The sequence below is a fragment of the Aquabacterium sp. genome (assembly GCF_041909175.1).
Classification (GTDB): Bacteria; Pseudomonadota; Gammaproteobacteria; order Burkholderiales; family Burkholderiaceae_C; genus Aquabacterium.
Window position 1 is genome coordinate 171,820 of record NZ_JAYRDZ010000002.1, and the last position, 230,686, is coordinate 402,505.

General features: G+C 61.7%; 197 protein-coding genes, 4 tRNA genes, 1 other RNA gene and 2 pseudogenes (2 of these 204 running past the window's edge). 96 read left to right on the top strand and 108 right to left on the bottom strand.

The annotated features are described in order from the left end of the window. The 7 genes from ACE3PH_RS03380 to ACE3PH_RS03410 all read right to left on the bottom strand — a co-directional run. Positions 1-27, bottom strand: the 5' end (the start) of a protein-coding gene (locus ACE3PH_RS03380) for a porin (protein ID WP_374316536.1). 1,236 nt of this gene lie to the left of the window's left edge; 27 of the gene's 1,263 nt are visible here — the first part of the coding sequence; it begins with the start codon at positions 25-27; its stop codon lies beyond the left edge, outside the window. A gap of 219 nt (positions 28-246) precedes the next feature. Further along, entirely contained in the window at positions 247-1,023 is a 777-nt protein-coding gene (locus ACE3PH_RS03385; protein ID WP_374316538.1) for a lysophospholipid acyltransferase family protein, read from the bottom strand. A 5-nt stretch (positions 1,024-1,028) separates the two neighbouring features. Beyond that, the gene (locus ACE3PH_RS03390) at positions 1,029-2,354 is read right to left on the bottom strand and encodes a dihydroorotase (RefSeq protein WP_374316540.1); all 1,326 of its coding nucleotides are present in this window, start codon (positions 2,352-2,354) and stop codon (positions 1,029-1,031) included. Then, positions 2,351-3,322 (bottom strand): aspartate carbamoyltransferase catalytic subunit, encoded by a 972-nt coding sequence (locus ACE3PH_RS03395; protein ID WP_374316542.1) that lies wholly within the window; start codon positions 3,320-3,322, stop codon positions 2,351-2,353. The genes ACE3PH_RS03390 and ACE3PH_RS03395 overlap by 4 nt, the downstream gene beginning before the upstream one ends. Then, positions 3,319-3,768: a bifunctional pyr operon transcriptional regulator/uracil phosphoribosyltransferase PyrR gene (gene pyrR / locus ACE3PH_RS03400; protein ID WP_374316886.1), complete on the bottom strand. Its 450-nt coding sequence runs from the start codon at positions 3,766-3,768 to the stop codon at positions 3,319-3,321. The genes ACE3PH_RS03395 and pyrR overlap by 4 nt, the downstream gene beginning before the upstream one ends. A gap of 66 nt (positions 3,769-3,834) precedes the next feature. Then, a complete protein-coding gene (gene ruvX / locus ACE3PH_RS03405) occupies positions 3,835-4,233 on the bottom strand; it encodes a Holliday junction resolvase RuvX (protein ID WP_374316544.1) in 399 nt (132 codons plus the stop codon). Then, complete coding sequence (locus tag ACE3PH_RS03410) at positions 4,230-4,814, bottom strand: YqgE/AlgH family protein (protein WP_374316546.1); 585 nt, start codon at positions 4,812-4,814, stop codon at positions 4,230-4,232. The genes ruvX and ACE3PH_RS03410 overlap by 4 nt, the downstream gene beginning before the upstream one ends. 50 nt (positions 4,815-4,864) lie before the next feature. Here ACE3PH_RS03410 and ACE3PH_RS03415 point away from each other — a divergent pair, with 50 nt between their 5' ends. Continuing rightward, positions 4,865-6,370, top strand: a complete 1,506-nt coding sequence (locus ACE3PH_RS03415) for a deoxyribodipyrimidine photo-lyase (RefSeq protein ID WP_374316548.1) — start codon at positions 4,865-4,867, stop codon at positions 6,368-6,370. A 17-nt stretch (positions 6,371-6,387) separates the two neighbouring features. On the opposite strand, the gene ACE3PH_RS03420 is transcribed toward ACE3PH_RS03415, so the two are convergent. The 7 genes from ACE3PH_RS03420 to ACE3PH_RS03450 form a co-directional block, all read right to left on the bottom strand. After that, the gene (locus ACE3PH_RS03420; protein WP_374316550.1) at positions 6,388-7,449 is read right to left on the bottom strand and encodes a GGDEF domain-containing protein; all 1,062 of its coding nucleotides are present in this window, start codon (positions 7,447-7,449) and stop codon (positions 6,388-6,390) included. A 16-nt stretch (positions 7,450-7,465) separates the two neighbouring features. Continuing rightward, entirely contained in the window at positions 7,466-13,984 is a 6,519-nt protein-coding gene (locus ACE3PH_RS03425) for an Hpt domain-containing protein (RefSeq protein WP_374316552.1), read from the bottom strand. Between the two features lie 18 nt (positions 13,985-14,002). After that, entirely contained in the window at positions 14,003-16,339 is a 2,337-nt protein-coding gene (locus tag ACE3PH_RS03430) for a methyl-accepting chemotaxis protein (protein WP_374316554.1), read from the bottom strand. Positions 16,340-16,385: 46 nt separating this feature from the next. Next, positions 16,386-16,922: a chemotaxis protein CheW gene (locus tag ACE3PH_RS03435; protein WP_374316556.1), complete on the bottom strand. Its 537-nt coding sequence runs from the start codon at positions 16,920-16,922 to the stop codon at positions 16,386-16,388. A 40-nt stretch (positions 16,923-16,962) separates the two neighbouring features. Further along, complete coding sequence (locus tag ACE3PH_RS03440; protein WP_374316558.1) at positions 16,963-17,328, bottom strand: PleD family two-component system response regulator; 366 nt, start codon at positions 17,326-17,328, stop codon at positions 16,963-16,965. A 71-nt stretch (positions 17,329-17,399) separates the two neighbouring features. Then, entirely contained in the window at positions 17,400-17,804 is a 405-nt protein-coding gene (locus ACE3PH_RS03445; protein ID WP_374316560.1) for a PleD family two-component system response regulator, read from the bottom strand. Positions 17,805-17,850: 46 nt separating this feature from the next. Beyond that, positions 17,851-18,003, bottom strand: a complete 153-nt coding sequence (locus ACE3PH_RS03450) for a rubredoxin (RefSeq protein WP_374316887.1) — start codon at positions 18,001-18,003, stop codon at positions 17,851-17,853. A 210-nt stretch (positions 18,004-18,213) separates the two neighbouring features. Here ACE3PH_RS03450 and ACE3PH_RS03455 point away from each other — a divergent pair, with 210 nt between their 5' ends. Genes ACE3PH_RS03455 through mpl form a run of 3 tightly spaced genes read left to right on the top strand, consistent with a single transcriptional unit; the run spans position 18,214 to position 21,824 of the window. Further along, the gene (locus tag ACE3PH_RS03455) at positions 18,214-19,122 is read left to right on the top strand and encodes a hydroxymethylpyrimidine/phosphomethylpyrimidine kinase (RefSeq protein WP_374316562.1); all 909 of its coding nucleotides are present in this window, start codon (positions 18,214-18,216) and stop codon (positions 19,120-19,122) included. After that, positions 19,112-20,410, top strand: a complete 1,299-nt coding sequence (gene hemL, locus ACE3PH_RS03460; protein WP_374316564.1) for a glutamate-1-semialdehyde 2,1-aminomutase — start codon at positions 19,112-19,114, stop codon at positions 20,408-20,410. The genes ACE3PH_RS03455 and hemL overlap by 11 nt, the downstream gene beginning before the upstream one ends. A gap of 31 nt (positions 20,411-20,441) precedes the next feature. After that, complete coding sequence (mpl, locus tag ACE3PH_RS03465) at positions 20,442-21,824, top strand: UDP-N-acetylmuramate:L-alanyl-gamma-D-glutamyl-meso-diaminopimelate ligase (RefSeq protein ID WP_374316566.1); 1,383 nt, start codon at positions 20,442-20,444, stop codon at positions 21,822-21,824. Here mpl and ugpQ read toward each other — a convergent pair. Continuing rightward, positions 21,810-22,589, bottom strand: coding sequence for a glycerophosphodiester phosphodiesterase (ugpQ, locus tag ACE3PH_RS03470; protein ID WP_374316568.1), 780 nt, complete (start codon positions 22,587-22,589; stop codon positions 21,810-21,812). The genes mpl and ugpQ overlap by 15 nt on opposite strands. Positions 22,590-22,740: 151 nt before the next feature. Here ugpQ and ACE3PH_RS03475 point away from each other — a divergent pair, with 151 nt between their 5' ends. Together ACE3PH_RS03475 and ACE3PH_RS03480 are read left to right on the top strand one after the other, a co-directional pair. Then, positions 22,741-26,730: a DUF3683 domain-containing protein gene (locus tag ACE3PH_RS03475; protein WP_374316570.1), complete on the top strand. Its 3,990-nt coding sequence runs from the start codon at positions 22,741-22,743 to the stop codon at positions 26,728-26,730. 11 nt (positions 26,731-26,741) lie between these two features. Beyond that, positions 26,742-27,188 carry an HIT family protein gene (locus ACE3PH_RS03480; protein ID WP_374316572.1) on the top strand — a complete coding sequence of 149 codons (447 nt, stop codon included), beginning with the start codon at positions 26,742-26,744 and terminating at the stop codon, positions 27,186-27,188. Between the two features lie 64 nt (positions 27,189-27,252). Here the strand turns inward: ACE3PH_RS03480 and ACE3PH_RS03485 are convergent, their stop codons facing one another. From ACE3PH_RS03485 to ACE3PH_RS03500, 4 genes are all read right to left on the bottom strand, one after another. Then, positions 27,253-27,729, bottom strand: a complete 477-nt coding sequence (locus ACE3PH_RS03485) for a chemotaxis protein CheW (protein WP_374316888.1) — start codon at positions 27,727-27,729, stop codon at positions 27,253-27,255. Between the two features lie 38 nt (positions 27,730-27,767). Further along, a complete protein-coding gene (locus ACE3PH_RS03490) occupies positions 27,768-29,951 on the bottom strand; it encodes a chemotaxis protein CheA (protein ID WP_374316574.1) in 2,184 nt (727 codons plus the stop codon). Between the two features lie 54 nt (positions 29,952-30,005). Beyond that, positions 30,006-30,368 (bottom strand): response regulator, encoded by a 363-nt coding sequence (locus ACE3PH_RS03495; protein ID WP_374316576.1) that lies wholly within the window; start codon positions 30,366-30,368, stop codon positions 30,006-30,008. Positions 30,369-30,452: 84 nt separating this feature from the next. After that, positions 30,453-30,911 carry a hypothetical protein gene (locus ACE3PH_RS03500; protein WP_374316578.1) on the bottom strand — a complete coding sequence of 153 codons (459 nt, stop codon included), beginning with the start codon at positions 30,909-30,911 and terminating at the stop codon, positions 30,453-30,455. A 328-nt stretch (positions 30,912-31,239) separates the two neighbouring features. Between ACE3PH_RS03500 and ACE3PH_RS03505 the strand changes: the two genes are divergently transcribed. Next, the gene (locus ACE3PH_RS03505; protein WP_374316580.1) at positions 31,240-32,343 is read left to right on the top strand and encodes a response regulator; all 1,104 of its coding nucleotides are present in this window, start codon (positions 31,240-31,242) and stop codon (positions 32,341-32,343) included. Continuing rightward, the gene (locus ACE3PH_RS03510; protein WP_374316582.1) at positions 32,340-32,969 is read left to right on the top strand and encodes a response regulator; all 630 of its coding nucleotides are present in this window, start codon (positions 32,340-32,342) and stop codon (positions 32,967-32,969) included. The genes ACE3PH_RS03505 and ACE3PH_RS03510 overlap by 4 nt, the downstream gene beginning before the upstream one ends. A 29-nt stretch (positions 32,970-32,998) precedes the next feature. Here ACE3PH_RS03510 and ACE3PH_RS03515 read toward each other — a convergent pair whose 3' ends face one another. The 17 genes from ACE3PH_RS03515 to ACE3PH_RS03595 form a co-directional block, all read right to left on the bottom strand. Continuing rightward, complete coding sequence (locus ACE3PH_RS03515) at positions 32,999-35,443, bottom strand: UvrD-helicase domain-containing protein (RefSeq protein ID WP_374316584.1); 2,445 nt, start codon at positions 35,441-35,443, stop codon at positions 32,999-33,001. 63 nt (positions 35,444-35,506) lie between these two features. Then, positions 35,507-36,664, bottom strand: coding sequence for an NAD(P)H-dependent flavin oxidoreductase (locus tag ACE3PH_RS03520; RefSeq protein WP_374316889.1), 1,158 nt, complete (start codon positions 36,662-36,664; stop codon positions 35,507-35,509). A 186-nt stretch (positions 36,665-36,850) separates the two neighbouring features. Beyond that, entirely contained in the window at positions 36,851-37,549 is a 699-nt protein-coding gene (locus ACE3PH_RS03525; protein ID WP_374316586.1) for a carbonic anhydrase, read from the bottom strand. A gap of 26 nt (positions 37,550-37,575) precedes the next feature. Next, positions 37,576-38,274, bottom strand: a complete 699-nt coding sequence (locus tag ACE3PH_RS03530; RefSeq protein WP_374316588.1) for a peptidylprolyl isomerase — start codon at positions 38,272-38,274, stop codon at positions 37,576-37,578. A 1-nt stretch (position 38,275) separates the two neighbouring features. Further along, complete coding sequence (gene narI / locus ACE3PH_RS03535) at positions 38,276-39,007, bottom strand: respiratory nitrate reductase subunit gamma (protein ID WP_374316590.1); 732 nt, start codon at positions 39,005-39,007, stop codon at positions 38,276-38,278. Further along, positions 39,004-39,678 carry a nitrate reductase molybdenum cofactor assembly chaperone gene (gene narJ, locus ACE3PH_RS03540; protein ID WP_374316592.1) on the bottom strand — a complete coding sequence of 225 codons (675 nt, stop codon included), beginning with the start codon at positions 39,676-39,678 and terminating at the stop codon, positions 39,004-39,006. The genes narI and narJ overlap by 4 nt, the downstream gene beginning before the upstream one ends. A 15-nt stretch (positions 39,679-39,693) precedes the next feature. Beyond that, positions 39,694-41,226, bottom strand: a complete 1,533-nt coding sequence (gene narH / locus ACE3PH_RS03545; protein ID WP_374316594.1) for a nitrate reductase subunit beta — start codon at positions 41,224-41,226, stop codon at positions 39,694-39,696. Between the two features lie 20 nt (positions 41,227-41,246). Next, positions 41,247-45,044: a nitrate reductase subunit alpha gene (locus tag ACE3PH_RS03550; protein WP_374316596.1), complete on the bottom strand. Its 3,798-nt coding sequence runs from the start codon at positions 45,042-45,044 to the stop codon at positions 41,247-41,249. A gap of 26 nt (positions 45,045-45,070) precedes the next feature. After that, positions 45,071-46,456, bottom strand: a complete 1,386-nt coding sequence (locus ACE3PH_RS03555; RefSeq protein ID WP_374316598.1) for a NarK family nitrate/nitrite MFS transporter — start codon at positions 46,454-46,456, stop codon at positions 45,071-45,073. 45 nt (positions 46,457-46,501) lie between these two features. Next, the gene (locus ACE3PH_RS03560; RefSeq protein ID WP_374316600.1) at positions 46,502-47,746 is read right to left on the bottom strand and encodes a nitrate/nitrite transporter; all 1,245 of its coding nucleotides are present in this window, start codon (positions 47,744-47,746) and stop codon (positions 46,502-46,504) included. Positions 47,747-47,908: 162 nt separating this feature from the next. Beyond that, positions 47,909-48,571, bottom strand: coding sequence for a response regulator (locus ACE3PH_RS03565; protein WP_374316602.1), 663 nt, complete (start codon positions 48,569-48,571; stop codon positions 47,909-47,911). After that, positions 48,568-50,502 (bottom strand): type IV pili methyl-accepting chemotaxis transducer N-terminal domain-containing protein, encoded by a 1,935-nt coding sequence (locus ACE3PH_RS03570; protein ID WP_374316604.1) that lies wholly within the window; start codon positions 50,500-50,502, stop codon positions 48,568-48,570. Before ACE3PH_RS03570 ends, ACE3PH_RS03565 begins: the two co-directional genes overlap by 4 nt. 3 nt (positions 50,503-50,505) lie before the next feature. Continuing rightward, on the bottom strand, positions 50,506-51,879 hold the full coding sequence (locus ACE3PH_RS03575; protein ID WP_374316606.1) for an MBL fold metallo-hydrolase RNA specificity domain-containing protein: 1,374 nt from the start codon (positions 51,877-51,879) through the stop codon (positions 50,506-50,508). Positions 51,880-51,892: 13 nt separating this feature from the next. After that, positions 51,893-52,213, bottom strand: a complete 321-nt coding sequence (locus ACE3PH_RS03580; RefSeq protein ID WP_374316608.1) for a YqjK family protein — start codon at positions 52,211-52,213, stop codon at positions 51,893-51,895. Next, on the bottom strand, positions 52,210-52,632 hold the full coding sequence (locus tag ACE3PH_RS03585) for a phage holin family protein (protein WP_374316610.1): 423 nt from the start codon (positions 52,630-52,632) through the stop codon (positions 52,210-52,212). Before ACE3PH_RS03585 ends, ACE3PH_RS03580 begins: the two co-directional genes overlap by 4 nt. After that, positions 52,632-52,934: a YqjD family protein gene (locus ACE3PH_RS03590; protein WP_374316890.1), complete on the bottom strand. Its 303-nt coding sequence runs from the start codon at positions 52,932-52,934 to the stop codon at positions 52,632-52,634. Before ACE3PH_RS03590 ends, ACE3PH_RS03585 begins: the two co-directional genes overlap by 1 nt. A gap of 46 nt (positions 52,935-52,980) precedes the next feature. Further along, complete coding sequence (locus tag ACE3PH_RS03595; protein ID WP_374316612.1) at positions 52,981-53,445, bottom strand: universal stress protein; 465 nt, start codon at positions 53,443-53,445, stop codon at positions 52,981-52,983. 221 nt (positions 53,446-53,666) lie between these two features. Between ACE3PH_RS03595 and ACE3PH_RS03600 the strand changes: the two genes are divergently transcribed. From ACE3PH_RS03600 to galU, 7 genes are all read left to right on the top strand, one after another. Further along, entirely contained in the window at positions 53,667-56,498 is a 2,832-nt protein-coding gene (locus tag ACE3PH_RS03600; RefSeq protein ID WP_374316614.1) for a valine--tRNA ligase, read from the top strand. Next, a complete protein-coding gene (locus ACE3PH_RS03605) occupies positions 56,495-58,213 on the top strand; it encodes an ATP-binding protein (protein WP_374316616.1) in 1,719 nt (572 codons plus the stop codon). Before ACE3PH_RS03600 ends, ACE3PH_RS03605 begins: the two co-directional genes overlap by 4 nt. Next, positions 58,210-58,893 carry a response regulator transcription factor gene (locus ACE3PH_RS03610; RefSeq protein ID WP_374316618.1) on the top strand — a complete coding sequence of 228 codons (684 nt, stop codon included), beginning with the start codon at positions 58,210-58,212 and terminating at the stop codon, positions 58,891-58,893. The genes ACE3PH_RS03605 and ACE3PH_RS03610 overlap by 4 nt, the downstream gene beginning before the upstream one ends. A 65-nt stretch (positions 58,894-58,958) precedes the next feature. Further along, a complete protein-coding gene (locus ACE3PH_RS03615) occupies positions 58,959-60,026 on the top strand; it encodes a BMP family ABC transporter substrate-binding protein (protein ID WP_374316620.1) in 1,068 nt (355 codons plus the stop codon). A gap of 23 nt (positions 60,027-60,049) precedes the next feature. After that, positions 60,050-60,778, top strand: coding sequence for a phosphoribosyltransferase family protein (locus ACE3PH_RS03620; protein ID WP_374316622.1), 729 nt, complete (start codon positions 60,050-60,052; stop codon positions 60,776-60,778). Further along, on the top strand, positions 60,775-61,479 hold the full coding sequence (locus tag ACE3PH_RS03625) for a phosphoribosyltransferase (RefSeq protein ID WP_374316624.1): 705 nt from the start codon (positions 60,775-60,777) through the stop codon (positions 61,477-61,479). Before ACE3PH_RS03620 ends, ACE3PH_RS03625 begins: the two co-directional genes overlap by 4 nt. A gap of 87 nt (positions 61,480-61,566) precedes the next feature. After that, the gene (gene galU, locus ACE3PH_RS03630; RefSeq protein WP_374316626.1) at positions 61,567-62,436 is read left to right on the top strand and encodes a UTP--glucose-1-phosphate uridylyltransferase GalU; all 870 of its coding nucleotides are present in this window, start codon (positions 61,567-61,569) and stop codon (positions 62,434-62,436) included. Here the strand turns inward: galU and ACE3PH_RS03635 are convergent. Genes ACE3PH_RS03635 through ACE3PH_RS03660 form a run of 6 tightly spaced genes read right to left on the bottom strand, consistent with a single transcriptional unit; the run spans position 62,430 to position 68,134 of the window. After that, positions 62,430-63,005 carry a shikimate kinase gene (locus ACE3PH_RS03635; RefSeq protein ID WP_374316628.1) on the bottom strand — a complete coding sequence of 192 codons (576 nt, stop codon included), beginning with the start codon at positions 63,003-63,005 and terminating at the stop codon, positions 62,430-62,432. The genes galU and ACE3PH_RS03635 overlap by 7 nt on opposite strands. A gap of 28 nt (positions 63,006-63,033) precedes the next feature. Further along, positions 63,034-65,160 carry a type IV pilus secretin PilQ gene (gene pilQ, locus ACE3PH_RS03640; RefSeq protein WP_374316630.1) on the bottom strand — a complete coding sequence of 709 codons (2,127 nt, stop codon included), beginning with the start codon at positions 65,158-65,160 and terminating at the stop codon, positions 63,034-63,036. Between the two features lie 23 nt (positions 65,161-65,183). Next, complete coding sequence (locus ACE3PH_RS03645) at positions 65,184-65,720, bottom strand: pilus assembly protein PilP (RefSeq protein ID WP_374316632.1); 537 nt, start codon at positions 65,718-65,720, stop codon at positions 65,184-65,186. Further along, the gene (locus ACE3PH_RS03650) at positions 65,717-66,415 is read right to left on the bottom strand and encodes a type 4a pilus biogenesis protein PilO (RefSeq protein ID WP_374316634.1); all 699 of its coding nucleotides are present in this window, start codon (positions 66,413-66,415) and stop codon (positions 65,717-65,719) included. The genes ACE3PH_RS03645 and ACE3PH_RS03650 overlap by 4 nt, the downstream gene beginning before the upstream one ends. A 4-nt stretch (positions 66,416-66,419) precedes the next feature. Next, positions 66,420-67,058 (bottom strand): PilN domain-containing protein, encoded by a 639-nt coding sequence (locus tag ACE3PH_RS03655; RefSeq protein WP_374316636.1) that lies wholly within the window; start codon positions 67,056-67,058, stop codon positions 66,420-66,422. Continuing rightward, positions 67,055-68,134, bottom strand: a complete 1,080-nt coding sequence (locus ACE3PH_RS03660; RefSeq protein ID WP_374316638.1) for a pilus assembly protein PilM — start codon at positions 68,132-68,134, stop codon at positions 67,055-67,057. The genes ACE3PH_RS03655 and ACE3PH_RS03660 overlap by 4 nt, the downstream gene beginning before the upstream one ends. A 247-nt stretch (positions 68,135-68,381) precedes the next feature. Here ACE3PH_RS03660 and ACE3PH_RS03665 point away from each other — a divergent pair, with 247 nt between their 5' ends. Then, complete coding sequence (locus ACE3PH_RS03665) at positions 68,382-70,763, top strand: penicillin-binding protein 1A (RefSeq protein WP_374316640.1); 2,382 nt, start codon at positions 68,382-68,384, stop codon at positions 70,761-70,763. Between the two features lie 10 nt (positions 70,764-70,773). On the opposite strand, the gene cyaY is transcribed toward ACE3PH_RS03665, so the two are convergent. Next, positions 70,774-71,127 (bottom strand): iron donor protein CyaY, encoded by a 354-nt coding sequence (gene cyaY / locus ACE3PH_RS03670; RefSeq protein ID WP_374316642.1) that lies wholly within the window; start codon positions 71,125-71,127, stop codon positions 70,774-70,776. 22 nt (positions 71,128-71,149) lie between these two features. On the opposite strand from cyaY, the gene ACE3PH_RS03675 reads away from it, so the two are divergent. Both ACE3PH_RS03675 and lysA read left to right on the top strand, forming a co-directional pair. Continuing rightward, positions 71,150-71,332, top strand: coding sequence for a lipoprotein (locus ACE3PH_RS03675; RefSeq protein ID WP_374316644.1), 183 nt, complete (start codon positions 71,150-71,152; stop codon positions 71,330-71,332). Continuing rightward, a complete protein-coding gene (gene lysA, locus ACE3PH_RS03680; protein ID WP_374316645.1) occupies positions 71,329-72,597 on the top strand; it encodes a diaminopimelate decarboxylase in 1,269 nt (422 codons plus the stop codon). Before ACE3PH_RS03675 ends, lysA begins: the two co-directional genes overlap by 4 nt. Positions 72,598-72,650: 53 nt before the next feature. Here the strand turns inward: lysA and ACE3PH_RS03685 are convergent, their stop codons facing one another. Further along, on the bottom strand, positions 72,651-73,952 hold the full coding sequence (locus ACE3PH_RS03685; protein ID WP_374316646.1) for a porin: 1,302 nt from the start codon (positions 73,950-73,952) through the stop codon (positions 72,651-72,653). A 186-nt stretch (positions 73,953-74,138) separates the two neighbouring features. Continuing rightward, the gene (locus tag ACE3PH_RS03690; protein WP_374316647.1) at positions 74,139-75,191 is read right to left on the bottom strand and encodes a porin; all 1,053 of its coding nucleotides are present in this window, start codon (positions 75,189-75,191) and stop codon (positions 74,139-74,141) included. 266 nt (positions 75,192-75,457) lie between these two features. Between ACE3PH_RS03690 and ruvB the strand changes: the two genes are divergently transcribed. Then, positions 75,458-76,543, top strand: coding sequence for a Holliday junction branch migration DNA helicase RuvB (gene ruvB, locus ACE3PH_RS03695; protein WP_374316648.1), 1,086 nt, complete (start codon positions 75,458-75,460; stop codon positions 76,541-76,543). Here ruvB and ACE3PH_RS03700 read toward each other — a convergent pair whose 3' ends face one another. The 6 genes from ACE3PH_RS03700 to ACE3PH_RS03725 form a co-directional block, all read right to left on the bottom strand. Further along, positions 76,544-76,783: a sulfurtransferase TusA family protein gene (locus ACE3PH_RS03700; protein WP_374316649.1), complete on the bottom strand. Its 240-nt coding sequence runs from the start codon at positions 76,781-76,783 to the stop codon at positions 76,544-76,546. 27 nt (positions 76,784-76,810) lie between these two features. Then, positions 76,811-77,713 (bottom strand): cysteine synthase CysM, encoded by a 903-nt coding sequence (gene cysM, locus ACE3PH_RS03705; RefSeq protein ID WP_374316650.1) that lies wholly within the window; start codon positions 77,711-77,713, stop codon positions 76,811-76,813. A 121-nt stretch (positions 77,714-77,834) separates the two neighbouring features. Beyond that, positions 77,835-78,737: a ribose-phosphate diphosphokinase gene (locus ACE3PH_RS03710; RefSeq protein WP_374316651.1), complete on the bottom strand. Its 903-nt coding sequence runs from the start codon at positions 78,735-78,737 to the stop codon at positions 77,835-77,837. A 3-nt stretch (positions 78,738-78,740) separates the two neighbouring features. Further along, positions 78,741-80,315: a thymidine phosphorylase family protein gene (locus tag ACE3PH_RS03715; protein WP_374316652.1), complete on the bottom strand. Its 1,575-nt coding sequence runs from the start codon at positions 80,313-80,315 to the stop codon at positions 78,741-78,743. Positions 80,316-80,327: 12 nt separating this feature from the next. Continuing rightward, positions 80,328-80,412: transfer RNA gene (locus ACE3PH_RS03720), tRNA-Leu, on the bottom strand. A gap of 42 nt (positions 80,413-80,454) precedes the next feature. Next, a complete protein-coding gene (locus ACE3PH_RS03725) occupies positions 80,455-81,210 on the bottom strand; it encodes a winged helix-turn-helix domain-containing protein (RefSeq protein WP_374316653.1) in 756 nt (251 codons plus the stop codon). Between the two features lie 241 nt (positions 81,211-81,451). Between ACE3PH_RS03725 and ACE3PH_RS03730 the strand changes: the two genes are divergently transcribed. Then, on the top strand, positions 81,452-82,315 hold the full coding sequence (locus ACE3PH_RS03730) for an EF-hand domain-containing protein (RefSeq protein WP_374316654.1): 864 nt from the start codon (positions 81,452-81,454) through the stop codon (positions 82,313-82,315). Between the two features lie 4 nt (positions 82,316-82,319). On the opposite strand, the gene ACE3PH_RS03735 is transcribed toward ACE3PH_RS03730, so the two are convergent. The 3 genes from ACE3PH_RS03735 to ACE3PH_RS03745 are packed head-to-tail and all read right to left on the bottom strand — an operon-like array spanning position 82,320 to position 85,598. Beyond that, entirely contained in the window at positions 82,320-83,594 is a 1,275-nt protein-coding gene (locus ACE3PH_RS03735) for an amidohydrolase family protein (protein WP_374316655.1), read from the bottom strand. Positions 83,595-83,618: 24 nt separating this feature from the next. Next, complete coding sequence (gene upp, locus ACE3PH_RS03740; protein WP_374316656.1) at positions 83,619-84,266, bottom strand: uracil phosphoribosyltransferase; 648 nt, start codon at positions 84,264-84,266, stop codon at positions 83,619-83,621. Positions 84,267-84,296: 30 nt separating this feature from the next. After that, positions 84,297-85,598 carry a DUF1688 family protein gene (locus ACE3PH_RS03745; protein ID WP_374316657.1) on the bottom strand — a complete coding sequence of 434 codons (1,302 nt, stop codon included), beginning with the start codon at positions 85,596-85,598 and terminating at the stop codon, positions 84,297-84,299. 164 nt (positions 85,599-85,762) lie between these two features. Here ACE3PH_RS03745 and ACE3PH_RS03750 point away from each other — a divergent pair, with 164 nt between their 5' ends. Continuing rightward, positions 85,763-86,389, top strand: coding sequence for a rhomboid family intramembrane serine protease (locus ACE3PH_RS03750; RefSeq protein WP_374316658.1), 627 nt, complete (start codon positions 85,763-85,765; stop codon positions 86,387-86,389). Positions 86,390-86,396: 7 nt separating this feature from the next. Here ACE3PH_RS03750 and ACE3PH_RS03755 read toward each other — a convergent pair whose 3' ends face one another. The 8 genes from ACE3PH_RS03755 to ACE3PH_RS03790 form a co-directional block, all read right to left on the bottom strand. Next, positions 86,397-87,359 carry a DMT family transporter gene (locus ACE3PH_RS03755; protein ID WP_374316659.1) on the bottom strand — a complete coding sequence of 321 codons (963 nt, stop codon included), beginning with the start codon at positions 87,357-87,359 and terminating at the stop codon, positions 86,397-86,399. 18 nt (positions 87,360-87,377) lie between these two features. After that, the gene (gene lspA, locus ACE3PH_RS03760) at positions 87,378-87,917 is read right to left on the bottom strand and encodes a signal peptidase II (protein ID WP_374316660.1); all 540 of its coding nucleotides are present in this window, start codon (positions 87,915-87,917) and stop codon (positions 87,378-87,380) included. Beyond that, positions 87,917-90,784, bottom strand: coding sequence for an isoleucine--tRNA ligase (gene ileS, locus ACE3PH_RS03765; RefSeq protein ID WP_374316661.1), 2,868 nt, complete (start codon positions 90,782-90,784; stop codon positions 87,917-87,919). Before ileS ends, lspA begins: the two co-directional genes overlap by 1 nt. A gap of 127 nt (positions 90,785-90,911) precedes the next feature. Further along, complete coding sequence (locus tag ACE3PH_RS03770; protein WP_374316662.1) at positions 90,912-91,898, bottom strand: bifunctional riboflavin kinase/FAD synthetase; 987 nt, start codon at positions 91,896-91,898, stop codon at positions 90,912-90,914. A gap of 10 nt (positions 91,899-91,908) precedes the next feature. Then, on the bottom strand, positions 91,909-95,079 hold the full coding sequence (locus tag ACE3PH_RS03775) for an EAL domain-containing protein (RefSeq protein WP_374316663.1): 3,171 nt from the start codon (positions 95,077-95,079) through the stop codon (positions 91,909-91,911). Between the two features lie 102 nt (positions 95,080-95,181). After that, positions 95,182-95,910, bottom strand: a complete 729-nt coding sequence (locus tag ACE3PH_RS03780; RefSeq protein WP_374316664.1) for a pseudouridine synthase — start codon at positions 95,908-95,910, stop codon at positions 95,182-95,184. A gap of 61 nt (positions 95,911-95,971) precedes the next feature. Continuing rightward, positions 95,972-96,634, bottom strand: coding sequence for a TIGR02281 family clan AA aspartic protease (locus tag ACE3PH_RS03785; RefSeq protein WP_374316665.1), 663 nt, complete (start codon positions 96,632-96,634; stop codon positions 95,972-95,974). Positions 96,635-96,666: 32 nt separating this feature from the next. Then, entirely contained in the window at positions 96,667-97,158 is a 492-nt protein-coding gene (locus ACE3PH_RS03790; RefSeq protein ID WP_374316666.1) for a YajQ family cyclic di-GMP-binding protein, read from the bottom strand. A gap of 33 nt (positions 97,159-97,191) precedes the next feature. Here ACE3PH_RS03790 and murB point away from each other — a divergent pair, with 33 nt between their 5' ends. Next, positions 97,192-98,220 (top strand): UDP-N-acetylmuramate dehydrogenase, encoded by a 1,029-nt coding sequence (gene murB / locus ACE3PH_RS03795; RefSeq protein ID WP_374316667.1) that lies wholly within the window; start codon positions 97,192-97,194, stop codon positions 98,218-98,220. A 23-nt stretch (positions 98,221-98,243) separates the two neighbouring features. Here murB and ACE3PH_RS03800 read toward each other — a convergent pair whose 3' ends face one another. The 3 genes from ACE3PH_RS03800 to ACE3PH_RS03810 form a co-directional block, all read right to left on the bottom strand. Then, complete coding sequence (locus ACE3PH_RS03800) at positions 98,244-99,470, bottom strand: NAD(P)/FAD-dependent oxidoreductase (RefSeq protein ID WP_374316668.1); 1,227 nt, start codon at positions 99,468-99,470, stop codon at positions 98,244-98,246. Further along, positions 99,463-99,780 carry a pyrimidine/purine nucleoside phosphorylase gene (locus ACE3PH_RS03805; protein WP_374316669.1) on the bottom strand — a complete coding sequence of 106 codons (318 nt, stop codon included), beginning with the start codon at positions 99,778-99,780 and terminating at the stop codon, positions 99,463-99,465. The genes ACE3PH_RS03800 and ACE3PH_RS03805 overlap by 8 nt, the downstream gene beginning before the upstream one ends. Before the next feature lie 61 nt (positions 99,781-99,841). Continuing rightward, positions 99,842-101,323 carry an argininosuccinate synthase gene (locus tag ACE3PH_RS03810; RefSeq protein ID WP_374316670.1) on the bottom strand — a complete coding sequence of 494 codons (1,482 nt, stop codon included), beginning with the start codon at positions 101,321-101,323 and terminating at the stop codon, positions 99,842-99,844. Between the two features lie 168 nt (positions 101,324-101,491). Between ACE3PH_RS03810 and ACE3PH_RS03815 the strand changes: the two genes are divergently transcribed. Beyond that, positions 101,492-101,965 carry a glycine zipper 2TM domain-containing protein gene (locus ACE3PH_RS03815; protein ID WP_374316671.1) on the top strand — a complete coding sequence of 158 codons (474 nt, stop codon included), beginning with the start codon at positions 101,492-101,494 and terminating at the stop codon, positions 101,963-101,965. 24 nt (positions 101,966-101,989) lie between these two features. Here ACE3PH_RS03815 and dnaE read toward each other — a convergent pair whose 3' ends face one another. Beyond that, positions 101,990-105,532 (bottom strand): DNA polymerase III subunit alpha, encoded by a 3,543-nt coding sequence (gene dnaE / locus ACE3PH_RS03820; RefSeq protein WP_374316672.1) that lies wholly within the window; start codon positions 105,530-105,532, stop codon positions 101,990-101,992. A gap of 35 nt (positions 105,533-105,567) precedes the next feature. Beyond that, positions 105,568-106,224, bottom strand: a complete 657-nt coding sequence (locus ACE3PH_RS03825; protein ID WP_374316673.1) for a TetR/AcrR family transcriptional regulator — start codon at positions 106,222-106,224, stop codon at positions 105,568-105,570. Between the two features lie 116 nt (positions 106,225-106,340). Between ACE3PH_RS03825 and ACE3PH_RS03830 the strand changes: the two genes are divergently transcribed. From ACE3PH_RS03830 to ACE3PH_RS03845, 4 genes are all read left to right on the top strand, one after another. Further along, positions 106,341-107,246: an alpha/beta hydrolase gene (locus ACE3PH_RS03830; protein WP_374316674.1), complete on the top strand. Its 906-nt coding sequence runs from the start codon at positions 106,341-106,343 to the stop codon at positions 107,244-107,246. 30 nt (positions 107,247-107,276) lie between these two features. Further along, positions 107,277-108,128, top strand: a complete 852-nt coding sequence (locus ACE3PH_RS03835; RefSeq protein ID WP_374316675.1) for an SDR family NAD(P)-dependent oxidoreductase — start codon at positions 107,277-107,279, stop codon at positions 108,126-108,128. Positions 108,129-108,132: 4 nt separating this feature from the next. Next, positions 108,133-109,080, top strand: coding sequence for an alpha/beta fold hydrolase (locus tag ACE3PH_RS03840; protein WP_374316676.1), 948 nt, complete (start codon positions 108,133-108,135; stop codon positions 109,078-109,080). A gap of 80 nt (positions 109,081-109,160) precedes the next feature. Beyond that, entirely contained in the window at positions 109,161-110,024 is an 864-nt protein-coding gene (locus tag ACE3PH_RS03845; RefSeq protein ID WP_374316677.1) for a 23S rRNA (adenine(2030)-N(6))-methyltransferase RlmJ, read from the top strand. A 25-nt stretch (positions 110,025-110,049) separates the two neighbouring features. Here the strand turns inward: ACE3PH_RS03845 and ACE3PH_RS03850 are convergent, their stop codons facing one another. Further along, positions 110,050-110,751 carry a pirin family protein gene (locus tag ACE3PH_RS03850; RefSeq protein WP_374316678.1) on the bottom strand — a complete coding sequence of 234 codons (702 nt, stop codon included), beginning with the start codon at positions 110,749-110,751 and terminating at the stop codon, positions 110,050-110,052. 105 nt (positions 110,752-110,856) lie between these two features. On the opposite strand from ACE3PH_RS03850, the gene ACE3PH_RS03855 reads away from it, so the two are divergent. Both ACE3PH_RS03855 and gluQRS read left to right on the top strand, forming a co-directional pair. After that, the gene (locus ACE3PH_RS03855; protein WP_374316679.1) at positions 110,857-111,807 is read left to right on the top strand and encodes a LysR substrate-binding domain-containing protein; all 951 of its coding nucleotides are present in this window, start codon (positions 110,857-110,859) and stop codon (positions 111,805-111,807) included. A 1-nt stretch (position 111,808) separates the two neighbouring features. Continuing rightward, positions 111,809-112,720: a tRNA glutamyl-Q(34) synthetase GluQRS gene (gluQRS, locus tag ACE3PH_RS03860; protein WP_374316680.1), complete on the top strand. Its 912-nt coding sequence runs from the start codon at positions 111,809-111,811 to the stop codon at positions 112,718-112,720. On the opposite strand, the gene ACE3PH_RS03865 is transcribed toward gluQRS, so the two are convergent. Beyond that, positions 112,717-113,088 carry a cupin domain-containing protein gene (locus ACE3PH_RS03865; protein ID WP_374316681.1) on the bottom strand — a complete coding sequence of 124 codons (372 nt, stop codon included), beginning with the start codon at positions 113,086-113,088 and terminating at the stop codon, positions 112,717-112,719. The two genes, gluQRS and ACE3PH_RS03865, sit on opposite strands and share 4 nt — an antisense overlap. Positions 113,089-113,093: 5 nt before the next feature. After that, the gene (gene orn, locus ACE3PH_RS03870; RefSeq protein ID WP_374316682.1) at positions 113,094-113,681 is read right to left on the bottom strand and encodes an oligoribonuclease; all 588 of its coding nucleotides are present in this window, start codon (positions 113,679-113,681) and stop codon (positions 113,094-113,096) included. Between the two features lie 91 nt (positions 113,682-113,772). Between orn and ACE3PH_RS03875 the strand changes: the two genes are divergently transcribed. The 3 genes from ACE3PH_RS03875 to ACE3PH_RS03885 are packed head-to-tail and all read left to right on the top strand — an operon-like array spanning position 113,773 to position 116,311. Then, a complete protein-coding gene (locus tag ACE3PH_RS03875) occupies positions 113,773-115,035 on the top strand; it encodes a M48 family metallopeptidase (RefSeq protein WP_374316683.1) in 1,263 nt (420 codons plus the stop codon). 3 nt (positions 115,036-115,038) lie between these two features. Then, complete coding sequence (gene rsgA, locus ACE3PH_RS03880; protein WP_374316684.1) at positions 115,039-116,031, top strand: ribosome small subunit-dependent GTPase A; 993 nt, start codon at positions 115,039-115,041, stop codon at positions 116,029-116,031. A 16-nt stretch (positions 116,032-116,047) separates the two neighbouring features. After that, on the top strand, positions 116,048-116,311 hold the full coding sequence (locus ACE3PH_RS03885; protein ID WP_374316685.1) for a hypothetical protein: 264 nt from the start codon (positions 116,048-116,050) through the stop codon (positions 116,309-116,311). Positions 116,312-116,353: 42 nt separating this feature from the next. Here the strand turns inward: ACE3PH_RS03885 and ACE3PH_RS03890 are convergent, their stop codons facing one another. The 7 genes from ACE3PH_RS03890 to ACE3PH_RS03920 form a co-directional block, all read right to left on the bottom strand. Beyond that, positions 116,354-117,349 carry a CobD/CbiB family protein gene (locus tag ACE3PH_RS03890; protein WP_374316686.1) on the bottom strand — a complete coding sequence of 332 codons (996 nt, stop codon included), beginning with the start codon at positions 117,347-117,349 and terminating at the stop codon, positions 116,354-116,356. A gap of 56 nt (positions 117,350-117,405) precedes the next feature. Further along, on the bottom strand, positions 117,406-118,101 hold the full coding sequence (locus tag ACE3PH_RS03895) for a CoA pyrophosphatase (protein ID WP_374316687.1): 696 nt from the start codon (positions 118,099-118,101) through the stop codon (positions 117,406-117,408). A gap of 104 nt (positions 118,102-118,205) precedes the next feature. After that, positions 118,206-118,559 carry a 50S ribosomal protein L19 gene (rplS, locus tag ACE3PH_RS03900; protein WP_374316688.1) on the bottom strand — a complete coding sequence of 118 codons (354 nt, stop codon included), beginning with the start codon at positions 118,557-118,559 and terminating at the stop codon, positions 118,206-118,208. Positions 118,560-118,628: 69 nt separating this feature from the next. Beyond that, on the bottom strand, positions 118,629-119,399 hold the full coding sequence (gene trmD / locus ACE3PH_RS03905) for a tRNA (guanosine(37)-N1)-methyltransferase TrmD (RefSeq protein WP_374316689.1): 771 nt from the start codon (positions 119,397-119,399) through the stop codon (positions 118,629-118,631). A 45-nt stretch (positions 119,400-119,444) separates the two neighbouring features. Then, positions 119,445-120,092 (bottom strand): ribosome maturation factor RimM, encoded by a 648-nt coding sequence (gene rimM / locus ACE3PH_RS03910; protein WP_374316690.1) that lies wholly within the window; start codon positions 120,090-120,092, stop codon positions 119,445-119,447. 24 nt (positions 120,093-120,116) lie between these two features. After that, positions 120,117-120,374, bottom strand: coding sequence for a 30S ribosomal protein S16 (gene rpsP / locus ACE3PH_RS03915; RefSeq protein ID WP_374316691.1), 258 nt, complete (start codon positions 120,372-120,374; stop codon positions 120,117-120,119). Positions 120,375-120,591: 217 nt separating this feature from the next. Further along, the gene (locus ACE3PH_RS03920) at positions 120,592-120,954 is read right to left on the bottom strand and encodes a DMT family protein (RefSeq protein ID WP_374316692.1); all 363 of its coding nucleotides are present in this window, start codon (positions 120,952-120,954) and stop codon (positions 120,592-120,594) included. A 70-nt stretch (positions 120,955-121,024) separates the two neighbouring features. Between ACE3PH_RS03920 and ACE3PH_RS03925 the strand changes: the two genes are divergently transcribed. The 4 genes from ACE3PH_RS03925 (at position 121,025) to ACE3PH_RS03940 (ending at position 125,583) form a co-directional block, all read left to right on the top strand. Beyond that, positions 121,025-122,152: an AIR synthase-related protein gene (locus tag ACE3PH_RS03925; RefSeq protein ID WP_374316693.1), complete on the top strand. Its 1,128-nt coding sequence runs from the start codon at positions 121,025-121,027 to the stop codon at positions 122,150-122,152. A 104-nt stretch (positions 122,153-122,256) separates the two neighbouring features. Beyond that, positions 122,257-122,892, top strand: coding sequence for a chalcone isomerase family protein (locus ACE3PH_RS03930; RefSeq protein WP_374316694.1), 636 nt, complete (start codon positions 122,257-122,259; stop codon positions 122,890-122,892). Positions 122,893-122,942: 50 nt separating this feature from the next. Further along, positions 122,943-123,356: a DUF2946 family protein gene (locus tag ACE3PH_RS03935; RefSeq protein WP_374316695.1), complete on the top strand. Its 414-nt coding sequence runs from the start codon at positions 122,943-122,945 to the stop codon at positions 123,354-123,356. A gap of 142 nt (positions 123,357-123,498) precedes the next feature. After that, a complete protein-coding gene (locus tag ACE3PH_RS03940; protein ID WP_374316696.1) occupies positions 123,499-125,583 on the top strand; it encodes a TonB-dependent receptor domain-containing protein in 2,085 nt (694 codons plus the stop codon). 4 nt (positions 125,584-125,587) lie between these two features. Here ACE3PH_RS03940 and ACE3PH_RS03945 read toward each other — a convergent pair whose 3' ends face one another. The 3 genes from ACE3PH_RS03945 to ACE3PH_RS03955 all read right to left on the bottom strand — a co-directional run bounded on the left by ACE3PH_RS03945 (position 125,588) and on the right by ACE3PH_RS03955 (position 131,554). Next, positions 125,588-127,045, bottom strand: a complete 1,458-nt coding sequence (locus tag ACE3PH_RS03945) for a DUF6798 domain-containing protein (RefSeq protein ID WP_374316697.1) — start codon at positions 127,043-127,045, stop codon at positions 125,588-125,590. A 120-nt stretch (positions 127,046-127,165) separates the two neighbouring features. Continuing rightward, positions 127,166-129,958, bottom strand: coding sequence for an EAL domain-containing protein (locus ACE3PH_RS03950; RefSeq protein WP_374316698.1), 2,793 nt, complete (start codon positions 129,956-129,958; stop codon positions 127,166-127,168). Between the two features lie 18 nt (positions 129,959-129,976). After that, a complete protein-coding gene (locus ACE3PH_RS03955) occupies positions 129,977-131,554 on the bottom strand; it encodes a FecR domain-containing protein (protein WP_374316699.1) in 1,578 nt (525 codons plus the stop codon). A 264-nt stretch (positions 131,555-131,818) separates the two neighbouring features. Here ACE3PH_RS03955 and ACE3PH_RS03960 point away from each other — a divergent pair, with 264 nt between their 5' ends. After that, entirely contained in the window at positions 131,819-132,508 is a 690-nt protein-coding gene (locus tag ACE3PH_RS03960; protein ID WP_374316700.1) for a response regulator transcription factor, read from the top strand. 14 nt (positions 132,509-132,522) lie between these two features. On the opposite strand, the gene ACE3PH_RS03965 is transcribed toward ACE3PH_RS03960, so the two are convergent. Beyond that, on the bottom strand, positions 132,523-133,995 hold the full coding sequence (locus ACE3PH_RS03965) for an ATP-binding protein (protein WP_374316701.1): 1,473 nt from the start codon (positions 133,993-133,995) through the stop codon (positions 132,523-132,525). 124 nt (positions 133,996-134,119) lie between these two features. Between ACE3PH_RS03965 and ffs the strand changes: the two genes are divergently transcribed. The 6 genes from ffs (at position 134,120) to ACE3PH_RS03995 (ending at position 138,909) form a co-directional block, all read left to right on the top strand. After that, an RNA gene (gene ffs, locus ACE3PH_RS03970) (signal recognition particle sRNA small type) lies at positions 134,120-134,217 on the top strand. A 100-nt stretch (positions 134,218-134,317) separates the two neighbouring features. Then, positions 134,318-136,036, top strand: a complete 1,719-nt coding sequence (locus ACE3PH_RS03975; RefSeq protein ID WP_374316702.1) for a DUF6538 domain-containing protein — start codon at positions 134,318-134,320, stop codon at positions 136,034-136,036. 104 nt (positions 136,037-136,140) lie between these two features. Then, entirely contained in the window at positions 136,141-136,467 is a 327-nt protein-coding gene (locus tag ACE3PH_RS03980; protein WP_374316703.1) for a hypothetical protein, read from the top strand. Beyond that, a complete protein-coding gene (locus ACE3PH_RS03985) occupies positions 136,467-136,775 on the top strand; it encodes a hypothetical protein (protein WP_374316704.1) in 309 nt (102 codons plus the stop codon). The genes ACE3PH_RS03980 and ACE3PH_RS03985 overlap by 1 nt, the downstream gene beginning before the upstream one ends. A 482-nt stretch (positions 136,776-137,257) precedes the next feature. Further along, positions 137,258-137,767, top strand: a complete 510-nt coding sequence (locus tag ACE3PH_RS03990) for a KilA-N domain-containing protein (protein WP_374316891.1) — start codon at positions 137,258-137,260, stop codon at positions 137,765-137,767. A 545-nt stretch (positions 137,768-138,312) separates the two neighbouring features. Then, entirely contained in the window at positions 138,313-138,909 is a 597-nt protein-coding gene (locus ACE3PH_RS03995) for a recombinase family protein (RefSeq protein ID WP_374316705.1), read from the top strand. A gap of 39 nt (positions 138,910-138,948) precedes the next feature. On the opposite strand, the gene ACE3PH_RS04000 is transcribed toward ACE3PH_RS03995, so the two are convergent. Beyond that, complete coding sequence (locus ACE3PH_RS04000) at positions 138,949-140,256, bottom strand: hypothetical protein (RefSeq protein WP_374316706.1); 1,308 nt, start codon at positions 140,254-140,256, stop codon at positions 138,949-138,951. Between the two features lie 255 nt (positions 140,257-140,511). Here ACE3PH_RS04000 and aroB point away from each other — a divergent pair, with 255 nt between their 5' ends. After that, entirely contained in the window at positions 140,512-141,636 is a 1,125-nt protein-coding gene (gene aroB / locus ACE3PH_RS04005; protein ID WP_374316707.1) for a 3-dehydroquinate synthase, read from the top strand. Between the two features lie 3 nt (positions 141,637-141,639). Continuing rightward, positions 141,640-142,767, top strand: coding sequence for a deoxyguanosinetriphosphate triphosphohydrolase (locus tag ACE3PH_RS04010; RefSeq protein ID WP_374316708.1), 1,128 nt, complete (start codon positions 141,640-141,642; stop codon positions 142,765-142,767). Between the two features lie 21 nt (positions 142,768-142,788). Here the strand turns inward: ACE3PH_RS04010 and ACE3PH_RS04015 are convergent, their stop codons facing one another. Next, positions 142,789-144,357 carry a methyltransferase domain-containing protein gene (locus ACE3PH_RS04015; protein ID WP_374316709.1) on the bottom strand — a complete coding sequence of 523 codons (1,569 nt, stop codon included), beginning with the start codon at positions 144,355-144,357 and terminating at the stop codon, positions 142,789-142,791. After that, on the bottom strand, positions 144,354-146,330 hold the full coding sequence (locus ACE3PH_RS04020) for a tetratricopeptide repeat protein (protein ID WP_374316710.1): 1,977 nt from the start codon (positions 146,328-146,330) through the stop codon (positions 144,354-144,356). Before ACE3PH_RS04020 ends, ACE3PH_RS04015 begins: the two co-directional genes overlap by 4 nt. A 354-nt stretch (positions 146,331-146,684) precedes the next feature. Here ACE3PH_RS04020 and ACE3PH_RS04025 point away from each other — a divergent pair, with 354 nt between their 5' ends. From ACE3PH_RS04025 to ACE3PH_RS04085, 13 genes are all read left to right on the top strand, one after another. Then, positions 146,685-147,530 carry a flagellin domain-containing protein gene (locus ACE3PH_RS04025; protein WP_374316711.1) on the top strand — a complete coding sequence of 282 codons (846 nt, stop codon included), beginning with the start codon at positions 146,685-146,687 and terminating at the stop codon, positions 147,528-147,530. Positions 147,531-147,759: 229 nt separating this feature from the next. After that, complete coding sequence (locus ACE3PH_RS04030; RefSeq protein WP_374316712.1) at positions 147,760-148,608, top strand: flagellin domain-containing protein; 849 nt, start codon at positions 147,760-147,762, stop codon at positions 148,606-148,608. 114 nt (positions 148,609-148,722) lie between these two features. After that, positions 148,723-150,177: a flagellar filament capping protein FliD gene (gene fliD, locus ACE3PH_RS04035; protein ID WP_374316713.1), complete on the top strand. Its 1,455-nt coding sequence runs from the start codon at positions 148,723-148,725 to the stop codon at positions 150,175-150,177. 158 nt (positions 150,178-150,335) lie between these two features. After that, a complete protein-coding gene (gene fliD / locus ACE3PH_RS04040; RefSeq protein ID WP_374316714.1) occupies positions 150,336-151,625 on the top strand; it encodes a flagellar filament capping protein FliD in 1,290 nt (429 codons plus the stop codon). Between the two features lie 120 nt (positions 151,626-151,745). Continuing rightward, a complete protein-coding gene (fliS, locus tag ACE3PH_RS04045) occupies positions 151,746-152,204 on the top strand; it encodes a flagellar export chaperone FliS (RefSeq protein ID WP_374316715.1) in 459 nt (152 codons plus the stop codon). Then, positions 152,201-152,551, top strand: coding sequence for a flagellar protein FliT (locus ACE3PH_RS04050; protein WP_374316716.1), 351 nt, complete (start codon positions 152,201-152,203; stop codon positions 152,549-152,551). The genes fliS and ACE3PH_RS04050 overlap by 4 nt, the downstream gene beginning before the upstream one ends. A gap of 10 nt (positions 152,552-152,561) precedes the next feature. After that, entirely contained in the window at positions 152,562-153,275 is a 714-nt protein-coding gene (locus ACE3PH_RS04055; protein WP_374316717.1) for a flagellar brake protein, read from the top strand. Positions 153,276-153,320: 45 nt separating this feature from the next. Beyond that, on the top strand, positions 153,321-154,271 hold the full coding sequence (hemC, locus tag ACE3PH_RS04060; RefSeq protein WP_374316718.1) for a hydroxymethylbilane synthase: 951 nt from the start codon (positions 153,321-153,323) through the stop codon (positions 154,269-154,271). Between the two features lie 4 nt (positions 154,272-154,275). Beyond that, positions 154,276-155,073, top strand: coding sequence for a uroporphyrinogen-III synthase (locus tag ACE3PH_RS04065; RefSeq protein ID WP_374316719.1), 798 nt, complete (start codon positions 154,276-154,278; stop codon positions 155,071-155,073). A 118-nt stretch (positions 155,074-155,191) separates the two neighbouring features. Further along, positions 155,192-156,250: a uroporphyrinogen-III C-methyltransferase gene (locus ACE3PH_RS04070; RefSeq protein ID WP_374316720.1), complete on the top strand. Its 1,059-nt coding sequence runs from the start codon at positions 155,192-155,194 to the stop codon at positions 156,248-156,250. Positions 156,251-156,262: 12 nt separating this feature from the next. Beyond that, on the top strand, positions 156,263-157,516 hold the full coding sequence (locus ACE3PH_RS04075) for a heme biosynthesis HemY N-terminal domain-containing protein (RefSeq protein ID WP_374316721.1): 1,254 nt from the start codon (positions 156,263-156,265) through the stop codon (positions 157,514-157,516). Between the two features lie 54 nt (positions 157,517-157,570). Beyond that, positions 157,571-157,647, top strand: a tRNA-Arg gene (locus ACE3PH_RS04080). Between the two features lie 116 nt (positions 157,648-157,763). Further along, positions 157,764-157,840, top strand: a tRNA-Arg gene (locus ACE3PH_RS04085). A 61-nt stretch (positions 157,841-157,901) separates the two neighbouring features. Here ACE3PH_RS04085 and ACE3PH_RS04090 read toward each other — a convergent pair. The 4 genes from ACE3PH_RS04090 to ACE3PH_RS04105 form a co-directional block, all read right to left on the bottom strand. After that, positions 157,902-160,664: a PAS domain S-box protein gene (locus ACE3PH_RS04090; protein WP_374316722.1), complete on the bottom strand. Its 2,763-nt coding sequence runs from the start codon at positions 160,662-160,664 to the stop codon at positions 157,902-157,904. 54 nt (positions 160,665-160,718) lie between these two features. Next, on the bottom strand, positions 160,719-161,099 hold the full coding sequence (locus ACE3PH_RS04095) for a response regulator transcription factor (RefSeq protein WP_374316723.1): 381 nt from the start codon (positions 161,097-161,099) through the stop codon (positions 160,719-160,721). A 71-nt stretch (positions 161,100-161,170) separates the two neighbouring features. Next, complete coding sequence (locus ACE3PH_RS04100) at positions 161,171-162,313, bottom strand: ATP-binding protein (RefSeq protein ID WP_374316724.1); 1,143 nt, start codon at positions 162,311-162,313, stop codon at positions 161,171-161,173. Next, positions 162,306-162,965: an excisionase family DNA-binding protein gene (locus ACE3PH_RS04105; RefSeq protein WP_374316725.1), complete on the bottom strand. Its 660-nt coding sequence runs from the start codon at positions 162,963-162,965 to the stop codon at positions 162,306-162,308. The genes ACE3PH_RS04100 and ACE3PH_RS04105 overlap by 8 nt, the downstream gene beginning before the upstream one ends. 148 nt (positions 162,966-163,113) lie before the next feature. On the opposite strand from ACE3PH_RS04105, the gene greB reads away from it, so the two are divergent. Next, positions 163,114-163,686 carry a transcription elongation factor GreB gene (gene greB, locus ACE3PH_RS04110; RefSeq protein ID WP_374316726.1) on the top strand — a complete coding sequence of 191 codons (573 nt, stop codon included), beginning with the start codon at positions 163,114-163,116 and terminating at the stop codon, positions 163,684-163,686. 19 nt (positions 163,687-163,705) lie between these two features. Here greB and ACE3PH_RS04115 read toward each other — a convergent pair whose 3' ends face one another. From ACE3PH_RS04115 to ACE3PH_RS04130, 4 genes are all read right to left on the bottom strand, one after another. Next, on the bottom strand, positions 163,706-165,919 hold the full coding sequence (locus ACE3PH_RS04115) for a bifunctional (p)ppGpp synthetase/guanosine-3',5'-bis(diphosphate) 3'-pyrophosphohydrolase (RefSeq protein WP_374316727.1): 2,214 nt from the start codon (positions 165,917-165,919) through the stop codon (positions 163,706-163,708). Between the two features lie 152 nt (positions 165,920-166,071). After that, complete coding sequence (gene rpoZ, locus ACE3PH_RS04120; RefSeq protein WP_374316728.1) at positions 166,072-166,275, bottom strand: DNA-directed RNA polymerase subunit omega; 204 nt, start codon at positions 166,273-166,275, stop codon at positions 166,072-166,074. A 33-nt stretch (positions 166,276-166,308) separates the two neighbouring features. Further along, a complete protein-coding gene (gene gmk, locus ACE3PH_RS04125; RefSeq protein ID WP_374316729.1) occupies positions 166,309-166,929 on the bottom strand; it encodes a guanylate kinase in 621 nt (206 codons plus the stop codon). A gap of 48 nt (positions 166,930-166,977) precedes the next feature. Beyond that, positions 166,978-167,916: a YicC/YloC family endoribonuclease gene (locus ACE3PH_RS04130; protein WP_374316730.1), complete on the bottom strand. Its 939-nt coding sequence runs from the start codon at positions 167,914-167,916 to the stop codon at positions 166,978-166,980. A gap of 31 nt (positions 167,917-167,947) precedes the next feature. Between ACE3PH_RS04130 and ACE3PH_RS04135 the strand changes: the two genes are divergently transcribed. The 4 genes from ACE3PH_RS04135 (at position 167,948) to hemW (ending at position 171,775) form a co-directional block, all read left to right on the top strand. Continuing rightward, a complete protein-coding gene (locus tag ACE3PH_RS04135; RefSeq protein ID WP_374316731.1) occupies positions 167,948-168,916 on the top strand; it encodes a serine/threonine protein kinase in 969 nt (322 codons plus the stop codon). Further along, positions 168,913-169,851: a PP2C family serine/threonine-protein phosphatase gene (locus tag ACE3PH_RS04140; protein WP_374316732.1), complete on the top strand. Its 939-nt coding sequence runs from the start codon at positions 168,913-168,915 to the stop codon at positions 169,849-169,851. Before ACE3PH_RS04135 ends, ACE3PH_RS04140 begins: the two co-directional genes overlap by 4 nt. 86 nt (positions 169,852-169,937) lie before the next feature. Further along, entirely contained in the window at positions 169,938-170,591 is a 654-nt protein-coding gene (gene rdgB, locus ACE3PH_RS04145; protein WP_374316733.1) for an RdgB/HAM1 family non-canonical purine NTP pyrophosphatase, read from the top strand. Next, positions 170,588-171,775 carry a radical SAM family heme chaperone HemW gene (gene hemW, locus ACE3PH_RS04150; RefSeq protein ID WP_374316734.1) on the top strand — a complete coding sequence of 396 codons (1,188 nt, stop codon included), beginning with the start codon at positions 170,588-170,590 and terminating at the stop codon, positions 171,773-171,775. The genes rdgB and hemW overlap by 4 nt, the downstream gene beginning before the upstream one ends. A gap of 104 nt (positions 171,776-171,879) precedes the next feature. Here the strand turns inward: hemW and ACE3PH_RS04155 are convergent, their stop codons facing one another. Then, the gene (locus ACE3PH_RS04155; protein WP_374316892.1) at positions 171,880-173,565 is read right to left on the bottom strand and encodes a long-chain-fatty-acid--CoA ligase; all 1,686 of its coding nucleotides are present in this window, start codon (positions 173,563-173,565) and stop codon (positions 171,880-171,882) included. Positions 173,566-173,838: 273 nt separating this feature from the next. Between ACE3PH_RS04155 and ACE3PH_RS04160 the strand changes: the two genes are divergently transcribed. Next, the gene (locus ACE3PH_RS04160) at positions 173,839-174,375 is read left to right on the top strand and encodes a hypothetical protein (RefSeq protein ID WP_374316735.1); all 537 of its coding nucleotides are present in this window, start codon (positions 173,839-173,841) and stop codon (positions 174,373-174,375) included. Beyond that, complete coding sequence (locus tag ACE3PH_RS04165; RefSeq protein ID WP_374316736.1) at positions 174,372-175,982, top strand: GMC family oxidoreductase N-terminal domain-containing protein; 1,611 nt, start codon at positions 174,372-174,374, stop codon at positions 175,980-175,982. Before ACE3PH_RS04160 ends, ACE3PH_RS04165 begins: the two co-directional genes overlap by 4 nt. Here ACE3PH_RS04165 and ACE3PH_RS04170 read toward each other — a convergent pair whose 3' ends face one another. Both ACE3PH_RS04170 and ompA read right to left on the bottom strand, forming a co-directional pair. Continuing rightward, a complete protein-coding gene (locus ACE3PH_RS04170) occupies positions 175,983-176,804 on the bottom strand; it encodes a hypothetical protein (RefSeq protein WP_374316737.1) in 822 nt (273 codons plus the stop codon). Between the two features lie 139 nt (positions 176,805-176,943). Beyond that, on the bottom strand, positions 176,944-177,585 hold the full coding sequence (gene ompA, locus ACE3PH_RS04175; protein ID WP_374316738.1) for an outer membrane protein OmpA: 642 nt from the start codon (positions 177,583-177,585) through the stop codon (positions 176,944-176,946). A gap of 251 nt (positions 177,586-177,836) precedes the next feature. Between ompA and gyrA the strand changes: the two genes are divergently transcribed. From gyrA to lapB, 10 genes are all read left to right on the top strand, one after another. Then, complete coding sequence (gene gyrA / locus ACE3PH_RS04180) at positions 177,837-180,479, top strand: DNA gyrase subunit A (protein ID WP_374316739.1); 2,643 nt, start codon at positions 177,837-177,839, stop codon at positions 180,477-180,479. Positions 180,480-180,532: 53 nt separating this feature from the next. Continuing rightward, positions 180,533-181,171 (top strand): hypothetical protein, encoded by a 639-nt coding sequence (locus ACE3PH_RS04185; RefSeq protein ID WP_374316740.1) that lies wholly within the window; start codon positions 180,533-180,535, stop codon positions 181,169-181,171. A 27-nt stretch (positions 181,172-181,198) separates the two neighbouring features. Next, positions 181,199-182,305 carry a 3-phosphoserine/phosphohydroxythreonine transaminase gene (gene serC / locus ACE3PH_RS04190; protein WP_374316741.1) on the top strand — a complete coding sequence of 369 codons (1,107 nt, stop codon included), beginning with the start codon at positions 181,199-181,201 and terminating at the stop codon, positions 182,303-182,305. Then, on the top strand, positions 182,298-183,419 hold the full coding sequence (gene pheA, locus ACE3PH_RS04195; RefSeq protein WP_374316742.1) for a prephenate dehydratase: 1,122 nt from the start codon (positions 182,298-182,300) through the stop codon (positions 183,417-183,419). The genes serC and pheA overlap by 8 nt, the downstream gene beginning before the upstream one ends. A gap of 22 nt (positions 183,420-183,441) precedes the next feature. After that, positions 183,442-184,326: a prephenate dehydrogenase gene (locus tag ACE3PH_RS04200; protein WP_374316743.1), complete on the top strand. Its 885-nt coding sequence runs from the start codon at positions 183,442-183,444 to the stop codon at positions 184,324-184,326. Between the two features lie 28 nt (positions 184,327-184,354). Beyond that, positions 184,355-186,397, top strand: coding sequence for a bifunctional 3-phosphoshikimate 1-carboxyvinyltransferase/cytidylate kinase (locus ACE3PH_RS04205; RefSeq protein ID WP_374316744.1), 2,043 nt, complete (start codon positions 184,355-184,357; stop codon positions 186,395-186,397). Between the two features lie 193 nt (positions 186,398-186,590). After that, positions 186,591-188,276, top strand: coding sequence for a 30S ribosomal protein S1 (rpsA, locus tag ACE3PH_RS04210; RefSeq protein ID WP_374316745.1), 1,686 nt, complete (start codon positions 186,591-186,593; stop codon positions 188,274-188,276). A 139-nt stretch (positions 188,277-188,415) separates the two neighbouring features. Then, positions 188,416-188,736 carry an integration host factor subunit beta gene (locus tag ACE3PH_RS04215; RefSeq protein WP_374316746.1) on the top strand — a complete coding sequence of 107 codons (321 nt, stop codon included), beginning with the start codon at positions 188,416-188,418 and terminating at the stop codon, positions 188,734-188,736. Between the two features lie 30 nt (positions 188,737-188,766). After that, complete coding sequence (locus ACE3PH_RS04220; protein WP_374316747.1) at positions 188,767-189,132, top strand: LapA family protein; 366 nt, start codon at positions 188,767-188,769, stop codon at positions 189,130-189,132. Positions 189,133-189,141: 9 nt separating this feature from the next. After that, a complete protein-coding gene (lapB, locus tag ACE3PH_RS04225; RefSeq protein WP_374316748.1) occupies positions 189,142-190,299 on the top strand; it encodes a lipopolysaccharide assembly protein LapB in 1,158 nt (385 codons plus the stop codon). On the opposite strand, the gene ACE3PH_RS04230 is transcribed toward lapB, so the two are convergent. Next, a complete protein-coding gene (locus ACE3PH_RS04230) occupies positions 190,293-190,847 on the bottom strand; it encodes a copper chaperone PCu(A)C (RefSeq protein WP_374316749.1) in 555 nt (184 codons plus the stop codon). The genes lapB and ACE3PH_RS04230 overlap by 7 nt on opposite strands. Positions 190,848-190,922: 75 nt before the next feature. Beyond that, entirely contained in the window at positions 190,923-192,443 is a 1,521-nt protein-coding gene (locus ACE3PH_RS04235) for a YifB family Mg chelatase-like AAA ATPase (RefSeq protein WP_374316750.1), read from the bottom strand. Between the two features lie 359 nt (positions 192,444-192,802). On the opposite strand from ACE3PH_RS04235, the gene ACE3PH_RS04240 reads away from it, so the two are divergent. The 7 genes from ACE3PH_RS04240 to ACE3PH_RS04270 all read left to right on the top strand — a co-directional run bounded on the left by ACE3PH_RS04240 (position 192,803) and on the right by ACE3PH_RS04270 (position 202,189). Further along, positions 192,803-193,141: a P-II family nitrogen regulator gene (locus tag ACE3PH_RS04240; RefSeq protein ID WP_374316751.1), complete on the top strand. Its 339-nt coding sequence runs from the start codon at positions 192,803-192,805 to the stop codon at positions 193,139-193,141. A 53-nt stretch (positions 193,142-193,194) separates the two neighbouring features. Further along, positions 193,195-194,727 carry an ammonium transporter gene (locus ACE3PH_RS04245; protein ID WP_374316752.1) on the top strand — a complete coding sequence of 511 codons (1,533 nt, stop codon included), beginning with the start codon at positions 193,195-193,197 and terminating at the stop codon, positions 194,725-194,727. A gap of 120 nt (positions 194,728-194,847) precedes the next feature. Continuing rightward, positions 194,848-196,143, top strand: a complete 1,296-nt coding sequence (gene gshA / locus ACE3PH_RS04250) for a glutamate--cysteine ligase (protein ID WP_374316753.1) — start codon at positions 194,848-194,850, stop codon at positions 196,141-196,143. 45 nt (positions 196,144-196,188) lie between these two features. Continuing rightward, complete coding sequence (locus ACE3PH_RS04255; RefSeq protein ID WP_374316754.1) at positions 196,189-198,075, top strand: potassium transporter Kup; 1,887 nt, start codon at positions 196,189-196,191, stop codon at positions 198,073-198,075. Positions 198,076-198,083: 8 nt separating this feature from the next. Next, complete coding sequence (locus ACE3PH_RS04260) at positions 198,084-199,286, top strand: benzoate/H(+) symporter BenE family transporter (protein ID WP_374316893.1); 1,203 nt, start codon at positions 198,084-198,086, stop codon at positions 199,284-199,286. After that, a complete protein-coding gene (gene gshB, locus ACE3PH_RS04265; protein ID WP_374316755.1) occupies positions 199,283-200,230 on the top strand; it encodes a glutathione synthase in 948 nt (315 codons plus the stop codon). Before ACE3PH_RS04260 ends, gshB begins: the two co-directional genes overlap by 4 nt. Before the next feature lie 42 nt (positions 200,231-200,272). After that, complete coding sequence (locus ACE3PH_RS04270; protein ID WP_374316756.1) at positions 200,273-202,189, top strand: ATP-binding cassette domain-containing protein; 1,917 nt, start codon at positions 200,273-200,275, stop codon at positions 202,187-202,189. A 6-nt stretch (positions 202,190-202,195) separates the two neighbouring features. On the opposite strand, the gene ptsP is transcribed toward ACE3PH_RS04270, so the two are convergent. Next, entirely contained in the window at positions 202,196-203,995 is a 1,800-nt protein-coding gene (ptsP, locus tag ACE3PH_RS04275; RefSeq protein ID WP_374316757.1) for a phosphoenolpyruvate--protein phosphotransferase, read from the bottom strand. Positions 203,996-204,175: 180 nt separating this feature from the next. On the opposite strand from ptsP, the gene ACE3PH_RS04280 reads away from it, so the two are divergent. The 7 genes and pseudogenes from ACE3PH_RS04280 (at position 204,176) to ACE3PH_RS04310 (ending at position 210,879) form a co-directional block, all read left to right on the top strand. After that, positions 204,176-205,000: a GNAT family N-acetyltransferase gene (locus tag ACE3PH_RS04280; RefSeq protein ID WP_374316894.1), complete on the top strand. Its 825-nt coding sequence runs from the start codon at positions 204,176-204,178 to the stop codon at positions 204,998-205,000. A gap of 31 nt (positions 205,001-205,031) precedes the next feature. After that, the gene (gene rsmB, locus ACE3PH_RS04285) at positions 205,032-206,405 is read left to right on the top strand and encodes a 16S rRNA (cytosine(967)-C(5))-methyltransferase RsmB (RefSeq protein WP_374316758.1); all 1,374 of its coding nucleotides are present in this window, start codon (positions 205,032-205,034) and stop codon (positions 206,403-206,405) included. Further along, positions 206,402-206,998, top strand: coding sequence for a DUF4390 domain-containing protein (locus ACE3PH_RS04290; protein WP_374316759.1), 597 nt, complete (start codon positions 206,402-206,404; stop codon positions 206,996-206,998). Before rsmB ends, ACE3PH_RS04290 begins: the two co-directional genes overlap by 4 nt. 9 nt (positions 206,999-207,007) lie before the next feature. Then, complete coding sequence (locus ACE3PH_RS04295; protein ID WP_374316760.1) at positions 207,008-209,308, top strand: ATP-binding protein; 2,301 nt, start codon at positions 207,008-207,010, stop codon at positions 209,306-209,308. 33 nt (positions 209,309-209,341) lie between these two features. After that, complete coding sequence (locus ACE3PH_RS04300; protein ID WP_374316761.1) at positions 209,342-210,094, top strand: response regulator; 753 nt, start codon at positions 209,342-209,344, stop codon at positions 210,092-210,094. A 54-nt stretch (positions 210,095-210,148) separates the two neighbouring features. Continuing rightward, positions 210,149-210,224, top strand: a tRNA-Phe gene (locus ACE3PH_RS04305). 245 nt (positions 210,225-210,469) lie between these two features. Next, positions 210,470-210,879 (top strand): annotated as a pseudogene (locus ACE3PH_RS04310) (heme-binding protein). Positions 210,880-210,929: 50 nt separating this feature from the next. Here ACE3PH_RS04310 and ACE3PH_RS04315 read toward each other — a convergent pair. The 5 genes from ACE3PH_RS04315 to fdnG are packed head-to-tail and all read right to left on the bottom strand — an operon-like array spanning position 210,930 to position 217,279. Next, positions 210,930-211,745: a formate dehydrogenase accessory protein FdhE gene (locus ACE3PH_RS04315; RefSeq protein WP_374316762.1), complete on the bottom strand. Its 816-nt coding sequence runs from the start codon at positions 211,743-211,745 to the stop codon at positions 210,930-210,932. A 35-nt stretch (positions 211,746-211,780) separates the two neighbouring features. Beyond that, positions 211,781-212,674: a formate dehydrogenase accessory sulfurtransferase FdhD gene (gene fdhD, locus ACE3PH_RS04320; protein ID WP_374316763.1), complete on the bottom strand. Its 894-nt coding sequence runs from the start codon at positions 212,672-212,674 to the stop codon at positions 211,781-211,783. A gap of 3 nt (positions 212,675-212,677) precedes the next feature. Then, positions 212,678-213,298: a formate dehydrogenase subunit gamma gene (locus tag ACE3PH_RS04325; RefSeq protein WP_374316764.1), complete on the bottom strand. Its 621-nt coding sequence runs from the start codon at positions 213,296-213,298 to the stop codon at positions 212,678-212,680. Next, a complete protein-coding gene (fdxH, locus tag ACE3PH_RS04330; RefSeq protein ID WP_374316765.1) occupies positions 213,295-214,212 on the bottom strand; it encodes a formate dehydrogenase subunit beta in 918 nt (305 codons plus the stop codon). The genes ACE3PH_RS04325 and fdxH overlap by 4 nt, the downstream gene beginning before the upstream one ends. 10 nt (positions 214,213-214,222) lie before the next feature. Then, complete coding sequence (gene fdnG, locus ACE3PH_RS04335) at positions 214,223-217,279, bottom strand: formate dehydrogenase-N subunit alpha (RefSeq protein WP_374316895.1); 3,057 nt, start codon at positions 217,277-217,279, stop codon at positions 214,223-214,225. 595 nt (positions 217,280-217,874) lie between these two features. Here fdnG and mtlD point away from each other — a divergent pair. Then, positions 217,875-220,067, top strand: coding sequence for a bifunctional mannitol-1-phosphate dehydrogenase/phosphatase (gene mtlD / locus ACE3PH_RS04340; RefSeq protein ID WP_374316766.1), 2,193 nt, complete (start codon positions 217,875-217,877; stop codon positions 220,065-220,067). Here mtlD and ACE3PH_RS04345 read toward each other — a convergent pair. Next, a complete protein-coding gene (locus ACE3PH_RS04345; RefSeq protein WP_374316767.1) occupies positions 220,051-221,424 on the bottom strand; it encodes a TIGR00341 family protein in 1,374 nt (457 codons plus the stop codon). The genes mtlD and ACE3PH_RS04345 overlap by 17 nt on opposite strands. Before the next feature lie 79 nt (positions 221,425-221,503). Between ACE3PH_RS04345 and ACE3PH_RS04350 the strand changes: the two genes are divergently transcribed. After that, a complete protein-coding gene (locus ACE3PH_RS04350; RefSeq protein WP_374316768.1) occupies positions 221,504-221,908 on the top strand; it encodes a YkgJ family cysteine cluster protein in 405 nt (134 codons plus the stop codon). 8 nt (positions 221,909-221,916) lie between these two features. Here ACE3PH_RS04350 and ACE3PH_RS04355 read toward each other — a convergent pair whose 3' ends face one another. Beyond that, the gene (locus tag ACE3PH_RS04355; RefSeq protein WP_374316769.1) at positions 221,917-223,026 is read right to left on the bottom strand and encodes a hypothetical protein; all 1,110 of its coding nucleotides are present in this window, start codon (positions 223,024-223,026) and stop codon (positions 221,917-221,919) included. Between the two features lie 164 nt (positions 223,027-223,190). On the opposite strand from ACE3PH_RS04355, the gene ACE3PH_RS04360 reads away from it, so the two are divergent. From ACE3PH_RS04360 to ACE3PH_RS04375, 4 genes are all read left to right on the top strand, one after another. Beyond that, positions 223,191-223,460, top strand: coding sequence for a hypothetical protein (locus ACE3PH_RS04360; protein WP_374316770.1), 270 nt, complete (start codon positions 223,191-223,193; stop codon positions 223,458-223,460). A 28-nt stretch (positions 223,461-223,488) separates the two neighbouring features. Next, positions 223,489-224,703, top strand: a complete 1,215-nt coding sequence (locus ACE3PH_RS04365) for a DUF2325 domain-containing protein (RefSeq protein WP_374316771.1) — start codon at positions 223,489-223,491, stop codon at positions 224,701-224,703. Between the two features lie 385 nt (positions 224,704-225,088). Further along, positions 225,089-226,855, top strand: a complete 1,767-nt coding sequence (msbA, locus tag ACE3PH_RS04370) for a lipid A export permease/ATP-binding protein MsbA (protein ID WP_374316772.1) — start codon at positions 225,089-225,091, stop codon at positions 226,853-226,855. A 77-nt stretch (positions 226,856-226,932) separates the two neighbouring features. Next, positions 226,933-227,922, top strand: a complete 990-nt coding sequence (locus ACE3PH_RS04375) for a glycosyltransferase family 9 protein (protein WP_374316773.1) — start codon at positions 226,933-226,935, stop codon at positions 227,920-227,922. 9 nt (positions 227,923-227,931) lie between these two features. Here ACE3PH_RS04375 and ACE3PH_RS04380 read toward each other — a convergent pair whose 3' ends face one another. Further along, the gene (locus ACE3PH_RS04380) at positions 227,932-229,023 is read right to left on the bottom strand and encodes a glycosyltransferase (protein ID WP_374316774.1); all 1,092 of its coding nucleotides are present in this window, start codon (positions 229,021-229,023) and stop codon (positions 227,932-227,934) included. Positions 229,024-229,053: 30 nt separating this feature from the next. Between ACE3PH_RS04380 and ACE3PH_RS04385 the strand changes: the two genes are divergently transcribed. Further along, entirely contained in the window at positions 229,054-230,118 is a 1,065-nt protein-coding gene (locus ACE3PH_RS04385) for a polysialyltransferase family glycosyltransferase (RefSeq protein ID WP_374316775.1), read from the top strand. On the opposite strand, the gene gmhB is transcribed toward ACE3PH_RS04385, so the two are convergent. Both gmhB and rfaE2 read right to left on the bottom strand, forming a co-directional pair. Beyond that, positions 230,075-230,662 carry a D-glycero-beta-D-manno-heptose 1,7-bisphosphate 7-phosphatase gene (gene gmhB, locus ACE3PH_RS04390; RefSeq protein WP_374316896.1) on the bottom strand — a complete coding sequence of 196 codons (588 nt, stop codon included), beginning with the start codon at positions 230,660-230,662 and terminating at the stop codon, positions 230,075-230,077. The genes ACE3PH_RS04385 and gmhB overlap by 44 nt on opposite strands. After that, positions 230,645-230,686 (bottom strand): annotated as a pseudogene (rfaE2, locus tag ACE3PH_RS04395) (D-glycero-beta-D-manno-heptose 1-phosphate adenylyltransferase) (its annotated part continues 438 nt past the right edge of the window); the annotation flags it as partial. The pseudogene rfaE2 and the gene gmhB, both read right to left, overlap by 18 nt.

Below are 230,686 nucleotides of genomic sequence, written 5' to 3' on the forward strand. Positions count from 1 at the left end.
CAGGTGCCGATGTTTGAAATGGGACATGAAAATGACTCCTCGATATGTTGGACCACAGCGAGCCTGTGGGAACCGACCGCAGCCGGAACCTTTTTCAGAGTGGGGTGTTCCCGTTATCTGAAAAGCTTTGTGGTTGTCGACATCTTCGAGTCACTTCTTGATACTCGTATGGTGAAAAAATGCCGGCTACACCCGGCATTTCGTCACGCAAGCATCAGATCATGATCAGACTCAAGCGTGAGCCAGTCATCCGCGATGGGCGAGACGTTCCTCGATCTGGGTTTCCAGCAACGCTGCCAAGGCACGTCGGTCAGCATGATTTGCAGCCTGCAGCGGCAATATGCTCAACTCCACCTTGAGCCCACGTGCCGTCAGCACCCGCCACAGCGACTGCATGAGGGTGGTCTCCCCCACGAATTCAACGGATGGGCTGACGGCATAGCCCGGTTCACTGTAGGCCAATGCCATGGGCTGCACCGGCTCACCCGCATCAATGGCCGCCTGAAGAAAATTGGCGTGGAAGGGCAACAGCTTGTGCCCTGAGCCAGTTGTGCCTTCAGGGAACAGGGCAACGGTGTCACCAGCCTGCAGGGCCTGAGATACCAGGCCGATCACCCGCATGGCATCCCGGCGCCGTTCACGCTGCAGATACAGGGTACCGGCTGCGGTCACGATGCGGCCCACCACAGGCCATTGCTGCACCTCGGCTTTGGAGACAAAACGCGAAGGAACGGCAGCATTGATGACCACAATATCCAGCCACGACACGTGGTTGGCCACTACCAGCTTGGGGCCTGGACGAGCAGAACCATGCACCACCAGTTCGATATCAAGGCACTGCAGCATCTGCTGTGACCACACCAGGATCGCAGCCTCGCGCTTGGCGGGAATCCAGCTGGCGTAAGGCATGCGAGCAAGCCATAACCCCCGCACCACCATGATCAGGACCTTCAGCACCCGCAAGGACGCCAGCAGGCCGTTGGCAAATACAGACCGATCTGCTAACTGAACCGTGGTGCTCATCCAGATCACTCCAGCTCGTGGGCGACCTGACCGGCCACCAGTGTCAGACAGACGCGCCCCGGCAGCTCGGACGCCGTCGACTCGAATGCATACGGGGTGAACTTGCCTTGGCTCACGAGCAGATCACGCTCGACACGCCAGTGCACCTTCGGGTCGACCACGCAGATGTCGGCCACGCCGCCCTGCACCAGCCGACCTGCGCTGGAAGCCAGCGACCCCAAGGCTTCGCCCAGCACCTTGACCGGGCCACAGGTGACCACAGCAAGGGCTTGACGCAGGGCAGCAGGAGACAGATCACCGCCAGCGTCAGCACCGGCCCACTTCAAGGCCAGACTCAAGAGCAACTCCAGTCCGGTGGCGCCAGGTGTGGCCTCACCAAACGGCAGCATCTTTTCGTCGTCGCTCACGGGGTTGTGATCCGACACCAGCGCATCCAGCGTGCCATCGGCCAGACCAGTCTGCAGGGCATCGCGATCACGGCCCTGGCGCAGTGGCGGAGTCAAACGCATGGCTGGGTTGAAGTAACCAATGTCCACGTCGGTCAGCAACAGCGAGTTGATGCTCACATCCGCCGTGATGGGCAAGCCCTGGGCCTTGGCCTGGCGGACCAGGTCCACCCCTGCGGCACTGGAGAGACGGCACAGATGCACGCGCACGCCAGTGGCACGAACCAGCTCGATGATGGTGTGCAAGGCGATTGTTTCAGCACTGACCGGCACGCCCGACAGACCGAGGCGAGTCGCCACAGAGCCACTGGCAGCCACACCCTTGCCCAGCCACGCGTCTTGCGGACGCAGCCAGACGGTATAGCCGAAGGTTGCCGCATACTGGAAAGCGCGATTGAGCACCAGGGCATCTTTCACGGGGGCATCAGCCTGCGAAAAGCCGATGCAACCGGCCTCGGTGAGCTCGGCCATCTCGGTGAGCGCTTCGCCCTTGAGCCCTCGCGTCAAGGCGCCCAGCGGGAACAGTCGGCAACGGCTGAGCTTGCGGGCACGCAGTTTGAGCATCTCCACCAGGCCTGGCTCGTCCAGCGTGGGGTCGGTATCGGGCAGGCAGACCACGCTGGTCACGCCCCCCGCCGCGGCAGCGGCCAGTTCCGACTCGAGCATGCCCTCATGCTCATGGCCCGGCTCACGCAGACGTGCAGCCAGATCGACCAGCCCGGGGGCCACTACCAGACCTGTCGCGTCGATGGTCCGATCAGGAGTGAAGTCGGCACTGACGGCGCCCATGGACGTGATGCGACCACCCGAGATGGCCAGGTCGCCAATTTGGTCCAGGCCGGAAGCTGGGTCAACCAGTCGGCCGTTCTTGATGAGGATCTTCATGCTTCGTTGCCCGCGATGATGGACATGACGGCCATACGGACCGCGATACCAAAAGTGACTTGGGGCAGGATGACGCTCTGCTTGCCATCTGCCACGGCGGAGTCGATCTCGACCCCGCGGTTGATCGGCCCCGGGTGCATCACGATGGCATCCGGCTTGGCATAGGCCAGCTTCTCAGGCGTCAGGCCGAATTCTTTGAAGAACTCGCCGGAGCTGGGCAGCATGCCGCCCGACATGCGTTCGTTTTGCAGTCGCAGCATGATGACGACATCACAGTCTCGGATGCCTTCGACCATGTCGTGACAGACACGCACGCCCATTTCGCGCAGGTCACCGGGCACCAGGGTGCGGGGGCCCACGACACGCACATCGGGCACACCCAGTGTAGTCAGGGCATGGATGTTGGAGCGCGCCACACGCGAGTGCACGATGTCGCCGACGATGGCGACCGACAGGTTGTGGAACTCCTTCTTGTAGTTCCGGATCGTGAACATGTCTAGCAGAGCCTGCGTCGGGTGGGCATGGCGGCCGTCACCGGCATTGATCACGTGCACATGCGGCGCCACGTGCTGGGCGATCAGGTAAGGCGCCCCCGACTCCGAGTGACGCACGACGAACATGTCGGCGCTCATCGCACTGAGGTTGGCAATGGTGTCGAGCAGGCTCTCGCCCTTGGCGGTAGACGACCGTGCAATGTCGAGGTTGATCACGTCTGCGCTGAGGCGCTTGGCCGCAATCTCGAACGTGGTGCGCGTGCGCGTGCTGTTCTCAAAAAACAGGTTGAACACGCTCTTGCCACGCAGCACCGGCACCTTCTTCACTTCGCGGTCATTGACGCTCAGGAAGGTGGCAGCGGTATCAAGGATCTGGGTGATGATGGGCTTGGGCAGCCCTTCGGTCGACAGCAGGTGAATCAACTCACCATGGCTGTTGAGTTGCGGATTGCGTTGGGGTTTGCGAATGGTCATTCGACCCTCTCGAAGTGGAACTGGAAACCACCATCGGCGGCGCGGGCCAGCGACACCCGCTGCGTTGCCGGTAGCGTGATGCGGGCTGCAGACAGCGCGGGCTCGATGGGCAGCTCACGGCCACCGCGGTCGACCAGCACAGCCAGCGTCACGCTGGCCGGGCGCCCGAAGTCGAACAGCTCGTTGAGCACCGCCCGCGTGGTGCGGCCGGTGTAGAGCACGTCGTCGACCAGCAGGATGTGCCGGCCATCGACAGAAAAAGGCAAATGGGTGGCAGAGGTCGCCCCCGACAGGCCGCGAGAGCCATAGTCATCGCGGTGCAGGGCAGACGAAATCACGCCGTGCGGCTCCGTGCGGCCCAGATCTTTGCTGAGACGCTCGGCCAGCCAGGCCCCACCGGACCACACGCCCACCAGCGCCATGTCTGGCGTTGCCAGCCGGCGCATGCCGGACAGCAGGTTGACATAGAGGGCCTCGGCATCAAGGCTCAGGGATGTTTGAACTTCGCTCACTCAAGCCCCTTCAGGATGTTCGTTGAAATACTGTTGCAGCAAGATGGCTGCAGACATGGCGTCAAGGTCACGGGCACCGCCGGCAATGGCCTCCGTGGTGGAGTAGCGTTCATCAACCTCGTGTACTGGCAGGTTGAAACGCCCCTGCAGCTGACGAGCAAACCGCTTGGCCTTCGCCGTGTTTTCGTGGGCTGCGCCATCAGGGTGATACGGCACCCCCACCACCAGGGACTGGGGCTGCCACTCCTTGATCAGCAGCGCGATCTGGGCAAAACGGGCATCTCCTTCGGCCGCGATGGTGCACAAGGGCTGCGCCTGACGCATCAGGGTGTTGCCACAGGCGACCCCCACCCGCTTGACGCCGAAATCAAAGGCCAGCAAGCTCTGCGCAGCGCTCATGCATGCCCCGCATCAGATTGCAGGAAACTGCGGTCGATGCCCAACAGCGCCAGTGCCTGGTCGTAGCGGTCTTCTACCGGGGTGTCAAAGATGACGCGGTGGTCTGCTGCGACATTGAGCCAGCCATTGCGGCTGAGCTCGTCTTCCAACTGGCCTGCACCCCACCCTGAATAGCCCAGTGTCATGAACACACGCTTGGGCCCCGCGCCATTGGAAATGGCCTCCAGCACATCACGCGATGTGGTCATTTCCAACCCACCTGGAATCTGCATGGACGAGCTGTAGTGGCCACCCTCTTCATCCAGGCTGTCGTGCAATACAAAACCGCGCTCCGTCTGAACCGGCCCACCGAGATAGACCGGCAACGAGGCCATGTCTTCGCGTGCCAGACTGAGGTCCACTTTCTCGAAGAGGTTTTGCAGATTGATGTCAAGGGGCCGGTTGATCACCAGACCGAGTGCCCCTTTGTCGTTGTGCTCGCACAAGTACACCACGGTGCCGGCAAAATTGCCGTCTACCATGCCAGGCATGGCGATGAGAAACTGATTGCTCAGGTTGATCGAGGGGGTTCCTTCAGACATAAGCTCGATTTTAGTCGCCTGACAAGTCATGCTGCCCTGCACCAAACCACATGAACCATCAGATTGATGCCGCACTTGTCTGGTTTCGACGTGATCTGCGTCACACCGACCACGCTGCGCTGTATTACGCCTTGAAATCGGCACGCCGCGTGTGGTGCGCCTTCGTGTTCGACAAAGGCATCCTCGACCCCCTGCCCCGCTCGGATCGACGGGTCGTTTTCATCCGCGACAGCCTGCTGGAACTGGATGAAGGACTGCGTCAACTGGGTCGAACAGACACCTGTGGCCTGATCGTGCGCCACGGACATCCAGAGGACGTGATTCCCCGGCTGGCGTCTCAGCTGGGCGTTCAGGCCGTCTACACCAATCACGATGACGAGCCAGATGCCATCGCCCGTGACGCACGCGTCAGAGGGCGCCTGAGCGACATCGGTGCGGCCTTGTTCACGTCGAAGGACCATGTGATCTTCGAACGCAATGAAGTGCTGACCGGCAACGACACCCCGTATGGCGTCTTCACTCCATACAAGGCTGCGTGGCTCAAGAAGCTCGATCCGTTTTACCTCAAGCCCTACCCCATTGCCACCTATGCCACGGCGCTGAGCCCTATCCCCCCTCAGATTGGCCCGATCTCGGCAGAAGGCGGCCACATCCCCTCGCTGGCGGAGTTGGGCTTCGAGGCCACCGAACCCCTGAAGATCCCCGCTGGCATGCGCGGAGGCCAGTTGTTACTCGACGACTTTCTGCACCGCATCGACCACTATGACGAAGCCCGGGATTTTCCCGGCGTCAAAGGGCCCAGCTACCTGGCCCCTCACCTGCGATTCGGCACGGTGTCCATCCGCCACCTGGCGTCATTGGCCTGGGACCGCGCCCAGCAGGGCTCTCAAGGTGCCATGACCTGGCTGTCCGAGCTGATCTGGCGCGATTTCTACCACCAGATCCTGCACCACCACCCTCACGTGGTGGGGCATGCCTACAAGCGCGAATACGACCAGATCCGATGGGCGCACGGGCCACGCGCCGAGGCCCATTTCGAAGCGTGGTGTGGCGGTCGTACCGGCTACCCGCTTGTCGATGCCGCCATGCGGCAACTCAACGAAACCGGCTACATGCACAACCGGTTGCGCATGGTCACAGCCAGCTTCCTGGTGAAAGACCTGGGCATTGACTGGCGGCGGGGCGAACACTACTTCGCAGAAAAGCTGCTGGATTTCGATCTGGCCGCCAACAACGGCGGATGGCAATGGGCTGCCTCCACGGGTTGCGACGCACAACCCTACTTCCGCATCTTCAACCCGATCAACCAGAGCGAGAAATTCGACCCGCACGGCAAGTTCATACGACGCTACGTACCCGAAGTGAGCGGCTTGAGCGACCAGGCCATTCACGCACCGTGGCTCGCCTCCGCCAAGGAGTTGAGCGAAGCCGGGATCCGCATCGGCAGCGACTACCCTCTGCCCATCGTCCAGCACGACGAAGCACGCCAGGAAACGCTGCAGCGCTATGCGGTGATCAAGGAAAATGGTGGCGAGCGAAAGGGACGCAAACGCTGACAACGCTACACAGCTTGTCAGAACAGTTCGACGTCCCCCACCTTGTCGTCTTCAAGCTGGATGACACCTGACGCCACCAACGCTTCAAAACTGAAGGTGCGGTTGCGGCCCTGGTGCTTGGCCTGATAGACCGCCTGGTCGGCTCTCGCGAATGCCGCGCTGGGCGTGTCGCCGGAGCGCACTTCCGTGAAGCCCAGACTGATGGTGACTTGCCCAACCTGCGGGAAGGCATAGGCCTGCATGTTCAGCCGGAAGCGCTCAAACACACGCAAGGCATGCTGCTCGGACCCACCGCGCACCAGAATCACGAACTCTTCGCCGCCAAAACGGAACAACCGGTCGTAGTGACGGAAGGTCTGGCGCATGATGCGCGCCACCAACACCAGAACCTCGTCACCGATCAGATGGCCGAATCGATCGTTCACCAGCTTGAAATGGTCGATATCGACCACGCCCAGCCAGTAGGAGTTCATATTGGCCTCGCGCCGGTCCGCCTGTTCCAGCACATCACTGCCACCCGCAGGCGGCAGCGACGCTTTGAGGAAGGTCGCATCGAAAGTCTGCCGATTGAGCAGGCCAGTCAGCGCATCACGCTGGCTGCTTTCAAGCAAATTCTGGAAGTTGCCAAACACCCGCAACATGGTCTGCATGGCCTTGAGCTCACGCAGGGGCAGTGGTGCGTCGGTTTCCACCTCGAGGACGCCGGACTCGCCTGACTCTGCATGCAGCGTCAGGATGGTCAACCAGCGTGAGCCCTCTTCCACAGACAGTTCCTGATCTTCAAGCTGACGCTGGACCAGCATACGGGTGTTCAGCGCCTCGACACGGAACGGCTTGTCCATCAAGCGGGGCAAGGTTTCAGGATCGACCCAGGGCGGATCACTGACTGTCAATTGCCCTTTGCTGGCAAAACCCGCGCGCAACCAACGCTGTTCGGATGGATCCTGACCCAGCAACCGGTGCACGCCCACACTCAAGACGGGCAGCAACTCCAGCACACTCTGGGCCAAGGAGACATCCAGCAACTCCCGATCACGCTGAGCCGTCAGATGGGCCAGTTGATCGATAGCCTGTTTCAACTTATTTCCTCATGCGTCATTCGCTGCCTGGAACCGCCGCAGCCTCATGGCTGAGAGCATAGCGAGCAACCAAGGCGAGCAGTTCATCTTCGCCATAGGGTTTACCCAGATAGTGATTGACGCCGAGTTGTTCGGCATGGTCGCGGTGCTTTTGAGCGATGCGGGACGTGATCATGACCACAGGCAATTGAGCCCAGTGCTCGTTCGCACGGATATTGCGCAGCAGGTCGAAACCGTCCATGCGCGGCATTTCAATGTCGGACAGCACCACGGCAGGGACTTCCTCGGCCAGGCGCTCCAGGGCTTCGATACCGTCCTTGGCCAGGGTCACGCGGTACCCTTCGCGAGCCAGCAGGCGCTGGGTCACACGGCGCACGGTCAAGGAGTCGTCAACGACCAGAACCAGCGGCGGCTGCGCCTCAGACACCGGCACCGTGTGCTCAGGCACACCTGTGCTTTCGAGGGCTGTCACGGCCTCGGCAGGACGCAGCAAGGACTGCGCCGTATAAGCCTGGGCACGCTCCCCATACACGGCAGCCAGCGCCACCGGGTTGTAAATCAGGGACACCGCACCCGACGCCATCAGCGTCATGCCGGCCAGACCAGGCAAGCGAGACAACTGCGGCCCCAGGTTCTTCACCACCACTTCCTGGTTGCCCAGCACTTCGTCCACGTGCACGGCGATACGCTGCTGGGCCGAACGGATGATGATCACCGGCAGCGAACGACCTTCCTCCAGGCCGCGTGGGCTCAGTTGCAGCAAGGCGCCCAGCCAGTAGAACGGCAGAACGTGTTCGCCGAACTGGTAGGTGCCCGTCTGATAAGACTGGTCCACTTCTGCCTGCTTGGCACGGCGAACCATCTCGATCAGGTGGGTTGGAACGGCGACGTTGACCGTGCCAGCCCGCAACATGACCACCTGCGTCACAGCCGTGGTCAACGGCAGGATCAAACGGAAGCTCGTGCCTTGACCGGTCGCCGTGGCAGTCTCGATGCGGCCCCCCATGGCGTTCACTTCGGAGCGCACGACGTCCATACCGACACCACGACCAGCCAGACCCGTCACCGTTTCAGCAGTCGAGAAACCTGGCATGAAAATCAGCTGAGCCAGTTCCGCATGCGTCGGTTGCGCATCGTAGGCCAGAAGACCTTGAGCCACGGCCTTGTCACGGATGCGATCCAGATGCAGACCCGCGCCGTCATCACGGAACTCGATGCTGACTTCGTTGCCTTCCTGTTGCAGGGACACGGTCACCAGACCCGCCGGGTCCTTGCCAGCGGCCTGACGCACCTCAGGCAACTCGATGCCGTGGGTGATGCAATTACGCAGCAAGTGCTCGAAGGAACCGGTCATCCGGTCCAGCACACCCCGGTCAACTTCGGTAGCACCCCCCACGATGTCGAGACGAACCTGCTTGCCGGTCTCCTTGGCAGCCTGACGAACCACACGATACAAGCGGTCGGACAAGCCTTCGAACTCCACCATGCGGGTACGCAGGAGGTCGTCCTGCAGGTCGCGGGTGAGTCGTGCCTGCGCAGCCAGTTGGTCTTCCGCGGTTTCCAGCGAACGCGAGAGCGAGCGCTGCACGGTGGCCACGTCGTTGACCGACTCGGCCATCATCCGGGTCAACTCCTGGAAGCGGGTGTAGCGGTCGAACTCCAGCGGATCGAAGTTCTGGCTCGCCAGACGAGCGGCTTCCATCCGGGTGTTCATCTGCGTATCCGCTTGCAGCTCGATATCGCGCAGCTGCTGGCGGAGGCGGTCCAGGTTGTCCGTGAGGTCGGTCAGCGAGCCGCGAATCTGGCCGATTTGCGAACCCAGGCGGGTCCGCGTGATACTGACTTCACCGGCATGGTTCACCAGTCGATCAAGCAGTTGCGGGCGCACACGAACCACACCCGTACTGTGGGTAGCGGCCTCACGCACCGGTGCAGAAGTGCGCTGATGCCCCTGCCGCCCTGCCTTGCTCCAATCGATCCTGGTCACCTCGGGGGCAACAGGTGGCGTTGAAACCTCCATGCCGGTCGGAGCAGCCTCGACAACCGCGTCATAGGGGGCCGAAGCCTCCACAACTGGGGTATCACTGACAGCGATTGGCTCGGCTTCGAACTGAGGCACAGGCTCACTCGGCATCTCGGCCGGCAATTCTTCAGCAAAGGTCGCGTGTTCGATCGGTTCGGCCGGCGGCAAAGGCTTGCTCGCTTCAGCCTCATAGGCCTGCGCATCACGCTGACACAGTTGCTCAAAGGCATCGACCAGCGCATCAACACGCGCCTCGATCGGCTCGACGTCTGTGTGAGTCAGCGACTCTTTGGCAATCAGGTGCTCAATGGCCGTTTCCATGCGGTGGGCCAACTCGCCCAGACGCATCGCACCTGCCAGACGGGCGCCACCCTTGAACGTGTGCAAGGTCCGCATGCAGGCTGCGGGCGCAGCCGGGTGGGCGGGCTGACTCAGCCACTCTCGCATCTGGCCAGCCAGTTGCGGCAGCAATTCACGCGCCTCTTCCTCGAAGATCGGGAACAGGTCCGGATCAACGATGTCTTCCGCATCGATGTCATCCGTGTCGTCAAACGACGAACGGGCCTCAACGGTGCGAGCCTGTTGCCCGGCAGGTGCCACTGGCAAGGATTCAACCGATGTGATCTCGGCCACACCGACTTGAATCGGTGACATCGGTTGAACTGGAGCAATTTCCTCCACCGGTTCAGCGGAATGAACCAGCTTCAGGTGGCCGTAGTCACGGGCTCCGTCCTCTGGAGCCTCATCGGCCACCAGACTGCGCGCCTCGATGCGACGGGACGCCTCGTGGTCATAAGACTCCAGGCGACGCATGAGTTCATCGCTGGGTGTCTTGAGGAAGCCTGCTGCAAACTGATGCAACAGATGCCGAATCTCGTCCGCTGCTTCGTTGAACAAAGCGGCGGCCTCGGGCTCACCTTCACCCAGAGTCTGAGCACGCATCAGGCTGTGCTCAAGCAGACGGGCCAACTGCGACAACTCGGCATAGCCAACGGTCGCCGAATTACCTGCCAGCGAGTGAGCAAGCGCAATCGCGTCGTCCGACACAGGGTGCTGCAACTCGAGCGCCCATTCGCTCAGATTGGTACACAGGCGACGAGACTGTTCGTCCGCCTCATTGAGGTAAATGTTGAACAGGGGAATGCTGATGCGCAGCGGCCCGACCACCTTGACCTGGTCGTCAGAGTCGACCAGTGCAGCGCCATCAGTTTGAAGCGGTGCGTCAGCAGGTGCGTCAAACGGCGCGACGTCATCGGTAACGCCTTCGACCAACTCGACGGAATCGGCCACAGGCAACTCGTCGGCAGGCAGTTCCAGATCGACGACAGACAGATCTTCCGGGGCCAGCAACTCGACGGGCGCGACATCATTGGTCTCTGGTTGTGCACCGGCTTCATCAAGCAGATGGACTTCCGGCGCGACCATGTCCTCCATGGCGCTCAGATCGAGCTCGACGGCTTCCACCTCGATAGGCGAGACGACCTCCGCGATGACCAACTCAGGCTCAGGCACAACCAGATCACTGATCGCTTCGGCCTGAGCTGCTTCAAGTTCCACAGGTTCTTCAGGCAGGTCGAGGCTCAGCAGCTCACCGTCCAGCGAGGGCAAGGCGACTTCCGCCAACTCGCCCGGCTGGGTGACCGGCTCAATGGATGTGGAGGCGAACTCACTGATGGGTGCATCGAGCAGTTCGGCAACCTCAACTGTCTCGACCCCATCGACTTGCTCGACACCTGCCTGGGACAAGACATCGGCAGGCATCTCGATGGCCTCAGCCACCTCGACAATCTCCACCGCATCCTGCGGCACATCTGGCGCCTCAGCAACAAACTCGACAGCCGGCGCAAGCAACTCTTCAGGCTCGACAACCTCGACGATCGGCAGAGCCTCACTTGAGGCCTCCCCGACAACCGGCAGCTCGATGGACTCTCGACGAGCTTCCAGCCGCAATGCATCGGCAGCGCGGATGACCGGCGCACTGATCCACCCCTGCTCCTGACGGGCAGAAATGGCCTGCGTCCAGCCAGCCATGTAATTCAGGGCTTCGTTCGTCAGACCGAGCAAGTCCGGGCTAGCGGGGCTCTGCGATGCCAACCAGGCATTGAACAGCTGCTCGCAAGCCCAGGCGGCCTCACCATAGTCGTTGAGTCCGACCATGCGAGAACTGCCCTTGAGCGTGTGGAAACTCCGACGTACCGTGGTCAGCAAACCAATGTCACCGGGCTGGGATGCCAGCCCTGCCATGGCCTCGCGGGCGGTGTCGATGACCTCAGTTGCCTCCTCGAGGAAGATGCCGCGCATTTCATCGTCTTCCTCCAGTCCGGTGGATTCGACGACGACAGCCGGGGTGGGCATCAGGGGAGCCGGAGCGACAGGTGACAGTGCTTCCGGTGCCATGGGCGCGGGTTCGAGCGATGCAGCATCGGAAACCGATTGCGCGAAATCGCTCATGACCTGAGCCACCTGCTCACGTGCAGCCTGGCTGGCACCCTCGTCTGCAGACGCTTGCGCAGTGGCCAGTGCAGCCTGGGCCGAGGCCAGAGACTCCGCCAAAGCAGGTTGATCCTGCACGAGCGGGATGTCGGCCAGCTTCTGCAATTCGCCGGACACATCAGACAACTGCATGTCGTCTCGCGCAACCGATTCGGCCAGGGCCTCCACCGTGGCCTGAACCTGTTCACGCTCAGCCTGCAGGGCATGCACCTCGGTTGGGTCAGCCAGATCTGGCACTTGCGCCTGACGCTCTCGCCCGATCAACGGTGTCAGGATCCCGGTATCGCTGTCAAAGCGGAACAAGGACTTCACCAGGTTGGGCTGCACACCCAACATATCAATCAAGAACCCCAAGGCACTGAGGTTGGTCGCAAGGCGATCGAACAAGCCCTTGTGCGCCGCATCCTGCACATCGGCACCCGGCTGCAGCAACTCGTTGACGTCATCGCGCATGCGAACCGTCGCCTGGCCAGCCAGATCCAAACCCAGCACGGCCAGCACACCGCGCATGGCCTGCAACTGGCTCGGCACAGCGCTCAGAACGGATTGGTCCGACGTGTCGCGGAAGAACTGGTCGATGCTCTTTTCCGCTTCGCTCAGGTTGGTGCGCAACTCCTGCACCACGCTGCCAATGGTCTGGCGATCAGAAACGCGGCGATAGAGATCCTCCATCCACGCTTCGAGTGGCGAAGGTGCCTGTCCCTGGCGCACCGCATCAATGCGGGCAGCCAGACGGTCCACACGCCCTTGCTGCTCGGGGTGGTCGAACTCGGCGTCTTCCAGCGAGGCTTCCAGATACAGGATGCTGGTCGCCACTTCCATGGCCAGACTGGGCTCGGGCGACTGCCCTGCCTGCACCGTCTGGGACACCGCACGAGACAGGGCCTCTGCCAGCACATCGCCATCAGGATAGAGGCGGCGCAGCGAGTCACTGACCAGCGCGAATTGTTCATTCAAGCCACCGAGGCGCAACAACTCGCCACCAGCCACGGCAGACCAGCCATCCTTGGCCCCAGCCACGCGCTTGATGGCCTGTGCAATCCACGCCGGGTCATAACGCCCGAGTTTGGACACCAACAGGTCGACAGGTGTATGACGCGACAGTCCGAATGTCTTGCGAACGCGAGACAACACCGTGTCTTGCGTGTCGTCTACACCCGTCGCCTGGGCACAGAAAAACAGCAACTCCTGAGCCAGCCGGTCAGATGGCAGATCCTGCCCCTTGGCCAACACACGCAACTGGCTCAGTAAAGCTGACAGCACGCGTTTGGCATGCACACCCAGCGGCAGATGCCCACCAGCCAAAGCTTCCAGGAAGCCACTGGCCAGCATCCAGGTTGCCGATTCGCGATGGGCTTGCCGCTGAGAGGCCCCGGCAGCCAGACCCGCACACAACTGCGCCAATGGTCCAACGTCAGCACCTTGACCACGGCGCATGATCTGCAGCAAACCGGATTCGAACGCTTCGACAGCGGCGACATCAACCGGCCGTGGCTGCACATACGCCGGGACTGCCAGAGGCGCTTCCAGCGACACCGTCGGCCAGTCCTGCCCCCACAGATCAATGGGGCGAGCCATGCCACCGCCTGCGAGCGCAATCAGGGCCTCATACTGAGGGAACAAGGCCAGAGCGGATACAGACTTGCCAGCCAGCTTGCGCGCCATGTAGTCGAGCAACGCAAACGACGCGTGCTCCACTGTTTCGACAGCCTTGGTGTTCAGGGCAGCCGGCCGGCTGATGAACTTTTGGATGACTGCCTCACTGGCACGCAGCATGGTGGCGCCGGCGGTCAACCCCGCCAACTCGAGCGCACCCACACTCTGGTGAATTTGCTGGCGCGCCTGACGCAGCACGCCAGGGTCAATGGCGTCGATGTCCGACAGGCCGGATGGTCCCACCTCCTTCAGACAACGGTGCAGCGCCTTATGCGCGGCATCCAGCGACTTGCGGAGCTCTTCTTGAACCCATGCCAGCGCGCTGAGGTCGTCTGACATGGGGGCGACGTGCAGGTTGTCCATGGAGGGGAGGCTTTACGATCAGGCGATCTTGAATCGAGACACCGATTGCTGCAGTTCGGCAGCAGTCTTGGACAGTTCGCGAACCAGTTGGGTCGTCGAACGCGTACCTTCACCAGTTTGTTCCGTCACCGCGAAAATGTGCTGGATGTTGGCCACCACCACGTTCGCGTTGTCGGCTTCCTTCAAGGCCTGATCTGAAATCTGGGCAATCAGTTCAGCCAGTCGACGCGACACGCGGTCGATGTCGTTCAGCGCAGAACCGGCCGCGTCAGACAGTCGGGCCCCTTCCACCACCCCTTGCGTGGAGCGTTCCATAGCGGCAACAGCATCCTGGGTATCGGTCTGAATGGTACGCACCAGCGCCGCAATCTGCTTGGTAGCGTCGGCAGAACGTTCAGCCAGACGCTGCACTTCTTCGGCCACCACAGAGAAGCCTCGACCAGCTTCACCAGCGGAGGCTGCCTGGATGGCTGCATTCAAAGCCAGCACGTTGGTCTGTTCAGTAATGTCCGAGATCAGTTCGGTGATTTCACCAATCTCCTGAGACGACTCACCCAGACGCTTGATTCGCTTCGACGTATCCTGGATCTGTTCACGGATGGTGTTCATACCACCGATGGCATCCTGCACGGCAGACAGGCCGGAGTCAGCGGCAGCCAGCGATTGGCGCGCCACCTCGGCAGAGTGCTGAGCTTGCGCAGACACTTCGTTAATCCGGCCGGCCATCTGCAGCACCGATTCACCCGTTTCACGAATTTCACGAAGCTGCTCGTCTGAAGCGGCCAGCAGTTCGGTGGACGTGGATTCCACCTGCTGGGTGGTTTCGGTTGCCCGCTCCACCGTGCCTTGCACCTGAGACACCAGGTTGCGCAGCTCTTCCACCGTGAAGTTCACCGAGTCGGCGATCGCGCCCGTGATGTCTTCGGTCACCGTTGCCTGTTGGGTCAAGTCACCTTCAGCCACCAGTTGCAGTTCGTTCATCAAGCGCAGAATGGCGGCCTGGTTGGCGTCGTTCACACGCTTGGCCTCGCGCTCCAGGCGCTCAGCTTCCTGTCGCTGACCTTCAGCGATCAAGGCGCGTTGACGCTGGTCGGTCACGAACACGCGCAACAGGCCGAAACCTGCTGCACCGGTCACCGCCACGAAGAGCACCAGCAAGATGATGTTGAACACACCGATGCCGCCACCGCTGGACAGGCGAGACTGAACGTCTTCCAAGCCCTTGCGCATGGGTTCGCTGTCGTCAATGATGGCGACCTGAGCATCCCGTGCGGCCACCAGGCCTTGCAGGGTACTCAGAATGTAGGTTGCTTGCGTGCGGGTTTGCTCAAACTGCTTTTGCAGTGCCTCAACAGCCTCGCGCAGCTCGGGATCATGCGTTGCGGACAAGTGCAGATCCTTGTTGCCATCCAGCAGGCCGTCCACGATTTCCTTGAAGGCGTTCAAGTCTTTGCCCAGCAGGAACACAGCTTCGGTCGACACCCCTTCCACGGTCAGGAATTCGTTGGCCGACTTACCGATACGCTGGGTCAGCATCACCATCTGGTTGAGTGCACCCATTTCACCCGCAGAGACGCCACCCTTTTCGAGCTTGCCGTTGGCAATGCCTTCAGCGATGTCAAGCAGTTCGGACGACTGGCTGTTGACATCCTTCAGGGCCTGGCTCACACGGGTCAGCGTTTGCTTCTGACCCAACACGAACTTGGCATTCTTCTCGGCACGGTCAACCAGGGGCAGCAAAGGCTCCAGCGGCTGCTTGGCAGACGAAGACACCTCGGACAGCCCCAGCGAGCTGTCGCCCTTGGCCAGCCCACGCACATTGCTGGCGAGCACCTTGGAAGACTCTTCCACTTCCTGGAAAGCCTGTGCACGACCCACCAGCGCCTGAGACACCGATTTAGCCAGACGTTGCGACTGCATCAGCGCTTGCCCGGTCGCTGCAGACTGTGCCGCACGGCGTTCAGCAGAGCTGATCGCGAGGAAAGCCGACAGCAGAAGACCCAGGCCACCCACCACAAAGGCCCCGAACACGAGCCGCTGTTGCTGCTCAAGTGGCAGATGCCCAATGATGGGCAACCCTGTATGGATACCGCTGACAGCCGTCTCCTCGTCGTCTTCCGGCTTCAGGCGGGTGTCGTGGTAATCGGCGGGGAATTCAGACGGAGCAGCCTCCGAGAAGATCGACCCGTTGCTGTTGGCGCCTCCCGGCTGCAAGGTGGTCGGCACGCCCTGCGTGTCCTCGACCTGAGCCGTGGCTGCTGCCGTATCGACGTTGTCAGCTACGGCCGCCTCGGGTTGAACCGGTGCCTCGTCCTGCGATTTACCCAGGTCCTTGATTCGACTCAGGAAACTCATACCTTGTGCTCCACAAACAGTCAGGGGTGCGCGACGGTCATCGCCGTCAAACGTCAATTTTCAAAAAAGCCTCGTCAGCAGCCAGGGCAGCGAGATCGAGTTCGTACCAGGTGCGCCCTTTGTCGTCAGTCAATTGCCGACCAACAAAGTGAGGTGCATTCGGGTCGGCTTCACCAACCTGAAGCTCCGCGGGGTGCCTGAGCCCTGCCAGGCGATCAACCAGCAAGGCCGCGTTGGGGTGCAACGTCGTGTTGATGGCCACCAGCCGCCCGGCATCTCGCACCGCAGATTCCTGCAGCCAGCGAGCACCCTGCCGCTCCAACCCCAGGAACCCTGCCAGATCGACCACCCCGTTCAACTGCCCTCGCAGGTTGGCCACGCCCAGAAACCAGGGCTGGCTGTGCGGAACAGATTGCAAGGCAGTGGCTGGAAAGATTTCACCAGACTGGTCAAGCGGCAAGAGAAATCCGTGACCAGCAATCTCGACCGCCAGCCAGCTTCGCGCAGGCGCCTGCTCCCGCGCCATTTGCAGACGCGAGGCCAGCCGTTTCTGTAACTCTCGCAGGGCTTCCTTGTTGGCCATTGAAGATCAATCGTTGGAGTAATGGGGACGTTCGCCTGATTCAGCCAAACGCCTTGATCTTGGCCAGCAGCTCGTCAGGATTGACCGGTTTGACGACGTAATCGCGAGCACCCTGGCGCATGCCCCACACCCGATCAGTTTCCTGGTTCTTGCTGGTGCAGATGATGACAGGCACATCTGCGAACGCCGGATCGCGGGTAATGGCGCGGGTCAGCTGGAAGCCATTCTGACCGGGCATCACCACGTCCATCAGAATCAGGTCGGGCTTTTCTTCCTGCAGACGGCGCATGGCTTCTTCGCCATTTTCTGCAGTGCGCACCTTGTAACCGTGCTTGTTCAACAATTCCGAAAGCACGTGCAATTCGGTCTTGGAATCATCAACCAGCAAAATCTTCTTCACAGACATATCGACCTCTTGGCAAATTCAGGGCGCTAAAACTGCCGCGCCTGCGGCGAGAAAGTCACCAATGCTGAACCTCAGGCACTGTACTGCGCCACGGCTTTCAGCAATTGATCTTTGGTAAAGGGTTTCGTCAAATAATCCTGAGACCCCACCATGCGCCCTCGAGCCTTGTCGAAAAGGCCATCCTTGGACGACAGCATGATGACGGGTGTGGCAGCAAACCGAGGGTTGCGCTTGATGATCGCGCACGTCTGATATCCATCCAGACGAGGCATCAGGATGTCGCAGAAGATGATGTGCGGCTCGTGATCATTCACCTTCGCCAGCGCATCAAAGCCATCTTCTGCCAGCACGACCTCGTAGCCGCCCTGCTTCAGGAAGATCTCTGCACTTCGCCGGATGGTGTTGCTGTCGTCAATGACCAGCACTTTTTTGGGTGCCTGCGCCTCGCCAATTTCGGGCAAACCAGTTTCACTCACAGACCCAACCCTCCAACTTCATTGATCGCAGAGCCATCAATACACGTTAAACCTGAACCATCTCGAAATCTTCTTTGCGTGCCCCGCATTCCGGGCAGACCCAGTTCATGGGCACGTCTTCCCAACGGGTACCCGGTGCGATCCCCTCATCAGGCGCACCCTTGGCCTCATCGTAAATCCAGCCACAGATCAGGCACATCCAGGTACGAGAAGCGTTCACGTTGGTTCAAAGCCGCTTGAATACAATGAACTGATTGTAGCCACGCCAATCCCCGGGAAAACAAGGGTTTGTGGGCAGCAACCGACGCATTCTGTCGCGCGATGCTCACAATACCGGACTCCTGTTCACGTTTCTCTGCACCGTATGAATCCTCTTCAAGATCCCCACACCGCCGACGGATCAACAGACATGACGCCCAACGATGCGGGCTCGCCTGCCTGCGTGATGAGCTTCAACTGCAGCGACCCCAGCGGCGCCAGCGGCATTGCCGCGGACATCACCACGATGGCCTCCATGGGTGCACACACCTTACCTGTCGTCACAAGTTTGTTGATTCGCGATACCGCCGAGGTGTTCGAAATTCACGAAATTGATGGGGAAGCTGTATCGGAGCAAGCGCGTACGATTCTGGAAGACACGCCGATTGCCGCCTGGAAGGTCGGTTTTTTGGGTAGCGCCGACGGTATCAGCGTGGTCGCGGAAATCCTGTCCGACTACCCTGACGTGCCGCTGGTCGCCTATTTGCCAAATACATCCTGGATGGACGAAGACGCACAAATGTCGTATTTGGACGCGTTCAGGGAGTTGATCCTGCCCGCATCGGTCGTGTTGGTCGGAAACCACAAAACGCTAACCGATTTCCTTTTGCCCGAGTGGGAAGCCGACCGACCGCCCTCCGCACGCGAACTGGCTGTCGCCGCGGCCGAAAGTGGGTGTGACTACGTGCTGGTGACCAGCATGCAACTACCCGATCAGTTCATTGACAACGTGCTGGCCAACGCACAAGGCGTGATTGCAGGCGAACGTTTCGAACGCTTCGAAGCTTCTTTCGTCGGTGCGGGCGATACTTTGTCAGCCGCACTCGCTGCCATCATTTCCAGCGGCACGCCGATTGATGCGGCAGTAGCCGAGGCACTGAGCTTCCTCGATCAGGCGCTGGATGCCGGATTCCGGCCGGGCATGGGCGGCGTCATTCCCGACCGCTTCTTCTGGGCCCTTCCGCCGGGAGAAGCTGACAAGGATCAAGCCGCAGGCATGGCCGGCGAAGACACACTCTCTGAATCAGATATCACCCCGACTTCTCGCAATGTCCACTAATGCAGCCCTGTTTGAGCGCGCACAGCGCTCTATCCCCGGTGGAGTGAACTCCCCCGTTCGTGCCTTCCGCGCTGTAGGCGGCACGCCCCGCTTCATTGCGCGAGCTCAAGGCGCCTACATCTGGGATGCCGAAGGCCAACGCTACATCGACTACATCGGCTCCTGGGGCCCCATGATCCTGGGTCACGGGCACCCGGAAGTCGTGGAGGCCGTCCAGAAAGCCGTGATGGAAGGCTTCTCGTTTGGCGCGCCAACCGAGCGCGAAATCGAGCTTGCCGAGGAAATTCTGAAATTGGTACCCAGCGCCCAGCAGGTTCGGCTGGTGAGCTCAGGCACCGAAGCGGGCATGAGTGCCATCCGCCTGGCTCGCGGGTTCACCCGCCGCGCCAAGCTGGTCAAGTTCGAGGGCTGCTATCACGGCCATGCCGACGCCTTGCTGGTCAAGGCCGGGTCGGGGCTGGCCACCTTCGGACACCCGACCAGCGCGGGCGTGCCACCTGAGGTGGTGCAGCACACCCTGGTGCTGGAGTACAACAACATCGAGCAACTCGAAAAGACGTTCACAGAATCCGGCCGTGACATCGCTTGCGTGATGATTGAACCGATTGCTGGCAACATGAACTTCGTGCGGGCGTCTGTGCCCTTCATGAAGCGCCTGCGTGAGTTGTGCACCCAGCACGGCGCACTGCTGGTGATGGACGAAGTGATGACCGGCTTCCGCGTGGCACTGGGCGGCGCGCAAAGCCTCTACGCCAAGGCCATTCCCGGGTTTGTGCCCGATATCAGCGTCTTCGGCAAGGTGATTGGCGGTGGCATGCCCCTGGCTGCCTTCGCCGGCCCAGCGGACATCATGGCGCAACTGGCCCCGCTCGGCCCGGTTTACCAGGCTGGCACGCTGTCAGGCAACCCGGTAGCGACTGCATGCGGACTGGCTACACTCAAGCAGATCCAGAAGCCCGGGTTTTACGAGGCACTGGCTCAACGTACGCAGTCCCTGGTTCAGGGGCTGACCAACAAGGCTCGTGAAGCGGGTATCCCCATGGTGGGCGACAGTGAAGGCGGCATGTTCGGCTTCTTCTTCGCCGACAGCCTGCCTCAGCACTACCAAGCCGTGATGGCGGGTGGAACGGAGAAATTCAACCGTTTCTTCCATGGCATGCTCAACGAGGGTGTCTACCTGGCACCTGCCATGTATGAGGCCGGATTCGTCAGCGCCGCCCACACGGCAGACGACGTCGAACAAACCCTGACGGCCGCAGAGCAGGCTTTCAAGAAGGTCTTGGGCTGAGAACGGGTGCATGGTGCCTACAATTCGGCCCATGCACATTCACATTCTCGGTATCTGCGGCACCTTCATGGGTGGGGTGGCCGCATTGGCCCGCGAGGCCGGACATCGTGTCACAGGCTGTGATGCCGGTGTTTACCCGCCCATGAGTGACCAACTCCGGGCTCTGGGCATTGATCTGATCGAAGGCTACACCGTCGACCAGTTGGACCTGAAGCCCGATCTCTTCGTCATCGGCAACGTGGTCTCGCGGGGCAACCCACTGATGGAGGCCATCCTCAACGCAGGCCTGCCCTACACCAGTGGCCCTCAATGGTTGAGCGAGAACGTGCTGAACGGCCGGCACGTCCTGGCCGTGGCCGGCACCCACGGCAAGACCACGACCACATCCATGCTCACCTGGATTCTGGAGCACGCCGGTTTGCAGCCAGGCTTCCTGGTGGGCGGCGTTCCGCAGAACTTCGGGGTCTCTGCTCGCCTGGGTTGCACCGACGCCGAGAAGCGCCCAGCCGCCGGTCACCCCTTCGTGATCGAAGCCGACGAATACGACACCGCCTTTTTCGACAAGCGCAGCAAGTTCGTTCACTACCGGCCACGGACGGCGATTTTGAACAACCTGGAGTTCGATCACGCGGACATCTTTGCGGATCTGGGCGCCATCGAAACACAGTTTCACCACCTGGTCCGCACCGTACCAGGACAGGGGCGACTGGTGGTCAATGCGCGCGAAGAAGCTCTGGACCGCGTGCTGCAACGTGGCTGCTGGAGCGAAGTGATTCGATTTGGCGTGCGCGGCGATGCCCCGGGCTTGCGCGCGCGGGGCGAACCTCACGCATTTGACGTGCTGCGCGCAGGCGTGCTGGTCGGCCGCGTGGAATGGGGCCTGCTGGGCGAACACAACCAGATGAATGCACTGGCAGCCATCGCTGCAGCCGAGCACGTAGGTGTGTCGCCTCAGGTGGCGTGCGAAGCACTGGGACAGTTTGCCAACGTGAAGCGTCGGCTGGAGTTGCGCGGCGAGGTCAATGGCATCACCGTGTACGACGACTTTGCTCACCACCCGACAGCCATCCGAACCACGGTGGACGGCCTGCGCCGCAAGGTCGGACCGGATCAACGCATCCTGGCAGTGTTCGAACCTCGGTCGAACACCATGAAACTGGGCACCATGAAAGCCCTGCTGCCATGGTCACTGGAGGAAGCAGATCTGGCGTTTTGCCACAGCGGTGGCCTGGAGTGGGATGCCACAGAGGCGCTGTCTCCGATGGGTGACCGTGCGGTCGTCGCGGACAACATCGATGCACTGGTGCAGAAGGTGGTCAAAGCAGCCAAACCCGGTGATCAGATCCTGTGCATGAGCAATGGCGGGTTTGGCGGCATCCACGCCAAACTGCTTGCCGCACTAGCAGGCAACTGATTCACGCTCTTGAGCCCAGGGCTGATCCACCGCATCGGTAATCAGGCCGTCCAGCCCCGCATGCCAGAGTGCATCAGCACGGTCGGCCTCGTTGACGGTGTAGGTGAGCACACGCAAGCCCATCGCGTGGGCCGTGGCGATGGAAGCGGCGTCCAGGCAGGGGTGATGCACCACCACGGCCACACAGCCCAAGGCCTCGGCAGTGTGCTGCCATCCGGGATGCCACGCCGTCAACAACAGCGCACGCGGCAGACCCGGCTGACAAGCCTGCGCCGCCGCCAGAGCTTCCGGCTTGAACGAACTCAGCAAGGGCTTGATCGCCTCGTCGCTCCACAAGCGCGTCACGTGGTCGGCCACCACAGCGCCAGTTTCAGCCTCTCGCCCCGGCGATGGCTTGATTTCCAGGTTCACCAGCAGGCGGTTCGCCAGCAGCCACGTGGCCAGGGCCTCGAGCCTGAGCAAGGGCTCGCCCGCATAGGCCGGTCCGTGCCACCCACCTGCGTCCAGCCTCGACAATTGCGCCCAAGGCTGCCCCCCGGCATCCCCCTGCCCGTCTGTCGTGCGACACAGATCGTCGTCGTGCAGCAGGAAGGGTTCCCCGTCAGCGCTCAACTTCACGTCGCACTCGAACATCCGGAAGCCGTGCGAGGCCCCCAGGCGGAAGGCGCTCAGTGTGTTTTCGGGGGCGGTCTTGCCTGCTCCACGGTGGGCAATCCACCTCGGATAGGGCCAATGGGCGGACAAATCAGCACAGGTGTGGTTCATGGCGCCACAGCATAGCGCCCTGATCCCCTTGCGCGACAAAGGTGACAGCAGCGTTTGGTACCATCCACCCCTAGGCGCGAAAAACCGTCTGCACCCTGCATTTCGCTCTTCTTGCCGCCGTTTTCAACCCCGGCCGCGCCTGGCGCACTACATGAACGCACCGCTTCCGCTGACCCCTCTGAATACGCACGTTGCCAAAGCCCTCTCTGAAGAGGGGGGCGCACCGCGCCTGCGCGAAATTCCCTATAACTACACCTCGTTCTCCGATCGCGAGATCGTTCAGCGTCTGCTGGGTCAGCGCGCGTGGGAGTTGCTGAGCCAGTTGCGCACGGAGCGCCAGACCGGCCGCTCGGCCCGCATGCTCTACGAGGTACTCGGCGATGTGTGGGTGGTTCAGCGCAACCCTTACCTGCAAGACGACCTGCTTGACAACCCGAAGCGCCGTGCGCTGCTGATCGAGGCCCTGCAGCATCGCCTGGCAGAAATCGACAAGCGCCGCACACCGGGCAGTGATGCCGCACGCGATGCCCTCGTGGGCGAGTTGTTGACCATGGCGAGCGCTGCCGTGGCGCGTTTCGGCAAGGCCTTTGATGACATGGGCGCCCTGCGGGACCGCACCAACCATGTGCTGCGCAAGGTCACACGCCACGACAACATCAAGTTTGACGGCCTGAGCCGTGTCTCTCACGTCACGGACGCCACCGACTGGCGTGTCGAATACCCCTTCGTCGTCCTGACACCGGACACCGAAGAAGAAATGGCTGCCCTGGTCAAGGGTTGTGTCGAACTTGGTTTGACCATCATCCCGCGTGGGGGTGGCACGGGCTACACCGGTGGCGCGGTGCCGCTGACATGGAAGAGCGCGGTGATCAACACCGAAAAGCTCGAACAGATGACCGAGGTCGAACAAGTCGACCTGCCCGGTCTCGACCACAAGGTGCCGACCATCTGGACCGGCGCGGGCGTGGTGACACAGCGCGTGGCCGATGCGGCCGAGCGCGCCGGTTTCGTGTTTGCCGTGGACCCGACTTCGGCAGAAGCCTCCTGCATTGGCGGCAACATCGCCATGAACGCCGGCGGCAAGAAAGCCGTGCTGTGGGGAACCGCGCTGGACAACCTGGCATCGTGGCGCATGGTGACGCCGGATGCCGAATGGCTCGAAGTCGTCCGTCTGAACCACAACCTGGGCAAGATCCACGATGTGGAGGTAGCCAGCTTTGAACTGTTCTACTACCAGGCTGATGGCAAGACCCTGATCCGCAAGGAACGCCTGGATATCCCGGGCCGCATCTTCCGCAAGGAAGGCCTGGGCAAGGACGTGACCGACAAGTTCCTCGCGGGCCTGCCAGGGGTGCAAAAGGAAGGTTGTGATGGCCTGATCACCAGCGCACGCTGGGTGGTGCACCGCATGCCCAAGCACACCCGCACGGTGTGCCTGGAGTTCTTTGGCAACCCGAAGGACGGCGTGCCCTCGATCGTCGAGATCAAGGACTTCATGTTCGAGGAGATGAAGCAACCGGGCGGTGCCATCCTGGCCGGCCTGGAGCACCTGGACGACCGCTATCTGCGTGCCGTGGGTTATGCCACCAAGAGCAAGCGCGGCACCCTGCCCAAGATGGTGCTGATCGGTGACATCGTCGGTGACGATGAGGACCGCGTGGCCAAGGCGGCCAGCGAGGTCATTCGCCTGGCCAACGGGCGCTCGGGGGAAGGCTTCGTTGCCGTGAGCGCAGACGCCCGCAAGAAGTTCTGGGCCGACCGCAAGCGCACCGCCGCCATTGCCAAGCACACCAATGCCTTCAAGGTGAACGAAGATGTGGTGATCCCGCTGCCACGCATGGGTGAATACACCCTGGGCATCGAGCGCATCAACATCGAGCTGAGCCTGCGCAACAAACTGGCCCTGGTCGACGCCCTGGCCACCTTCCTGAAGGAAGGCAACCTGCCCATGGGCAAGGTGGAAGACGCCGAAGAGCTGCCCAGCCCGGAACAACTGGCCGAGAAGGTCGAGCATGCCCAGGCTCACCTGGCACAGGTGCGCCAGCGCTGGCAGTTCCTGTACGACCACATCGACACCCCGTTGACCACGGTCGACGCCCAGCTGGTCGAGCTCGGTTACGAGCAACACCGCAACGGCACCTATGTGCCTCAAGCTGGTGACACGGTCTTCAACCTGCTGCAGACATGGTCGATCCGCGCCAGCTGGAAGCGCGAAATCCGCGATGAACTGGCCAAGGAATTCAACGGCGCAGCCCTGCGACCGGTGATCGATGAGCTCAAGCGCATCCACAAGCAGGTGCTGCGTGGCCGCGTGTGGGTCGCCCTGCACATGCATGCCGGCGACGGCAATGTGCACACCAACATCCCGGTCAACAGCGACAACTACGAGATGCTGCAGACGGCGCATGAAGCCGTGGCCCGCATCATGACCTTGGCACGTTCGCTGGATGGGGTGATCTCGGGTGAACACGGCATCGGCATCACCAAGCTCGAGTTCCTCAGCGACGAGGAAATTGCCCGCTTTGCCGCCTACAAGGCCAAGGTCGACCCGCAAGGCCGCTTCAACAAGGGCAAGCTGCTGCGCGGCGACGCCCTCAAGGCCCTGGGTGATGATGTGCACCAGGCCGACCTGACCGAGGCCTACACGCCGAGCTTCGGCCTGATGGGGCACGAATCGCTGATCATGCAGCAGTCGGACATTGGCGACATTGCTGCCTCGGTGAAGAACTGCCTGCGTTGCGGCAAGTGCAAGCCGGTGTGCAACACGCACATCCCGCGCGCCAACCTGCTCTACAGCCCACGCAACAAGATCCTGGCCACCTCGCTGCTGGTGGAGGCCTTCCTGTATGAAGAACAGACCCGCCGCGGCGTGTCGATCAAGCACTGGGAAGAGTTCGAGGACGTGGCCGACCACTGCACGGTCTGCCACAAGTGCCTGACGCCCTGCCCGGTCAAGATCGACTTCGGCGACGTGTCGATGAACATGCGCAACTTGCTCAACAAGATGGGCAAGAAGTCGGTGCGCCCGGCTGGTGCAGCCGGCATGCTCATGCTCAACACCAACAACCCGCAAACCATCAAGCTGGTCCGCGGTGCGCTGGTGAACGTGGCCATGCCACTGCAGCGTCTGGGTAATGACGTGCTGAAGATTGCGGCCAAGCATCAAACCAGCGCGCCACCGGCGAGCGTCGGCACGGCCAAGCTCAAGGAACAGGTCATCCACTTCATCAACAAGAAGATGCCTGGCGGCCTGCCCAACAAGACCGCGCGCGCCTTGCTGGACATCGAGGACAAGGAATACGTCCCCATCCTGCGCGACCCGAAGCAGACCACAGCCGATACCGAGGCGGTGTTCTACTTCCCGGGTTGCGGCTCGGAGCGCCTGTTCAGCCAGGTGGGCCTGGCCACGCAGGCCATGCTGTGGCATGCCGGCGTCCAGACCGTGATGCCACCGGGCTACCTGTGCTGCGGCTACCCGCAGCGCGGTGCCGGCCTGTTCGACAAGGCCGAGAAGATGATCACCGACAACCGGGTGCTCTTCCACCGCGTTGCCAACACGTTGAACTACCTGGACATCAAGACGGTGGTCGTGTCGTGCGGCACCTGTTATGACCAGTTGCAGGGCTACCAGTTCGACAAGATCTTCCCGGGCTGCCGCATCATCGACATCCACGAATTCCTGCTGGAAAAGGGCATCACCCTGCCCCATCAGGGTGGCTACCTCTATCACGACCCCTGCCACAGCCCCATGAAGCTGCAGGACCCGATGAAGACCGTCAAGGCCCTGCTGGGAGATGGCGTGATCAAGTCGGATCGCTGCTGCGGGGAAGCGGGCACCCTGGCGGTGAGCCGCCCCGACGTGTCCACCCAGATCCGCTTCCGCAAGGAAGAAGAGATCCGCAAGGGCGAGTCGGCACTCCGTGAACAGGGCCTGATCGGAGCCAAGGACAACGTGAAGATCCTGACTTCGTGCCCGGCCTGCCTGCAAGGTCTGAGCCGCTATGGCGAAGATGCCCAGAATGGCCTGCTCGAAGCGGACTACATCGTCATCGAAATGGCCAAGCAGATCCTGGGTGAGAACTGGATGCGCGAGTACGTCGACCGGGCCAACAACGGCGGCATCGAGCGCGTGCTGCTCTGATCGGGGGGCTCATGGGACAACTCGATAGAAGCCGCCGACCGGGCTGCGAACTGTGCGAGCAGGATGGCGGGCAACTGGTTGTGCGCACAGAGCAATTCCGGGTGATTCGAGCACTGGATGCTGATTACCCCGGTTTCTACCGCGTGATCTGGAATGACCACGTGGCCGAGTTCAGCGATCTGGCACCAGCCGAACGCAACACGCTCATGAACGCGGTGACCACCGTGGAGTTGCTGGTGCGCGAGCACCTGCACCCCACCAAGGTCAACCTCGCGACACTGGGCAATGTGGTGCCGCATCTGCACTGGCACATCATTGCCCGCTACAGCGATGACCGGCACTTCCCGCAGCCGATCTGGGGTACGCCTCAACGGGATGCGGCTTCAGGGAGATGGGATGAGCTGAGAGGCCATCTGGCTGCACTGGATGCCGCCATCGCAGCCACACTGCACCCATGAACAACAAAGCCACCCGAGGGTGGCTTTTTGATGTGTGCAGTGGAGAGAGCGGGACCGTGCTCTTTCAGTCCACCAGGCCCATGTCCGGGCTCATCAGCAGGCTTTCGATGTCCAGCAGGATCACCATGCGCTCGCCGACCTGAGCCAGGCCCTTGATGAAGGTGGCGTCGATCGCCGAATTCATCTCCGGAGCCGGACGCACGGCCTCTGCCGGGATTTCCATCACGTCGCTGACCGAATCCACCACCGTACCGATGGTGCGGTTACCAATGTGCAGCACGATCGACACCGTGAAGGCGTTGTACTCGGCAGACGGGCAGCCGAAGCGCAGTCGCAGGTCGACGATCGGCACGATGGTGCCGCGCAGGTTCACCACACCCTTGAGGAAGTGCGAGGCATTGGCAATGCGCGTGGGGTTTTCATAGCCGCGAATTTCCTGCACTTTCAGGATATCGATGCCGTACTCTTCCTCGCCGAGCCGGAAGGTCAGGTACTCGCGGGCGAGATTGTTGTCCGTGTGTACGTCCAGGTTTTCCATCATGCCCATGGCGTGTGCTCCAGAGGGTTCGTTGTTGTCCATCAGTGACGCGAGCGACGCACCAGCGAGCCCACATCCAGAATCAGTGCCACGCGACCATCACCCATGATGGTGGCGCCCGACACGTCATTGACCTTGCGGTAATTGCTTTCGAGGTTTTTCACCACGACCTGTTGCTGTCCCAGCAGTTCATCGACCAGCATGGCGACCCGGCCACTCTCGGCCTCGACCACCACCATGATCCCGCTGTTGTGCTCCCAGTCGAAGCGCGGTACGTTGAAGACATGTTCCAGCTCGATCACCGGCATGAACTCTTCGCGCACCTCGACGACTCGGCCTGAGCCACCGACGGTCTTGATCATTTCAGGGCTGACCTGGAAGGACTCGACCACCGAGGACAGCGGCAGGATGTAGACCTCTTCGCCGACACCGACACTCATGCCATCCATGATGGCCAGGGTCAGCGGCAAGCGCACCGCCACCCGCATGCCATAGCCTTCAGCCGAGTCGATTTCTACCGTGCCACCCAGGGCCGTGATGTTCTTCTTGACCACGTCCATGCCGACACCGCGACCAGACACGTCGGTCACCTGATCGGCTGTCGAGAAGCCCGGCGCAAAGATGAGCCCCCAGACCTCCTGATCGGTCATGGTGTCCGGTGCATCAATGCCCTTTTCACGGGCCTTGGCCAGCAGCTTCTCACGATTGAGACCGCGGCCATCGTCGCGCACTTCGATCACGATTGAGCCGCCCTGGTGGGAAGCGGCCAGCGTGATGGTGCCGACTTCCGGCTTGCCCTTGGCCAGGCGATCAGCCGGCAACTCGACACCGTGGTCGCAGGAGTTGCGCACCAGGTGGGTCAGCGGGTCGGTGATCTTTTCGACCAGGCCCTTGTCCAGTTCGGTGGCTTCCCCGTGGGTCACCAGTTCAACCTTCTTGCCCAGCTTGTTGGCCAGATCACGCAGCATGCGCGGGAAGCGGCTGAACACGGTCGACATCGGAATCATCCGGATCGACATCACCGCTTCCTGCAGGTCACGGGTGTTGCGATCAAGGTCGGTCAGACCGGAAACCAGCTGCTGGTAGACCACCGGATCAAGCCCACGGCTGTTTTGGGCCAGCATGGCCTGGGTGATCACCAGCTCGCCCACCAGGTTGATCAGTTGGTCAACCTTCTCGACAGAGACGCGGATGGTGGACGACTCCAGCCCACCGGCAGCGGGCTTGTCGTGCTTGACCGCCGGCTTGGCCGGTGCGGCGGGCGATGCGACAGCAGGCACAGGTGCTTCGGCAACCGGTGCCGGTGCTGCACCGGCAGGGGCGCCTGGCGCGTTGTCAAAGAAACCATAGCCCGCATCGGGTGCCGGGGCGGCAGCAGCAGGTGCGGCTGCATGCTCGGGCTCATTGAAAAATCCGTAGCCCGGGTCTGCGGCGGGGGCAGCGGCACCACCCATGGCCACGAAATTGACCTCTTCACGCGCCACATGGAAGGTGAACAGATCCAGCAGCTCGGATTCGGCGGTTGCGGTCTCGAGCTTGAAGCGGCGTACATGGGCCAGTTCAGGCAGATCAGGCAGCGCTTCCAGCTTGCCCAGACCATCGATTTCCTTGAACAGCTCCAGGAGGTTGTCAGCCTGGGCAGGATCGCTCAGCGGGCCGACGCGCAATTCGACAGTGCGCTGACCTTCCGACGGGGCGGCACCCCCAGATGCGACAGGTTCGGCTGCGGCAACAGGGGCGGCAACCGGTTCCGGAGCAGGTGCAGGCATTTGCGGTGCCGCAGCGGCCGACGCACCGGCAGGCACCTGGCCATTGACCAGGGCCCGGATGTTGAAGAGCAACTCCGAGGTGTCGATCGGATCGCCGCCATTGCCCTGGTGGCGCGCCAGCATGGCCTTGAGCGCATCGCCCGAGGCCAACAGCACGTCCACCATCGCGGCATTCGGTGCCAGCTCGTGGCGACGCAGCTTGTCCAGCAGCGTTTCCATCTGGTGGGTCAGCTCGGCGACATCACTGAAGCCGAAGGTGGCGGACCCGCCTTTGATGGAATGGGCGCAACGGAAGATGGCATTGAGCTCTTCGTCGTCAGCCTGGGTGATGTCCAGCTCCAGCAGGAGCTGCTCCATGTTGTCGAGATTCTCGCCAGCTTCTTCAAAGAAGACCTGGTAGAACTGACTGAGGTCGATACCTGCGGATTGGCTGTTGTCTGTGCTCATCTCTGCCATGTCCAACTCCTGAATCTTGTGCTTTGTGGTCCCGGCTTTCGGCGAAACAACCGCTTAGCGGATCACCTTCTTGATCACTTCGATCAGCTTGTTGGGGTCGAAGGGCTTGACCAGCCAGCCGGTGGCACCGGCAGCACGACCCGCCATCTTCATCTGGTCGCTCGACTCGGTGGTCAGGATCAGGATCGGGGTTGCCTTGAACTGCGGGTTTTCGCGCAGCTTCTTGGTCAGGCTGATGCCATCCATGCGGGGCATGTTCTGATCGGTCAGCACCAGATCAAAGCTGCGGTTGCCGGCCTTTTCCCAGGCGTCCTGACCATCCACGGCCTCAACAACGTTGTAGCCGGCGCTCTTGAGCGTGAAAGACACCATCTGGCGCATGGAAGCTGAATCGTCGACGGCAAGAATCGAATGCATGTCGCTCTCCGGGGCGTGAATTAACTGTTGACTGTCCTGCTGGACGACCAAATGGTCGTTTTTTCGGCAGGTGAGACCATTTCTTTAGAACAACTCCACCGATCCGGCGTCCATTTCGTCCTGGGTCACCGGATTGGGTTTGAGAGGACCTTCATCGACCACTGCCTCGCCATCGGGGTCCTCACCCATGGCGTCACGTGCAATCTGGTCGGCGCAACTGCGCAAGCGCCGATTGGTATGACAGATCAGCTGTGTCGCCATGTCTTGAAATTGCAGGGCGGTCACGGTCTTGTAGAGGGTCTGCAAGGTCTCCTGGAGCTGCGGCGACAGCTCGTGACGTCCATCATCGATCACGTCACCCAGTTGCTGCGCCGCACCATGAAACCCGCCAATCAGGGCCTCACAGGCGTCGTCCAGCAGACGCTGGAGTCGCTCCAGGTCATTTGCGGCTGTCATCAGGTGATCCTGCAACTCGGCTGCCACCAGCAAGGGAATCTCTCGCGGAGGCGGCGGCGCGGTTTGCGGCTCTTCGTTGGTCAACATCGTGACTCCACTCAACCAGGTTAACGGGCCCCAGACAGCGGGGGGCGTTCAGGCATCAGTCTCACACCAAGGCCAATCCCTATATCGGTGATATCGGCAGCAAGCCTTAGCGGTTGATAGAATTTTTCACGTTTCCGGACGCCTGCTTTATCGCGATCACGCGGGAAAACCGGGTGCATATCGAATGATTGAACACACCTCCGAGCCAGCTCCCCTCTCACAAGGCCCTTCGGCAGCCTGCGGCGGCACTGAAGTGCCAGCTGAGTCATCGTCACCCCGACTACGGGTTTTGCACCTGGAAGACAGTGAACCAGATCACGATCTGGTCATGATCCACTTGCGACGCGGCGGCATCCGGGCCGATATCCGTCGGGTCGACACCGAGGCGGCCTTCGTCGATGCGCTGCTGGAAGAGGAATGGGACCTGATCCTGTCCGACTACAACCTGCCGGGCTATTCCGGACTGGCCGCGCTCGACAAGCTGCGCGCCTTGGGCAAGATCATCCCCTTCATCCTGGTGTCCGGTGAAATCGGGGAAGACATCGCCGTGCAGGCCATGCGCAACGGCGCCAGCGACTACCTGCTCAAAAGCAATCTGGCCCGGTTGGCACCCGCGGCCATGATGGCCATCGAAGCCAACCGCACCCGCCTGGCCAAGCAACATGCCGATCTGGAGCTCAGCCAGTCACGCCAGCAGATACGCGAACTGGCACAGCATCTTCAAACCTCGATCGAGCAGGAACGTGCCGCCATTGCGCGGGAAATTCACGATGACGTGGGCGGTGCACTGACCGCCGTGAAGCTGGACCTGGCCTGGATAGCCCGCCATGCCACCACGCCAGCCCTGGCAGAACACGCCCAGCAGGCCATGGAAGCCGTCACCATGGCCCATGAAGCCGCTCAGCGCATCATGCACAACCTGCGTCCGGCCATTCTCGAGCAAGGGCTGGTCGCCGCGCTGCAGTGGATGACCGACCGCTTCGCCAAGCGCACGGGCATCACCACGACTTTCCGCACCAGCCACGACCAGCTCACGCTGTCAGCCGGCGTGCCACTGGTGGCCTACCGGTTTGCACAAGAGGCGCTGACCAACGTGTCCAAGCATGCCCAGGCATCACGCGTCAGCGTCGATCTGGCGCAGGCAGGTGGGGTGCTGTCCATCGAAGTGAGTGACAACGGACGTGGTCTTAATGACGACGACCTGGCCAAGGCCCGCTCCTTCGGGATACGGGGCTTGCGCGAACGTGCGGAGACCGTCGGGGGCTGGGTTGACATCAGCAGTGGTACCGATGGCACAACCCTGATCCTTTCGGTCCCCTTATCTGGGCCGGAAAACGGCTTTCTGGATGCAGTTACGCCAGAATTGCTGGATACGCCACTCGGCAGCGAGGGCGATCCGGACGACCCGACCACCTGGGGCCACCTGCAATGATCAAAGTCATCCTCTGTGACGACCACGCGCTGATTCGCCGCGGCATCCGCGACACCCTCGCCGACGCCGATGACATCGATGTCGTGGGGGAAGCGGCGGACTATGGCGAGCTGCGCACCCTGATGCGTGACCGCTCGTGTGACGTGCTGGTGCTCGACATCAACCTGCCAGGCCGCAGCGGTCTGGATGTGCTGCACGTGCTCAAGGAAGAAGGCAGCCTGTTGAAGGTGCTGGTGGTGTCCATGTACCCCGAAGACCAGTACGCCATGCGGGCGCTCAAGGCAGGCGCCTCGGGTTATCTGAACAAGGGCAGCGATGCGGCCCAGATCGTGGCGGCCGTGCGCACGGTCGCCCAGGGCAAGAAATACGTGACGCCCGAGATGGCGCAGATGCTGGTGGACAACCTCACCACACCCACACAGGAAGACGCCCACCAGAAACTCTCGGACCGCGAGTTGCAGACTCTGGTGATGATTGCCTCGGGCAAGCGCCTGTCCGACATCGCCGAGCAATTGCTGCTCAGCCCCAAGACCGTGAGCGTCTACCGCGCCCGCGTGCTCGAAAAGCTGGGACTCACCAACAACTCCGAACTCACGGTCTACGCCATCCGCAACGGCCTGGTCTGAACGGGGCCGCTGCGTCCGACCGACACAACTCACTCGATCGGTGTGAGCTTGGCTACGCTGAGCATCAGCCACTTGGTGCCATGACGTCCAAAGTTGACCTGGACGCGCGCGTCTGCCCCCGAGCCTTCCAGGGTCAGCACCACCCCTTCACCAAACTTGTTGTGGAACACGCTCTGCCCCACACGCAGACCGCCCTCGCTCTTGGCTTGTGCCATGGCCTTCGGCAATGGCGCCGTGAGGTCCTTGAAGCTGTCTTCTGAGCGAGCGGACCCGCCCCACTGGCGATAAGGCTGGGCCCCCGCCCCGACCATCGAGCCCATGCCGCGACCGCTGCTCCAGGCATCCTGGTAGGACTTGGCAAAACCCGATCCGAACCCCTGGTTGCGCGGCGTCAGCCATTTCAGGGCGGCTTCCGGCAACTCGTCAAGGAAGCGGCTCTTGATGTTGTAGCGGGTCTGGCCGTGCAGCATGCGCGTCTGGCAGAAGCTCATGTGCAAGCGCTTGCGTGCCCGGGTGATCGCCACATACATCAGCCGGCGCTCTTCTTCGAGGCCGTCGGCGTCGTTCATCGAGTTTTCGTGCGGGAAGAGCCCCTCTTCCAACCCGGTGATGAAGACGTAATCGAACTCCAGGCCCTTGGCCGCGTGCACGGTCATCAGTTGCACGGCGTCCTGCCCGGCCTGTGCCTGGTTGTCGCCGGCTTCCAGCGCCGCGTGGGTCAGGAAAGCCACCAGCGGAGAGATGATCTCCCCGGTTTCCGCATCAGGCAGCGTGTTGACCTGTGCCACGGCAGCCGGCAGCCCTTCGGCAATCGAGCCCGGAGTTTCGTCAACCGGCAGGGCCACGGCGTCCTTGCCAAAGCCCTCCTGGGTAACGAAAGCTTCGGCAGCATTGACCAGTTCGGCCAGGTTTTCCAGCCGTTCCTGGCCTTCTTTCTCCAGCCGATAAAAATCAGCCAGCCCGCTGGCCTCGACCACGTGCTCGATGATCTCGCGCAGGGTCAGACCACGGGTGGCCTCGCGCATGCCATCGACCAGCTTGTTGAACGCGGCCAGGTTGTTGCCGCCTTTGCCGCTTACGGCAGCAATGCTCTGCCACAGGCTGCGGCCCGTCGCGCGTGCGGCATCTTGCAGCTGCTCCATGGTGCGCGCACCAATGCCCCGGGTTGGGAAGTTGACCACCCGCAAATAGCTGGTGTCGTCGTTCGGGTTCTCGATCAGGCGCAGGTAAGCCAGCGCGTGCTTCACTTCAGCACGCTCGAAGAAGCGCAAGCCCCCATACACCTTGTATGGCACCGCGGCATTGAACAGCGCCGATTCGATCACCCGCGACTGGGCGTTGCTGCGGTAGAGCACGGCCATCTCGCGCAAGGGATGGCCCTCACGCACCAACTGACGCGCTTCATCAACGATCCACTGGGCATCGGCGTAGTCGCTGGCGGCCTCATGCACGCGAATCGGCTCGCCCTGCCCGGCATCGGTCCGCAGGTTTTTGCCCAGGCGGCGGGTGTTTTGGGCGATCAGGGTATTGGCCGCATCCAGGATGTGGCCATAGCTGCGGTAGTTCTGCTCCAGCTTGATGACGCGGGGCACCTTGAACTCGCGCTCGAAGTCGGACATGTTGCCGACCTGCGCGCCCCGGAAAGCGTAAATGCTCTGGTCATCGTCACCAACAGCAAACACGCTGCTGCCCGTGACCTCGGGCCGCCCGGCAAACATCTTCAACCAGGCGTATTGCAGGCGGTTCGTGTCCTGAAACTCGTCGACCAGAATGTGGCGGAAGCGCCGCTGATAGTGCTCACGCAACTCGGGGTGATCCCGCATGAGCTCATAGGTGCGCAGCATCAGCTCGCCAAAGTCGACCACCCCCTCGCGCTGGCATTGGTCTTCGTAGGCCTGGTAGACCTGCTGCTGCATGCGGCTGAGGTCATCGTGAGGTACAAGATCCCCCGGGCGCTTGCCATCGTCCTTGGCATTGGCGATGAACCAGCTGGTCTGCTTGGGCACGCAGCGTTCTTCATCGAAGTTGAGCGCCTTGATCACACGCTTGACAGCCGAGAACTGGTCTTGCGTGTCGAGAATCTGAAACGCCTGAGGCAGGCCTGCCAGCTTGTGGTGCGCGCGCAGGAAGCGGTTGCACAGGCCATGGAAAGTGCCAATCCACATGCCGCGCGTGTTGATAGGCAGCATGCCCGACAAGCGGGTGAGCATTTCCTTGGCGGCCTTGTTGGTGAAGGTCACCGCCATGATGCCGGCCGGCGAGACCTGGCCCGTCTGCAACAGCCACGCGATGCGCGTGGTCAGCACGCGCGTCTTGCCGGAACCCGCCCCGGCCAGAATGAGCAAAGGCCCCTGCGGAGCCGTGACAGCCGCCAGCTGCTCTGGGTTGAGCCCCTTGAGCAAGCCGGAGGAATGGGGTTCGCCGGGCTGTCCGTGCTGATCGAACAGGCCTGCGGGAGTCGAATGTGCAGTCATCCGAAAATTGTAGGCTGCATCGCCCTTCTCCCGCCGCATCGACCCGACAAGGGCCGTGCGAGATCAGGCCAGCGCCATCTGCTGGCGGGTGAGCAGCTTGTCCATCAGCTCACGCACACTGCGGATCTGGTCACCGAAAGGCAAAGCACCGGCACCTCGGAAGAAGAGCCCCTTCTTGACATCGCCACGCAAGGCGGCAGCCAGCTGGTTGTCGATGCAGAACTGCCCCCAGCCCGCCAGACCATCGCGCAAGCCACATTGAGCCAGGCAGTCGAACGCCTTGGTGCAGCGGTTCTTCACGTGGGCAACGGCTTGCAGCTTGTCCTCGATCTTCAGGTAGGCCTTCAGCCAGGGCGTCGCCACCGCACGCGCCGGCAAACCCGCCACACTGGTGAACTCGACCACGTCCTCATCCCGGGCCTCGGCCAGCACCCGCTTGAACTCAGGGTGGGCATCGCCCTCTTCGGTCACGGCAAACGGGGTGCCCAGTTGCACACCTGCCGCGCCCAGGGCCTGCACCCGCGCAATGTCTGCATGGCTGCGGATGCCACCTGCGGCAATGAGGGGGATTTCCTTTTCGATACCGGCTGCACGCAAGAAAGCGATCGAGTCGGGGATCACGCGCTCGAAATCAAACCGGGGGTCGTTGAGGTCCGCGATGCGAGCGGCCCCCAAATGCCCGCCGGCCAGCCGCGGATGCTCGATCACGATGGCATCAGGCAGACGCTTCTTGCGCTCCCATTTCTTGACAATGAGCTGCACGCCGCGGGCATCGGAGAGGATCGGCACCAGCAGTGCATCAGGGTGGTCCTGCGCCAGGTCCGGCAAATCCAGCGGCAGGCCAGCGCCCACCACCACCGCGTCGATGCCGGCCTCCAGCGACCGCTTGACGTAGCCCGCGTAGTCACTGACGGCGCGCATGACGTTCATGGCCAGCAAACCACGCCCCTCGGAACGCGCCCGCGCGGCCTTGATTTCCCGCTCGACCGCTTCCAGATTGGCTTCATCGATGGCCGCCTTGGTGGCCTCATCCTGCCCTACGCGGGTAGCCAGCCCCTGGGTGCGCTCCATCAGATCAGGGTGATGGCGCCGCAAATCGACACAGGACAGCGTACCCACACCACCCATGGCTGCAACCGAGCCCGCCAAGCGCTGGGCCGACACGCCAATGCCCATGCCCCCCTGCACGATCGGCAAAAGCCGTCGTCCGCCCAGCATCATGGGCTGCAGACCGCTCCCGGCCAGCTTGGTGTCCAGATCCGGATCAATGAAACCGGCATCGAGCGATGCCATCAGTGGGTGCGGAGCATTCATGGGTGCCTTGATAAATATACAGTCGTATAAGAACCCATGCACAGTAGCGGCTGGTGCCACGCATGGATTTGTCTCAGGTCAACCCCAGGCGCTTCAGCGGTGCTCCCAGGACGAGTCGATCTCGTTGAAGATCGCACCGCCATCGTCGGCCACATCCTGATAGGGGCCCGTACCGCTGTGATCAGAAGCCGACGCCGGCACGAACTGGCCTTTGAGCACATCAAACACATGCACCTCGCCATCTTCGATGACGTAGTGCCAGCCGTGCAGCGAGATCTCTCGCTTTTCCACACGCTGGCGCACCATGGGATAGTCCATCAAGCGTTCGAGTTGCAGCACGATCGAGCGCTGCTCGGTGCGACGCAGGGCTTCCTCCGTCACCTGAACGGGCAAAGCGGCTTCTCGCGCCAGACCCAGCCAGGCATCGAGGTTATGGGCCTCGGGCGACACCTCTTCGTAAAGTGCCTTCATCGCACCACAGTGCGTGTGCCCACACACGATGATGTGACTCACGTGCAGGTTCAGCACGGCATATTCGATGGCCGCAGCCGTGCCGTGCAGACCATACTGACCGTCATAGGGCGGCACCAGGGCGCCCACATTGCGCACGATGAACAACTCACCAGGACCTGCGCCGGTCAGCATGTAGGGCACGATCCGCGAGTCGGAGCACCCGATGAACAAGGTTGTCGGGTGCTGCCCCTCATTGACCAGATGTCGAAAGCGATCCTGGTACTGCGGGAAATAGTCGGTGTGAAAACACCTCAGGCGTTGCAGGAGTTCGTCTGGCATGGCTGGCTCCGAGAATCGCCGCAGTCTTATTGAACCAGCGGCGAATCGACAGCGGGCAGTTCGTCCAGGGTGACACCCGCCTGGGCTGCAAGCACTTGCAGGTACTGGCGCAGCGCTGTGCGACTAGCCTGTCGTTGCAAAGCTGACGACACCGCTGAACGAACCTGATCGAAAGGCGGCAGCGTGCCGGCTTCGCGGGCCATCACCTCGACGACATGCAGGCCAAACCGGCTGTGCACGACCCGCGGCAACACCCCGACTTCCGCATGCCCGAACAGCTCTCGCGCAAACTCAGGTGCGCATTCATGCGCAGCCAGCCATCCCAGCTCGCCGCCCTCCGCACCGCTCGGGCAGTTGGACCACTGGCGAGCTGCCTCACCAAAGGCGCCATCCGACGTCGCGCAGCGCAGGTCCAGCAAGAGCTTCTCGGCACGCTGGCGCAGCGCCTGCACGTCCACACCGTCCGTCACTGCCAGCAAAATGTGGCGGGCATGCACCCGCTCGCCCTGCTGCCACCGCGCAGGCGACGCTTCGTAAAAGCGACGGCAGTCTTCCTCGGCAGGTTCGGGCACGCGCAGTTCACGATCAAGCAGGGCCTCGATGGCCTGCACTGCCGCTTCTGACACGACGCCATCTTCAACAGGTGGATCCTCTGCTGCCAGCAGGCCCGCCTGCTGGGCGGCCTGCCGAAGCAACTCGGTGCAAAGATCTTCGGTGCGGCTCATGTCAGTGCCCCACGTGACGATCAGGAGTCAGATGGTCAGCCGGCAGATTCAGCTTGCGGCTGCGCACCACCTGATACGGGCGCAGCGCATAGGTCGCCGAAGCGAACCCGCTCCACACATGAACCAGGCGGGTGAAGGGGAAAATCAGGAACACCGACATGCCCAGCACCATGTGCAGCTTGAACACCCAGTTGACGTGCGACAGCAATTCGACGGCACCGCCCTGGAAGGTCATCACATGTTGTGCCCAGCCCGCCAGCGCCATCATCATGGTCCCATCCAGGTGCTGTGCTGACATCGGGATGGTGGCCAGGCCCAGCCCCAGTTGAACCAGCAGCAGCCACAGCAACACGATGTCGCTGGTGCGCGAATTCAGGCGAATGCGCGGATCGCTCAATCGGCGGTGCAACAGCACGGCAATGCCGATGAAGGCCATCGTGCCAGCGATGCCGCCGGAAACCATGGCCATCAGCTGCTTGTTGCCAGCGCTGATGAAGTGCTCATACAAGGCATGGGGGGTCAGCATCCCGAAGAAATGGCCAAAGAACAGAAACAGCACCCCAATGTGGAACAGATAGCTGCCCACGCGCAGCTGCCCGGTTCTCAGCAACTGCGATGAGTCGCTCTTCCAGGTGTACTGATCACGGTCGAAGCGAATGAGGCTGCCGACCAGAAACACGGCCCCACAGATGTAGGGATAGATGCCAAAGAGGAAAGTATCCAGTGCGTTCATGCTGATGCTCCCGGACGCCCTTGGGCGTTGCGAACAATGTGAATCGGTTGCGGTTGATCAGGCCGGCTTTGGCCCGCCGATGTGCATCCACCAAAAGCCTCGGGCTCCTGCCAGTCTTCATCCATGGGCTTTTCATCTGGCAAGGCCAGGTGCTCGATGCGCTCGCCTGCCAGCCACAGGGTCGTCGCCAGCACGGCCGCATAGGGGCTGGAGCGCTTGGCCAGCGCCGTGTGGATGGCGTTGAGGATGTGAGCCATCTCGGCCAGAAAGCCCTTGGCAACGTCAGCAGGTTGGGTCGACACGAATTCGAGCACCACCGGCAGGTAATCCGGCAACTCGCTGTCGTCCAGATACAGGCCCGCCTGCTCATAGGTCTGCGCCAGGTCCACCATGGCCGGCCCGCGCTCTCGCGAGTCGCCGTGGACATGTTCGAACAGATGCAGCGAGGTGCTGCGACCGCGATCGAAACAGTCAACGTAGCGCGCCTCGAGATCAAACGGGTCGCACTGAACCAGTTCATTGATCAGCGCCAGCAAACTGGCCCGGTGCTCTGCCGGGAGCTCCGGCTGAGCCTGCACCACGTCGGCGAGGTCACCCGCAGCCTGTCGGAGTTGCGCATCGGGGTAGCACAGCAAGGCGGCCAGCACCTTGCAAAGGTTGCGATGGTTCATGGTCTGACTCCTGACTTACAGCGTGGCCTTGATGGGAATGGTGCGGCGCTTGCCCTGACCGAACAGGCTTTCCTGCGATGCACCGTCCGAACAGCCATTGCCGAACGAGAAGCCACATCCACCACGCAGATCGAACGCGCTCTCGGCGTATTCACGGTGGGCCGTGGGGATCACAAAGCGGTCTTCGTAGTTGGCGATGGCCATGATCTGGTACATGTCCTGCACCTGCTCGACCGACAGCCCCACCTGCTCCAGCGCAGCCAGGTTTTCACGCCCCTCGACATGGACCTCGCGCTGATAGGCTCGCATGGCCAGCATGCGCTCCAGCGCACGTGTCACCGGAATGGTGTCTCCCGCGGTCAACAGATTGGCCAGGTACTGCACGGGAATGCGCATCTGGTTGACATCCGGAATCTGACCGTTGACACCGATGTGCCCGGCCTGTGCCGCCGATGTGATGGGTGACAGAGGCGGGATGTACCAGACCATCGGCAAGGTGCGGTATTCCGGGTGCAGGGGCAATGCCACCTTCCAGTCCATGGCCATCTTCCACACCGGGCTCTTGCGGGCTGACTCCAGCCAAGCTTCTGGCACACCGTCCAGGCGCGCCTGCTCGATCACCTTCGGGTCATGCGGGTCGAGGAACACATCCAACTGGGCCTGATACAGGTCCTTGTCGTGCTCCACACTGGCTGCCGCCTCGATGCGATCGGCGTCGTACAGCAGCACACCCAGGTAGCGGATGCGGCCCACGCAGGTTTCCGAGCACACAGTCGGCTGACCGGCTTCGATGCGCGGATAGCAGAAGATGCACTTCTCGGCCTTGCCGGTTTCCCAGTTGTAATAGATCTTCTTGTAAGGACAGCCCGACACGCACATGCGCCAGCCACGGCACTTGTCCTGGTCAACCAGCACAATGCCATCTTCCTCACGCTTGTAAATCGATCCTGATGGGCACGAAGCCACGCAGGCCGGGTTAAGGCAGTGCTCGCACAGACGCGGCAGGTACATCATGAAGGTCTGCTCAAACTGACCCAGAATGTCCTTTTGCACCTGCGTGAAGCTGTCCAGGTTGGCATCCTTGCTGCGCTTGCTGAACTCACCCCCCAGGATCTCTTCCCAGTTCGGACCCCAGACGATCTTCTCCATGCGCTGACCGGTGATCAGGCTGCGTGGACGCGCCACGGGAGCAGCCTTGCTCTTGGGCGCACTTTGCAGGTGGTCGTAGTCGAACGTGAAGGGCTCGTAATAGTCGTCGATTTCGGGCAGATTAGGGTTGGCAAACAGGCCGGCCAGCAACTTGAGCTTGCCACCTTGACGCGGCACGATGCGGCCATCAGCCTTGCGCACCCAGCCACCCTTCCACTTGTCCTGGTTCTCCCATTCCTTGGGGTAACCGATGCCAGGCTTGGTTTCAACGTTATTGAACCAGGCGTACTCAACGCCGGGCCGGTTGGTCCAGACGTTCTTGCAGGTGACCGAGCAAGTGTGGCAACCAATGCACTTGTCCAGGTTCAGCACCATGCCGATTTGGGCACGAACTTTCATCTTGTGTTCTCCTTGCTGGCTCAGACGCGTTGGGCGGGTGTGCCGTCCAGCCAGTCGATCTTGGCCATCTTGCGAACCAGCACGAACTCGTCACGGTTGGTGCCGATGGTCCCGTAGTAGTTGAAGCCGTAGCTCAGCTGGGCATAGCCGCCGATCATGTGGGTCGGCTTGAGCACCACCCGCGTGACCGAGTTGTGGATGCCGCCGCGCGCACCGGTGATCTCGGAGCCCGGGGTGTTGATGGTCTTCTCCTGAGCGTGGTACATCATCACCATGCCCGGGTTGACGCGCTGGCTCACCACCGCACGAGCAGCAATGGCCCCATTGGCGTTGAACAGCTCGACCCAGTCGTTGTCGACAATGCCGCCGCGGCGTGCATCTTCTTCACTCAACCAGATCACCGGGCCGCCGCGGTTGAGCGTCAGCATGATCAGGTTGTCCGTGTAGGTGGAGTGGATACCCCACTTCTGGTGCGGCGTGATGAAGTTCAGCGCAATCTCGGGGTTGCCGTTGGGCTTGCGTCCTTCGACCTCACCCAGCGTCTTCAGGTCTACAGGCGGACGATAGGACACAAAGCCTTCGCCAAAGTCACGCATCCAGGGGTGATCCTGATAGAACTGTTGACGTCCTGTCAGCGTGCGCCATGGAATCAGCTCGTGCACATTGGTGTAGCCGGCGTTGTAAGACACCTTTTCGCTTTCCAGGCCCGACCAGGTCGGCGAGGAAATGATCTTGCGCGGCTGCGCCTGGATGTCACGGAAGCGGATCTTCTCGTCCTCACGGTGCAGTGCCAGGTGGGCGTGTTCACGACCAGTCTGCTTGCTCAGGGCATCCCAGGCCTTGACCGCCACATGCCCATTGGTCTCGGGTGCCAGCATCAGCACCACCTCGGTGGCATCGATGTCGGTGTCGATCTTGGGCATGCCCTGCGTCACACCGGCCTCGCGCACGACCCCGTTGAGTTCGCCAAGCTGATGCACCTCATCTTCGGTCTTCCAGGCGATGCCCTTGCCGCCATTGCCCACCTTGTTCATCAATGGGCCCAAGGCAGTGAAGCGCTTGAAAGTGTTCGGGTAGTCGCGTTCGATGACCGTGATCTGAGGTGCCGTCTTGCCGGGAACCAGTTCGCACTCGCCCTTCTTCCAGTCGCGCACATCGAAGGGTTGGGCCAACTCCGCCGGCGAGTCGTGCATGAGCGGTGTCATCACCACTTCGCGCTCCAGACCCAGGTGTCCCACACACACTTCCGAGAACTTCCTGGCAAAGCCCTTGTAGATCTCCCAGTCGGAGCGAGCCTGCCAGGCCGGGTCCACCGCAGTTGACAAGGGGTGGATGAAGGGGTGCATGTCACTGGTATTGAGGTCGTTCTTCTCATACCAGGTGGCCGTTGGCAGCACGATGTCCGAATACAGACAGGTCGTGCTCATGCGGAAGTCCAGGGTGACCAGCAGATCCAGCTTGCCCTCTGGTGCCTGGTCATGCCACTTCACGTCCTGCGGCTTGGCCTCCTGCGGACCCAGGTCCTTGCCTTGCACCCCATGCGACGTGCCCAGCAAGTGCTTGAGGAAATATTCATGGCCTTTGCCTGACGAGCCCAGCAGGTTCGAACGCCACACAAACATGTTGCGTGGCCAGTTGGCCGGATGGTCAGGGTCTTCGCAGCTCATCGACAGCGAGCCATCCTTGAGCGACTTGACTGCGTAGTCCTTGGCATCCATGCCGACGGCCTGCGCATCACGCACCACCTGCAGCGGGTTGGTCTGCAGTTGAGGGGCAGAAGGCAACCAGCCCATGCGCTCGGCGCGGGCGTTGAAGTCGATCATCGAGCCTTGGTAAGCCTGCTTGTCGGCCAAGGGTGACAGGATCTCGTCCACGCCCAGGCGCTCATAGCGCCACTGGTCCGTGTGCGCATAGAAGAAGCTGGTGGAGTTCTGCTGGCGTGGCGGACGGATCCAGTCCAGCGCAAAGGCCAATGCCGTCCAACCGGTTTGCGGCCGCAGCTTTTCCTGACCCACATAGTGGGCCCAGCCACCACCGCTCTGGCCAATACAGCCACACATCATCAGCATGTTGATGATGCCGCGGTAGTTCATGTCGCAGTGGTACCAATGGTTCATCGCCGCACCGATGATCACCATCGACTTGCCGCGTGTCTTGTCGGCGTTGTCTGCGAACTGGCGGGCCACCGTGATGACCTGGTCACGCGGCACGCCGGTGATCTTCTCCTGCCAGGCCGGGGTGTAAGGCGTATCGTCATTGAAGTCACGCGCAGCCGTGCCGCCCAGGCCACGGTCAATGCCGTAGTTGGCAGCCAGCAGATCGAACACAGTAGCGACAAGGGTGTGGCGCTGTTCGCTTTCTGGCACATCAGCCTTGCACAAACGGACCTTGCGTACCGGCACGTTGCGTACCAGCACATCATCGTGCTTGTTCGCATTGAAGTGGGGGGTATCGATGCCGCCAAAATAGGGGAAGCCCACTTCGCCAACCTGGTAGTCGGTTCCGCCCTCTTCCATCAGGGACAACTTGAGCTTGACCTGCTCGCCGCCCATCGCCTCTTTGGACTCCAGGTTCCACAGGCCTTTGTCCGGGCGCTCGTCGGCGCCCCAGCGGAAGCCGATCGACCCGTTTGGCAACACGATCTTGTCGTCCTGGTCGAGCGCCACGGTCTTCCACTCGGCATTGTTCTGCTGCTTGAGATGGTTGTTGAAATCACTGGCGCGCAGATAGCGGTCCGGCACCAGAATCTGGCGACCATCTGGCAGCGTCTGTTCCTTCAACTGCACCAGCAAAGGCATGTCGGTATAGCGACGGGCGTAGTCATCGAAATACGCCGAGCGCGCCTGCGCACCTTCACCAAAGTAAAAGTCCTTCAGGATGACGTGACCCATGGCCATGGCCACGGCTGCATCGGTACCTTGCTTGGGGTGCAACCACAGGTCGGCCAGCTTCGACACCTCGGCATAGTCGGGCGTCACGGCCACCGTCTTGGCCCCCTTGTAGCGCACCTCGGTGAAGAAGTGGGCATCCGGGGTACGGGTCTGAGGCACATTGGAGCCCCAGGCAATGATGTAGGTCGAGTTGTACCAGTCAGCCGACTCAGGCACGTCGGTCTGCTCGCCCCAGATCTGCGGGCTAGCTGGCGGCAGGTCGCAGTACCAGTCGTAGAAGCTCATGCACACGCCACCGATCAGGCTCAGGTAGCGGCTGCCAGCGGCATAGCTGATCATCGACATGGCCGGAATAGGCGAGAAGCCAATGATCCGGTCAGGCCCGTGCTTCTTGATTGTGTAGACGTTGGCCGAGGCAATGATCTCGTTGACTTCATCCCATGTCGACCGAACGAAGCCACCCATGCCACGTTCTCGCTGCCAGGCGCGACGACCCTCGGTGTTCTCCACCAGATTGGCCCAGGCATCCACCGGTGTTTTCGCCACCGTGCGCGCAGCGCGCCATTGTTTGAGCAATTCGCCGCGCACCATCGGGTACTTCACCCGGTTGGCACTGTAGAGATACCAGCTGTAACTCGCACCACGAGCGCACCCACGGGGCTCATGGTTGGGCAGATCAGGTCGGGTGCGGGGATAGTCAGTCTGCTGGGTTTCCCAGGTGACGATGCCCCCCTTCACATAGATCTTCCACGAGCAAGATCCCGTGCAGTTGGTGCCGTGGGTCGAACGCACGATCTTGTCATGCTGCCAACGAGCCCGGTAGGCGTCCTCCCAGGTCCGGTCCTCACCGGTGGTCACGCCGTGGCCGTTCGAGAATGTCTGCCTGGGTTGTGCAAAGAACGTCAGGCGGTCAAGAAAATGACTCATGTTGATTCCTCAGATTCGTATCGGGCTCAGCAAGGCATGGGCGCGTTCTTGCGGCTGTAGTACCACCACGTCACCAGCACACACGTCACATAGAAAGCCACGAAGCAATACAGGGCGGCTTCCGGACCACCTGTCAGGGTGATCGACGAGCCATAGCTCTTGGGGATGAAGAAGCCACCGTAGGCGCCCACAGCCGAACTGAAACCGAGCACGGCGGCGGCTTCCTTGTTGGCGTCCTTGACTGCTTGCTCTTGAGCAGCCGCGCCCTTGCCACTGGCTTCACGCTGACGCTCGGTCAGGAAGATCAGCGGGATCATGCGGAAGGTCGAACCATTGCCGATGCCCGAGGTGGCGAACAGGAACAGGAAGGCCACCAGGAAACCGTGGAAGTCGCCACCCTGGCCATGGCTGGGCAGGAACTTCAGCACGGCCAGCACGCCGACGATCATGGCCACGAAGTTCCAGAAGGTCACACGGGCACCACCCAGCTTGTCAGACAGCCAGCCGCCAACAGGGCGAACCAGTGCACCAACCAGCGGGCCCATCCAGGCATAGCTCAGTGCATTGACACCGGGGAACTGGCTCTTGATCAGCAGCGGAAAGCCTGCGGAGTAGCCGATGAAGGAACCGAATGTACCGAGGTACAACCAGCACATCAGCCAGTTGTGCTTGCGCTTGAAGATGACGGCCTGGTCTGCAAAAGAAGCCTTGGCATCAGCCAGGTCGTTCATGCCGAACCACGCAGCCAGAGCCGACAGCGCAATGAAAGGCACCCACACATAGCCTGCGTTTTGCAGCCACAGTTGGGCGGTCTTGCCCGCCTTGGTCACGGTCTGGGCATCACCGCCCATGGCACCGAACACACCTGCCGTGATCACCAGCGGCACCACGAACTGCACCAGCGACACGCCCAGGTTGCCCAGGCCAGCATTCAGGCCCAGCGCTGTGCCCTTCTGTGCCTTCGGGAAGAAGAAGCTGATGTTCGACATCGACGAGGCAAAGTTGCCGCCACCAAAGCCGCACAGCAGTGCCAGCAAGATAAAGACCTCGAACGGGGTATCAGGATGCTGCACCGCCCAGCCAATCCCGATGGCCGGTGCCAGCAACGATGCCGTCGAGATGGCGGTCCAGCGGCGCCCACCGAAGATGGGCACAGCAAACGAGTAGAAGATGCGCAGCGTGGCGCCACACAGTGCCGGCAAAGATGCCAGCAGGAACAGTTGGTTGGTGTTGAACTTGAAGCCGACATTCGGCAGGTTCACCACCACCACCGACCACACCATCCAGATGGCGAATGCCAAGGTCAGGGCGGGGATAGATAGCCACAGATTGCGTTGGGCAACCGAGTGACCTTCCTTTTTCCAGAATGTGTCGTTTTCCGGATTCCAGTTTTGGATGACAGAGCTGGCCATTTGGCTCTCCTTATGTCAATTCAGCGGGGGTGTGAGACCGGTCAATCAAGCCTGCCCAAGGACAGGTTGGCGGCGGACTTCGGTGAAGTACATCCAGATCAGGGAGACCCAGACCACGCCGTACAGCAACATGAATGCACTGGAGCGGATGCCGGTCTTGTCGAGCAGGTAGCCGAACATGATCGGCAGCAGGAAGCCACCCATGCCACCAGCGAGACCCACGATGCCGGAGATCGCGCCGATGTTCTTCGGGTAGTCGTTGCCGATGTACTTGAAGACGCTGGCCTTGCCGAAAGCGAAGACGATACCCAGCAGGAACATCAGGGCGGTGAAGCCATAGACATTCAGGCCGATGTGGTAGGTCTGCGGACCAGTCGTGGTCTGGATCGTGAAATCAGTCTGCGGATAGCTCAGCAGGAACAGGCAGATCCAGCTCACCCACATCACCCACCAGGTCACGCTGTGCGCACCATACTTGTCGGACAGCCAGCCACCAATAGCGCGCAACACACCGCCCGGCAGAGAGAAGCATGCAGCCAGCAACGCAGCTGTCTTGATCTCCAGGCCGTATTCACCGACGTAGTACTGCACCATCCACAGGCTCAGCCCCACATAGCCACCGAACACGATGCTGTAGTACTGGCAGTACTTCAGCACGCGCGGATCCTTCAAGGCCTTGAGTTGGTCCAAGAAGCTGACATTGCTCGGAACCAGGTGGCTCTCATCGTGGAAGCTGAAGAGCCAGAACAGTATGGCTGTACCCAGCATCACGGCCGCATAGACATGCGGCACCATGACCCAGCCAAAAGCGACCATCAAACCCGGTGCCACGAACTTGTTGACCGCAGCACCCGAGTTGCCCGCGCCGAACACACCCATGGCAAAGCCTTGACGCTCCCTGGGGAACCACCGTGCCACATAGGGCGTACCGACCGAGAACGAGCCACCGGCCAACCCGAGCACCAGACCGATCGACAGGAACTGCCAGAATTCGGTCGCCGAGCCAATCAGCCAGATTGCTGGCACGGTGAGCAGCATCAGGAGCACCATCACGATGCGCCCCCCGAAGCGGTCGGTCCAGATGCCCAGGGGCACACGCACCAGGGAACCGCTCAAAACAGGCATGGAGGTCAGCAAGCCGAATTCGGTCGCAGACAGGCCCAACTGCTTCTTGATGGGAATGCCGATCACGGCAAACATCATCCAGACCATGAAGCACACCGTGAATGCCAGTGTGCTGACGATCAGCACCGAGAGAGCGCGGCGCTTTTGCACTTCTTGCGTCGTCATGGATTTCTCCGTTTTTTCCATGACGTCACTGTAGGAATCAGCCCCCGAGACGAACATCCTTCCAAGGATTGCTCGGGCATGGCTGAAAGAACGATGGGGCCACATGGCCCCATCGTTCGAAAGTAGTAGTCACCGGTCTACCCGGTCAGAACTTGATCCGGATCAGTTTAGCCCGTGCTCCGTGGCGTAGACGGCTGCCTGCACGCGTGAACTCAGATTCAACTTGCGCAGAATGTGCTGAACATGGATCTTCACCGTGGTTTCCGCGATATCCAGACTTCGGGCAATCTCTTTGTTGCTCGCCCCGCTGGCAATGTGACGCAGGATTTCCGACTCACGAGGCGACAGCTGTCCATGAGTTGGAACAGGCTCGACCACCGATCCCGCATCGATCATGGGCGCCTGCATGGCTGCAGCCAGCTTGCCCGTCATGTCCGGGCTGATGACCAACTCGCCCGCCATGGCTCGCATCAGGGCCTGCCCGAGGGCTTCGCCATCCATGGTCTTAAGCAGGTATCCACGTGCGCCGGCCCGCAGTGCCCGGGCCAGATCCTGCTCATCTTCACTGACCGTCAGCATCAGCACTCCCGCTTTCGGGGCTGCTTCACGCAGACCTGCAATCGCATCCACACCCAGCACACCGGGCAGGTGGTTGTCGAGCAGGATCAAGTCAGGCTGAAGCTCGGTGGCACAACGCAAGGCTTCACCCGCATCGCCCGCTTCCCCCACAACCAACACATCGGCCGATTGCGTCAACAGCGCAATCAGACCTCGGCGAAACAGGGTGTGGTCGTCGACCACCAGCAAGCGAACGGGTGCGGTCATGGTGTGATGTCAGGCAGGTGTTCAGGTGCCACACGAGGCGGCAGAGTCAAGGTCACTGCAGTGCCCTCACCTGATCGCGACTGTACCGCCAGTTCCGCGCCGATGCGCTGCGCACGCTCCGACATGATGTGCAAACCAACGTGGGTCTCCCCGCGTGCCTGCCCTTGCGGGTCAAAGCCGCAGCCATTGTCCTGCACCACAAACTGCCAACGGGGCTCTTGCTGGACGGTCACCCACACCTCGGTCGCAGCGGCATGCTTGCGGATGTTGGACAAGGACTCCTGCACCACGTGCAACACCTGGATCTGCACATCTGGTGGCAAGGGCAGGCCATGCCCCTCCAGGCTCAAATGGGTTTTCAAACCCGTCTGGTGCTCGAACTTCTGCAGTGTCGTGCGCAAGGCCGGCTCGATGTCCTCTTCATTGGTGCGCGTTCGGAAATGCAGCAGGAGTTCTCGCACATGGCTGTACGACTCCCTGAGGCCCTCATCCAGCTCGCCGATGACACGGTCTATGCCGCCTGCATCGGTCTTGCGCACGGCATCGCGCAGCAACTGCACCTGTATCTTCATGAAGGCCAGTGACTGCGCGATCGAATCGTGCAGCTCCCGAGCCAGCATGCTGCGCTCTTCTGCGACGGCCGCTTCTCTTTCCAGGGACGCGGCACGCATGCTTTCCATGCCACCAGCGAGGTGGCTCGCCATGGTTTCCATCATGGCGCGCTGTTCCTGACTCAGCTCAGGGTCATGCCGGTAAAACAGATCCACCTCGCCCAGGCAGCGCTGGTGCAGGTTGACCGGAATGGAGACCACCGTCTGATAGCCCGCCTGAGAACAGTGCGAGCGCGCTGTCGGATTAGCCGCCTGAATTGGAATCACCCGCATGCCCTGTTCCGGCGCGACCGGGCCACAGTGACAATCACCGGCATGCACGCAAGCCTCTTCCTTGACCAGACTTTCCGGCAAGCAATCAGAGGCCAGCAGCCAGTAGCGCTGATGGGCCTCATCTGACCATCGCACGGCAACGGCATCGGCATCGGCAATGCGGCGAACCTTCTGCGCAAAGCCCTGAGCGATCTCGTCCAGCGTATCGGCCTCGGCAATGTGGGCACTGATTTCATACAGCGCAGCCAGCTGACGTTGCTTGGCTTCCAGCCCGGCGGTCTTTTCCCGCACTTTGGCTTCCAGGTTCTGATAGAGAGACTGAAGGGTTTCAGCCATCTGGTTGAAACCATCGGCGAGCACCCCGAACTCGTCATTCGAATCCACGTCGACACGTGCTTCGAAATCACCCTGCTCCACGCGCTCCAGCCCGCGCTGCAAGCGCCCGACCGGGTTGAGCACCAGCAGGTAGCCGGCATACATCAGCGCCACAGCACTGCCTATCGCCAACACCATCATCGCCATCTGAAAGATGTTCAAGATGGCGGTCCAGTAGGCCAGTTGCCGCTCAATCGACGACACGAATGCGTCAATCAGTGCGACAAAACGGTCGACCTCGGCCAGCTCTCCAACCTTGTTATCAGGAGAGCTCGGCACAGATGAGGTCCAGTGCCCGGCCAGGGACGACCACGCTGACTGAACTGCCTGAAACCGCTGTCTCGTTTCATCATCCCAGGGCACAAACAGCGGGCGAGACGGATCTCCGTCCTTGAGGACCTGCAGACTTTGCTGGAAGCGGGCCACCTGCATCTCGAGCTGAGCCGTGCTGCCCACCTCTTCGGTCAATGCCAGGCGGTAAGTCAGCATGCGCATGCGCCCAGCCTCATTGACCGCGGCTGCCCCCCCTTCAAGTCGCCAGGTGACCCACAGGGTGAGCGCAATCGATGCCAGGGCCAGACACAGGAAGAGCCCCCCCGTTACAGCCAGCTTGGTGGTCAGGGTCCAGCGACGCACGGGCGTCGTCACCGAGGCCAGCTGCAGGGTCCGCATCGATCAGGCTGAGCCGCTCTCAGGCAACTCAAAGCTGTCACGGTACTCCGGGACCCGCGCCGGGATACCGAGGGTCTCGGTGATGCGCAAACGCAAGGTGTCGGCCGCCGTTGGCTCGCCATGGATGACGAACACCTGCTCGGGCTTGCGTGCCAGCGACTTCACCCAGCCCAGCAAACCAGCCTGGTCGGCGTGGGCCGACAAGCCGTCAATTTGCGTGACCTCCGCCCGGATGGGTACGTACTCGCCAAACAGCTTGAGCGTGTGTGCACCTTCCGCCAGCGAGGCCCCACGGGTGCCTCCGGCCTGAAAGCCGCTCAGGATGATCGAATTGCGGGAGTGCGGCCCGTAGTAGGCAATGTGATGCAGGACCCGCCCACCGGTCACCATGCCGCTGCCGGCAATGATGATCATGGGATAGCGCTGGCGCATCAGCGCCTTGGACTCTTCGACATCCCGAACGAAATGCGTCATGCGTGCGATACCGGCACAGTCGGCATCCGACAGGCGGTGCTCGTCGTTGTAGCGCTGATAAAGCTGGGTGGCATCGATGCCCATGGGGCTGTCGAGCATGACCGGCACATGGGGAATCGCCCCCGCCTCACGCAGGCAGTAAAGCGAGTAAAGCAGGCTCTGCGTACGCCCTACGGCAAACGCAGGAATGACCACCACACCACCACGTGCCACCGTACGGCGGATCACATCGCCGAGCACCTCAACCGGGTCCTTCGTGGTGTGCAGGCGGTTGCCATAGGTCGACTCCGTCACCACCCAGTCAGCTTCTAGCCCCTTGGTGGGCGGGTTCATGACCAGGTCATCGTCACGCCCCAGGTCACCCGAGAACAAGGCCGACTTGCCGCCGTGTTCGATCTTGATGCTGGAGGCGCCCAGGATGTGGCCTGCCGGGGCAAAACGCACCCGCACGCCATGCCCAAGTTCCAACGCACCATCCGGGGCCACACGACGGAAGTGCGTCAGGCACCGCTTCGCGTCTTGCGCGGTGTAGAGCGGCATGGCCGGGCTGTGTTTCGTCGCCGCATGCCTGTTGCGATAACGGGCCTCTTCTTCCTGCAGGTGGGCCGTGTCCAGCAGCAGGATTTCGCAAAGCTCTGCCGTGGCAGCGCTGGTCCAGATCGGCCCCTTGAACCCTTGCTTGACCAGCAGCGGCAAGGCCCCGCTGTGATCGATGTGCGCGTGGGTCAGCAAGACAGCGTCGATCGTGGCCGGATCTACCGGCATGGGCGCCCAGTTGCGGTCGCGCAAGGTCTTGAAACCCTGAAACATGCCGCAATCAACCAGAATACGCAGCCCACCCGCCTCCACCAGGGTGCGGGAGCCCGTCACAGTGCCATTGGCACCCAGGAATGTCAGTTGCATCGGGTTTGTCTCGTCAATGCTTGGTGTTGTTCTTCATCACGGTCTGGACCAGCGGCTGCACCTTGCGCCATGTGCGCCACAGCCAAAGCCCCTTGCCGGCCCAGCCCAGCAGCCCCTTGGGTCGCCAGGCCACCAAGGCTGCGAGTACGCCTGCCGGAATGGCAGGATGGGCGCGCAACCAGCGCCCGGCAGTCGACACCTTGTCAGCCCAGGCCAGCGGACGGGCCAGCGAGCCCTGCACCTGCAGGCTCAATGCGCGACGCTGTTCGGTGATGCGGGCTTGCAAGCGCACCTTGCGTTGCGCCAGCTCCTGATCTCGGGTGAGCCTGCTCATGTCTGCGGTGGTTCAGCGTTGGGCTTCTGATGGGCCTTGAGCGCCTCGATGTCTCTTTGCAACTCGGCCAGAGACGCGCTCAGGAAATCGTCTGATGCCTGTGCACTGCTTCGAACACGCCACAAGGCTATGCCCGCCAGTCCCCAGAACATCAGGGTCATCAACCCCAGCGCCAGCAGGCGATGCTCATCCCAGAACAGCACGCACACAAACGCGGCCAGGAATACCAGACCGATACAGCCGAGGAAAATGGCGATGCCACCCCAGGCCAGCATGCGCAGCAGACGCAGTTTCTCTTCTTCCAGCTCGACACTGAACAGTTCGAGCCGGGTTCGCAGGATGCCCAGCACCGTAGAGGCCAGGCCCTGCATGGAAGACAGCAAACCGCCGCCAGATGGCGGCGGGGACGACTCGGTCATCAGCGACGTCCGATCAGCATGCCCAGCAGCAGACCAACGCCAGCAGCGATGCCCACCGATTTCCAGGGATTCTCATGCACGTAGCCATCCGTGGCGCGGGCAGCAGCCTTGGCCTTGTCGACCACGGCACCTTGTGCCTCGATCAGACCATCCTTGGCGCGAGACAGGGTCGATGCCACACGGGCACGCAACTCGGCCACACCTTCACCAGCATCGCTGGCCGTCGCAGCCAGCAGGGCTTCGGCATCAGACATGACCAGCTTCAGGTCAGACATCAGCTTGTCTTTTTGGGCAGAGGTCAATTCAGACATTGTCATCATCCTTTCTTGAATGAATGTCGTTTCAAATTCAACGCAACACCAGCAGCGGCAGCTTGCTGTGTGCAAGCACGCCTTTGGTCAGCGAGCCGTTGATCAAGGCATCCAGCCCGTGACGACCATGGGTGGCCATCACGATCAGGTCACATTGTTGCCGCAGGGCAATATCCACAATGGCTTGTTCGATGTTGTCAGTTTCCATGAACTGCCCATCGAACGATACACCCGCAGCTGCAGCGCGCTCAGCAAACCGGGTCAACACCCCCCGCGCATGCGATTCGGACCGTTGCCGGTGTTCCTGCATGGTTTCAGGGTCATAGGCCACAGCCACCTGCTCCAGCACCAAGGGCGGCAAGGGAGCCTCGGCCGTGAACCCGGTTACCCGGGCACCCAGCAACTTGGCCAAGCCAATGCTGGAATCGATGGCCTTGTCTGACAACTCACTGTCATCAACCGGAACCAACAGGTGCTCGTACATCCGCGCCTCCATGCTCATGCTTCAACTGAGTTCATCCTAAACCGAAGATGGGGCCGGAACAAACCTTTGCAAGGTCGATATGGGCTCTCGGCAACATCTGGACCGGTCAATCTTGATCCAGCGCAGGAAATACGTCACCACATAAACCCTGCCACGCGAATGCCGTTAACGCCCGCGCACAACTAAAATCGAGGGTCACGCAGAGAAAGCCGCGCCCGTAGCGGCGCAACCAGTCCATCATGACCGAACTTGCCAAATCTTTCGAGCCCTCTCCCATTGAAGCCCACTGGGGCCCCCTGTGGGAGCAACGTGGCCTGTACAAGCCCACGCTGGACGAGTCCAAGCCTTCATTCTGCGTCCAGCTGCCACCGCCCAATGTGACCGGCACGCTGCACATGGGGCACGCATTCAACCAGACCATCATGGACTCGTTGACGCGTTACCACCGCATGCTGGGTCACAACACCCTGTGGATTCCTGGCACCGACCACGCCGGTATCGCCACGCAGATCGTGGTCGAGCGCCAGCTCCAGGAAAAGGGCCAAAACCGCCACGACCTGGGTCGCAAGAACTTCGTCGCCAAGATCTGGGAATGGAAAGAGCAATCTGGCTCCACCATCACGCAGCAGATGCGCCGCATGGGAGACTCTGTCTCATGGGAGCACGAATACTTCACCATGGACGACAAGCTGTCCAAGGTCGTTTGCGAAACTTTCGTGCGCCTGTACGAAGAAGGCCTGATCTACCGCGGCAAGCGCCTGGTGAGCTGGGACCCCATCCTGAAGTCCGCCGTGTCCGACCTGGAAGTCGAGAGCGAGGAAGAAGATGGCTCGATGTGGCACATCCGCTACCCCATTGAGGGCAGCGATGAGACCCTGGTGGTCGCCACCACCCGCCCGGAAACCCTGCTGGGTGACACCGCGGTCATGGTTCACCCCGAAGACGAGCGCTACACCCACCTGATCGGCAAGCTGGTCAAGCTGCCCATCACCGGCCGTCTGGTGCCGGTGATCGCCGATGCCCACGTCGACAAGGAATTCGGTACCGGCGTCGTGAAGGTCACCCCGGCCCATGACACCAACGACTATCAGGTCGGTTTGCGCCACAACCTGCCGATGATCACCATCTTCACGCTTGAAGCGAAAGTGGTGTCCCATCTACCCGAGATTCCCGAGGCCTATCGCGGCCTGGATCGCTTTGTGGCGCGCAAGGCCATCGTGGCCCAGTTGGAAGCCGATGGCCTGCTCGTGGACATCAAGAAGCACAAGCTGATGGTGCCGCGCTGCGCTCGGACCGGCCAGATCATCGAGCCCATGCTGACGGACCAATGGTTCGTGGCCATGACCAAGCCCGGCGCACAAGGCAAGTCGATCGCCGACCAGGCCATCGAAGCGGTCGAGTCGGGCGACGTCAAGTTCGTGCCCGAAAACTGGGTCAACACCTACAACCAGTGGATGAAGAACATCCAGGACTGGTGCATTTCCCGTCAACTGTGGTGGGGTCATCAGATCCCTGCCTGGTATGGCAGCAATGGCGAGATCTTCGTGGCCCGCAACGAAGAAGAAGCCCGCACCCGTGCCAAGGCCGCCGGCTACGAAGGCGAGCTGACCCGCGACGAAGACGTGCTCGACACCTGGTACTCGTCGGCGCTGGTGCCCTTCTCTACCCTGGGCTGGCCTGAGCAGACCCAGGAAATGGACCTGTTCCTGCCTTCGTCCGTGCTGGTCACCGGCTACGACATCATCTTCTTCTGGGTTGCCCGGATGATCATGATGACCAAGCACTTCACCGGCAAGGTGCCCTTCAAGCACGTCTACATCCACGGTCTGGTCCGCGACGCCCAGGGCCAGAAGATGTCGAAGTCGGAAGGCAATGTGCTGGACCCGGTCGACCTGATCGACGGCATCGAGTTGGCCCCCCTGCTGGACAAGCGCACCACCGGCCTGCGCAAGCCTGAAACAGCACCCAAGGTGCGCAAGAACACCGAAAAGGAATTCCCCAACGGCATCCCCGGTTACGGTGCAGACGCCTTGCGCTTCACGTTTGCCGCGCTGGCCAGCCTGGGGCGCAGCATCAACTTCGACAGCAAGCGCTGTGAGGGCTACCGCAATTTCTGCAACAAGCTCTGGAATGCCAGCCGCTTTGTGTTGATGAACTGCGAAGGTCAGGACTGCGGTCTCGTCAAGCACACGCCAGGCACATGCGCTTCCGGCACCTACCTCGACTTCAGCCCCGCAGACCGCTGGATCGTCAGCGAACTGCAGCGCGTCGAAGCCGCCGTCCAGCAAGGGTTCACCGACCTGCGTCTCGACAACGTGGCCAACGCCATCTACCAGTTCGTCTGGGATGAATACTGTGACTGGTACCTGGAAATCGCCAAGGTGCAAATCCAGGTCGGCAACGAAGCCCAGCAACGCGCCACCCGTCGCACCTTGATTCGCGTGCTGGAAACCGTGCTGCGCCTGCTGCACCCCATCACCCCGTTCGTGACGGAGGAATTGTGGCAAGTGGTCGCCCCGGTCGCTGGCCGCAAGGAGGCAGGCTCGGATGCCACCATCGTCACAGCGCCCTACCCCGTCCCCGACCTCGGCCGCGTGTGCGCCGACTCTGATGCCTGGATCGCCAAGCTGAAGGCCATGGTGGGCACGTGCCGCAACCTGCGTGGCGAAATGAACCTGTCGCCAGCCGAGCGGGTGCCCCTGCTGACGGTGGGAGATGCCGACTTCATCAGCCAGGCCGCCCCGATCATCAAGGCACTGGCCAAGCTGAGCGAGGTGCAGGTGCTTGATGAGGCTGCCTTTGCCGCGGCCACCTCGACCGCGCCCGTTGCCGTGCACGGCGATGCCCGTCTGGCACTGCATGTCGAAATCGACGTGGAGGCCGAGAAGGAGCGCCTGAGCAAGGAAATCAAGCGACTCGAAGGTGAGATCACCAAGGCACAAGCCAAGCTCGGCAACGAGAGCTTCGTGGCACGTGCCCCGGCCGCCGTGGTGGACCAGGAAAAGCAACGCATGGCGGACTTCACCGTTGCACTGGAACGCGTGCGCGACCAGTTCCAACGCCTGTCGTGACCCCACGCATCGCCCCCGGGCACACCGCAGACCCGCTGGGCTATCTGCGGGACGGGGGCGAAGTTGGTCGCTGTCTGCTCGCCCACCAGGATGGACGCGCCCCCATGGGGGCGCCATCGCACTGGCCAACAGCCCTGCATGACGTCCTGCGGGTCACACTGCACTCGGACTTCCCGTACATCGTCTACTGGGGCGACGCACTCCACACCTTCTGGAACGACGCGGCAAGGCACTTTTTCGAAGGCCAGCACCCGCATGACCTGGGGCGACCGCTGGCACAAGTCCAACCTGACGTGATGGGCACCCTGAGCCCGCTGCTGCAACAGGTGCAGCAAACGGGGCGAGCCGTGCGCTGCGATCACATGCAGTTGCTGTACCAGCGCAAGGACTACCGGGAAGAAATCCACGAGATCTTTTCCTACAGCCCGCTGCTGGACGAAGCCGGCCAGGTGCGGGGCATCATCTGCCCCATCTTCGACACCACCGCGCGGGTGCTGTACGAGCGTCGCATTGCCGCCTTGTCCGACCTAGCCACCCGCACCCGGTCAGCGCGCACCGAAGCGCAGTACCTCCAGTTGCTGGCCGAGTGCCTGGCCCGGCACCCTCCAGATCTCCCGCTGGCTGCGCTCTACATGGCCGAAGACGATGGCATCCCGACGCACGCCATGGCCCGCCTGTGCGCTGCCGCACCGCCCCACGCGCCATGGCCTGCTCAGTGGCAGCCTGCTGTGCGAGCCGGCGAGTTTCGCGTGTTCGCTGCCGAAGATGCGCTTCCACCCGCCCTGCGCTCAGCGGTCAGCACCGCGCCCGACCAACTGGCGTGGGTGCCCATCCCCGGGCCGCGCTCCGAGCGGCGCACAGCCTGGCTGGTGGTCGCCCTCAACCCCTACAAACGCCTGGACACCGACTACCAAACCTTCCTGGAGCTGGTCGCAGCCCAGATCGGGCAAGGTCTGACCGATACGCTGGCGCTGGAGCAGGCGGCTGCACTGGCACAGGCCGAACTGGCGCAATTCACCCGACTGAGCACCCTGGGCGAGCTGGCAACGTCGATCGCACATGAAGTCAACCAACCCCTCACGGCCATGGTGCTTGATGCCCACGCCTGCCTGCGCTGGATGAGCGGCCCGCATGCCAACCTGACTGAAGCCCGCGCGGCAGCCCAGCGCGTTGCGCGCAGTGGTGAACATGCCGGACAGGTGGTCGCCCGCATCCGTCGATTCCTGCAGCGTGAGCCGGCGCTGCGACAAGTCCTGCAACTGGAGCAGGTCGCCTGGGACAGCGTGCAACTCGTGGCAGGGCGAGCCCAGCGTCATCATGCGCAATTGCGCGTTCGCCTGTACCCCGATCTCCCACATATCGAAGCAGACCGCACCCAGGTTCAGCAGATGATCATCAACCTGCTGGTCAACGCCATCGACGCCGTCAGCACCCTGCCGCCCGAGCAAACTCGCCACATCTGGCTCACCTTGCGCCGCTGCCAGACCCCTGTTGTTGGCGTGGAGTTCTGCATCATCGACAACGGCCCTGGGGTCGCGGCAGAACAGCTTGCGCACCTGTTTGACCCCTTTCACACCAGCAAACCCGACGGGCTGGGCTTTGGCCTGTCAATTGTCCGCTCCCTGGTCGAAGCCCATGAAGGCCGCATCTGGATCGAGAACCAGGCACACGGCGGCACCCTGGCACGTTTCCAGCTCCCGGGATTGGCATCATGAACAACCTGACTGGCACAGTCCACGTGGTGGACGATGACGACGCGGTGCGCCTCGCGCTCGACAGCCTGCTGCGCTCCATGGGTCTGCAGGTACGCACACACGCCACGGTGGAGGCCTTCCTCGCGCGCCCGCTTCCCGACGTCGTGCCCAGTTGTGTCGTGCTCGATGTCCGCTTGCCGGGTGTCAGCGGACTGGACTTGTTGCGCGCATCCGCGCGCACCGCTCACACCGAACTGCCCCCGACCATCGTGGTGACCGGGCATGGTGACATCCCGATGAGCGTGCAGGCCATGAAAGCCGGCGCAATCGAGTTTCTGAGCAAGCCCTTTCGCGAAGCCGACCTCTTACGCGCGATCGAGGATGCGCTGCGACTCGACAGCCAGCAACACATCCAGCGAGCCGAACGGGCCGAATGGCGGCAACGCTATGCCAGTTTGACCCGACGCGAACATGAGGTCCTGCATCTGATCGTGGCCGGTCGGCTCAACAAGCAGATTGCAGCCGAACTGGGCGTCAGCGAGGTCACCGTGAAACTCCACCGTGCGCAGGTGATGCGCAAAATGGGCCAGGACACACTCGCCGATCTGGTCCGAGGCATGACCCGGCTGGGCGATGGTGAGCGCACCACCGGCGTGCATCCTGACACCCCGCCGCAAGCACCACCCTATACCAAGGTGTGATGGTGTTCAGCCAGATGGGCTCCTAAGCTGAGCCCATCGTCAACGCTACACCGTTTGCACACACCATGAAACGCACCCGTACCAGCCTCGCTGCTGTTGCCATGCTGGCCACGGCCGGCCTCTCCCATGCCGCAGACCCACTCAAGGTCGGTTTCGTCTACATCGGGCCTGCCAGCGGTGCAGGTTGGTCCTATGCACACGAGCTGGCCCGCCAGGAAGTACAGAAGACCTACGGCGACAAGGTCAAGACCGTGTTCGTCGAGAAGGTGGCCGAAAACGACAGCGAGCGTGTCATGCGTGATCTGGCATCTCAAGGTGTCAAGGTGATTTTCGGTGGCGCCTTCGGTTTCATGAACGGCATGGTCAACGTCTCCAAGGAGTTTCCCGACGTCGCCTTCGAGCACGCCACGGGCTACAAGACTGGCCCCAACCTGGGCATCTACGACATCCGCACTTATGAAGGCGCCTGCCTGAACGGCACCATCGCCGGCAAGATGACCCGCAAGAATGTGCTGGGTGTGGTCGCCCCCTTCCCCATTCCGGAGATCGTTCGCAATCTGAACGCTTTCACGCTGTGTGCCCAGGCGGTGAACCCGAAGGTCCAAACCCACGTGGTCTGGGTCAACACCTGGTACGACCCACCCAAGGAGCGTGAAGCAGCCAAAACGCTCCTCAACCAGGGCGTGGACGTGCTCATGCAGAACACCGACTCCGCCGCACCACTGCAAGCCGCGAAGGAAGCCGGTGCCTGGGGCTTTGGCTGGGACACCGACATGTCGCAATGGGGTGGTGACGCCCAGTTGGCAGCATCGCATCTGGACTGGAGCGTGCACTACAACAAGGTGATCGCCGACGTGCTTGCCAAGCGCTGGAAGCCCGGCAATGTCTGGCTCGGACTGAAGGACAAGGCCATCCACTATGACCACTTCAGCGCCAAGCTGCCGGCTGATGTACGCAAGCTGGTCGAGCAGCGCGCCAAGGACATCGCCTCAGGCAAACACCCCGTTTTTGCTGGTCCGCTGGTGGACCAGGCTGGCGCCACCCGCGTCCGCGCCGGCACCGAGATGCCTGACGTGGACAAGCTCAAGATGAACTGGCTGGTCAAGGGCGTGATCGGCAACCTGCCCCAATGACAAGGTCAGGACTACCGGGCGACGTGGGCGAGCTGGTCGAAGCGATTCAGCTCGTGGTCAGAGACTTCGACGCGCGGCCCACCTACGCCGTTCACGGCACAGGCGGCAAGCGCTTCGAGTTCTTCCCCACCGCGATCACCGACAACATCCCGCCCTTGTCGCACGAGTTGTCCGACGCTGTATGCCTGCTGTCACGCCTGCACATTGACGCCACCACCATGCCCACATTGGGCGTGGGCGAAGAAGACCGCGGCGCCATGATCACGGCCGACATCCTGCGACAGTTTCGGCTCCCCCGCACCCTGGCCCGCTGGACGCCATCCGGAGCACCGGGCGAAGTGGCCGTGGCCCTTGCCAACGAATACCTGGCCGAAGGCAGCACCCAGGTCTATCTCAACGGCGTTCAGCCACACGATCGGGTGCTCGTTGTAGATGACCTGATCAGCACGGGTGGCACCTTGTGTGCGCTCATCCAGGCCATTCAGCGGACCGGTGCCAAGGTGGTCGAGTTGTTCACCATCGGGGAAAAGCTGGAAAACCGCGGCCGCCAGCACCTCATGCACATGACGGGCATGCAGGTCAAAACGCTCCTGGCCACCGACATGATCCAAACCGACCGAGGACTGCGCTCCCGCGTCGTGCGGGTGAACCTGGGCCGGCTGTCTCCCGACCTGTTTGATCAGGTCTCCACGCATTTCCCGCACGGCTTCTGCCAGCCAGGTTCTGGCGATGCCCTTTTGAGCTCCACATGACAAACGCACTCCCGCCCTATCAAGTGCATTGGTCAGAACAGACCAGCCCCGCCTTCTCACCGGATGCAGCCGTTGACAGCCATTACCCCGTCGCGCTGCGCGGCGGTGGCGTCCTCGAATTGCCCCTGCGGGCCCTGCCAGACGGCCAGCATGCCATTGCGCTGCTGATGTCGAACCAGACCCCATTCGCGGTGGAGGATGCCCTGGCTGAACGGATGACCACACTGGCCCGAACCTTTGCGCCACACATGGTGGCCGCCGTGCCTACCATGGGTCTGGACTATGCTCGACGGGTCGCCAGGGGGCTGGACCTGCCTCACTATGTGTCGCTCGGTCTCTCACGCAAGTTCTGGTACGACGAATCACTCAGCGAACCCGTGGTGTCGTCCACCAGCCCCGATCAGACCAAGCGCCTCTATCTCGACCCGGCCTTGCTGAGCCGCGTGGCGGGCCAACGGGTGCTGCTGGTCGATGATGTCATCAATACCGGAGCCAGTGCCTTGGCCGCCATTCGGCTGCTGCAACGTGCCGGGGCACAAGTATGCGGTCTGGTCGTGGCCTTGACCGAAGGCCATGCCTGGCGCGAAGCCCTGTCAGAACTGGACCCCGACTGGCCATTGCGGGTACACGGTGTCGGCCACATCCCTCTGTTTGACAGAGGACCAGATCAACTGTGGCACCCCCAAGCAAGGACACTCTGACCGGTAACGCCCCTTTACGCGCCATCACTTCAAACATGACGCCGTTCGCCGCACAATCTCGGTTTTGCTGTCCGGAGAGCCTCGTCCATGTCGATCACCAAAGCCATCTTTCCCGTTGCCGGTCTCGGCACGCGTTTCCTGCCAGCCACCAAGGCCCAGCCCAAGGAAATGCTCACGGTGGTCGACAAGCCCCTGATTCAATACGCAGTCGAAGAGGCCTATGACGCGGGCATCCGCGAAATGATCTTCGTCACCGGGCGGCACAAGCGCGCCATTGAAGACCATTTCGACACCGCCTTTGAACTGGAATATGAACTGGAGCAGGCAGGAAAAGCCGACTTGCTCAAGCTGGTTCATTCCATCAAGCCGTCCGATATGGAATGTGTATTCGTGCGCCAACCCAAGAGCCTGGGCCTGGGCCATGCCGTCTTGTGCGGGGAACGTCTCGTTCGCGGTGAGCCCTTTGCGGTGCTGCTTGCGGATGACCTGATGGTCGGCGAGCCCTCCGTGCTGAAGCAGATGGTCGAACAGTACAAGGACTGGCGCGCTTCCATCCTCGCCGTTCAGGAGGTTCCAGCGGAACAAACCCGCCGTTACGGCATTGTGGCCGGCACCGCGGTCAACGAGCGCTTGCTTGATGTGGCCCGTATCGTCGAGAAACCCGCCCCCGACGTGGCACCTTCGCGCCTGGGGGTCGCCGGGCGCTACATCCTGACCCCCGGTGTGTTTGATGAAATTCGAGCACAGCCACGCGGCGTCGGTGGGGAAATTCAGCTCACGGATGGCATCGCCGGCCTGCTGCGCCGAGAAAAGGTCTTTGCTTTCCAGTACGAAGGCAAACGCTACGACTGCGGCAGCAAGGAAGGGTTCCTGGAGGCCAATGTGGAGTTGGCCTTGAAGCACCCTCAAGTCGGCGCGTGGTTCCGCCAGTACCTGAAGGATCTGTCGCTTCAGTGATGTCCCGTTGATGGCTTGCCCGGCAGATGGTCCGGGCTCTTCTCCATCAATCCGGCTACTTCCAGCTGCATCACGATCATGTTGACCAGGGTCGCCACCGATGGGCGTCCGGTATCCACGCTGTAATGCGCGACCTCCTCATAGAGAGGATGTCGCTGCTCATACAACTCACGCAGTTTCGCCAAAGGGTCCTTGACCTGAAGCAGCGGACGCTGCGTGTCGTGCTTCAAGCGCCGAAACAACTCTTCCGGCGACGAGCGCAGATAGACCACCGTGGAACGATCCCGCAGGTGTTGCCGGTTGACGGGCCGCAACAAGGCCCCGCCACCCGTGGCAAGTACCGTACGCCCATGCCGAGCGGCATCCAGCGTCAACTCGTCAATCACCGCCTCCTCCTTGTCCCGAAAGGCGGCTTCGCCAAACTGCTCAAAAAACGAACGGATCGGCATGCCGATCCGCTCTTCGATCACGGCATCGGAGTCGAGGAAACTCGCTCCGATCCGTCGGGCAAGCTGCCTGCCGACGGTGGACTTGCCACCCCCCGGCAGGCCTACCAAGGAAACCAGCACTGCAATAGGTCCTCAGTTGATCACAGGATCAGCGCAGAGCGCCCTTTTCAGACACCACCTTCGGCGTCAGGAAAATCAGCAACTCGGAACGATCAGACTCCGCTGTGCGAGATTTGAACAGGTTACCCAGGATGGGAATGTCACCCAGGAAAGGGATCTTTTCCGTGCTGTTGGTATCGGTCTGGACATAAATGCCCCCGATCACCACCGTGCCCCCATTGTCGACCAGCACCTGTGTCTGCACATGCTTGGTGTCGATGGCGTAGCCCGCAGAGGTCGACTGACCCACGCTGTCCTTGTTCACATCCACGCTCAGGATGATGCTGCCTTCAGGTGTGATCTGCGGCGTGACTTCCAGCTTCAGGTTGGCCTTGCGGAACGAAATGGCCGTGGCACCGCTGGATGTCGCAGTTTGGTACGGCAACTCGGTACCTTGCTCGATCAGGGCCTTGACCTGGTCAGCCGTGATGACACGTGGGCTCGAAATGATCTTGCCCTTGCCGTCGGCTTCCAGCGCAGACAACTCCAAGTTCAGGAATCTGGTCTTGGATGAATTAAACAGCGACACGGCAAAACTGGAAGGGCTGTACCCGCTGACAGCAGATGCACCCAAATTGACCAGATACGAATCGCTCGTATAGGTGTCGATGTCAGTGTCTTTTTTCGCGCCAGATTGCTGAGTATTGTTGACAACGCCGCGATAGGAACCACCGACAGCGGCATTGCTGCCAATCGCATTTCCGCCAAGCTTAACCCCAAGAGAACGGCCCCAGGTATCCGTGGCCTCCACAATCCGCGCCTCGATCAGCACCTGGCGAACAGGCACGTCAATCTTCGCAATCAACTGCTGAATCTCTTCGAGCTTCGTAGGGATATCGTTGACGAACAGCTGATTGGTTCGGGTTTCATAGATCAGGCTGCCACGCGGAGACAGGATGCGGGTGTTTTGCCCACCGCTGCCTTGGCCGCTGTTTTGGCCGGTCAGCCCCTTGGCCACTTCTTCTGCCTTGGTGTAGTTCAACTGGAAGGACTGCGTGCGCAGTGGCTCCAGCGCAGCGATCTGGGCCTTGGCTTCCAGATCCACTTTCTCCTTGGCGTTGATTTCATCCTTGGGTGCAATCCACAGCACATTACCTGACTTGCGCACACCCAGACCCTTGGCTTGCAGGATGATGTCCAGCGCCTGATCCCAGGGCACATCCTTCAAACGCAGGGTCACGTTACCCGTCACGGTATCGCTGGTCACCACGTTGAAATTGGTGAAATCGGCGATCACCTGCAGCAAGGCGCGAACTTCAATATTCTGGAAGTTCAGTGACAGCTTCTCGCCAGCATAGCCCGGCCCTTGCGTCAGCTTGTTCGGGTCAGCCTTGCGTGGACGCACTTCCAGAACGAACTGGTTATCACTCTGATAGGCCGAGTGTTCCCAATCGCCAGAGGCATCCACCAACAGTCGCACGCGGTCGCCGGACTGCGACGCGGTCATGGCCGTCACGGGCGTACCAAAATCGGTCACGTCATAGCGACGCTTCAGACGATCAGGCAAGGTTGCGCGGATGAACTCCACAGCAAGCTTCTGCCCTTGCTGCTTGATATCCACGCCGACGTCGGTGCTGGGCAGATCCACCACCACGCGGCCTGTACCATCTTGCCCACGGCGGAAATCAATACTCTTGAGCGCCTGCGACGTGGCAGCTTGCGCATCGGCAAAATGCACCGTGCTCGACACCGGAGAACCGGTTTTGGCATCGGTCAAGGGCACCGGAGCACCAGAAGCCGACGGAGCCAAGGTCAGCAGCAAGGCCTTGCCCTGCAATTCAGCCTTGTAGGTCGTGGCCTGACGCAGGTTCAAAACAAGCCGTGTGCGCTCTCCGGCTTGCGCCACGTTCACCGAACGCAGGTTGCCCTGATTCACCTCGACCGAATTGCGGCCCATCGAGTTCGTGACACCGGGCAGATCGATCGCGATACGCGGAGGAACCTGAACGGCAAAACCGGTCGGAACCACAGACAAGGGTTCAGACAACTCGACACGAATGACTTCAGCGCCAGCTTGCTGAGCACTGGTAATCGACTGGATCGTCGCTGCCGCCCACGACAGCGAGGACATCAGGGCCAGCGAGATGCCGGTCAGCGCGATGCGCAACGGTTTCATAGTGTATTTCTCCTGCATGGGTTTCATCGCGCAGTCTCCTGCAGTTGCAGCGAAACAGGCCGCTCAATCCACTCGCCTGCGGCGTCCTGGACGATTTCGCGCAACTCGATCTCGGTCTCGGTGATCTTCAAGATCTTTCCGAAGTTCTGCCCCAGGTAGTCGCCTACCTTCACCTGGTAGAGCAAGCTCTCAACCTGGACCAGCGCATAAGGCGCCCCTTTGCGGTTGACACTGCCGACCATCGTCATGCTGTCCAGCGGATACGCCTCCAGCGGCTCCTTGCGGCGGTTCAACTCAGCCGACACAGCCGAATTCGGCTGCCGGGCTTCCTGCTTGAGCGCCACAGTGAGCTTCTGCGAACTGAAGGGATCGACACCATCCCCCCCGACATAAGCCCGGGGATTGAATTTCTGAGGCGGGCTGAGCGGCGGCACACTGGGTTGCACCTCATGACGCTGCTGCTCCATCCACTCCTTGAGTTCATCCTGCTCGGAAGAACATCCGGAAAGAGATGCCAGCAAGGCCCCCATTGAAACCAGAACGATAGGGCGATTCATCATTTCTTACCCCCGTCCTTCTTGGACTTGTCATCCTTCTGCGCCTGCACTTCGGCAGGGTCAAGATAACGGTAGGTCCGGGCAGTGGCCTCCATGAAGAGGCTGCCAGCAGGGACATCCTTGGCATTGCCGGGCGGGACTGCACCAATCACGAGGTTGTTCAAGGTCACGATGCGAGACAGGTTCGCAATGTCTGCGGTGAAGGCGCCAATATCGTGATAGCGACCGGTCACACGGACCGAGATCGGCAACTCGGCGTAGTAATCCTTGACCGTGACCTGTCCAGGCTTGAACAGGTCAAACTCCAGCCCGCGACCCAAGCCTGCCTGGTTGATATCGGACAGCAGAGCGTCCATTTCAGCCTTGCCGGGCAACTGCTTTTCCAGTTGGGTCACGTACTCCTGAACCTGCACACGCTGTTTGCGCAGTTCATTCAGATTGATAGCCTGAGCCAGCTTGGCCCGGTAGTCGGCCTTCAGCGTGGGCTCCTTGTCACGCTCGGCAGTCAGTTCGTCATCCTGGCTGGACAACAGACCAAACCAGCCCAGCACCACCACACCGATAGCCGCAGCCAGGAAGGTCGCAACCTTCGGCAAGATGGGCCATTGCCCTGGCTCATTCGGATTCAGACCACGGAACTGATCCTGGGCATCCTGGAACCAAGCGTTGAGATCGATATTCAGATTTGCTTTGGCCATGATGTCACCCCGCGCTCTTCGAAGCCGCAGGAGCCGCACCTGCCGGCACAGAGGCCCCGGACGCAGCGGCGCTCACGTCCTGAGGACGCTTGAGGCTCAACTTGATGGAAAACTCAAACAGGCGCTTGTAGTCTCGCAGGTCCTTGCTTTGCTGGGTCATCGCCTTGATCTCCTGCAACTCAGGACGCTCCAGCCACTCCGACTTGTAGGCCGTGTTGCGAAGGAACTCGGAAACCCGTTCATTGGTCTGCGCCACACCGCTCACCAAGACACTCTGACCATCTTGCTTGATGGACTTCAGATACATGCCCTCCGGTGTCTGAGCCACGAGCTCGTTGAGCAAATGCACCGGCATATTGCGGTCGATCTGCAGGTCTTCCACAGCCTTCTGGCGCGCCTTCAAGGATTCGATCTCGGCTTTCAGGCCCGCCACGTCCTTGATCTCTCCTTCAAGCTTGTGAATTTCTGCCGTCAGGAAGTCGTTGCGCGACTGCTGCGCGGAAATCATCTGCTGCAAGATGGCGTAGCCAAACGCTACCACCACGGCGCCGACCGCAGCCGACAAGCCCAGACCGGCGAAGAAGGCCTGCTTGCGCAGCCGGCGTTTTTCCTCGCGGTGAGGCAACAAGTTAATCAAAATCATGCGAGGAACCTCCGCATGGCCAGTCCGCAGGCCGTCAGATAAGACGGGGCCTCACGCCGCAGCTTGCTTTCGCGAACCGCTGAGCCCAGCTTCATGCCATCGAACGGATTCACCACCATGGATGCAAAACCTGTCAGCTCCGTCACCCGATCTTTCAGGCCAGGCAAGGCAGCAGTGCCACCGGCCAGCATCACGTAATGCACCTTGTGATGCGGGGTGCTGGTGAAGAAATACTGCAAGGCCCGACCAATTTCCTGGGACAGGCTGTCGACGAACGGGCCGAGGATGGTGCTTTGGTAGTCCTCAGGCAGGTCACCATTGAGCTTCTTGGTCTCGGCCTCTTCGAAAGAGAACCCGTACTGGCGGGAAATCAGCTGGGTCAACTGAGAACCACCAAACGCCTGATCGCGGTCGTACAGCAACTCGTTGTCACGCAGGACCTTCAAGCTGGTGTTTTCTGCACCGATTTCGAACAAAGCCACCAAGGCATCCTTGCCCTCACCAGGCAGCGCAGTCACCAAACGCTGCACCGCCAAACGTGATGCATAGGATTCGATGTCCAGCACCATGGGCTTCAGGCCTGCGGCCTCAGCCAGACCTTGGCGATCCTGCACCCGATCTTTGCGCGATGCCGCGATCATGACCTCGACATCTCCGGCAGAAGTCGGGCTGGCCCCGATCACACAAAAGTCCAGGCTGACCTCGTCAAGAGAAAAAGGGATGTACTGGTTGGCCTCGGCTTCGACCTGCATCTCCATTTCTTCTTCACGGAGCCCTGCCGGCAGCATGATCTTTTTCGTGATCACGGCCGACTGCGGCATGGCCATCGCGACCTGCTTGGTCTTGGTGCCACTCTTGGCAACGACCTTGCGGACGGCCTCGGCCACCTCATCGAACTTTTCGATCTGGCCGTCAGCAATCCAGCCCTTCTCAAAGGGCTCGGAAGCAAACCGTTCCAGTATGTATTCGCCAGTAGCCGACTGGCTTAGCTCGACCAGCTTCACGCTTGATGAACTGATGTCCAGTCCGATCATGGGCGGATGCTTGCGGCCAAAGAGCGCGTCAAGAAAGCTCACACCGTCCTCCACGCGTCACGCGGACGCTGGAAAGTTAATAAACCGCTTCAATCCTAGCAGCAAAGTTTTTGTATTTGAACGTAGATAAAGCAGGACAAATCCCAAGCACGTTGCGATATGCACACGCCTTACACACCGTTGCAAATTCCGCGCGACACCAGAAGCCCCCCGGAACAGGTCTCCCTGATCACCAAAGGCTCATCCTGGGCTTTCTATAATCGCCCCACCCCACAGGCTGATCTGCCATATGAATGATTCGAACACCACCGAGAACACCAAGCAACCAGCCCCGTGGTGGATGCAGTGGCTGATCAAGCCCTTGGCCACCCTGATCGGGCTCGGTATGGCCGCTTTTGTTTCGATTGCCTTGCTGGTCGGCGTTGGGCTGGCTGTTGCGTATCCGCAACTCCCTGAGGTGTCGGGACTCACGGATTACCAACCCAAAATGCCGATGCGGGTTTATTCGGTCGATAACGTCCTGATAGGGGAATTCGGCGAGGAAAAACGTGAATTTCTCCCGATCCAGCAAATCCCGAAGGTGATGCGTGACGCGGTGCTGGCCATCGAAGATGCTCGTTTTTACAAGCATGGCGGCGTGGACTACATCGGTGTGCTGCGGGCAGGCTTGGCCAACTTTGGCGAGGCCCGTAGTCAAGGCGCCTCCACCATCACCATGCAGGTGGCCCGCAATTTCTATCTACCCACGGAAAAAACCTTTACCCGAAAAATCTACGAAATATTGCTGGCCCTGAAGATCGAAAGTCTGCTCAACAAAGACCAGATCCTCGAGTTGTACATGAACCAGATCTATCTGGGACAGCGTGCTTACGGGTTTGCAGCAGCCTGTGATACCTATTTTGGCAAACCCATCAAGGACATCACGGTTGCCGAAGCCGCCATGCTGGCTGGACTACCCAAAGCGCCATCCGCGTACAACCCGGTCAGAAACCCGAAACGGGCCACCTTGCGCCAGCAGTACATCATCGATCGCATGTATGAAAACGGTTTCATCACCGCAGAGCAACGGGATGAGGCCAAGGCAGAAAAACTCAGCTACCGGACCAGGACACCGGTTTCCGTGCACGCCGAATACGCGGCGGAAGCCGCTCGCCAACTGGTGCATGAACAGTACGGAGCGGACGCGTACACCAGAGGCCTGAACGTCTACACCTCGATCAACATGACCGAGCAAACCGCCGCTTACAAGGCACTGCGCAAGGGTCTGCTTGACTACGATCGCCGTCAATCGTGGCGCGGCCCCGAGGCCTACATTGACCTGCCAGACGACCCCAAGCTGATTGACGTCCGAATTGCCGAGGCACTGGAAGATCACCCGGACAGCGAAGACATCCGCGCCGCGGTGGTGCTGGATGTGAACCCTAAAAAGCTCGTGGCAGCCACCCAGTCGGGAGAGCAGATCACGATTGAGGGCGCCGGTCTCAAAATGGTTGCCGCCGCGCTGAGCGACAAAGCCAACCCCAAAGTTCAGATTCGTCGCGGCGCGGTGGTCCGTATCCTGAAGAACACCAATAACGACGAATGGGCCGTGGTGCAACTGCCCACGGTTGAAGGCGCTTTTGTGTCACTCGACCCGATGACCGGCCTGATCAACGCCATGGTCGGGGGCTTCGACTTTGACCGCAACAAGTTCAACCACGTGATGCAGGCTTGGCGCCAGCCTGGCTCCAGCTTCAAGCCTTTCATTTACTCAGCGGCACTGGAAAAGGGATTCACTCCTGCGACGGTCGTGAACGATGCGCCGCTTTTCTTTGATGCAGGCACTACCGGCAGCCAACCTTGGGAGCCCAAGAACTACGACGGCAAGTTCGAAGGGCCCATGACCCTGCGCAAGGGCCTGGCCAAGTCCAAGAACATGATCTCCATTCGGGTGCTGCGCTCGATTGGTGTCAACTACGCCCAGGACTGGATCACCCATTTCGGGTTCGAGGCAGACAAGCATCCTGCCTACCTGACCATGGCGCTGGGGGCGGGCTCGGTGACACCCCTGCAGATGGCCGACGCGTATGCTGTCTTCGCCAATGGCGGCTACCGCGTCAACCCGCTGCTGGTGACCAAGGTCACCGATGTCCGCGGACATACCTTGGCGCAATATCGCCCCGCGGTGCTGGATGAATCAATGCGTGCCATCGAACCCCGCAACGCCTTCATGATGAGCAGCCTGCTCCAGGAAGTCACACGGGCCGGCACCGCAGCCCGGGCACAAGCCACACTGAAGCGCCCGGACTTGTACGGCAAGACTGGCACCACCAACGATTCGATGGACGCCTGGTTCGCCGGCTACACGATGCACAAGGTGGCCGTGGTCTGGATAGGCTACGACCAACCGCGCAAGTTGGGTGACAAGGAAACCGGCGGCGGATTGGCCTTGCCTGTGTGGATCGACTATATGGGCGTGGCGCTGAAGGGCGTGCCGGTTGAAGAGCCTGTACCGCCAGAAGGCGTCATGAATGTGGGTGGCGAGTGGTACTACGAAGAGTACACACCCGCCACCGGGGTCAAGGAACTCCACGGCGACCCGGGAGAGCAAGGTGAAGCCACCCCTGCCCCCAGCTCGTCCGAGGAGAAAAAGAACATCCTCGACCTGTTTGGCGGGGGCAAGTCTCAGTAATCAACCCTTGTCAAAACGACAGCGTCTTGCCGGCCTGTTCTGAGGCACAAGTCGACAAGACTGCAAAAAACTCTTCCCCGCTGCGGGTATCGATCCATTGGCAACCGTCGGCGCTGCGAAAATGGAACCCTCCGCGCTTGGCCGCCAACCAGATTTCTTGCAGTGGCGGCTGGGCATTGATGATGAGCTGAGACCGGTTGGGCAAGGTGAGTGTCACCATCCCGCCGGAACGCGCAGAATCGATGTCCACTACATCATCTTCCAGCCAGGAGTCGACGGTCTGCTCAATGCGCGCCAGCACGGTACGAACCGCCTCATCGTATTGGGTATCCGTCAGGCTGGACGGGGTGTGGGTGTCGGTCATGACAGATCCTTAGAATGACGTTATGAACAAGATCATCCGAATTTTAGGCAGCATCGCCAAACCCCAACGATTCCATCGCCATTCGGCCGCAATCTGGGCCGGCGTCGCAGCAGCGGGCCTGCTGCTGAGCGGATGCGGCCAGAAGGGGCCCCTCTACCTGCCCAGCCCATCCAAGGCAGCTTCTTCTACCAGTGACTCGAAATGACCCTCCCCGGCTCCCCCTTTGTGGCCTATCGCGGCCCTGATCTGTTCATTGAAGACGCACGCGCAGCCGATCTGGTTGCGCGGTATGGCAGCCCGCTTTATGTGTACTCGAAGCAGGCCATGCTGGCCGCGCTGGCACCGTACCACCAAGCCCTTCAGGGCCGCCCTCACCTGGTTTGCTACGCCGTCAAGGCCAATTCGAACCTGGCGGTCTTGCAGACTTTTGCGCAAGCTGGGTGTGGCTTCGACATCGTCTCTGGTGGCGAATTGGCCCGCGTGCTGGCCGCTGGCGGACAAGCTAACAAAATCGTGTTCTCTGGCGTTGGCAAGACACGTGCTGAAATGCGACTGGCGATGGAGGCTGGTGTACGCTGCTTCAACGTCGAAAGCACGGCCGAACTGGACGTGCTTTCGGAGGTTGCCCAAGCCTGTGGGCAACGTGCACGCGTGAGTCTGCGCGTGAACCCCGATGTGGATGCGGGCACGCACCCCTACATCTCCACGGGCTTGAAGGGCAACAAATTCGGCATCGCCCACGAGTTGGCCGTCAGCACCTACAAGCGTGCGGCATCGTTGCCGGGGCTGGACGTCGTGGGCATTGATTGCCACATTGGTTCGCAGATTACCGACGTGTTACCTTACCTCGACGCACTGGATCGAGTGCTGGATCTGGTGGAAGCCATTGAGCGCGAAGGTGTCACCATCCATCACCTGGATCTGGGTGGCGGCCTGGGCATCACCTACACCGACGAAACGCCGCCGCGCGCCAACGAACTGATTGGGCTGCTGCTGGCCCGTATCGATGCGCGAGGGCATGGTCATCGCGAGGTGCTGTTTGAGCCAGGCCGCTCGCTGGTAGGCAATGCAGGGGTGCTGCTGACCGAGGTGCAGTTCCTCAAGCCAGGCGAACAGAAAAACTTCTGCGTTGTTGACGCAGCCATGAATGACCTGATGCGCCCAGCCTTGTATGAGGCCTACATGGGCATCGTCAACACCACGCTGCGCCCTGGTTCCGAGACTGTGTGGGACGTGGTGGGGCCGGTCTGCGAATCAGGTGACTGGCTGGGTCGCGACCGCCAGCTCAACGTGCAGGCCGGCGACATCCTGGCCGTGTTGTCCGCAGGGGCCTATGGCATGACCATGGCCAGCAACTACAACACGCGCGGCCGGGCTGCAGAGCTCATGATCGACGGATCGACCGTGCACCTCATCCGCGAACGCGAGTCGATATCCAGTTTGTTTGCACTGGAAAAGCTGATCGGCTGACCCATGAAAAAACCGCCCCGTGGGGCGGTTTTCTCTTTCTGGCGAAAACCAGATCAGAACATGTGACGGATACCAACCGCGAAGAAGCGGGTGGTGTCGTCGATGTTGGCACCGGCACCCGAGAAGAACGGGGTTTCTTGCGAACCGAAGCCAGTCAGCAGCGGCAGCGGGCCACCAGCGACGGGAACAGCTGCACCATACACGTCCGTGCCAGTCACGTTGCCACGGTCATCCTTGGCAAAGCCGAAACGAGTGTAGATCTTGGTGCGCTTGGAGAGGTTGTAGTCACCGATCAGGATGACAGCCTTGTCGCTACCCTTCGTGAAGTTGGTGAACTTCGTTTCAGTGTATTGTGCGCCGACAGCGAAATCGCCGATCGGGTGCTTCACGCCCAGAGAGAAGGTGCTGGTCTTGATGCTGGTGCCACTGTCCATGTCGAACTTGCCAGCATGGTAGATACCAGAGACCTGGGTACCCCAGCCCGGAACCACATACTTGGCGCCGACGTCATAGCCCGTGTACTTGTCGAGCAGGTACAAGGGAATGAAGGTCGTACCCGACACCATGCCCAGCACGGCATCGCCAAACTTGTTTTGGTGGAAAGCACCATTGACCAGCAGGCCGTTGTCAAAGGCGTAGTTCACAAACAGGCCGATGGATTGACCACGGTTGCCGGAGTCAGCCGTTTCAGTACCGGCGGTAGCGCCACCAACGATCTGACCCACGCTGGAGCCAGCAGACTGACCACGAGCGGAGGACACGCGGGTATCCACACCGGCTTGCGGAGAATACGACACAGCAGCCGTCAGACCACCCGTCTTCAGCCAGTAGCTGATCTGGTTGTCCTGACGAATTTGCAGGTTGTTCACGATCAGGCCGAAACCTTGCAGGTCGGCACCGCCCAGAGCTTCCACGGTGGTGGTCGCAAAGGAATAGAACATCGGGGCATATTGGCGACCCAGACGGATTTCACCCACCGGAGTGGTCAGACCCAGATAGGCCTGACGACCCCACATACGGGAATCTTGACCGCTTTGCGCACCGGTATCGAGCTGGAACTGACCGTCCAGCACGAAGTTGGCCTTGTAACCGCCACCGATGTCTTCCGAACCCTTCACGCCGAAGGCGTTCACCGACGACAGGCTGGAGGTCACACGCACCAGGTGGCTTTGAGCAGCCAGCGAGGAGGTCGCGGGGATGGCGGTGCCGGTCACGTTGCCAGCGCCCTTGGAAGAGCTGTCCAGTGCGACATCAATGTTGCCGTACATCGTGACGCTCGATTGCGCCATAGCGGCGCCAGCGCCGAGGGAAGCCAGAGCCAGAATGGCTGCCTTGTAGAGAGTCGAGTGTTGCATGTTCGTCCTTCATGAGCCCCCTTCACCGAGGGGTAGCGAAGGAATTGTCAGCTAATAGCCAATCTTTACTTCACAGGGGTTTACACCATGGTGTAGTCAGATTGCTACATACACTCTGCAACATTAAACGGGCAATAAAAAAAGGGGCCGAAGCCCCTTTTGGAATCGAATATCCGAAAACCTTGATTAGAAGGTATGACGGACACCGAAAGCAATACCTGTCACGCTGTCGCCAGCCGTCACAGGAGCCTTGCTGCTGTCGAGCGTCAGCTTGGCGTTGTCTTCGTTGTTGATGTAGGACAGCATGCCGTACAGCGAAGTGCGCTTCGACAGAGCGTACACACCCTTCAGGGAGAACAGCAGAGCGCCATCATCCTCAGTGGTGCTGGCCGTTGCATGCTTGACTTGCGACAGGCCACCGATCACGGTGAACGCAGACGTCACAGGCACGGACACCTTGGCGCCGTACAGGCTCAGACGCTTGCTGTTGGTGTACAGCTTGGTTTCGTTGTCGTAGTAAGCAGTGACCTTGGCCACGCCGAAGTCGTAACCGGCGTACACCAGAACAGCGCTACCCTTTTCGCCTGCGTTGGCAGTCACGGAATTGGTTTCGTCTTCAGCAGACAGATAGCCCAGGCCTGCAGCGAAAGGACCTGCGGCGTACTTGACGCTCAGACCCCAAGCCTTGCCTGCGTCGGTGGTGTCTTCGGTACCGGTGGTGCCAGACACGCCCACGTTGGTGGAGTACTGAATCTGTGCAGCCAGACCAGGCACGAACACCGGCAGGATGTAGGTGATGGCGTTGTCTTCACGACGATAGCTGTCACCAGCGCGGGTCTTGGTGAACTTGAAGTCGTCGTAGGTTTGAGCGCTCAGCACGTTACCGGCGATGTCACCGATCGACGAGTCTTGACGGCCCAGGCGCAGTTCGCCGAAGGAGCCAGACAGACCCACCCATGCGGCGCGGTCCCACATACGGGTGTTACCAGCAGCACCGGTGTCAACCTTGACGTTGTGCTCCAGCACGAAACCAGCCTTCAGGCCACCACCGATGTCTTCGGTGCCCTTAAAGCCCAGGCGAGAAGAGCTCAGGTTGTCAGACGAAACGCGGGTCAGGCTGTCATCAGCGTTGATGTTTTCGATCGAAGCATCCAGCACGCCGTAGATGGTCAGCGAAGATTGAGCAAAGGCGCCAGAGGTGGCAGCCAGAGCAGCGATAGCCAGCAGAGTCTTTTTCATCGACTTCTCCAAAATTGTTGAACCAGAGGCTTCCGCCGAGCCGGTAAGGGAAAGCACCGACCCCTTGGAAACTGAGCGCATTGCAACAGACTTGTACGAACGGGGTTATGACAGGGTTGTCATAAACCGGCATATTGGTCTTACTTCGTTGCCGCACAACAACACATATTACCGGACAGCTCATGTCTGCGGACAGTGATTTCCCCGTGTTGTTCCGTACGTATGTTCCCGTACTGACAAGCCTGCCCGAGCACGATAATCACGCCATGAGTATTCACACCGACGACTTTGCCGATCTGCCCCGCCGGACGGCGTCCCGACCATCGGCTGAAAGTGCCCGTGTGGTGGAAACACAGGTCGCATCGCCTCAGGAAGACGCGCTGGAGCGCGCGCTGCGCCCCAAGGATCTGGATGAATACATCGGCCAGAGCAAGGCGCGCGAGCAGCTGGAAATTTTCATCGGTGCGGCCCGCAAACGCAGCGAAGCCCTCGACCACGTGCTGCTGTTTGGCCCGCCGGGCCTGGGCAAGACCACCCTGAGCCATATCATCGCGACGGAATTGGGTGTCAACCTGCGGCAAACCTCCGGGCCCGTGCTCGAAAAACCCAAGGACCTGGCTGCGATCCTGACGAATCTGGAGCGCAATGATGTGCTCTTCATTGACGAGATCCACCGGCTGAGCCCGGTCGTCGAGGAAATCCTCTACCCCGCGCTGGAGGATTACCAGATCGACATCATGATCGGTGAAGGCCCGGCTGCCAGGTCGATCAAGCTGGATCTGCAGCCATTCACGCTCGTGGGCGCCACCACGCGAGCTGGCATGCTGACCAACCCGCTGCGAGACCGTTTCGGTATTGTGGCGAGACTCGAGTTCTATAGTGCGGCTGAGTTGCAACGCATCGTGATGCGCTCTGCCCGTCTGCTCAACGCCGGCATCGATGAAGACGGAGCGCTGGAGATTGCACGGCGCTCACGCGGCACGCCACGGATCGCCAACCGGCTGTTGCGCCGTGTGCGCGATTACGCCGACGTGAAAAGCGATGGCCACATCACCAAGGGCATTGCAGACAAGGCCCTGGCCATGCTGGATGTCGACCCGATCGGGTTTGACGTGATGGACCGCAAGTTGCTCGAAGCCATCATCCACCGTTTTGATGGCGGGCCGGTGGGGCTGGACAATGTCGCTGCGGCCATTGGGGAAGAGCGGGACACGATTGAAGACGTGATCGAGCCCTATTTGATTCAGCAAGGCTTCCTGCAGCGCACCCCACGCGGGCGCATTGCCACGGCTTCGGCCTTCAGGCACCTGGGCTTGCTGGCCCCGCAGGGCGGCGATTTGCTGACGGATTGATCAGCGGCGGCGCAGGAGGTGGACGTATTCGTCCTTCTCGCCGCCGGGTACCGTTTGCTGGTCGACCAGGTCGTTGCCAGTCTGGCGGGCAAAGGCCTGGAAATCACGTACCGAGCCTGGGTCGGTGGCAAGCACCCGCAGGATCTCACCGCTTTGCATGTCCGTCAGGGCTTTCTTGGCCTTGAGGATGGGCAGCGGGCATGTCAGGCCGCGGGCGTCGAGTTCCTTGTGGATGTCCATGGGTTTTCCTGTTGATCGGACCTGATTTTAGGCAGGAAACACACCGGTCGAGAGGTAGCGGTCTCCCCGGTCACAGACGATGAACACGATGGTGGCGTTGCTCACGGTCTGGGCCAGTTGCATGGCTGCCCAACAGGCACCGGCTGCGGAGATGCCAGCAAACAAGCCTTCTTCGCGAGCCAGGCGGCGCGCCATGTCTTCAGCATCGCCCTGACTGACATGGATGATTTCATCGACACGGCTGGGTTCGTAGATCTTGGGCAGATAGGCCTCTGGCCACTTGCGGATGCCAGGAATGCGTGACCCCTCTTTGGGCTGGGCACCGATGATGCGGACCTCAGGGCTCTGCTCCTTGAGATAGCGCGAGGTACCGGTGATGGTGCCCGTGGTGCCCATGGCACTGACAAAGTGGGTGACCCGACCGCGTGTGTCAGCCCAGATTTCGGGGCCGGTGGTCTCGTAATGCACGCGCGGGTTGTCGGGGTTGGCAAATTGATCAAGCACCACGCCCTTGCCTTCGCGCACCATCTGGTCGGCCAGGTCACGCGCGAACTCCATGCCGCCACTCTTGGGCGTCAGGATCAGCTCGGCACCAAAGGCCTTCATGGTCTGGGCACGCTCGATGCTCAGGTCCTCCGGCATGATCAGCACCATGCGGTAGCCACGGATGGCCGCGGCCATCGCCAGGGCGATGCCGGTATTACCGGATGTCGCCTCGATCAGGGTGTCGCCGGGCTTGATTTCACCCCGCTCTTCAGCACGGCGGATCATGCTGATGGCCGGACGATCTTTCACGGAACCTGCCGGGTTGTTCCCTTCGAGCTTGGCCAGGATGACATTGCCCCGCGCGGCGATATCGGGCCCGGGAACGCGTTGCAGTCGCACCAAGGGGGTCTTGCCAATGACGTCTTCGAGCGTGGGGTAGTTCATCGTGATGAGCAGGCAGCCTGCAGGAAAGTTCAGTCTACGAAGGCCCTATTGTGTCAGCCGACACAAAGCCATCATGGCCGCACCGTGATTGCAGCGCGACACGCTCGGAATTGAGGCGGGATCAGCGCGTGGTGAGCCAGGGGGCCACAGCCTGCGCCAGGTAAGGCGCCATCGCGATGGCATTGCTGGGATGGCTGATGCAATCCGTGCTCCAGACCTCGCCTACCCCGGCGGCCTTGATGACATCCAGGGCATCGCCCGCAAAGAGCGCATGCGTCACGGCCACATCAACCGACTGGACTCCAGCCTGCAGGAGCAAGCGGGCGGCTACAGCCAGCGTGCGGCCGGAGCTGGCCACGTCATCGAGCAAGACCACCTGGCGCCCGACGACAGACAGGGGCGGCAACTGGATCTCGACCGACGTGTCGCCATGGCGCTCCTTGGTGCAGACGCCATAGTCAAAACCCGCACGTGCCGCTGCAGCCTCGATCCATTGGGCTGACTCGGCGTCAGGCCCCATCAAGAGCGCGCCAGGTCGGCGTTGTGCAATCAGCTCAGCCAACACGGGTGCCCCCGACAGGCTGATCGCCGTATCCAGTGGGATGGCTTCGTGCAGGCGGCTGATGCGGTGCAGGTGGGGATCGACTGTCACAACCCCATCGAAGAGATCAGCCAGGAAGCCGCCCAGCACTTTTTGACTGACGACTTCACCTGGATGGAAGGCGATGTCCTGGCGCATATAGGCCAGATAGGGGGCCACCAGCATGATCCGGCGCGCACCCAGGAGCCTGGCCTGGCGGGCGACCAGCATCAACTCGATCAGCTTGTCATTGGGGCGGGCCAGGCTGCGGTAGACCACGAGGGTCTCGGGCAAGGCACCTGAGGCGTCAACCGGCAGGCGCAAACGCAGCTCTTCATCCGGGAAACGATGGCGCTCGACCAGCCGGGACGCCAGACCCAGCGCGTGAGCCAGACGCTCGGCTGGCGCCTGTTCGTCTTCGAAGTGCAGCAAGACAGCGGTCACGGGTCACATCTCCACGTACACGGGCGGAATGGCATCCCGCTCGCCCACCTCGAAACCAGCGGACCGCACCGTGGCCTGCCGAGCGAACTCGAGGTCGGATGGGAAGGCCGCATACACACGGTAGACCGGCTCACCGGCCTTCACTGGGTCACCCATTTTCTTGAGCAGATCGACACCCGCCCCTTGTACCTTGGGCGCACCGGCCAGGCGAGCCACTCGGGCGACCAGCAAGTTATCAATGCCGATGATGACACCATCCTGCTGAGCACAAACCTCAAAACGCTGTGGGGCCAACTCCGGCTGGTTGTGATCGAAGGGCTTGGCGCCCTGGGCCTCGATGATGGCGCGCATTTTGGCCAGCGCACGCCCTGAGTCCAGGATGTCTCGGGCTATGGCGTAGCCATCGCCGCCACGCACATCGGGATCGAACTCCAGCATGCGACCGGCCAATCGCAAGGCCTTCTGGCGAAGGTCCATTGGCGCACGGGGATCGTTTTCGAGCACGCGCATCACGTCACGGGCCTCCAGTACCGGGCCAATGCCATTGCCGATGGGCTGCCGACCGTCGGTGATGATCACATCAATGGTGAGCCCCAGGCGGGACGCGACAAATTCGAACAGCTTGCGCAGGCGCTGCGCCTCGGGCATGGAGCGCACCTTGGCGGTCGGCCCGACCGGGATGTCCAGCAAGAGATGGGTGGACCCTGCCGCCACCTTCTTGGAGAGGATGGATGCCACCATCTGACCAGGAGAGTCGATGGACAAGGGGCGCTCAACCGAGATCAGGACATCATCAGCCGGTGACAGATCGCTGGTGCCACCCCAGGCCAGACAGCCGCGGTGCTCCCGGACGATGTCGCACAGGCGCTCGAACGGCGGCTCGACGTTGGCCAGTACCTCCATGGTGTCCGCCGTGCCGGCAGGCGAGGTGATGGCGCGCGACGAGGTTTTGGGGCACAGCATGCCGTGGGCCGCCACGATGGGCACGACCAGCATGGATGTGCGGTTGCCCGGGATACCGCCGATGCAGTGTTTGTCGACGACAGGGTGCTCGCGCCAGTCCAGGCGTCGGCCAACCTGTGCCATGGCATCGGTGAGGAAATAGACCTCCTCGCGGTCGAGCTCGCCCTGATTGCAGGCCACCACAAAGGCAGTGAGCTCGATCTTGGAGTAGCGGTGCTCGGCGATGTCGCGCACGATGGCCCGAAAATCTTCGCGGCCCAGGCGTTCGCCTGCGATTTTGTGATGCAGCGCCGGAATGGACGACGGTGGCTCAGCCTGGCTGATGTAGGCCGGATGACCGTCTTCAACGTTCAGCTGCGCAAAAGCGTCTTCGGAGAGGCCCAATTGGTTGCTGCCGACGATGCAGGGATCATCGACCACATTGAGGCTGGCGAGGATCTTGCGGCCGTTGGCACGCACTTCGACCTTGGAGAGGGCCTGAAAACCCTCGGCACGGTAGATGGCGCAGTCGCGATGAAGATAAGCGACGTTTTCACGGTAAGTGTCGATCGCGACACGTCGCAGGCTCAGGACAGATGCTGCAGGCGCAGTCTGGTTGTCAGGCGTTGAGCTCATCGGGAATTGAGTTGGTGCCCCAGGTCGGAATCGAACCGACACTCCTTGCGGAACGGGATTTTGAATCCCGCGCGTCTACCAATTTCGCCACCAGGGCCCCGGTGAGAAGAACGCGAGCATAGCACAGCCCGCGCCGATTTCAGTGCGGCAACACGGTTCCCTGATTCAAGGCCGGTGCGGCATTGAACAAATAGCCCTGCCCTCGGACGGTCTGGATCAGTCGAGGTTGACGCGGATCGTCACCCAGCTTGGCCCGCAAACGGGAAACCAGCAGATCGATGCTGCGCTCGAAGGCATCCATGCCCCGACCACGTGCTTCGTCCATCAGGCGATCACGAGAAAAGACCTGATGCGGCATCTGCAGGAAGGTGAGCAACAGACGGTATTCGGCCTGCGACAAGGCAATATCGCGGCCCTGGCCATCACTCAGAGCGCGACGCTGGGTATCGAGCAGCCAGGGGCCGAAACGGACCCATTGCGCCGACTCGGCATCGTCATGCACGCTGACGCGACGACGCTGACGCCTGATCAAGGACTGGATGCGCGCCACCAGTTCGCGACGCTCAATCGGCCATGACAGGCAGTCGTCTGCGCCATGATCCAAGGCCAAGGCCCGCTCGGCCGGTGTGGCTGGGGGCAGCAGCGCCAGGACCGCCACCTGATGATGTCGGCGGCAGGCCCGCAGCATGGCTGCGCGGCTATCCGGGTCCAGGCCGATGAGATCAAGCACGACCACCGCCGATTCGTCGAGTGGCAAGCCCGCCTTCTGTTCATGACGAGACACGCGCTCGACCAGCAGACCGAACATGCCCAGATAGGCATCGATCTGCATCGCGTCCAGCCCTTCGGACGGATCCGGGCCGGTCATCCACATCACGGAAGTCCAGTTCTTCATCGCAGTCAGTCAGGTGCATCACATAGCTTCCGGCGAGCTTATGCAATCGGTGACAGAGGGATTCCCGCAGTGAAAGGGGCAGATGCCGGCCAGTTCTCGCGATGAAGGCGAAGTTGTGTGTAGCGCCAGATACAAAGCTGAAATCAGATCTCCAAGGTGACTGCCGACAATGGCCTCACTCCTCGGTGAATCTGGCTGTATAGCGCCCAGGTGCACTCCTCTTCACGGAAAGGAAAGCGTCATGACATCGATATCCGGCTCGTCATCGGGCTATTCGGGTTACGCGTCCGTCCAGGGCGCCTACGGCAATCGCCCGCCACCACCCAAGCCGCCAGATTTCTCCAAGGTGGATTCGGATGGCGATGGCAATGTCAGCAAGGCCGAGCTGCAGGAGATGCTGTCCAGCATCACGGCAGCAGAATCAGGTAGCGGGGCACAGACGGATGCGGTTTTCAGCAAGCTGGACACCGACGGAGATGGCAGCATCTCCAAAAGCGAGTTCACAGCGGCATCCCCCAAACCGCCAGACCAGGACATGTCTGGCTCGCTGGGCGCCATGGGCATGTCGACCCAGGCCTTTGCCGGCATGATGGCGCCGCCACCTCCGCCGCCGCCTTCGCTGAGCGATCTCGACAGTGACGACGATGGCAGCATCAGTGCAACCGAGTTCGGACTGAGCAGCACATCGACAGACTCAACGGACTCGACCAGCAGCACATCCAGCACGGATACCGACACCAGCACGGATGAAGCGCAACTGCAGGAGCTGTTCAATCAGATTGACACGGATGGCGACGGCAGCCTGAGCAGTGACGAGGTGTCGGACTTCGAGTCCGCCATGCAGGCCGCACATGGCCCGCAGGGCATGCCGCCCCCGCCGCCTCCACCCGAGGATGACGACACATCGACGTCAGACACGCTGCAGCAACTGCTGAGCGCGCTCACCAGCAGCGACGACAGCTCGACCAGCAGCGACTCCACCGACTTCGAGTCCAAGATGAAGGACGTGCTGGCCCAACTGCAAAGCTACGCCAGCCAGCAGTACCAGACGGTATCGACCACTGTGACCAGCAGCGTCACCAGCACGGTGAGCCTGCTGGCCTGATGGCTCAGCCGAGCTGATAAGACACCGAGGCAGGCCGGCCTGGCAAACTCAGGCTGGCCACATTCGGCGCTGTCTGCGCGATCACCTGACCCGCACGGATGACGTACAGGCGCGCAGCCCGCAAACGCAGGGCTTCAACCGGATCACGGGCCTGCAACACCACCAGGTCGGCCTTGCAGCCCACCTCCGTGCCATAGCCGTCCAGCCCCAGGATGCCCGCGGGGGTGCTGGTCACGGCATCGAAGCATTGCCGCATGGCCAGCTGGCTGGTCATTTGCCCCACGTGCAGCCCCATGTGGGCCACTTCCAGCATGTCGCCCGACCCCAGGCTGTACCAGGGGTCCATCACGCAGTCGTGCCCAAAGGCCACAGGTATGCCCATGGCAAGCATCTCCGGCACGCGGGTCATGCCGCGTCGCTTGGGATAGGTGTCGTGGCGCCCTTGCAGCGTGATGTTGATCAGGGGGTTGGCAATGGCCGCCACCCCGGCTTCCTTCATCAAGGGCAGCAGCTTGCTGACGTAGTAGTTGTCCATGCTGTGCATGGACGTCAGGTGGGAACCCGCCACCCGGCCCTGCAAGCCCAGACGCTGCGCTTGATAGGACAGTGTCTCGATATGCCGCGACAGCGGGTCATCGGACTCGTCGCAGTGCATGTCCACCCGCAATCCGCGCTCGGCAGCCAGTTCGCACAGCAAGCGAACCGACTCGGCACCATCGGCCATGGTGCGTTCGAAGTGGGGAATGCCCCCCACCACGTCGACCCCCATGTCGAGTGCCCTGACCAGTTGCGCCATGGCACCCCGGCTGCGCAAGACACCGTCTTGCGGAAAAGCCACCAGTTGCAGATCCAGATAGGGCTTCACACGCTCGCGCACATGCAGCAAAGCCTCTACCGCCAGCAGGCGCGGATCACACACATCCACATGTGAGCGAATGGCCAGCAAGCCCTTGCCCACGGCCCAGTCGCAATAAGCCAGCGCCCGTTCGACGATGGCGTCCTGGGTCAACTGAGGTTTGAGTTCACCCCAGAGCGCGATGCCTTCCAGCAAGGTGCCCGACTGGTTCACGCGAGGCAGCCCGTAGCTGAGCGTGGAGTCCATGTGGAAATGGGCATCGACGAATGGCGCTGTCACAAGTTGCCCCGTGACATCCACCTCCGCGGCAGCCGTCGCGGCCAATCCCGCCTCGACCGCCACGATGCGGCCATGTTGAATACCGATGTCTACGCCAGTTCGACCATCAGTCAAATTGGCGCGACGCAGGATGAGGTCCAGCACAGGCAGCCTCCAGGCAAACAGGAATCAGACCGTACCGAAGATGCGGTCACCCGCGTCGCCCAGGCCCGGCACGATGTAGCCATGCTCATTGAGGTGGCTGTCGAGCGAGGCGGTCACGATGGGCACATCGGGGTGGTGCTTGAGCATGTTGGCCACGCCCTCGGGGGCCGCCAGCAGGCACAGCAACTTGATGCTGGGGCAACCGGTCGCCTTGACGCGGTCAATGGCGGCCACCGCCGAGTTGCCGGTCGCCAGCATCGGGTCAACCATGATGACCTGACGCTCGGCAATGTCGCTCGGCACCTTGAAGTAATACTCGACCGGCTCCAGCGTTTCGTGATCACGGTAGAGACCAATGTGCCCGACACGCGCCAGAGGCAGCAGCGACAGGATGCCGTCGAGCATGCCATTGCCGGCACGCAGGATCGACACCAGACACAGCTTCTTGCCACTGATGATGGGCGACTGCATCTCGGTGATGGGCGTCTGGATGGTCTGCAACTCGGTCGGCAGATCACGGGTCGCCTCATAGGCCAGCATCTGGGCCACTTCACGCAGCAGGTTGCGGAAGCTGTCGGTATTGGTCTGGGCCTCGCGCAGCCAGGTCAGCTTGTGCTGAACCAGCGGGTGCTTGATGACGGTGAGATTGGGGAATTCGGCTTCGCGGGACATCTTGTCCTTCTTCTCGCAATATGGAAACAATCAAAGGGGAAAAAAAGCGGCCCCGTCACTGTCGATCTGTACCGGCGGCGAACCCGCGGGACGCTTGGCGAGTGCAATTTTGCACCCGGCAGCCCAGGTTCCCGCCTCCATCAGCCGACCAACTGGAAAACTTTCAACAGTCAACCCCAGTTCGCCGCGTACGGATTCCGCAAGGTGGTCGAGGATCGCCACGCTCAATGCGCGCCACTCGACCACCGCCTCCGCATCCAGCGTCCAGCGCTGGGTATGAAACGCCCTGTCTCGGGCTTGAAGGATACCCAGATCGAGCAACAAGCCCCCATTGCGCAAATCCGGCAAGCCGGTCAGCACATCCAGGTCCGTCACCGTGAGCCCAGCGGTCTGCAAGGGCTCGATCAAGGAGTACGCCAGCCATTGCGCCTGCTGATGAAACGCAACCCAGCCACCGGGCGCCGCCTCATGGCGCCAGCAATCACCCAGGTTCACGCCATTCAACTCGTTAGGGCCATGCCAGACCTCGCCGAATGCGTGCAACAGCATGGACAGCAGTGAGGCTGCCTTGATGCGCCCCGTCGGTGCCAGGCGGAACAAGGTGTCGACCAGATGACCAGGACGCAGGATCCCTGGCGCTTCGGGCAGGCTGAAAAGCTGAGCATGCTGCTCCAGAGCCAGCCCCAATTGATGCAGGGCAGACACCCGCATGGCGATGCCAGGCAGAGGGTTGTTCGGCCCAACCTGGAAGGCCAGATTCATGGAGGCGCCATCGACCATGGCCAAACCTTGGGCATCGACCTGAACCGGATGGGTCGACAGACTGGAAAAGGCCCCCGCCCCCATCCACCGCAACACAGCCACGGCCATGCCCGGCGGCTGAGGCAGGTGTTGTCCGGACGAGGTGTCCGAGTAATGCCAAAGCGGCGCCTGCCCGCCCGCCATCAACGCAGCCACCACCGCAAAATCAATCTGGGCACGGGCATGCTCAAGTCGCGTGGTCTCAGGAGACAAGCCATGTTCGGCCGCCAGTTGGTTCCATCGATTCTGATCGCCGGACGCCACATGACGCCAGATGCTGTAGAGCGGCACCAGCCCGTCCGGATAGCGCTCTTTCATCAGGGCCACCACATAGGCGGTGGCCACCGCCATGCGCTCCGGATGCCAGGTGAAATGGCGCGATTCGTTGGCCTGAGCCCGCGCCATCACCGCGGACGCACTGCTTCTGATGGCCTGAGCCGACAGCCACTCTTCTGGCGGGCGCACCAACACCGACTCAGGACTGTTGCCAGCCTGAGATGGTGGTGAAGCGGATATATCCAGGGGTGTCACACCTTGCTCCCGACATTTTTTATGGGTTGGGCCGGTACTGCTATTTGCTTGCCTGATGCTTAGCGAGTTGCGTGCCAGGCCCCCTCGGGAATGCACCCATGCGCCACAAGCATCCGAAGCGGCCCTATCATTCGGGCTCCAACGGACATTCATCTGCGAGACGCATGCCACCCATCCCGCCCATCACCAAGGCCCTTATCCTCGCCAACGTGGCACTGTTCTGTCTGGACGAGGTACTCGGCAATGTGCTGTCCTACTGGATGGCGTTATGGCCAATCCAGTCCGGGCATTTCATGCCATGGCAGGTGCTGACCTACGCTTTCATGCACGGCGGCGTCGGGCACCTGTTCTTCAACATGCTCGGTCTGTGGATGTTCGGCAGCGAACTGGAGCGCATCTGGGGGCAGAACCGCTACCTGCAATTCCTGGGTGCCAGTGTGCTGACAGCCGCCCTGACCCAGCTGATCATGTCGGCCATTGGGGGCTGGTACAACCCGACGGTTGGGGCCTCGGGTGGCCTGTATGGCCTGTTGCTGGCCTTCGGGATGATGTTCCCGAACCGCATGATCATGCCGCTGTTCCCGCCCATCCCCATGAAGGCCAAGATCTTTGTCGCCATTTTCGGCGGACTGGAATTGCTGCTTGGCGTGACCGGATCCAGCCAGGGCGTGGCTCACTTCGCCCACCTGGGGGGCATGCTCGGTGGCTGGCTCATGCTGCGCTACTGGCGTGGGCAACCGCCCTTCCCGCCACGTCGACGCAACAACCAGGCGCCCTGGCGCCGCTTCTGAGCCAGCCTCAGGCTCTGGCCCTGGTGGACGACAACACGATGCCGCCCACGATCAAGGCCAGGGCGCACGGGTGATACCAGCTGGGGGTCTGTCCCAGCAACAGGACTGACAACAGCCCGGCAAAAACGGGGGTCAGGTTGCTGAAAAATGCAGCGACCGTCGGCCCCACGGCCTGCACACCACGCCCCCAACTGCGGTAGGCCCAGATCGAAGGGCCGACGGCCACGAACAGCAGCCCCACCGCCAAACGCAACCATTCGGGCCAGTCTTGCCAGACACTGGCACCTGTCAGCACAGGCGCCGCGCCTGGAACCGACGGCAAGAACGCGTACTCCGCCACGCTGCAAAGCGCTCCCCACACGGTACCAAACAGCACCTGCAGCCAGAGGAATTCGGCCCAGCTCCAGTCAGGACGGGCCTCACCCTGCATGTGGGCCGGCGGGCGTACGAGCAGCCAGCTGTAAAACGCCCAGCACAACGCGGCCAGCAGCATGAGCAGGTCACCCGGCACCCAGCGCACATGCACCAGCGTCTGCCAGCGCCCTTGTGCAATCACCAGCACCACGCCGGCTATGCACAGCAAAGCGCCCGACAGCTGCCGCCGTGTCACATGTTGGCCGAAGCACAAGGCGCCCACCGCCATCATCCAGACAGGCACGCTGGAGCCAATCAGGGTCACATTCAGTGGGGTGGAGGTCTTGAGGGCCAGGTATTGCAGCGCGTTGTAGCTGCCCACACCCAGGGCGCCAATCAGCGCCAGATAGGGCCAGCGGGCCCGAATCAAGGGCCACTGCGTGCGCAAACGCCAAGCCAGTGGCGCCAGCATGAGGCCCACGATCACCCAACGCACCGCGTTCATCGCCACGGGGGGCATGAGCCCCACCATCATGCGGCCGACCACGGCGTTGCCTGCCCACATCAGGGGCGGGACGATCAGAAAACCAACAGTTTTGAGGTCAAGACGGTGCACGGCTCGCCCCGCCCGGGTTCACCCCCGGCGGACTCGACGAAGCTCGTCCACGATGAGCAGGATGGCACCGATGGTGATACCGCAATCTGCCACATTGAATGCCGGGAAATGGCCGCCAGGAAACAGCGGCGCCCACCAGGCAAAGTGAACATCAAGGAAATCAACCACGTAGCCGTGGATGACACGGTCGATGACGTTGCCAATGGCGCCACCAAGGATGAGACTCAGGGCCAGCGCAAACAGTTTCTGACGCCCATGTTGGCGCAGCATATAGACCATGGCGGCCGTGGCCACCACCCCCAGCCCGACGAAGAACCAGCGCTGCCAGCCCCCCGCATGCGCCAGGAAGGAGAACGCTGCCCCAGTGTTGTGCGCGCGCACGATATTGAAGAACCCGGTCACCTCTCGGCTCTCGCCCAGCTGGAACCAGCCAACGATGAGGGTTTTCGTGAACTGATCGAGCAGGATGACGATGAATGCCACAGCCAGCCAGGACCACCAGGGTGTCCCGGCTGCGGCACCCGAGCCAGCAGGCGATTTCTTGCGTGGGGTGGCCATCAGGCTGCCGTCCGGGTTTCGCCGGCGCCATGCAGGTTGCTGTCGCACCGTCCGCACAGCGTCGGGTGCTCTGGGTTGACGCCCACGTCATCTCGGTAGTGCCAGCACCGCTCGCACTTGACTGCGGTAGACGGCGTCACGGTGACAGCCAAGGCTTCACCCGACTGCAACACCACCTTGGAGACGATGAAGACGAACTTCAGATCATCACCCAGGCTGGCCAGCAAGGCGTGGTCCGCAGGCGAAGCCGTGAGCGTGATCTCGGCCTGCAGCGAAGCACCCACCTTGCCTTCCGTGCGCACGGCTTCGATGTCCTTGTTCACCAGCTCGCGGATTTCGCGGATGCGTGCCCACTTGGCCAGCAACTCGGCCTGCTGCTCTGCGCCCTCAAAATCCCAGTAGGTTTCGGTGAAGATGGTTTCGCCGCCGTTGAACACTTTCCAGGCTTCCTCGGCGGTGAAGCTGAGGAAGGGGGCCATCCAGCGCAGCATGGCATTCGTGATGTGCCACAACGCGGTTTGGGCCGCGCGGCGGGCCGGGCTCTTGGCAGCGCTCGTATAGAGTCGGTCCTTGAGCACGTCCAGGTAGAAGGCGCCCAGGTCTTCCGAGCAATACACCTGTAACTTGGACACCACCGGGTGGAACTCGTAGCGCTCGTAGTGCGACAGGATGTCAGCCTGCAGCTGGCCGGCACGGGCCAGCGCATAGCGGTCGATTTCCAGCAGCTCGCTCAACGGCACGGCATCGGTCTTCGGGTCAAAGTCAGACGTGTTGGCCAGCAGGAAGCGCAGCGTGTTGCGGATGCGGCGATAGCCATCGACCACGCGGGCCAGGATCTTGTCGTCAATGCCCAGGTCACCCGAGTAATCGGTCGATGCCGCCCACAGACGGATGATTTCGGCACCCATCTTGTTGCTGATTTCCTGCGGGGCGACCACATTGCCAACCGACTTGGACATCTTGCGGCCCTGACCATCCACCGTGAAACCGTGGGTCAGCAGGCCCTTGTAGGGCGCGCGACCGTAGATGGCGCACGCGGCCAGCAACGAACTGTGGAACCAGCCGCGGTGCTGGTCATGCCCTTCCAGATAAAGGTCGGCTTCGTGCAGTTCGTCGTGACCTGCATCCGGGTGGCTACCTTGCTGTGGGTTGAGCACATGGAAAAATGAGGTGCCCGAGTCGAACCAGACATCCAGGATATCGGTGGACTTGCTGTACTCGGCAGCCTCAGCGCCCAACCACTCAGCCGGATCGAGTTTGGACCAGGATTCCACACCACCGGCTTCCACCAGGTCAGCGGCCTTGTCCATGAAAGCCATGGTTTGCGGATGCAACTCGCCCGTCACCTTGTGCAGGAAGAATGGCAGCGGCACACCCCAGTTGCGCTGACGGCTGATGCACCAGTCAGGGCGGTTGGCGATCATGTCACGCAGGCGGGCACGGCCGTTCTCAGGGTAGAAGGTGGTCTGGTCGATGGCATCGAGCGCCGTCTGACGCAAGGTCTTCTCAGCCTTGTTGACGGTGAAGACGCCGTCGCCTTCGTCCATGCGCACGAACCACTGGGCGGCGGCGCGGAAGATCACGGGCGTCTTATGACGCCAGCAGTGCGGGTAGCTGTGGACGATGTCCTTGGTGGACAGCAGACGACCGTGCTCGCGCAGGGTATCCAGCACCACCGGAGCGGCCTTCCAGATGTGCTGGCCACCGAACAGCGGCAGGTCGGCTTCGTAGACGCCGTTGCCTTGCACGGGGTTGAGGATGTCGTCGAACTTCAAACCGTGGGCAATGCAGGAATTGAAGTCATCCACACCATAGGCGGGCGCGGCATGCACGATGCCTGTGCCGTCTTCGGCGCTCACGTAATCAGCCAGGTAAACCGGGGCAACGCGGTTGTAGCCCTCGTGCACATGGGCCAGCGGGTGCTTGAAGGTCAGGCCCTCCAGCTTGGCGCCGGTGGTCGTGGCCAGCACCCGGCAATCCTCGGGGGCAAAGCCATAGCGTTCGCACGCCTTGCCCGCCAGCGTTTCCGCCAGCACCAGCAAGCCCTTGGGCGTGTCGACTAGGGCGTAGCTCAGCTCGGGGTGCATGTTGAGCGCCTGGTTGGCCGGGATGGTCCACGCGGTGGTGGTCCAGATCACGGCAAACGCGTCCTTGCTCAGGCTGCTCAGGCCAAAGGCAGCAGCCAGCTTGGCAGGCTCGGCGCTCAGGAAGGCGACATCCAGGGTCTGAGACTTCTTGTCGGCGTATTCAATTTCGAATTCGGCCAGCGAAGAACCACAGTCAAAGCACCAGTAGACCGGCTTCAGGCCACGGTAGACATAGCCGCGCTCCATGATCTTCTTGAGCGCGCGGATTTCATTGGCTTCGTTGCCAAAGTTCATCGTCAGGTAGGGGTGAGCCCAGTCACCCAGCACGCCCAGACGCTTGAAGTCGGTGCGCTGCCCATCCACCTGCTCGGCCGCATAGGCACGCGCCTTGGCCTGCACGTCGTCGCGACTGAGGTTGCGTCCGAAGGTCTTTTCGATCTGGTTTTCGATCGGCAAACCGTGGCAGTCCCAACCCGGCACATAGATGGCGTCCAGTCCCTTGAGCTGACGCGCCTTGACGATCATGTCCTTCAGGATCTTGTTGACAGCATGGCCGATGTGGATGTTGCCATTGGCATAGGGCGGGCCATCGTGCAGCACAAACTTGGGGGCGCCCTGGCGGGCAGCACGCAACTTGCCGTAGAGGCCCTTTTCTTCCCACTCCTTGACCCAGGCCGGCTCACGCTTGGGCAGATCGCCCCGCATCGGGAACGGGGTATCGGGCATGTTCAGGGTAGCGCGGTACTTGCCGTCGTTGTTGGCAGACTTGTCTTGACTCATGGACGTTCTCGGCAAAGGAAAGACCGCTGCCCACCAGGGCATCGATACGGGTCTTTCCGGAATCAGGTCAGCCGCATGCTCCAGCAAGGATGAACGCGGCCAGGCTCGGCATCACGGACGGTGAGCGTCAAATTCGATCGCGGGTGGTCTGACGACGCTGCGCCTGGAAAAAGGACTTTGCGTCAGCAATGTCCTTGTGAATGGCCGCTTGCAACGCGTCCAGCCCGTCATAACGGGCTTCGTCGCGAAGTTTGTGCAGCAATTCCACACGCACGATTTTACCGTAGCCCCCTTCGGGACCCAGATTCTGAGGCCAATCGAAGCAATGGACCTCCAGCAGCACGCGCCCGGCATCTTCCACGGTAGGCCGCACACCCAGGCTGGCCACCCCTTCCAGCGGCTCGTCTGCCAGCCCGTGGGTACGGACCACGAAGATGCCCTTGGCTGCGGGGCGCTCGTGTCCGAAACGGACATTCAGCGTGCGGCAATCCAGGCTGCGGCCCAGTTTCTGGCCATGGACCACGTGGCCACTGATGGTGTAAGGGCGTCCCAGCATGGTCGCCACACGAGACATGTCGCCGGCAACCAGTGCATCACGCACGACGGACGAGGACACCCGCACGCCGTGTACCTCGTAGCTCATCATCCGGGCGACATCAAAACCGCACCGATTCCCGGCCGTATCCAGCAGGTTGTAATCACCGGCTCGGCGCGCGCCAAAACGGAAATCATCCCCCACCAGCACATAGCGGGCATGCAGGCCATTGACCAGCACCTTGTCGATGAAGGCCTCCGGACTGAGCGTGGCGAGCCGCTCGTCAAAGGGCACCACCACCACCTGATCCACCCCACAGCGCTCCAGCTCCATCAGCTTGTCACGCGTGGTGGCAATCCGGGTAGGCGCCAGATCGGCCTTGCCAGTCACCCTGGCGAAATAGTCACGCGGGTGGGGCTCAAAGGTCAGAACGGTGCTGGGCAGGCCCCGGTGCTGGGCTTCACTGCGCAACAAGGCGAGCATGGCCTGGTGCCCGCGGTGCACGCCATCGAAGTTACCGATGGTGAGGGCACAGGCGGGCGCGAGCGCTGCGTGATGAAAACCGCGAAAGACTTGCATAGGGCGGACATTATCCGATCACTTTGCGTGCTTCTATCCAACCAAGCAACGCATCCCCAGGCATCGGGCGGGAATACAGGAAACCCTGCAGCTCGTCGCAGCGGGCCGATCGCAGGGCTTCCGCCTCTTCTTCCGTCTCGACCCCTTCTGCCACCACACTCAGGTCCAGGGTGTGACCCAGACCAATGATGGCCTGCGTGATGGCCCGGTGGGTGGGGTCATGCAGCATGTCGTGCACAAAGGACCGGTCGATCTTGAGTTTGTCCAAGGGGAAACGGTTGAGGTAATTCAGACTCGAATAGCCTGTCCCGAAGTCATCAACCGACAAGCCGACACCGAGGGCGCGGATGCTGTGCATGGTGCGCAGATTGGCTTCAGCCCCATCCATGAGGGCAGATTCCGTGAGCTCCAGCTCCAGCACATGGGGCGGGATGTGATGCCGGGCCAGGCTTTCGGCCAACGTCTGCACCAGACCGGGGTCACGCAATTGGTAGGCAGACAGGTTCACCGACATGGTCAGCGAAGTCAGCCCCTGGGCGCGCCACTGCGCCAACTGGCGACAAGCCTCTTCAATCACCCAGGCGCCCAACTCGATGATCAACCCGATTTCTTCTGCTAGCGGAATGAAGGTCAAGGGTGAAATGGCCCCCATCTCGGGATGATGCCAGCGCAACAGGGCCTCCACCCCCAGGATGTCGCCGGAACGGGCGTCCACACGCGGCTGGTAGTGCAGCATCAGCTGACCGGCCTCCAGCGCACGCCCCAGCGCCATTTCCAGTTGCAGGCGCTTCTGGATGCGCTCGGTCATTTCCGCCGAGAAGAACTTCGCCATGTTGCGGCCATTGGACTTGGCCTGGTACATGGCCGTGTCCGCGTGGCGCATCAGCGTATCCAGGTCATCCGCATCATCCGGGTACAGCGCAATGCCAACGCTGCACGACACATCCAGCTCGGCACCTTCAACCGCATGAGGCTGGCGGATCAGCGGAATCAGGCGTCGCTCGACAATCGAAGACACCTCCTCGCTGTCCTCAACGCCATTGAGCACCACGACGAATTCGTCACCCCCCTGCCGACTGACGGTATCGCCCGCCCGCACCGCTTCTGTCAGGCGCTTGGCCACCGAGCGCAACAGGCCATCGCCAATGTGGTGCCCCAGTGAGTCGTTGATCTGTTTGAAACGGTCGAGGTCAATGAACAGCACCGCCACCCTTTGACGGGTACGCTCAGCCTGCTGCATGGCCATGCGCAGCCGCTCGACACACAAGGATCGGTTGGGCAACTCGGTCAGCACATCGTGATGCGCCAGGAACTCGATGCGCGCCTCGCTCTTCTTGCGATCACTGATGTCGATCGAGGTGAAGATGTAGTGCGACACGCTGCCCTGCGCCTCACGGACCGGGCTGACCATGAGCCATGCGGGATACTCGGAACCATTGCGCCGGCGAACACACAACTCGCCCTGCCAGGTGCCCTTGTAGACCGCCGAACGCCACACCTTGTCGAAAAAGGTGTCCACCTCGCCGTCCGGGGCCTTGAGCACAAACTCGGGACGCTCGCCCACCACGTCATGCAGGTCATAGCCCGTGGCGCGGAAGAATGCCTGGTTGGCACTGAGGATGCAGCGCTGCGCATCGACAATCAGGATGCCTTCGGTCGATGACTCGAACACCTTGGCCCACAGCTCCAGCCGCCGCTCCATCAGCTTCAGGTGGTTGATGGGCGTGAAGGCCGTCAACACGGCATCGTGGCCCTGGTACTCGAAGCGCCGGGCGGACAACACGGCCCAGGTGGGTTCGGTGCCGGCCTTCCACTGCACCTCGAACTCGTCGACCGCCCCCCGGTCAGCCAGATGCTGGAAAAACCGCCCGCGCACGGCCGAATCCATCCCGACCGCCCAAGGGTCTTTGGTACGGCCGTTGAGCCACTGCTGAGCAGGCGGGTTGGCGTGCAGCACCTCGTGCCCGGGCACGGCCGTTACCACGATGGGAATGGGCGTCGACTCCAGAAAGGCTCGCTGGGCATCCGCCGCACGGGCGCTGGCAACCAGTTCCTGCTTGACCACGCGCTCGCGATCCAACTGCGCCAGCATGTCATTGAACCCATCAACCAGTCGCCCGATCTCGTCCTGGCTGCGCCAGTCCCCCCGCAGGCTGTAGTCCCCTGTCTTGCGAACGGTATCAGCCACATCAAGCAGGCGGCGCAGCGGGACACGGATATTCTGTGCCACCACATACACGATGGTCAGGATGGTCAACAGCAGGGTCAATGCGGTACCCAGGTGCAGCCACATGCGGGTGTACAGCCCGTCTATGCGCAACAGCAGCATCCGATGCAACTGCCCTACACCCACGCCCCAGGACTGGTCCAGCGCCTCGACCAGATCTCGGCGGGCCATCGCCACCCGGGAGACCGCTGCGGGCGTCACGCCGAGGTCAATCAGCTCCCGGGCTGCGCGCCGAAACGCCTCAACCTGCTGCTGCAGGCGCAGTTGAGATGGCTCCAGCGCCTGCTTCAATACCGGAGAAGGTGCCGCCGCCACGGCTTCTGCGTAATCCGAGGCAATGCCACGCACCATGGCGTCCAGTTGCCCTTCCAGCACCAGATACTGGGTTCTCAGATCACTGACCTCGCTGGGCTGACTCAGGTGAACACCGATTCGGTGAATCACATTCAGCAACTCCGGGTAGCGCAGGACCACCAGCGACATCGTGTAGTAGCTGTCGAGGTCCGGATCCAGGATGAGGTTCGACTGGTTGCCGACCCGCGTCAACAGCGCCCCGCCTCGATCCAGCGCCTGATCCACTTCGCTCAGGCGCGGGGCCGCTGGCTTCATCTGACTCAGGGACTGCAGCAACGCCCGATTGACGTCGGCGCTATGCATCTCATCGCCGTAGGCCTGCTCAGCCTGGGTCAACTGCTGTGCATGCGCCGCCCACGGCTCACTCGGGCGCCCTTCACCCGCCCCAGACCGGGCCAGATCCAGCAAAGTGTCCTTCACGCTGGCCACATAGGCCACCCCTTGCACTTCCTTCTTGGCGAAGTCAATGGCGATGAACTTCTCGTTGATCAGGATGCTGGTGATGTAAATCACCGCACTGAGATCAAGCAGGTAGATCAGCAGCAGCTTGTTGCCCACCGTGAGGCGAGCCAAAAAACGGGAAAAAAGGTTGAACATCATGACCCCGGATCGGTGGATATCGTCATGCAAGGGCCATGCCGAAACCGGGACCAAACCCGCCATTTGTACACAAAAATGCAGGTTTTCATGATGCTCGCACTCTCAGGGCAGGACCAGCGCCGGCTCGTCCAGCCAGCGCCACTGCCCGACAGCCAGATCATCGGGCAGCGTCAGACGCCCGATGGCGCTGCGGTGCAAGGCCTCGACGCGGTTGCCAACCGCTGCGACCATGCGCTTGACCTGGTGGTACTTGCCTTGGGTCAGGGTCAAGCGCAAGTGATGCGCCGACACCATGTCAGCCGACTCGGCCTTCACTGGTTGAGGGTCATCATCCAGCACGACACCGGCCAGCAGCGCCGATTGCTGGCGCACATCCAAGGGATGCTTGACCGTCACCTCGTAGACCTTGGGTACATGATGCTTGGGTGACGTGAGCTTGTGGAGCAAGGGACCATCATCGGTCAGCAGCAGCAAACCGGTGGTGTCCTGATCCAAACGGCCCACAGGCTGCAGGCCACGACGACGCAATGGCACCGGCAAGAGGTTGTGCACCCCGGGCCAAGCCCCGGGCTTGAGAGAACACTCGTAGCCGGCCGGCTTGTGCAGCATGACCAACGCCACGTCATGGCAGATCCAATTCAGGCCATCCACGTCAAGGGGCAGGCCATCAGACATGAAATCGGCATCGGGATCATCAACCACCTCACCTCGAACCTGTACCAGGCCGTGCACGATCAGCCCCTCACATTCGCGGCGGGTGCCAAAACCCTGTTGAAACAGGATCTGAGAGAGCGCTTCTGTGCGCGGAGATTTTGTGTTCTTCTTGCTCATGACGAACGGGCCATTGTTGGCAGGGCAGGATACGCCAATCGGCGAGTACGCCAGGGCAGTTTCAAAAACGTCGACTCATGGTCAGGGTTCCGTTGTCTTGCTTCATCTGAAAGCGTGACAAGAAACTGTTACCCAGCAGAATGAAGGGCATGGATTGAGGTAACACCATGGCCTCCACGTTGTAGACCTCTACATCCTGAATGCGCAAGGACGAGAGTGTCACCGCATATGCAGTCACCAGTCCATTGGCGGTTCCACCGCGCAACCGCTTGCCGCTCTGATATTGCAATCCGATCCGATTGGCCTCATCTGCCCCCATGGCCACGTACGTGGCCCCGGTATCAACCATGAACTGCACCGACCGGCCATTGATATTGCCACTCGCAACATAATGCCCTCCCGGCCCCGCTGATAGAACGATCTGCGTTCCACCTCGGGCTCCGCCGCCGACGCTGACTGGTGAGCCACCCAACACGATGGTTTCCTTGCGGCCCTGCACCTCAATCACGGCCTGATCACCAGATACCGAGATGACCTTGACACCCTTGTGTATTTCGCCGGCCCCAACAGCCTTGGGCGCGGCGCCGTCAACCACGAGCAAGGCCTTGCTGCCCATGCTGCCGGTCATGGCCACACTCTGCGCCCAGACGGGAAATGCCGACAGTGCCAGCCACGACAGCCCCACCATGGCGACCTGGCCCACCGTTTTGTATGTACGGGTCATGAAGCCTCCCTTTGTATTGTTCTTTCAGCCGGTCAATCGCGGAAGTTGTCAAACGACAAAGGCACGTCGTCCACTTCCTTGCGCAGCAGGGCCATGGCGGCCTGCAGGTCATCGCGCTTGTTGCCTTGCACGCGCACCTCGTCACCCTGGATGCTGGCATTGACCTTCATCTTGCTGTCCTTGATGAGCTTGGTGATCTTCTTGGCCAGGTCCGACTCGATACCGGCTTTCACGGTGATCACCTGCTTGACCTTGTCGCCACCGATCTTCTCGACCTTGCCCACATCCATGAAGCGGATATCGACCTTCTGCTTGGTGAGCTTGCCAAAAAGCACCTCACGCACCTGATCGATCTGGAAATCGCTGTCAGCGAAGACAATGACTTCCTTTTCTTTTTTCTTGAACTCGACTGCTGCGCTGGTCCCCTTGAAATCGAAGCGGGTACCGATCTCCTTCATGGAGGTGTCCACCGCATTGCCAACTGATTCCAGGTTGGGATCAAGCTTCACGTCAAAACTGGGCATGCATAACTCCTTTGTGTCTGAGAAAATTCTGCCATGCACTCAGCCCTTCTGATCGAACGAGGCATCAGCCTCAAACCCTATAACACCTTTGGTCTGCCCGCCATGGCGCAGACCATGGTGCGCATTGGCTCGGAAGCCGACGTGCGCCGCGTCGTGGACCACCCCGAACTGGGGCGTGCGCCCAAATTCGTTCTGGGCGGCGGCAGCAACCTCGTCATCACCCAGGATGTCGAGCGTTGTGTGCTGAAAATGGAGATCAAGGGCTGCCGTCTGCTCGAAACCCGCGATGACGCCTGGATTGTCGAGGTCGGCGCCGGTGAGCGTTGGCACGACACCGTGGCCTGGTGCATCGAGCACGGCCTGCCGGGCCTTGAGAACATGGCGTTGATCCCCGGCACGGTCGGTGCGGCCCCCGTGCAGAACATCGGCGCCTACGGGCTGGAGCTGAAAGACCGCTTCGAATCCCTTGACGCGGTCGACCTGACCACCGGTCGCACGGTGACACTGGACGCGACGGTATGTCGCTTTGGCTATCGCGACAGCATCTTCAAGCACGAACTCGCCGGGAAAAGCGTCATCACCAAGGTCCGCCTGCGCCTGCCACGCCCCTGGCAGCCCATGCTGGGCTATCTGGAGCTCGAGCGCAAGATGACTGAAACCGGCATCACGGCGCCCGACGCCCGGCAGGTATTCGACTGGATCTGTGCGGTGCGCCGCGCCAAGCTACCGGACCCCGCCGTGATTGGCAACGCCGGCAGCTTCTTCAAGAACCCGGTCGTCACGGCAGAACAATGCCGCGACATCATTGGCCGCGACCCGGAGATCGTGCACTACCCCATGCCCGATGGCACCTTCAAGCTCGCCGCCGGATGGCTCATCGATGCCTGTGGCTGGAAGGGCAAGACCATTGGCCACGCAGGCGTCTATGACAAGCAGGCGCTGGTGCTGGTCAACCGGGGCGACGCCATCGGGGCCGAGGTGCTGACACTCGCTCGCGCCATTCAGGAAAGCGTCTACGGACGCTTCGGCATCCGTCTGGAGCCCGAGCCCGTGGTCTTGTGACAGGCCCGCACTGACGAGGCCCGTCAGCCGCGCACCAGGCGCTTGATGCCCCGCCAGCTCAACAGGCTGTCCGGCATGCGACGCTCGGCCAGCACATCGGCCATCAAGCCCACAAGGCGCGGGCTTCTCTGGGCTCGCCAGATGACCAGGTCAATCATCCAGGGCCAGCGGTTGAACTGCATGGCTTTGCGATAAAGGCGATAACGGGGCTGCAGGGCCTCCAGACGAAGCCTGTGGCTGGCCATCACGGCCGCATCGTCCTGGGCTGCATCGTGGCCCGACACCTGTTGAGTCGAGGTGATCGCCCGCGCTGCAGCGATGCCTGTTTCAAGCGCCTTGCCAATGCCCTCACCCGTGAAAGCGTAGGTGGAGCCGACCGCCTCACCGGCCAGCAACAGGCCAGGGCGGCTCCACACTGCGCCGTCCAGGTCACATCGCAAAGGGGCGCCCTTGAGGTCGCCCTCCCATGTGCCACGCTGCTTCAATTCCCGCGCGATCGGATGGACCTCGCAGAATCGATCAAACAACGCGCGCAGGTTGATGTCGGGATGCCGGGTCTGCAAGCTGTCGACGCCCACACCCACGTTGTAGCGCCCCTGCCCCATGGGGAAGATCCAGCCGTACCCGGGGCTCAACGCGGGGTGCCAGACAAAGCGCAGGTCGGTGTCAGCCAGGTCCAGGCCTTCACACTGCACATAGCCACGGATGACCATGGCACTGGGTACACGCCGCTCGCACAAGCCACTCAGCACCAAGGGGGCGGCAGCAGCACCTGTGGCCAGCACCACCCAGTCGGCATGGATCACCTGTTCGACTGCCCCCTGACGCAGGCGCGCGCCCACGACACGACCATCTGAAGGACGACACTCCAGGCCGACCAGACGCCATGGCATGGCAGTCAGGGCACCGGCTTCACGGGCCCCTTCCATCAAGATCATGTCCAACTCGCGCCGGCGCAAAACCCCGAGCTGCCCGGGAATGCGCAAGGTCCCGCCATGGGGACCCTGACAATGAGCGTGGGTGGCGTGGCTCATCCGAGCCATCACCCGATCCTGCAAGCCCAACGCGGACAGCGCCGCAAAGGTGTCGGGAATCAGGCAGTCGCCGCAGGTCTTGTCGCGGGGAAAGGGCTGCGCGTCAACCAGCAGCACCTCGCGCCCCGCCTGGGCCAAAGTCCGGGCACAGGCACTGCCCGCCGGACCAGCCCCCACCACCAGCACGGCACAGTGTGCCGGCAGCAAATCAGCCAAAGTGGCAGATGTAGTGATAGGGCTCGCCTTCGACCTTGATCTCGAACGACGAGTTACCCGGCACGTTGAAGCTTTCGCCTGGGCCGTAGGTGGTCCATTCGGACGAGCCAGCCAGCTTGATGGTGGCCTTGCCAGCGACGGTTTCCATGATTTCAGGTGCGCCGGTGTTGAAGGTCAGCGAGGCGGGCAGGATCACGCCCACCGACTTGCGAACGCCATCGGCCAGGGTCACGACGTGCGAAACGCATTTGCCATCGAAATAGACATTGGCCTGGGTGCTCACGCTGCCGGCCAGAGAGGTGGTGGTCATATTCAATACTCCAGACATGACAAGGCCGATGCTTGCACATCGGCCCGTGGATACAGGTGGCTTACTTGGCAGCCTTCTTGGCCACCGGTGCCGTGCGAGCAGCCGGCTTGACAACCGGTTTGGCAGCGGGCTTGGCGGCTGGTTTAGCCGCTGGTTTGGCAGCCGGCTTCTTGGCCGAAGCAACCTTGGCAGCAGCTGCGCGCTGGGCCTTCACATTGGCACCAATGCGCAGACGCAGGGCATTCAGTTTGATGAAGCCCGCTGCATCCGCCTGGTTGTAGGCGCCGCCGTCGTCATCGAAGGTGGAGATCTTCATGTCGAACAGGCTGTCGGTCTTCGACTCGCGGCCCACGCACATGATGGTGCCCTTGTACAGCTTGAGCTTGACTGTGCCGTTGACGGTCGCTTGCGAAGCGTCGATCAGGCCTTGCAGCAGCTCACGTTCGGGGCTGAACCAGTAGCCGTTGTAGACCAGACGGGCGTAACGCGGCATCAGGTCGTCCTTCAGGGACAGCACTTCACGGTCCAGGGTGATGGACTCGATGGCGCGGTGACCCGACATCAGGATGGTGCCGCCCGGGGTTTCGTAGCAGCCGCGGCTCTTCATGCCGACATAACGGTTTTCAACCTTGTCCAGACGGCCGATGCCGTGCTTGCCGCCCAGCTCGTTCAGCTTGGTCAGCACCTGGGCAGGCGACATCTTCACGCCGTTGATGGCCACCACATCGCCCTTGGCGTAGGTCAGCTCGATCACTTCGGGCTTGTTCGGTGCCTTTTCAGGCGACACGGTCAGGCGCCACATATTGGCTTCGGGCTCGAAGCTCGGGTCTTCCAGCACGCCACCTTCGTAGCTGATGTGCAGCAGGTTGGCATCCATGGAATACGGTGCACCGCCCTTGCGCTTCTTGAAGTCGACAGGAATGCCGTGCTTGTCAGCGTAGGCCAGCAGCTTTTCGCGGCTCAGCAGATCCCACTCGCGCCACGGTGCAATCACCTTGACGCCAGGCATCAGGGCGTAGGCGCCCAGCTCGAAACGAACCTGGTCATTGCCCTTGCCGGTGGCGCCGTGCGAGATGGCGTCGGCCTTGGTCTTCTTGGCGATATCGATCAGACGCTTGGCAATCAGCGGACGCGCGATCGAGGTGCCCAGCAGGTATTCACCTTCGTACAGGGCGTTGGCACGGAACATCGGGAACACGAAGTCGCGCACGAACTCTTCACGCAGGTCTTCGATGAAGATGTTCTCGGGCTTGATGCCCATCTTCAGCGCCTTGGCACGTGCGGGCTCGATCTCTTCACCCTGGCCGATGTCGGCGGTGAAGGTGACGACTTCGCACTTGTACTCGTCTTGCAGCCACTTCAGGATGATGGAGGTATCCAGACCACCGGAGTAGGCCAGCACGACCTTCTTGATCTTCTGGGCCTTGTCGGCAACGGGTGCGGGAGCAGCGGCCACAGCGGTGGTGGCGGCAGCCTTCACGGGCTTGGCAGCCGGCTTGGTAGCGGGCTTCGCAGGCTTGGCGGGCTTGGCAGTCTTGGACATGATGTGTTGATCGGGTCAATAAAGACGAAACCTCGATTTTAGGCGCGTGTCAAGGCACCCGGTTAACTGAAATTTACGTCGAGGCGTGAGATTGCTGTCGACCAACGCTGATCTGACCGCGTTAATAGCCTGCAGCCCACCTGTTTGGGGCTGTTCTGGAGACCTGACATGACCCGTTTCACCACCCTGGCCTGCGTGCCCGCCGTGCTGGCGCTCACTGCTACCTTGCTGGCTACCCCAGCCCAGGCTGCTCCACGCCATGGCGATGAAGCCTGGTCCAACGGACCGGATCAGAACTACAGCTACCGTGATGACCGTCCCGCGTCGGCTCCGCAGCGCGATTGCTATGTGGGGCGAGGCCAGGCCCGCACTTCCGGTGCCGGTGCGCTGGTAGGCGCCTTGGTGGGCGGCTTCATCGGCAATGCGATTGGGCACGGCACGGCCGGCCAGGTGCTGACCACGGGCGTCGGCATCCTGGGCGGGGCCATGATCGGCAACAGCATCGAGGGCAGCCGTCGCGATGGTCGCGTCAACTGCGACAACGTCGATTACCGCGAGCCCCGCAACCAGCATGATCGCGATGAGTGGCGCGGTGATGAGGACCGCTCCGCCAGCCGGCATCGCCACCCCGATTGGGAATAAGCCTCAGGCACACCGGGCGAGGGCTCAGCCCTCGCCGTACACCACCTGCGGACGCCCCTCCGGCGTCAATTGCCGGAACAGCGCCATGGCGTCATCACTGGGGAAGATCTGCGCTGCTTCACCCAGCTCCAGTTCGGCCCGCACGGCCAGGTCCGGCGTCTGACGCTCCACCACCACACGCACGGGCAGGCCCTGCAAGGTGTCGGGCAAATCAGGTTGAGGCGCTGCAACGCGACGCGCTGGGTGGGCGCGCAAGACCTCGTCGATCGGCAGCTTCAGGCCTGGCGCCATCACCCGGACGAAACGGGCATAACGACAGCGGGCTTCGGCCAGCCCCATGACCTGCTGCACATTGAGACGCAGACCACCAGAGAAGCGATCAATCTGCACCTTGCCCTGGATGATGACCAGTTCATCATCCTTGAGCAGGTCCTTGTTCGCATCCAGCGTGTCCTGGTTGGCCACGGCCTCGATGGTTTCACTCTTGTCGTCGAGCTTGAAGATCGCCACGCGACCGCGGGTGCCATTGATGATGCGCAGATCGCTGATGATGCCGGTGACCAGTTGCGGGTCACGGCTGTCCTTCAGGTCGGCAATGCGCTGGCGACAGAAGCGGCGTACTTCTGACTCGGCCTCGTCAAACAGGTGCCCGGTCAGGTAAAAACCAATCGCGGTCTTCTCCAGACTCAGGCGTTCCTTGAGCGACCATGGCTCGGTCGGCACCAGGTCAGGCTCGTTGGTGGAAGCCGCGTGGCTGTCACCGAAATCGAACAGCCCGCCCTGGTCGGCATTGGCTGCCAGGGTATCGGCGTACTCGAAGGCCAGAGACACCGAGGCCAGCAGGCCGGAGCGGTGCGGCTCCAGCGCGTCGAAAGCCCCGGCCTTGATCAAGGCTTCCACCACCCGCTTGTTGACCAGCTTGCGGTCCACGCGCGAGCAGAAGTCGAAGAAGCTCTTGAAGGGGCCATTCTCTTCACGCTCGCGCACGATGGCTTCAATGGCCCCCTGCCCTGTGCCCTTGACGGCACCAAGCGCATAGCAGATGGTTTTGTCACCCGTGGGGATGAAGCGCCACTGGCCCTGGTTCACGTCCGGCGGGGTGAAGGTGATGCCGAAGTTGGCCACAGCATCGTCGTGGAAGATCTTCAGCTTGTCGGTGTCATCGCTGGCAATCGTCATGTTGCCTGCGAAGAATTCGGACGTGTAATGATGCTTCAGCCAGGCGGTGTGATACGCCAGCAAGGCATACGCGGCCGCGTGCGACTTGTTGAAGCCGTAGCCCGCGAACTTCTCCATCAAGTCGAAGATTTCGTTGGCCAGTTCGGTGCTGATGCCATTCTTGGCTGCACCTTCCGCGAACAAGCCGCGGTGGTGCTGCATCTCCTCGACCTTCTTCTTGCCCATCGCGCGGCGCAGCAAGTCGGCGCCGCCGAGCGAGTAACCGCCCAGTCGCTGCGCCACCTGCATCACCTGCTCCTGGTACACCATGATCCCGTAGGTTTCGGCGAGCACGGCTTCCATCAGCGGATGGGGATAGGTCACTTCCTCCCGTCCGTGCTTACGGGCACAGAAGGACGGGATCAGGTCCATGGGGCCCGGACGGTAGAGCGCCACCAGGGCAATGATGTCCTCGAAGACGCTGGGCTTGGCGTCGCGCAGCATGCCCTGCATCCCGCGGGATTCCAGCTGGAACACGGCCACGGTCTTGCCTTCAGACAACAAGCGGTACGTGGGTGCATCGTCCAGCGGGATCTTGGCAAAGTCAAAGTCCTTCTGGTCCGGGTGGCGGGCCATGATGAACTCTTTGGCCGTCTCTAGAATGGTCAGCGTGGCCAGGCCCAGGAAGTCGAACTTCACCAGGCCGATGGCTTCGACGTCGTCCTTGTCGTACTGGCTCACGGCCGAGTCGCTGCCGGGCTGCTGGTAGAGCGGGCAGAAGTCGGTGATCTTGCCCGGTGCGATCAGCACCCCCCCGGCGTGCATGCCGATGTTGCGCACCAGTCCTTCGACGTTCTCGGCCAACTCCAGCAGCGAGGCCACTTCTTCTTCGGCCTTTTCTCGTTCGTTGATCTCGGGCGCCTCGTGACGTGCGTAGATCACCTTGGCCTTGGCCGGATCGAAATCAGGCGGCAGTTTGGCCAGGGTCACCGTCTTGCCCGGGGGCGCCGGAATCAGCTTGGCGATGCTGTCCACATGGCCATAGCCCATGCCCAGCACGCGCCCCACGTCACGCAGAGCAGCCTTGGCCGCCATGGTGCCGAAGGTGGCGATCTGCGACACAGCGTCGCGGCCATAGCGCTCCTTCACGTAGTCAATGACGCGATCGCGGTTGCCCTGGCAAAAGTCGATGTCGAAGTCAGGCATCGACACCCGTTCAGGGTTCAGAAAACGCTCGAACAGCAGGTTGTATTTGAGCGGATCCAGGTCGGTGATCTTGAGCGCATAGGCCACCAGCGAACCAGCACCCGAGCCCCGGCCCGGCCCCACCGGGCAGCCGTTGTCCTTGGCCCAGTTGATGAAGTCCTGCACGATGAGGAAGTAGCCCGGGAACCCCATCTTCAGGATGGTGTTGATCTCGAACTCCAGCCGCTCGACGTAATGCGGGCGTTGGGCGATGCGCTCGGCCTCGTCGGGAAACAGGTGCACCAGGCGCTCGTCCAGCCCTTTGTAAGACAGCTCCCGGAAGAACTCGTCCATGGGTTGGGGCTCACCATTGGGCATGATGGGCGTGGGGAACTGCGGCAACTGGGGCTTGCCCAGCACCAGGGTCAGCGAGCAGCGTCGCGCAATGGCCAGGGTGTTGGCAATGGCCGAAGGCAGATCGGCAAACAGGGCCTCCATCTGTTCGGAGGTCTTGAAGTACTGCTCTTTGGTGAAATGCTTGATACGGCGCGGGTTGCCCAGCGTCTCGCCCTCCGCAATGCAGACACGGGCTTCGTGGGCCTCGAAGTCCTCAGGGGTCTGGAACTGGATGGGGTGGGTGGCCACCACCGGCAACCCCAGCCTGGCGGCCAGCGGCACCACGCCGCGGATATGTGCTTCGTTGGTGGCTTGTCCGGCCCGCTGCACCTCGATATAGAAACGGCCGGGGAACAGCTCAGCGAGCTTGCGCGCCTGCGCTTCGGCCTTGGGCACGTCACCCATCAGCACCGCCTGCCCGACCGGGCCCATGTCGGCACCAGACAGACAGATCAGCCCGGCATTTTTCTCTGCCAGCGACTTCCAGTAGACCCACGCGTGGGTACGGTTACCGGGTGCTGTCCAGGCTTCAGCCAGCAACTCGCTCAGATGCAGGTAGCCCTGGCGGTTCTGAATGATGAGCAGCAAGCGCTGCGGGGCACGCCCCTCGTCTTCCGGCTCCAGCCAGACATCGGCGCCGATGATGGGCTGGACCCCCTTCTTGCGCGCCGCTGAATACAGCTTCAGCGCCCCGAACAGGTTGCTGAGGTCTGAAATGCCGACGGCGGGCTGGCCGTCTTGCTGCGCCGCACTGACCAGGTCGTCAATGCGGACGGTTCCGTCTACGACGGAGTATTCGGTGTGGGCGCGAAGGTGAACGAAAGGCATCCCGGCATTGTAAGAAGGACCGGAGCTGCCTGCCGTCAGGCTTTGTCAGGAAGGCCCTGCTTGAGCAAGGCCAGCAAGCCGTGATACGGCAGCATGTTGCTGCGCAGCACGACGTCGATGGGCGTGGCGAATTGCTCATTGACCCAGCGTGTGGCCAGGTGAATGTTCATGCCGATCAAGCCCGCGGTCATCAGGTCAAGCCGTACGCCAAACCGCTCGGCATCCGGGTACATGTTGTGGATGAACTTGAGCAGCAGGTTCGAGTATTCGCGCGCGGTTTCACCGCTGACGTGAATCACGCCCCGCCCGATGCTCAAGGCCTCGATGAGGAAAATGCGAGCGCGATAGGGGTCATTGCGGATGAACTCCAGAAACACCCTCAGGGAGGCCTCCAGCAGATCATCCGGCGCCGGTTTGGCGTGTCGCAGCGCCGTCTTCGTCTGGTCCATCAATTCCTGCCGGACTTGCGAATACACCGCAATGAACAACTCCGACATGTTCTTGAAAGACTCGTAGAAATAGCGCTCCGTCAGGTGCGCCTCCACGCAGATCTCCCGGACAGTCGCACCGTGGAAACCTTTGCTGCCGAAAATGCGGATGCCGGCGTCGATCAGCTTGTCGTGACGTTGACGCTGACGTTCTTCCGAGGGGACGCCGCCATAGGGGCGCTTCGCAGGCGGATGGTCACTCATGGATTGGTAATGGCTTGTCCTGACTATATTGACATTTTCGATTGTCACATAATGCTCCCCTTTGCATATCCTGCATAACCAGTAATCGGGGACCCTATATGAGCGTTCAGGCTTTCATGGCAAACATGCTGCTGCGCTGGCAGTTCAAACGGCGCAGTCAGGGCCCCATCCGCGTTCCGGCCATTCGGCACATGGTCAATCGCATGGCCGATCGCTATCCCCCGCCTCCGCCCAGCATTCGCCACACGCCGGTGGCGGCCAACCCGGCACGGCAGCTCTGTGCGGCAGAGTGGCTGAGCGTGGCCCACCCCCAGCGCACCATCGTCTACTTCCATGGTGGCGGCTACTTCTTCTGCGGGCTCAACACCCACCGGCCTGCCTGTGCCTATCTGGCTGGCGCAGCGGAAGCCCAGGTGCTGTCGGTGGATTACCGCCTGGCCCCCGAACATGTCTTCCCTGCTGCCGTTGACGACGCCGTAACCTGGTGGAAAGCCTTGCTGGACGACGGCATCCGCCCGGAGGACACCCTGTTCGCAGGCGATTCCGCGGGCGGCGGTCTGACGCTGGCCTGCCTGATGGCCGCCCGCGATCAAGGGCTGCCCATGCCCGCCGGCGCCATCCTCTTTTCGCCGTGGACAGACCTGTCCTGCTCGGGCGACACCATGCGGACCCAGGCGAAAGCGGATGTGATGTTCAACCCGGACTCCTTGCCTGAAGCGGCCGCCTTCTACCTGGATGGTCAGCCTGCCACGACTCCGCTGGCCTCACCCCTGTTTGGGGACCTCAGCGGCCTGCCGCCTCTGATGATTCACGCCAGCCGCCATGAAATCCTGCTGTCCGACTCGACCCGCCTGCATGACAAGGCCCAGCAGCAAGGCGTGGTCAGCGAGTTGCACCTGCGCGCCAAGCTGCCCCACGTTTGGCCTACCATGATCATGCTGCCCGAAGCACGCGAGAGTCTGAAGGACTGCGGCCATTTTGCGGTCCGCGTCACCACCCCGGCTCCAGCTGCCGCACGTTGATCCCCCGATTCACCTACTGCATTACCTGCCATGAAATCCTTCAAAGACAAGGTCGCCGCGATCACGGGCGCCGCTTCCGGCATGGGCCGCACCCTCGCCATCGAACTGGCACGCCGCGGCTGCCACCTGTCCCTCAGTGACGTCAACGACACCGAGCTGGTCAAGACAGCTGAACTGGCTGGCCAGCATGGCGTGCGGGTCACCATCACCAAGCTGAACGTGGCCGACCGCGATGCGGTCTATGCCTGGGCGGACAAAACCGTGCAGGACCACGGCAAGGTCAACCTGATCTTCAACAATGCCGGCGTGTCCCTGACGGTGCCGCTGGACTCGGTCAAGCAAAGCGACTTCGAGTGGATCATGGGCATCAATTTCTGGGGCGTGGTCTACGGCACCCAGGCCTTCCTGCCTCATCTGAAGGCATCGGGCGACGGCCATGTGATCAACACCTCCAGCCTGTTCGGCCTGATGTCGGTCCCCAGCCAAGGCACCTACAACGCCTCGAAATTTGCTGTGCGTGGCTACACGGAAGCCCTGCGCATGGAGCTGGAACTCGCGAGTGAGGCCGTCAGCGCCACTTGCGTGCACCCTGGCGGCATTGCGACCAACATCGCCATGGCCGGCAAGGTCGACCCTGCCATGGAAAAGCTCACGGGGGTCAGCATCGAGAAGCAGAAGCGCCGCGCCAACAAGATGATCAACACCACGACGGCCGAATCGGCGGCATTGCAGATCCTCTCCGCGGTTGAGCGCAACGCCCGGCGTGTGCTGGTCGGCCCGGATGCCAAGTTCCTCGACAAGGTCGTGCGCCTGCTGGGATCGTGGTACCAGTTGCTGATCATGCGGCAAATGCGCCACATGGCTGGCCCCGGTCAGCACTGAGCACATGACCTGGCTGAAACGCCTGTGGTGGGCGCTGGTTCTGCTGGCTGTCCTCGTGGTCGTCGCGGTGGCCGCGTCGTGGGAGCCTGATCGGCAATTGGGTCCGCTGGTCGCCCGCTGGGGCCAGGAGCCGTCCACCTTCATCGAGGTGGACGGGATGCAGGTCCACGTGCGCGACACGGGCCCCCGCAACGACCCTGTACCCATCGTCCTGCTGCACGGCATGGCATCGAGCCTGCACACCTGGCAGGGCTGGCAAACCTCACTACAAACCTCCCGCCGGGTCATCTCGGTCGACCTGCCCGGTTTCGGTCTCACCGGACCAAGCCCTCAAGGCGAATACAGCATCGAGGCCTACACCCGCTTCGTCTTTCGGCTGCTGGACGCGCTGAACGTCAAGCAGGTCATGCTGGTGGGCAATGCCCTGGGTGGTGAAATCGCCTGGCAGACGGCCCTGTTGGCACCAGACCGGGTTCGCAAACTCGTGCTGATCGACTCGGACGGCTATCCGCAAACGGCAATGTCCATGCCCATCGCCTTCCAGATTGCCAGCATGCGTGGTTGGCGCTGGGTGGCCGAGCGCATCTTCCCGAAGGCCATGGTGACATCCACCGTCAAGAGCGTGTTCGGTGACCCAAGCCACATCCCGCCCAACACGGTTGATCGCTACTTCGAGCTGAGCTTGCGGGTGGGTAACCGACGCGCCCTGTTCCAGCGCATGGACCAGGCGCAGTGGGGCGCCAACGCACACTACATCCGCCGCATCCAGCAACCCACACTGGTGCTCTGGGGCGAAAAGGACCCGATGGTGGCCCTCAGCAGCGGACGGCAGTTCTGCCAGGACATTTCACGCTGTAGCCTGGTGGTGTTTCCGGAGTTGGGTCACATCCCGCAGGAAGAGGACCCCATGCGCACGCTGGCCTCCGCACGATCCTTCCTGCTCGACAAATAGGCGCGCACGCAGGGAAGCGGTCGTGACGATCTTTTCGCGGCCTGATCCCTGCGGCGAGAAAAAGCCGCTAACCTAGCGGCATGTTCAGTTATCGACACGGCTTCCACGCGGGCAACCACGCCGATGTGCTCAAGCACATGGTGCTGGTGCAGCTGCTTTCGCACCTGCTGCTCAAAGACAAACCCTTTTCCGTCATCGACACCCACGCCGGTGGTGGTCTGTATGACCTGACCAGCAACTACGCCACCAAGAGCGGCGAGTCGGCTGAAGGCATCGCCCAGATCTGGCCCTTGCGCCGCGACCCCGGCCTGCCCAAGGCCGTGGCGGCGCTGCTGGCTCAGATCGCCAGGGTCAACGATGGCGACACCCTCAAGCACTACCCGGGCTCCCCGCAGATCGCGGCCCAGATGCTGCGAGAGGGCGACCACCTGCGGCTGTTCGAAATGCACCCGACCGAGATCAAGCTGCTGCAAGCGCACTTCGCTTCGGTCAAGCGTGGCGTGAACATCCAGCAGGCCGATGGTTTTGCCAATCTGAAGGCCTGTGTGCCGCCGCCCTCACGCCGTGGCCTGGTGCACATCGACCCTTCGTATGAAATCAAGGACGACTACCGCCACCTGCTGCAGGTGCTGCGAGAAGCCGTCGCCCGTTTCAAGACCGGCGTGTATGCCATCTGGTACCCCGAGGTGGCACGACGTGAGTCCAACCAGTTCCCCGCACAGCTGAAACGTCTGGCCGCCGAGCTCGATGTCGACTGGCTGCACGTCACCCTGCGGGTCAAGGCCGCGTCACCAGACGGTCTCGGGCTGTTCGGCAGCGGCATGTTCGTCATCAACCCGCCCTACACCCTCTACGACATGCTGGCCGAAGCCATGCCGTGGCTGGTGGAAACCATCGGCATAGACGACCACGCTGCCTACACACTGGAAGTGCAGCAACGCTGACACCACTGATCGGGCGGGGCGGGTGTCACACCCCCAGGTCGAAGAACAGCACTTCGGCCTGCTCCCCCTGCTCCAGCACCAGTTGCGTTTCACCTTCCAGCATCAGGGCATCACCGGCCTGCAGCAACTGGCCATTGACGCTCAGGTGCCCACGCGCCACGTGCACATAGCCCTTGCGAGCCGGGTCCAGTGCCAGCTCGGCGCGTTCTGCGCCATCAAACAGCCCCACCGACAAGGTGGCATCCGAATGGATGGTGACCGAGCCGTCACGCCCGTCGGGTGAGGCGACCAGTCGCAGACGACCACGCTTGTCGGCCTCATCGAAGTGCGTCTGCTCATAGCCCGGCGTCAACCCGCGCTGCGTGGGCTCGATCCAGATCTGCAGCAGGTGGGTCATGCCCCGCTTTTCTTCGTTGAACTCGCTGTGCAGGATGCCGCGCCCCGCGCTCATGCGCTGCACGTCACCCGGCAGGATGGTGGCGCCATTGCCCAGGCTATCCTTGTGGCTCAACGCACCGGAGAGTACGTAAGTGACAATCTCCATGTCGCGGTGGCCGTGCATGCCAAACCCCCGCCCTGGTGCGATCACGTCGTCATTGATGACCCGCAGCGGGCCGAACCCCATGAACTGCGGGTCGTAGTAGTCGGCAAACGAGAAGCTGTGATAGGACTGCAGCCAGCCGTGATCGGCGTAGCCGCGCTCTTGTGCTCGTCTGATGGCTTGCATGGTTGATACTCCTTTGCTTGTCGCGTGTTCCTCACTGTAGAGGTCGACACATCACTTGGCGTGAAGCAAACCTGATGGCATCATTCGATTTATTTGAATAAAAACATGCCGGACCGTCGCCACTTCCTGACGCCAGATGCCCTGGTGATGATGGACACCATCGAGCGCACAGGCAGCTTTGCTGCGGCGGCCCGTGAGCTGGGCAAGGTGCCCTCCGCACTGACCTACAGCGTGCGCCAGCTCGAAGATGCACTCGATGTGCTGCTCTTTGACCGCCGCTCCCGCCAGGCCCGCCTGACCCCCGCAGGCGAAGAGCTGTTGCGCGAAGGCCGCCGCCTCCTGCAACAGATGGACGCCGTGGCCAACCGCGTGCAGCGTGTCGCCTCAGGCTGGGAGCCGCAACTCACCATCGCCATCGACAACATCATTGCCCCCGACGCCATCTACGACCTGGTCGAAGCGTTCTATGCCCTCAAGCCCCCGACCCGACTCAAGCTGCGCACCGAAGTGCTGTCGGGCACATGGGAAACGCTGCTGTCAGGGCAGGCCGATCTGGCCCTCGGCATCCCGGGGGACCGCGTCGCCGGCCCAGGCCTGCGGCAGGACGTGATCGGACGGGTTCACTTCGTCTTCACGGTGGCACCAGGGCACCCCTTGGCCAATGCCCCGGAACCTTTGCCGCCCACCGTGCTGGCCCAGCACCGCGTCATCGCCGTGGCGGACACCGCCCGCCAGCTTGAGCCGGTGACCGTGGGCATCCTGCCCGGGCAGGACGTGCTGACCCTGCCCACCATGTCAGCCAAGCTCGAAGCCCTGCTGCGAGGCCTGGGGTGTGGCTCGCTGCCCGCTCCCTTCGTGCAAGGCCATATCGATGCCGGACGCCTGATCGCCAAACGCATCGATCAACCGGAACGGGTCACCCTGGTGCATTACGCATGGCGCCAGCAGTCGAGCGTGCCTGGGCACGCCCTGGCCTGGTGGCTGCAACAACTGGGCAGCGCCAAAACACGTGAAGCCCTGCTCACGCTGCACCGCCCGTCCGCCCTGCACATGTGACATGGCCAGCGCTTATGTCGGGCGTTTTGCGCCCTCCCCAACGGGCACTCTCCACGCCGGCTCACTGGTCGCTGCCCTGGCCAGCTGGCTGGATGCCCATGCGCACCAGGGCCGCTGGCTGGTCCGCATCGAAGACATCGATACACCGCGCTGCGTGCCCGGCGCCGATGTCACCATCCTGCAGCAACTGGCTTGCTGCGGGCTGCTGCCCGATGAGCCCCCGGCTTACCAGAGCCAGCGCGGCGCGTTGTACCAGCGGGCACTTGACCAGCTGATCGCCAGTGGCCACGCCTACCCCTGCGCGTGCACCCGTGCCGACATCGCCATAGCCAATGCGGCTGCAGGCCGTGTCAAGCCCCGCCATGGCGAGCTGAGTTACCCGGGCACCTGTCGCCCGGAAAATGGCGGGCTGCACGGCAAACCGGCACGCGCCTGGCGCCTGCGTGTGCCAGACGGGCCACAGGCGCTTTGGCACTGGCACGACCGGCGCCTGGGTGACCAGCAGCAGAACCTGGCTGATGCGGTGGGCGACTTCGTGATCCGGCGTGCCGATGGGTTGTGGGCCTATCAACTCGCCGTGGTGGTTGACGACGGCGCGCAGGGCGTGACCGACATCGTCCGCGGCGAAGACCTCGCCGACAACACACCGCGGCAATGCTTTCTGCAGCAGTGTCTCGGCCTGCCTGCACCCCGCTACCTGCACACCCCGCTGGTGCTGGGTCCGAATGGCGAAAAGCTGTCCAAGCAGAATGGGGCTGCGCCGGTCGACCTGCATGACCCACTGGCAGCCCTGCAACGCGCCGGACAAACGCTGGGCTTGCACCCAACCCCAAGCATCAGTCTGAACGACTGGTTGACGCAGGCCACCACGCAATGGGCCACCCGTTGGCTGGACTCCAACACGCAGGCTTAAGCGCGCTCCACCACCACGAAATGCTTGCGCACGGGGGTGATCACTTCGAACGCCCCCTCGAAACCACCGGGGATCACCGCGCCCTGCCCAGCCAGCACGTCAACATGGCCGCCATCCCGGTCGTGCAAGCGCACATGGCCTTCCAGCACGAAGAAGTACTCGTCCTTGCCTGCCGGAAAAACAATGCGCCAACGCCCCACTTCGCAGGCCCAGATACCGGCCGTCATTTGCCCATCAGCCGACTCATAGAGGCTCCAGGTTTCCCGCCGCGGCTTGCCCTGCTCCAGCCGATCAGGGCGTGGGAAATCAATGACGCCAGCCGCCTCGGGCTGGTCCAGGCGCACGATCACGGGGCGAGTCAGGCTCATGGGCTTCATGGCAACAGGAAGTGGGTTCGGTAATAGGCCAGCTCGTCAATCGACTCATGGATGTCGGCCATGGCCGTGTGCTTCTGCGCTTTCTTGAAGCCGGCCACCAGCTCGGGCTTCCAGCGACGCGCCAGCTCCTTGAGCGTGCTCACATCCAGATTGCGGTAATGGAAGAAGGCCTCCAGCTTGGGCATGTAGTTCGCCAGAAAGCGCCGGTCCTGACAGATGGAGTTGCCACACATCGGCGACTTGTTGGCCGGGACATATTGCTTCAGAAAGGCGATCACCGCCGCCTCGGCCTCCGCTTCCGTCACGGTCGACACCTTGACGCGGTCGATCAGCCCGCTCTTCTTGTGGGTGCCCTTGTTCCAGGCATCCATGCCATTGAGCAGCTCGTCGCTCTGGTGAATGGCCAGCACAGGCCCCTCCACCCGCACAGTCAACTGCGGGTCGGTTACCACCACACCAATCTCGATGATGCGGTCGGAGCCCGGCTTCAGCCCGGTCATCTCCAGATCGATCCAGATGAGGTTGAGTTCGTGTCGGGCCAGCACCGGTTCGGCAGGCGTGATCGCAGGCGTGGAGTCAGTCATGGGCACTTCATGTCGGCCACCACGGCCGACTTGTCAGGGGCAAGCACACGCCCCGCGCCGCGATTGTGATGCAACTCGTACACTTGCGGCCATGCAACCCAGCACTTTGACCCTGATCTTCGCCCTCTTCGTGGTGGCCTCCGTCCTGACCAAGCTCTGGCTGTCGGCCCGGCAAATCCGGCATGTCGCCCTGCACCACAAGGAAGTCCCGGCGCCTTTTGCCGACGACGTCACCCTGCTGAGCCACCAGCGCGCGGCGTTCTACACTATCGACAAACTGCGCTTCGAAACCCTGAGCACCGCTGTGAGCACGGCCGTGCTGCTGGGGTGGACGCTACTCGGCGGACTCGATGCACTCAATGTCCGGGTGCGCGATCTGGTCATGCCGCACTGGGGCGCGCTGCCCTATCAGCTGGCCCTGCTCGGTTGTTTCATGCTGATTGGCGGGCTCATCGAGCTGCCCCTGTCCGCCTGGTTCACCTTCCGCATCGAGCAACGCCACGGCTTCAACAAAATGAGCTGGCGCATGTGGGTGGGCGACCAGATCAAGGAAGCCTTGGTCGGCGTGGTGCTGGGGCTGCCCATTGCGGCGTTGATTCTGTGGCTGATGGGCCAGGCCGGCCCGCAGTGGTGGCTGTGGGCCTGGGGTGCCTGGGTCAGCTTCAGCCTGCTGCTGATGGTGATCTTCCCCACACTCATCGCCCCGCTGTTCAACAAATTCGAACCCCTGCAGGACGCCGAACTGGAACAGCAGGTCGGCGGCCTCATGCAACGTTGCGGCTTCAAAGCCAAAGGCTTTTTCGTCATGGACGGCAGCCGCCGGTCGGCCCACGCCAACGCCTATTTCACCGGGCTGGGTTCAGCCAAGCGCGTGGTGTTCTTCGACACCCTGCTGGCCAAGCTCACCCACGGCGAGATCCTGGCCGTGCTGGCCCATGAGCTCGGCCACTTCAAGCACAAGCATGTGCTCAAGCGCATGATCCTCATGTTTGCATTGAGCCTGGCCGGCTTTGCCCTGCTGGGCTGGTTGTCAAACCAGGTCGCCTTCTATGTGGCCCTGGGGGTCCGCCCCAACCTTGGCGCACCCAACGACGCCCTCGCCTTGCTGCTGTTCATGCTGGCCGTGCCCGTGTTTGCCTTCTTCATCGCGCCGCTCATGGCAGCGTCGTCACGTCACGATGAATACCAGGCAGATGCCTACGCCTGTACCTACGCTCGCGCAGCCGATCTGCGTGAAGCCCTGGTCAAGTTGTACAAGGACAATGCCTCGACACTGACACCTGATCCGCTGTATGTGCGCTTTTACTACTCCCACCCCCCGGCTGCAGAGCGCCTCGCAGCCATGAAGGGCTGACCCATGCGGCCACATCAACGCGCCTCAGGCAAATCTGCCCCCGCTGGCAAGCGTGCCGACGTTCCTCAGGGTGTCGAGCTGGAAAGCGGGCTGGTGGTGTCAACCCATGGACGACACTGCGTGGTCGAGACCCCGGAGGGTCGACGCCTGATCTGTCACCCGCGCGGCAAGAAAAGCGAGGCAGTGGTCGGCGACCATGTCACCTGGCACCTCACTCAGGCCCAGGCCGATGAAGGGGTGATCGTGCAGGTAGAGCCCCGCAAAAACCTGCTCTACCGGCAAGATGAATGGCGCAGCAAATCGTTCGCGGCCAACATCGACCTGCTGCTGATGTGGATCGCCGTCGAACCGGTATTCAGCGAGGCCCAGCTCACGCGCGCCCTGATCTCGGCAGAGTCGGCAGAGATCCCGGTGTGCATCGTGCTCAACAAGGTCGACCTCCCCGGCGCCGACCAGGCTCGCCAGCGCTTGCTGCCTTATCGCAGCATGGGCTACGAGGTGGTGGAGCTGTCGCTGAAGGGCGATGGCGAGCACGCCAAGGCATTGATCCTGCCCAGGTTGAAGGGCCGCGCCACGCTGGTTCTGGGCCCATCTGGCGCGGGCAAGAGCACCCTCATCAACACCCTGGCCCCACACGCACGTGCCGAGGTGGGCGAGATCTCTCAAGCACTGAATTCAGGGCGACACACCACCACCCACTCGCAGTGGTACTGGGTGGAAGACCCGGATGACACCCACCAGCCCGATGGCCGCACAGCGGTCATCGACTCGCCCGGTTTCCAGGAGTTTGGCCTGCATCACATCGCGCCGACCGATCTGGCGCGCCTGATGCCCGACATTGGCGCCCACACGGCCGAGTGCCGCTTCTACAACTGCACACACCGACAGGAACCCGGATGCGGAGTGCAAGCGGCCGTGCAGCGCGGCGAGATCAGCGCCAACCGCATCAGCCTGTACACCGCACTGTTCGATGAACTCAGCCAGACACGCTGGTAACCCCTGGAGCACACCCATGAGCCACCGCCTGAACGAACTGAGCCCGACGCTGGATGCCTTCACACAAGGCAAGCTGTCCCTGAGCGACCTGGCCATCCAGTGGCGCAGTGCCGCCAAAGCCCATGAGCCAGCCTTGCCAGCCCGTTACATCGAGGTGCTGGAGCGCGTGCTGAGCCAACTGGAAAGCGCAGCCCTCTTCACCGAAGAAAGTTGCTCGTTCAGCCAGGCTGACCTGGTCGCCGCACTCCAGCAGTGGCTGGACAAAGCAAAGGCCCTGTGACAGGGCCTTTGGCGCTTGGCATGCGGGGTCTGGTGGCGCGAATCAGCCAACCAGATTGGCCAGTGACAGCAGTGCCAACAGCAGCATCCACAACACCACCGAGCGCCAGATCAGAGCCACCACGCTGCTGAGGTGCCCCATCTGAGGCTCTGCCCCAGCGGTGCTGCCGGCGGCGTCGCGTTCATCTACCTCACCGCCTTCTGTCAGCGTGCGGCTGACATCCAGGTCGCTGGTGGCTGCCGGTGCAGCCTTGCCGCCCAGACGCACCCCCACGGCACCTGCCGCCGCCGACAGGATGATGCCCTCATTGGCATTGACCCACAGCACCGCGTGCTGCCGCCAGGCACCCACCGCATCCTCGAAGTTACCCACCACGGCAAAGCCAAAGGCCGTCATCCGAGCTGGGATGTAATCGATGAGCACAAACAAGCGCTGAGACAGCTTCAGCAGACCGTCATGGGTGGGGGTACCCGTGACATGGCTCTTGTAGGACCAATAGCGGCTGGTGAACTCGGCCATGCGGTAGAGCACGGCACCCGCAGGGCCCAGACCCAGCGACGACATCACCACAAACCAGAAGAACACCCCGAACACATGTCGATGCGCTGCCAGCAGCGAGTGCTCGATCACGTGGCGCAGCAACTCGGTGCGAGGCAGATCACTGGCATCGACGTTCTGCCATTCGGCCATCAACTCGCGCGCCCGGTCCTCCTTGCCGGCATCCAGTGCGTCACGGATGTCGGTGAAGTGGTGGCTGAACTGACGGAAACCGAGGGTGAGATACAGCACCAGAATGTCCCAGCCCAGCGCCAGGATGGTGCTGAAGGGATCAATGACACGGTAGACCAGCGCCAGCAGCAGGGCCGGCACCAGCACCGTGATACCCCAGACCACACGCGCATGCACCGGCTGGCCGGCATCGAAATTCTGGCCGGCCCAACGCACCCAGCGTGCCAGACCATGGTGCACCGGATTGCGATTAGGGAGGGGCTTGAGCTGTTCGATCAACAGAGCGAACAACACCGCAAAGAAACTCATATGTTGATGATAGCCGTCAGACAGCAGGCGTCAGACCAAAAAGAAGCGTTGAAAGTTCAGGCCGCCAGGAATCGGTATAAATTTCGCAACATCGCAGCGGTTGCACCCCAGATGAAATAAGGCTGGCTGCGCCCTTCGGCCTGCCAGGGCATGGCCCAGAACTCCAGCGGACCACCGCCAGGCAAGGACCATGCGCGACGCTGGTGGTGCGCCGGGTTCATCAGGAAATCGAGCGGCACCTCAAAGATCTCCGCGACCTCGCCCGGGTCACCCTTCAGCCCGGACAGGGGCGCAGCAGACGTGGCTGGCTGCAACAGGCCAACCACCGGCGTCACGATGAAGCCGGTACCCGTGGTGTAGGTCGGCATCTGCCCCAGCAGCTCGACACGTTCAGGGCTCAAGCCCACCTCTTCCTGTGCCTCACGCAAAGCGGTTGATTCGGCCGTCGGATCCGAAGGCTCTCGGCGCCCCCCTGGAAAACTGATCTGCCCGGCATGGGACTTCAAATGATCGGTTCGCTGCGTCAGCAAGACGGTCGGCCGCTCCCGCATCACCAGAGGCACCAGGACCGAGGCCTGTCGCGGATGATCGTGCTGGAACCAGCGCTCCACCGTCATCTCCGGCTGCCAGGCAGGCGGCGATTGAAACCGGGCGCGCAACGCCGGAGTGGTCAGCACCTCGGGCGGCACGGCAGGCAGGTGCTCGTCGAGACCGAGTAACTCGGTCTGCAAGGGGTCAAACGTAACGGCCATGGATCAGGGGCGAACGAACAGACAAGAAAAAACCGCCTGAGCATACGCTGAGGCGGTCTTTTTGTCCGGTACTGACCGCAGCAAGCTGCGGATCAGAAGGGCTATCAGGCCAGCTTTTCCTTGATGCGAGCCGACTTGCCGCTGCGCTGACGCAGGTAGTACAGCTTGGCACGACGCACATCACCACGACGCTTCACTTCGACCGAAGCGATCAGCGGGCTGTAGGTCTGGAAAGTACGTTCCACGCCTTCGCCGCTCGAGATCTTGCGGACGATGAAGCTGCTGTTCAGGCCGCGGTTACGCTTGGCGATCACGACGCCTTCGTAAGCCTGCACGCGCTTGCGGGTACCTTCAACCACGTTGACGTTCACCACCACGGTGTCGCCAGGGGCGAAAGCCGGGATGCTCTTGTTCAGACGAGCAATTTCTTCTTGCTCAAGCTGACGGATCAGATCCATGTTGACTCCTGAATGATCATGACTGCGCCGGTGGATACCGCCAATCAGAGGATCGAGAAAAGACTGCGATTATAGCAGCAAAGTTTTCAAAAAGCACTCATCTTCTTTGCTGAGTGCCCCGCGGGCCCTGGCAGCCTCGATCAACTCGGGACGTCGACGTGCCGTGATGGCCAATTGCTGCTCCCGGCGCCAGCGGGCAATGCGGGCATGGTTGCCCGACAGCAGCACGGCCGGCACCCCACGGCCCTCGCCATCCGCTTCGGCCGCCAGCATCTCCGGGCGGCTGTAGTGCGGACAGTCCAACAGACCATCGGAAAAGCTGTCCTGCTGATGGGATGCCGCATCATGCAGCACACCCGGGCGCAAACGGGCCACGGCATCCATCAAGGTCAAGGCCGGCAACTCGCCCCCGGAGAGCACGTAGTCACCCAGGCTGACTTCCTCGTCGACGTGGGCATCCACGAAGCGCTGATCAACGCCCTCGTAACGACCACACAGCAAAATGGCACCCGGACTGTCAGCCAAAGCCTGCACCCGCGCTTGTGTCAGTGGCCGACCGGCCGGGCTGAACATCACCACCGGCAGACGCGGCCCGCCCTGTGCAGCCTGATCGGCATGGATGGCTTGCAAGGCACGCTCCAGGGGCTCGACCAACATGACCATGCCCGGGCCTCCGCCATAGGGGCGGTCATCCACCCGGCGATACGCATCGTCCGCAAAATCACGCAATTGCCAGAGACGGACATCCACCGCCTTGGACTCGAAGGCGCGACGTGTCACCCCGATCGACTGGAAGGGCGCAAACAACTCGGGAAACAGCGTGATGACGTCAAAGCGCACGGCGCGTCACCGGCACAAGCCGGGCCTCAGGCAAGGAACCGGGTCTCAGAAATCCAGACCCCAATCGGCGATGATCTGTCGATCAGCCATGTTGACCTTGTCAATATAGGCCGACACAAAGGGGATGAGTCGCTCGACCTTGTCCTCATCGACACAGCGCAGCACGCAGTGCGGGCCGGTTTCAATGAGCCCCTCCACCATGCCGAGCGCCTGACCTTCGCGGTTGATTACCGAGAGGCCGATCAGGTCGATCCAGTAAAACTCGTCTTCTTCGGGAGTGGGGAACGATGAGCGCGACACGAACACGCGCGCACCGCGCAGCGATTCGGCCAGGTTGCGATCTTCCACACCCTCGGCGGTCACGACCACCACATCACCCTGCTCGCGCGCTTGCTTGACTTTCAGCGCACAGGCTGAGGCCAGCCGGGGCGAACCCGACTTGGATGCCGGCACAGGCGCAGATGCACGGGGTGCACCCGGACGCGACAAAGCGCCCGGCTGAGCTTCAGCAGGGCGCAGGAACCAGCGTTTGGTACCAAAGAGTGCCTGGGGATCACCAGAAAAGGGCAGCACTTTGAAGCCGCCCTTGATGCCCCAGGCCTCACCGATCTTCGCCACCTCTACGGCATCATCGGGCCAGTCGAGCTTGTCGTCCGAACCCAGCAGCGAAACAGAGGTGACGCGATCGTTCATGCCTTACAGCAAACAGCCTGACAATCAGGCGGCAACAGCCTTGGACTTGGCGTCGCGCAGCAGGCGGGTCACGGTCGGCGAAACCTGGGCGCCATTGCTGACCCAGTATTCCACGCGATCCAGAGCAACGCGCAGGCCTTCAGCTTGACCGGAAGCCATCGGGTTGTAGAAACCCACGCGCTCCAGGAAACGGCCGTCACGGCGGTTGCGGGAATCAGCAGCAACGATGTTGAAGAAAGGGCGCTTCTTGGAGCCGCCGCGGGTGAGTCGAATCACGACCATGATGTGTCCTTCAGTTAAGTGGGGCGGCAGGTGATCCCGGGAGACACGCGGGGACAGACTGCCAAGTCGGCCGGCGTGCCTGCTGACACTGCTTGCCAGCCAGACATGACGCCAACGCCATGTTTTTTCCCGACCCGATTAGATACGCGCCCACCAAAGCAGACTCAGCCCGGAAAACCGCGAATTATAGAACGGCTCGCGCGAATTGTGGCAACTATCAGGTGCGAAACATGAAATAGGCAGCGCCAACCAGACACAAGGCAGCCCAAACATAGTCGAGCTTGAAGGGTTGCCCCAGATAGAACACGGCAAACGGCACGAACACACTCAGGCTGATGACCTCCTGCATGACCTTGAGTTGCCCCACGCTGAGTTGCTGCGCCCCGATCCGATTGGCCGGCACCTGCAGCAGGTACTCGAACAAGGCGATGCCCCAACTCACCACCGCGGCATAGATCCACGGTCGGCTGGCCATGTTTTTCAGGTGGCCATACCAGGCAAATGTCATGAAAACATTGGATGCCACCAGCAGGCAGGCCGTCTGCAGCGGAATAGGAAGCATGTTCAGCAGCGCATTCATCCCGCAAGTGTAGGCAAGTACCGGATAATCACGGTTTCTTCTTTGCAGCCCTTCGTTCTTCAGTCTAGCCATGACATCAGCCACGCCCCACACGCCGCAAGCCCCCCTCACCTATGACCAGGCCGGTGTCAACTACGACCTGATCGACCCTTTGAAGGTGGCCGCCCAACGCGCTGCAGCCGAAACCGGCTCGCACTTGGCCAGCCATGGCTTCACCGAAGTGCAGGCCTCTCGCGGCGAATCGGCCTATGTCGTGGACGTGGGCCCGATGTACCTGGCCTCCATCGTGGAATGCCTCGGCACCAAAACGCTGGTGGCCGATGACATGGCCAAGCTGACCGGCAAGAGCTATTACGACAGCATTGCCCAGGACACCATCGCCATGGCGGTCAATGACCTGATCACCGTGGGCGCCACGCCTTTGGTGGTGCAGGCCTACTGGGCCGCAGGTGGCTCCGACTGGTTTGGCGACAAGATCCGCGCCAATGCGCTGGTGGCAGGCTGGAAGAAGGCCTGTGAAGTCTGCAATGTGGCCTGGGGCGGTGGTGAAACCCCCGCGCTGGCCGGCATCGTGGCCGATGGCCGCGTCGATCTGGCCGCATCCTGCACCGGCATCATCAGTCCCAAAGCCCGCCTGTCGGTCGGCGACAAGCTGGGCGCCGGCGACGCGATCGTGCTGCTGGCTTCGAGCGGCATCCACGCCAACGGTCTGTCACTGGCGCGCAAGCTGGCTGAGCGCCTGCCTCAGGGCTACCTGACCGACATCGGCAACGGCCAGAGCTACGGTGAAGCGCTGCTGGCGCCCACGGTGCTGTATTCGCCTGTCACGGAAGCCCTGGCCAAAGAAGGCATCATCCCGAACTACTGTGCCAACGTCACCGGCCATGGCTGGCGCAAGCTGCTGCGTCACCCCAAGCAACTGACCTACCGCATCACCCAGGTACCCCCCAAGACCCCGGTACTGGCCTTCATGCAGCAGGAATGCGGCCTGGATGACCACGAAGCCTATGGCACGCTGAACATGGGCGCCGGCTTCGCTCTGTACGTATCCGCCGAGCACGCCGAACGTGTGGTCGCCGTCTCGAAGGCGCTGGGCATCGACGCCTGGGTGGCCGGTCGGGTCGAAGATGGCCCCAAGCAGGTCGTCATCGAACCCTTGAACGTCACTTACGGCGCCGAAGAACTGCAGTTGCGTTGACGCAAACAACTCGGGGGTTCTGCTGAGTTAGAGTGCCCCCCTGTTGTAATAGCATGTGACAGATCTGCGTTTTAAACGCGCTGTCCATGCAAAGGTCTGTACGCATGAATCGTCGTTCTATCGTGTTGGGTGGTGCCGCTGCCACCATGTTGTCCACCTTGCCGCGCCTGAGTCTGGCCGCTCCCGTGGACATCGCCGGGGTGAAATACGAGCCCACCATCACGCTTGGCGGGCAGAAGCTGGTCCTCAACGGAGCCGGCATCCGCTACAAGTTCATCCTGAAGATCTACGCGCTGGGTCTGTACCTGCCCAAGAAGGCAGACACCATGGAAGAAGTCATCCAGATGGAAGGCCCCAAACGCCTCCAGCTGGTTCCGCTGCGTGACCTGTCCACGGACAGCTTTGGCCGCCTGGTCACGAAAGGCATCCAGACCAACGCCAGCCGCGAAGAGTTCGTCAAGATCCTGCCCGACATCACCCGCATCGGTCAGCTGTTCTCCTCGTTCCACAAGATGGAAGAAGGCGATGCCCTGGTGATGGACTGGATCCCAGGCACCGGCATGATTGCCACCTACAAGGGGCAGGTGCAGGGTGACCCGTTCAAGCACCCCGAGTTCTTCCACACCATCCTGAAGATCTGGCTGGGCTCCGCACCACCAGACAACTCACTGAAGGAAGCCCTGCTGGGCGGCAAGCCCGGCGCGGCGAAACCGACTGGCACGGTCACCGGGGCCAATTAACTGATCTGGCTCAGTTCTCCTGCAAGGACCTGAGCCCATAATCGCGCCCCATGCAGTCTTTCCGCCGTTTGCGACAACAACTTGCCTGGCTGGCCTCCCTGGCCGTGCTGGTGGGCGCCCTTGCGCCTGCGTTGTCGCAATGGCTGACAGCCTCGCAACCGGCCGCCTTCTGGGCCGAGGTCTGCTCCAGCAGCCAGACGCCACTTCCAGCCGGACTCCAGCTGGCCAAAGCGGAACACAACGGGTCATCGTCACCCGATCGTGACCCTGTCTCCGTTCATACCAAGGTTTGCGCCTATTGCGTGACGCATGCCGGGTCCTTCGGCCTCGCACCGGTTGAGACCCTGGCCGTTCCGGACGACAGCCACCTTCAAGACACCCTGGTGGCGCATGCCAGCACACCAGGTGCGGGCCTGCAGGCCCATCACTACGCGCGCGCACGCGCCCCTCCGGTTCTGGCTTGAACCGGGTGTAGCCCAACCGGGCTACGCCACTTTGCATCTCCTGTTACTGCACGCTGCGAGACGAGCACATGCCCGTCTCGCAGCTGCACTGTTTGCGTGTCTGTGCCACTGGCACGCTGGTCACGCCCAGCCCGTTCAAGCCATGAAAAAACAACCTCTCGTCCTGGCCATGCTGTCCGCTCTCGCGAGCATGGCCCATGCAGCAGATACCCCGTCCCTGCCCGATGTCGTCGTCAATGCCACCCGCCCTGACGGCCAGTCCGACAGCGTGCCGCTCAGCAGCACCGACACAGCCACCTCCCTGACAAGCCATCCCGGCGTGACCGTCAACGCCGCTGGCGGCGTATCAGGCTTGCCCGCCATTCGCGGGCTGTCCAGCGATCGCATCAAGGTCTTCATCGACGGCGCCGATGCCACGGCTGCATGCGGCAACCACATGAATCCGCCACTGTCCTATGCATCGCCCAGCCAACTGGCCCACACCGAAGTGATGGCAGGTCTGGCTCCCGTCAGCAGCGGTGGCGACAACATCGCCGGCGTGATCGATGCCCAGTCCAGGGCGCCCCGCTTCGCTGATGCAGCAGGAGAGTGGATCAGCAGCGGCAGCCTGTCGCTGACCAGTCGCAGCGTCGACAACAGCCTCACGGAAGACGTGCAGGCGGCCCTCGCCAACGACCGCTTCAGCATCCAGTACGCGGGCTCGCACACCAAGGCCGACAGCTACAAGGATGGTCATGGCGACAAGGTGCTCGACACGCTCTTCGAGAGCATCAACCAATCGGTCACGATGGCAGCTCAAGGCAGTGGCCAGCGGGTCACTTTGAAGCTCAGCGAACAGCACATCCCTTACCAGGGTTATGCCAACCAATACATGGACATGACCGACAACCACAGCATGGGCGTCAACCTGGGCTATGAAGGTGAGATGCCATGGGGCCGCCTTGAAGCCCGCCTGTACTGGCAGAACACCTTCCATGAAATGGGCTTTTTCTCGACAGAAAAAGTCGGGTCCATGCCCATGGACACCCATGGCCTGGACACCGGCTACCGCATCAAGGGCGAAGTACCGCTGTCCAAGGGCACGCTGCGCATCGGCCATGAGTTTCACCGCTTCCAGCTGAATGACTGGTGGCCTCCCGTCACGGGATCCACGATGATGTCGCCCAACACCTATGTGAACATCAACGATGGCCAGCGTGACCGGCTTGCCTTCTTTGGTGAATGGGAAGGCAGACTCAATGAGCAGTGGACGACCCAGTTGGGTCTGCGTCACGAAACCGTGACCATGAGTGCAGGGACGGTGCAGGGCTATGGCTGCGGCATGATGTGCGCCACCGATACCGCTGCGGCCAACGCCTTCAATGCGGCAGACCGCTCCAAGCGTGATCAGAATCTGGATCTCCAGGCGGCAGCACGCTACCAGGCATCAGCGCAAGCCAGCTACGAGTTCGGCTACGCCCGCAAGACCCGCTCACCCAATTTGTACGAACGCTATTCATGGGGTTTGGGCAACATGGCCATGAAGATGCTGGGCTGGTTCGGCGACGCCAATGGCTACGTCGGCAACCTCGACCTCAAACCTGAAGTAGCGCACACAATCAGCGGCACACTCGACTGGCACGATGCCAAGAAGCAGAGCTGGCAGCTGCAGGTCACGCCCTTCTACTCGTATATCGAAGACTTCATCGATGTCGACGTGATCGGCACCTTCACACAGTCCGGCAATGTGCGCAACAAGCTGCAGTTTGCCAACCACGATGCCCAACTCTATGGCGTGAACATCGCGGGCCAGTGGTCGGCCTGGCGAAATACCGCATTCGGCGAAGGCACCCTCAAGGCTCAACTTGATTGGACCCATGGCGTGCGCAATGACGGGGTCCATCTCTACCACATCATGCCGGCCAACATGACCATCTCCCTGGCGCACAGCCAAGGCGCCTGGCACAACCAGGCCGACCTGCAACTGGTGGCGCGCAAATCCAGCGTCAGTGAATACCGGCTCGAAAACGAAACAGGCGGCTACGGTCTGCTCAACCTGAGTACCCGCTATGACCTGAACAAGCGGATCACGGTGCAGGCAGGCATCCGCAATGTGTTCGACAAGAGCTATGACCTGCCGCTGGGCGGAGTCAATTGGGCGGCACTCAAGGCTGGCGAGACCAGCACCTTCGAGTCGCTGCCTGGACAAGGCCGCTCCATTGATGTGGGAGTGCGCATCCAGTTCTGACGCATCAAGCCTGGGGCGTCCAGGCCCAGGCCTGCCAGCCCCCACGCCAGAAGAGCGGGCGCGCCCCACAAGCGCGCCACGCCTTCGCCGCGGTATCCGTGTAGGTGATCACCATCTCGACGGGTAACTGCCGGGCTGCATCGCAGTCGCCGGCAAAGGCCGCCCGCTTCAGCAGGTTCAGCCGATACCACCGTTCGACAGCATCACCTGTGGTCGGGACAAACTTCCAGTTGACCAGGGTCGGCCGGCCCGTCAGGAGTTCGAAGTCCATGGCATGCAGGTGCTCATGCGGGGAAGGCTCTTGCACCAGGATCACCGTATTGGCTGGTGTGGATGTTTTCACCCAGTGCACGACAGCCGACTCATCCACTGTCAGCCTGCTTTGCAGCCCGGCGGTCAGTTGCTCATGGGCCAGCCCCTGAGCCCCATCAGACACGCACCACAACACACTGACCAGCGCCAGCGCCCGAACGCTCCGCTTGAACCCACACTGCATCAGCTTGTCGATCACCTGGTGAGCCAACAACAAGGCGCTGAGCAGCCAGATCAGTGATGCAGGTCTGAACAGATAAAACTTGCCCAGCAGTTGTGTGTCCCTGTCGAACCAGGCCAGCACAAACGCCCCCAGAAGATAGGCATGCAAGGCCATCAGCCAGGTGGCGAGCACACGCCAGGCCGGGGTTGCCTGCCGGACCCAGTTCAGCACCACCATCACCAGCACACACCAGATCACGCCGTCGAGCGGCCAGTTGAAATGCCCGTGGAGAAAGGGTGCAACATGATGCGGGTTGCGGATGTTGCTGTAGATCTGGTTGACGCTCACACTGCCCGCATCCAAGGCATGACGGATCAGCATCGACTGCTCCTGCACCAACAGCAAGGCCAGCATCGGAACCATCGCCAGGCCATACCGCCAGGCCAATCCAGTGGTGTTCGGACGTGTTTCAGGGTCCAGCCAGACCAAACCCAGCATCGCCAGCGCCCAGAATCCGCCCACCAGGAAGTGCAGATAAGAAGCGATGACCCAACACAGCAGCACCCGCCCCCACGCACGGCTGCGCCAAGCCGCCAGCGCCAGCAAGATGGCCATGTAGGCAAACACCTTGGACTCGGCCCCACCGACCAGCCACTCGCCCCCGAAGTAGGTCTGCCGCAAGAGGAACCCACCTACGGCGAGCACCCCCGCCACCGAGACGATACCCCAGCTGCGCATCACGCACCACAGGCCAAGCGCCAGCCCTGCCCATGCCAGCAACCGCTCAATGGCCCAGGCACCATCCAGTCCGAGCAACTCGATCAGCAGTCTCGTGAAGCCCATGAAGAGGCCGCGAAACAACTCAGGCTTGCTCGATGCAAAGGCGTCTATTTGCTGCGCATCGACCAGGAAATGTGTAGCCTGGCCGAAATAGTCAAACTCGTTGGGTTGCCAGTTTTTCCCCAGCAATGTGGGGGACAGCAGCATCAAAATCCCCAGCAACAGCGATGCGCTGCGAGACACGTGAACAGGACACCCGGGCGCCCTCAAACCAACTTCGCGGTACAACATGCCCTGATGGTAACGGCCAGGCCGTGACCGCACCTGTCAGCCGTGCAGCTTCTCCATGTCGCCCCACCTGGCTGCATCTTGTGCCGGCAGGGGACGAGCATAAAGATAGCCCTGAAGGATGTCGCAGCCATGTTCCAACAGGATGTCGCGCTGCATCGACGTCTCGACTCCTTCTGCCACCACCGGGACCCCCAGGCCATGAGCGAGCCCGATGATCGCCTTGACGATGGCCGCCGCCTCAGGCTGTGTCGTCAGGTCCTGCACGAAGCTGCGGTCGATCTTGATCTGCTGAATCGGGAAGCGCCGCAAATACACCAGCGAGGAATAGCCCGTCCCGAAATCATCCAGCGCGATCCCCACACCCAGTTGCCGGATGCCATCGAGAAGCTCCTCCACCACGGCGGCATCGCTCATGGCGGCGGTCTCCGTCAACTCCAGCTTCAACTTGTCTGGTGAGATGCCCGTCTCGGCCAGGATGGTCGACAACAACTGAACCAGCTGCAGATCAAGACATTGCTTCGCCGACACATTGACCGAAATCGGCACATCAGGCCCCCCAGCGCTCGACCACGCCACGATTTGCCTCGCGGCTTCGCGGAGCGTCCACTCGCCCAGCGCCAGGATCAGCGACGACTCTTCGGCCATCCCGATGAACTCGGAGGGCAACATCACTTCACCGTCATCACGGCGCCAGCGCAGCAGCGCTTCGAAGCCCACCAACCGGCCGTCCACCCGATCGACCTGAGGTTGATAGAACAGCTCGAACCCGCCCTCCACCAGCGCCCGTCGCGCCTCGCCCTCCAGCGCCAGACGGTCACGCGTCCACAGGTTCAGGCTGGAGGAGAAAAAGGCCCAGCGCTGTGTTGGATTGCCCTTGGCCCGGTACATCGCTGCATCCGCCATCGCCAGCAGGGCATCGACATCGGTACCGTCTTCCGGGGCGATGGCCAGCCCCACGCTGCAGGCGCAGGGAAAGACCATCCCTGACAGCGTCATCTCCTGTGCCACCGCCTCCACGATCTTGTTGACCACCGTGATCACCGCATCGCGTCCGGCGATGTCTTCCAGCACGATGACGAACTCGTCACCGCCCCAGCGGGCCACGGTATCCTGCTTGCGGCAGGCTTGCAGTAAGCGACGCCCCACCTCGCGAATGACTTCATCACCAGCCGCGTGCCCCAGGCTGTCATTGATGCGCTTGAAGCGGTCCAGATCCATGAACAAGATGGCCACAGACTGCTGCGCCCGCGCCGCACGCGCGATGGCCTGATCCATGCGATCGCGCAGCAGGCTGCGGTTCGGCAAGCCAGTCAAGGCATCATGTGTTGCGGCATGTCGCAGCTGCTGCCCAGCCACCACCGTCGCCGTGACATCCCTCAACGCCAGCACCACACCATGGTGCCCCGCCTCTTCTTCCGGTAACGGTGCGACCGTGACCAGGATGTCACGGCAAACAGCGCCAACCTGCAGCCGAACCGGTTGCTCCATGCTGACCGCCCGCCCAGTGTGCCGGCACTGCACCATGGCCCGGCTCAATGTGAAGCGCCCCTCGTCATCAAGCTGAAGAACCTGCTCAATGTTCTCTCCGAGCATGTCTACCTTCCGAGACATCTGCACCGCAACCGGGTTGGCCGAGCGAATCAGGCCATCTTCACCCAGCACGACCACGCCTTCGCCGACAGCGAACAAGGTAGCCTGAGCCTGGCGCCGAACGCGATTGCCCTCCAGGGTGGCACGCATGAGCAAAGTGCTTCCCCAGACGAGCCAACCCAGCGTGAGAACGAAGGTGGCGGCAACCGGTTCGAACCAGATGCGGAGGAGACTCAGTGCCGCCCAGCACAGCAGCAACGGTAGCAGCACGCAAGCCATGGGCAGCAATTTGGCCCACCGTGTTGTCGGACGCAGCGGCCATATCAGCAGTGGCAAGGCCACCACCATGGCCAGCGACTTCGACAGCCATGCTGGCGCAGGGATCAATTGCGCACTTTCTCGCAGCACTTCGTACGCGTGGGCCATCACCACCGGCGAGCTCGCCAGCGTCACGCGGCTACCCATCGACAATGCATATTCCGGCCCCAGCCCATGGGCCGTCACACCGACAAACACCACCTTCCCGGCAAACTGCTCCGGGTGTCGCAGCGCATCGACAAACGGCACCATCGGAACTGGATCCGCCATGGCCGGCAGCAACACCTCTGCTGACCGCACCCATCCACGGCCATCTCCGGCAGCCTGCTCGCCGCGACCCCAATGTCCGTGGGGTGCCCCCCCAGCCAGACTCAGGGCCACCCATGGCATTGCCTGAATCACCATGTCCGGACCGGAAATGGTCATGAACATCCGGCGCCAACGTCCATCCACATCGAGCAGGGTATCCACATGTCCGGGCACGGAACCGTTACGAAACGCCGGCATGTTTTCAATCAGATAGGCGCCGTGCTGCATATCCGTGACGGCCGCCACCGGCACGACCAGCTTGTGTGCTCGCTTCACGGCCTCGGCGAGCAAGCGATCGTCATCGACTGACGATGCCTCACTGAACAGCACGTCGTAGGCCACGACCTTGGCGCCCGCTTCCCGCAATACATCGATCATCCGTGCGTGCAGTGCACGCGGCCATGGCCAGCGGCCCAACGACGCAATGCTCGCATCGTCAACAGCCACGACCACACTCTCCGCTTCAGTCGCATTGGCTGGCACCAGCATGTCATAGACCAGCAGATCCAGCCTGGTCAAACCCGGACGCAGCCATGGCAAGACCAGCGCGCAAGCCAAAGCGGCCCATACCCAGTATCTGGGCTGAAACCAGGACACGATGCGAGCCCACATGCCCATCACGCTGCCGCTTCAAAGCGCCAAGGGGATCAACAGCAGCAGCGCAGGCCACCATGGCCATTTGCGCTCAACCGTGAAGCGCTGCGGCGCACTCCACTGGCTGGCCACATCGTGGGCCAGCAAGGCACGCACACTCACTTCATGCTGACCAGGAGGCAGGTCGTCCGGCAGTGCCAAGTAGGCATCCTTCTCCACAACGTGAACCTTGGCGGCATCGCCGTGCCCGACGTCGGACAACGACACCTCATAGCGCAGCGCACCAGGAACCGGCTCCCACCGCATCACCAGATGATCGGCCTCCTTTGTCGGCGGATTGGCCTGAGGTGGTGCGGGCTGTCGGGTGAGCCGCTGTGTGGGGCCCCACGGGCCAGGCTCGCCTTTGTCGTCGATAGACGCCATTCGCCAATACCAGACCCCAGCCGTGATGGCCTTGAGCATGGCCGTGCGACCGTCGTTCGACACCGTCGCGTCAATCCACGGCTGGCCGAACTCGGGATCGCTGGCGACTTGCAGTCGGACCTCGCGGGTGCTGCCCTGCGCCCAGGTGATATCTGGTCGCTCCTCCTGCAGGACCACATCTGGCAGAGGGCCGAGGTAGATAGGCGGGTCGGGCCGCCGATGCACCTGCACCGTCACATCCAGGGGAAGACCTTCCAGGCCATGGTCATCGAGCGCCCTGATTCGCAAGGTGTGACGACCATCCGGCACACCATCACCGATCAGCGTAGGCCGCACAGCCACCCGCTCCGTCACAACCTTGGCGGCAGCACCACCCAATTGCCACTGGGTGCGATAGCCCTTGACCCCGGCCACGACGGGCAATTCGACCACCACCGGAAAGCGTTCAATCACGTTGGGCACCGCAGAAGCCGCTGGCGCCGGCAACAGCGCAATGGGACGCGAAGGCGCAACGCCCGTTGCCACCGCCAGCCCTGTGCCAGCGGGCAAATGCTGTGCCCCCTGGCCATTGCGCACCTGCACGGCCCCACCCAGTACGGCCGTACGCATCACGGCATCATGGGCGCTGACCGTGAAATCCGTTCCTCGCACCGTGGCAACCGCTGATGGTGTATCGACCTGGAAGCGCCCGCCGGGCTTGCGCGGCTGAACACGGTTCTCAATGGTGCCGCGCTCCACCTTGACCACGAGGGACAAGCCCTGCACCAGCCCGGTTCTGGTCACCGTCTGCAGCCTCACCAGGCTGTCCGGCCTGATCAGCACCAAGCTGCCGTCCGGCAATCGCAAAGCACATTGTCCATTGCTCGCAGTCTGCACCACCGCAGGCGCCCCAATCGTGGCGCCAGGGACAAGCGCCTGCATGGGGCGGTCGGACGATACCGACCACATGACCTCACCCGACACATGCTCCACGGCCGCCTGACTGGCGATCCGCTTCAGCCAGGCCGATGGCACCTTCAGGACCGTACCAGGCGCCAATTGCAAAGGCGCGCGGATGCCATTCATGTCCATCAGCGTCTGAACACGGCACAGACAATCCAGACTGTGTCGGGTCAGGGTCCAGATCGTGTCGCCTGGCCGTACGGTATAGGACGCCCACTCACGTTCTGCAGCGCCCCCATTCATGCTCATGCCGAGCGCCAGCACCGTGACACCCCACCTGATTCCCCATGCGCGACAGAGATCCATCTTTTTTCCCCCTGGTCGCGGACACATCAAGCCATGACACCCGACCTCACGCCTGACGTCAATGAATCAGATATGACCCACAAATCGTAATTATTCAACTGTACCAATCAGCCATGACATTTCCGACTAAACTTTGGATGTATTGCGCAACGGAGCGCCTGCTGTTTATCAAGTGAAAACTGGTCACGGCGCGGCACAATGTCGGCCATGAATCCACGCACCCTTGCACTTGTTGACGACGATCTGGAGTTCAGCGAGTACCTGACCCAGTTCCTGCAGAACCACGACATCACCGTGACATGGTTCCGTGAGAGCGAGTCGCTGCTCAGCTCGGAGAACCCGTTCGGTTTCGACTTCTATCTGCTTGACCTGATGCTGCCAGGTGTGGATGGCCTGAGCCTGCTGCGCATCCTGCGACGCCGCAGTGACGCGGGGGTGCTGGTCGTGTCAGGCAAGATTGGCGCCGATGTCTTTGATCAGGTGATTCGAGCCGGCGCAGACATGCACCTCGTCAAGCCCCTGACCTTCGAACAGATCCTGCTGGCCATCCAGGCCGTGTTCCGCCGGGCATCACAGAACCAGTCCCGTCAGCAACAACAAAGCTGGCAACTGGATCCGTCACGCATGACGCTGACGGCCCCCACCGGGGTGGTGATCGAATTGAGTCCGACTGACCTCACCGTGATGCAGGCCCTGCAGGAGGTCGGCAATGGCATCCTGTCACGTGAAGAGCTGGGATCACGCCTGGGCATCAACTCGGAACAAGACCCTAACCTGCTGCACGCGACGATCTACCGTCTCAAACGTCGCATTGAAAAAGCGACCTCCGAACTGGTGCCGCTCGAATCGAAGTCGCGTGTCGGCTACGTCTTCCGTGCCCCTTTGCTCAAGGTCTGAAAGACGCCCGCTGATCAGTCCTCGAATTCGAGGGGAATGACAAGCCGGATGCAGGTGCCCCGCTGGTTGTCAGCGGACCACTCGACATGGCCCTGATGCAGACGCATGATGCGCTGCACCAGATGCAGCCCCAGCCCGGAGGCTGTACCCAGGCCAGAAGGCGCTTCGTCGTGCACGTCGGCCTGCCGCTGAAGGCGTTCGATGACATCGGCAGGCAGGCCCGGGCCGTCATCACAGACGGCCAGGACAAACGCAGGCGGCGAGCACCGCTCCTCGATGCGCACCTGCACTTTGACGTCCTGGCCACCATGCACAAAGGCGTTGCGCAACAGGTTTCGCAACGCTACCCGCATGAGACCGAGATCCAGCTCGACACTGTGCAGGCTGCTCAGCCGTACAACGCTGACCCGTGCACGCATCGATTCACCCAGGTCGCCTACTGCCAACGCGATCAACAGGTCGACATCCACATCCTGCATCGTCAAGGGCTCGTGACGGCTCAGCAAATTGGCAGCCGTCAGCGTGTTGTCCAGCACAGATTGCACCGTTGACAGCACGGCCTGAGCCCGCTCCATGCGCTCGAACACGATGCGCCCGGCACACCCGTCACACTGCGGAAGCAAGACACTCCGAGCAGACTCCAGGGCGCCGCAGGCATTGTGCAAAGGCTGACGCACCTCATGCGCGAGCAGCCGCAGCAAACGGTCTCGCTCACGCGACAGCTCATCTCGCTGCTGGAGCAGTTCGCGCAGACGCTGGGCCTGCGCCTGGGCCTGTTCGCGTTCATGGCGCTCAGATTTCCAGGCATCCCGCTGACGCAACTCGGCTGCCTGAGACCGCTCCAGGATCACCCCCAGATAACCCAGGTTGCCGTACAGACCGGCAAACACCCCGGTCACGACCACCAGCAGGGAGTCCCAGGTTGACGAGAGGGGGATCACATCGACCGGCCCAAACGTCAAGATCGAAATCAGCCGAATCAGCAGCGCGGTGGCAAAGGCGAAATACATGATGCCCAGCATCCGGGCACTGAGTGAGCGATGCAAGCGGGCCAGAGCCCAGGCATGCCAGGCCACCGCAACCGAGCCAGCCGCATGAAAGGAATAGCCATAGACCGTGCGCAGGTGCAGGGTGTCATCGAGCATGGTCAGGGCATAGCCCACGCTGATGGATAACCAGACCAGAAAAGCCAGCCGGTAATTGACGTCGTACTGCAGATCACGCCGAAGCGCCACCACCCGGCAGACATAACCACCGAAGATCAAACCATCGGCCACCGCAAAGGCCAGCCAGCCAGGCAACTGCGCTCGGCTGATGGCCAGCAGAAAACCCACCCCCAGCATGAGCGCGCCACCCGACCACAAATTGACCGTGGTCCGGTCATGTCGGGGATACAACACACCCCAGACCGTGGCGCCGAGCAAGAGGTAGATCACCCCCACCACAGTCGCCAGGCTGTTGACATCGAAGGGCAGCGTCAGATTCAAAAAACAGTCTCCGGGGCCAGGTTGGTCAGCTCGATGGCAGACATGATACGCACGACAGCCCCGCCAACAGGGGAATTCAGATCAACACCTGGAGCGACGTGGCACTTCGCTTACAATGCGCTCTGACGGGCCTCCCTGCATGGGGGCGCGGCCAACCGGGTCAGGTCGGGAACGAAGCAGCCCTAACCGTTAGCCAACAGTGCCAGGTCAAGGCTCGTCACCCTAATCCCCAGGAAACCCAACAACCACGCGGGTTCCCTTTGAAATCAAGGGTTTGCAGTTTGTTGGTGTGTCAGTTTTGTGTGTCACTTTCTGAAGTTCGATGACATCCAAGACAGTGCCCAAGCTCTCCTTGATTGATCGCTCCGGAGTCCTCTATCTCCGGGTCATGATCCCCTCCGATGTGCGCCAAGCACTCGGCAAGACCAAAGTAGTCGAATCCACCAAGACCAGTGACCGCAGAGAGGCCGAACTGAGGGCCGCTCGTCGTCATGTCGAGATCCTGGAAGAGATCGAGGCCGCCCGCAGAAGGCTCAACCCTCAGCCGGTCGCTGATGTCACGCCAGAGCTGGGCAAGGTCCTGGCGGAAAGAGTTCGGGCCAACCTCCTGAGCCTGGACGACCACACGCGACACAACCCAACGACCACCGGGGCGCTCTATGCCGCCCTAGCCTTCCAGCTCAACCGGGGCACGCCGCTCAGTCCAGTCCCTTTGCCTCCTGGCGTCATGCCTGAAGGAGACCGCCCCGCATGGGCCGGAGCAACACCGGGGATGGCCCACGCCACCCGCACCTTCCACAGTGAGACGCTTGCACTGCTTAGGGACGCCATGGCCCATGGAGACCTGCGCCCCGCACTGGCACCAGCCAAGCGAGAGGCGGAAGCTCTGGGGCTGGTCATTGACTGGAACAGCAAGGCCCAGGCATCACAGATCGCCGGGCTTCTCAAGCAAGTCCTGGGAGCCATGGTGCTTGCCTATGAGGACCTGGAAGCCCGCAACCAGGGACGAGTGGTCGATACCCCAAGCCACCCTACTCACGCACCGATAGAAGCCGCCCAGGCATCCCAGCCAAAGAAGCTGCGCGATGTGCTGCCGAAGTGGAAGGCCAGCAAGGAACGCCACCCAGACACGGAGCGGGCCACAGAGCGGGCACTGGAACTCTTCGAGAAGTGGGCGAAGAACCCCGACCTAGACAAGATCACAAGCGAGATGGGCGCAGACTTCCGGGCCCACTTGCTGACACTGGAAGGCACCAGCAAGACCGCCAAGGAACGGCTCAAGGCTGTCGCAGGGCTCATCAAATACGCTGCCCACCCGCTGGGCTGGGTCAGGGCCAACACCTGGGCGGACCTGTCGATCAAGTCCAGGACGACCAACCCCCGCCGCGTTTGGAAGCCCGAGGAGCTAGAGCGGTTCTTCGGTCAGCCCTTGCACCAGCAATACAAGCTGCCCACGGCCTGGAGGTCGGGCAAAGCGGCTGGCTACTGGATTCCTCTGCTGGGTCTCTTCACAGGTTGTCGGATCACCGAACTGTGCCAACTCCAGGTGGAGGACATCGAGACCGGAGACACCCCGCTCATACACATCAAGGAAGACTTGGACGCAGGGCGACACCTCAAGACCGAAGCCGCTGTCCGGTCGGTCCCGGTGCATTCCGAGTTGGTCCGCCTGGGCTTCCTGGACTACGTGCGCGACATCGCAATGGCGAGCACAGGTCCTCTGTGGCCTGACCTACCCATGCGCAAAGGCAAGGCCGGGGGCTACTTCTCGGACTGGTTCAACAGCGTAAGACGGGCCGCCCCGATCAGCTTGGACAAGTACCCGGACTTTCACTGCTTCCGGCACTCGGTCCGCACATGCATGACGGAAGAGGGAATCAGCGAATCGGTCCAAGACCGGATCACCGGCCACGCTGTCGGAGGTAGCACAGGAGCCAAGACCTACTCCCATCCGGTCAAGATCCTGAGAACCGCTGTTGAGTCGATCAGCTATCCCGGCCTAAGCCTTCCCCGCGTCTACAAGACGACCACCACCGAGTAACCCATCCGCCACGGATTCCCTGGGGAGGCTTCGCGCCGCCCAGGCCCGGTCAATGGCGGCCCCGGGCATCTCATGGCCGCCTTGTTTCATCCAAGGACACACGCATGAACACGACCAAGCAAACCTTCAGCCCTGCCGAGCAGACTGCACTGATCCTGGCCGCTGCCAAGGCACAGGCGCAAACAGCCACCCCGACTCACTGGACTATCTGCGACCAGGACGGCGACGCATGGGCCGCACTGGAGACCCTGGAGGACCACGGACGCGGCCTGACCGAATGGGATGTGGTCGCCTCCATTCAACTGACCAGCGAACCAGGACGCCGCTTTGTCGGGCTGGGGGCTGATGGTCGCCACGAGATCACAGCCGGGGATGACCTGGGCAAGATCCTGGCTGTACTGTTCCAACCAGCGCCAGCGGAGGCCGCCTGATGACAACCGAGCAACACCTGTTCAATCCTGATGGCGGCTTGGTTGCTGTGCTGCCCGCCTCAGCCTCACATGAGACGATCCTGAGGGCCGCCTATGCCCTGGCCCCGCGAGACCTGATCGCAGCAGCGGAGGGCGATGACAGCATCGATCTGGTCGTCTTCGCCATGGAGGAGAAGCCACAGGGCGACCTGATCCGCCCCTTGGGAGTCTCATTGCCCCTCACACAGCGCAAGGAGGCAGAGCGGCGGCTGATGGAACTGGCTGTGCTGGACCTGTGGGACAGGGGCTGGTCGATGCAGTCCACCTGAAGGCCATAGAACGGCCTTGGTTGCGTTTTCTCTTGCCGCCCAATACCAGGGTGGCCTTCGAGCAAACAGCGCAACCACGGGCCGCTGATGGACTCCGAATAAATCGCCCAATAGTGAATCCTGGGACCTACTCTAAGAGTCTATAAGAGACTCATAGGGACTCATAGAGAGTCACTGGGACTCACTGGGTGCGCCTGGAGGCTCAGGACCATCTCTGATGAGGGGTAGCGTGGGAACGCTAACCAAGACCCTCCCAGGCCAAGCCAAGGAGGGCTCAGAGCTGTCCTGTGTGTGGTCGTTCTACCGACCTCCCCTAAGCCTGGGCCTTGAGCCACCCTGAGACGGCCCGTGCATTCCTGCCTTTACCGCTGAGTCAGCCGGAAGACTCAGGACCGCCATGAGCAGACTTGATGCACGGGCCTGGGGTGGTCGCTTGAGGTCAGACCACCCTTATCACCAAGACCTTCAACGACACACCCTTCATCTTCCGCGATGACGGCTGGTTCAACATGACCAAGGCCGCCCAGCACTTCGGGAAGGAACTCAAGAAGTTCTGGGAGAACCTGGATACCTCCGAATATCTCCGCGCCCTGTCCGCCCAAATCGGCCCAAATCAGCCGATTTACGAAGCCTCCCGTGGCCGTCACGGGGGCACCTGGGCCCACCCCAAGCTGGCCGTGTTCTTCGCCCGCTGGCTCGATGTCCGCTTCGCTGTCTGGTGTGACGCCATGATCGAAGACATCCTCAAGGGGAAGGCCGAGGTGGTCATCACGAAACCCCAAGAGTCCGCCGTGATGGCCCTGCCGCAGAACTACGCGGCCTCCCTGCGTGCCCTGGCTGATGCCTGGGAGGCCGAGGAGAAGGCCCGCCTTAAAAATTCTCTGGGAAATCTGAAGCAAGGTATGGATGTTGCCCTGAACCTGCCAGTTCCCCCCGTGGCCCCCTCGAAGGCCCCCACCCCTCGGGAGGTCGCTTTTTCCTGGCAGGAATGAGGGGTGGACCTGCCCCGGCCTGAGTGCTCCTGCGACTGCCGTCTTAAGACTTTGATCTGCTGAAATAGACGGCCACGATCAGAAGAACAATCACAGCCTCGCTGTTCCCCTTGAGGGCGGTAATGAGGTGTACAACGGCTTCGATAAATACGGGTGACTGATTCATATGGGCTCTCGCTTTCGAGTGATAGCCAGAGATTGACCGATCTAGGCCAAAGCGCACTGCGGAACAATTTCGCCGACGAGCTTCTAGTGGTTGGCTCTCCAAGCTCGTATGGACTCTCGCTTTCGAGTGATAGTCAATGGTTGCCCGATCTAGACCGAAACACACTGCGGAACAATTTCGCCGATTAGCTTCTGGTGAGAGGCCCTCCAGACTGCTGCGATGGCCGACCTGTCCGGTTTGGGTACACCCCAACACCACACCATAGCCTGACACTTTCCCTGCGAAGGTGATGTCAGATTAGGGTTCCTTTTGATTTTCTTGACACATCAAGCACAAAGGTCTAGAGTTCAACCTGACACATTCACTTGAACTGCTGACCATGACCGACACCAACAAGAAGCCATCCAAGGGCCAGCGTGTGGGCTACCTCCGGGTGTCCACCCTGGACCAATCGACCGCCCGCCAGCTCGAAGGGCAGGACCTGGACGAGGTCTTCGAGGACAAGGTGAGCGGGGCTACTGCCGACCGCCCCCAACTTCAGGCCGCGCTCAAATACTGCCGCTCAGGGGATACGCTGGTGGTCCACTCCATGGACCGACTGGCCCGCAACCTGGGCGACCTCAAGGCCATCGTGGATGACCTGACAGGTCGAGGGGTCGCGGTGGAGTTCCTGAAGGAGCGCCAGACCTTCCGCCTGGACGCACAGGACCCCATGGCAAAGCTCATGCTCCACCTCCTGGGGGCTGTTGCTGAGTTTGAGCGTGACCTGATCCGGGGTCGCCAGCGTGAGGGGATCGAACTGGCGAAGGCCAAGGGGGTCTACAAGGGCCGCGCACCGAAGCTCACACCAGAGCAGGTGCAAGAGATGGTCGAGAAGGACCGAGCCAACCAAGGGAAGGGTAAGGCCGCACTGGCGAAGGAGTACGGGATCAGCCGCGAGACGCTGTATCAGTACCTCAGGGCAGCTCAGGTTTGAGCGGAAGGAAGATGCCTTCCCCTGTCTCTGTTTTTTTATTTAGTCAGTCTCGCCCCCCATGCCGCCATTCTTAATTTTCCCTCTACTTTTCACAAGTTCCTGTGCTAATTTTCTAACTTCCCCAGCAAAATCAGGCACTTGCTTAAACGCAGACCTGACAACATCTGAGCTAAATAGCTCATGCCAAGGGCTTCCATGTGCATCGTCCTGGACAAACCGCAACGGCTGTTCGTCAAACCTATCCAATGCTGACTGCAACAGTTTCCCAACCAGGTCACCAGAAACAGTTGCGGCTTGCCTACGATACCCTTCATATGCAGCAGAAATTGTTGCCTTATAGGCATAGTCCTCTGCCAAACGGAAGCGCTGCCCAATCTGTTTCGTGGACAACCACGCGAACCACACCGGGGCACCAACAGATATAAAAGACAAGAACAAGCTGACACCCAAAGCCAAAGCGGATGCAGTCGGGGATATCAAAGCCTTCTTTAACTCTTCTAATTGATGGGATCCAAAAATAGCCCCAACTAGAAGGGCCGCGACCAACCCAAAGACCCATGCCAACATTGACCATTGGAGACTACGAGATCTCTTAGAGAAGGCTGCACCTAGCCCCTGGCTAATGAGTGCAACATAGCCCGCTTCACACTTGGACAAAACATCAGCCGCAGATGCCTCCATTCGCTCCATCTGAGCTCGCTTATCAGCGCAATCGTGCAAGATGGAATAAACAGCACCGGAATCCTTTTTTACGTCTTCCAATGCAGCGGCCATCTCATTCCGACTTTTCTCTATATATTTCAAATCTTTATCTATACCACCAGCAACCCCATGGACAGCATGTATTTCATCAAACAACCCTCGAACACTCTTGACGCGAATCTCAATCTCAGAAATACCCAAATCAAGTTCACCTAAACGCCGAGAAATATCCCCAAACCTCTCAGCCGCAGCCACAATATCCGCCTCAGCGACATCAATCTTCTCAAAAGATCTATCAAGAAGCCGCTTCAACGTATTGAGTGTTGTAAGAACAGCCTGAACCGCCAAAGGCGCATTCCCCCCCCAGATCTGCCCCAGCGTGTGAGCCCTAAGAAACTCCAGCCGGGGTAAGAAATCCAATAGCTGCTGCTCAAAACCGAAATCGCCATCAGGCAACAAGGGTGCCTTTTTATCGATCAACTTGACTAAGGCATCAGCCTCATAAATTAAGTCCTGACGATTTATACCAGGAGCCGATATGACTCCTGTTGCAATGTTTAGCGCTTGGTCATTAGGCAAAAACTGGTTGAACCCACCAATGATTTCCAGCAACTCCTGCCGCAAGCGGCTATACGCAACGTTCATGTGTTTCCCTCCCTGGAAGTAAGCATACGCGATCGCGTACATCTCTCAACGAAGCTGCTAAACTACGTATGTAGCTGTGGCACCCAACTGTGTCACTCCGACAGACAACGACGAAGCTAAGTGCCTGTCAGGCTTGGACTTTTGTTTTCAGCCGGTAGGTCAAGGCTCGTCACCCTCACTTGTTTGATGCCCTTCGCGTCGCGGTCGGGACCGAACTTCCGCGAAAGTTCGGGGCGCCCTCAAAGACCCGTTCGCATGGCATCCACTCCCCTCCCCCCCGCCTCTACTCCAGACAACGGCCCCACTACCGTGGCCATCGATCTGGGTGACCGCAGTTACGACATCGTGATCGGCGAGGGCCTGCTGGACACCCCCCACTTTTTCGCCGGACTGCCCAAGGCCTCCAAGGCGCTGATCGTCACCAACACCACGGTGGGGCCGCTGTACACCGCCAAGTTGCGCCAGGCCATCGCACCTTATTACCAGACTGTGCTCGACATCGAGTTGCCAGATGGCGAACAGTACAAGGACTGGCCAGCGCTCAACCAGATCTTCACGGCACTGCTGGAACAGGCCGCCGATCGCAAGACCGTGCTCTACGCCCTCGGCGGTGGCGTAGTGGGCGACATGACTGGCTTCGCCGCGGCCTGCTACATGCGTGGCGTGCCCTTTGTTCAGGTGCCCACCACCTTGCTGGCCCAGGTCGACTCCAGCGTGGGCGGCAAGACCGCCATCAACCACCCGGCCGGCAAGAACATGATCGGTGCGTTCTACCAGCCTCAGCGCGTGCTGTGCGACCTGGCCACGCTCGACACGCTGCCGCAGCGGGAACTGCTCGCTGGTCTGGCCGAGGTCATCAAATATGGCCCCATTGCTGACACCAGCTTCTTCACCTGGCTGGAAACCAACCTCGACAAGCTGCTGGCTCGTGACCGCGATGCCCTGAAATATGCCGTCAAGCGCTCTTGCGAGATCAAGGCCTGGGTGGTCGGACAGGACGAAAAAGAGTCCGGCCTGCGGGCCATCCTGAACTATGGCCACACCTTCGGCCACGCCATCGAGTCAGGTCTGGGCTATGGCGAGTGGCTGCACGGCGAAGCCGTCGGTTGCGGCATGGTGATGGCTGCAGACCTGTCCGCACGCCTGGGGCTGATCGACACGGCTACCGCGCAACGCATCCAGGCGCTCATCGCTCGGGCTGGTCTGCCCACCAAGGGGCCTGCGCTCGGCGCAGACCGCTACCTGGAGTTGATGCAGGTCGACAAGAAGGCAGAAGGCGGTGAAATCCGCTTCGTGGTGATCGGCCCCATGGGGCAGGCCACCATGCAAGGGGCGCCCGAATCCCTGGTACGCGACGTCATCGCAGCCCATACCTGCTGATCCATGAGCCTTGCCCCCTACGCCAGTCATCCAGAACAGACCCGGGGGCGCAAGTACCCCGAAAAGCCGGCGCCGACGCGCAGCGACTTTCAGCGTGACCGCGATCGCATCGTGCACAGCACGGCCTTTCGGCGCCTGGTCTACAAGACCCAGGTCTTCCTCAACCATGAGGGTGATCTGTTTCGCACCCGCCTGACCCACTCGCTCGAAGTGGCGCAACTCGGGCGCTCCATTGCCCGCTCTCTGGGGCTCAACGAAGACTTGGTTGAGACCGTGGCGCTGGCGCATGACCTGGGGCACACCCCATTTGGGCATGCCGGACAAGACGCGCTGAATGCCTGCATGGCTGGCCACGGTGGTTTCGAGCACAACCTGCAATCACTGCGGGTGGTCGACGAACTCGAAGAGCGTTACCCCGCCTACAACGGACTCAACCTCACATTCGAAACGCGCGAAGGCATCCTCAAGCATTGTTCACGGACGCACGCCGAGGAGCTGGAAGCACGTGAGCCAAACGGCGTTGGGTACCGTTTCTTGCACGGCCACCAACCCAGCCTGGAAGCCCAACTGTGCAACCTGGCCGACGAGATCGCCTACAACGCCCATGACATCGACGATGGTGTGCGCTCCGGACTGCTGACCATGGAGCAACTGGAAGCCGTGCCGTTGTTCACACGCTATCGCGATGAAACCCTGGCCGAGTTCCCCTGCTTGAAAGGTCGCCGGCTGTTGTTCGACACGATACGCCGCATGCTGTCCCAGCAGGTGTATGACGTGATCGATGCCACGCAAACCTTGGTGCAGGCACATCGCCCCCAGACTGCCGACGAAGCACGCCTGTGCCCGCCGCTGATCCGCTTCAGCCAGCCCATGCGGGAGGCCAGCACCGAGCTCAAGCGCTTTCTGTTCAAGGCGCTGTACCGACATCCGCAGGTCAACGATGTCACTGCGCGGGCGAAACAAGTCATCACCGACCTGTTTGCCGCCTATGTGACCCAGCCTGGAGAAATGCCGGCCGACTTCACCGAACGGCCAGACCGGCACCGTGCTGTGGCCGACTACATTGCCGGCATGACAGACCGTTTCGCGCTGCGCGAACACGAACGGTTGACCGGGCTGAAGCTGTTCTGACCTTTCCAGCCCAAGCCGGCATCAGGACCAGGTCGCGTGGCCCGCATCCAGGGCCGCTGGCGCGTCACCCCAGCTGCCCGGGTGCACATCATCCGGTGACGCCACCGCTTCGCTGCCACCCATCTCATCGATGTCTTCCGGCAAACCGAAGTCAGCACGCATCACGCGTGCCACGGTGCGCTCCTTCGGCGTGGTCTCCACTTTCGTCAAGGCCACGCGCATGAAAGCAGCGCGCTCACGCGGACATTCCTGCAGCTTGTCATCCAGGTAGACGAAGTGGTCTTGCCTGAAGCGGTAATCAAACCAGCCCAGGTACCAGAACCAGTCGGTGTAATAGATCCACGAGCGCTCGTTCAAGGCACGGATGTGGGTCGGGTCCTGCCAGGCAGTTGGTGCATGCTCATACGGCACCTCGATGATGAAGCGGCCACCGGTCTTCAACAGAGCCAGGCAATTGCCCATCAACGCCGGCAGGTCCGGCACATGCTCCAGCACATTGTTCGCATAGATCAGTTCAGCGTGTCCGGCCTCGAGCAGCATGTCGCCACCGAACGAGGTGCTGGCCTGTACGGGCCACGACACCTCGCGCCCCAGATCAAGCAACAGATCGGGCTGCGCGCGCTCCAGGATATCGATGTTCAGCCAGCCGGGCTTGTAGTCCTTGCCTGAACCCAGGTTGATGCGGTTGGGCCGCCAGAGCGCCTGGCTGCGCTGCTCCTGATGCACCTTGCCATAACCCGCGGCAAAAGCCAGCACGTCGGCATACGCTTCGATAGGGTCGCTGTCCTGGAAGGCCATCAACCCCTGGCGCGCCTGTTCAAAGAACAAGGCCGTGCCGAACTCTTGAGCGAAGAATCGCTCAAGGTCGGATTCAGCCACCCAGCTCACTGCATGCTCGAAGGCTGCGTGCGGCTGGGTCAAGGGCCCACGCTCGGACACCACGGGCGTACCCAGAGACAGGCAGTGTGAAACACGCGCCTGCTCGAAGCGACTTGTCTCATAGAAGTGGGCATTGAACACACATTTGGCCTGCCTGATGAAGTCATCACGCTCAGGGCCATACAAGGGGCTGTCGAACACCGCCACTTGCACACCTTGCGCCTCGATGCGTTCGATCATCGCCTTGCGCCGCGCATTCATGCTGCCAATGAACAGCACGTCAATCGGCCGCGACTCCAAAGGCACCCAGTCGTGTTTGTCCAGATAGGGCGCATACAGGAAAGGCACGATGGGCACATCGTCGGTGTGTGACGTGTAGGCACCCACATTACCCGCGTCGTAATCGATCACGGCCGAACCCGACAGCAGGCGCACATAGTCTGCGCCGACAGCAGCCCCGCCCTGCCCAAGCTGCTCCAGGTTGACGAAGATGCAGCTATAGCGGTCACGCAGCGAAGGGTCAAACCCCAGGTGGGCACCGAAAACGATGTTCACGGCGTCATGACGCAAGCGGTTCTTGGCCAGCGACACCTCCGCACCCATGCGGCGAAACTGGTGGCGGAAGTATCGCGCCTGATCGAGGAAACCCAGCGCATGCACATAACCTGCAGGCTGGATGATGCACAGATGGATGGTGGGCAAGGACATCATGAGGCGGCTCCTTCCAGAGCAATGTGATCAGGAGCAAGGCCTCGCGACCAGCGCTCAGCCATGGCAGCAAGCAGCTTGCCAAAATCCTGCGTGAAGCCCGAGCTGTCAAACAATTCGGCCGTATCACGGGCTTCGATGAGGTGGCGGCGAATGCGCACGCGCTCCTCAGGGTTGTGCGCCAATGCCAGAGCCTGGGCCTCGTAGTCGCCCGTGGTGGAGGTCGCGTAGTCCTTCAGATCGACGGCATGCAACAACGATGCAGCCACGCGAGAAGCAAAGCTCAGCCCTGAATACGTCACCACCGGAACGCCTGCCCACAAGGCGTCGCTGACCGTCGTGTGGCCATTGCACGGCCATGCATCCAGATAGATATCAGCCAACGCAAAGCGGCTGAGGTGCTGACGTGCGCCCACACGCGGCGCAAACACCAGACGCGCAGGGTCGATGCCACGCGCAGCCGCCTCTTGCCTGAGTTGATCGGGAGCCTGGTCATTCCACTGCAGCAACCACAACACCGCATGAGGCAATTGCTGTAACAGGCGACACCAGACATCGAACACATCAGGGGACAACTTGAACGGCTGGTTGAAGCCACACAGCACCAGGGCGTTGTCGGGCAACCCCGCCTCCTGGCGCGTCATGGGTTGCGGCAAGGCACGCTGACGGTCATTGGCCTGATAGCAGCGCGGCATCAAGGCCAGCTTCTCGCTGTAGTGCGCCGCATGACTCAGCGGCGACACAATGGCGTCGCCAATGAAGTAATCCATGTAGTCCGCCCCCGTCGTTCCAGGGAACCCGAGGTAACTGACCTGAACCGGTGCTGGTCGATGAGCAAAGATGCCGAGTCGGCCATCGCGGGTATGACCCTTCAGATCAACCAGCACGTGCACGCCGTCATGGCGGATCATCGAGGCCACATCCTGATCACTCAGCGCTGACACCTCCACGAAGCGGTCTCCGGCATGCTTCATCCGCTCTCGCATGGCACTGCCGTCTTCGGGACCATGCGAATAGAGGATGACCTCAAAGCGGCTGCTATCCAGCTTCTCAAACACCTCGGCCATCAGAGCCGATGTGGCGTGCTGATGCAGGTCGGCCGAAACAAAGCCAACCCGCAAGCGAGTTGGCAGCGCTTCTGGCTTGCGCACGGGCATCGGCTTGATACCCTGCCCATGAAAGCGTGCACACGCACGGGCCACGGTGAGATGTTCATCGGGCGCATCGGTCAAGGTGACCTGTGCGAAAACAGAAATCCAGGCTGCTGCGTTCGTGGGCAGTTTGCGAACCATCTCGCGCATCCGTGCGACGTCTTCGCGGGCGTGATCCCATCGACACACTTCGTGCTCGATGAAAGCAACCAGGCTTTGCGCAGCCAGATCACCGTGCCCGAGCCCCAGCACCAAGGCGGTCCGCAGGCACTCGACGGCTTCCTTTTTCAAACCCAGCGCGTTGAAGGAAAGCCCAAGCCGATAGTGCGACAAAGCGTGGTCGATGTTTCTGGCCAAGCCTTCGAACAGCGCTGCGATAGCCTGCTCGTACATCCGCGCATTGAACAGGTACTCACCCAGATCCTGGTAGTACACCGCGTCGCGCTGCATGCTGGCAGGTGCTGCTTGCAGCAAGGCTGCGGCTTCCTGGTGGCGTCGCTGCCTATGCAGGGCGCGCGCCAGGATATTCAGTGCCACCTCGTTATCAGGCTGCAGAGCCAAAGCCCGCTGAGCAGAGTCGGCCGCTGCCACGTGAGACCCGTTCTGCAACTCGGCTCTGGCCAGGTTCAACAAATAAACCGGGTCTTGCGGTGCCTTCGTGCAGGCATCTTTGAATGCTTGCTCGGCCTGCTTCCATTCACCCGCCTTGGCCAGCATCACACCGCGCTCCCATGCCAGATGTGCACCCTTCAGTTCTCCGCCGGATGTGCCGATAGGTGCCCTGACGCCGCGAGCGTTTGTGTTCTTTCTTGATTTGAGTTGCATGGCCTGTCATCGCTGAGTGCACTGACAGACCAGTTTAGACAGAAGCGCCATCGACAAGAGGGCGAGATGGCTTGCCACGCCCGTCCTATTCAAGCGATTCGATTCTGTTACGCCTGACTCAAAAAAAATCTCAAGTCCTTCAAAGGCCAATCCGATAAGTGATTCAACGGCCCGCAAGGCAACACAAATGTCAAGTAGGCACGTGGTCCGGTTAGCCGGCCGATGGTTCTGGTGGCAAGTCCACTTCGGGCAATACGGTTGACTAACGTCGGGCAGGCAAGCTGCGATAGCTGTTTATCGCACCAATCTTGCCGGCGTTTGTTGCCGGGTTTTTTTGCAAATTAGGAGAGCACCATGGCTTCCATCATCAACACCAACGTCAACTCGCTGAATGCTCAGCGCAACACATCGGCCTCGCAAGCCGCCCTGTCGGTTTCGATGCAGCGCCTGTCTTCCGGCCTGCGTGTGAACTCGGCCAAGGACGATGCGGCCGGCTTGGCCATCGCCGAACGCATGAATGCCCAGATCAAGGGCATGACTGTGGCGCAACGCAATGCGAACGACGGCATCTCGCTGGCGCAAACCGCTGAAGGCGCACTGGGCAAGGTCGGCGACTCGCTGCAACGCATGCGTGAACTGGCTGTGCAGGCCCGTAACGCCACCAACAGCGAAAGCGACAAGGACTCGCTGCAGAAGGAATTCACCCAGCTGCAAGAAGAAATCCAGCGCGTGCTGGGCGGCACCACCTTCAACGGCAAGGCCATTCTGGGTGCCAGCGCTGGCGCACAGGACTTCCAGATCGGTGCCAACACCACCACCAACGACATGATCACGGTGACCACCACCGACATGACGTCCGACGCCAGCATCACTGCAGTGACCGACTCCACCGTCGTGATTGACAGCACCACTAGCACGTCTGATATCGGTACTGTGATCGACGACATCGACTCGGCTATCGACCGCGTCAACAGCGAGCGCGCCATGTACGGCGCCACTCAGAGCCGCTTCGACTCGGTGATCTCGAACCTGCAGGTGTCGACCGAAAACCAGACCGCCGCCCGCAGCCGCATCATGGATGCCGACTTCGCAGTGGAAACGGCGAACCTGTCGCGTGCCCAGATCCTGCAACAGGCTGGCAACTCGATGATCGCCCAAGCGAACCAGCTGCCACAACAAGTGCTCAAGCTGCTGCAATAAACCTGCACCAGCCAGACGCCAAGCAAGAAGCCGCCCCTCGGGGCGGCTTTTTTCATGGGGCGATGTCAGCGCGGAACTGGCTGGTTTTTCGACCTCACATCCAGCGATTGACTGTCTTGAATGTTCCGAAAATCAAGTCACAGGTCAAAGATATCCACCCGCACCTTTGGCCAGCAGATAGCAGGCCGGCGTGCGCGCCGGGAGTCACTGGATTCTTCAGGAGTGCAACATGCCCCAAACGATCAACACCAACCTGAATTCGCTGAATGCTCAGCGAAACTTGAACACCTCACAGGCATCGCTTTCCGTGTCGATGCAGCGCCTGTCTTCCGGCCTGCGCGTGAACTCGGCCAAGGACGATGCCGCCGGCCTCGCCATCGCCGAGCGCATGAATGCCCAGGTTCGCGGCATGAATGTCGCGATCCGCAACGCCAACGACGGCATCTCACTGGCACAGACCGCTGAAGGCGCGCTGGGCAAAGTCAGTGATTCGCTGCAACGCATGCGTGAACTGGCAGTCCAGGCGCGTAACGCGACCAACAGCGACAGCGACAAAGACTCCCTGAACAAAGAGTTCACACAGCTGCAGGCCGAAATCTCTCGCGTGCTGGGTGGCACCACTTTCAACGGAAAGGCCATCTTGGGCGCCAGTGCTGGTGCGCAGGATTTCCAGATCGGCGCCAACACCACGACAAACGACATCATCACGGTCACGACGTCCGACATGACGACTGACGGCAGCATCACAGCCGTCACAGACGCCACCGTGGTGATCGACAGCACCACGGATACCACCACAATCGGGGCGGTGATCGACAATATCGACCAGGCACTGGACCGGGTCAACAGCGAGCGTGCCGTCTACGGTGCCACGCAAAGCCGCTTTGACGCCATCATTTCCAACTTGCAAGTGTCTGCAGAAAACCAGACTGCCGCACGCAGCCGCATCATGGATGCCGACTTCGCATCGGAAACGGCCAACCTGTCACGTGCACAGATCCTGCAACAGGCCGGCAACGCCATGGTGGCACAGGCCAACCAGTTGCCGCAGCAGGTGCTCAAGCTGCTGGGCGGCTGAACACAGGCTCTCAAGTTCCGGCTTTCGATGTCGATACCGCACATGTCCGGACACGTACCGGACATGACCGTTTTCAACGGGTAAAAAAACACCAGCTCGTGAAGGAGCACGCTCATGGCAAGTACCTCGACCATCAGCTCACTGGGTGTGGGTAGCGGCATTGACGCCGAAACCATCGTGACAAAGTTGGTCGCGCTGGAAAGCCAGCCCATCACACAGCTGAAGACGGAAGCCAGCAAGGTTCAGTCCAAAATTTCGGCCTACGGGAAAATCCAGTCTGCCGTATCCGATCTGCAGAGCGCGGCCAGAAAGATCACTTCACTCGACACCTGGGGTGCCACCACGGCATCGTCATCGGACTCGACCGCTGTGACGGCCAGCACTTCCAGCGGCGCACAAACCGGCAGCTACAGCGTGGTCGTCAACAGCCTGGCCAAGCCGCAATCGGTGGTGTCGAACTCCTACATGTCGTCCAGCAGTGCGGCACTGGGTGCATCGGGCACCCTGACGATTGAGCTGGGCTCATGGTCCGACAGCACGTTCACAGCCGGATCAAGCTCGGTCAGCGTATCCGTTGCAGCAACCGATACCCTGGAAACCATTCGCGACAAGATCAACAAGAGTTCAGCAGGCATCAAGGCCACCATCATCACTGACTCCAGTGGCTCACGGCTGGTGATGCAGTCCTCCGATACCGGGGCCAGCAATGGCTTTCGCATCACTGCGGCGGATGCGGATGGCAACAACACCGACGACTCGGGCCTCTCCACCTTTGCCTATGCGCCCGATCAATCGACCAGTGGCACGACCTTGACCCAGTCGTCGAGCGATGCCAGCGCGACCATCAATGGCGTCGCCGTGACATCGACGTCCAACACCCTATCGGAAGTGATCACCGGCCTCACGATCACGTTGAGCAAGGCATCCAGCACCGCCACCACCATCACCGTCGGACAGGACAACGACAGCATCACGGCCGCGATCCAGGACTTCGCCACGAAGTACACCGCCTTGACCGACCTGCTTCGCACCAATACCAAGTACGACGAAGGCACCAAGACCGCGGGCACCCTGCAGGGTGACAGCGGCGCTGTGAGCATCCTCAACCAGATGCGCGCCATCATTGGTGGCAGTTCTTCCGCATCGAGCACGTACACCACCCTGTCATCGATCGGACTCGAAGTTCAATCCGGCGGTGGCCTGACGGTGAACGCATCCAAGCTCAAGTCAGCGCTAGGCAATCTCCAGGAAGTCAAAAAGCTGCTCGGCAACTCAGACTCATCCGATTCGACAAAGGATGGTATCGGTACCCGCATCCGGGCACTGACCGACTCTCTGCTCGACCTCGAAGGCACACTGACCACGCGCACCAAAGGCCTGAACACCACACTCGATTACAACGAGAAGCGGCAGGAGCAGATGCAAAACCGCGTGGACCTCTATGAGAAGCGACTGCGCGCACAGTACACGGCACTCGACACCGCGATGGCCAAGTTGACAAGCAACAGCAACTACGTGACGCAGATGATCAATTCACTGAACAACACCAGCAGCAGTAGCAACTCCTGAGCCAACTTGACCGCTGCTGGCGACATTTTTTAACAGTTGCCAGCTAAAGAATCCCCTGGAGTTGACGATACCAAGGGCGACAAGCCTCATCGCTTCCTGATGTCGGTTTGTACACATACACGACTTCGTGTGGTTCTGACGCGTTCGAGGGCAAGTCCATGGCTACCATCTCCTCCGCGGGATCCGGCACCGGCCTTGACATCACCGGGATCCCAGCCTTGCAGGCTGTTCAAAGCCGAGTACCGTCTCCCCCAGCTGCTGCGGAAACGCAGTCGGCTCAGGCAAGCCTGTCCGCGATGGGCAGACTCCACGGCGCCCTGTCCGTGTTCCTTGATGCTGCGCAGACGATGACCTCGACCGACACCTGGTCGGCCACCCAAGCCAGCAGCGACAACGAGGCGGTGAGCGCCACATCGGACAGCCAGGCCGCCACCAGCCAATATGACGTCACGGTCGCCTCCCTGGCTCAAGCACAGATCACCACGTCCGCCATTTTTTCTGGCAGCAATGCCGTCATTGGCCTGGGTACCCTGCACTTCGAAATCGGTTCATGGAACGCAGGCCGCAACACCTTCACGCCCAACCCCAATTGGCCCAAATCCGACATCCTGGTAGATGCCAACGACAACTCGCTTGAGCGCATCCGTGACCGAATCAATGCGGCAGGGGTAGGGGTCATCGCGTCGGTGTTGTCCGACGTCACGGGCTCATGGCTGGTACTGCGGTCAACGGGAACCGGCTCAACCAATGGCTTCAAGGTGAGCGCCACCGATGAGACTGGACAACAAGCCCGCGATGGACTCGCTGCGCTGGGCTTTGATGGCAGCGGCCTGAGCAACCAGATGCAATTGACGCAGTCGGCTGCCGATGCCAGCGGCGCAATCAATGGCAAGCCCTTCGCTTCCAGCGACAACGTGGTCGCCGACCAGATCCCGGGGGTATCCCTCCAACTGCAGGCCCCCACAACACGACCGGCCACCATCACCATTGAGCCAGAAACCGACTCCATCAAGCAGGCGGTCAACCGATTTGCCGAGGCCTACAACGATCTTCATGCATTGGTCGAGAATCAGCTGAGCCATACCGGCGACGATGTGACGCGACAGACTGCACTCGCTGTCCAAACGCACATGAACAACATCACCGGGCAGTCCGCCACACAAGACAGCGGCCTTGCCAACTGGCTCGCTGGCCTCGGTGTCACTGTGCAGGCTGATCGCAGCGTCCACGTTGACAACAAGCGACTCGAACAGGCCGTGTCGTCTAGCAACCTGCCACAAACGCAGCGCCTTGTTTCACGCGCCACATCTCTGGCGTCGCCGGACAGCGTCAGCACGACCGAGTCCAGTTCATCCAGCCTGATTCAGAATCGCCTGGCCACCCAGTACGGCGCCATCAACCAGACCCCGCCAAGCGGCTGGTCGGGGCTCTATGGCAGTAGCCACTGAATAGGCCAGAAAAGCCCCCTGAATCCGGAGATCTTCGGGGCCAAAGTGGTTCAAGCTGACAAGGGAGATGCCGATAACAGTTTCAACGCTGCTAACAGCATCCACCGAGAGTCAAGACAGATGTACGCCACCATCACTTCATCCTCAGCCAGTGTGTTCAGTGCCCGCAATTCCAGCAACATGTACCACCGGGTCGGCGTCGAAACCGGTGTTGGCAGTGCATCGCCCCACCAACTGGTGACGATGCTGCTCAACGGCGCGCTCGACTCGATTGCGCAAGCCCGCGGCGCCATCCAGAACCAGCAGATCGAAGCCAAGTGTCGCGCCATCAGCAAGGCACTGGCCATCGTCGACGAGGGACTGAAATCCTGCCTGGATCTCGAACACGGCGGCGAAGTTGCCAGCAACCTCGACAGTCTGTATGGCTACGTGGCCTCCCGACTGATTCACGCCAACCTGCATTCGGACGATGCCGCACTCGAAGAGTGTGCCCGCCTGCTCACACCGATTCGTGATGCATGGTTGTCCATTGCCCCTAACCAACCAGCCGAAGCCAGCAGCAAGGAGTACCGCGCATGAACGTCCCTGAAGCCATGCTCGCAACCGCTGACGACGACATCCAGAGCGGCGCGTTGCTGACCTACTACCAGGCCATCGAAAATGCCAGCCACGACATGCTCGAGGCAGCCCGCACCGGTGACTGGGATACCGTCGTCAAACTGGAAGGCGCCTGTGCGGTGCTGATTTCGCAACTCAAGCAGGCGGCAGATGAGCACCCACTGGCCCCCGATGAGTTGGCCTTGAAGAGCCGCATCATGCAACGCATCCTGGTCAATGACGCAGAGATCCGCCATCTGGCCGAACCCTGGATCAATGACCTGGGGCACATGATGGGCGCTCGCACCGATCCATCGAAGATGCACTGACAAGCTTTGCATGAGTGAATTTGGCCTGTCTACCCCCGCCGAGATCAGCGACATATTGAATCGCATGGTCTCGGCTCACACCTTGGTCACACTCAGTGGCCCAGGTGGAATCAGTTGCACCACCATGCTGTGGTCGATTGATGCCGAACGCCAGACCATCAGCTTCAGCGCCGAGCCCGATGACAGTCGGCTGGAGGGCCTGCTGGAGTCAGGCGAAGTCCTTGCCGTGGCCTACGTCGACAACATCAAGGTGCAATTCGATGTCGAAGGGCTGATCCTCGTACACGGAGATCGCACCAAGGCCCTCAATGCGGCGATCCCCGGTGTGATCTACCGCTTCCAGCGACGCTCGTGCTACCGCGTCAAACCCCTGGCACACAGCGTACCGTCCGCCTCCCTGCGTCACCCCGGCATGCCGGATATGCAGTTGACCTTGCGCGTGCTGGACATCAGCCTGGAAGGCCTTGCCTTGTTCCTCCCGGATGACGTGCCTGCCATCCCGGCTGGCACCGAGATCGGGCAATGCTTCATTGATCTGGACTCCACCACCCGGCTGGAAACCAAGATGGTCATCCATCACGTCAGCGTCATCCACCCCGACAGCCACGGCTCCCGATTGGGTTGCCAGCTCATCGGGCTTCGCGGTATGGATGAGCGGGTACTGCACCACTACATCGACGACATCCAGAAGCGCCGACTGGCCCTGGCTGCGCGTCTGTCCTGATGTCGGGCAAAGCGGGTAGGCTGCAGCGCTGTTAGCATCGCTGCCATGAGTGCTCCCGATACCTCCTCCACACCCTGGGTGATTGCCACCCGCGAAAGCCGGCTGGCCCTGTGGCAAGCCGAACATGTACGTGACCTGCTGCAGGCGCGTTTTTCACGTTCGGTGAACCTGCTGGGCATGACGACCAAAGGTGACCAGATTCTCGACCGCGCCCTCTCCAAGGTCGGCGGCAAAGGCCTCTTCGTCAAAGAACTCGAAGTGGCGCTGGAAGAAGGCCGCGCCGATCTGGCGGTCCATTCACTCAAAGACGTGCCCATGGAGCTGCCCGACGGGTTTGAGCTGGCCTGCGTGCTGGAGCGTGAGGATCCTCGTGACGCTTTCGTTTCACCTCAATACGGCAGTCTGGAAGAACTGCCTGCCGGCGCTGTGGTGGGCACGTCCAGCCTTCGTCGGCTGGCGCAACTCAGGGCCATGCGTCCCGACCTGACCATCGAACCCTTGCGGGGCAACCTCGACACCCGCCTGCGCAAGCTCGACGAGGGCCAGTACGCCGCCATCATCCTGGCGGCGGCCGGGCTCAAGCGCCTGGGCCTGAGTTCACGCATTCGCCAGGTGCTATCCCCTGATCTCATGCTGCCTGCCGCCGGACAAGGTGCCCTGGGCATAGAGATCTGCCGCAACCATCCCGAACTGCACGACAAACTGGCCACACTGACCCACAAGCCAACATGGCTGGCCGTTCTGGCCGAACGTGCGGTGTCTCGCTCATTGGGCGGCAGTTGCTCCATGCCACTCGCCGCATTTGCCCAATGGCAGGACGGTGTCCTGCACCTCGAAGCACGATTGGGCCACCCGGACCAACCCGGTCTCGTCAAAGCCAGCCTGTCGGGACAACCAGACTCAGCAGAGCAGGCAGACGCCATGGGTGTGGCTGTCGCGGCAGAGCTCAAGCAACTGGCAGGTGAGGACTGGCTGGCCGCCCTGTGCAAGGCCTGATGCCATGAAGGTACTGGTCACCCGACCCGAGCCCCAGGCCAGCCAATGGTCCGCGGCACTGATCCAGGCCGGGATGGACGCCATGCCCTTGCCCTTGATCGAGATACAAGGGCCTGCCGACCCCAATGCGGTGACCCAATGCTGGGCACAGCTTGCGCAGGTGCGACTGATCATGTTCGTCAGCCCGGCCTCCGCAAAATGGTTCTTCCGCCTGCGCCCCTCCGGTGCGCCATGGCCAGCAGACACCCTGGCGGCTGCCCCCGGCCCCGGAACAGCCCAAGCGGTGCAAGAAGCCGGAGCGGCATCCGGCTTGCAGATCGCCGCCGTGATCCATCCACATGAGGATGCCCCCCAGTTCGACTCCGAGGCCTTGTGGCCACTGTTGTCCGGTATGGCTTGGCGCAATCAGCACGTCACCATCATCAGCGGTGGAGACGCCCTGCAGTCAAAAGGACGCGCCTGGCTGACCGAGCAGTTGCGGGCAGCTGGCGCCACAGTGGGGGCCATCCTCACCTACCAACGGCTGCCGGCATGCTGGACAGCCGACCAATCGAGCGCTGCCCGCACCGCCCTGGCCCACCCGGATGAGCACGTGTGGTTGTTCAGCAGTTCCGAATCCATCGACCACCTCCAGCAACGCTTCCCGACCACGCAAGACTGGTCGGGTGTTCGCGCACTGGTGACCCACCCCAAGATCGGACAACGTGCCCACAATGCGGGTTTCAGGCAAGTGATCGACACACGCCCGACACTCGATTCAGTGGTTCACACACTACGAAACCTCCCTTGTAGCCAGGGGTAACCTTGAGCAGCTGTGCTGCAATTGCGGCAGGCGTCGATACAATGGCCTCACTGTGAGCGATACAAGCCCCCCCCTCACCCCCTCGGAGCCCGAACGCAAACCGCCAGCAGGCGAGTGGATGCGCTGGGCTGTGATCGCGCTGACTTTGGCCAGCGCTGGCAGCATCTGGCTGGCCTGGACCACCCAGAAGCGTGTGCAAAGCCTCGAGCTGGAACTCGTCCGGCGCCAGCAAGACAGCCAGGGCCAGGCAGCGGAAGCGCGACTGCTGTCGAGGCAGGCGCAAGATGTGTCAAGGGAAACGGCCGCCCGTACAGCATTGCTGGAGACACGCCTGGCCGAGGTGGCACTGCAGCGCACCCAGGTTGAAGATCTGATCAAGTCGCTCTCGCTGTCGCGTGACGAGAATCTGGTCGTTGACGTTGAGGCGGCCCTGCGCATGTCAATCCAGCAGAGCGCCCTGACCGGCAGCGCCGAGCCCCTCCTCAATGCCCTGCAGTCTGCGGACGAGCGGCTGGCCCGGGCGCACCAACCCAGGCTCGACAACGTGCGGCGTGCCATCGCCCGCGACATCGACCGCATCCGCTCGACGCGGGTCGCAGACCTGTCGTCTCTGGTCATCCACCTAGATGAAGCCATCCGACTGGTCGACGACAGCCCGATGATCGTCAAGCCGGTTGACGACGCAGGTCGAGCCCTGGCTCGCCCTGTCCTGCCGCAGCCCGTGGTGGCCTCAAAAGGCAAAGCCAAAGGCGCCCATGCGGCCAGCGCACCAGCCAGCGCTCCGGAAGATGAAGGCTGGAGTGCCCAGGCCCTGGCATGGAGCCACCGCGTCGGCAAGGTGGTCGTGGACGAAGCGCTCTCTCTGGTCCGCATCACCCGCATCAAACAGCCTGAAGCCATGCTGATTGCCCCGGATCAGGCCTACTTCCTGAGAGAGAACACCAAGCTGCGTCTGCTCAATGCCCGACTGGCCCTGCTCAGTCGTCAACCGACCACCGCGGTGGCCGATCTGACCCTGTCTTCTGCCACCATCGACAAGTATTTCGACGGGCAGTCGCGCAAGACCCAACTGCTGCAAAGCCTGCTCAAGGACGTCAGCAGCCAGTGCACCCACACCACCTTGCCCCGCCCAGACGACACGCTCGCCTCTCTGGCAGCTGTGGCAGGCGGCCGCTGATCGATCACCACGATGCGCAACGTTGTCTGGATCCTCCTGCTGGCGATTGTGGCGGTGGTAGCCGCCTCGGCGCTGGGCAGCAATGATGGCCTGGTCAGCATCTATTGGCTGGGCTGGCGTACCGACGTCTCTTTCAATCTGTTCGTCATCACGCTGATTGTCCTGTTCCTGGCAATCTACTCCACCGTGCGAGGCCTCGACACCCTGGTCGGGCTGCCCGAACGAGCCAAGCGTTGGCGCACACTGCAGCGCGATCGCGTGGCCCAGGCGGCCCTTCGGGAGGCGCTGTCGATGTACCTCGCAGGTCGCTATACGCGGGGATACAAAGCAGCACAACGCGCCATCTCGATTCAGGCCGATACCCCCGACCTGAACCTGGACGCCGAGTTCACAGCCCTGTCTCACCTGCTGGCCGCCGGCAACCTGCACCGACTGCAAGACCGCACGCAGCGAGATGAGCATCTCAAGCGCGCACTCGAACTAGCTCAACTCACGCGCCGCCCCCGTGCAATCGAGGAAGGCGCTCGGCTCATCATGGCCGAGTGCGCCATCGAAGACCACGATGCTCTGAGGGCGCTGCGTGATCTGAAAGACCTGCCGTCAGGCCTCGGCCGCCGAACCCAGGCTCTGCGCCTGCGCCTTCAGGCCGCCAAGCTCGCTCGCCAGCCCCTGGAAGCACTGAAAACCGCGCGACTGCTGGCCAAGCACCAGGGCTTCACGGCCGATGCAGCCGAAGGGTTGCTGCGCTCTCTGGCCACCGAGACCCTCGAAACAGCCCGGGATACGGAACAACTGCGGAAGGTCTGGCAGCAGCTGGATGCCCATGACCGCAAAGATCCCCTGGTGGTGGCCCGTGGAGCCACCCGCATGGCCTCACTTGGCGCTGCCGTAGAAGCACGCCAATGGCTCGCCCCCCTGTGGGACAACATCCATACCATGCCAGTTGATGCCTGCGATGCACTCGCACAGGCGCTGAGCGTCAGCCTGGCAGGGCTGGAAGCGGACTGGCTGCCCCGACTCGACGCGGCCACATCAACCGCACTGCGCGCGCCTGGCGTCGCACTGGCCGTCGGCCTGGCACTGGCAGAGCGCCAGTTGTGGGGCAAGGCACGCAGCATGCTGCTGTCAGCCGCCAATGATCTGCAACTGGATGCCAACCGCCGCCGCATGGCCTGGACCCGTCTGGGCGATCTGGCTGAAGAAGAAGGCAGAACGGACGAGGCCGCACGCTTCTATCGCCTGGCAGCCCTGGCTGAGCGGGTTTGAAAACGACAAAAGCCTTGCACTCACACAAAAGCATGCTATAGTCGCAGTCTTTCAGCGGCTGTAGCTCAGTTGGATAGAGTACTTGGCTACGAACCAAGGGGTCGTGGGTTCGAATCCTGCCAGCCGCACCAAATGACAAGGGTCAGCAAGTCCATCTTGCTGACCCTTTTGTCTTGTTGGGCACACCTTCGTCGACCAAACAAAATATGCATAGCGCTGAAATCTATGCTATAGTATTGGTCTTTCAGCGGCTGTAGCTCAGTTGGATAGAGTACTTGGCTACGAACCAAGGGGTCGTGGGTTCGAATCCTGCCAGCCGCACCAAATGACAAGGGTCAGCAAGTTCATCTTGCTGACCCTTTTGTCTTTCTGACCCGGGGTTGGCTCAGGCCATCATTTCCGGCTCGCCTGAGGTCACGAGCGATTCGTCTGCCACAGGCAACCACAGCGTCACGGTGGTACCCACGCCAAAGGCACTGACCACCTCCACCCTGCCGCCGTGCAACTCGATGATCTCCTTCACGATCGTCATTCCCAAGCCCGTCCCCGGGATGTTCCCGGACGTATCGGCTCTGAAGAAGCGCTCGAACACCTTGGTACATTGCTCCGATGTCATGCCCAGGCCATGATCGGTCACCTGAACACCACATTCGCGACCAGACAATCCATCTCGCCAGACGAGGTCCAGATTGATGTCGCCGCCCTTGGGTGAATACTTGTACGCATTCGACAGCACATTGGTGATCGCCAGCGACAGCTTCTCGGTATCCACATCCACCCAGATTGGCAGCTCGGGCAAGGCATGCCCCACCTTGCGGCTGTCGTTGTGAATCAACAGCCCTGCGATGGTGGCTTCCACAATCGGCTGCAGTCGCTGCACCTTGCGTTTGAAGTCCTTGCCTCGACGCGCCTCGATGCGAGCCAGGTCCAGCAACTCATTGATCAGATTGATCAGGATGCTGGCCTGGCGGTGGATCGTCTGCAGCATGTCCAGTCGACGCGTGTCGTCAAACTGGCGCTTGATCAGCAACTCGGTGAAACCAAAAATGCTGGCCATCGGCGTGCGCAATTCGTGGGCCGCCATCGAAAGGAACTCGCTTTTCATGCGGTCCACCTCCAGCTCCTGGGTGATGTCACGGAAATACATCACGACCTCGCGGTCGGCGCCGCCATGACGCACGCGACGCATCAGCGTGCGGTTGCACGGCGTGTGCAGGTGCAGCAGTTCCCGACGGCTGACAGCCCCTGCGCTCGCAGCAGCCCCCCCACCTTCAGGGTTGTATTCGCAGGCATCCTCGCCATCGCCAACCAGCTCCCGAGACTGACAGCGCGCCATCAGGTGCTCTTCAAAGGCCGCCATGGATTGCCCGACAAGGTCGGCCGCATACAAACCGGTCATGCCTTCAAAGGCCGGGTTCACAATGCAGATCTCCCCGCGCTTGTCGAGTACCACAAAGCCATCCGGGCTGAGATCAAACACGGCGTTGAGGCGCTCCGTGCGCACGTGCAGCACCTGCTCGGCCGCCATGCGTTCGGTGATGTCCGATTGCACGCCCACGTAATGCGTCACCACGCCGTCCGGACTCTGAACCGGCGAGATGGCCAGCTCGTTCCAGAACATGGTGCCGTCCTTACGGTAGTTGCGCAGCACCACCTGGCAGCTCTTGCCATCACGGATGGCTTCCCGCATGGCATGGACACCCGGTTGATCCGTGTCACTGCCCTGCAGGATCTTGCAGTTCATGCCCAGGATCTCATAGGCGTCATAGCCAGTGATGTGCTCGAACGCCTTGTTGGCGTAGATCACAGGCTGGTTCGGCAAGGTCATCGAGGTGATGATCACCCCATCGGCAGATGAGGCCAGCGCCCGGTCACGCAACAGCAACTCCTGCTCTGCCCACTTCGCATCGGTCGTATCTCGAACAATGAAGGTCTGGATCAGCTCACCTTCCAGCTCTGCCTTGCTCGCCGACACGGTGATCGGGAACTCTGTCCCTTCAGCCCGACGGCCCATGGTGTCATGGCTCATCACCCGATTTGAAAATCCGAACTGCTCAAACCAGCCAGCCAGCCCGCTTTCATCTGCAGGCAGACTCGGGATGATGCTGTTGGCTGCCAGGCCATCCAGCTCCTCCGGCGAACGCCCAAAGATACTGGTCGTGGCGCGGTTGCACCAGCGGATGGCACCCGTCTGGTCCACCATGATGATGGCATCAGCGGCTGTGTCCATGACAGCCTGAGAGCGCGATTGGGTTCGCTGCAAGGCAGAGCCCATTTCGCGCGCCATGTCCCGTGCACGCATGCGGGTAGAGATCAGCATGAGATAGGCATGTAGCACACCCAAGGTGAAGAACATGCCGCAGATGCCGGCAATCCACACCCCCGCATAGCGCGAGAGCAGGTCTGACCAGCCACCACCGCGACGCTCCCCGCGGATTTGCAGCATCAAAGTCGAATCTGCCACTGCCAGACTTCGAACCACGGCAAGCCCCTGATCGCCAAGCCATTCGGACCCACCGGGCTGCTCGCGGCTCAACCGCAACGTGAGCTTCCAGCCACCATGCTCATCCACACCAGGCAACAAGGTGTGCTCGCTCAACTCATTCGTCACCCAGCCGAGTTGCGCCACGCGTTGCACCAACACCCACCTAGGCTGTCCCACCGCAGCGCTCAACTGCGGTGACAAATGAACCCGATCATCCGGACTGATCGCTTGCAGAACGCGCATGACATGGTTCACATCGGCCGACACCGGGGACAGACAATCACGCCAGTTTTCTTCATGCAACTTGTCGGGCACCGGCACAAAAGCCCACTCACCGCGGCTTCTGCAGCCGATGTCGGCCCCCGACATCCGCTCCGACTCGATCATGCGGGCCGACTCGGACAGCATCCAGGCACGGCTGTCGATGCGCTCGTGAATGAGGGCCTCAGCCTGACCTGCGATGGCCTCGAACTCCCGTCGATTGCGCTGGTACTCACTCTGCCAGACCACCATGACGATGAGCATCGTCAGCACGGAGCCGATGAGCAGGATGGCACCAACCGCATGCGAGGTCCTGACGCCACCGGTCCACTTTTCCAGTGCCGTCATGAGCCGCATCAAGACACGTGGCACCTCCTGCTTCTCGCCGGATTCATTGACCATGCCAGCCTCCTGAGTCAACAGGCCTCAACTCTGGGCGCATGCGCCCGCAGCAGATCAGGCGACGGTGGTCGCCACCATCGACTCCACGCGCTCGATCAACTCAAGCGGGCTGAATGGCTTGACAAGATAGGCATCGGCACCAGCTGCCTCCCCCATGGCCAGATCGGTTGCCTGGCCTCGCGCTGTCAGCATGATCACCTTGATGTGTTTCAGGGCCGGATCCTGCTTGATGCGCTGACAGACCTGATAGCCATCCAGCAAGCCCGGCATCATGACGTCCAGAAGCATGACGGATGGCTGGATGGCCCGCGCCATGTTCAGACCCGATTCACCATCGTTGGCTTCGTGGATCTCGAAATCGCCAAACTCCAGCGTCATGCGGATCAGCTTGCAGATATCAGGCTGGTCTTCGGTAATCAAAATGCGGTGAGCCATGGTGGCCTCCTTTCAATTCGCCGGTCTGGCAGAGACGTCTCAACGCGTTGTCGGCCAGCCAGTCGAAAACTTCATCGGGGAGTTCCCGGGACACTGGGTTCCGTGACCTTGTCCTCACCCACCTTGACCTTGCGCGCCATGCTGCGTGCCAGCAATTGCGACATGTCACGGGCGTAGCGTTGAGCCTGCTCGACTGACAATTGCGCATCCTGAGACGCCGGGGCTCCCGCGGGAACCTCCAGCACGAAATCGACAGCGTCAAAGTCATCCTCGATGCGGACAGAGCCGCCATGCTGTTCCAGGATGCGCTGACTCAAAGCGAGGCCGATGCCCTGCCGTGCCCCCTCGACCGGCGGTTTGCCATCCCCGACCCCGAACGGCACAAAGGCGCCACGCCGCTCGTGGTTCGACACGAACAAGCCCTGGTTGCGCGCACGCACCATCACACGCGTGCCCACAGCATGGATGGACAGCTCGATCAGCCCGCCCCGCTGCGCACTGCGCACCGAGTGCTCCAGGTATTCCGAGACGGCCTTGGTCAACCAGTGCTCGCTACCATAGATGGGCGGCAGGTCGGTATCGAGGCCGGTGGTCGCCAGGGTGACGTTGCGTTCATGCGCCTGGGGCAAGACCTCCTGAATCGCCTTCTTCAACAAGTCCGGCAACAGGATGCGCTCATCGCGCTGGATGGCACTTTCGCCGAACACCGACACCAGATCGCGCAACTTGTTCAGCTTCGTGGACAGCTCGCTGGCCTGGTTGACCAGCGAGGTCAGCTCGACACTGGAGCCGCCGGTCTGGACAAGCTGGGCAATGCGCGGCAACTGGTGCGCCAGCAATTCGATGGGCTTGGCCATCTCCGCCTCGATGTAGCCAATCAGGTTTTCCAGTGCGTGTGAATACCAGCGCTCTTCCGATACGTTGTTGAGCACGACCATGAGGTCGGATCCGACTGGCGCAGAAATCACGACCGCCCGCACCGAATCAGGGTGCTCCTCTTGCGTGGTCACCTCGAAATGGAAGGGCAGCTTGAGCATGTCCTGCCCCGCAGCCTTCACGGTTCGTTCTGCAACCGGATCGAGCAAAGGCTGCCCCAGCATCACCGGGGTCAGTTGCACGGCCGCCTTGTTGGCGTACCGCACGATGCCATTGCGCTGCACCCAGATCACACCGCTTTTGACCTGGTCGAACAAGAGTCTGAATGCGTCATTCATGGTGTGCTCCCGACAGGGTGCGACGGTGAATCAACCACCGTCCGATCCGCACCGCCAATGCCTCTGGCGTCACGGGCAAGGAAACCAGTTCAACCGCATCGGGCAAGCCGCCACGGTCATCAATCTCGATGTCACTCAACTCGGTCATCGCCATCACCGACAAGCCGGACAATGATTCGCAACGCTCCAGCGTGTGCAGCATCTCGAATCCGTCCAGGCCTGGCAGCTCCAGGCTGGTGACCAGCAAATCAGGCACTTGCTGACCAATCTGGAGCAAGGCCAGGTAGCCGGTCTCGACCATTCGCAACTGCAGACCACGGCCGAACACGTCCAGTGCCTGACCACAGCGAGACAGCCACTCGGGGTCATCGGCCACCAGCAGGACATCCAGCGGGGCCGCCCCACCATTTGGATGACGCCTGACTGCACGGGAAGAAGACGCCACCGCCTCATCCCCCAACCCTGTGCTCAGGACCAAGGCCTCGACCGCACTGAAGGGAATCCGACGATGTCCCCCAGGTGTGCGTGCGGCAGGCAAAATACTGGCCTCTACCCACATCTGGACAGTCCGCAAGGACACCCCCAGCCGCTGAGCGGCTTCACGGGTGGTGAGCATGCGGGCTGCCGGGCCGAGTGGGATGACTTGCGACATGGTGTGCGCTCCGTCGGGCTTTGTAGAAAATCTCGCAGAAGTGATGGAACCGTTGGTTTCATTTTTGCGATTTCATGGCCCCCGTGGCACACCGCACCGCGATCAAAGTGACCACAGACCGTGATGCATTGAGCACAATCCATCAGTTATGAGCAAAGCATTTACTAGGGAAAACGAGGGCGATGACGATGAGGACATCGCGCTGCCTGCCCTTCCGGCGGGTGGCAAGAACTACATCACCCCACAGGGCTACCAGCGCCTGCGTGCTGAACTGCTGAACCTGATTGACGTCGAGCGTCCCAAGGTGGTCGAGATCGTCCACTGGGCCGCCTCCAACGGCGACCGCTCGGAAAACGGCGACTACCTCTACGGCAAAAAAAGGCTGAGAGAGATCGACCGCCGCATCCGCTTTCTCACGAAACGGCTCGACATCGCCGAGGTGGCCGACCCCAGCCTGCACCATGGCAATGATCAGATCTTCTTTGGCGCCACCGTCACCTATGTGAACCAGGACGATGTGGAGCGCACCATCACCATCAAGGGCATCGACGAAGTCGACAACCTGAAAGGCGAGGTCAGCTGGGTGTCCCCTATCGCCCGAGCCTTGCTGAAGGCCCGGGAAGGCGAGGAAATCCAGTTTCGGACGCCGGGTGGGGTCGAGCAGCTCGAGATTCTGAGCGTGCGCTACCCTGCCCCGACCGCGCCAGACCAGCCGGTCTGACGCGCGAGCTCAGACACCATCAGGGGCACACACGGTGGGCGTTGAGCACCACCGGGCAGCGACGCAGCACACGCAGTACGTCTTCGAGGTGCTCCACGTCCCGCACGGACACGGTGATCTTGAGTTCGGCCGACTCGCCGATGCGCTCGTCGCCCATCTCGATGTGGGTGATGTCGGTTTCCGCATCGCTGACCGAGGAGGCCACCTGCGCCAGCACCCCCTTGCCGTTGGTCACCAGCACCGACACGACGGCTTCGAAAGAGCGCGTCGGCTCTTCGGACCAGCTCACATCGATCCAGCGCTCCTTGTCGCGTTCATAGAGCCGCTTGCCCACACTGCAGTCGTGCGTGTGGATGACCAGCCCTTCGCCACGCCCCAGATAGCCCACGATGGCATCACCCGGGATCGGGTGGCAGCAAGGTGCCAGCTGCACGGTAGCGCCTTCGCTGCCATCGATCACCACGGCACCGGCCGTGTGTGCCTCAATGGCGGCATAGCGCCCCATTGTCAAGGTCAACGCATCCGGTCGCTGGCCAGCCTCGGCCAGGATCTGGGCCATGCGCTTGGCCACCATGGTGCTGATCTTGCGGCCCAGGCCGATATCGACCATCAGATCGTGGCGGTTACGGTTGCCACCCCAGCGGATCAAGGCCTGCCACAGCGCGCCCTTCGCACCCTCGCTGGTTTCGTCGCCCGGCGGCAAGGTGAGGCCTTCAGCGCGCAAGGCCTGCGACAGCAGCTTCTCGCCCAACTCCAGCGACTCTTCGGACTCCATGTTCTTCAGATAGGCGCGGATCTTCGAACGGGCGCGGCCCGTACTGACGAAATTGAGCCAGTTCGGGTTCGGCCGAGCGCTCGGCGAGGTGATGATTTCGACCACATCACCGCTGTGCAGTTCGGTACGCAAGGCGGCTGATTCGCCGTTGATCTTGGCCGCCACACAGTGGTCGCCCACCCGGCTGTGGATGGCGTAGGCAAAGTCCACTGCCGTAGCCCCCTTGGGCAAGGCCATGATGCGCGACTTCGGCGTGAACACATAGACCGACTCGGGGAACAGGTCGATCTTGAGGTGCTCCAGAAACTCGGCAGAGTCACGGGTTTCCTGCTGGATGTCGATGAGCGACTGCAGCCACACGGCGGCCTGCTGCGGCGTGGTGTCAGGCCGGTTCTGCCCGCCCTCTTGCGCCTTGTACATCCAGTGCGCGGCAATGCCTTTTTCAGCAACCCCGTGCATGGCCTGTGAGCGTAACTGGAACTCGACCGCGGTGCCCACCGGGTTCACCAAGGTGGTGTGCAACGACTGGTAGCCGTTGGCCTTCGGGATGGCGATGTAGTCCTTGAACCGGCCCGGCAACGGCTTGTAGAGCTGGTGCAGCACGCCCAGACCGCGATAGCAGTCCAGCAGTTCACGCGTCACGATGCGGAACCCGAAGATGTCGCTCACCTGCGCAAAGCTCAGGTGCTTTTCCACCATCTTGTGATAGATGGAATAGATGGTCTTCTCGCGTCCATAGACTTCCACGTCCATGTCCGCTTCCTTGAAGGCCAGTTCAACCTCGCGGCGGATGCGCTCGACCAGATCACGCCGGTTACCACGGGTGCGCTTGACCGCCTTGGCCAGCACACCGTAGCGCCAGGGGTTGATGTACTGGAAAGACAGCTCCTGCAGCTCGCGGTAGGTCTGGTTCAGCCCCAGCCGGTGGGCGATCGGCACATAGATCTCGATCGTTTCACGGGCGATGCGGGCACGCTTTTCAGGCAGCATCGCCGCCATGGTCCGCATGTTGTGCAGGCGGTCGGCCAGCTTGATGAGGATGACACGCACATCGCGCGCCATCGCCAGCAACATCTTTCGGAAAGACTCGGCTTGCGACTCTTCCTTCGTGGAAAACTGCAGCTTGTCCAGTTTGGTCAGGCCATCGACCAGCTCGGCCGTGGGGGCGCCAAAGCGCTCGATCAGCTCGATCTTGGTGACACCGCAGTCCTCCATGGCATCGTGCATGAGGGCCGCCATGATGGCCTGGGCATCCAGCTTCCAGTCGGCACACAGCCCCGCCACGGCAATCGGGTGGGTGATGTAGGGCTCGCCACTGGCGCGAAACTGCCCCAGGTGGGCTTCATCGGCGAAACGATAGGCCTCGCGCACCCGGCGGATATCCGCCTCGTCGAGGTAATCCAGCTTGTGGGTCAGTGCCGCGAACGAGGCGGCCGCAGCGTCATGGGCCTGGGTCATACGAGTTACTGTAGCGCGGAACCGATCGGCCTAACGCGAGAAATGGCATCACAGAAACGACACAGGCCCGCCATGGCGAACCGCAGCGGGCCTATTGCACAAGCTGCCTCCCGCCGTCAGGCCTGGAGGACAGCCCCATCAGGGCAAAAAGATCAGGTCGGAACCTTGCGCAGCATTTCCAGGCCAACCTGGCCAGCAGCGATTTCACGCAGGGCGGTCACGGCCGGCTTGTTGCGCGATTCGAGCTTGGGCGTGTGGCCCTGGCTCAGCATGCGTGCACGGTAAGTGGCAGCGAGCACCAGCTGGAAGCGGTTGGGGATCTTTTGCAGACAGTCTTCAACGGTGATGCGGGCCATGGCAAATACCTTTTTTCAGAGGGAAACCGGTCGTCAGACCAGATCGAGCGCCTTGAACACGGACGATTTCGTGCGACGCTGAGCTGCGTATTTTAACCGTTGTGCGTGAACAATGGTTTTCAGATCGAACAAAGCCGTTTCAAACAGGGCATTGATCACCACAAAATCAAAGTACTGGGCCTGCGCCACTTCTTCGCGCGCATTGGCCATGCGTACCTCGATGACGTCGCTGCTGTCCTCGCCGCGACGGTGGAGGCGTTGCAGCAACTCTTCGTAGCTGGGCGGCAGGATGAAGATCAGGATGGCATTCGGAAAGATGCGCTTGATCTGCAGGGCACCCTGCCAGTCGATCTCCAGCACCACATCCTCGCCACCCTTGATGCGATCTTCAATGGCCTGACGCGAGGTGCCATAGTGGTTGCCATGCACTTCGGCCCACTCGAAGAAGTCGCCACGCCCCACCATGGCATGGAATTCTTCCTGGGTGGTGAACCAGTATTCACGCCCATGCTGTTCCTGCCCACGCGGGGTGCGGGTGGTGTGCGACACCGACACCTGCAGGCGCGAGTCGAGCTCCAGCAGGGCCTTGACCAGGCTTGATTTGCCCGTGCCACTCGGCGCAGACACCACAAAAAGATTACCGGGGTAGTCCATCAGACGGCTCCTTGGGCCGGAAAGGGGTCGTTCGGCACTTATCGGCCGTCATTCGAGGTTCTGAACCTGTTCACGCATTTGCTCGATGAGCACCTTCATCTCCACCGAGATCTGCGTGAGCTCCAGCGCCGCAGCCTTGGAGCCCAGGGTATTGGCCTCCCGGTGCAGCTCCTGAATCAGGAAATCCAGCCGTTTGCCGACTTCACCACCCTTCTTGAGCAGACGGGCGATTTCGTCCAGGTGGGCCTTGAGTCGCTGCAACTCTTCATCCACATCGATACGCAGGGCGTAGGCAGCCGCCTCACTCAGCGCACGCTCCTGGGCTGCTTCAGGCGTCACCGAACCACCGACAGCCTGCAGCGCCTCCTGGTACTTCTGGACAAAGCGCTCCTGCTGCCGCTGCACGGCCTGAGGAATCAAAGGCTCGGCCTGTTCGGCCAGCGCCTTCAGGCCATTGATCCGCTCGATCAGGATGGACACCAAGCGCTTGCCTTCGCGCTTGCGGGCCTCCAGCAGCTCTTCGATGCACAGCTTGGCGGCCTCCAAGGCCGACTCTTCCAGGCGCACGGCCGGGGTGGCCGCGCGGCACCAGTGCAGCACCTCATTGACCGACAAGGCCCCCGCCTTGGGCAGCCAGTTCTGAACCTGGCTCTCCAGGCGCCCCAGCGCCATGAGCTGCTCAGGTTGCGGCTGCGGCCAGCCCGAATCAGCCACGCGGTGCGGCTGCATCTTGAGCTCGATCTTGCCGCGCCGGAAAGCGCTGGTCAGCATGTCGCGCAGGACAGGCTCCAGCGCGCGGAACTCATCCGACAGTTTGAAACTCAGATCGAGGAACCGGCTGTTGACCGAGCGCAGCTCGGCACCCACTCCGCCTGAAGCGGATTTGCGTGACGAACTGGACGAGTCGGCATCCTCGGTGTGTTCTGCACCGTGTTCGGGGGCCGACGCGACCGCGCTGGCAAAGCCCGTCATAGAGTAGACTGACATGGTTACTTGACACCAGACACAAAACGCGATTATGTCAAAGCCCAAGCCGGCCCCGTTGCCTTCTGGCACCGTTGTGGGTGGTTACCAGATTGTCAAGAAGCTGGCAGCAGGTGGTTTCGGGGTGGTTTACCTCGCCGAAGACCCTGAGCACAGACTGGTTGCCCTCAAGGAATACCTGCCTGCATCCCTGGCCGAACGGGCCGCGGGAGAGCTCATTCCGCGCGTCAAGCCAGACAAGCAGCCCTTGTATCGCCTGGGTCTCAAGAGCTTTTTCGAAGAGGGCCGTTCACTGGCCCAGATCGCCCACCCTTCGGTGGTGTCGGTGCTCAATTTCTTCCGGGAAAACGAAACCGTCTACATGGTGATGAACTACCTGCAAGGTGACACCCTGCAGGATTTCATCGTCACCGCGCGCGACCTCAAGCGCGACAAGGTCTTTCGCGAATCCACCATCCGCAGCCTCTTCGACGAGATCCTGCGTGGCCTGCGCATCGTGCACCAACACAAGATGCTGCACCTGGACATCAAGCCGGCCAACATCTTCATCACCAACGACAACAAGGCCGTGTTGCTGGACTTCGGTGCGGCGCGCGAAGTGCTGTCCAAGGAAGGCAACTTCATCCGTCCGATGTACACCCCGGGCTTTGCTGCCCCCGAGATGTACCGCCGCGACGGCTCGCTGGGCCCCTGGACCGACATCTACGCCATTGGCGCCTGCATCTATGCCTGCATGCAGGGCTACCCGCCCAACGATGCCCCGCAGCGACTGGAAAAGGACCGACTGAACCTGTCCCTGTCCCGCTTGCGCAATGTCTATTCGGACAATCTCATCGAGGTCACCGAATGGTGCATGTCGCTCGACCCGCTGGCCAGACCGCAAAGTGTGTTCGCTTTGCAAAAAGAATTGGCACGTGAAACAGAACGTCGTTACTCGAAGCTCACCTTCTCCGAGCGCGTTAAACTGCAGCTCGAAAACCTGAAAACGGGCGCGAAGGCATGAGGTTCTCTGTCTACCAGATCAGCCGCAAGGGCGGCCGCGAAAAGAATGAAGACCGCATGGGCTATTGCTACACGCGGGACTCCGGCCTGTTCGCACTGGCCGATGGCATGGGTGGACACCCTGAGGGTGAAATGGCCTCGCAACTGGCGCTGCAAACCATGGCGGCCCTGTTTCAGCGCGATGCCCGCCCCACCCTGGCCGACCCCCTGCGCTTCCTGCAAGATGCCATCATGGCCGGCCACCACCAGTTGCTGCGCTATGCCAGCGAACGCGGCCTGATCGATACCCCACGCACCACCATCGTCGCCTGCATCATGCAAGGCAATTCGGTGTATTGGGCGCACTGCGGTGACTCTCGCCTGTATTTTGTGCGCGGCGAAAAACTGATCGCCCGGACACGCGATCACTCCTACTCGGAGCTGCAGCAAAGCCTGTCGTCGGTGGTGCCCCTGACCGAGCGTTACAACCGCAACGTCCTCTTCACCTGCCTTGGCAGCCCAGGCAAACCGGTGGTCGATACCGCTGGCCCGCTCATCTTGCAAAAGGGTGACCGCCTGCTGCTGTGCTCGGATGGTCTGTGGGGCACGGTAAGCGACGAAACCATCACCGACCACCTTGCGCGACACGCCATTTCAGATGCCGTCCCGGAACTGGTGGAAGAGGCACTGCGCAACGGCGGGCCCAAGTGTGACAACGTCACCGTCATCGCCATGGAGTGGGAGTCCGCCTCGAACGAGGAGCGCCCCAATGTCAGCACCGATAGCCTGGGCGAGGAGGTCTTTGCCTCGACCATCCAGGCCAGCGTCGGCGGGGGCAACGGCACGCCCGGCCAATCTGTTGAAGCCGACGACCTCGACGAAGCCGAAATCGAGCGCTCCATCCGCGAAATCAACGAAGCCATCAAACGCACCGCTCAGGCCTCCAAGAAGTTCTGAGTTCCTTTCACACATGCGGACCGTCACGCGGTCGACCCGAAGTGGTCGGCGGCCTGGCGGTCCGACTCATTCATGACACAGCCATCATGAGCAAAAGACTGATCCTGGCCTCCAACAACACCAAGAAACTATGCGAACTGCAAGCGCTGGTGACCCCACTGGGGGTTGAACTCGTCACCCAAGGCTCGCTCGACATCCCTGAGGCCGAAGAGCCGCATGTCACCTTTGTCGAAAACGCGCTGGCCAAGGCGCGCCATGCAGCCCGACTGGGCAAGGGGCCCGCGCTGGCCGATGACTCGGGCTTGTGTGTCGCCGCGCTGGGCGGTGCACCCGGCGTGCGCTCGGCCCGCTATGCCGTCGATGCCGGACGCATCTCTGAAGATGCAGGACGCGACCGCATCGACCCCGCCAACAACGCCTGGCTGCTGGAGCAGATGCAGGGGCGAACCGATCGCCGCGCCCACTTCACCTGCCTGCTGGTGGCCGTGCGGCATGCCGATGACCCTGAACCCCTCATTGCGGAAGGTCACTGGGAGGGCACCTTGCTCGAAGCCGCGCAAGGTGAACATGGCTTTGGCTACGACCCCCTGCTGTGGATAGGCAGCCACCAGCAGACAGCAGCGCAACTGGCGCCCGAGGTCAAGAATGGGATCAGCCACCGCGCCATCGCCTGCCGCACCTTGATCGAGCTGATTCGCACCCGCTGGGGCGAGCAGTGGACCTGGCACACCGCAGCATGATCACCCTGCAACGCCCGGGCGCACTGACTGCCCTGCCCCCCCTGTCGCTCTACGTGCACCTGCCTTGGTGCCTGCGCAAATGCCCCTACTGCGACTTCAACTCGCACGAGCAGCGCAACGCCCAGGGTGACATGGCCCTGCCCGAGCGGGCCTATCTGGACGCGCTGCGCAGCGATCTGGAGTCTGCCCTGCCGCAAATCTGGGGCCGGCCCATTCACACCGTGTTCATCGGTGGTGGCACGCCCAGCCTGTTCTCGCCCGACAGCATTGACCACTTGCTGGCAGATATCCGTGCCCTGCTGCCGCTCAGCCCCGATGCAGAGGTGACCCTGGAGGCCAATCCCGGCACCTTCGAGCGCGATCGCTTCAAGGCCTTTCGGCAGGCCGGCGTCAACCGCCTGTCCATCGGTGTGCAGAGTTTTGACGATGCCAAGCTGAAAGCGCTCGGCCGCGTTCACGACCGCCAGCAAGCGCGAGCCGCCATCGAAGAGGCCCAGGCCTGCTTCGACACCTTCAACATCGATCTGATGTACGCCTTGCCTGGTCAAAGCCGCGATGACCTGCTCAGCGACATCGCCCAGGCCTTGGCATTCGAGCCACCGCACCTGTCGCTCTACCACCTCACGATCGAGCCCAACACGCGCTTTGCGGTGGCCCCTCCGAGCAACCTGCCGGATGAGGACACGGCATTCGACATGCTCGATGAGCTGATCGAACGCACCGCAACGGCCGGCCTGTCGCGCTATGAAGTATCAGCCTACGCCCGCAAGGGCCACCAGTGCCTGCACAACCTCAATTACTGGCAGTTTGGCGACTACCTGGGTATTGGTGCTGGCGCGCACAGCAAGATCAGCTTTCCCGATCGGGTTGTCAGGCAGGTGCGCTGGCGGGATCCTGCCACCTACATGGACAAGGCGGCAGCGGGTCAGGCTCTGTCCAACGAGCACGAGGTCGATCTGAAAGCGCGCGCTTTCGAGTTCATGATGAACGCCCTGCGCCTCAAGGACGGTTTCGAATTGCTGCGCTTCACCGAACGCACCGGGCTCACACTGGCCAGCATCCAGCACCCACTGGCAGAGGCCGAAGAAAAAGGGCTGCTGGCGCGCGATCTCGCACGGGTATGGCCTACCGCACGCGGGTTTGACTTCCTCAGCGACCTTCAGGCACTCTTCCTGCCAGACTGAGCGAAGCTGGCGCAGGCCATGAAAAAAGCCGCCGGCCCGAAGGCTGGCGGCTCTATGCTTGGCTCGGTGCTGCCCACGATCACCGCGGGCAGCACCTCATCCCATCACTTGCTGTCGCGCAGTTCGCGACGCAGGATCTTGCCCACATTGGTCTTGGGCAGATCGTCACGGAACTCGATGTACTTCGGACACTTGTAGCCGGTCAGTTGCTCGTGACAGAACGACTTCAGCTGGGCTTCCGTCAGGGTCGCATCCTTGCGCACCACAAACAGCTTCACGGCTTCACCGGCCTTCTCATCAGGCACACCCACCGCGGCACACTCCATGACGCCCGGGTGCATGTTGACAACCTGCTCGACTTCGTTCGGGTACACGTTGAAGCCCGACACCAGGATCATGTCCTTCTTGCGGTCAACGATCTTGGTCAGACCGGTTTCATCCATCACGCCGATGTCGCCGGTGCGGAAGAAACCGTCAGCGGTCATGACCTTGGCCGTTTCATCAGGGCGCTGCCAGTAGCCAGCCATCACCTGAGGGCCACGGATGGCGATTTCACCCACTTCGCCGATGGCCAGTACGTTGCCATCGTCGTCCAGGATCGCCACCTCGGTCGACGGCAGCGGGTAACCGATGGCGCCGTTGAACTCGGTGATGTCCAGACGGTTGGCCGTAGCCACAGGCGAGGTCTCCGACAGACCGTAGCCTTCGGCAATGGCACAGCCCGTGATCTTGCGCCACTTTTCGGCGGTCGACTGCTGCACTGCCATGCCGCCACCCATACAGACCTTCAAACCAGAGAAGTCCAGCTTGGCAAAGTCGGGGTAATTGGCCAGGCCGTTGAACAGGGTGTTCACAGCCGGGAACATGTTGACCTTGTAGTTCTGCAGGGTCTTGATGAAGCCGGGGATGTCACGCGGGTTGGCGATCAGCACGTTCATCGTGCCCATGCGGGCCCCCATGAAGTAGCACACCGTCAGCGAGAAGATGTGATACAGCGGCAGCGCACAGATCTGCGTCAGCGACTGGCTGCCCAGCTTGAGCACTTCCGGCATGAACCAGGCTTCGCATTGCAGGATGTTGGCCACCACATTGCTATGCAGCAGCGTGGCGCCCTTGGACACCCCGGTCGTGCCACCGGTGTACTGCAGGAAGGCCACATCGCTGGCCTTCACGTCCGGGCGGGTGTACTTGGCGGAGCGGCCCGCAGCCAGCACTGCCTTGAAAGTCGTGATCTGACGACCACCGGCCGCAGACAGGTTGAAAGCCGGCACCATCTTCTTGACGTGGCGAACCACGAAGTTGACCAGCGCGCCCTTCAGGAAGGGCAGCAGATCGCCCATCGAGGCAACGATCACGTGCTTGACCTTGGTACGCGGCAGCACTTCCTGCAGCGTGACGGCAAAGTTTTCGAGGATGACAATGGCATCGGCACCCGAGTCGTTGAGCTGGTGCTCGAGTTCACGCGGGGTATAGAGCGGGTTGACGTTGACCACCGTGCAGCCGGCGCGCAGCACGGCAGCGATACCCACTGCATATTGGGGAATGTTGGGCATCATCAGGGCCACGCGGGCGCCCTTTTGCAGACCTTGTGCTTGCATCCAGGCCGCAAAAGCGCGCGACAGCTCGTCCACCTGGGCAAAAGACATGCGCGCCTCCATGAAAGCGAGCATGTCGCGGGAAGCGAACTTGCGGAAAGATTCGTCCAGCAAGTCCACCAGCGAACCGTAAACGCTGGGGTCGATCTCCGCAGGCACGCCTTTCTCGTAGTGGGCCAGCCAGGGTTTTGCCAAAGCCATTCTCAAACCTCTCAAATGATGTCCAACACAAGGAAAGCGCCCTCCACGCTTACACGTATGGAAGGCGCTTTATCGCTGCATTCATTTTGCAACATTGTGAGCTAAGGGTTTACCCGAAACCAAGCAAGAAGGGGCAGATATCAGCCCAGAATTTCGGTCAAAACAGGGTATTTACTAGCCAACATGCGTTCGATGTGAAGTGTTCCCGCAAGCACAATCCATCATCTGACTTCGTACGTATTCAATTTTACAGGTCTGCATCCGACCATGACTGCAACCCCTACCTCCCCGCCAGCATCACCCAAACGACGCTGGCTGCTCAAAACCGGACTGGCCATTGGGGCCATCGGTGCTGCCCTTGGCGGCAGCATTTTCTGGAAACGCGGCGTGTCGGATGGACACCTGACCGAGCATGGTCGTGAGGTCTTCCGCGGCGTGGCCCGAGGCGTGCTGGCCAACTACCTACCAGACGCACCCGCAGCACGCGAAGCCTTGCTTTCCCGGCACCTCAAGGAAATGGAGCGCTTCGTCCAGACCCTGCCTCACGCTGTTCAGATCGAGTTTGCGGCCTTGCTTGGGCTCATGGCCAATGCACCCACCCGCATGCTGGTCTGCGGTCTGCGCAAAAGCTGGTCTGAGGCCAGCGTGGAAGACATCCAGGCAGCACTGGAGACCATGCGCATCAACAAGCTGCCGACCAACATGATGTCCTACCACGCACTGCGCGACATCACCGGCATCGTCTTTTTCTCAACCCGAGACAACTGGTCCCTGGTTGGCTACCCTGGCCCCCTAGACATATGAGCAAGCTCCCTGATCCTTTTCGCGCCGGTCTCGAACGCGGCTGGAAAACCACCCACGGCGAGCATGGCCTGCCCGACTCCGTCAGCTGCGATGTCGCCATCATCGGCTCTGGCGCAGGCGCTGGCATCACAGCCGAACTGCTCACCAAAGCCGGGCTGGATGTCGTCATCGTTGAAGAAGGCCCGCTGAAAACCAGCAGCGACTTCAATCAGCGCGAGGCCGAGGCCTACGCCAGCCTGTACCAGGAAGGCGCAGCCCGCGCGACGCTCGACAAGGCCATCACCTTGCTGCAAGGGCGCTGCGTGGGCGGCACCACCGTCATCAACTGGACCAGTTCCTTTCGCACCCCGCCGACCACACTGAAGTACTGGCAGGACCGCTTCCAGCTCAAGGACTTCACTGTCGACGCCATGGCACCCTGGTTTGCCCAGGTCGAACAACGGCTGAACATGCACCCCTGGGAAGGCGGCCCCAACCCGAACAACGAATTGCTGCGGACTGGCGCCAGCAAACTCGGCATGGAAGCCCATGTCATTCCCCGCAACGTCAAGGGCTGCTGGAATCTGGGCTCGTGTGGCATGGGTTGTCCCACCAACGCCAAACAGTCCATGCTGATCACTACCATCCCTGCCGCGCTGGAGTCCGGTGCTCGGCTGTTCCATCAGACGCGGGCTGAACGACTTGAAATCAAAGATGGTCAGGTGCAATCGCTGCTCTGCCGGGGCGTGACCAGCAATGGCACGGCGGTATCAGACAAGTTGATGCGCGTCACGGCCAAGCATTACGTGGTCGCTGGTGGCGCAATCAATTCACCAGCCTTGCTGAAACGATCCGGTGCACCCGACCCCCACGGGCTATTGGGTAAACGAACCTTCCTGCATCCGGTCGCGTTCTCTTCTGCCGTCTACGAGCAAGCCATCCAGGGCTGGGCAGGGGCACCGCAGTCCATCTACTCGGATCACTTCCTGCACACGCAGGCCATCGATGGGCCTGTGGGCTACAAGATCGAAGCCACGCCGATGCACCCTGGACTGACATCCAAACTGCTGGGTGGCTATGGCAAGGTGCTGGCCGAGCGTTTCCAGCATTATGCGAATACGCAGGTCCTGCTCGCCTTGATCCGTGATGGCTTCCATGACGAGTCAACCGGTGGCGAGGTGCTCCTCAAACCGGATGGCTCACCCGTGCTGCACTACGCCCTGAGCGATTACGTGCTGGATGGCTTCCGACGTGCCATGTTGAGCATGGCGGAAATGCAATTCGCCGCGGGTGCCCGCATGGTGCTGCCCGGCCACGAGCAGGGGCAATACTACAAGAGCTGGAACGAAGCACAGTCCAGCATCAACGCACTGGAAATGAGGCCGCATCTCACGGCTGCAGGCAGCGCCCACATCATGGGCGGCTGCCAGATGGGCGGCCAGGAGCAATTGGGTGTGGTGCGCCCTGACGGCCTCCACTGGCAAGTCAGCAACCTGTCGGTGCATGACGGGTCGGTGTTCCCCACCAGCATTGGCGCCAACCCGCAGTTGTCCATTTACGGCACAGCCAACCGCATGGCCACCCAACTGGCGCGCAAGCTCAGCGGCAAGACCATCGCACTGGTCTGATCAGGACAGGGGGGCCATCGGTGCTACGCGCATCGATGGCCCCCCCTGTCCCAAGCGAAAAGCAACCCAGCCTACACACGCCGCCAAGGCCAGATGGCGAAGCGAATGGCCACCGATCACGCCGGACGTCCAGACATGGATCGGCTGATCCAGCCAATCAACCGATTGGGCGATGACGAAGCTAATCTGGGATCGCAGCCAATCTTGACGTGACAGCAAACGGCCGCTGAGCGTCCAGGCGCCCGTCGCCACCAGCACGACTGGCAACATTTCCAGCCACAGCAAAGGGCGAAGATCCCCCAAGCGGCTCACCTGCAGCGTATAGAGCCACCAGATCCCTCCCAGCAAGGTGCTGCCCAGCGCCACACCAATGGCAGCGGCGGAGCCAAACCTCGGGTTGATGCGCTCAGCGAGGAAAGCAAAGGCGAACAATGAGCACGCCGCCGACTTGGGTAGCTGATCCCAAATGAAAGCGGCGTCGCCTGGACTGGTGTGGTACCACATGCCACCAACGGTTGCGAGCATCTGGCATACGAAAAACCAGCTCCAGATCCCGCGCAGTGGCTCGTCGACAGGCAGGCGAGAAACCCGCCACAGCCCCCATATGCCCCGGGGCACCAAAGGCAGATGCGAGAGAACGGCTACCCCGTTGGGCACCCCCATCCACACGCCTGTGTCTGCAAACACATGAACGTGAGGCACCAGATCAACTGGTCCCCAGGCAACCAGACCGACCATGCCCGCAAGCGCCATGGCAGCCATCATCGCTGCAGTCGCCTTGCGGGAAACAGCCTGTGCCATCAGCGTGACATCAGCAGCCATCTGCCCCACCTTGGACACATGACAGCAGCTTGATTGACATATGGATCGTCATGACCATATTGTCCGCAATCATCAGACATAAAAAAACCCCGCCGGAGCGGGGTTCTCATCGAACCGGTGCAAACACCGGTCAAATCGATTACTTGGTACGGGTGCCAACCACTTCGATTTCCACGCGACGGTTCTTGGCGCGGCCATCCTTGGTCTTGTTGTCGGCCACAGGCTGCTTCTCGCCCTTGCCTTCGGTGTAAACCTTGGAAGCGTCGATACCCTTGCCGTTCAGGTAAGCCTTCACAGCGTCAGCACGCTTGACCGACAGCTTCTGGTTGTATTCGTCGCTACCGACCGAGTCAGTGTGACCCACGGCGATGATGACTTCCAGGTTCAGACCCTTGACCTTCTCAGCCAGGTCGTCCAGCTTGGCCTTGCCTTCAGGCTTCAGCACAGCCTTGTCGAAGTCGAAGAAGGCGTCAGCAGCGTAGCTAACCTTCTCGGTTTGAGGAGCAACCACAGCCGGTGCCGGTGCAGGAGCGGGAGCTGCAGGAGCGGGAGCAGCAACCGGAGCGGGAGCAGCAACCGGGGCAGCAGGAGCAGGCACGCCATCGCAGCCTTGAACGCCAGTTGCAGGCGTCCAGAAGTTATCGCGCCAGCACAGTTCGTTGGTACCGTTCTTCCAAACGGTGCCGTCGGTACCACGCCAGTTGTCGATGGCTTGAGCAGAAGCGGAAGCCGAAACGGCCACCAGAGCAACCAGAGCCGCAATCTTATTGAGCTTGTTCATGCAGGATCCTCACATATTGAGCGCGGCCAAAACCACGCGTACCCAGATGGGCGAAAGCGGGCCGTCACCAAGAAATGCCCGGAAAACCGACATTTTCTGTTCGACCTGACGAAAATCATTGTGCCATAGGCAGCATTTGACGGAATGACAACCATGCATCTCCCACGCACACTCTAGCGCTTGTTGCGTCAGGACGACAAGATCCGCCAATTACAATCGACCGGTTAGCTTCCGTCTGGACATACGTTCGCATGACCCAATTCGCCAAGGAAACCCTGCCCATCAGCCTCGAAGAGGAGATGCGGCGTTCGTACCTCGATTACGCCATGAGCGTGATCGTCGGCCGGGCCCTGCCCGATGCACGCGATGGTCTGAAGCCGGTGCACCGCCGCGTGCTGTTCGCGATGCACGAACTCAATAACGACTGGAACCGCCCATACAAGAAATCGGCGCGTATCGTCGGTGACGTGATCGGTAAGTACCACCCGCACGGCGACTCGGCCGTCTACGACACCATTGTCCGGATGGCGCAGGACTTCTCGCTGCGGCACATGCTGGTCGACGGTCAGGGCAACTTCGGCTCAATCGACGGCGACAACGCTGCGGCCATGCGGTACACAGAAATCCGCCTGTCCAAGATTGCCCATGAAATGCTGGCCGACATCGACAAGGAAACCGTCGATTTCGGACCAAACTATGACGGCTCGGAAAAAGAGCCGCTGGTGCTGCCGACCCGGCTGCCCAATCTACTGGTCAACGGCTCGGCCGGTATCGCGGTGGGCATGGCCACCAACATCCCGCCCCACAACCTCAACGAGGTGGTGGATGCCTGCCTGCATGCGCTGAAGAACCCGGACTGCTCGATTGACGAGCTGATGGAAATCATCCCGGCACCCGACTTCCCGACGGCCGGCATCATCTATGGTCTGGCAGGTGTCCGCGAGGGCTATCGCACCGGTCGTGGTCGTGTGGTCATGCGTGCGCGCTGCCACTTCGAAGACATCGGCAAGGGCGACCGACAGGCCATCATCGTTGACGAGATCCCCTACCAGGTCAACAAAAAGAACCTGCTGGAACGCATTGCCGAGCTGGTCAACGACAAGAAGATCGAAGGCATCAGCCACATCCAGGACGAGTCGGACAAGTCCGGCATGCGCGTGGTGATCGAGCTCAAGCGTGGCGAAGTGCCCGAGGTCGTGCTCAACAACCTGTACAAGCAGACCCAGCTGCAGGACACCTTCGGCATCAACATGGTGGCGCTGATCGACGGTCAGCCCAAGCTGTGCAACCTGAAGGACCTGGTCACCGTGTTCCTGGAACACCGCCGCGAGGTGGTGACCCGTCGCACGGTGTACGAACTGCGCAAGGCCCGCGAACGTGGCCACGTGCTGGAAGGCCTGGCTGTCGCACTGGCCAACATCGACGAATTCATCCGCATCATCAAGGAATCGCCAACCCCGCCGGTGGCCAAGACCGCCCTGATGCAGCAGAGCTGGGATTCGTCGCTGGTGCGCGAAATGCTCTCGCGCGCCGAGGCTGATACCGCAGGCGGCCGCGCGGCCTATCGCCCGGAAGGGCTGCCCGTCCAGTTCGGCCTGCAAACCGACGGCCTGTACCGTCTCTCCGAAGATCAGGCAGGAGAAATCCTGCAGATGCGCCTGCAACGCCTGACCGGCCTGGAGCAGGACAAGATCATTGGCGAGTACAAGGAAGTCATGGCGCAGATCGCCGATCTGCTGGACATCCTGTCCAAGCCGGAGCGCGTATCCTTCATCATCTCGGAAGAGCTGGTTGCCATCCGCCAGGAGTTTGGCCAGACCAAGCTGGGTGCCCGCCGCTCGACCATCGAGCACAACGCGCAAGAGCTGGGTACCGAAGACCTGATCACGCCCACCGACATGGTGGTGACGCTCTCGCACACCGGCTACATCAAGAGCCAGCCGCTGAGCGAATACCGAGCCCAAAAACGCGGCGGCCGCGGCAAGCAGGCCACCGCCACGAAGGAAGACGACTGGATCGACCAGCTCTTCATTGCCAACACCCACGACTACATCCTGTGCTTCAGCAACCGGGGTCGTGTCTACTGGCTGAAGGTCTGGGAAGTGCCGCAGGGCTCGCGCAACTCGCGCGGCAAGCCCATCGTCAACATGTTCCCGCTGGAGCCCGAAGAAAAGATCAACGTGGTGCTGCCCCTGACCGGCGAGTTCCGTAGTTTCCCTGAAGATCACTATGTCTTCATGTCCACATCCATGGGCACGGTCAAAAAGACCTCGCTGACCGATTTCAGCAACCCGCGCAAGGCCGGCATCATTGCCGTGGGCCTGGACGATGGCGACTTCCTGATCGGCGCGGCGCTGACCGATGGCAAGCACGACGTGATGCTGTTCTCCGATGGCGGCAAGGCCGTTCGGTTCGACGAAGAGGATGTGCGCCCGATGGGCCGCAGTGCCCGCGGCGTGCGCGGCATGATGCTGGAAGAAGGCCAATCGGTCATCGCCATGCTGGTGGCTGAAGACGAAACCCAGTCGGTGCTGACCGCCACCGAAAACGGCTACGGCAAGCGCACCAGCATCGTTGAATACACCCGCCACGGCCGTGGCACCAAGGGCATGATCGCCATCCAGCAATCCGAACGCAACGGCAAGGTGGTCGCTGCCACATTGGTCCGCACGGAAGACGAGATCATGCTGATCACCGACAAGGGTGTGGTCGTGCGCACCCGCGTGGCCGAGATCCGCGAATTGGGTCGCGCCACACAGGGCGTGACGCTGATTGCGCTCGATGAAGGCGCCAAGCTGATCGGTCTGCAACGTATTGCCGAAAATGATGCATCCACCGACGGCGACATCGACGATGGTGTATCGGATGCCGCTGACAGCGGAACCCCTGACTGATTCCTGACACCAAGACATGAGCCCGTCACCGACGGGCATGACAAGGAAGACCCATGAAATTGACCCAAACCGTGTCGACCGCCGTGGCGGCCTCTGTACTCGCCCTGACGGCCGTGTCGGCCCACGCGGATGGCAAGACCGACCTCATCCAGCGCCTGCCGCTGGCTCAGAAGGCCGAACTCGATGGCATGGCCACCGGCCTGACCCAATCGCCTGCCCGCCAGTTGATGGGCCAACTGGTCCAGCCAGCCATGGGTCTGGTGCCACCTGAAAAGCGTGAAGCCACCGCCAAGCAAATCGACGCAGAACTGCAAAAGTACTTGGACACGGCCACCCCGATCGTGAAGGCCTCGGCTGCCAAGACCGGCACGCCGGCCATCGCCAGCGTGCTGGCCGACAAGTTCACGGAAGACGAGCTGAAGCAACTGGTTGTGATGCTGGAGTCCCCCATCATCAAAAAGTACCAGGCCGCCCTGCCTGATGTTCAAAAGGCCTTGGTCGAGAGCATCACGGCCGACGCCCGCCCACAGGTGGACCCCAAGCTGAAGGCCCTGCAGGAAAATGTCCGCAAGATCCTGGACACCGCCAGCAATGGCAAACTGAGCCAGGCCATGGCCAAGCAGCAGGCAGAAGCCCAGCAGGGTCAAGCCGCAGCTGCCAAGCCCGCAGCCAAGCCTGCAGCCAAGAAATAAGCCTGCTCACCGATAGCCCTGTTCCCGATGACTCGTCCATTCAACTTCTCCGCCGGTCCGGCAACCCTGCCTGAAGAGGTTCTGCAACAAGCTGCCAGCGAAATGCTGGACTGGCATGGCAGCGGCATGGGTGTGATGGAGATGAGCCATCGGGGCAAGGAGTTCATCTCGATCGCGCAGCAGGCCGAAGCCGATCTGCGCGATGTGCTGGCCATACCGGCCCACTTCAAAGTGCTGTTCATGCAGGGCGGCGCCATTGCGCAAAATGCCATCCTGCCGCTGAACCTCTCTCGTGGCGGACGCACGGATTACGTGATCACGGGTTCGTGGTCGCAAAAATCAGCGAAGGAAGCCCGCAAATTCTGTGATGTGCACGTGGCGGCCACCAACGAAGCCGACACCCACACACAACTGCCGGCCTACGACAGCTGGCAGCTCAGCGATGACGCAGCCTACGTGCATGTGTGCAGCAACGAGACCATCCATGGCGTCGAGATGCACGAGCTGCCCGATCTGGCCGCATTGGGCTCCAAGGCACCCCTGGTGATCGACTGCTCCTCGCACATCGCATCACGCCCCATTGACTGGTCACGGGTGGCCATGGCGTACGCCGGGGCCCAGAAGAACATCGGTCCGGCCGGCCTCACCCTGGTCATCATCCGGGAAGACCTGCTCGGACACGCGCTGCCCATCTGCCCGACGATCTTCGACTACAAGATCCAGGCCGACAACGACTCCATGTACAACACCCCTCCGACCTATGGCATCTACATGGCCGGGCTGGTGTTCCAGTGGATCAAGCAGCAGCGCGAAGGGGCCCTAACCGGTCTGGCCGCCATCGAAGCCCGCAACATCGCCAAGGCCCAACTGTTCTATGACTATGTGGACGCCTCCGGCTTCTACACGAACAAGGTCGGCGCCAACTGCCGCTCGCGGATGAACATCCCGTTCTTCCTGCCAGGCGATGCACTCAATGAGCCATTCCTGTCTGGTGCCAAAGAGGCCGGCCTGCTGCAACTGAAGGGCCACAAGAGTGTCGGCGGCATGCGTGCCTCGATCTACAACGCCATGCCGTTGGCTGGTGTCCAGGCTCTGGTTGGTTACATGAAGGACTTTGCGCAACGCCATGGTTGACGATCAACTGCATCCCGACAGCCGTCCGGTCGAGGAGCAACTCGCCGACTTGCGTCATCGCATCGACAGCCTCGATGGCGAGTTGCTCCAGCTGCTCAACGACCGCGCACGCCTCGCCCAGGCAGTCGGTGAAGTCAAGAAGCTCGACGGCTCACCGGTTTTTCGCCCCGATCGCGAAGCGCAGGTCATTGACCGCCTGAAGAATCTGAACAACGGCCCGGTGCTCAATGACAGCATTGCACCGATCTGGCGTGAAATCATGTCCGCCTGTCGGTCGCTGGAAGCCCGACTCAAGGTGGCGTTTCTGGGCCCTGTTGGCACATTCAGTGAACAGGCTGCGCTGAACTATTTTGGCTCCTCGATCGAGCCGCTGCCGTGCACCACGGTCGATGAAGTTTTCCGGGCTACGGTGGCAGGTTCCTGCCAGTTCGGCGTGGTGCCTGTCGAGAACTCCACCGAAGGGGTGGTGGCCCGCACGCTGGACCTGCTCCTGCAATCGCCCCTGACGATCGTGGGTGAAACCAGCCTGCTGGTCACCCATAACCTCTTGCGCAAACTGCCATCGCGTGAAGGCATCGACGTGGTCTGCGCCCACCCGCAGGCACTGGCCCAGTGTCAGGGCTGGCTCAGCCAGAACCTGCCCCACGCAGAACGCCGCGCCGTTTCCAGCAATGCAGAAGGTGCGCGCCTGGCCGCAGAAAATGACAAGCTGGCCGCCTTGGCCGGCACACGTGCCGCCACCCAATATGGCCTGCATGTGGTGCAGTCTGCAGTTCAGGACGAGGCCCACAACCGCACGCGCTTCGTCGTCGTCACGCGCCCGGAATGCCACACACCGTCTGCGCCGACAGGCCATGACTGCACCAGCCTCATCGTGTCGGTCGACAACCGCCCCGGCGCCGTCCACGACATGCTGGTGCCACTCAAGCGGCATGGCGTGTCCATGACCCGCATCGAATCACGGCCGGCCCGCTCCGGCCAATGGGAATATGTGTTCTACATTGATCTGGTCGGTCATCCCGCCCAGGACAACGTCGCTGCTGCGATGAACGAACTGCGTGCGCAGTGTTCGTTCTTCAAGGTGTTGGGCACCTTCCCGCTCGACGTGCATTGATGAGCACAAAGGATCCTCGAACATGTTCAATCAACTGGGACTGATCGGATGCGGCCTGATGGGCGGCTCGTTCGCCCTGGCCCTCAAGAAAGCCGGTCTCGTCAAGCGCGTGGTGGGCTACAGCAAGTCGCCTTCCACCGTTGAAAAGGCCCGCCGCCTGGGCGTCATCGATGTGATGGCCGAATCGGCGCTGCTGGCTGTATCCGGCTCTGACATCGTCCTGATTGCCGTGCCTGTGGCAGCGAGTGAAGGCACATTCAAGGCCATCCGCCACCTCGTCGACAAGAATGTGCTGTTCATGGACGTGGGCAGCACCAAGCGTGATGTCGTTGATGCGGCGCGCCGTGTCCTGAAGGAACGCATCCCCAGCTTCGTGCCGGCCCACCCCATCGCCGGCCGTGAAGTGGCAGGCATCGAATACGCCGACGCCACCTTGTACCAGGGACGCAAGGTCATCTTGACACCACTGGAGCAAACCGACCCGGTGCTGGTCCAGAAGGCCACCGATGTCTGGGCTGCCATTGGCTGCCAGGTGCTCAAGATGAGCCCTGAAAACCACGATGCGGCATTTGCTGCCGTGAGCCATCTGCCTCACCTGCTGGCCTTTGCCTATGTGAACGCCATGACGGCACAGCCTGATGGCCGCGAATACCTGTCCCTGGCTGGCCCGGGCTTTCGCGATTTCACCCGCATTGCTGCCAGTGACCCCACCGTCTGGCGCGACATCCTCCTGTCCAACCGAGAGGAGGTGCTGCGCCAGTCAGAAGCCTTCCGCGCCGCGCTGGAACAGATGGAGCGCCAGATGCGCGACTGGAGTGGCCAGTCTCTGCAGGAACTCATCCAGACCGCCTCCGATGCCCGAAGCCTGTGGTCGCAGCAAGGCTCACTGAAAGGCACAGGGCGCTGAAGCACCGGGCCCTTGCTGCACTGATCTCATGTACACCACCGCTTTCCTTGATCTTCCCCCGCTGCTGGCCGCCAGCGGCACCATCCGGCTACCCGGCTCCAAGAGCATTTCCAACCGCGTCCTGCTCCTGGCTGGTCTGAGCGAAGGCACCACGGTCGTCCACGATCTGCTGGCCTCCGACGACACCCGGGTGATGCTGGATGCCCTGCGTGCACTGGGTTGCGCCATCACGCAATCGGCTGATACCGTTCACATCACAGGTCTGGGTGGTCAACTGGCCATCAAGCAGGCTGACCTGTTCCTGGGCAACGCCGGAACAGCCATGCGCCCACTCACCGCGGCATTGGCACTGCTGGCCGCCACGCAAGGCGGCACCTTTACCCTGAGTGGCGTGCCCCGCATGCACGAGCGCCCGATCGGTGACCTGGTTGACGCCCTGCGCCCACTGGGTTGCACCATCACCTGCACCGGCCAGGAAGGCTACCCACCCCTCAAGCTCGCGCCTGGCCTGCTTGATCTGAGCGCGCCCATCAAGGTGCGTGGTGACGTATCGAGTCAATTCCTCACCGCCCTGCTGTTGGCCTTGCCCCTGGTATCGCAACAACAGGCACTGGTGATCGACGTCGTCGGAGAGCTGATCTCCAAGCCTTACATCGAGATCACCCTCAATCTGCTCAAGCGGTTCGGCATCGCCGTCGAGCGCGATGGCTGGTCCCGTTTCACCATTCCCCAGGGCAGCCGTTACCGTTCGCCCGGCGAAATCCATGTGGAAGCCGATGCGTCGTCCGCTTCGTATTTCATCGCCGCAGGTGCGCTGGCCGGTATCGATGCACCCGTGCGTGTCGAGGGCGTCGGTGCCGCATCCATTCAAGGTGACATCCGGTTCATCGAGGCCGCTCAGGCCATGGGTGCGCAGATCAGCAGTGGCCCGAACTGGCTGGAGATCCGCCGTGGTCAATGGCCGCTGAAAGCGATTGACCTCGACTGCAACCACATCCCTGACGCGGCCATGACCCTGGCGGTGATGGCCCTCTATGCGCAAGGCACCACCCGCCTGCGCAACATTGCCAGCTGGCGTGTCAAGGAAACCGACCGGATCGCGGCCATGGCCAATGAGCTGCGCAAACTCGGTGCCGCCGTCACGGAAGGCCACGATTTCATCGAGGTCACCCCGCCTGCGCAGTGGCAGCACGCCAGCATCCACACCTATGACGACCATCGCATGGCGATGTGTTTCTCGCTGGCGGCCTTCAACCCGCTGGCACCCCAGGGTGACACGGCCGAGCATCCAATCTCGGTCCGCATTGAAGACCCGCGCTGTGTCGGCAAGACTTTCCCGGATTATTTCGAATCCTTGTTCCAGGTCGCCCAGACCAAGCAGGACTGGATTCCCGTGATCACGATCGACGGTCCGACCGCCTCCGGCAAGGGGACGCTGGCCAGCACACTGGCCACTCGCCTGGGCTACCGCTTCCTCGACTCCGGCTCACTCTACCGGGTGACCGGGCTGGTGGTCAGCCGCCGTGGCATCCACCCCGACGACCACGATGCCGTGACAGCAGTGGCCCGCGAAATTGGCCACGAACTGAGCTTGCGTTTCGAAGGCGATCAGGTCTGGCTTGCCGACGAAGATGTCAGTGACGCGCTGCGCCAGGAAGAAGCGGGCCAGATGGCCTCGCGCATCTCGGCCATCCCCGCCGTCCGACAAGCCCTGGTCGACTTGCAACTCAACTTCCGGGGGCTGCCCGGTCTGGTCGCCGACGGCCGCGACATGGGCACCGTGATCTTTCCGGACGCTGCGCTGAAGGTGTTTTTAACGGCATCCGTACAAGAGCGCGCGGAGCGTCGGTATAACCAATTGATTTCCAAAGGGTTTTCTGTTACCCTAGAAGAGATTTGCACTGATTTGAAAGCGCGCGACCTGCGGGACACCTCCCGTGCCGTGGCGCCTCTCAAGCCAGCCGCAGATGCCCGAAAGCTCGACAACTCGCACCTGAGCATCGATGAATCCGTCGATACCGTGCTGGGTTGGTGGGTCGAAGGCTGGCCTCACGTGGTGGCGGTCAACTGACCATTTGGTCGGCACGCAACACGAGAGGTTTTTTCAAAAGGCTGTGATTCCACCCTTGGCTGCCAGGCGAAGGGTCTGCTTCGGCAAGGGTGCCAACCCGGCACCCGGGGTCATGTTCTTCAACCCAACCCGTCCTGGTCGTTCCTGTCGATCCGGGCGTTACCGCTGGCCCCAAGCCGGCACAGGAAAATCCATGTCTGAATCTTTTGCCGCCCTGTTTGAAGAGTCGCTGCAACGCGCCAACATGCGTCCGGGCGAAGTCATCACTGCTGAAGTGGTGCGCATCGAACACAACTTCGTCGTGGTCAACGCAGGCCTGAAGTCTGAAGCCTACGTGCCCATCGAAGAGTTCAAGAACGACCAAGGCGAACTCGAAGTTCAGGTCGGCGACTTCGTGTCGGTGGCTGTGGACGCCATCGAAAACGGCTACGGCGACACCATCCTGTCGCGCGACAAGGCCAAGCGTCTGGCCTCGTGGCTGTCCCTGGAAAAGGCCCTGGAATCCGGCGAATTCGTCACCGGTACCGTTTCCGGCAAGGTCAAGGGTGGTCTGACCGTTCTGGTCAACGGCATCCGCGCCTTCCTGCCCGGCTCGCTGCTGGACACCCGCCCCGTGAAGGACATGTCGCCGTTCGAAGGCAAGACCATGGAATTCAAGGTCATCAAGCTGGACCGCAAGCGCAACAACGTCGTGCTGTCGCGCCGTGCTGTGGTTGAAGCTTCGATGGGCGAAGAACGCGCCAAGCTGATGGAAACGCTGAAGGAAGGCGCCATCGTTCAAGGCGTGGTCAAGAACATCACCGAATACGGTGCGTTCGTGGACCTGGGCGGCATCGACGGCCTGCTGCACATCACCGACATGGCATGGCGCCGTGTCCGTCACCCGTCCGAAGTGGTGACCGTGGGTCAAGAACTGACCGCCAAGGTCCTGAAGTTCGACGCCGAAAAGAACCGCGTTTCGCTGGGTCTGAAGCAAATGGGCGACGACCCCTGGGTTGGCGTGGCTCGCCGCTACCCTGCCGGCACCCGCCTGTTCGGCAAGGTCACCAACATTGCTGACTACGGTGCATTCGTCGAGATCGAACCCGGCATCGAAGGCCTGGTGCACGTCTCCGAAATGGACTGGACCAACAAGAACGTGGCTCCCAACAAGATCGTCAACATGGGCGACGAAGTGGAAGTCATGGTCCTGGAAATCGACGAAGACAAGCGTCGTATCTCCCTGGGCATGAAGCAGTGCAAGCCGAACCCCTGGGACGACTTCTCTGTCAACTTCAAGCGTGGCGACAAGGTCAAGGGCCCCGTCAAGTCGATCACCGACTTCGGCGTGTTCGTGGGTCTGGCTTCGGGCATCGACGGTCTGGTTCACCTGTCCGACCTGTCCTGGAACGAGCCGGGCGAAGCAGCCGTGCGCAACTACAAGAAGGGCCAGGAAGTCGAAGCCATCGTGCTGGCCATCGACGTGGAACGCGAACGCATTTCCCTGGGCATCAAGCAACTGGATTCCGACCCCTTCACGACCTACACCTCGATCAACGATCGTGGCGTGACCGTGAACGGCACCGTGAAGACCGTGGATGCCAAGGGCGCTGAAATCCAGCTGGCTGATGACGTCACCGGTTACCTGCGTGCCTCGGAAATCTCCCGCGAACGCGTGGAAGATGCCCGCAACGTGCTGAAGGAAGGCGACGAAGTCTCCGCCCTGATCATCAACGTGGACCGCAAGACCCGCAACATCCAGTTGTCGATCAAGGCCAAGGACAACGCAGAGCAGCAAGAAGCCCTGCAAAGCCTGCGCGCTGACAACACCAAGGAAGGCTCCGGCACCACCAGCCTGGGCGCCCTGTTGAAGGCCAAGCTGGATCAGAACAACGGCTGATCCTCACTGCCCGACCCGGACACCCGTCCGGGTTGACGCAGCAGCCCCCTCGCACGACCTTGTGTCGCGTCCTGGGGGCTGTGATGAGCACCGCAAGCCGGTCCTCATCACAGCCTCCGAATCTAAGCAGTTCGCATCCATGACCCGTTCTGATCTTGTGGCTCGGCTGGCCGAGCGGTTTGGCCAGCTCACGCAGCGTGACGCCGAGTTTGCCGTCAAGACCATCCTTGATGCCATGTCGGAGGCCTTGGCCAAGGGCCACCGCATCGAGATCCGTGGCTTCGGCAGCTTCTCGATCAGCCGCCGCCCTCCACGCATGGGCCGCAATCCGCGCTCTGGTGAACAGGTCCTCATCCCCGAAAAACTGGTGCCGCACTTCAAGCCAGGGAAAGCCCTGCGTGAAGCCGTCGATGCACGCGAAGCATCCGACACCCAGTCGCCCGAAGCAGGGGCACAATAAAGCTCCCGAACAACAAGCGCGAGTCCGCCCATGCGTGCACTGATCTGGCTCTGGCGAGTCCTGGTGTTCTTTGTCCTGTTTGCGTTCGCACTCAACAACAAACACAGCGTCGACCTCAACTGGTTCCTGGGGTACCAGTGGCATGCCCCGATGATGTTCATCGTGCTGGCAGCGTTCGCTGTGGGCTGCGTAACAGGTGTTCTGGCCATGATGCCCAGTTGGTGGCGCCACCGCCGCAGCGCTCGCCACCGCCAATTGCTGATGCCAGACACCAGCGCCAGCAAGCACACCCTGACTTCACTGGATGTCGCCTCATCCGCTGCCGAGTCATCTGATTTGCCAGCCGAATTGCCCTTCCCGCCTGACATGCCTGCCCCGCGCAAGCCCTCGAAGTAACACCTGCTTATGGATTTCGATCTGCAATGGCTGCTGCTGGCTCTGCCGGCAGCTTTCCTGCTGGGCTGGATGGCGTCACGCATCGACCTGCGCCAGCTCAAACGGGAAGACCGCGCCTCGCCTCAGGCTTATTTCAAGGGGCTGAATCTCCTGCTCAATGAGCAACAGGACAAGGCCATCGACGCTTTCATCGAGGCCGTTCAGCACGACCCGGACACGTCCGACCTCCACTTTGCACTGGGCAATCTGTTCCGCCGTCGAGGCGAATACGAGCGGGCAATTCGAGTTCACCAGCATCTGCTGGCACGTGCCGACCTGCGTCGTGAAGAGCGGGAAAAGGCCCAGCATGCCCTGGCCCAGGATTTCATGAAGGCCGGGTTGTTTGACCGCGCCGAAGAGGCTTACAAGGCACTCGAGGGCACCCCATTTGCCACCGATGCCCGACTCGCACTGCTGAGCCTGCATGAAAGCTCTCGCAACTGGCATCCTGCCATTGAGGTGGCACGCCAGCTCGAAGCGTCAGGCGCGGGCTCCTTCTCGCAACGCATCGCGCATCACTGGTGCGAAATTGCACACGAGGCTGATGCCCGCGGCCGCAGTGACGAAGCTGAACAGGCCCTGATCAAAGCGCGTGAAGCAGCACCACAAGCCGCACGCCCCCTGGTCATGCAGGGCCAACGCCTCGCGCGACAAGGCAAACATGCGGCCGCCGTGATGGCCTGGAACGAACTGATGGCAATTCAACCTCAGGTCTTCTCGCTGATTGCGCAGGATTACGCCGCCAGTGCCCAACAGTGCGGCGAGTCGGATTCGGCCCTGGCGAAGCTTGAGGCGTTGTATCACCAGGCGCCATCTGTTGACGTGCTACATGCCATCAACCGCCTGCAGATCGACCCGGTACAACGGCGTCAGCGGCTCATGGAGCACCTGACCAAACAACCATCGCTGTCCGCCGCACAAGGCCTGATCCGCGAGCGCCTCAGCTCCGGCGTGGCACTCAGCGAGACGGAGATCGAGCGCATGCAGGCTGCCTTGGCCAGCGCAGCCAAACCACTGCAGCGCTATCGATGCGCCGCATGTGGCTTTGAGAGCCAGCATTACTTCTGGCAATGCCCTGGCTGCCATGGATGGGATACCTACCCACCCCACAAGCTCGAAGATCAGTGATCCATCATCATGTGCTGATGGTCATGCATCGGCATGGCAGCAGGTGCACCACCCAACACGGGTACGGACACCGTTTGCTCGATCAACTTGCCATCCTCGAGCTTTAGCTTCAGCGTCAAAGGCACCTGATCACCCGCCTTCAAAGGCTGCTTCAGGTTCATCAGCATGAGGTGATTGCCACCAGGCCGCAACGCCACGGCCTGTCCGGCGGGCAATGGCAAGGCCCCCAGCGCATTCATGCGCATCACGTTGCCATCCATCTTCATCTCGTGCAGTTCGTTGATCTCGGCCACCGGAGAGCTGAAGCCCACCAGCGTGACACCACGCTCGGCCGTCAGCGTCATGAAACCGCCCGTACCGGTCTGGCCAGGTACGGTTTGACGAATCCAGGCACCGTCAACCCGCACGATCGTCGCGGCAGCTGCGGCTTTGGATGCGCCCGGCTCCTTGGTCACAACCTTGGCTGCGATCACCGCCGTGGCTGGCACCAGCGCCACCGTCAGGGCCATCAGCGAGCGAGCGAGGCCTCGGGTCATCTTGTCTTTCATGGTGATTGTCCTTGAGCAAGCTACGGGTTGCGACATGCCCCCCGCTTGTGCGGCGCCTAGTCTAGCCCCGATGACTCAAGCCGGCTGCAGCACGCGCCGGTATTGAATGGCTTCTGCGATATGGATCAAATGGATGCCGTCGGATTGCGCCAGATCGGCAATGGTCCGCGCCAGCCGCAGCACGCGGTGATAGCTCCGCCCAGACCAGCCCAGACGTGCGCTGGCTGACTGCAGGAACGCCTGCGCCTGAGCTTCCGGACGTGCGACATCATCCAGCAAGCTGCCCGCCAGGGCCTGATTGAGGCAACCCTGCCGCGCCAACTGCCGTTCCCGGGCGAGCGCCACGCGCTGAGCCACGACCAAAGAAGCCTCTCCATCAGGCGCCTGCGCCAGCACCTCGGGCGAAACGGCAGGCACTTCGATCTGCACATCGATGCGATCCAGCAAAGGCCCGCTGAGCTTGCCCTGGTAGCGCAACACCTGGTCTGGCGTACAGCGACAAGCCTTTGTCGGATGCCCCAGATACCCACAAGGGCACGGGTTCATTGCCCCCAGCAACTGAAACCGGGCGGGGAAGTCATGGCGGCGAGCCGCGCGCGAAATGGTGATTTCGCCGGTTTCGAGCGGCTCACGCAGCGCTTCCAGCGCCTGCCGGGGAAATTCAGGCAACTCATCCAGAAACAGCACACCGTGGTGAGACAGTGAAATTTCACCAGGCCTCGGCGGAGATCCGCCGCCAACCAAAGCGACAGAAGACGCACTGTGATGCGGGCTGCGGACCACCCTTTGCTGCCAACGAGTTGGGTCGAAATGCCCTGCGAGGCTGAGTACGGCCGCCGACTCCAGCGCCTCGTCCGCAGACATGGGCGGCAGCAGACCGCCAAAGCGCTGCGCCAGCATCGATTTGCCGGAGCCAGGCGGCCCGACCATCAGCAGGCTATGCTGCCCTGCAGCGGCCACCTCCAAAGCCCGCTTGGCGGCGCTCTGCCCCTTCACTTCCAGAAGATCCCCACCCGCTGGGCGCGCGACGGCCCCACCCTGCCGAGCAACTGCACACAGCCCACCGCCTTCGCGCAAGGCCGTGACCACATCCGCCAGATGCGGCGCCTCCCGCACCGTGACATCAGGGACCAACGCGGCCTCGCGGGCGCTGGCGACTGGCAAAACCAACTGCCTGCACCGGGCCTCTGCGCCCCCCTCACGCCGAAGCGCCAACGCCATCGGCAAGGCCCCGCGAACAGGACGCAACTCACCACCGAGCGACAACTCGCCAGCAAACTCCTTGTCCGCCAGAGCCGATGGCTCAATATGGCCCATCGCAGCCAAAATGCCCAGGGCAATGGGCAAATCGAAGCGCCCCGATTCTTTGGGTAGATCAGCTGGCGCCAGATTCACGGTGATCCGCTTGTTGAAGGGAAACTCAAGTCCGCTGTTGCTCAGGGCCGCCCGAACGCGCTCTCGGGCCTCCTTCACTTCGGTATCGGCCAAGCCGACGAGGGTGAAGCACGGCAAGCCGTTGGCGAGATGGACCTCCACCGTCACGGCCGGCGCGTGCAAGCCATCCAGAGAACGGCTGTGAACAATGGCCAAGGACATGGCCCCTCCTGTGTATGCCGGCAACACGATGCACCGCAGAGGGCCGCCCGCCGCACCCTCGCCGCACTTTCATGCGCAGCGATTGTGCCGAGCGAAGCTCGCCAGTCGATTCCCCCTTAAGGGGCTTGTGTTTGCCATGCACAACGTTTGACGCACACAATCAGTGCGGCGATATCTGCCATGCTGTTAACGAAGTCTCACAAATCCCCGTTTTGGGGCACCAACTTGGCCGCTACACAAATCTGGTGCACACATTTTCGGACCCCAGCGATTGCTCACCGTTTTGGCGCGTTGGCATGGATCCTGCAGACTGGGTTGCGTAACTTTTTTTGTCTGACAACCTCATCGGAGAACCAACCATGAAAATGGTGACAGCCATCGTCAAGCCCTTCAAGCTTGATGAAGTGCGTGAGGCCCTGTCCGCCATTGGCGTCCAAGGCATCACCGTGACCGAAGTCAAGGGCTTCGGTCGCCAGAAGGGCCATACCGAGCTGTATCGCGGCGCGGAATACGTGGTCGACTTCCTCCCCAAGGTCAAGATTGAAGCGGCTGTGGATGAGTCCATCCTGGATCGCGTCATTGAAGCCATCGAGTCGTCGGCACGTACCGGCAAGATCGGTGATGGCAAGATCTTCGTGACCACACTCGAACAAGTCATCCGCATCCGTACCGGCGAGACCGGCAAGGACGCCATGTAATCCGGGACGAGTCGTTCTCCCAGGCATTTTTTGATTCATCCAAGAGGCATTTCATGAGAAAACTCCTTGCGTCTCTCGCGCTGGGGCTGGCGGCCTTCGGTGTGTTTGGCGTCTCCTACGCCCAAGACACCGCCGCTTCGGCTCCCGTGGCCGCTTCTGCTGTTGCAGAGGCCCCCTCTGCAGCAGAAGCCGCGTCGGCTCCTGCTGCTGAAGCATCCGCAGCTTCTGAAGCTGCTCCAGCTGCTGCCCCTGTTCCCAACAAGGGCGACACCACCTGGATGATGGTCTCCACCCTGCTGGTGATCCTGATGACCATCCCCGGTCTGGCGCTGTTCTACGGCGGCCTGGTCCGCAGCAAGAACATGCTGTCCGTGCTGATGCAAGTGATGGTGACCTTCTCGCTGATCGTCGTGCTGTGGTTCGTTTACGGCTACAGCCTGGCTTTCACCGAAGGTAACGCCTTCATCGGTGGCCTGGACCGACTCCTGATGAAGGGTGTGTGGGACAACGTCGCTGGCACCTTCGCCAACGGCGCCACTTTCAGCAAGGGTGTCGTGATCCCCGAGATCGTGTTTGCAGCCTTCCAGGCCACGTTCGCCGGCATCACCTGTGCCCTGATCGTCGGTGCATTCGCCGAACGCGCCAAGTTCTCGGCCGTACTGCTGTTCATGGCCCTGTGGTTCACCTTCTCCTATGCTCCGATCGCTCACATGGTCTGGTTCTGGATGGGTCCTGACGCCTACACCGGTGCTGACGTGGTTGATGCCATGAACGGCAAGGCCGGCCTGATCTGGCAATGGGGTGCCCTGGACTTCGCAGGTGGTACCGTGGTGCACATCAACGCCGCTGTGGCTGGCCTGGTTGGCGCCTACATGATCGGCAAGCGCATCGGTTACGGCAAGGAAGCCTTCACCCCGCACTCGCTGACCCTGACCATGGTTGGTTCCGCTCTGCTGTGGGTGGGCTGGTTCGGCTTCAACGCCGGCTCTGCTCTGGAAGCCAACGGCTTCGCTGCACTGGCCTTCATCAACACCTTCGCAGCCACCGCTGCTGCGGTGCTGGGCTGGATCCTGGGTGAAGCGCTGATCAAGGGCAAGGCCTCGATGCTGGGTGCCGCCTCTGGTGCTGTGGCTGGTCTGGTCGCCATCACGCCTGCAGCCGGTAACGTCGGCATCGGCGGCGCACTGATCATCGGTGTGCTGGCTGGCCTGATCTGCCTGTGGGGTGTGACCGGTCTGAAGAAGATCCTGGGTGCAGACGACTCGCTGGACGTCTTCGGTGTCCACGGCGTGGGCGGCATCCTGGGTGCGCTGCTGACTGGCGTGTTCAACTCGCCCAACCTCGGTGGCCCGAGCGCTGTCGGTGACTGGGTCACTGCCACCACCATCACCCCGGCTGACTACTCCATCGTGAGCCAGGTGATTGTCCAGGCCAAGGCCGTCGGCCTGACCATCGTCTGGTCGGCTGTGGTCTCCTTGATCGCCTACAAGATCGTTGATCTGGTGATCGGCCTGCGCGTACCGGAAGAAGAAGAGCGCGAAGGTCTTGACCTGACTGCTCACGGCGAAACCGCCTACCACAAGTGATCTGAACGGATCACCTGATGCGAAAGGGCTGCCCTCGGGCAGCCCTTTTTCTTTTGGGTCAAACCACAAGGCCATGGTTGTTTCTAGAATGGCACCTCCAACAAGAGGAATGCCCCATCCATGGTTCCACACCTGATCACCGCACTGACTGGCCCCATCAATGAACTCGAGCAACGCATGCTCGAATCCATGCCGGCCATCGAACGTTGGTTCCGACTGGAATGGATGGAGCACACACCACCGTTCTACACATCGGTGGACCTGCGCAACGCTGGTTTCAAGCTCGCCCCGGTTGACACCAATCTGTTTCCTGGTGGGTTCAACAACCTGACGCCCGAGATGCTGCCGCTGGCCGTTCAGGCTGCCATGGCGGCCATCGAAAAGATCTGCCCCGAAGCCAAGAACCTGCTGCTGATTCCCGAAAAGCACACCCGCAACACGTTCTACCTGTCGAACGTGGCGCGCCTGATGCAGATCTTCGGGCTCGCAGGCCTCAATGTGCGTCTGGGCACGCTGGACGAGACCATCAAGGAGCCCACCGAATTGCCCTTGCCCGATGGTGGCTCACTGACGGTGGAGCCGCTGATTCGCACCAAGCGCCGGCTGGGGCTCAAGCACTTCGACCCCTGCACGATCTTGCTCAACAACGATCTGTCTGCCGGCATCCCCGAGGTGTTGACCGGCTTGCACGAGCAATACCTGCTGCCACCGCTGCATGCGGGCTGGGCTGTACGCCGCAAGAGCCAGCATTTCGCGTCTTATGAAGAGGTCGCCAAGAAGTTCGCCAAGCTGCTGGGCATGGACCCCTGGCTGATCAACCCGATGTACTCTGTGTGTGATGAGGTGGATTTCCAGGAAGGCACCGGCAACGAATGTCTGCAATCGCAGGTTGATGCACTGCTCAACAAGATCCGCCGCAAATACAAGGAATACGGGATCAACGAGAAGCCCTTCGTGATCGTCAAGGCTGACAACGGTACTTATGGCATGGGCATCATGACGGTGCGCGACGCCAAGGAAATAGTGGATTTGAGCCGACGCGCTCGCAACAAGATGTCCGTCGTGAAGGACGGCCAACAAGTGAACCGCGTGATCATCCAGGAGGGGGTTCCCACCTACGAGCAGCTCAATGATGCAGTGGCTGAGCCCGTTGTCTACATGATCGACCGCTATGTCGTGGGCGGGTTCTACCGCGTTCACGCCGACCGTGGTATCGACGAGAACCTCAATGCACCCGGCTCCAGCTTTGTGCCGCTGGCCTTTGCCGAGCCCACCCAATTGCCGCGGCCCGGTGCCAAGCCCGGGGTCAGCGCGCCCAATCGTTTTTACATGTATGGCGTCATTGGCAGACTGGCCATGCTGGCAGCCAGCTACGAGTTGGAAGCGACCGACCCGGACGCAGAGACTTACGACTGAAAACAAGGGAAAATGGCGGATCGCGTTTTTTCGTGACCCCCGCTCGTGCAATCCAATTCCAACGCCAAGCTTTCTGCTTCCCAGTTGGCCGCCCTCACCTTGGGCGCCATCGGTGTCGTCTACGGTGACATCGGCACCAGTCCTCTGTATGCGCTCAAGGAAGTCTTCGCGCATGGGCACCTGCCACTGACGCCGGAAACCATTTACGGCATCCTGTCCATCATGGTCTGGACGCTGACTGTGATCGTGTCACTGAAGTACGTGACCCTGATCCTGCGTGCAGACAACAATGGCGAGGGTGGGCTGATCGCCATGCTGGCCCTGGCTTCCACCGCCGTTCATGACCGTCCCAGGGTCAGGGGTGTACTGCTGGGTATCGGCATATTTGGCACAGCCATCTTTTTCGGTGACGGCGTGATCACCCCCGCCATTTCCGTGTTGTCGGCGGTAGAAGGCCTTGAAGTGGCGGCCCCAGGGCTGGAACGCTTCGTCGTCCCCGTCACGCTGATGGTGCTGACAGTGCTGTTTCTCGTGCAAAAACACGGTACCGGCGGCATCGGCAAGGCGTTTGGCCCTGTAACGGCACTGTGGTTCATCGTGCTGGCCGTGCTGGGTGTCATCCACATTGCGGAAAATCCCCACATCCTGGTGGCATTGAGCCCCCACTACGCGCTGAACTTCATGTTCGACCACCCCAAAGCGGCGTTCATTTCGCTGGGGGCTGTGGTCTTGTGTGCAACGGGCGCTGAGGCGCTGTACGCCGACATGGGGCACTTTGGCAAACAACCCATCCGGCTGGCCTGGTTCATCCTGGTGATGCCATCGCTGATCCTGAACTATTTTGGCCAGGGGGCCATGCTGCTGCAACATCCTGAAAACGTCGAAAATCCGTTCTTCGAGATGGCGCCGCAATGGGCCTTGTACCCGCTGGTGGCCTTGGCCACCTTTGCCACGGTGATTGCGTCACAAGCCTTGATCTCGGCCGCGTTTTCCGTGACCAAGCAGGTGATCCAGCTCGGCTATCTGCCCCGCCTGCGCATCCTGCACACCTCGGTCAATGAGACCGGCCAGATCTACATCCCCTTTGTGAACTGGGGGCTCTACGCCTGTATCGTGCTGGCCGTGGTGTTCTTCGGCTCCAGTGGCAAGCTGGCTGCGGCCTACGGCATCACCGTGACGATCGACATGCTGATCACCACGCTGATGACCTTCTTCGTCATCCGCTATGCCTGGCACATGTCGCTGCCGCTGTGCATCTTCGCCACCGGCTTCTTCTTCACCATCGACATCATGTTCTTCAGTGCCAACGTCATCAAGGTGATCGACGGCGGCTGGTTCCCGCTGCTGATTGGCGCTGTGATGTTCATGCTGATGAAAACCTGGAAGGAAGGCCGTGCGCTGCTCAGTGAACGGCTGCGCGCCGACTCGATCGAGCTGCGCCCCTTCCTGGATGCGGTGTTCGCCAGTCCGCCGACCCGTGTGCAGGGCACAGCCGTGTTCCTCAATGCCGATGCGGGCACCACGCCCAATGCCTTGCTGCACAACCTCAAGCACAACAAGGTGCTGCATGAACAGAACCTGTTCGTGACGGTGAACCTGCATGAAGTGCCCTGGATCGGCTTCGAAAAGCGCATCGAGATCACGCCCTTGGGTCGCTCGTGCTGGCAGGTCATCCTGCATTTCGGCTTCAAAAACGAGCCCGATGTGCCCGAGGCGCTGAAGCTGCTCAAGCAGCACCGGGTCAACATCGACGACATGGAAACCAGCTACTTCCTGTCGCGCGACATCGTCATCCCGACCATTGGCAGCGGCATGGCTCCGTGGCGTGAAAAGCTGTTTGCCAGCATGCACCGCAATGCTTCCGGTGCCGCTGACTTCCTGAGTCTGCCGACCAACCGCGTGATCGAAATGGGCTCCAAGGTGGAGATCTGAACAGGCTGCTGAAACCCCTCCAGGACTGCTTCCGAGACACCTCGCTGGCCGCTGTGTCGGCTGGCTTCGTCTCGACCCTGGTCGGTTTCACCAGCACGATCGCGCTGATCTTCCAGGCTGCCCGCTCATTGGGCGCCACGCCCGAGCAGGTCAGCTCATGGGTCTGGGCACTGGGCATCGGCATGGGTTTGACCACGCTGCTGCTGTCACTGCGTGAGCGCATACCCATCCTGGTGACCTGGTCCACGCCGGGCGCTGCCGTGATTGCGGCGGCCTCTGCCGGGGTGTCCTTGCCTGAAGCCGTCGGGGCCTTTCTCGTCTGCGGCGCACTGACAGTCTTGGTGGGCATCACCGGCCTGTTCGAGCGGATGATGAACCGCATTCCGTTCGCCTTGGCCTCAGGCCTGCTGGCGGGCATCCTGGCGCGCTTTGCACTGCAAGCCTTCTCTGGCGCTCAAATTCAGCCAGCGCTGGTGCTGACCATGTTCGCGATCTATCTGATCGGGCGGCGGTGGTGGCCCCGCTACGCGGTGGTTGGTGTGCTGCTCAGTGGCACGACGCTGGCCGCCGCGCTGGGCCAGATCAATGTGCTGGCACTGCGGCTTGATCTGGCTGCGCCGGTCGGCGTGATGCCTGCGTGGTCGTGGCACGCCATCATCGGCATGGGCCTGCCCTTGTTCATCGTCACACTGGCATCGCAGGCCGTTCCAGGTGTCTCGGCCATCCGCGTGATGGGCTACAAACCACCGGTCTCGTCCATGATGACCTGGTCCGGCATCGCGACCATCGTGTTCGCGCCTTTTGGGGGCTATACCTTCAACCTCGCCGCCATCACGGCTTCCATCGTGCTCAGTCCCCATGCCCATGCGGACGCCAGCAAGCGCTACACCGCCGCCATCATGTCGGGGCTGTTCTACATCCTGATGGGGCTCATGGGTGGTGCCGTGGCCGGCGTGCTGGCCGCATCACCGCCGGCCCTGGTGATGGGTATCGCTGGCCTGGCCTTGCTGGGCACCATTGGCAACGGTCTGGCCGTGGCCTTGCGAGATGAACACCACCGCGAAGCGGCCCTGATCACCTTCCTGGTCACGCTGTCGGGCCTCACCCTGCTGGGCATCAGTTCGGCGTTCTGGGGCCTGGTAGCCGGCACGGTTTCTCTGTTGGTGCAACACTTCAGGGCACCACGACCTGATTCAAATGATTCCCCATGAAGCTCCTATTCGTCGCTGACCCGCTCGACAGTTTCAAGATCTACAAGGACAGCACCTTTGCGATGATGCGCGAGGCCGCGCAGCGTGGTCACGACATCTGGGCCTGTCAGCCACATGAACTGCGCTGGCAACGCGGCAGCCTGGTTGAGGCACGCATGCAGCACATCCGTCTCACGGGCCATCCGGACAACTGGTACAACGTGATCTCGGCCGAGACCCAACCCTTGTCCAGCATGGGTGCGGTGGTGATGCGCAAGGACCCACCGTTCGACCAGGAATACCTGTACACCACGCACCTGCTGAGCCAGGCTGAACGCGATGGCGCCCGGGTCTTCAACCGCCCATCGGCCTTGCGGGAGCACCCCGAAAAGCTCGCCATCATGGAATTTCCCGAGTTCATCGCCCCCACGCAGGTGACGAAGGACATCGAAGCCATCCGGGCCTTCCATGCCGAGCACCAGGACATCATCCTCAAGCCGCTGGACGGCATGGGCGGCATGGGCATCTTCCGGGTCAAGGCCGATGGGTTGAATCTGGGGAGCATTGCCGAAACGCTGACCCACCAGGAAACCCAGACCATCATGGTGCAGGCCTTCCTGCCAGCCATCACCGAGGGCGACAAGCGGGTGCTGCTGATGAACGGCAAGCCCGTGCCATTTGCACTGGCGCGCATTCCTCAAGGTGACGAAGTGCGAGGCAACCTGGCTGCCGGCGGCAAGGGTGTCGCCCGCCCTCTCAGCGACAGCGACCGCCACATCGCCGAGTCACTGGGACCCGTGCTGGCCGCCCGTGGACTGCTGCTGGTCGGGCTCGACATCATTGGTGACCGGCTCACGGAAATCAATGTCACCAGCCCCACGTGCTTCCAGGAAATCACCGACCAGACTGGCTTCAACGTCGCTGCCGCTTTCATGGACGCACTTGAATCACAGCTTCAGGGCTGACAATAGCCCTCCTTCGCCCTCGACCGTACAACACGCTTCCGCATGGCCCTCCTGACCCTCAACGATGCCTGCCTGGCCTTTGGCCACGTGGCTCTGCTCGATCACACCTCGTTCTCGCTCGAAACCAGCGAGCGCGTGGGTCTCATTGGCCGCAACGGCACGGGCAAATCCTCCTTGCTGAAGATCATCGCCGGCATGGAGCGACCTGACGATGGCCAGTTGCAGCTGCAAAACGGCCTGCACATCGCCTACGTGCACCAGGAACCCAGCTTCCCGGAAGGCATCAATGTGTTCGAAGCCGTGAGCCTGGGCTTGCAGGAAGTGCGCACCCTGCGGGACCGCTTCGAGGCCCACGCCGAGGGAGATGACCTCGATGCCCTGATGACTCAGATTGAAGCCCGCAACGGCTGGAATTGGGAGCAGCGGGTCGAAGAAACGCTGCACCGCCTGCAACTTGACCCACAAGCGGCCCTCGCTGGACTGTCTGGCGGCACCCGCAAGCGCGTGGCGCTGGCTCAAGCCCTGGTGGCCTCACCCGACGTGCTGCTGCTGGACGAGCCGACCAACCACCTGGATCTGGACGCCATCACCTGGCTGGAGGAATTGCTGGTCGCCTTCAAGGGCAGTATTTTGCTGATCTCCCACGACCGCGCCTTCCTTGACAACGTCTGCACCCGCATCGTCGAGCTCGACCGTGGCGTGCTGCGCTCCTATCCGGGCAACTTTGCGGCCTATGAAACCCTGAAGGCACAACAACTGGCCGACGAAGCCCTGGCCAATGCCCGCTTCGACAAGCTGCTGGCTCAGGAGGAGGTCTGGATCCGCAAGGGCGTGGAGGCCCGCCGCACGCGCTCGGTGGCCCGCGTCAAACGCCTGCATGATCTGCGTGAAGCCCGTTCCGTGCGCCGCGATGTGGTCGGCCGGGTCAAACTGGAGGTCTCCCAGGGCGACCGCAGCGGCAAGATCGTCGCGGAGCTGGACAATGTGTCGAAGCAGTTCGGCGGCAGGCCCATCGTCAAGGGCTTCTCGGGCACCATCATGCGCGGCGACAAGGTCGGCCTGGTCGGGCCCAATGGGGCCGGCAAGAGCACGCTGCTGAAGATCATCCTGGGTGAGCTGCAGCCCGATTCCGGCATCGTGCGGCAAGGTGCCAACCTGCAAGTGGCCTATTTCGACCAGATGCGTGACAACCTCAATCTGGACGCCACGCTGGCCGACTTCATCAGCCCGGGCAGCGAATGGATCGAGATCAATGGCTCGCGCAAGCACGTGATGGGCTATCTGCAAGACTTCCTGTTTGCCCCAGCCCGAGCCAACTCACCCGTGCGCACACTCAGCGGGGGGGAGCGCAACCGCCTGCTGCTGGCGCGCTTGTTTGCCAAGCCGTCGAACGTGCTGGTGCTCGACGAGCCGACCAACGACCTCGACATCGACACCCTGGACCTGCTGGAGGAGTTGCTGGCCGACTACCCCGGCACCGTTTTCCTCGTCAGCCACGACCGACGCTTCCTGGACAATGTGGTCACCAGTACCATCGTGTCTGAAGGCGACGGCCTGTGGCGCGAGTACGAAGGTGGCGTGGAAGACTGGCTGATCCAGTCCCGCCGGGCCAAAGCCCTGGCGAACTCGGCGGCCTCGCGCAGCAACGCATCGACTGCCAGTGCACCAGCCGCCAGCGAGCCAGCCAAAGAGGCTTCGCCGCCCGAAACAGCCCCTGCTGCGGCACCCTCTACACCCAAGCGCAAGCTGAGCTACAAGGAGCAGCGCGAGCTGGATGAGTTGCCCAACCGCATTGCTGCACTGGAAACCGAACAAGCGGCGCTGCAGACCCAACTGGCCGACCCGGATATTTACAAAAAAGACCCGAAAGGCGTGCCGGCCATACAAGCCCGTCATGACGCCATCGACGAGGAGCTGCTGACCTTGCTGGAGCGCTGGGAAGAACTCGGCCAGCGCTGAGCGCGATCAGGCTGCCGCTTCGGACACCGGCTTCTTGCCGGTCCCACCCACCGTCGCGAACAATTCGCCTGCCTTTTGCTCAGGGTCATCGCTCGACAGCACCGCCTCCAGCAAAGCTGCCAGGCGACGGGTATCTGAGCGCAGCACCTTCTGCTTGACCGAAGCGACCTGGGTGGGATGCATGGAAAAGCTGCGCAAGCCCATGGCCAGCAGCAGCTCCGTGAAAGCTGGGTCACCCGCCATTTCGCCGCACACGCTCACCCCCTTGCCCGCTTCACGCGCCTGGCGGATGGTGGACATGATCAGCTGCAGCACCGCAGGATGCCAGGGGTCGTACAGGTGCGACACAGCCTCGTCTGCCCGGTCGATGGCCAGGGTGTACTGGATCAGGTCATTGGTCCCGATCGAAACGAAGTCGAAGTAACGCAGGAACAGCGGCATGGTCAAAGCCGCAGCGGGCACCTCGATCATGGCGCCCAGTTCCACCTCACCAAACGGTTTGCCTGCTTCGATGAGCTGACGCTTGGCATGCGCCAGGTTGTCCAGCGTGAGGCGGATCTCGTGCAGGCTGGCCAGCATCGGGATCAGGATCTTGACCGGCCCATGATGGGAAGCTCGCAGCAGCGCCCGCAATTGCCTGCGGAACATGCTGGGCTCGGACAGGCTCCAGCGGATCGCACGCAGACCCAATGCCGGATTCAGGATGGACTCGTGCCGCAACTCGGACTGGCTCATGCCATCAATCGGCTTGTCGGCACCAATGTCGACCGTACGGATCGTCACCGGCAGGCCCTTCATCGACTCGACCGCCCGGCGATAAGCGTCGTACTGTTCCTCTTCATCCGGCAAGTTGTCGATGCCGCGCCCCATGAACAGGAATTCGCTGCGGAACAGCCCCACGCCCACCGCCCCGGCCTGCAAGGCGGCATCGGCGTCTTCCGGCATCTCGATGTTGGCCAGCAGCTCGATGCGTTCGCCATCGAGCGTGACCGCAGGCGTGTGCCGCAAACGCGCCAGGCGGCTGCGCTCCACCTCGCTCTGGCGCTGCCTGAATCGGTATTCCTCCAGCACGATGGGCGACGGGTCCACGATGACCAGCCCTGCGTCGCCATCGATGATGACGTAGTCGTCCTGACGGATCAGGTTGCTGGCCTGACGGGCCCCGACCACGGCCGGGATGTCCATGCTGCGCGCCACGATGGCGGTGTGCGAGGTCTTGCCGCCCACATCCGTGACAAAGCCTTTGAACACGCTGCGCTTGAAGTTCAGCATGTCAGCGGGCGAAATGTCGCTGGCCACCAGCACGAGGGGCTCATCACCACCGAAGTCACGCGGCTCATGGGCCGCAGGCATGCCGTGTACGCCACCACGACCCAGGGTGCGCAGCAATCGCTCCACCACCTGTTCCAGATCCGCCTTGCGTTCGCGCAGGTAGGCGTCTTCCATGTCGTCGAAGTGCCGGGCCAGCACCTCCAGTTGAGCCGACAAGGCCCATTCCGCGTTGTAGTGGCGCTTGGTGATCCACTCGACCGAAGCGCCAATCAACGCCTCGTCCTGCAGGAGCATCTGGTGCACATCAAGCAAGGCGGCCAACTCGGTCGGCGCATCGGCCGGCAGATCTCTCTTGAGCACCTCGAACTCTCGGGCCACCACGTCACGGGTGTCCAGCAGACGGGTGACTTCGTCATTGACCTTGGCCGGGTCAATGAAGTGGTGAGGCACATCGACGCGGCTCGACGCCACCAGCACAGCCCGTCCGATGGCCACTCCGCGCGATACCGGCAAACCAAAGATCTGAATGCTCATAGGGTTGATGCTACCAGCGCCAGCAAGGCATCGGCCTGAGGATTTATGCGGGAATCGCATGACAAGACTGTCACGCCCGCATGAGCCGATGCGGTCACCGTTCTGTCATGCGAGATTCACGCCAGCGTCATCGCCCGCATCAAAACTGGCAACCCAACACACGAGTGTCTGGAGATGATGATGAGGGATTTGCCACTGCCGACGCAGCCGATTGCTGACCTGCGCCCCACCATTTCGGCCGAAGCCCGCGCCGCACGGAGGTCACTTCACCCTGGCTCGACGCAACCGATTGAAGTCGTTTGGGCTCGCAATCCGGAAGATGTTCTCGCGGCCCAACGCCTGAGGTACGAGGTTTTCGCCGAGGAAATGGGTGCGCGCCTGAGCGTGCCCGCCGGCAGCCCCGAACGCCATGACATCGACCTGTTTGACCCGTTCTGCGAGCACCTGCTGGTGCGTCTGGCTGATACCGGTCAGGTCATTGGCACCTACCGCGTGCTCACCCCGGCAGCAGCCAAGCGGGTCGGTGGCCTGTACAGCGAAACCGAATTCGACCTGACCCGCCTGCGCCCCCTGCGCGGCAAGATGGTGGAGCTGGGCCGCAGCTGCGTGCACCCGGATCACCGCAACGGTGGGGCCATCCTGGCCCTGTGGGGCGCCCTGGCTGAATTCATGGTTCGCAACGATCTGGACACCATGATCGGCTGCGCCAGTATCAGCATGCGCGACGGTGGTCACGTGGCCGCCAGCCTGTGGGAGCAGCTGCGTCAGACCCACCTGGCCCCGATCGAAGTCCAGGTGCGCCCACGCCTGCCGCTGCCGGTGGAAGACCTGCAGCGCGACCTGCCGGTCGAGCCCCCTGCACTGATCAAGGGCTACCTGCGCTGCGGCGCCAAGATTCTGGGCGCCCCCGCCTGGGATCCTGACTTCAACACCGCCGATCTGCCGATGCTGATGCGCATCGAAGATCTGCCCACCAGGTACCGCCGCCACTTCCTGGGCGCCTGAAACAGGTCAAAAGGCGCATAGACTGCGCGCCATGACGCAGTCTCCCGCCTCTACGCCCAAGGGCGCCTCTCCAGCCAGCCTGCCGCTCTCGGCCCTCCTGAGCCGCTGCGCTGATGCAGTGGGGGCGGTCATGCAGGGCAAGTCCTTGACAGATGCCCTGCAGGCCTGCCCGGCACCAGAACGCCCCGGCGTACAGGCCCTGTCTTTCACCGTGCTGCGCCGCCTGGGCCTGGCCCAGGCCTTGAAGCAGGAACTGGTGCCACGCCAACCTGCCCCATGGGTCGACAACCTGCTGGTGTCGGCCCTGGCCCTGGCTTGCGGCAACGAGTACAACGCCCACACGCTGGTAGATCAGGCCGTCGAGGCCGCCAAACGCAAGGCTCCCCGTACCAGCGGCCTGGTGAATGCCGTGTTGCGGCGTTTTCTGCGCGAGCGCGACGCCCTGATCGAGAAGGCCGACAGCCCAGTCGCCCGCTTCAATCACCCCCTGTGGTGGATCAAGCACCTGCGTACGGATTGGCCCGCGCAATGGGCCGACCTGCTGCACGCCAATCAGGGCCAGCCCCCCATGACGCTGCGCGTCAACGCCCGGCATGGCACCGTCGAGCACTACCTTGAACGCCTGCAACAAGCCGGCATCGCGGGCCGACTGCTGCCACCCGAGTTGGGCACACCACAAGGCATCGAGCTGGCCAAAGCCGTGCCCGTGCAGCAGTTGCCGGGCTTTGCGGAGGGCGATGTGTCCGTGCAGGACGCCAGTGCACAGCGGGCTGCGCCCCTCCTGCTGGCCCCCATTGACGGCCACACCTTGCCCTCTGGCGCACGCGTGCTCGATGCCTGCGCGGCGCCTGGCGGCAAGACCGCGCACCTGCTGGAGCTGGCTGATCTGGATGTGCTCGCACTGGACACCGACGCTCACCGGCTGACACGCGTGGCGGACACCTTGAAGCGCCTGCACCTGCAGGCCGACATGAAGGCCGCCGATGCTTCACAGCTGGAAGCCTGGTGGGATGGACGTCCGTTTGATGCCATCTTGCTGGACGCGCCCTGCAGCGCCTCGGGCATCGTGCGCCGCCACCCGGACGTACGCTGGCTGCGCCGTCCCAGCGACATCCAGGCCCTGGCGCGCACGCAGGCCCGCCTGCTCGACGCATTGTGGCGCACACTGAAACCCGGCGGCCGACTGCTGTACTGCACCTGTTCGGTGTTCAAGGAAGAAGGCGAGCACCAGATCGACGCATTTTTGCAACGAACGCCCGATGCGAGGGCATTGCCAGCCCCCGGTCACCTGCTCCCTGTGGTCGAATACCCTGCAACAGATGCGACAGGCCACGATAGCCTGCCGCCAGATTCGGGAGATGGCTTCTATTACGCCAGACTGAGCAAGGCCCCCGACGCGACATGACCGAACTGCACCGCCGCCAGCTGCTCACAAGCAGCTTGAAGGCCCTGCTGAGTGTCTCCCTGACCTCCGCAGGGCTGCCGGCTTTGGCAGACACCGGGGCCAATGCGGCCTCCATCGACCTGCATCAGATCCAGCTGGAACGGGGTGACGACGGTCTCCAGTTGAGCTACCGTGTGGTTTTCGATCTCCCCAAAGACATTGAAGATGCCCTTTACAAAGGGGTCGCCGTGGTCTTCGTCGCCGAAACCACCCTGCTCAAGCGCCGTTGGTACTGGAGTGACAAGCAGCGCAGTCGTGCTACCAGAAGGTGGCGGCTGGCCTACCAGCCTCTCACGCGCCGCTGGCGCCTGACCCAGGACGGCCTGGCTCGCCAATACAACTCGCTCGAAGATGCCCTGTTCATGATCTGCCGGGTCAATGAATGGCGCATTGGCGAGAACGTGCCTGCCGGCGACGAGCGCGACTACTACGTCGACTTCAGCTTCCGGCTCGATACGGACGAACTGCCTCGCCCCATGCAGATCGGACTGGGTATCCAGAGCGACTGGAACATCGCCGTGCAACGCCAGATCAATGTCAGCATCGCACGCTGACACACGCCCATGAGCAGCGCACGTTCCAACCGTCTTGCCTGGATCGTGGCGGGCGTGGCCATCACCGGCATGTCACTGTTGCTGGGTTTCCTGCTGGTGTTTGCCACCCAAAACTCGGAGCGACTCGAGCCGCACTTTGGCTGGCTGTTCGGTGTGAATGCAGCCATTGCATCGGCACTGGTGCTGGTGATCGTCGCTACACTGGGACGGTTGGTCATCCGTCTGCGCAACCGCAAGTTTGGCAGCAAGCTGCTGCTCAAGCTCGCGGGCATTTTCGGATTGGTCGCCGTGGTGCCTGGCGTGCTGATCTACACCGTGTCATACCAGTTCGTGTCACGCAGCATCGAGACCTGGTTCGACGTGCGCGTAGAAGGCGCACTGGAAGCCGGCCTCAACCTGGGTCGCAGCACACTGGACGCGCTCAGCAGCGACCTCGCCAACAAGACCCAGCTGGCTGCCGAGCGACTCGGTGAGACAGGCAGCTCGCTGTACAGCGACGGCTCCCCGGGCGTGCTCGCGCTGGAACGTGTACGCGAACAACTCGGCGCGCAATCGGTGGCGCTGGTCAGCGAAAACGGTCTCGTCGAAGTGGCAGCGGGCACCAATGACACCACCACCTTGACGTCCGAGCGCGTGTCGTTGAGCTGGCGACAGGAAGCACGATCCAAGGGCGTCTTCAGCATCATCGAGGGCCTGGAAGACAAGGAGCAGGATGAAGCACCCGCTCCTGCTGCCGCAGCGGGTGAACCCGCCCGGGTGATTGCCCTGGCCTGGCTGCCCGATCGCAGCTACAGCCTGCAGAGCAAAGGTCACTACCTGCTGGTGACCCAGAAGATGCGTGCCGACCTGGTACGCAATGCCCTGGACGTGCAGCGCGCCTACAGCGAATACCAGCAGCGTTCACTGGGCCGGCAAGGGCTGCGCCGCATGTACATCGGCACGCTCACCCTGGCCCTGGTGCTGGCGGTGTTTGGCGCCTTTTTACTGGCAGCCACGCTCGGCCAGCAGCTGGCCCGCCCACTGCTGTTGCTGGCCGAAGGCGTGGACAAGGTGGCCAAAGGCGACCTGAGCCCCAAAGCCATCTTCGCCACACGCGACGAGCTCGGTGGACTGACACGCTCCTTTGCAGCCATGACCCAGCAGCTGGCCGATGCCCGCTCCCTGGCCGATCGCAGTGTGCTGGAGCTCGACAGCGCGCGCGCCTATCTGCAGACCATTCTGGACAACCTCACTGCCGGGGTGATCGTGTTCGATCGCCAGGGCCGTATCGACACATTGAACCCCAGTGCCACACGCATCCTGCGTGCACCGCTGTCGGCCTACCTTGGCAAGCGGCTCTCCGAAGTCGAGGGGCTGGAAGACTTCGCGCAGGCCCTCAAGGCCCGCTTCGAGCTCTACGACAGCGACCCCACACCAGGCGAGCGGCAGCAATGGCAGGAGTCGTTTGAGTTGCAAATGGGGGCCGACAAGGTCGGCATCACCCTGCTGGTGCGTGGCGCCGATCTGCCTCCGGACGCCAAGCTCATCGTGTTCGACGATATCTCGGATGTGGTCTCCGCTCAGCGGACCGAGGCATGGAGCGAAGTGGCACGCCGCGTGGCGCACGAAATCAAGAACCCCTTGACGCCCATCCAGCTGTCTGCGGAGCGCCTGCAGATGAAGCTCGAGAGCAAGCTCGACGACGCGGGCCAGCAACTGCTCAAGCGCTCTACGGACACCATCGTCACCCAGGTGCAGGCACTCAAGACCCTGATCAACGAATTCAGGGACTACGCGCGCCTGCCATCAGCCAAGCTCTCCCCTCTCGACCTCAATGCCCTTGTGAACGATGTGCTGGGCCTGTATGGACAAGCGCTGGACGAAGGCACCCTGGTCGCGGATCTGACCCCGGATCTGCCGCCGATCATGGGCGACCCGACGCTGCTGCGGCAGGTCGTGCACAACCTCGTGCAAAACGGTCTGGATGTCATCGCCGAACACCCCCGTCAGGACACCAGCGGCAAGGTGCTGATCCGCACGGACCTCTCTCGCCTTCCTGATGGCACGATCCGTGCTGTCAAACTGGTCGTGCGAGACAACGGTCCAGGCTTCCCAGAAAAGATCCTCAAGCGCGCTTTCGAACCTTATGTAACCACCAAAGCCAAGGGCACGGGCCTGGGTCTGGCGGTGGTCAAAAAGATTGCTGACGAGCACGGCGCTCTGATCAGGCTCAGAAATATCGAAAGTACGGGTAAAGACCTTTGGAGTGGGGCTCAAGTTTCGTTATCATTTTCAAAGCTGTCATCCACACTACCTCAAGCGGGCTCATGAACATGGGCTGCGTCTTCCGAGGACTTCAAATACATGGCCACCATTCTTGTTGTTGACGACGAACTTGGCATCCGCGCCCTTCTCTCTGAAATCCTGACCGATGAAGGTCACAGCGTCGAAGTTGCTGAAAATGCAGTGCAAGCCCGCCGGCTGCGCGAACAATGCAAACCAGACCTGGTTTTGCTGGACATCTGGATGCCGGATGTCGATGGCGTGACCCTGCTCAAGGAATGGGCCGCCTGTGGTCAGCTGACCATGCCGGTCATCATGATGTCGGGACACGGCACCATTGACACCGCCGTCGAAGCAACCAAGTTTGGTGCCCAGGCCTTCCTGGAAAAGCCCATCACGATGCAGAAATTGCTGCGCGCGGTCGAACAAGGCCTCAGCAAGCCTGCACCCCGCCCGGCGGCACCTGCACCGGCACCCGTTCACATGGCCACGGTGACCCCGATCACCGCTGCCCCGTCGTACAACAGCAGCGCACCAGCGCTGGTAGCTGTGCGCAACGAGCCCCTGCATGCCGTGGAGAGCCACCATGTGGTCAGCAATGGCTACGGAGCCCACAAGGCCCTGTCGCACGAACAAAGCTTTGAACTCGACCGCCCGCTGCGTGAAGCCCGCGACGATTTCGAACGTGCCTACTTCGAGTTCCACCTGGCCCGCGAAGGCGGCAGCATGACCCGCGTTGCAGAAAAAACAGGCCTGGAACGCACCCACCTGTATCGAAAACTCAAACAATTGGGTGTCGATCTCAGTCGCAGCAAGAAAACTGCTTCAAATTGATGTATAGTCTAGGTCTTCGCTGATCGCTGCAACAAAAACAGCAAACAGCAAAGCGGCCTGGTAGCTCAGTTGGTAGAGCAGCGGATTGAAAATCCGCGTGTCGGTGGTTCGATTCCGCCCCAGGCCACCAAAATTCAAAAACCCCGCTAGCGCAAGCTGCGGGGTTTTTTACTTTGTGCGCCGCTTCATGAAAAGGCTGAGCAAGCAGCTTGCCGCACATCGACAGACTGATCGCAGGACAAGGCGCAGGACGCCAACAATTCCCGGGTCAACCCCCGTTGACGCATAAGGTTAGCCAGCGCGCTCCGCTGGTGCCCAATGGCCCCCTACAATTTTTCGGATCAGCTGAAACGCTCATCAAAGAAGTTCAACACCATGCTTCAGAAGCCGGCTCTATCGTCCTCGGATGCCATGACCATCCTTGAAGCCGCACGACGGGAAGCTCAAGCAAACAACTGGAATGTCTCCATCGCAGTCTGTGACGAGGGTGGCCACCTCCTCGCATTCACGAGGATGGATAACGCCAACATCGCATCTGCAGCGATTTCTCAGTCCAAAGCCCACACCGCCGTGCTCATAAAAAAGAGACCCGACTGGTTGAAGAAATGATCAACCAAGGGCGCTCTGCTTTTATTTCAGCACCAGGCATACAAGGGATGCTGGAAGGAGGCGTACCCATTTTCGCCGCAGGCTTCTGCGTAGGTGCAGTGGGGGTCAGCGGCGTGCAAGCCGTTCAAGATGCCCAAGTCGCTACGGCGGGGATTGCAGCGCTCGCGCTGCCCTGAGCTGGCTGAGGCTCACAGAGAGCCTCTATATCGAATCGACAAGGCCGTCCTTAGACCGATTCCCCTGCCACCAGGAATAAATTGGGCGCCCCGCGGGCAAAGCCATCTTCGCCAACCAGCACGTCCAGCACCAGCGTGGCCAGATCATCAGCCACGGGGTCGATACCAGGCGCTCGGGCCTCGAAGAACAGCTTGATGTAGCCTGAACAAGCCGGGCAGGCCTCGGCCTGTACCTCCCCCTTGCTGCCCTCGATACCGAGGTATTCGACAGCTGCATCGCTGTCACACAGGCAGCAGTGGGCGCGGACGCGGTGCCAGCGCGTGGCACACAATGCACACTCGAGGTAGCGCAATCCGCCTCGTCCATCCCCCGCCATGAGGACGCCGCCAACCGGCGCACTGCCGCAACATGGGCAGTGGTCCAGATCGGTGATGGTCGGCATGGCCTGCGCACACTGCTGTCGCGCAGCACGCGTCCAGGCCACCTGCATGGCAGCCGCCACCAGTATGTCGGTCTGGTCACGGCCAGCGCCGGCGCCCGTGCCCTGCGCCATGGCCAGACAGTTTGCTGCACGAGACTGCAGGCCGGACTCATCGGCGGAGGCCTCCAGCCCCATGCTTTCACACAGAGCGAGGTAGATCTCCCGCCATGCCGAGGGCGGCGCGCTGGTCTCTGCTGCACGCCGCTCCAGCTGGGCTTGCTGTTGATCAGAGAGATCGGCCAACCAGCTCAGCCAGCTGGACATGGCATGCCCGGGCGCCAACGCACGCAGCCTGGCCGCACGCCGGCCAAACACGTTCTCGGCAGGCGCGATCACCTCTGGCGGCGCGATGGACGAAGGCAGGGCCTGAGGGGGAAAAGTCATCTATCAGTCTCCGGGTGCAGACGCGGTCTGCACCATTACATGAGCTTGCGAGCAGCTTCTGCGCCTGGCAAGTCGCCGCGCAGCCGCTCGGCGTAGGTATAGGCCACAAGTTGCCCTGGACGGGCGAAGCCAATCAACATCAGCCCGGCATCCTGCGCGGTGCGGATGGCGAGTGCGGTGGGCGCAGACACGGCCACCAGGGTGCTGGCGCCCATGCAGGCCGCCTTGTGCACCATTTCATAGGACGCCCGGCTGCTGGTCAGCACGAAGCCACTGGCCACCGGCACCCCACTTCGCAACAAGGCTCCGCCTAGTTTGTCCAGGGCGTTATGGCGCCCAGCATCTTCCCGTGCCAGGCGAATCTGTCCTCGTGCATCCACCCAGGCGGAAGCATGGGAGGCACCCGTTTGCTCGCGCAGGGGTTGCCAATGCGGCAATTTGCGCAGCGCCTCGTCAATGGCAGCCAGCTCGACAGGCGTCGCCGGCGGGCGCTGGCGAGGCACAGGACGAACAGCCTGAGCGAGTTGTTCCACCCCACACAGACCGCAGCCGGTGCGGCCAGCCAGTGTGCGCCGCACCTCTTTCAAGGCCAGAAATCGAGGGGTGGCAATCTGCATCTCGATCACGATGCCCTCACAGCCCGGCACGATCTCCAGGTCATGGATCTCGTGAGGAGCCGCGACGATGCCTTCGCTGACGCTGAAACCCACCGCGAAGTCTTCGAGGTCCGCCGGCGTGGCCAGCATCACCGCATGGGATACGCCGTTGTAGCTCAAGGCCACCGGCACTTCCTCAATGACTTCGTCGGCCACCACGAGACGAGTGGAGGCCCTCACCCGCTGCACCGACACCACTGCGCTGGACGCAGCGCCCCCGGTCGACCCGGAGGTGTCGTCGTCATGCGGCTGAGGCTGGCAAGGATCTGCCACGCGTCACTTCCCGGTCATCTGGCGATACCAGCCACGGTGATGCTGGCGTGCCCAGGCACGCGTCACTGTGCCGTACCACATGGCGCGCACGGTGCCCTTCACCCAGATGGCCGCGTAGACGTGCACGAAGATCAGCCCGATCATCACCGCCGCAGTCGCGGCATGCACCACCACCGCCACCCGGATGATCGAGGTGTCCACATGGAACATGCTGCGCCAGATCAGCAGACCGGATACCGTCATCAAGGTCATACACACGCCCAGAGTCCAGAAGAGCATCTTCTGGCCACCGTTGTACTTGCCTTGCTCGGGCATGTCGTGGTCGTTGCCGTCCACCATGTTCTTGGCCTTCTTGAGCCACTCGATGTCAGCTGGTGTGACGATGTTGAGGCGGAAGAAGCGCACGAAGATGATGGCAAAAGCCACGGCCATCACCACGCCCACCCAGGGGTGCAGGATGCGTGTCCACACCGGTCCGCCAAAGAGTTGCGTCAGTGGAAAGAACGCAGGATGGAAGAAGGCGAGGCCGGAGAGTGCCAGCACGATGAAGCTCATGCCCACGGCCCAGTGATTGGCCCGTTCGGACGCGTTGTAACGCTTGAGGTCTTTGGGATCACGGATCATTTTGCAGACTCCTCGTTTTCACGTTCGAGCCGGTCTTCGGCATCAATCTCGTCCTCGGTCTCCTTCGAGACCTCATTGGGACCCTTCATCACATAGTGGAAGAGGCTACCCAGCGCCACCCCGGCCAGCGCCAAGGTTGCCAGCGGCTTGGCCACGCCCTTCCACAGTGCCACCATCGGGCTGATCGACGGGTTTTCAGGCAGGCCGCTGTACAGATTCGGCTTGTCCGCGTGATGGAGCACGTACATCACGTGCGTGCCGCCCACACCCTTGGGATCATACAGACCAGCGTTCTCGTACCCGCGCGACTTGAGGTCGGCGATACGGGTCTCGGCGTAGTCCTTCATGTCTTCCTTGCTGCCGAACTGGATGGCCCCCGTCGGACAGGTCTTCACACAAGCAGGCTCCTGCCCCACCGCGACGCGGTCGGAACACAGCGAGCACTTGTAGGCCTTGCCGTCGTCTTTCGAGATGCGCGGCACATTGAAGGGACAGCCGGTGACGCAGTAGCCACAGCCAATGCAGTTTTCCTCGTGGAAATCAACAATGCCGTTCTTGTACTGGATGATCGCGCCCGGTGACGGACAGGCTTTCAGACAGCCCGGGTCCGAACAGTGCATGCAGCCGTCCTTGCGGATCAGCCATTCCAGGCGGCCGTTTTCTTCGACCTCGTTGAAACGCATCACCGTCCAGGCGTTGGCCGAGAGGTCGGTCGGGTTGTCATAGACACCCACGCACTCGCCCACGTCGGCACGGATCTCGTTCCATTCCGAGCAGGCCACCTGACAGGCCTTGCAGCCGATGCAGGCGCTCACGTCGATGAGCTTGGCCACTTCGGTGATGTTGTTGCGAACCTGCGTGGAGGGCGTGGTGGTCGCCGAGCGACGCAGGATGTCCAGGGATTGCAGTGCCATCGTCAGCTCCTTACGCCTTTTCCAGATTCACCAGGAATGCCTTGTACTCAGGGGTCTGCGTGTTGCAGTCCCCCACGGCCGCCGACAGGATGTTGGTCAGGTAGCCCTTCTTGGCGACGGTCTCCCAGCCCCAGTGCAGCGGGATACCGATCTGGTGAACCGTCTGCTTGTTGACGGTCAGCGGCTTCATGCGCTTGGTCACCACGGCCTTGGCCTTGATGAAGCCACGCTTGGAGCTGACCTTGACCCAGTCACCGGCCACGATGCCCTTTTCCTTGGCCAGCACCTCGCTGATCTCGACAAACTGTTCGGGCTGCGCAATGGCGTTGAGACGCACCGACTTCGTCCAGAACTGGAAGTGTTCGGTCAGTCGGTAGGTGGTGCCCACGTAGGGGAACTCCGTGTGCTTGCCCAGGCGCTCGCGGTCGCTCTTGAAGATGCGCACGGCCGGGCTGTTGACCACCTTGGGGTGCAAGGGGTTGGTGCCCAGCGGGGTTTCCATCGGCTCATAGTGCTCTGGGAAGGGCCCGTCAACCAGCTTGTCGGTACAGAACAGGCGCCCGAAGCCTTCCGGGTTCATGATGAAGGGATTCATGCCAGCTTCGGGCGGAGAGTCCACCTTGAAGTCTGGCACGTCAGCACCCGCCCAGCGCTCGCCGTTCCAGGCGATGAGCTTGCGCTTGGCATCCCAGGGCTTGCCTGCGGGGTCGCAGGAGGCACGGTTGTAGAGAATGCGGCGGTTTGCCGGCCACGACCACGCCCAGCCTGGCGTGTTGCCCAGGCCCACGTCGGTATTGTCCCGGCGGGCCATCTGGTTGCCCGCCTGCGTCCAGCAGCCGGAGAAGATCCAGCACGCGCACGAAGTGCTGCCGTCATCCTGCAACGCAGCGAAACCTGGCACTTGCTCGCCCTTTTTCACCAGCACCTTGGTCTTGTCAGCCGGATCCGGGATGTCAGCCAGGGCCTTGCCGTTGAGTTCCTTAGCCAGCTCCTCAGGCGTTGGCGCCTTCGGGTCGGCATAAGACCAGTTCAGGTTCAGGATCGGCTCGGCACCCTTGCCACCTTCCTTGCGGTAGAGATCGCGCAAGGCAACAAACATCTCGCCGATGATTTCCTGGTCGCTGCGCGCTTCACCCGGAGGCTCTGCCCCCTTGAAGTGCCATTGCAGCCAACGACCGGAGTTGACGATGGCGCCATCCTCTTCCGCAAAACAGGTCGAAGGCAGGCGGAACACCTCGGTCTGGATCTTGGAGGAGTCGACGTCGTTCGACTCGCCGTGGTTCTGCCAGAACGTGGAGGTTTCCGTGGCGATCGGGTCAATGATCACCATGTACTTCAGCTTCGAGAAGGCATCGCGCACCTTGTGCGCATCGGGGAAGGATGCCAGCGGGTTGAAGCCCTGGACGACGAAGCCGTTGATCTTGCCCTGGTACATCAGCTCCGTGATGTGGAGCACGTCGTACATCTTGTCCCACTTGGGCAGCCAGTCGTAGCCCCAGTTGTTGTCCTTGGTGGCCTTGTCGCCCCAGAACCACTTCATGAGGCTCACGAAGAACTTGGGCGTGTTGCCCCAATAGTTGAGTTGCCCGTCACGCAAGGCCTTGGGCGTGTTTGCCGTCAGATAGGCATCCAGCGTGGCATGCTGCTTCTCGTTGGGCAGTGGCAGGTAGCCAGGCAGCGAAGTCGACAGCAGACCCAGATCGGACAAGCCCTGGATATTGGAGTGCCCGCGCAGCGCGTTCACGCCACCGCCCGGCATGCCGACGTTGCCCAGCATCAGCTGGATCATCGCCATGGTGCGGATGTTCTGCGTGCCAGTCGTGTGCTGAGTCCAGCCCAGTGCATAGAGGATCGTCCCGACCTTGTCGGTTGCACAGGTCTCACCCAGGTGCTTGCACACCAGCTCGAAACCATCAATGGGGCTGCCGGTCAGGTCAGCCACCACCTCGGGTGTGTAGCGGGCATAGTGCTGCTTGAGCAGGTTCCACACGCAGCGCGGGTGTTGCAGCGTCGGGTCAACCTTGGCCTGCCCCTTTTCATCGAGCTCGTATGTCCAGGTCTTGCGGTCGTAGGCGCCCTTCTCGGCGTCATAGCCCGAGAACAAGCCTTCTTCAAAGCTGTAGCCTTCCTGGATGATGGCGCTGGCGTTGGTATAGGCCTTGACGTAGTCCCAGTGGATCTTGTCGTGCTGGATCAGCCAGTTGATGATGCCGCCCAGGAACACGATGTCCGACCCAACCCGGATGGGAACATAGTGGTCGGCAACAGAGGCCGTGCGGTTGAAACGCGGATCCACCACGATCAGGCGTGCGCCACGCTGCTTCTTCGCCTCGATAGCCCAGCGGAAACCCACCGGGTGGGCTTCAGCGGCATTGCCCCCCATCACGAGAATGAAGTCGGCATTCTTGATGTCAACCCAGCTGTTGGTCATGGCGCCACGACCAAAGGTCGAAGCCAGTGCCGACACGGTCGGGCCGTGACACACACGGGCCTGAGCGTCAGTCGCCACGATGCCCAGCGAACGCATGAACTTTTGCGTCAGGATGCCGGTTTCATTCGACGACGCCGATGCGGTCAGCATGGCCGTAGACAGCCATCGGTTGACGGGCACGCCCTCGGCGTTCTTTTCGACCAGGTTGGCATCCCGGTCAGCCTTCATGTGCTTGGCAATGCGACCGATGGCTTCGTCCCAGGAGATGCGCTTCCACTCGGTGCTGCCTGGTTCGCGCACTTCCGGGAACTTCAGCCGGCCCGGGGAGTGCACGAAATCCAGCAAGCCAGCGCCCTTGGGGCACAACGCCCCGCGGCTCACCGGGTGATCAGGGTCGCCCTCGATGTGGATGATCTCGGCCTTCGCGTTCTTCGCCCCGTCACCCAAGCTGTACATCAGCACGCCACAACCCACCGAGCAATAGGTACAGGTGTTGCGCGTTTCCCGCGCGCGGGAGAGACGGTAAGTACGCACTTCAGCGTGCGCGCTACCCGGGTAGGCTCCCATCATGGCCAGACCGGCTGCGCCCAGCCCACTGGCAGATACCTTGAAAAACTGGCGACGGCTGACCTGCAAGCCACCTGCCACCGGACTGTTTGCTTTGTCCATGAAAGCCTCTAGGTTGTTGTCGGTGCTGGACTTCCATTCCGCACCCATACGAGTACGGAATGACGGACGCTGGATGGCCGAAAATCCGAGCAATCTAGAAGTCTAGCAGCCTGCCTCAAACACGGCCGAGCGAACGCAAGTCGATGCCTGCAGTGCTGAGCACAAGGCACTCGAAGCAGGACAGCCTATGCCCAGGCCAAACCCTGGCAGATGGCTTGAACACCATGCACCGGAAACGGCAACCCCTTGCTGCCAAACGATTTTCAGCCCATTGCCCGTGTAGTTGAGCGGGACATACCCTAGCTGACCGATCTTCCTTGCACGTGCCGGGTGGGCGGTCAACTTGCACGGTTGGGCATGCGCACAGGCACACCCATTAACCCTGTAATCAAACTGGTCTTGTGCCGATTTTTCAAGTGATGCCCCACCCCACACGCGCGCCCTTGCTCGACGTTCGATGGACGACTCTGCACACATGGAAACCCCTTGCTACAATATATTTGCACAAATGTAATAAGAGGTGAGCAATCAGCACCCAAACGAACGAGAAAGGAACCACACCATGCTCAAGTTCAAAGAACACGTCGTTGAGAGCGCCATTTTTGACATGGATGGCACCATGTTCGACACAGAGCGACTGCGGTTCCAGACCTTGTCGCAGGCGGCTCAGGAATTGGCCGGGCATCCGTTTGCCGAAGAGGTGCTTATCGGGTCGCTGGGGCTGAGTGCCCGCAAAGCTGAAGAACTGGCTAAACAGCATCACGGTGAAGACTTCCCATACGCTGCCATTCGTCAGCGAGCCGATGAGCTGGAGTTGCTGCACGTCCGCAGTCACGGTGTACCGATCAAGCCTGGCCTGCTGCCCGTTCTGGAGCGCCTGCGTCGATCCGGGCTCAAAATGGCAGTGGCCACCTCCAGTCGCCGGGCCATTGCCGAGGAATACCTGATCAACGCCAACGTCTTCAAGTATTTTGATTTGCTGGTGTGCGGAGACGAGGTCACCCAGGGCAAACCACACCCGGAGATCTTTCTTAAAGCAGCCGCGGCACTGAACAGCCCCCCAGCACACTGCCTGATGTTCGAGGACTCGGAAAACGGGCTGCGTTCGGCTACCGATGCGGGCGGGCTGACCATTCTGGTGGAAGACATCAAGCCACCGACTTGGGACATGGCCTCCCGCGCATTTCGCAGGTACCCGCACATGCGTGCATTCCTGCTTGATCTGGCTGCGTGCACGCCCAAATTGCCCATGCCCGCCCCCACTGAGCCCTTTCCCCAAGCGGTCAATCAGTTGAAGGCAGGGATCCACGGATTTGGCGCCATGGGTGGTGGCTATCTGGCCCAGGTACTGTCACATTGGGATGGCTATACCCGCCCCCACCAGATCATCGCTTCCACGGGCAATGCCTTGTTGAGAGAAGCCATCAACATGTTTGGCAAGTACAGCGTGCGCTTTGGCAGCCTGGCTTTCGACCAGACCATCGAACGCATGAACATGGTGGACCCGGCTGATGAAGCCGCCATGATCAGCCTTTATCGAGACACCGAGATCGTCGCGCTGTGCCTGCCCGAGCAGGCCATACCCCAAGCCGCACCCGTCATGGCCAGGGGGCTGATTGCACGCTATCGGGATCGGGGGCAGAGCTTGCCTGTGCTCGTTGTCCTCAACAAGATTGGTGGCGCGCAGTTTGTCAGGCAGCATGTCGAGCAGGCCTTGAATCAGCAGGTGTCTCGCCGCGAGGCCAACCGCATACTGGACCTGACCGAGTTGACGGAAACGGTGGTGACACGCATCGTGTCCAGACTGTCGGAAGAGGCCTTGCTGCGTCAACTGCGGATCAAGCACGACCTGTACGCCAAGCACGTGGCACTGGCGCGCGAGACGCCATTGGATACACAGGCACTCATCAACGCGGTCAGCGCCGAGCACGCTGACATGCTCGAGCCGATAGCCAGCTCCCTGCGGCTCGCCTCCGAACCCGCCAGCGCCATGGCCCACTTGCACATGGTGCTGTTCAACAGCGAGACCGACATGGCCCTGTATGCCCAACAAGGCAGCGAGCTGCTCGAGCACCTCCGTCAGATCGACACCGTGGCCGACATTGAAGAGGTTCAAACCTTGAAAAACCGGCTGTGGAACGGTCCCCACGCCGTCATCGCCTGGTATGGCGCCTTGCTGGGACACGGCACCATCGGTCACGCCATGGGAGATGCACGTGTTCAACGGCTCGCCGAGCTGATGCTCGCACACGAACTGCAACCGGCCTTGTCAGCACGTTACCCGGCCCAGCAGCAGCGCATTCCCGCTCTCGCCCAGACCTTCCTGCAACGTTGCAGCCACGCTTTCAAGGACCCCTGCGAACGCGTGGGCCGGGACCCTTTGCGCAAACTGCAGCGTGAAGAGCGCATCATTGGCAGCTTGGCCATGGTGCAGGCGCAAGGCAAGTCAGCTCCGGCCACCGCGCTGGGTGCCGCCTTGGGTATCTGGTATGCCCTGCATCACCCCGCGGCGCAAGACGACGAAGAGTGTGCGTTCATCCGAACCCGCTACGGCGAACGCCAGGACCTGAAAGACGTGCTCACTTGGCAAGGGGCTGATCCGCAGCACCCTCGTGACGCCTTGACATGGCCTCGCGACCAGCGTCTTGTGACCGATGTGCAAGCCGCGTTCGATCGCATCCAGACCAAAGGCCTGGACGACATCGACACACTACTGGGAGCCAACTCACCCCAGCCCCTCACTGCCCTGACTTGACCACCTCGAAGCGCATGATGGCCTGGTCGGACTTGGTGCGCACCTTGAACCAGGCCTGTAACCTCTGACGCTCTGCCATGGGCACCAGATGCGGCACTGCAGCGTCAAGTTGCACGACGCGCTGCTTCTGCCCGTCCGCTGTCAGAACCAGCCCTTCGCTGATCGTCACACGACTGACAGCCGGGTACTGCGCACGCAACTCCGCGGCCACATCGTCGGCCTTGTCAAACAGCGCTGACTGTGCACCCAATTGCTTGCGCAACGTCGCGATTTCTTCATCCTTCTGGCGCATGGCTTCCTGTGTACTGGCATACAGGTCCAGCAACAGGCTCGACTTCAGCGATGCCACATCCGGAAAGTTGTCGCGGCTCTGTCTCACCACGATCTTGGCCCCGTCCAGATTCGACATCGACAAACGGCCTTCGATGTTTTGCAGCGTGGTTTGACTCAAGGGCGTGCCAATCAGCGCGACCTCGATGGTGCGCGTTCCTGGCGTGATGTTGAGCGTCGCCACCTGGGTGTCCTTGAGCGCGAACTGTTGCGCCACAAAGTGCCGCGCATTGGCCTTGAAAACCTCGTCCTTGACAAGTTTGACAGCCAGATAGGAACTGGGCACCGTCGTCGCCGCGATCAACAGAAAGATGGACAACTTGACACGGCGCTCGACGGCGGCATCGGCAAAGCCATGCTGACGCAGTCCCAGCACACGGATCCCCGCCGCCGTCGCAAGTCCAATGAAAACGCAGTTGATCGCATAGAGAAACAAGGCACCGCCAAAAAAGGCCCATTGCCCCGTCGCGAGACCATAGCCTGCCGTGCAGACGGGGGGCATCAAAGCGGTGGCAATGGCCACCCCCGGGATCACATTGGAACGCTCGCGCCGCGTCACCCCCACGATGCCCGCGAGGCCACCAAACAGCGCGATGAGCACATCCCAGACCGTTGGTGTGGTCCGCGCCAGCAACTCGGACTGCGCCTCCTGCAAGGGAGAAATCAGGAAGTAAAGCGCAGAGACCACCAAGCTGATCACGGTGGCAATGGCCAGATTCAGCAAGGAGCGCTTGACCAGATCAAAGTCATAGACCGCCACGCCCAGACCGGCCCCCATGATCGGCCCCATCAGCGGCGAGATCAGCATCGCACCGATGATGACCGCGGTCGAGTTCACATTGAGCCCGATCGAAGCCACAAAAATGGCAAACATCAGAATCCAAGGCGTTGCTCCCTCCAGCGCCACACCCTCCCGGATGCGGGACTCGATTTCGTCATCATTGGCCTTGTCCTTGAGCAGGCTGAACCGCTCGCTGAGACGGCGGCGCAACTGGGCACGCAGGGAAGGAGAAGTGGACTGTTGCATCAGGCACCTGTGATGGCGGTTCGATCTGGAAGGGATGGGACAATCACGCCTTCAAGGATGTTACCTCCCGCACCTGCGCATGAGATCTTCGATCCACATCGTCGATGTAGACCGCTGCGACACCTGGACACGCTATCGCCCCGGCTTGTGTGACTCGTGCATGGCCAACTGCTGCACCATGCCGGTCGAGGTCAAGCTGGCGGATCTGGTTCGCCTGACCTTGGTGGATCCATTCGAAGCCCAGCACGAAGAACCCCGCCAGATTGCCAAGCGCCTGACCAAGGCCGGTATCGTCGAGCGCTACAACACCAAAGCCGAAGTGTTTACCTTGAAGCGTCGCGCAGATGGCGACTGCCAGTATCTTGATGCGCGCACGCGGCGATGCACGGTCTATGAGTTGCGCCCCGCCACTTGCCGCAAACATCCCCAAGTAGGGCCGAGGCCCAACTACTGCCCATACGGCTCCCGCGAGCACCAAAGCTGAGCCTGAACTCAAGGCGACAAGGCCGCTCCCAACGCTGAGACCGTCGCGTCGATCTGCGCCTGAGCCACAGCGTCGAACCACGCCTCGTTGGTCTGCAACTCCAGCTTTTTCTCATTCACAACCACGCCACGCCCTACACCATTCATGGACGCAAGCATCGTGAAAGCGGTGAACGCTATGTTCGCGGCCTTCCTGCCCGTCGAAGTGACATCCACGATACGGCCTGGGGCCTGCTCAGACACGAGGTGACTCTTGAGGGACACACGTGCCGCATCGGCGCCAGGTTGCATCACCCAAAGACGGTTGATCCATGAAGGCATCACCAGGCTGTCTCTGGCGGTGGTCGATGCACTCAAGGAAAATGCGCCGCCAGATGCTTTGACCTGGGCGGGAGCCAGCACCACACGCGCCATTACCAGCGTGGCGCCTGCGGCTTTCGCCAAAGCAGCGGAGGCCACTTCGAAATCATGTTTGCGAAAGCCACTTCCGATTTGATTGCCCAAGGACACATAGTTGTCCTCGACCTTGGCGCCAAATAGCCCTCCAATGGTCCGCCCCAGGAAGTTCTTTTCATCCATATTGAACAAGGGCAACCCCTTGGCACTGAAGATCATGCCTTTGCCGGCGGAGGCGTCGAAAGCCAGTGGGCTGGCGTCAGCCAACCTGGCCCACTGCGCATATTCCGGCAAGGCTCGCAACTGCGCGTCTGACATCACGTTGAATCCACGTCTCTGCAACGTGGCGAGCACTTTGTCATGAACGGCATCGGCCAATTGCTGCAACGCTTCCTGGGGCAATCCGACCACCTTGATCGAGGTGTTCACCGAAGCCATGTTGCGATCACGAAATGCCCCGCCTGAGGTCACCCCGGCCGACGACTCCATCAACACATACAGAGATACCCCCGCCAAGGCTACTTTGCGAATGCCTTTGAGGCCTTCTGCATTCTCGATATCCAGTGCGTCACTTCCCAGATCAACTGCGGCAACTACGGGCGGGGGCCCCAGATCGACCGGCACCACGGGCTCTGCAGCCTCTTGAGCCCACGTCCACCCACATCCACTTGCCATCATCGCGACCACCACGCACTTGCACCAGGACAGTCTCCAACTCTGCATTGCCTCACTCCCATTCGGTTACACCACTGCGGCACCCGATCTTCATGGGCCAAAGCCGTGCGCCATGTCACATGGACATGTGATGACAGTTACCCCCACAGTCATTGCAAATACGAATCGTTCGCATTAGACTGCAGGCCAGACTGTTTGATTGGAGCCTTGCCATGTCGATTCCGACCGATACCCGCCCAGCCTCATCCTCTTGTGAGGCCCGCGTGCTGGCTCAAAGTGAACTGGGGCACATCCTGGCCTGTCCCGAGTGTCAACAGGTCCATCTTCAGTTGCACTTCCTGACTTTGCGGCTCGATGCCGAAGCATTCCGAGCCCTGCTCGGCATGATGGGTCACGCCCAGTCACAGATCGATGCCGACCCGGACGTGCTCGCCCCGAGGGAACACGACACGAGCCGTCCGGCAACCGCCCAGATTCACTGACGCACGACGCACAGGAGGCCTGTCCATCATGTGTGACCACTCGACACCAACAACGACTCCAGCCAGCACCAGCTCTTCGCGCCGGCGGCGGCTGTGGGAACTGGCAGGCAACTGCCACTGTCCCATCCTGGGTGTCTGCGTGCCCCTGCCCATGTTGCGCAAACTGGTTGGCAAGGTGGTGAAAGGCCAGGTACTGGCCGACGATTACGAACTGCACTGCGGCGTGATCGCCGAGTGTCGTCAGCGTGGCAAGGTGGCCGAGTTGCTGCAAAAAGAGCTGGAACAGCGTTACGCCTTGTCCATCCGGCAGGCTGGCACATTGAAGTGCACAGATGAGTTGCGTCAGTGGTGGCAGACCCGCACCACTGCCGGCACGGACATCCCGGGCACGCTGTGGGCCACCTTGTCGCACAGCCGCTGTGATGCCGTGCTGGAAGAAAAGGTACTGAGAGACATCCACATGATTCAACACCAGGCCGGCGCCGCCGAACGGGTCGACATGACCCACCATCGGGAACTCGTGCGCGAACATGCCGTCCTGGTTCGCGAATTGGCCACCATCCAGGAGCGGATCACGCGGCTGGTCGCCGACAAGGCCGCCCAGCAAGAAGCCCTGGCGGCCGACACCATGCGTTTGCGCTCTGCCCTGATTGGCAAGGACACACTGATCGCTTCGCTCGAGTCGGAATTGCAGTCACTGCGTGAATCGGTGCCCGACCTCAAACCCCGGCAATCACTGCAGAGCCAACTCGACAACCAGCTTGAGCGCAATGCCCAGTTGCAACGCCAACTCCTGGCCGCCGAGCAGCAAAACCGCATCCTGGCAGACCGTGTCGCGCAACTGACCGAGCAAACCGAGACCAGCATGGACACGGATACGTCCCTGAACCGGCATCCGACCATCATCCCGTTGCATCCGGTCTTGCCTGCAGAGCGTCTCAAGGACAAGGCCATCCTGTGTGTGGGTGGCAGAGCGGGCAGCATCCCTGTCTACAGAAGGCTGATCGAGGAGACTGGTGCCCAATTTCTGCACCACGATGGCGGAGACGAGGACAGCAGCGCCTTGCTGGACGCCAACCTTGCAGCAGCCGATCTGGTCATCTGCCAGACAGGCTGTGTCAGCCACAACGCGTACTGGCGGGTCAAGGACCACTGCAAACGCACCGGCAAGCAGTGCGTGTTCGTAGACAAGCCCAGTGCCAGCAGCCTGGCCCGGCGACTGACCCACGCGATTCCGGAATAACAAAGACCACCACACACCCATTGCCAGCCAAGCCAGCCTCCCAGGCTGGCTTATTTTGCTCCAACGTCAGGGCAAAAAAATGGGGTGCCCTGTTTCCAGGTGCACCCCGAGCGTGTTTGCGAAAGACGTTCGCGACCCAGCGATGGCTTCTCCGCCCCCACGGATCCACCAAGCCCCCATTTCTCTTTGCCAAAAATGGCTGGCATCGCGAACGTGTTTATATCTTAATGAGAATCACTTCGATTTGCAAGCACTTAAATTCAGCAGGGGTAAAGGTCCGTTGCACAGAGTGTCTGGACACCCCCCGACTGGTAAACTCGTCGACCCACTGACCGGGATTGACACCGCCTTGGCCTGCCGCTGTGTCGCCCTCGCATCCACACACATGAGTCAACGCGAAGACCGTTCCGAATTGCCCCGGCGACTGCTGCGGTGCGTCTATCCGCACTGGAAGATCTTCGCATTCGGCATCCTGGCGATGATCGTCAACGCCAGCACCGAAACCGCCATTCCAGCGCTGCTCAAGGCGCTGCTGGATGGCAGCTTCGTCCAGAAAGACCCCAGCACCCTGCACGCGATGCCGCTGCTGCTCATTGCGCTGTTTTTCGTGCGTGGCATTTCCGATTACGTGCACACCACCGCGCTGAGCATCGTCGCCAACAAAGTGGTGATGGACTTGCGTGTGCGCATGTTCGACAAGCTGCTGACCCTGCCGACCAGCCAGTTTGACTCGACCACCGCGGCCGCGATCATCTCCAAGTTCACCTACAACACCCAGCAACTCAGCCCCATTGTCACCGTCACGCTCATCACCATCGTGAAGGACACCCTCACCGTGATCGGGTTGCTGGGTTACATGCTGTGGATGAACTGGCGCCTGGCACTTGCCTTCTTCACGGTGCTGCCCCTGATCGCCTGGATCATCCGTGCCGTCAGCCGCCGCCTGCGCCAACTCAGCCGTAATCAGCAAAACACCATGGGTACCCTGTCCCATGTGCTTGACGAGGCCATTGGCGGTCATCGGGAAATACGCATCTTCGGCAGCGAGGCCTATGAGGCCAAGCGCTTCCACGACGTGACCAACTCGATCCGCCAGTTCACCATGAAGGTGGTCAACACATCCGCTGCCAATGGGCCCATCGTCCAGTTGATCGCAGCGACCGCACTGGCCATCATCATCTACTACGCGACCCTGCAATCCAGCATGAACCAGCTGAGTGTCGGCGGCTTCGTGTCGTTCTTCAGCGCCATGGCCTTGCTGCTGTCACCGCTCAAGCGCCTGTCCAACGTCAATGAGACCCTGCAGCGTGGCTTGGCGGCAGCCACCAGTGTGTTCGAATTTCTGGACACACCTTCTGAAACCGACGAGGGCCAGCAGACCATGGGCCGCTCGCACGGCCACCTGCAGTTCGAACATGTCGGGTTCAAGTACCCCAACGCGGAACGCGCTGCGCTGAACGACATCAACCTGGACATCCAGCCCGGTGAAACCGTGGCCCTGGTCGGGGCATCCGGCAGCGGCAAATCCACCATGATGTCGCTCATCCCTCGCTTCTATCAGGTAGACGCCGGCCGCATCCTGATCGACGGCATCGACACCCGTGAACTGAAGCTGGCCAATCTGCGCGCCAACATCGGCCTGGTCACCCAAAGTGTCGTGCTGTTCAATGACACCATTGCAGCCAACATTGCCTACGGCTGTCAGAACACCGTGACGGAAACCCAGTTGCGTGAAGCTGCGCGTGCCGCCAATGCGCTCGAATTCATCGAAGCCCTGCCGGAAGGGTTCAACACCCAGATCGGCGAAAACGGCGCCCGGCTGTCTGGCGGCCAGCGCCAGCGCATCTCGATCGCTCGCGCCCTGCTCAAGAACGCCCCGATCCTGCTGCTCGACGAAGCCACCTCGGCGCTGGACACCGAATCCGAACGCGCCGTGCAAGCGGCGCTCGACAACCTCTGCAAGGGCCGCACGACCATCATCATCGCGCACCGGCTGTCCACCATCATCAACGCCGACCGCATTGTCGTGATGGAGCAAGGCCGCATCGCCGAGATCGGCAGCCATGCGGCGTTGCTGGCTCAAGGCGGCATCTACGCCAAGCTCTACCACCTGCAGTTCAATGCCGAGAAATCGGCCGCTCACGCGTCGTGACCCCCCCGCCTCCACCTCGCTCTCCCGCACCCCAACGCATTCTGCTGATCCGGCTGTCTGCGCTGGGTGATGTCGTCATGGCATCCGGCCTTATTCAGGCCATCAAACACACCTACCCTGATGCCGAACTCAGTTGGCTGACCGAAGCCCCGGCAGCGCCCCTCATCAAACACAATCCCCGCCTGAAGCAGGTATTGATCTGGCCGAGACCACTGTGGCGCCAACTGTGGCAGGAACGCCAGTGGCGCAAGCTGTGGCAAGCCGTCATGGCCTTCCGAAACGAGTTGCGCACGAACAAATTTGACCTGGTACTGGATGCCCAGGGCTTGCTCAAGAGCGGGGTTTGCGCCTGGTTCACAGGCGCACCGGAACGCATCAGCCTCATGGCGCGTGAAGGCAGCCGCCTGCTGGTTCACACCCGTCTCGTGCCACCGCCCGGCGCAGACCGCCGCATCAGCTCGGAATACCGCTATTTGGCTCGCCACCTGGGCGCCCGTGATGAAGACTTTCAGCTTGATCTGGCCATTGGTGAGGCCCAGGCAGCCAAGGTCGAGCAGTTGATGCAACAGTGGGGGCACCCCAGCAAGCTGGTCCTGCTCTGCCCTTTCACGACACGCCCGCAAAAGCACTGGTTCGAAGACCGCTGGGCCGAGCTGGCACAGCAACTGCAAAGCCAGGGCTGTTTCCCCGTCATCGTGGGCGGCCCGGCCGACAAGGAGGCTGCGGCCCGCATCCAGGCCGGATGCCCTGGCCTGGTCAGTGTGGCGGGCGACTTGCGGCTGGATGACAGCGTGGCCCTGGTGGCCCGCGGACAACTGCTCATCGGCGTCGACACCGGCCTGACCCACATGGGTACGGCCCTGAAGGTACCGACCCTCGCCCTGTTCGGCTCCACCTGCCCTTATGCCGATGCCGCCACCCCGCATACCCGTATCCTCTACGACAAGCTGGACTGCTCCCCCTGCCGACGTCACCCCACGTGTGACGGTCGCTTTGACTGCATGCGGCAACTCACAGTCGAGCGGGTGCTGGCTGAAGCGCAGCCCTTGCTGCACGCCAGGGCCTGAGGCCCCGGCTCAGCGCCCCAGCAGGCGTCGGTACACCGCACGGTTGCCAGCCGCCATCTGCGGCGCGGTGAAATCGCTCTCGATATAGGCCGGCCCCGCGGCGCCCAGGCGTTGCCGCAGGTCGGCGTCTTCCAGTAGTCGGGACAAGGCCTGAGCCAGCGCCTGCACATCGCCCACCGGCACAAGCAGGCCCGTCACCTTGTCGCTGATGGCCTCGGGAATCCCACCGACGCGGCTCCCCACCGACGGCACGCTCGCCGCTGCGGCCTGCAGGCACACATTGGCCAGCCCCTCCGTATAGGCTGGGTGCGCCAGGATGTCCAGCGCGCCCATCCAGCTGGCCAGATCGTCTCGGAAGCCCGCAAAGCGCACGCGATCTGTCAGCCCACGGGCAGCCGCTTCGGCCGGCAAGGTATCCGACAAAGGACCCCGACCGAACACGATCAGTTGCACAGTCGGGTGCCGGTCCTGCATCAGGCGCAGTGCATCAAACAGCAGCACGTGGCCTTTGCGTGGAATCAGCTGTGCCGCGATGCCCAGAATGGGCGCATCCGGGTTCAGACCGAACTCCTGTGCCAACTCTGCCTTGCTGCGCGGTTGCTGAAACAAGGCCGGGTTGATCGCGCTGTGCACCACCGTGATCTTGTCCGCGGCCACCCCATTGCTCACCAGCACATCCTTGACCCCCTGGGCCACGGCAATCACGTGCTGGTACAGCGGATATTTGAGGCGCACAGCCAGGCGCCCCTCGGCGTTGTCGACACGACGCGAGAGCACTGCCGGCACCCCGGCCAGCTTGGCCCCCAGGCCGCCCCAGATATCGGCACCGCGGCGGCTGTGCACATGTACCAGGTCTGGCTTGACCGCCTTGAGCCAGCTCGCAAACCGGAACGCAAAGCCGACATCGGCATCGCCCGACATCGGTAACTCGACCACATTCGCGCCTTGCTCGCGACCGCGCAGGGCCATCTCGCTGCCTTGAGCGCACACCAGGGTGCACTGCACCCCGAGCGGCGGCAGGTATTCCTGCAGATACAGCACCTGGCGTGACCCGCCGTAGACGTGCATGCCGGTTTCGAGGTGGACAATGTGCGGGTTCATGAACAAGCGAACAACAAGAAACGTCGGATTATGAAGCCTCGCCACCCGCGTGTCGCCCTCTACTTCATCGCCTCGCCGCTGCAATACCTGGCAGCCCGGTTGATCGCCAAACAGCACGAACAAGGCGCCCGGCAGGTATTGGTCTGGTATCAGCCTGGTGTGAAGTCCCTCATTCAAGCTGAAGAGTGGGATGCCAGCGCCTACATGCCCTGGCCCCGCTGGGCCCCACTGCCTGGCCCATTCGGACGACACCGCCGGTTGCGCAGCAACATCCGCGACATCGCCGAGCTGGTCGGCCCTTGCGATGAGCTCCACATCCACAGCGCCGTCTTCGACACCGAAGCCATCAACTACTTCCTGCGTGCCCTGACGCGTGCGGTGGGTGCCAGGGTGATGAAAGCCCGCATCCTGCCCGACGGACTCATCAGCATCCGACGCTACCCGCTCAGCGCTATCAAGCGCGCATTGCAAACTCTGCGCAAGCTGCGCCGCCTGGCGGCTCCCGAACTGGACTACTGGTGCTTCTCTGGCGACCGCATCGGCTCGGACGCACCGTTTTGCGACCGCATCTACGTGCTACCCGGCCTGCCCCATGAGTACCCGGTCGACAAGGTGGTCACCCTGCCGCCGCTGGTCGAGCCAGCTGCCGCGTCGGATGGCGCGGTGCCACGCCGCGCCCTGGTCATTGGCCAACCCATGGTCGGTGCGGGCCTGATGGCTGAAGCAGATCGCGACATCGTCACCCGTGACATGCACGACTGGCTGATGCAGCAAGGCTTCGAGACCATCCACTACAAGGGCCACCCCAAAGACCCGAACAAGGAACTCTGCACCGCCGACTACGAGGTGCTCGAGATCGATCAGCCCATCGAGTTGTGGATGAGCCGCCAGCCTTATGCCGCCGTCGTCGGCACCCGCTCTACGGCACTGCTGTTCGCCGCCCAGCTTTACCAGGGCCAGGCCCAGGTCGCCGCGTTCGGCTGGGACCGCACCCGCTTCAAATCAGACAAGGAAAAGCGCGACATGGAGCGCGCCTTTGACAAGGCGGGGGTCAGGCTGATGCACCTGACAACAGGTGCGCCACACAGTCCTTGAGGTCCTTGAAACCGGCATCGGCGCCATGCAGGTCACCTGTGGACTCGTCGTTGTCCGACTGGACGATGAACGCACGCGCCAAACCGGCCGCACGCGCCGCCTCGATGTCCGACGGCTTGTCCCCCACCATGAAGGCATCTGACGCCGACAAACCCAGCTCGGACAAGGCCCGGGTGATCAGGCCGGGTGCCGGCTTGCGGCAATCACAGTCATGCGCCAGGTCAGGCACCGCGCCCTTGGGGTGGTGAGGACAGTGGTAGACCCCTGCCAGTTCCACACCGGCCTCATGCAGGGCCTGCCGCATCTGCCCCGTGAGTTGCTGGTACTCAGCCTCGGTGTACATGCCACGCGCAATACCTGACTGGTTGGTCACCACCACCAGAGCGTACCCCGCGTCATACAAGGCCTTCATGGCCTCCACCGCGCCGGGCACAAACTCGAACTCGTCCCACTGGTGCACATAGGCACGGTCCAGGTTGATCACGCCATCGCGGTCGAGAAAGGCCACCTTACGGCGCGCCTCACCCGCACGGATCTTCTTCACCAGGGCGGTGGTTGAATACCCATC

Bases quoted from the DNA above. Each gene is read 5' to 3' on its own strand.
- ACE3PH_RS03385 (WP_374316538.1), bottom strand. From the start codon at position 1,023: ATGAGCACCACGGTTCAGTTAGCAGATCGGTCTGTATTTGCCAACGGC.
- ACE3PH_RS03390 (WP_374316540.1), bottom strand. From the start codon at position 2,354: ATGAAGATCCTCATCAAGAACGGCCGACTGGTTGACCCAGCTTCCGGC.
- ACE3PH_RS03395 (WP_374316542.1), bottom strand. From the start codon at position 3,322: ATGACCATTCGCAAACCCCAACGCAATCCGCAACTCAACAGCCATGGT.
- pyrR (WP_374316886.1), bottom strand. From the start codon at position 3,768: ATGCGCCGGCTGGCAACGCCAGACATGGCGCTGGTGGGCGTGTGGTCC.
- ruvX (WP_374316544.1), bottom strand. From the start codon at position 4,233: ATGAGCGCTGCGCAGAGCTTGCTGGCCTTTGATTTCGGCGTCAAGCGG.
- ACE3PH_RS03410 (WP_374316546.1), bottom strand. From the start codon at position 4,814: ATGTCTGAAGGAACCCCCTCGATCAACCTGAGCAATCAGTTTCTCATC.
- ACE3PH_RS03415 (WP_374316548.1), top strand. From the start codon at position 4,865: ATGAACCATCAGATTGATGCCGCACTTGTCTGGTTTCGACGTGATCTG.
- ACE3PH_RS03425 (WP_374316552.1), bottom strand. From the start codon at position 13,984: ATGGACAACCTGCACGTCGCCCCCATGTCAGACGACCTCAGCGCGCTG.
- ACE3PH_RS03430 (WP_374316554.1), bottom strand. From the start codon at position 16,339: ATGAGTTTCCTGAGTCGAATCAAGGACCTGGGTAAATCGCAGGACGAG.
- ACE3PH_RS03435 (WP_374316556.1), bottom strand. From the start codon at position 16,922: ATGGCCAACAAGGAAGCCCTGCGAGAGTTACAGAAACGGCTGGCCTCG.
- ACE3PH_RS03440 (WP_374316558.1), bottom strand. From the start codon at position 17,328: ATGTCTGTGAAGAAGATTTTGCTGGTTGATGATTCCAAGACCGAATTG.
- ACE3PH_RS03450 (WP_374316887.1), bottom strand. From the start codon at position 18,003: ATGTGCCTGATCTGTGGCTGGATTTACGATGAGGCCAAGGGTGCGCCT.
- ACE3PH_RS03455 (WP_374316562.1), top strand. From the start codon at position 18,214: ATGACGCCCAACGATGCGGGCTCGCCTGCCTGCGTGATGAGCTTCAAC.
- hemL (WP_374316564.1), top strand. From the start codon at position 19,112: ATGTCCACTAATGCAGCCCTGTTTGAGCGCGCACAGCGCTCTATCCCC.
- mpl (WP_374316566.1), top strand. From the start codon at position 20,442: ATGCACATTCACATTCTCGGTATCTGCGGCACCTTCATGGGTGGGGTG.
- ugpQ (WP_374316568.1), bottom strand. From the start codon at position 22,589: ATGAACCACACCTGTGCTGATTTGTCCGCCCATTGGCCCTATCCGAGG.
- ACE3PH_RS03475 (WP_374316570.1), top strand. From the start codon at position 22,741: ATGAACGCACCGCTTCCGCTGACCCCTCTGAATACGCACGTTGCCAAA.
- ACE3PH_RS03480 (WP_374316572.1), top strand. From the start codon at position 26,742: ATGGGACAACTCGATAGAAGCCGCCGACCGGGCTGCGAACTGTGCGAG.
- ACE3PH_RS03485 (WP_374316888.1), bottom strand. From the start codon at position 27,729: ATGATGGAAAACCTGGACGTACACACGGACAACAATCTCGCCCGCGAG.
- ACE3PH_RS03490 (WP_374316574.1), bottom strand. From the start codon at position 29,951: ATGGCAGAGATGAGCACAGACAACAGCCAATCCGCAGGTATCGACCTC.
- ACE3PH_RS03495 (WP_374316576.1), bottom strand. From the start codon at position 30,368: ATGCATTCGATTCTTGCCGTCGACGATTCAGCTTCCATGCGCCAGATG.
- ACE3PH_RS03500 (WP_374316578.1), bottom strand. From the start codon at position 30,911: ATGTTGACCAACGAAGAGCCGCAAACCGCGCCGCCGCCTCCGCGAGAG.
- ACE3PH_RS03505 (WP_374316580.1), top strand. From the start codon at position 31,240: ATGATCCACTTGCGACGCGGCGGCATCCGGGCCGATATCCGTCGGGTC.
- ACE3PH_RS03510 (WP_374316582.1), top strand. From the start codon at position 32,340: ATGATCAAAGTCATCCTCTGTGACGACCACGCGCTGATTCGCCGCGGC.
- ACE3PH_RS03515 (WP_374316584.1), bottom strand. From the start codon at position 35,443: ATGACTGCACATTCGACTCCCGCAGGCCTGTTCGATCAGCACGGACAG.
- ACE3PH_RS03520 (WP_374316889.1), bottom strand. From the start codon at position 36,664: ATGATGCTGGGCGGACGACGGCTTTTGCCGATCGTGCAGGGGGGCATG.
- ACE3PH_RS03525 (WP_374316586.1), bottom strand. From the start codon at position 37,549: ATGCCAGACGAACTCCTGCAACGCCTGAGGTGTTTTCACACCGACTAT.
- ACE3PH_RS03530 (WP_374316588.1), bottom strand. From the start codon at position 38,274: ATGAGCCGCACCGAAGATCTTTGCACCGAGTTGCTTCGGCAGGCCGCC.
- narI (WP_374316590.1), bottom strand. From the start codon at position 39,007: ATGAACGCACTGGATACTTTCCTCTTTGGCATCTATCCCTACATCTGT.
- narJ (WP_374316592.1), bottom strand. From the start codon at position 39,678: ATGAACCATCGCAACCTTTGCAAGGTGCTGGCCGCCTTGCTGTGCTAC.
- narH (WP_374316594.1), bottom strand. From the start codon at position 41,226: ATGAAAGTTCGTGCCCAAATCGGCATGGTGCTGAACCTGGACAAGTGC.
- ACE3PH_RS03550 (WP_374316596.1), bottom strand. From the start codon at position 45,044: ATGAGTCATTTTCTTGACCGCCTGACGTTCTTTGCACAACCCAGGCAG.
- ACE3PH_RS03555 (WP_374316598.1), bottom strand. From the start codon at position 46,456: ATGGCCAGCTCTGTCATCCAAAACTGGAATCCGGAAAACGACACATTC.
- ACE3PH_RS03560 (WP_374316600.1), bottom strand. From the start codon at position 47,746: ATGACGACGCAAGAAGTGCAAAAGCGCCGCGCTCTCTCGGTGCTGATC.
- ACE3PH_RS03565 (WP_374316602.1), bottom strand. From the start codon at position 48,571: ATGACCGCACCCGTTCGCTTGCTGGTGGTCGACGACCACACCCTGTTT.
- ACE3PH_RS03570 (WP_374316604.1), bottom strand. From the start codon at position 50,502: ATGCGGACCCTGCAGCTGGCCTCGGTGACGACGCCCGTGCGTCGCTGG.
- ACE3PH_RS03575 (WP_374316606.1), bottom strand. From the start codon at position 51,879: ATGCAACTGACATTCCTGGGTGCCAATGGCACTGTGACGGGCTCCCGC.
- ACE3PH_RS03580 (WP_374316608.1), bottom strand. From the start codon at position 52,213: ATGAGCAGGCTCACCCGAGATCAGGAGCTGGCGCAACGCAAGGTGCGC.
- ACE3PH_RS03585 (WP_374316610.1), bottom strand. From the start codon at position 52,632: ATGACCGAGTCGTCCCCGCCGCCATCTGGCGGCGGTTTGCTGTCTTCC.
- ACE3PH_RS03595 (WP_374316612.1), bottom strand. From the start codon at position 53,445: ATGAGCATGGAGGCGCGGATGTACGAGCACCTGTTGGTTCCGGTTGAT.
- ACE3PH_RS03600 (WP_374316614.1), top strand. From the start codon at position 53,667: ATGACCGAACTTGCCAAATCTTTCGAGCCCTCTCCCATTGAAGCCCAC.
- ACE3PH_RS03610 (WP_374316618.1), top strand. From the start codon at position 58,210: ATGAACAACCTGACTGGCACAGTCCACGTGGTGGACGATGACGACGCG.
- ACE3PH_RS03615 (WP_374316620.1), top strand. From the start codon at position 58,959: ATGAAACGCACCCGTACCAGCCTCGCTGCTGTTGCCATGCTGGCCACG.
- ACE3PH_RS03625 (WP_374316624.1), top strand. From the start codon at position 60,775: ATGACAAACGCACTCCCGCCCTATCAAGTGCATTGGTCAGAACAGACC.
- galU (WP_374316626.1), top strand. From the start codon at position 61,567: ATGTCGATCACCAAAGCCATCTTTCCCGTTGCCGGTCTCGGCACGCGT.
- pilQ (WP_374316630.1), bottom strand. From the start codon at position 65,160: ATGAAACCGTTGCGCATCGCGCTGACCGGCATCTCGCTGGCCCTGATG.
- ACE3PH_RS03645 (WP_374316632.1), bottom strand. From the start codon at position 65,720: ATGATGAATCGCCCTATCGTTCTGGTTTCAATGGGGGCCTTGCTGGCA.
- ACE3PH_RS03650 (WP_374316634.1), bottom strand. From the start codon at position 66,415: ATGGCCAAAGCAAATCTGAATATCGATCTCAACGCTTGGTTCCAGGAT.
- ACE3PH_RS03655 (WP_374316636.1), bottom strand. From the start codon at position 67,058: ATGATTTTGATTAACTTGTTGCCTCACCGCGAGGAAAAACGCCGGCTG.
- ACE3PH_RS03665 (WP_374316640.1), top strand. From the start codon at position 68,382: ATGAATGATTCGAACACCACCGAGAACACCAAGCAACCAGCCCCGTGG.
- cyaY (WP_374316642.1), bottom strand. From the start codon at position 71,127: ATGACCGACACCCACACCCCGTCCAGCCTGACGGATACCCAATACGAT.
- ACE3PH_RS03675 (WP_374316644.1), top strand. From the start codon at position 71,150: ATGAACAAGATCATCCGAATTTTAGGCAGCATCGCCAAACCCCAACGA.
- lysA (WP_374316645.1), top strand. From the start codon at position 71,329: ATGACCCTCCCCGGCTCCCCCTTTGTGGCCTATCGCGGCCCTGATCTG.
- ACE3PH_RS03685 (WP_374316646.1), bottom strand. From the start codon at position 73,952: ATGCAACACTCGACTCTCTACAAGGCAGCCATTCTGGCTCTGGCTTCC.
- ACE3PH_RS03690 (WP_374316647.1), bottom strand. From the start codon at position 75,191: ATGAAAAAGACTCTGCTGGCTATCGCTGCTCTGGCTGCCACCTCTGGC.
- ruvB (WP_374316648.1), top strand. From the start codon at position 75,458: ATGAGTATTCACACCGACGACTTTGCCGATCTGCCCCGCCGGACGGCG.
- ACE3PH_RS03700 (WP_374316649.1), bottom strand. From the start codon at position 76,783: ATGGACATCCACAAGGAACTCGACGCCCGCGGCCTGACATGCCCGCTG.
- cysM (WP_374316650.1), bottom strand. From the start codon at position 77,713: ATGAACTACCCCACGCTCGAAGACGTCATTGGCAAGACCCCCTTGGTG.
- ACE3PH_RS03715 (WP_374316652.1), bottom strand. From the start codon at position 80,315: ATGAGCTCAACGCCTGACAACCAGACTGCGCCTGCAGCATCTGTCCTG.
- ACE3PH_RS03725 (WP_374316653.1), bottom strand. From the start codon at position 81,210: ATGAAGAACTGGACTTCCGTGATGTGGATGACCGGCCCGGATCCGTCC.
- ACE3PH_RS03730 (WP_374316654.1), top strand. From the start codon at position 81,452: ATGACATCGATATCCGGCTCGTCATCGGGCTATTCGGGTTACGCGTCC.
- upp (WP_374316656.1), bottom strand. From the start codon at position 84,266: ATGTCCCGCGAAGCCGAATTCCCCAATCTCACCGTCATCAAGCACCCG.
- ACE3PH_RS03750 (WP_374316658.1), top strand. From the start codon at position 85,763: ATGCCACCCATCCCGCCCATCACCAAGGCCCTTATCCTCGCCAACGTG.
- lspA (WP_374316660.1), bottom strand. From the start codon at position 87,917: ATGGCCACCCCACGCAAGAAATCGCCTGCTGGCTCGGGTGCCGCAGCC.
- ileS (WP_374316661.1), bottom strand. From the start codon at position 90,784: ATGAGTCAAGACAAGTCTGCCAACAACGACGGCAAGTACCGCGCTACC.
- ACE3PH_RS03770 (WP_374316662.1), bottom strand. From the start codon at position 91,898: ATGCAAGTCTTTCGCGGTTTTCATCACGCAGCGCTCGCGCCCGCCTGT.
- ACE3PH_RS03775 (WP_374316663.1), bottom strand. From the start codon at position 95,079: ATGATGTTCAACCTTTTTTCCCGTTTTTTGGCTCGCCTCACGGTGGGC.
- ACE3PH_RS03780 (WP_374316664.1), bottom strand. From the start codon at position 95,910: ATGAGCAAGAAGAACACAAAATCTCCGCGCACAGAAGCGCTCTCTCAG.
- ACE3PH_RS03785 (WP_374316665.1), bottom strand. From the start codon at position 96,634: ATGACCCGTACATACAAAACGGTGGGCCAGGTCGCCATGGTGGGGCTG.
- ACE3PH_RS03790 (WP_374316666.1), bottom strand. From the start codon at position 97,158: ATGCCCAGTTTTGACGTGAAGCTTGATCCCAACCTGGAATCAGTTGGC.
- murB (WP_374316667.1), top strand. From the start codon at position 97,192: ATGCACTCAGCCCTTCTGATCGAACGAGGCATCAGCCTCAAACCCTAT.
- ACE3PH_RS03805 (WP_374316669.1), bottom strand. From the start codon at position 99,780: ATGACCACCACCTCTCTGGCCGGCAGCGTGAGCACCCAGGCCAATGTC.
- ACE3PH_RS03810 (WP_374316670.1), bottom strand. From the start codon at position 101,323: ATGTCCAAGACTGCCAAGCCCGCCAAGCCTGCGAAGCCCGCTACCAAG.
- ACE3PH_RS03815 (WP_374316671.1), top strand. From the start codon at position 101,492: ATGACCCGTTTCACCACCCTGGCCTGCGTGCCCGCCGTGCTGGCGCTC.
- dnaE (WP_374316672.1), bottom strand. From the start codon at position 105,532: ATGCCTTTCGTTCACCTTCGCGCCCACACCGAATACTCCGTCGTAGAC.
- ACE3PH_RS03825 (WP_374316673.1), bottom strand. From the start codon at position 106,224: ATGAGTGACCATCCGCCTGCGAAGCGCCCCTATGGCGGCGTCCCCTCG.
- ACE3PH_RS03830 (WP_374316674.1), top strand. From the start codon at position 106,341: ATGGCAAACATGCTGCTGCGCTGGCAGTTCAAACGGCGCAGTCAGGGC.
- ACE3PH_RS03835 (WP_374316675.1), top strand. From the start codon at position 107,277: ATGAAATCCTTCAAAGACAAGGTCGCCGCGATCACGGGCGCCGCTTCC.
- ACE3PH_RS03840 (WP_374316676.1), top strand. From the start codon at position 108,133: ATGACCTGGCTGAAACGCCTGTGGTGGGCGCTGGTTCTGCTGGCTGTC.
- ACE3PH_RS03845 (WP_374316677.1), top strand. From the start codon at position 109,161: ATGTTCAGTTATCGACACGGCTTCCACGCGGGCAACCACGCCGATGTG.
- ACE3PH_RS03850 (WP_374316678.1), bottom strand. From the start codon at position 110,751: ATGCAAGCCATCAGACGAGCACAAGAGCGCGGCTACGCCGATCACGGC.
- ACE3PH_RS03855 (WP_374316679.1), top strand. From the start codon at position 110,857: ATGCCGGACCGTCGCCACTTCCTGACGCCAGATGCCCTGGTGATGATG.
- gluQRS (WP_374316680.1), top strand. From the start codon at position 111,809: ATGGCCAGCGCTTATGTCGGGCGTTTTGCGCCCTCCCCAACGGGCACT.
- ACE3PH_RS03865 (WP_374316681.1), bottom strand. From the start codon at position 113,088: ATGAGCCTGACTCGCCCCGTGATCGTGCGCCTGGACCAGCCCGAGGCG.
- orn (WP_374316682.1), bottom strand. From the start codon at position 113,681: ATGACTGACTCCACGCCTGCGATCACGCCTGCCGAACCGGTGCTGGCC.
- ACE3PH_RS03875 (WP_374316683.1), top strand. From the start codon at position 113,773: ATGCAACCCAGCACTTTGACCCTGATCTTCGCCCTCTTCGTGGTGGCC.
- rsgA (WP_374316684.1), top strand. From the start codon at position 115,039: ATGCGGCCACATCAACGCGCCTCAGGCAAATCTGCCCCCGCTGGCAAG.
- ACE3PH_RS03885 (WP_374316685.1), top strand. From the start codon at position 116,048: ATGAGCCACCGCCTGAACGAACTGAGCCCGACGCTGGATGCCTTCACA.
- ACE3PH_RS03890 (WP_374316686.1), bottom strand. From the start codon at position 117,349: ATGAGTTTCTTTGCGGTGTTGTTCGCTCTGTTGATCGAACAGCTCAAG.
- ACE3PH_RS03895 (WP_374316687.1), bottom strand. From the start codon at position 118,101: ATGGCCGTTACGTTTGACCCCTTGCAGACCGAGTTACTCGGTCTCGAC.
- rplS (WP_374316688.1), bottom strand. From the start codon at position 118,559: ATGGATCTGATCCGTCAGCTTGAGCAAGAAGAAATTGCTCGTCTGAAC.
- rimM (WP_374316690.1), bottom strand. From the start codon at position 120,092: ATGAACGATCGCGTCACCTCTGTTTCGCTGCTGGGTTCGGACGACAAG.
- rpsP (WP_374316691.1), bottom strand. From the start codon at position 120,374: ATGGTCGTGATTCGACTCACCCGCGGCGGCTCCAAGAAGCGCCCTTTC.
- ACE3PH_RS03920 (WP_374316692.1), bottom strand. From the start codon at position 120,954: ATGAATGCGCTGCTGAACATGCTTCCTATTCCGCTGCAGACGGCCTGC.
- ACE3PH_RS03925 (WP_374316693.1), top strand. From the start codon at position 121,025: ATGACATCAGCCACGCCCCACACGCCGCAAGCCCCCCTCACCTATGAC.
- ACE3PH_RS03930 (WP_374316694.1), top strand. From the start codon at position 122,257: ATGAATCGTCGTTCTATCGTGTTGGGTGGTGCCGCTGCCACCATGTTG.
- ACE3PH_RS03935 (WP_374316695.1), top strand. From the start codon at position 122,943: ATGCAGTCTTTCCGCCGTTTGCGACAACAACTTGCCTGGCTGGCCTCC.
- ACE3PH_RS03940 (WP_374316696.1), top strand. From the start codon at position 123,499: ATGAAAAAACAACCTCTCGTCCTGGCCATGCTGTCCGCTCTCGCGAGC.
- ACE3PH_RS03945 (WP_374316697.1), bottom strand. From the start codon at position 127,045: ATGCTGCTGTCCCCCACATTGCTGGGGAAAAACTGGCAACCCAACGAG.
- ACE3PH_RS03950 (WP_374316698.1), bottom strand. From the start codon at position 129,958: ATGTGGGCTCGCATCGTGTCCTGGTTTCAGCCCAGATACTGGGTATGG.
- ACE3PH_RS03955 (WP_374316699.1), bottom strand. From the start codon at position 131,554: ATGAGCATGAATGGGGGCGCTGCAGAACGTGAGTGGGCGTCCTATACC.
- ACE3PH_RS03960 (WP_374316700.1), top strand. From the start codon at position 131,819: ATGAATCCACGCACCCTTGCACTTGTTGACGACGATCTGGAGTTCAGC.
- ACE3PH_RS03975 (WP_374316702.1), top strand. From the start codon at position 134,318: ATGACATCCAAGACAGTGCCCAAGCTCTCCTTGATTGATCGCTCCGGA.
- ACE3PH_RS03980 (WP_374316703.1), top strand. From the start codon at position 136,141: ATGAACACGACCAAGCAAACCTTCAGCCCTGCCGAGCAGACTGCACTG.
- ACE3PH_RS03985 (WP_374316704.1), top strand. From the start codon at position 136,467: ATGACAACCGAGCAACACCTGTTCAATCCTGATGGCGGCTTGGTTGCT.
- ACE3PH_RS03995 (WP_374316705.1), top strand. From the start codon at position 138,313: ATGACCGACACCAACAAGAAGCCATCCAAGGGCCAGCGTGTGGGCTAC.
- ACE3PH_RS04000 (WP_374316706.1), bottom strand. From the start codon at position 140,256: ATGAACGTTGCGTATAGCCGCTTGCGGCAGGAGTTGCTGGAAATCATT.
- aroB (WP_374316707.1), top strand. From the start codon at position 140,512: ATGGCATCCACTCCCCTCCCCCCCGCCTCTACTCCAGACAACGGCCCC.
- ACE3PH_RS04010 (WP_374316708.1), top strand. From the start codon at position 141,640: ATGAGCCTTGCCCCCTACGCCAGTCATCCAGAACAGACCCGGGGGCGC.
- ACE3PH_RS04015 (WP_374316709.1), bottom strand. From the start codon at position 144,357: ATGATGTCCTTGCCCACCATCCATCTGTGCATCATCCAGCCTGCAGGT.
- ACE3PH_RS04020 (WP_374316710.1), bottom strand. From the start codon at position 146,330: ATGCAACTCAAATCAAGAAAGAACACAAACGCTCGCGGCGTCAGGGCA.
- ACE3PH_RS04025 (WP_374316711.1), top strand. From the start codon at position 146,685: ATGGCTTCCATCATCAACACCAACGTCAACTCGCTGAATGCTCAGCGC.
- ACE3PH_RS04030 (WP_374316712.1), top strand. From the start codon at position 147,760: ATGCCCCAAACGATCAACACCAACCTGAATTCGCTGAATGCTCAGCGA.
- fliD (WP_374316713.1), top strand. From the start codon at position 148,723: ATGGCAAGTACCTCGACCATCAGCTCACTGGGTGTGGGTAGCGGCATT.
- fliD (WP_374316714.1), top strand. From the start codon at position 150,336: ATGGCTACCATCTCCTCCGCGGGATCCGGCACCGGCCTTGACATCACC.
- fliS (WP_374316715.1), top strand. From the start codon at position 151,746: ATGTACGCCACCATCACTTCATCCTCAGCCAGTGTGTTCAGTGCCCGC.
- ACE3PH_RS04050 (WP_374316716.1), top strand. From the start codon at position 152,201: ATGAACGTCCCTGAAGCCATGCTCGCAACCGCTGACGACGACATCCAG.
- ACE3PH_RS04055 (WP_374316717.1), top strand. From the start codon at position 152,562: ATGAGTGAATTTGGCCTGTCTACCCCCGCCGAGATCAGCGACATATTG.
- hemC (WP_374316718.1), top strand. From the start codon at position 153,321: ATGAGTGCTCCCGATACCTCCTCCACACCCTGGGTGATTGCCACCCGC.
- ACE3PH_RS04065 (WP_374316719.1), top strand. From the start codon at position 154,276: ATGAAGGTACTGGTCACCCGACCCGAGCCCCAGGCCAGCCAATGGTCC.
- ACE3PH_RS04070 (WP_374316720.1), top strand. From the start codon at position 155,192: ATGCGCTGGGCTGTGATCGCGCTGACTTTGGCCAGCGCTGGCAGCATC.
- ACE3PH_RS04075 (WP_374316721.1), top strand. From the start codon at position 156,263: ATGCGCAACGTTGTCTGGATCCTCCTGCTGGCGATTGTGGCGGTGGTA.
- ACE3PH_RS04090 (WP_374316722.1), bottom strand. From the start codon at position 160,664: ATGGTCAATGAATCCGGCGAGAAGCAGGAGGTGCCACGTGTCTTGATG.
- ACE3PH_RS04095 (WP_374316723.1), bottom strand. From the start codon at position 161,099: ATGGCTCACCGCATTTTGATTACCGAAGACCAGCCTGATATCTGCAAG.
- ACE3PH_RS04100 (WP_374316724.1), bottom strand. From the start codon at position 162,313: ATGAATGACGCATTCAGACTCTTGTTCGACCAGGTCAAAAGCGGTGTG.
- ACE3PH_RS04105 (WP_374316725.1), bottom strand. From the start codon at position 162,965: ATGTCGCAAGTCATCCCACTCGGCCCGGCAGCCCGCATGCTCACCACC.
- greB (WP_374316726.1), top strand. From the start codon at position 163,114: ATGAGCAAAGCATTTACTAGGGAAAACGAGGGCGATGACGATGAGGAC.
- ACE3PH_RS04115 (WP_374316727.1), bottom strand. From the start codon at position 165,919: ATGACCCAGGCCCATGACGCTGCGGCCGCCTCGTTCGCGGCACTGACC.
- rpoZ (WP_374316728.1), bottom strand. From the start codon at position 166,275: ATGGCCCGCATCACCGTTGAAGACTGTCTGCAAAAGATCCCCAACCGC.
- gmk (WP_374316729.1), bottom strand. From the start codon at position 166,929: ATGGACTACCCCGGTAATCTTTTTGTGGTGTCTGCGCCGAGTGGCACG.
- ACE3PH_RS04130 (WP_374316730.1), bottom strand. From the start codon at position 167,916: ATGTCAGTCTACTCTATGACGGGCTTTGCCAGCGCGGTCGCGTCGGCC.
- ACE3PH_RS04135 (WP_374316731.1), top strand. From the start codon at position 167,948: ATGTCAAAGCCCAAGCCGGCCCCGTTGCCTTCTGGCACCGTTGTGGGT.
- ACE3PH_RS04140 (WP_374316732.1), top strand. From the start codon at position 168,913: ATGAGGTTCTCTGTCTACCAGATCAGCCGCAAGGGCGGCCGCGAAAAG.
- rdgB (WP_374316733.1), top strand. From the start codon at position 169,938: ATGAGCAAAAGACTGATCCTGGCCTCCAACAACACCAAGAAACTATGC.
- hemW (WP_374316734.1), top strand. From the start codon at position 170,588: ATGATCACCCTGCAACGCCCGGGCGCACTGACTGCCCTGCCCCCCCTG.
- ACE3PH_RS04160 (WP_374316735.1), top strand. From the start codon at position 173,839: ATGACTGCAACCCCTACCTCCCCGCCAGCATCACCCAAACGACGCTGG.
- ACE3PH_RS04165 (WP_374316736.1), top strand. From the start codon at position 174,372: ATGAGCAAGCTCCCTGATCCTTTTCGCGCCGGTCTCGAACGCGGCTGG.
- ACE3PH_RS04170 (WP_374316737.1), bottom strand. From the start codon at position 176,804: ATGGCTGCTGATGTCACGCTGATGGCACAGGCTGTTTCCCGCAAGGCG.
- ompA (WP_374316738.1), bottom strand. From the start codon at position 177,585: ATGAACAAGCTCAATAAGATTGCGGCTCTGGTTGCTCTGGTGGCCGTT.
- gyrA (WP_374316739.1), top strand. From the start codon at position 177,837: ATGACCCAATTCGCCAAGGAAACCCTGCCCATCAGCCTCGAAGAGGAG.
- ACE3PH_RS04185 (WP_374316740.1), top strand. From the start codon at position 180,533: ATGAAATTGACCCAAACCGTGTCGACCGCCGTGGCGGCCTCTGTACTC.
- serC (WP_374316741.1), top strand. From the start codon at position 181,199: ATGACTCGTCCATTCAACTTCTCCGCCGGTCCGGCAACCCTGCCTGAA.
- pheA (WP_374316742.1), top strand. From the start codon at position 182,298: ATGGTTGACGATCAACTGCATCCCGACAGCCGTCCGGTCGAGGAGCAA.
- ACE3PH_RS04200 (WP_374316743.1), top strand. From the start codon at position 183,442: ATGTTCAATCAACTGGGACTGATCGGATGCGGCCTGATGGGCGGCTCG.
- ACE3PH_RS04205 (WP_374316744.1), top strand. From the start codon at position 184,355: ATGTACACCACCGCTTTCCTTGATCTTCCCCCGCTGCTGGCCGCCAGC.
- rpsA (WP_374316745.1), top strand. From the start codon at position 186,591: ATGTCTGAATCTTTTGCCGCCCTGTTTGAAGAGTCGCTGCAACGCGCC.
- ACE3PH_RS04215 (WP_374316746.1), top strand. From the start codon at position 188,416: ATGACCCGTTCTGATCTTGTGGCTCGGCTGGCCGAGCGGTTTGGCCAG.
- ACE3PH_RS04220 (WP_374316747.1), top strand. From the start codon at position 188,767: ATGCGTGCACTGATCTGGCTCTGGCGAGTCCTGGTGTTCTTTGTCCTG.
- lapB (WP_374316748.1), top strand. From the start codon at position 189,142: ATGGATTTCGATCTGCAATGGCTGCTGCTGGCTCTGCCGGCAGCTTTC.
- ACE3PH_RS04230 (WP_374316749.1), bottom strand. From the start codon at position 190,847: ATGAAAGACAAGATGACCCGAGGCCTCGCTCGCTCGCTGATGGCCCTG.
- ACE3PH_RS04235 (WP_374316750.1), bottom strand. From the start codon at position 192,443: ATGTCCTTGGCCATTGTTCACAGCCGTTCTCTGGATGGCTTGCACGCG.
- ACE3PH_RS04240 (WP_374316751.1), top strand. From the start codon at position 192,803: ATGAAAATGGTGACAGCCATCGTCAAGCCCTTCAAGCTTGATGAAGTG.
- ACE3PH_RS04245 (WP_374316752.1), top strand. From the start codon at position 193,195: ATGAGAAAACTCCTTGCGTCTCTCGCGCTGGGGCTGGCGGCCTTCGGT.
- gshA (WP_374316753.1), top strand. From the start codon at position 194,848: ATGGTTCCACACCTGATCACCGCACTGACTGGCCCCATCAATGAACTC.
- gshB (WP_374316755.1), top strand. From the start codon at position 199,283: ATGAAGCTCCTATTCGTCGCTGACCCGCTCGACAGTTTCAAGATCTAC.
- ACE3PH_RS04270 (WP_374316756.1), top strand. From the start codon at position 200,273: ATGGCCCTCCTGACCCTCAACGATGCCTGCCTGGCCTTTGGCCACGTG.
- ptsP (WP_374316757.1), bottom strand. From the start codon at position 203,995: ATGAGCATTCAGATCTTTGGTTTGCCGGTATCGCGCGGAGTGGCCATC.
- ACE3PH_RS04280 (WP_374316894.1), top strand. From the start codon at position 204,176: ATGAGGGATTTGCCACTGCCGACGCAGCCGATTGCTGACCTGCGCCCC.
- rsmB (WP_374316758.1), top strand. From the start codon at position 205,032: ATGACGCAGTCTCCCGCCTCTACGCCCAAGGGCGCCTCTCCAGCCAGC.
- ACE3PH_RS04290 (WP_374316759.1), top strand. From the start codon at position 206,402: ATGACCGAACTGCACCGCCGCCAGCTGCTCACAAGCAGCTTGAAGGCC.
- ACE3PH_RS04295 (WP_374316760.1), top strand. From the start codon at position 207,008: ATGAGCAGCGCACGTTCCAACCGTCTTGCCTGGATCGTGGCGGGCGTG.
- ACE3PH_RS04300 (WP_374316761.1), top strand. From the start codon at position 209,342: ATGGCCACCATTCTTGTTGTTGACGACGAACTTGGCATCCGCGCCCTT.
- ACE3PH_RS04315 (WP_374316762.1), bottom strand. From the start codon at position 211,745: ATGACTTTTCCCCCTCAGGCCCTGCCTTCGTCCATCGCGCCGCCAGAG.
- ACE3PH_RS04325 (WP_374316764.1), bottom strand. From the start codon at position 213,298: ATGATCCGTGATCCCAAAGACCTCAAGCGTTACAACGCGTCCGAACGG.
- fdxH (WP_374316765.1), bottom strand. From the start codon at position 214,212: ATGGCACTGCAATCCCTGGACATCCTGCGTCGCTCGGCGACCACCACG.
- mtlD (WP_374316766.1), top strand. From the start codon at position 217,875: ATGCTCAAGTTCAAAGAACACGTCGTTGAGAGCGCCATTTTTGACATG.
- ACE3PH_RS04345 (WP_374316767.1), bottom strand. From the start codon at position 221,424: ATGCAACAGTCCACTTCTCCTTCCCTGCGTGCCCAGTTGCGCCGCCGT.
- ACE3PH_RS04350 (WP_374316768.1), top strand. From the start codon at position 221,504: ATGAGATCTTCGATCCACATCGTCGATGTAGACCGCTGCGACACCTGG.
- ACE3PH_RS04355 (WP_374316769.1), bottom strand. From the start codon at position 223,026: ATGCAGAGTTGGAGACTGTCCTGGTGCAAGTGCGTGGTGGTCGCGATG.
- ACE3PH_RS04360 (WP_374316770.1), top strand. From the start codon at position 223,191: ATGTCGATTCCGACCGATACCCGCCCAGCCTCATCCTCTTGTGAGGCC.
- ACE3PH_RS04365 (WP_374316771.1), top strand. From the start codon at position 223,489: ATGTGTGACCACTCGACACCAACAACGACTCCAGCCAGCACCAGCTCT.
- msbA (WP_374316772.1), top strand. From the start codon at position 225,089: ATGAGTCAACGCGAAGACCGTTCCGAATTGCCCCGGCGACTGCTGCGG.
- ACE3PH_RS04375 (WP_374316773.1), top strand. From the start codon at position 226,933: ATGGCATCCGGCCTTATTCAGGCCATCAAACACACCTACCCTGATGCC.
- ACE3PH_RS04380 (WP_374316774.1), bottom strand. From the start codon at position 229,023: ATGAACCCGCACATTGTCCACCTCGAAACCGGCATGCACGTCTACGGC.
- ACE3PH_RS04385 (WP_374316775.1), top strand. From the start codon at position 229,054: ATGAAGCCTCGCCACCCGCGTGTCGCCCTCTACTTCATCGCCTCGCCG.